The organism is Streptomyces changanensis, assembly GCF_024600715.1.
Taxonomy (GTDB): Bacteria; Actinomycetota; Actinomycetes; order Streptomycetales; family Streptomycetaceae; genus Streptomyces; species Streptomyces changanensis.
In genome coordinates this window covers 4793058-5023743 of sequence record NZ_CP102332.1, presented here as the reverse complement: position 1 = coordinate 5023743, position 230686 = coordinate 4793058, and the positions used below count along the sequence as shown (strand labels likewise).

General features: G+C 73.3%; 182 protein-coding genes, 6 tRNA genes, 3 rRNA genes and 5 pseudogenes (2 of these 196 only partly in view). 54 read left to right on the top strand and 142 right to left on the bottom strand.

The features are described 5' to 3' along the window. Both NRO40_RS22295 and NRO40_RS22290 read left to right on the top strand, forming a co-directional pair. Positions 1-845: the final stretch of an Lhr family ATP-dependent helicase gene (locus tag NRO40_RS22295; RefSeq protein WP_058944298.1), read on the top strand. 3802 nt of this gene lie to the left of the window's left edge; the window shows 845 of its 4647 coding nt (coding positions 3803-4647); its start codon lies beyond the left edge, outside the window; the stop codon is at positions 843-845. 195 nt (positions 846-1040) lie between these two features. Next, positions 1041-1847 carry a DNA-formamidopyrimidine glycosylase family protein gene (locus tag NRO40_RS22290; RefSeq protein ID WP_058944289.1) on the top strand — a complete coding sequence of 269 codons (807 nt, stop codon included), beginning with the start codon at positions 1041-1043 and terminating at the stop codon, positions 1845-1847. Between the two features lie 337 nt (positions 1848-2184). Here NRO40_RS22290 and NRO40_RS22285 read toward each other — a convergent pair. The 9 genes and pseudogenes from NRO40_RS22285 to NRO40_RS22240 form a co-directional block, all read right to left on the bottom strand. Next, positions 2185-2382: pseudogene (locus NRO40_RS22285) on the bottom strand (hypothetical protein); the annotation flags it as partial. A gap of 184 nt (positions 2383-2566) precedes the next feature. Continuing rightward, entirely contained in the window at positions 2567-3037 is a 471-nt protein-coding gene (locus tag NRO40_RS22280; RefSeq protein WP_058944288.1) for a Dps family protein, read from the bottom strand. A gap of 171 nt (positions 3038-3208) precedes the next feature. Continuing rightward, complete coding sequence (locus tag NRO40_RS22275; protein WP_058944287.1) at positions 3209-3592, bottom strand: helix-turn-helix domain-containing protein; 384 nt, start codon at positions 3590-3592, stop codon at positions 3209-3211. Positions 3593-3701: 109 nt separating this feature from the next. After that, on the bottom strand, positions 3702-4202 hold the full coding sequence (locus NRO40_RS22270; protein ID WP_058944297.1) for a CinA family protein: 501 nt from the start codon (positions 4200-4202) through the stop codon (positions 3702-3704). Positions 4203-4291: 89 nt separating this feature from the next. Further along, on the bottom strand, positions 4292-5077 hold the full coding sequence (gene pgsA, locus NRO40_RS22265) for a CDP-diacylglycerol--glycerol-3-phosphate 3-phosphatidyltransferase (RefSeq protein ID WP_079047367.1): 786 nt from the start codon (positions 5075-5077) through the stop codon (positions 4292-4294). Further along, positions 5074-6576 (bottom strand): 30S ribosomal protein S12 methylthiotransferase RimO, encoded by a 1503-nt coding sequence (rimO, locus tag NRO40_RS22260; protein WP_058944286.1) that lies wholly within the window; start codon positions 6574-6576, stop codon positions 5074-5076. The genes pgsA and rimO overlap by 4 nt, the downstream gene beginning before the upstream one ends. Positions 6577-6821: 245 nt before the next feature. After that, positions 6822-7658, bottom strand: coding sequence for a helix-turn-helix domain-containing protein (locus NRO40_RS22255; protein ID WP_058944285.1), 837 nt, complete (start codon positions 7656-7658; stop codon positions 6822-6824). A gap of 217 nt (positions 7659-7875) precedes the next feature. Further along, on the bottom strand, positions 7876-10725 hold the full coding sequence (locus NRO40_RS22250; protein ID WP_058944296.1) for a DNA translocase FtsK: 2850 nt from the start codon (positions 10723-10725) through the stop codon (positions 7876-7878). A gap of 524 nt (positions 10726-11249) precedes the next feature. Then, a pseudogene (locus NRO40_RS22240) lies at positions 11250-14444 on the bottom strand (HAMP domain-containing protein); the annotation flags it as partial. A 308-nt stretch (positions 14445-14752) separates the two neighbouring features. Here NRO40_RS22240 and NRO40_RS22235 point away from each other — a divergent pair. Beyond that, positions 14753-17401 (top strand): SpoIIE family protein phosphatase, encoded by a 2649-nt coding sequence (locus NRO40_RS22235; protein WP_058945490.1) that lies wholly within the window; start codon positions 14753-14755, stop codon positions 17399-17401. A gap of 58 nt (positions 17402-17459) precedes the next feature. Here the strand turns inward: NRO40_RS22235 and NRO40_RS22230 are convergent. From NRO40_RS22230 to thyX, 7 genes are all read right to left on the bottom strand, one after another. Next, positions 17460-17532, bottom strand: a tRNA-Thr gene (locus NRO40_RS22230). A 253-nt stretch (positions 17533-17785) separates the two neighbouring features. Beyond that, a 5S ribosomal RNA gene (rrf, locus tag NRO40_RS22225) occupies positions 17786-17902 on the bottom strand. An 83-nt stretch (positions 17903-17985) separates the two neighbouring features. Beyond that, positions 17986-21105: ribosomal RNA gene (locus NRO40_RS22220) — 23S ribosomal RNA — on the bottom strand. Positions 21106-21407: 302 nt separating this feature from the next. Beyond that, positions 21408-22936: ribosomal RNA gene (locus NRO40_RS22215) — 16S ribosomal RNA — on the bottom strand. The 16S, 23S and 5S rRNA genes sit together here with 1 tRNA gene alongside, the layout of an rRNA operon. Before the next feature lie 591 nt (positions 22937-23527). Next, positions 23528-25213 (bottom strand): ribonuclease J, encoded by a 1686-nt coding sequence (locus NRO40_RS22210; RefSeq protein WP_058943781.1) that lies wholly within the window; start codon positions 25211-25213, stop codon positions 23528-23530. A 111-nt stretch (positions 25214-25324) separates the two neighbouring features. Next, positions 25325-26224, bottom strand: a complete 900-nt coding sequence (gene dapA, locus NRO40_RS22205) for a 4-hydroxy-tetrahydrodipicolinate synthase (protein WP_058943782.1) — start codon at positions 26222-26224, stop codon at positions 25325-25327. Between the two features lie 219 nt (positions 26225-26443). After that, positions 26444-27211, bottom strand: a complete 768-nt coding sequence (gene thyX, locus NRO40_RS22200; RefSeq protein ID WP_408057039.1) for an FAD-dependent thymidylate synthase — start codon at positions 27209-27211, stop codon at positions 26444-26446. Positions 27212-27362: 151 nt separating this feature from the next. Between thyX and NRO40_RS22195 the strand changes: the two genes are divergently transcribed. Continuing rightward, positions 27363-27602, top strand: a complete 240-nt coding sequence (locus NRO40_RS22195; RefSeq protein WP_058943783.1) for a hypothetical protein — start codon at positions 27363-27365, stop codon at positions 27600-27602. 94 nt (positions 27603-27696) lie between these two features. Next, positions 27697-28254 (top strand): hypothetical protein, encoded by a 558-nt coding sequence (locus NRO40_RS22190; protein ID WP_058943784.1) that lies wholly within the window; start codon positions 27697-27699, stop codon positions 28252-28254. Positions 28255-28358: 104 nt separating this feature from the next. Here NRO40_RS22190 and NRO40_RS22185 read toward each other — a convergent pair whose 3' ends face one another. The 6 genes from NRO40_RS22185 to eccD all read right to left on the bottom strand — a co-directional run bounded on the left by NRO40_RS22185 (position 28359) and on the right by eccD (position 35714). After that, positions 28359-28811: a hypothetical protein gene (locus NRO40_RS22185; protein ID WP_058943785.1), complete on the bottom strand. Its 453-nt coding sequence runs from the start codon at positions 28809-28811 to the stop codon at positions 28359-28361. 5 nt (positions 28812-28816) lie between these two features. Beyond that, positions 28817-29569 carry a 4-hydroxy-tetrahydrodipicolinate reductase gene (gene dapB, locus NRO40_RS22180; protein WP_058943786.1) on the bottom strand — a complete coding sequence of 251 codons (753 nt, stop codon included), beginning with the start codon at positions 29567-29569 and terminating at the stop codon, positions 28817-28819. A 35-nt stretch (positions 29570-29604) separates the two neighbouring features. Next, on the bottom strand, positions 29605-30984 hold the full coding sequence (locus NRO40_RS22175) for a M16 family metallopeptidase (protein ID WP_058943787.1): 1380 nt from the start codon (positions 30982-30984) through the stop codon (positions 29605-29607). After that, complete coding sequence (locus NRO40_RS22170) at positions 30981-33200, bottom strand: polyribonucleotide nucleotidyltransferase (protein ID WP_058943788.1); 2220 nt, start codon at positions 33198-33200, stop codon at positions 30981-30983. The genes NRO40_RS22175 and NRO40_RS22170 overlap by 4 nt, the downstream gene beginning before the upstream one ends. A 416-nt stretch (positions 33201-33616) precedes the next feature. Next, positions 33617-33907: a 30S ribosomal protein S15 gene (gene rpsO, locus NRO40_RS22165; RefSeq protein WP_003958228.1), complete on the bottom strand. Its 291-nt coding sequence runs from the start codon at positions 33905-33907 to the stop codon at positions 33617-33619. Positions 33908-34211: 304 nt separating this feature from the next. Then, positions 34212-35714, bottom strand: coding sequence for a type VII secretion integral membrane protein EccD (eccD, locus tag NRO40_RS22160; RefSeq protein ID WP_257375482.1), 1503 nt, complete (start codon positions 35712-35714; stop codon positions 34212-34214). A 412-nt stretch (positions 35715-36126) separates the two neighbouring features. Here eccD and eccCa point away from each other — a divergent pair, with 412 nt between their 5' ends. Beyond that, positions 36127-40101, top strand: coding sequence for a type VII secretion protein EccCa (gene eccCa / locus NRO40_RS22155; protein WP_079047308.1), 3975 nt, complete (start codon positions 36127-36129; stop codon positions 40099-40101). A gap of 313 nt (positions 40102-40414) precedes the next feature. Here the strand turns inward: eccCa and NRO40_RS22150 are convergent, their stop codons facing one another. From NRO40_RS22150 to eccB, 7 genes are all read right to left on the bottom strand, one after another. Then, positions 40415-40717, bottom strand: coding sequence for a WXG100 family type VII secretion target (locus tag NRO40_RS22150; RefSeq protein ID WP_058943789.1), 303 nt, complete (start codon positions 40715-40717; stop codon positions 40415-40417). Positions 40718-40777: 60 nt separating this feature from the next. After that, entirely contained in the window at positions 40778-41137 is a 360-nt protein-coding gene (locus tag NRO40_RS22145) for a WXG100 family type VII secretion target (RefSeq protein ID WP_058943790.1), read from the bottom strand. Positions 41138-41225: 88 nt separating this feature from the next. Next, a complete protein-coding gene (locus NRO40_RS22140; RefSeq protein ID WP_058943791.1) occupies positions 41226-42491 on the bottom strand; it encodes a S8 family serine peptidase in 1266 nt (421 codons plus the stop codon). A gap of 26 nt (positions 42492-42517) precedes the next feature. Next, positions 42518-44221 (bottom strand): hypothetical protein, encoded by a 1704-nt coding sequence (locus tag NRO40_RS22135; protein WP_058943792.1) that lies wholly within the window; start codon positions 44219-44221, stop codon positions 42518-42520. A 5-nt stretch (positions 44222-44226) separates the two neighbouring features. Beyond that, the gene (locus tag NRO40_RS22130; RefSeq protein WP_058943793.1) at positions 44227-44649 is read right to left on the bottom strand and encodes a hypothetical protein; all 423 of its coding nucleotides are present in this window, start codon (positions 44647-44649) and stop codon (positions 44227-44229) included. A 234-nt stretch (positions 44650-44883) separates the two neighbouring features. Beyond that, positions 44884-46206, bottom strand: a complete 1323-nt coding sequence (gene mycP / locus NRO40_RS22125; protein WP_079047309.1) for a type VII secretion-associated serine protease mycosin — start codon at positions 46204-46206, stop codon at positions 44884-44886. Positions 46207-46223: 17 nt separating this feature from the next. After that, complete coding sequence (gene eccB, locus NRO40_RS22120) at positions 46224-47756, bottom strand: type VII secretion protein EccB (protein WP_058943794.1); 1533 nt, start codon at positions 47754-47756, stop codon at positions 46224-46226. Between the two features lie 184 nt (positions 47757-47940). Here eccB and eccE point away from each other — a divergent pair, with 184 nt between their 5' ends. The 4 genes from eccE (at position 47941) to NRO40_RS22100 (ending at position 54187) form a co-directional block, all read left to right on the top strand. After that, the gene (gene eccE / locus NRO40_RS22115; protein ID WP_198549416.1) at positions 47941-49311 is read left to right on the top strand and encodes a type VII secretion protein EccE; all 1371 of its coding nucleotides are present in this window, start codon (positions 47941-47943) and stop codon (positions 49309-49311) included. Further along, positions 49311-50027, top strand: a complete 717-nt coding sequence (locus NRO40_RS22110; RefSeq protein ID WP_058943795.1) for a hypothetical protein — start codon at positions 49311-49313, stop codon at positions 50025-50027. The genes eccE and NRO40_RS22110 overlap by 1 nt, the downstream gene beginning before the upstream one ends. Before the next feature lie 280 nt (positions 50028-50307). Further along, positions 50308-50541, top strand: a complete 234-nt coding sequence (locus NRO40_RS22105; protein WP_058943796.1) for a DUF397 domain-containing protein — start codon at positions 50308-50310, stop codon at positions 50539-50541. Between the two features lie 508 nt (positions 50542-51049). Then, entirely contained in the window at positions 51050-54187 is a 3138-nt protein-coding gene (locus NRO40_RS22100; protein ID WP_058943797.1) for an SCO5717 family growth-regulating ATPase, read from the top strand. 174 nt (positions 54188-54361) lie between these two features. Here the strand turns inward: NRO40_RS22100 and NRO40_RS22095 are convergent, their stop codons facing one another. The 9 genes from NRO40_RS22095 to rimP form a co-directional block, all read right to left on the bottom strand. Next, positions 54362-55318, bottom strand: a complete 957-nt coding sequence (locus NRO40_RS22095) for a bifunctional riboflavin kinase/FAD synthetase (RefSeq protein ID WP_079047310.1) — start codon at positions 55316-55318, stop codon at positions 54362-54364. Between the two features lie 39 nt (positions 55319-55357). Further along, on the bottom strand, positions 55358-59671 hold the full coding sequence (locus NRO40_RS22090; RefSeq protein ID WP_058943799.1) for a S1 family peptidase: 4314 nt from the start codon (positions 59669-59671) through the stop codon (positions 55358-55360). A 475-nt stretch (positions 59672-60146) separates the two neighbouring features. Then, positions 60147-61049, bottom strand: a complete 903-nt coding sequence (truB, locus tag NRO40_RS22085) for a tRNA pseudouridine(55) synthase TruB (RefSeq protein WP_058943800.1) — start codon at positions 61047-61049, stop codon at positions 60147-60149. Next, entirely contained in the window at positions 61049-61516 is a 468-nt protein-coding gene (gene rbfA / locus NRO40_RS22080; protein WP_058943801.1) for a 30S ribosome-binding factor RbfA, read from the bottom strand. The genes truB and rbfA overlap by 1 nt, the downstream gene beginning before the upstream one ends. A gap of 27 nt (positions 61517-61543) precedes the next feature. Next, complete coding sequence (locus NRO40_RS22075) at positions 61544-61837, bottom strand: DUF503 domain-containing protein (RefSeq protein ID WP_058943802.1); 294 nt, start codon at positions 61835-61837, stop codon at positions 61544-61546. Positions 61838-61990: 153 nt separating this feature from the next. Beyond that, a complete protein-coding gene (gene infB / locus NRO40_RS22070; RefSeq protein ID WP_257375481.1) occupies positions 61991-65068 on the bottom strand; it encodes a translation initiation factor IF-2 in 3078 nt (1025 codons plus the stop codon). 152 nt (positions 65069-65220) lie between these two features. Next, on the bottom strand, positions 65221-65499 hold the full coding sequence (locus NRO40_RS22065; RefSeq protein WP_079047410.1) for a YlxR family protein: 279 nt from the start codon (positions 65497-65499) through the stop codon (positions 65221-65223). 270 nt (positions 65500-65769) lie between these two features. Next, positions 65770-66768, bottom strand: coding sequence for a transcription termination factor NusA (gene nusA / locus NRO40_RS22060; RefSeq protein WP_058944485.1), 999 nt, complete (start codon positions 66766-66768; stop codon positions 65770-65772). Positions 66769-66770: 2 nt separating this feature from the next. Beyond that, the gene (gene rimP / locus NRO40_RS22055) at positions 66771-67271 is read right to left on the bottom strand and encodes a ribosome maturation factor RimP (RefSeq protein ID WP_058944486.1); all 501 of its coding nucleotides are present in this window, start codon (positions 67269-67271) and stop codon (positions 66771-66773) included. 150 nt (positions 67272-67421) lie between these two features. Here rimP and NRO40_RS22050 point away from each other — a divergent pair, with 150 nt between their 5' ends. From NRO40_RS22050 to NRO40_RS22035, 4 genes are all read left to right on the top strand, one after another. Continuing rightward, on the top strand, positions 67422-68093 hold the full coding sequence (locus tag NRO40_RS22050; protein WP_058944487.1) for a hypothetical protein: 672 nt from the start codon (positions 67422-67424) through the stop codon (positions 68091-68093). Continuing rightward, on the top strand, positions 68090-68509 hold the full coding sequence (locus NRO40_RS22045) for a DUF4439 domain-containing protein (protein ID WP_058944488.1): 420 nt from the start codon (positions 68090-68092) through the stop codon (positions 68507-68509). The genes NRO40_RS22050 and NRO40_RS22045 overlap by 4 nt, the downstream gene beginning before the upstream one ends. A 45-nt stretch (positions 68510-68554) precedes the next feature. Next, on the top strand, positions 68555-69577 hold the full coding sequence (locus NRO40_RS22040; RefSeq protein ID WP_058944489.1) for an aminoglycoside phosphotransferase family protein: 1023 nt from the start codon (positions 68555-68557) through the stop codon (positions 69575-69577). Between the two features lie 105 nt (positions 69578-69682). Beyond that, a complete protein-coding gene (locus NRO40_RS22035; protein WP_079047411.1) occupies positions 69683-70795 on the top strand; it encodes a slipin family protein in 1113 nt (370 codons plus the stop codon). Between the two features lie 474 nt (positions 70796-71269). Here NRO40_RS22035 and NRO40_RS22030 read toward each other — a convergent pair whose 3' ends face one another. From NRO40_RS22030 to NRO40_RS22000, 7 genes and pseudogenes are all read right to left on the bottom strand, one after another. Continuing rightward, on the bottom strand, positions 71270-72967 hold the full coding sequence (locus tag NRO40_RS22030; protein WP_058944490.1) for a proline--tRNA ligase: 1698 nt from the start codon (positions 72965-72967) through the stop codon (positions 71270-71272). 155 nt (positions 72968-73122) lie between these two features. Beyond that, positions 73123-73662, bottom strand: a complete 540-nt coding sequence (locus NRO40_RS22025; RefSeq protein ID WP_058944491.1) for a GNAT family N-acetyltransferase — start codon at positions 73660-73662, stop codon at positions 73123-73125. A 74-nt stretch (positions 73663-73736) separates the two neighbouring features. Beyond that, the gene (locus NRO40_RS22020; RefSeq protein WP_058944492.1) at positions 73737-74582 is read right to left on the bottom strand and encodes a GNAT family N-acetyltransferase; all 846 of its coding nucleotides are present in this window, start codon (positions 74580-74582) and stop codon (positions 73737-73739) included. A gap of 327 nt (positions 74583-74909) precedes the next feature. Further along, complete coding sequence (gene ispG / locus NRO40_RS22015) at positions 74910-76064, bottom strand: flavodoxin-dependent (E)-4-hydroxy-3-methylbut-2-enyl-diphosphate synthase (RefSeq protein WP_058944493.1); 1155 nt, start codon at positions 76062-76064, stop codon at positions 74910-74912. 280 nt (positions 76065-76344) lie between these two features. Next, entirely contained in the window at positions 76345-77646 is a 1302-nt protein-coding gene (locus NRO40_RS22010; protein ID WP_058944494.1) for a M50 family metallopeptidase, read from the bottom strand. Beyond that, positions 77643-78902: a 1-deoxy-D-xylulose-5-phosphate reductoisomerase gene (gene dxr / locus NRO40_RS22005; protein WP_058944503.1), complete on the bottom strand. Its 1260-nt coding sequence runs from the start codon at positions 78900-78902 to the stop codon at positions 77643-77645. Before dxr ends, NRO40_RS22010 begins: the two co-directional genes overlap by 4 nt. Before the next feature lie 167 nt (positions 78903-79069). Beyond that, a pseudogene (locus tag NRO40_RS22000) lies at positions 79070-79384 on the bottom strand (3-phosphoshikimate 1-carboxyvinyltransferase); the annotation flags it as partial. A gap of 217 nt (positions 79385-79601) precedes the next feature. Here NRO40_RS22000 and NRO40_RS21995 point away from each other — a divergent pair. Further along, positions 79602-80276 (top strand): IclR family transcriptional regulator, encoded by a 675-nt coding sequence (locus NRO40_RS21995; protein ID WP_058944496.1) that lies wholly within the window; start codon positions 79602-79604, stop codon positions 80274-80276. 140 nt (positions 80277-80416) lie between these two features. Continuing rightward, positions 80417-80878 (top strand): hypothetical protein, encoded by a 462-nt coding sequence (locus tag NRO40_RS21985; RefSeq protein ID WP_058944497.1) that lies wholly within the window; start codon positions 80417-80419, stop codon positions 80876-80878. An 85-nt stretch (positions 80879-80963) separates the two neighbouring features. On the opposite strand, the gene NRO40_RS21980 is transcribed toward NRO40_RS21985, so the two are convergent. The 5 genes from NRO40_RS21980 to NRO40_RS21960 form a co-directional block, all read right to left on the bottom strand. Further along, complete coding sequence (locus NRO40_RS21980) at positions 80964-82901, bottom strand: acyl-CoA dehydrogenase family protein (protein WP_107115216.1); 1938 nt, start codon at positions 82899-82901, stop codon at positions 80964-80966. A 155-nt stretch (positions 82902-83056) separates the two neighbouring features. Then, a complete protein-coding gene (locus tag NRO40_RS21975) occupies positions 83057-84502 on the bottom strand; it encodes an aldehyde dehydrogenase family protein (protein WP_058944499.1) in 1446 nt (481 codons plus the stop codon). A gap of 34 nt (positions 84503-84536) precedes the next feature. Further along, positions 84537-85538 carry an EamA family transporter gene (locus NRO40_RS21970; RefSeq protein ID WP_058944500.1) on the bottom strand — a complete coding sequence of 334 codons (1002 nt, stop codon included), beginning with the start codon at positions 85536-85538 and terminating at the stop codon, positions 84537-84539. Between the two features lie 398 nt (positions 85539-85936). Then, complete coding sequence (locus NRO40_RS21965; protein ID WP_058944501.1) at positions 85937-87505, bottom strand: PucR family transcriptional regulator; 1569 nt, start codon at positions 87503-87505, stop codon at positions 85937-85939. Positions 87506-87657: 152 nt separating this feature from the next. Then, positions 87658-89847: an ATP-binding protein gene (locus NRO40_RS21960; protein WP_257375480.1), complete on the bottom strand. Its 2190-nt coding sequence runs from the start codon at positions 89845-89847 to the stop codon at positions 87658-87660. Positions 89848-90091: 244 nt separating this feature from the next. Between NRO40_RS21960 and gabT the strand changes: the two genes are divergently transcribed. Together gabT and NRO40_RS21950 are read left to right on the top strand one after the other, a co-directional pair. Next, on the top strand, positions 90092-91441 hold the full coding sequence (gene gabT, locus NRO40_RS21955) for a 4-aminobutyrate--2-oxoglutarate transaminase (RefSeq protein WP_058943976.1): 1350 nt from the start codon (positions 90092-90094) through the stop codon (positions 91439-91441). A gap of 439 nt (positions 91442-91880) precedes the next feature. After that, a complete protein-coding gene (locus tag NRO40_RS21950) occupies positions 91881-92399 on the top strand; it encodes a phosphatase PAP2 family protein (protein ID WP_408057038.1) in 519 nt (172 codons plus the stop codon). On the opposite strand, the gene NRO40_RS21945 is transcribed toward NRO40_RS21950, so the two are convergent. The 8 genes from NRO40_RS21945 to NRO40_RS21910 all read right to left on the bottom strand — a co-directional run bounded on the left by NRO40_RS21945 (position 92350) and on the right by NRO40_RS21910 (position 102311). Beyond that, the gene (locus tag NRO40_RS21945) at positions 92350-94251 is read right to left on the bottom strand and encodes a chitinase (RefSeq protein ID WP_058943977.1); all 1902 of its coding nucleotides are present in this window, start codon (positions 94249-94251) and stop codon (positions 92350-92352) included. The genes NRO40_RS21950 and NRO40_RS21945 overlap by 50 nt on opposite strands. A gap of 67 nt (positions 94252-94318) precedes the next feature. Beyond that, the gene (locus NRO40_RS21940; RefSeq protein ID WP_058943978.1) at positions 94319-94813 is read right to left on the bottom strand and encodes a hypothetical protein; all 495 of its coding nucleotides are present in this window, start codon (positions 94811-94813) and stop codon (positions 94319-94321) included. Between the two features lie 210 nt (positions 94814-95023). Beyond that, positions 95024-96442 (bottom strand): NAD(P)/FAD-dependent oxidoreductase, encoded by a 1419-nt coding sequence (locus NRO40_RS21935; protein WP_058943979.1) that lies wholly within the window; start codon positions 96440-96442, stop codon positions 95024-95026. Between the two features lie 28 nt (positions 96443-96470). After that, positions 96471-97268, bottom strand: a complete 798-nt coding sequence (locus tag NRO40_RS21930; protein ID WP_058943980.1) for an ABC transporter permease — start codon at positions 97266-97268, stop codon at positions 96471-96473. Beyond that, positions 97268-98218, bottom strand: a complete 951-nt coding sequence (locus NRO40_RS21925) for an ABC transporter permease (RefSeq protein WP_058943981.1) — start codon at positions 98216-98218, stop codon at positions 97268-97270. The genes NRO40_RS21930 and NRO40_RS21925 overlap by 1 nt, the downstream gene beginning before the upstream one ends. Then, positions 98215-99372, bottom strand: a complete 1158-nt coding sequence (locus NRO40_RS21920; RefSeq protein ID WP_058943982.1) for an ABC transporter ATP-binding protein — start codon at positions 99370-99372, stop codon at positions 98215-98217. The genes NRO40_RS21925 and NRO40_RS21920 overlap by 4 nt, the downstream gene beginning before the upstream one ends. Positions 99373-99425: 53 nt before the next feature. Then, positions 99426-100673: an ABC transporter substrate-binding protein gene (locus NRO40_RS21915; protein WP_058943983.1), complete on the bottom strand. Its 1248-nt coding sequence runs from the start codon at positions 100671-100673 to the stop codon at positions 99426-99428. 78 nt (positions 100674-100751) lie between these two features. Next, a complete protein-coding gene (locus NRO40_RS21910; RefSeq protein ID WP_257375479.1) occupies positions 100752-102311 on the bottom strand; it encodes a gamma-aminobutyraldehyde dehydrogenase in 1560 nt (519 codons plus the stop codon). A 176-nt stretch (positions 102312-102487) separates the two neighbouring features. Here NRO40_RS21910 and NRO40_RS21905 point away from each other — a divergent pair, with 176 nt between their 5' ends. Further along, the gene (locus NRO40_RS21905; protein ID WP_058944003.1) at positions 102488-103036 is read left to right on the top strand and encodes an NADAR family protein; all 549 of its coding nucleotides are present in this window, start codon (positions 102488-102490) and stop codon (positions 103034-103036) included. Positions 103037-103165: 129 nt separating this feature from the next. Here the strand turns inward: NRO40_RS21905 and NRO40_RS21900 are convergent, their stop codons facing one another. Continuing rightward, positions 103166-103699 carry a DUF4190 domain-containing protein gene (locus tag NRO40_RS21900; protein ID WP_058943985.1) on the bottom strand — a complete coding sequence of 178 codons (534 nt, stop codon included), beginning with the start codon at positions 103697-103699 and terminating at the stop codon, positions 103166-103168. 148 nt (positions 103700-103847) lie between these two features. Next, the gene (locus tag NRO40_RS21895) at positions 103848-104507 is read right to left on the bottom strand and encodes a DUF4190 domain-containing protein (RefSeq protein WP_058943986.1); all 660 of its coding nucleotides are present in this window, start codon (positions 104505-104507) and stop codon (positions 103848-103850) included. A gap of 87 nt (positions 104508-104594) precedes the next feature. On the opposite strand from NRO40_RS21895, the gene NRO40_RS21890 reads away from it, so the two are divergent. The 3 genes from NRO40_RS21890 to NRO40_RS21880 are packed head-to-tail and all read left to right on the top strand — an operon-like array spanning position 104595 to position 107127. Further along, positions 104595-105620 (top strand): adenosine deaminase, encoded by a 1026-nt coding sequence (locus NRO40_RS21890; RefSeq protein WP_058943987.1) that lies wholly within the window; start codon positions 104595-104597, stop codon positions 105618-105620. A 26-nt stretch (positions 105621-105646) separates the two neighbouring features. Beyond that, positions 105647-106339, top strand: coding sequence for a glycerophosphodiester phosphodiesterase (locus NRO40_RS21885; protein ID WP_058944004.1), 693 nt, complete (start codon positions 105647-105649; stop codon positions 106337-106339). Then, a complete protein-coding gene (locus tag NRO40_RS21880; RefSeq protein WP_058943988.1) occupies positions 106336-107127 on the top strand; it encodes an SAM-dependent methyltransferase in 792 nt (263 codons plus the stop codon). The genes NRO40_RS21885 and NRO40_RS21880 overlap by 4 nt, the downstream gene beginning before the upstream one ends. A 46-nt stretch (positions 107128-107173) precedes the next feature. On the opposite strand, the gene NRO40_RS21875 is transcribed toward NRO40_RS21880, so the two are convergent. Beyond that, on the bottom strand, positions 107174-107785 hold the full coding sequence (locus tag NRO40_RS21875; RefSeq protein ID WP_232791185.1) for a hypothetical protein: 612 nt from the start codon (positions 107783-107785) through the stop codon (positions 107174-107176). A gap of 339 nt (positions 107786-108124) precedes the next feature. Between NRO40_RS21875 and NRO40_RS21870 the strand changes: the two genes are divergently transcribed. Further along, a complete protein-coding gene (locus NRO40_RS21870; protein ID WP_232791186.1) occupies positions 108125-109276 on the top strand; it encodes a beta-ketoacyl-[acyl-carrier-protein] synthase family protein in 1152 nt (383 codons plus the stop codon). A gap of 129 nt (positions 109277-109405) precedes the next feature. On the opposite strand, the gene NRO40_RS21865 is transcribed toward NRO40_RS21870, so the two are convergent. After that, positions 109406-110842 carry a gamma-aminobutyraldehyde dehydrogenase gene (locus NRO40_RS21865; RefSeq protein WP_058943989.1) on the bottom strand — a complete coding sequence of 479 codons (1437 nt, stop codon included), beginning with the start codon at positions 110840-110842 and terminating at the stop codon, positions 109406-109408. 203 nt (positions 110843-111045) lie between these two features. Between NRO40_RS21865 and NRO40_RS21860 the strand changes: the two genes are divergently transcribed. The 5 genes from NRO40_RS21860 to NRO40_RS21840 all read left to right on the top strand — a co-directional run bounded on the left by NRO40_RS21860 (position 111046) and on the right by NRO40_RS21840 (position 116212). Beyond that, on the top strand, positions 111046-111552 hold the full coding sequence (locus tag NRO40_RS21860; RefSeq protein ID WP_058943990.1) for an Lrp/AsnC family transcriptional regulator: 507 nt from the start codon (positions 111046-111048) through the stop codon (positions 111550-111552). Continuing rightward, complete coding sequence (locus NRO40_RS21855) at positions 111537-112916, top strand: aspartate aminotransferase family protein (protein WP_079047330.1); 1380 nt, start codon at positions 111537-111539, stop codon at positions 112914-112916. Before NRO40_RS21860 ends, NRO40_RS21855 begins: the two co-directional genes overlap by 16 nt. A 217-nt stretch (positions 112917-113133) precedes the next feature. Then, positions 113134-113862: an ABC transporter ATP-binding protein gene (locus tag NRO40_RS21850; RefSeq protein WP_058944007.1), complete on the top strand. Its 729-nt coding sequence runs from the start codon at positions 113134-113136 to the stop codon at positions 113860-113862. Continuing rightward, a complete protein-coding gene (locus tag NRO40_RS21845; RefSeq protein ID WP_058943991.1) occupies positions 113844-115046 on the top strand; it encodes a hypothetical protein in 1203 nt (400 codons plus the stop codon). The genes NRO40_RS21850 and NRO40_RS21845 overlap by 19 nt, the downstream gene beginning before the upstream one ends. Positions 115047-115084: 38 nt before the next feature. Further along, the gene (locus NRO40_RS21840) at positions 115085-116212 is read left to right on the top strand and encodes an LOG family protein (RefSeq protein WP_058943992.1); all 1128 of its coding nucleotides are present in this window, start codon (positions 115085-115087) and stop codon (positions 116210-116212) included. 130 nt (positions 116213-116342) lie between these two features. On the opposite strand, the gene NRO40_RS21835 is transcribed toward NRO40_RS21840, so the two are convergent. The 9 genes from NRO40_RS21835 to rpsB form a co-directional block, all read right to left on the bottom strand. After that, on the bottom strand, positions 116343-117365 hold the full coding sequence (locus tag NRO40_RS21835; RefSeq protein ID WP_058943993.1) for an ABC transporter ATP-binding protein: 1023 nt from the start codon (positions 117363-117365) through the stop codon (positions 116343-116345). A 2-nt stretch (positions 117366-117367) separates the two neighbouring features. Then, positions 117368-119011 carry an ABC transporter permease gene (locus NRO40_RS21830; protein WP_058943994.1) on the bottom strand — a complete coding sequence of 548 codons (1644 nt, stop codon included), beginning with the start codon at positions 119009-119011 and terminating at the stop codon, positions 117368-117370. Positions 119012-119046: 35 nt separating this feature from the next. Further along, positions 119047-120141 carry a thiamine ABC transporter substrate-binding protein gene (locus NRO40_RS21825; protein ID WP_058943995.1) on the bottom strand — a complete coding sequence of 365 codons (1095 nt, stop codon included), beginning with the start codon at positions 120139-120141 and terminating at the stop codon, positions 119047-119049. Between the two features lie 217 nt (positions 120142-120358). Then, positions 120359-121465: a 23S rRNA (adenine(2503)-C(2))-methyltransferase RlmN gene (gene rlmN / locus NRO40_RS21820; RefSeq protein WP_058943996.1), complete on the bottom strand. Its 1107-nt coding sequence runs from the start codon at positions 121463-121465 to the stop codon at positions 120359-120361. 112 nt (positions 121466-121577) lie between these two features. Continuing rightward, positions 121578-122699, bottom strand: a complete 1122-nt coding sequence (locus NRO40_RS21815) for a phosphatidate cytidylyltransferase (protein ID WP_058943997.1) — start codon at positions 122697-122699, stop codon at positions 121578-121580. Next, the gene (gene frr / locus NRO40_RS21810; protein WP_058943998.1) at positions 122699-123256 is read right to left on the bottom strand and encodes a ribosome recycling factor; all 558 of its coding nucleotides are present in this window, start codon (positions 123254-123256) and stop codon (positions 122699-122701) included. Before frr ends, NRO40_RS21815 begins: the two co-directional genes overlap by 1 nt. A gap of 127 nt (positions 123257-123383) precedes the next feature. Next, positions 123384-124148 carry a UMP kinase gene (gene pyrH, locus NRO40_RS21805; protein ID WP_058943999.1) on the bottom strand — a complete coding sequence of 255 codons (765 nt, stop codon included), beginning with the start codon at positions 124146-124148 and terminating at the stop codon, positions 123384-123386. 154 nt (positions 124149-124302) lie between these two features. After that, positions 124303-125139: a translation elongation factor Ts gene (gene tsf / locus NRO40_RS21800; protein WP_058944000.1), complete on the bottom strand. Its 837-nt coding sequence runs from the start codon at positions 125137-125139 to the stop codon at positions 124303-124305. Positions 125140-125284: 145 nt separating this feature from the next. Continuing rightward, positions 125285-126211, bottom strand: coding sequence for a 30S ribosomal protein S2 (gene rpsB / locus NRO40_RS21795; protein WP_058944001.1), 927 nt, complete (start codon positions 126209-126211; stop codon positions 125285-125287). A gap of 941 nt (positions 126212-127152) precedes the next feature. On the opposite strand from rpsB, the gene NRO40_RS21790 reads away from it, so the two are divergent. After that, positions 127153-127578, top strand: a complete 426-nt coding sequence (locus NRO40_RS21790) for a peptidoglycan DD-metalloendopeptidase family protein (protein WP_408057037.1) — start codon at positions 127153-127155, stop codon at positions 127576-127578. 46 nt (positions 127579-127624) lie between these two features. Here NRO40_RS21790 and NRO40_RS21785 read toward each other — a convergent pair whose 3' ends face one another. The 17 genes and pseudogenes from NRO40_RS21785 to NRO40_RS21705 all read right to left on the bottom strand — a co-directional run bounded on the left by NRO40_RS21785 (position 127625) and on the right by NRO40_RS21705 (position 140934). After that, positions 127625-128185, bottom strand: coding sequence for a TetR/AcrR family transcriptional regulator (locus NRO40_RS21785; protein WP_058945259.1), 561 nt, complete (start codon positions 128183-128185; stop codon positions 127625-127627). 72 nt (positions 128186-128257) lie between these two features. Next, positions 128258-129094 (bottom strand): RNA polymerase sigma factor WhiG, encoded by an 837-nt coding sequence (whiG, locus tag NRO40_RS21780; RefSeq protein WP_058945260.1) that lies wholly within the window; start codon positions 129092-129094, stop codon positions 128258-128260. A 234-nt stretch (positions 129095-129328) separates the two neighbouring features. Then, positions 129329-130531, bottom strand: coding sequence for a DNA-processing protein DprA (gene dprA, locus NRO40_RS21775; RefSeq protein WP_232791287.1), 1203 nt, complete (start codon positions 130529-130531; stop codon positions 129329-129331). A gap of 216 nt (positions 130532-130747) precedes the next feature. After that, positions 130748-132367, bottom strand: coding sequence for a YifB family Mg chelatase-like AAA ATPase (locus tag NRO40_RS21770; RefSeq protein WP_058945261.1), 1620 nt, complete (start codon positions 132365-132367; stop codon positions 130748-130750). Continuing rightward, positions 132367-132729: a YraN family protein gene (locus NRO40_RS21765; protein ID WP_058945262.1), complete on the bottom strand. Its 363-nt coding sequence runs from the start codon at positions 132727-132729 to the stop codon at positions 132367-132369. Before NRO40_RS21765 ends, NRO40_RS21770 begins: the two co-directional genes overlap by 1 nt. 106 nt (positions 132730-132835) lie before the next feature. Continuing rightward, on the bottom strand, positions 132836-133144 hold the full coding sequence (locus tag NRO40_RS21760) for a DUF2469 domain-containing protein (protein WP_058945263.1): 309 nt from the start codon (positions 133142-133144) through the stop codon (positions 132836-132838). 43 nt (positions 133145-133187) lie between these two features. Then, on the bottom strand, positions 133188-133721 hold the full coding sequence (locus NRO40_RS21755) for an NUDIX hydrolase (RefSeq protein ID WP_408057091.1): 534 nt from the start codon (positions 133719-133721) through the stop codon (positions 133188-133190). 34 nt (positions 133722-133755) lie between these two features. Beyond that, positions 133756-134538: a signal peptidase I gene (lepB, locus tag NRO40_RS21750; protein ID WP_058945265.1), complete on the bottom strand. Its 783-nt coding sequence runs from the start codon at positions 134536-134538 to the stop codon at positions 133756-133758. Between the two features lie 100 nt (positions 134539-134638). Next, positions 134639-135694, bottom strand: a complete 1056-nt coding sequence (gene lepB, locus NRO40_RS21745; protein ID WP_257375578.1) for a signal peptidase I — start codon at positions 135692-135694, stop codon at positions 134639-134641. Beyond that, positions 135627-136671: pseudogene (lepB, locus tag NRO40_RS21740) on the bottom strand (signal peptidase I); the annotation flags it as partial. The pseudogene lepB (NRO40_RS21740) and the gene lepB (NRO40_RS21745), both read right to left, overlap by 68 nt. Continuing rightward, complete coding sequence (gene lepB, locus NRO40_RS21735; protein ID WP_058945267.1) at positions 136664-137416, bottom strand: signal peptidase I; 753 nt, start codon at positions 137414-137416, stop codon at positions 136664-136666. The pseudogene lepB (NRO40_RS21740) and the gene lepB (NRO40_RS21735), both read right to left, overlap by 8 nt. A 70-nt stretch (positions 137417-137486) precedes the next feature. After that, on the bottom strand, positions 137487-137837 hold the full coding sequence (gene rplS, locus NRO40_RS21730; RefSeq protein ID WP_058945268.1) for a 50S ribosomal protein L19: 351 nt from the start codon (positions 137835-137837) through the stop codon (positions 137487-137489). A 128-nt stretch (positions 137838-137965) separates the two neighbouring features. Beyond that, positions 137966-138787, bottom strand: a complete 822-nt coding sequence (gene trmD, locus NRO40_RS21725) for a tRNA (guanosine(37)-N1)-methyltransferase TrmD (protein WP_058945269.1) — start codon at positions 138785-138787, stop codon at positions 137966-137968. Further along, positions 138787-139389, bottom strand: coding sequence for a ribosome maturation factor RimM (rimM, locus tag NRO40_RS21720; RefSeq protein ID WP_058945270.1), 603 nt, complete (start codon positions 139387-139389; stop codon positions 138787-138789). The genes trmD and rimM overlap by 1 nt, the downstream gene beginning before the upstream one ends. Before the next feature lie 82 nt (positions 139390-139471). Next, a complete protein-coding gene (locus NRO40_RS21715; protein WP_003980229.1) occupies positions 139472-139711 on the bottom strand; it encodes an RNA-binding protein in 240 nt (79 codons plus the stop codon). 2 nt (positions 139712-139713) lie between these two features. Further along, entirely contained in the window at positions 139714-140157 is a 444-nt protein-coding gene (gene rpsP / locus NRO40_RS21710) for a 30S ribosomal protein S16 (protein WP_257375478.1), read from the bottom strand. 183 nt (positions 140158-140340) lie between these two features. Continuing rightward, positions 140341-140934: a hypothetical protein gene (locus tag NRO40_RS21705; protein WP_058944848.1), complete on the bottom strand. Its 594-nt coding sequence runs from the start codon at positions 140932-140934 to the stop codon at positions 140341-140343. Between the two features lie 523 nt (positions 140935-141457). On the opposite strand from NRO40_RS21705, the gene NRO40_RS21700 reads away from it, so the two are divergent. Further along, complete coding sequence (locus NRO40_RS21700; protein ID WP_198549458.1) at positions 141458-142330, top strand: methyltransferase domain-containing protein; 873 nt, start codon at positions 141458-141460, stop codon at positions 142328-142330. 352 nt (positions 142331-142682) lie between these two features. On the opposite strand, the gene ffh is transcribed toward NRO40_RS21700, so the two are convergent. The 5 genes from ffh to nsdA all read right to left on the bottom strand — a co-directional run bounded on the left by ffh (position 142683) and on the right by nsdA (position 150598). After that, positions 142683-144236: a signal recognition particle protein gene (ffh, locus tag NRO40_RS21695; RefSeq protein WP_058944847.1), complete on the bottom strand. Its 1554-nt coding sequence runs from the start codon at positions 144234-144236 to the stop codon at positions 142683-142685. Between the two features lie 308 nt (positions 144237-144544). Beyond that, complete coding sequence (locus tag NRO40_RS21690) at positions 144545-147106, bottom strand: [protein-PII] uridylyltransferase (RefSeq protein ID WP_058944846.1); 2562 nt, start codon at positions 147104-147106, stop codon at positions 144545-144547. A 13-nt stretch (positions 147107-147119) separates the two neighbouring features. Next, entirely contained in the window at positions 147120-147458 is a 339-nt protein-coding gene (locus tag NRO40_RS21685) for a P-II family nitrogen regulator (protein WP_058944845.1), read from the bottom strand. Beyond that, on the bottom strand, positions 147455-148816 hold the full coding sequence (locus NRO40_RS21680) for an ammonium transporter (RefSeq protein WP_058944844.1): 1362 nt from the start codon (positions 148814-148816) through the stop codon (positions 147455-147457). The genes NRO40_RS21685 and NRO40_RS21680 overlap by 4 nt, the downstream gene beginning before the upstream one ends. Positions 148817-149122: 306 nt before the next feature. Next, positions 149123-150598: a transcriptional repressor NsdA gene (gene nsdA / locus NRO40_RS21675; protein ID WP_058944843.1), complete on the bottom strand. Its 1476-nt coding sequence runs from the start codon at positions 150596-150598 to the stop codon at positions 149123-149125. 431 nt (positions 150599-151029) lie between these two features. Here nsdA and NRO40_RS21670 point away from each other — a divergent pair, with 431 nt between their 5' ends. After that, complete coding sequence (locus NRO40_RS21670; RefSeq protein ID WP_058944842.1) at positions 151030-151734, top strand: bifunctional DNA primase/polymerase; 705 nt, start codon at positions 151030-151032, stop codon at positions 151732-151734. Between the two features lie 245 nt (positions 151735-151979). Here the strand turns inward: NRO40_RS21670 and ftsY are convergent, their stop codons facing one another. Continuing rightward, a complete protein-coding gene (ftsY, locus tag NRO40_RS21665) occupies positions 151980-153212 on the bottom strand; it encodes a signal recognition particle-docking protein FtsY (protein WP_058944841.1) in 1233 nt (410 codons plus the stop codon). A gap of 61 nt (positions 153213-153273) precedes the next feature. Between ftsY and NRO40_RS21660 the strand changes: the two are divergent. Further along, positions 153274-154714: pseudogene (locus tag NRO40_RS21660) on the top strand (purine-cytosine permease family protein). Here the strand turns inward: NRO40_RS21660 and NRO40_RS21655 are convergent. The 4 genes from NRO40_RS21655 to NRO40_RS21640 all read right to left on the bottom strand — a co-directional run bounded on the left by NRO40_RS21655 (position 154711) and on the right by NRO40_RS21640 (position 161336). Next, complete coding sequence (locus NRO40_RS21655) at positions 154711-156129, bottom strand: sugar porter family MFS transporter (protein WP_058944840.1); 1419 nt, start codon at positions 156127-156129, stop codon at positions 154711-154713. The pseudogene NRO40_RS21660 and the gene NRO40_RS21655 sit on opposite strands and share 4 nt — an antisense overlap. Before the next feature lie 211 nt (positions 156130-156340). Next, a complete protein-coding gene (locus NRO40_RS21650) occupies positions 156341-160195 on the bottom strand; it encodes an AAA family ATPase (RefSeq protein WP_058944839.1) in 3855 nt (1284 codons plus the stop codon). Between the two features lie 244 nt (positions 160196-160439). Further along, on the bottom strand, positions 160440-160652 hold the full coding sequence (locus tag NRO40_RS21645) for a hypothetical protein (RefSeq protein WP_058942311.1): 213 nt from the start codon (positions 160650-160652) through the stop codon (positions 160440-160442). Between the two features lie 402 nt (positions 160653-161054). After that, positions 161055-161336, bottom strand: a complete 282-nt coding sequence (locus tag NRO40_RS21640; protein WP_058942310.1) for an acylphosphatase — start codon at positions 161334-161336, stop codon at positions 161055-161057. A 174-nt stretch (positions 161337-161510) separates the two neighbouring features. Here NRO40_RS21640 and NRO40_RS21635 point away from each other — a divergent pair, with 174 nt between their 5' ends. Together NRO40_RS21635 and NRO40_RS21625 are read left to right on the top strand one after the other, a co-directional pair. Continuing rightward, positions 161511-162476, top strand: coding sequence for a CAP domain-containing protein (locus tag NRO40_RS21635; protein ID WP_058942309.1), 966 nt, complete (start codon positions 161511-161513; stop codon positions 162474-162476). 600 nt (positions 162477-163076) lie between these two features. Continuing rightward, entirely contained in the window at positions 163077-163799 is a 723-nt protein-coding gene (locus NRO40_RS21625; RefSeq protein WP_058942308.1) for a hypothetical protein, read from the top strand. Between the two features lie 163 nt (positions 163800-163962). Here the strand turns inward: NRO40_RS21625 and NRO40_RS21620 are convergent, their stop codons facing one another. The 10 genes from NRO40_RS21620 to NRO40_RS21575 form a co-directional block, all read right to left on the bottom strand. Continuing rightward, on the bottom strand, positions 163963-164553 hold the full coding sequence (locus NRO40_RS21620) for a flavodoxin family protein (RefSeq protein WP_058942307.1): 591 nt from the start codon (positions 164551-164553) through the stop codon (positions 163963-163965). Positions 164554-164733: 180 nt separating this feature from the next. Continuing rightward, positions 164734-165600: a bifunctional DNA-formamidopyrimidine glycosylase/DNA-(apurinic or apyrimidinic site) lyase gene (gene mutM, locus NRO40_RS21615; protein ID WP_257375477.1), complete on the bottom strand. Its 867-nt coding sequence runs from the start codon at positions 165598-165600 to the stop codon at positions 164734-164736. Positions 165601-165748: 148 nt separating this feature from the next. Then, positions 165749-166618 (bottom strand): ribonuclease III, encoded by an 870-nt coding sequence (gene rnc / locus NRO40_RS21610; RefSeq protein ID WP_058942306.1) that lies wholly within the window; start codon positions 166616-166618, stop codon positions 165749-165751. 20 nt (positions 166619-166638) lie between these two features. After that, complete coding sequence (gene rpmF / locus NRO40_RS21605) at positions 166639-166812, bottom strand: 50S ribosomal protein L32 (protein ID WP_015036448.1); 174 nt, start codon at positions 166810-166812, stop codon at positions 166639-166641. Between the two features lie 2 nt (positions 166813-166814). After that, positions 166815-167429: a YceD family protein gene (locus NRO40_RS21600; protein ID WP_198549337.1), complete on the bottom strand. Its 615-nt coding sequence runs from the start codon at positions 167427-167429 to the stop codon at positions 166815-166817. 216 nt (positions 167430-167645) lie between these two features. Beyond that, positions 167646-168866, bottom strand: a complete 1221-nt coding sequence (locus tag NRO40_RS21595) for an ATP synthase F0 subunit B (RefSeq protein WP_058942304.1) — start codon at positions 168864-168866, stop codon at positions 167646-167648. 111 nt (positions 168867-168977) lie between these two features. Beyond that, entirely contained in the window at positions 168978-169457 is a 480-nt protein-coding gene (coaD, locus tag NRO40_RS21590; protein ID WP_058942303.1) for a pantetheine-phosphate adenylyltransferase, read from the bottom strand. Between the two features lie 26 nt (positions 169458-169483). Beyond that, positions 169484-170068: a 16S rRNA (guanine(966)-N(2))-methyltransferase RsmD gene (gene rsmD / locus NRO40_RS21585; RefSeq protein WP_058942302.1), complete on the bottom strand. Its 585-nt coding sequence runs from the start codon at positions 170066-170068 to the stop codon at positions 169484-169486. Between the two features lie 215 nt (positions 170069-170283). Next, positions 170284-172410, bottom strand: coding sequence for an ATP-dependent DNA helicase RecG (gene recG / locus NRO40_RS21580; protein WP_058942320.1), 2127 nt, complete (start codon positions 172408-172410; stop codon positions 170284-170286). 158 nt (positions 172411-172568) lie between these two features. Continuing rightward, on the bottom strand, positions 172569-174260 hold the full coding sequence (locus NRO40_RS21575; protein ID WP_232791070.1) for a DAK2 domain-containing protein: 1692 nt from the start codon (positions 174258-174260) through the stop codon (positions 172569-172571). A 277-nt stretch (positions 174261-174537) separates the two neighbouring features. Between NRO40_RS21575 and rpmB the strand changes: the two genes are divergently transcribed. Beyond that, complete coding sequence (gene rpmB, locus NRO40_RS21570) at positions 174538-174723, top strand: 50S ribosomal protein L28 (protein WP_003957616.1); 186 nt, start codon at positions 174538-174540, stop codon at positions 174721-174723. A gap of 271 nt (positions 174724-174994) precedes the next feature. Here the strand turns inward: rpmB and thiD are convergent, their stop codons facing one another. Further along, positions 174995-175804 (bottom strand): bifunctional hydroxymethylpyrimidine kinase/phosphomethylpyrimidine kinase, encoded by an 810-nt coding sequence (thiD, locus tag NRO40_RS21565; protein ID WP_058942301.1) that lies wholly within the window; start codon positions 175802-175804, stop codon positions 174995-174997. After that, positions 175801-176775 carry a thiamine-phosphate kinase gene (locus tag NRO40_RS21560; RefSeq protein WP_058942318.1) on the bottom strand — a complete coding sequence of 325 codons (975 nt, stop codon included), beginning with the start codon at positions 176773-176775 and terminating at the stop codon, positions 175801-175803. Before NRO40_RS21560 ends, thiD begins: the two co-directional genes overlap by 4 nt. 263 nt (positions 176776-177038) lie before the next feature. Here NRO40_RS21560 and NRO40_RS21555 point away from each other — a divergent pair, with 263 nt between their 5' ends. Both NRO40_RS21555 and NRO40_RS21550 read left to right on the top strand, forming a co-directional pair. Continuing rightward, complete coding sequence (locus NRO40_RS21555; RefSeq protein WP_058942300.1) at positions 177039-177272, top strand: Lrp/AsnC family transcriptional regulator; 234 nt, start codon at positions 177039-177041, stop codon at positions 177270-177272. Positions 177273-177292: 20 nt separating this feature from the next. After that, positions 177293-177778, top strand: a complete 486-nt coding sequence (locus NRO40_RS21550) for a DUF3515 domain-containing protein (protein ID WP_058942299.1) — start codon at positions 177293-177295, stop codon at positions 177776-177778. Between the two features lie 124 nt (positions 177779-177902). Here NRO40_RS21550 and NRO40_RS21545 read toward each other — a convergent pair whose 3' ends face one another. The 3 genes from NRO40_RS21545 to NRO40_RS21535 are packed head-to-tail and all read right to left on the bottom strand — an operon-like array spanning position 177903 to position 180845. Beyond that, positions 177903-179051, bottom strand: a complete 1149-nt coding sequence (locus NRO40_RS21545; protein ID WP_058942298.1) for a D-alanine--D-alanine ligase family protein — start codon at positions 179049-179051, stop codon at positions 177903-177905. Positions 179052-179085: 34 nt separating this feature from the next. Next, a complete protein-coding gene (locus tag NRO40_RS21540; RefSeq protein ID WP_058942297.1) occupies positions 179086-180096 on the bottom strand; it encodes an NAD(P)H-dependent glycerol-3-phosphate dehydrogenase in 1011 nt (336 codons plus the stop codon). Next, positions 180093-180845: a lysophospholipid acyltransferase family protein gene (locus NRO40_RS21535; protein WP_058942296.1), complete on the bottom strand. Its 753-nt coding sequence runs from the start codon at positions 180843-180845 to the stop codon at positions 180093-180095. The genes NRO40_RS21540 and NRO40_RS21535 overlap by 4 nt, the downstream gene beginning before the upstream one ends. 147 nt (positions 180846-180992) lie before the next feature. On the opposite strand from NRO40_RS21535, the gene cofC reads away from it, so the two are divergent. After that, positions 180993-181742: a 2-phospho-L-lactate guanylyltransferase gene (gene cofC / locus NRO40_RS21530; protein WP_079047071.1), complete on the top strand. Its 750-nt coding sequence runs from the start codon at positions 180993-180995 to the stop codon at positions 181740-181742. Positions 181743-181933: 191 nt separating this feature from the next. Continuing rightward, on the top strand, positions 181934-182137 hold the full coding sequence (locus NRO40_RS21525) for a hypothetical protein (protein ID WP_058942317.1): 204 nt from the start codon (positions 181934-181936) through the stop codon (positions 182135-182137). Between the two features lie 194 nt (positions 182138-182331). Here the strand turns inward: NRO40_RS21525 and NRO40_RS21520 are convergent, their stop codons facing one another. The 4 genes from NRO40_RS21520 to leuC all read right to left on the bottom strand — a co-directional run bounded on the left by NRO40_RS21520 (position 182332) and on the right by leuC (position 185918). Then, positions 182332-183009 (bottom strand): HU family DNA-binding protein, encoded by a 678-nt coding sequence (locus NRO40_RS21520; RefSeq protein WP_058942295.1) that lies wholly within the window; start codon positions 183007-183009, stop codon positions 182332-182334. A gap of 142 nt (positions 183010-183151) precedes the next feature. Next, the gene (locus tag NRO40_RS21515; protein ID WP_058942294.1) at positions 183152-183379 is read right to left on the bottom strand and encodes an SCO5555 family protein; all 228 of its coding nucleotides are present in this window, start codon (positions 183377-183379) and stop codon (positions 183152-183154) included. Positions 183380-183887: 508 nt separating this feature from the next. After that, positions 183888-184481: a 3-isopropylmalate dehydratase small subunit gene (gene leuD, locus NRO40_RS21510; protein WP_058942293.1), complete on the bottom strand. Its 594-nt coding sequence runs from the start codon at positions 184479-184481 to the stop codon at positions 183888-183890. A 6-nt stretch (positions 184482-184487) separates the two neighbouring features. Then, positions 184488-185918, bottom strand: coding sequence for a 3-isopropylmalate dehydratase large subunit (gene leuC, locus NRO40_RS21505; RefSeq protein WP_058942292.1), 1431 nt, complete (start codon positions 185916-185918; stop codon positions 184488-184490). A gap of 188 nt (positions 185919-186106) precedes the next feature. Here leuC and ndgR point away from each other — a divergent pair, with 188 nt between their 5' ends. Further along, positions 186107-186823, top strand: a complete 717-nt coding sequence (ndgR, locus tag NRO40_RS21500; protein WP_058942291.1) for an IclR family transcriptional regulator NdgR — start codon at positions 186107-186109, stop codon at positions 186821-186823. An 847-nt stretch (positions 186824-187670) separates the two neighbouring features. On the opposite strand, the gene NRO40_RS21495 is transcribed toward ndgR, so the two are convergent. From NRO40_RS21495 to NRO40_RS21455, 9 genes are all read right to left on the bottom strand, one after another. Then, positions 187671-187743, bottom strand: a tRNA-Glu gene (locus tag NRO40_RS21495). Between the two features lie 22 nt (positions 187744-187765). After that, a tRNA-Gln gene (locus NRO40_RS21490) sits at positions 187766-187837 on the bottom strand. Between the two features lie 18 nt (positions 187838-187855). Continuing rightward, a tRNA-Glu gene (locus NRO40_RS21485) sits at positions 187856-187931 on the bottom strand. Between the two features lie 61 nt (positions 187932-187992). Continuing rightward, positions 187993-188065 (bottom strand) — tRNA-Glu (locus NRO40_RS21480). Positions 188066-188086: 21 nt separating this feature from the next. After that, positions 188087-188158: transfer RNA gene (locus tag NRO40_RS21475), tRNA-Gln, on the bottom strand. Positions 188159-188247: 89 nt separating this feature from the next. Further along, complete coding sequence (locus NRO40_RS21470; RefSeq protein ID WP_058942290.1) at positions 188248-188967, bottom strand: HAD family hydrolase; 720 nt, start codon at positions 188965-188967, stop codon at positions 188248-188250. A 458-nt stretch (positions 188968-189425) separates the two neighbouring features. Beyond that, on the bottom strand, positions 189426-190904 hold the full coding sequence (gltX, locus tag NRO40_RS21465; protein WP_079047067.1) for a glutamate--tRNA ligase: 1479 nt from the start codon (positions 190902-190904) through the stop codon (positions 189426-189428). After that, entirely contained in the window at positions 190897-191685 is a 789-nt protein-coding gene (locus tag NRO40_RS21460; protein WP_058942288.1) for a fumarylacetoacetate hydrolase family protein, read from the bottom strand. Before NRO40_RS21460 ends, gltX begins: the two co-directional genes overlap by 8 nt. 120 nt (positions 191686-191805) lie before the next feature. Further along, the gene (locus NRO40_RS21455) at positions 191806-191988 is read right to left on the bottom strand and encodes a hypothetical protein (RefSeq protein ID WP_058942287.1); all 183 of its coding nucleotides are present in this window, start codon (positions 191986-191988) and stop codon (positions 191806-191808) included. 600 nt (positions 191989-192588) lie between these two features. Here NRO40_RS21455 and NRO40_RS21450 point away from each other — a divergent pair. The 8 genes from NRO40_RS21450 (at position 192589) to NRO40_RS21415 (ending at position 203523) form a co-directional block, all read left to right on the top strand. Continuing rightward, positions 192589-196599 carry a nitrate- and nitrite sensing domain-containing protein gene (locus NRO40_RS21450; RefSeq protein WP_058942286.1) on the top strand — a complete coding sequence of 1337 codons (4011 nt, stop codon included), beginning with the start codon at positions 192589-192591 and terminating at the stop codon, positions 196597-196599. Positions 196600-196604: 5 nt separating this feature from the next. Continuing rightward, positions 196605-197018, top strand: a complete 414-nt coding sequence (locus tag NRO40_RS21445) for a roadblock/LC7 domain-containing protein (protein WP_058942285.1) — start codon at positions 196605-196607, stop codon at positions 197016-197018. 132 nt (positions 197019-197150) lie between these two features. Continuing rightward, positions 197151-197561: a DUF742 domain-containing protein gene (locus NRO40_RS21440; RefSeq protein WP_058942284.1), complete on the top strand. Its 411-nt coding sequence runs from the start codon at positions 197151-197153 to the stop codon at positions 197559-197561. After that, on the top strand, positions 197542-198123 hold the full coding sequence (locus NRO40_RS21435) for a GTP-binding protein (RefSeq protein ID WP_058942283.1): 582 nt from the start codon (positions 197542-197544) through the stop codon (positions 198121-198123). Before NRO40_RS21440 ends, NRO40_RS21435 begins: the two co-directional genes overlap by 20 nt. A 388-nt stretch (positions 198124-198511) precedes the next feature. Beyond that, positions 198512-201901, top strand: a complete 3390-nt coding sequence (locus NRO40_RS21430; protein WP_058942282.1) for a sensor histidine kinase — start codon at positions 198512-198514, stop codon at positions 201899-201901. Between the two features lie 10 nt (positions 201902-201911). Continuing rightward, positions 201912-202325 carry a roadblock/LC7 domain-containing protein gene (locus NRO40_RS21425; protein WP_058942316.1) on the top strand — a complete coding sequence of 138 codons (414 nt, stop codon included), beginning with the start codon at positions 201912-201914 and terminating at the stop codon, positions 202323-202325. A 96-nt stretch (positions 202326-202421) separates the two neighbouring features. After that, complete coding sequence (locus tag NRO40_RS21420) at positions 202422-202961, top strand: DUF742 domain-containing protein (protein WP_058942281.1); 540 nt, start codon at positions 202422-202424, stop codon at positions 202959-202961. Further along, the gene (locus NRO40_RS21415; RefSeq protein WP_058942280.1) at positions 202942-203523 is read left to right on the top strand and encodes a GTP-binding protein; all 582 of its coding nucleotides are present in this window, start codon (positions 202942-202944) and stop codon (positions 203521-203523) included. Before NRO40_RS21420 ends, NRO40_RS21415 begins: the two co-directional genes overlap by 20 nt. Before the next feature lie 419 nt (positions 203524-203942). On the opposite strand, the gene NRO40_RS21410 is transcribed toward NRO40_RS21415, so the two are convergent. The 3 genes from NRO40_RS21410 to NRO40_RS21400 form a co-directional block, all read right to left on the bottom strand. Continuing rightward, positions 203943-204152 (bottom strand): acyl-CoA carboxylase epsilon subunit, encoded by a 210-nt coding sequence (locus NRO40_RS21410; RefSeq protein WP_198549336.1) that lies wholly within the window; start codon positions 204150-204152, stop codon positions 203943-203945. A 12-nt stretch (positions 204153-204164) separates the two neighbouring features. Beyond that, the gene (locus tag NRO40_RS21405) at positions 204165-205748 is read right to left on the bottom strand and encodes an acyl-CoA carboxylase subunit beta (RefSeq protein WP_058942279.1); all 1584 of its coding nucleotides are present in this window, start codon (positions 205746-205748) and stop codon (positions 204165-204167) included. A gap of 187 nt (positions 205749-205935) precedes the next feature. After that, a complete protein-coding gene (locus NRO40_RS21400) occupies positions 205936-208374 on the bottom strand; it encodes a polysaccharide lyase 8 family protein (protein WP_079047066.1) in 2439 nt (812 codons plus the stop codon). Between the two features lie 256 nt (positions 208375-208630). Here NRO40_RS21400 and NRO40_RS21395 point away from each other — a divergent pair, with 256 nt between their 5' ends. Both NRO40_RS21395 and NRO40_RS21390 read left to right on the top strand, forming a co-directional pair. Continuing rightward, complete coding sequence (locus NRO40_RS21395) at positions 208631-209239, top strand: YceI family protein (RefSeq protein ID WP_058942278.1); 609 nt, start codon at positions 208631-208633, stop codon at positions 209237-209239. A gap of 427 nt (positions 209240-209666) precedes the next feature. Beyond that, positions 209667-210854 (top strand): acyltransferase family protein, encoded by a 1188-nt coding sequence (locus NRO40_RS21390; protein WP_058942277.1) that lies wholly within the window; start codon positions 209667-209669, stop codon positions 210852-210854. Here NRO40_RS21390 and NRO40_RS21385 read toward each other — a convergent pair. From NRO40_RS21385 to ureA, 7 genes are all read right to left on the bottom strand, one after another. Next, positions 210851-212203, bottom strand: coding sequence for a hypothetical protein (locus NRO40_RS21385; protein ID WP_058942276.1), 1353 nt, complete (start codon positions 212201-212203; stop codon positions 210851-210853). The genes NRO40_RS21390 and NRO40_RS21385 overlap by 4 nt on opposite strands. 47 nt (positions 212204-212250) lie before the next feature. After that, positions 212251-213858, bottom strand: a complete 1608-nt coding sequence (cimA, locus tag NRO40_RS21380) for a citramalate synthase (RefSeq protein WP_058942275.1) — start codon at positions 213856-213858, stop codon at positions 212251-212253. A 587-nt stretch (positions 213859-214445) separates the two neighbouring features. After that, a complete protein-coding gene (locus NRO40_RS21375) occupies positions 214446-214991 on the bottom strand; it encodes a TetR/AcrR family transcriptional regulator (RefSeq protein ID WP_198549339.1) in 546 nt (181 codons plus the stop codon). 71 nt (positions 214992-215062) lie between these two features. After that, entirely contained in the window at positions 215063-215647 is a 585-nt protein-coding gene (locus tag NRO40_RS21370; protein ID WP_058942274.1) for a hypothetical protein, read from the bottom strand. 70 nt (positions 215648-215717) lie between these two features. Beyond that, the gene (locus NRO40_RS21365) at positions 215718-216731 is read right to left on the bottom strand and encodes an agmatine deiminase family protein (RefSeq protein WP_058942273.1); all 1014 of its coding nucleotides are present in this window, start codon (positions 216729-216731) and stop codon (positions 215718-215720) included. Between the two features lie 11 nt (positions 216732-216742). Next, the gene (locus NRO40_RS21360; RefSeq protein WP_058942272.1) at positions 216743-218425 is read right to left on the bottom strand and encodes an urease subunit alpha; all 1683 of its coding nucleotides are present in this window, start codon (positions 218423-218425) and stop codon (positions 216743-216745) included. After that, complete coding sequence (ureA, locus tag NRO40_RS21355) at positions 218425-219126, bottom strand: urease subunit gamma (RefSeq protein ID WP_058942312.1); 702 nt, start codon at positions 219124-219126, stop codon at positions 218425-218427. Before ureA ends, NRO40_RS21360 begins: the two co-directional genes overlap by 1 nt. A gap of 178 nt (positions 219127-219304) precedes the next feature. Here ureA and NRO40_RS21350 point away from each other — a divergent pair, with 178 nt between their 5' ends. After that, positions 219305-220864, top strand: coding sequence for a cytosine permease (locus NRO40_RS21350; RefSeq protein WP_079047065.1), 1560 nt, complete (start codon positions 219305-219307; stop codon positions 220862-220864). 100 nt (positions 220865-220964) lie between these two features. On the opposite strand, the gene NRO40_RS21345 is transcribed toward NRO40_RS21350, so the two are convergent. From NRO40_RS21345 to NRO40_RS21320, 6 genes are all read right to left on the bottom strand, one after another. Further along, on the bottom strand, positions 220965-222056 hold the full coding sequence (locus tag NRO40_RS21345; RefSeq protein ID WP_058942271.1) for a branched-chain amino acid aminotransferase: 1092 nt from the start codon (positions 222054-222056) through the stop codon (positions 220965-220967). A gap of 256 nt (positions 222057-222312) precedes the next feature. Next, positions 222313-223356 (bottom strand): 3-isopropylmalate dehydrogenase, encoded by a 1044-nt coding sequence (locus NRO40_RS21340; protein ID WP_058942270.1) that lies wholly within the window; start codon positions 223354-223356, stop codon positions 222313-222315. Positions 223357-223445: 89 nt separating this feature from the next. Next, positions 223446-223583 (bottom strand): hypothetical protein, encoded by a 138-nt coding sequence (locus NRO40_RS21335; protein ID WP_107115094.1) that lies wholly within the window; start codon positions 223581-223583, stop codon positions 223446-223448. A 222-nt stretch (positions 223584-223805) separates the two neighbouring features. Further along, positions 223806-224354 carry a GNAT family N-acetyltransferase gene (locus tag NRO40_RS21330; RefSeq protein ID WP_058942269.1) on the bottom strand — a complete coding sequence of 183 codons (549 nt, stop codon included), beginning with the start codon at positions 224352-224354 and terminating at the stop codon, positions 223806-223808. 322 nt (positions 224355-224676) lie between these two features. Further along, positions 224677-226308, bottom strand: coding sequence for an L-glutamate gamma-semialdehyde dehydrogenase (gene pruA, locus NRO40_RS21325; protein ID WP_058942268.1), 1632 nt, complete (start codon positions 226306-226308; stop codon positions 224677-224679). 16 nt (positions 226309-226324) lie between these two features. Further along, the gene (locus NRO40_RS21320) at positions 226325-227251 is read right to left on the bottom strand and encodes a proline dehydrogenase family protein (RefSeq protein ID WP_058942267.1); all 927 of its coding nucleotides are present in this window, start codon (positions 227249-227251) and stop codon (positions 226325-226327) included. Between the two features lie 185 nt (positions 227252-227436). Here NRO40_RS21320 and NRO40_RS21315 point away from each other — a divergent pair, with 185 nt between their 5' ends. The 3 genes from NRO40_RS21315 to NRO40_RS21305 form a co-directional block, all read left to right on the top strand. Next, the gene (locus NRO40_RS21315) at positions 227437-228705 is read left to right on the top strand and encodes a PucR family transcriptional regulator (protein ID WP_257375476.1); all 1269 of its coding nucleotides are present in this window, start codon (positions 227437-227439) and stop codon (positions 228703-228705) included. A 267-nt stretch (positions 228706-228972) separates the two neighbouring features. Next, positions 228973-230460 carry an ABC transporter substrate-binding protein gene (locus tag NRO40_RS21310; protein ID WP_058945391.1) on the top strand — a complete coding sequence of 496 codons (1488 nt, stop codon included), beginning with the start codon at positions 228973-228975 and terminating at the stop codon, positions 230458-230460. Positions 230461-230606: 146 nt separating this feature from the next. Then, positions 230607-230686, top strand: the 5' portion of a protein-coding gene (locus NRO40_RS21305; protein ID WP_058945394.1) for an ABC transporter permease subunit. 1627 nt of this gene lie beyond the right edge of the window; only the first 80 of its 1707 coding nucleotides appear in the window; it begins with the start codon at positions 230607-230609; its stop codon lies off the right edge, out of view.

Genomic DNA, 230686 nt, shown 5'->3' with positions numbered 1-230686 from the left:
GGTCGGGACGGCTCACCAACGACACCCTGGCCCCGCTGCGCGCCATGCTCGGCTCGGGCCGCACGGCGGGTTCCACGGCGCACCGCGCGCGACGCCCGGTCCCCCGCGGCCGGTACGGCACGCTCACGGCGGCGGCCCGGCCCGCGTCCCGCTCCGGCCCGCCCACGGTGAGCGGCCGCTGGTCGCTGCTGCCGCCCACCGAGCCGGAGCCCACGCACCGCGCGCACGCCCTGGCCCGCACCCTGCTCGACCGGCACGGCGTCGTCACGCGCGGAGCGGTGGCCGCCGAGGGCGTCGAGGGCGGCTTCTCCGCCACGTACCGGGTCCTGTCCGTGTTCGAGGACAGCGGCCAGGCCCGGCGCGGGTACGTCGTGGAGGGCCTGGGCGCCGCCCAGTTCGCCATGGACGGTGCCGTGGACCGGCTGCGGGCCGCCGCGTCGGCCCGGGACCGCGCCGAGGGCAGCACCGCCCCGCAGGCGGTGGTGCTCGCCGCCGCCGACCCGGCCAACGCGTACGGCGCCGCCCTGTCCTGGCCGGAGCCGCCGGCCGGCGCCTCGCACAAACCGGGCCGCAAGGCCGGCTCCCTGGTGGTGCTGGTCGACGGCGAATTGACGCTGTACGTGGAGCGCGGCGGCAAGACGCTGCTGTCGTGGGCCACCGATCCGGACACCCCCGCCCTCCAGGCCGCGGCGGGCGAACTCGCCGCGGCCGCCCGCGCCGGCGCGCTGGGCACGGTCACGGTGGAGCGGATCAACGGCACGGCCGCCCTGACGTCCCCGCTCTCCCGCGCCCTGGAGGCGGCGGGCTTCCACGCCACGCCGCGAGGTCTGCGCCTGCGCGCGTAGCGGGGCCGCGTGCGGGCGGCGTGCGTGCCCAGCGAGGCCCCCGTACGCGTCGCCTGCGGGCCCGTAGCCCGGGCCCCGTACGGACGTGGACGCGCCGCGAAGGCGTGGGCGCGCCGCCTGCCGGCGGGGGACGGGCGGCGGCGTTGACGCGCCGCGTACGGGTGTGGACGGGCCGGGCCCGAGCATCATGGACCCATGCCCGAAGGAGACACGATCTGGCTCACCGCCCACCGCCTCCACGGCGCCCTCGCCGGTCGCCTTCTGACCCGGTCGGACCTGCGGGTGCCGAAGCTGGCGACGGTGGACCTCACCGGGCGCACGGTCATCGACGTCACACCGCGCGGCAAGCACCTGCTGACCCGGATCGAGGGGGGCCTGACCCTCCACTCGCACCTGCGGATGGACGGCTCCTGGCGGCTGTTCACGGCGGGCGAGCGCTGGCGCGGCGGCCCCGACCACCAGATCCGCGCGGTCCTGGGCACCGCCGAGCAGACCGCGGTCGGCTACCGGCTGCCCGTGCTGGACCTGCTGCGGACGGTGGACGAGCCGACCGTCGTCGGCCACCTCGGGCCGGACCTGCTGGGCCCGGACTGGGACTTCGAGGAGGCGGTGCGCCGGGTCGTCGCGGACCCGGCCCGCCCGCTCGGTGAAGCGCTGCTCGACCAGCGCAACCTCGCCGGCATCGGCAACGTCTACAAGTGCGAGCTCGCGTGGCTGGCGCGGGTGACGCCGTGGCTGCCCGTCGGGGAGCTGGAGACCGGCGTGCCCGAGCGGCTCGTCGCGACGGCGCACCGCCTCCTGGAGGCGAACAAGCACCGCTTCGACCGCCGGACCATGCCGGGCGACCGACCCGACCGCCGCCTGTACGTCTACGGTCGGCTGCGCCGCTCCTGCTACCGGTGCGGAACCCCGATCCGCAAGCACGGCGCGGACGACGATCCCCGCGACCGCGTCTCCTACTGGTGCCCCGGCTGCCAGGCCGGCCCGGCGCCCACCGACTGACCCGGCGTCACCGGTCCGACGGGGCGCCGGCGGCCACCGCTGACGCGGCGCCACACCGCCGACCGCGGAGCGTTCCTCGCTACCCGCCGTCCCCATGGCCGGCGCGGCGCTCGTCCGGCCGCTCGACGGCCTCACCAAGAACGTTTACCGGCTCTCCGCGGTCCCGGCGAAGCTCCTGGCCCCCCGGACCCTCCGGACCTCCCGGGCCCTCGCCCCGCTCCTCTCGCGCCCGGCGCGGTCCCCCTCGGCCGAGGGCCCGTACGACGTCCCACACGACAGCGCGCAGGGCCTCGGGGAACGACTCCCGCACGAGGGCCCGCCAGCGGGAGCGCCGTCCGGCTCCGCGGGCGGCGCCGGGCGCGGCGGTGACGTGCACGGGCAGCAGGCTCAGGCCCCAGCCACTCGCAGCGGCGGCCCGCTCGACGATCCCGGCCTGTTCGGGTACGAGGGCCAGGCGCAGCACCGCCCACCACCACAGCCCGCCCAGTACGAGCGCCGACGCGAGCGCCGGCAGCGGGACCCGTCGCCCTACCATGGCCGCCTCCTCCGGTCGACGCTAGACCGGGCCGATCACCAGACGGCAGGGCGCACCGGAGCGATCACCGGCGCGTCCGGCGCCCGGTGCCCCGCTCGCGGCACCGCGGCCCCCCGGCGCGGCGCCCCGGGCGTCGTGCCCGGGGCGCCCGCGGGGGGACGGTTCCCTGCCCTGGTGGTGCGCATCAGGCGTTCTCGGCCTGGAACATCCACGCGTGCTTCTCGAGCTCGCCCGTCAGTCCGATCAGCAGGTCCTGGGTGATCGGGTCGGGCTCCTCGGTCACGGTGATGCGCTCACGCATGCGCTCGATGACGGTGACGAGGGCGTCCACCAGGATCCGCACGGCGTCGCCGTCCTGGATCCAGCCGGTCGGGACGGACGCGATGGCGCTGCCCGATGCGACGGTGGCGGCCCGGCCGTCGGGGTTGATGCCCAGGGCGGACGCGCGCTCGGCCATGACGTCGGAGTGGGTCCGCGCGGTCGTCACGACCTCGTCCAGCTGCAGGTGGATCGACCGGAAACGCGGGCCGACGACGTTCCAGTGGACCTGCTTCGCGACCAGCGACAGGTCGACGAGGTCCACCAGCGCGCCCTGCAGGGCTTCACCGACCACCTTGCGGTCGGCCTCGGACAGCGAACTCTTGACGACAGCCATGCGAATCCTCCATTCCGTGCGCACGTTCACCATGACACACAGTGCACAAAACAGGCATTCGCTGCAAAGGATGCAAAGCGAAGGCCCCGGTCAGTACCTCGGGTACCGACCAGGGCCTTGCTTCAAACGTCGATCCTGCGAATCCGGACTGGTCCGGGCGGGATCGGGGGCTCAGGCGGCGACGACGTCGACCGCCTCGGCGGGTGCCTTGATGGTCACCCGCTCCGTCGGCACACCCGCCACCGACGTCACGGACACAGAATTGAGCCTCGGACGTACTGGCGCGGGCACCGGCTCACTCGCCGCTGCCGATTCCGCCAGCTCCGCCAGCGACAGCTCGTCGCTCACCTCTCGCATGAGCTCGGACATCCGTACGTCCAGCGCGTCGCAGATAGCGGAGAGCAGTTCGGAGGAAGCCTCCTTCTGCCCCCGCTCCACCTCGGAAAGATAGCCGAGCGATACTCGGGCGGACGAGGAGACTTCGCGCAGAGTACGGCCCTGGCGCTGGCGCTGCCGACGCAGCACGTCACCCAGCAGGCGACGGAGCAGAATCATCGGTGGCTCCCTCCTCGGACCGCGTAGCCGCATCCTTCACGCCCCACCGTACCGCCTAGTGCTGCGGCCGTGCGGGGAGCGATGTCGTGTTCACTCAGGGCTGCAAACATCAATTCTCCCCGTTCTGTTCCGTATCCTTTGCCCGCGCATTCTCCGAGAGTTCGCCCATGAGGAGCTCCAGCACGCTCCGTACACTCTCCCTACGGATTTCCGCACGGTCGCCGTTCAACCGCAGTGCGGCCACTTTCCCGGTCCCGGCGGTGCTGCCGGGCGGTCCCCAGACGGCGACGAACACCGTGCCCACGGGCTGTCCGTCCTGCGGTTCCGGGCCCGCCACGCCCGTGGTCGCGGCCCCCCAGCAGGCGCCCAGCCGGCTGCGGACACCCCGCGCCATCTGCAGTGCCACGTCCGCGTCGACCGCGCCGCGCCGCTCCAGCAGCCCGGCGTCGACGTCCAGCAGATCCCGCTTCAGCGGGGTCGCGTAGGCCGTGACGGATCCGCGGAAGGTACGGGAGGCTCCGGGTACCGCCGTCAGTTCGGCGGCCACGAGACCACCCGTGAGTGACTCCGCCACGGCGAGGGTCTCGTCACGCTCGGCAAGCAGACCCAGGACGCGCGCCGCCGCGGAGGCCGTCCCCGGACCGTCGGCCGGGCGCCCGGCCGCGGCCCGTGCCGGCTCTCCCTCGCGTACCGCCCGTCTCACCGGGGCGGCTCCGGAGCACTCGACGCGGCGGGTCCGGCGGGTCCGGCGGGCGCAGCCGGACCGGCGGACGTGGCGGGATCGACGGACGCGGCCGGCCCGGCCCCACCCGCGGTTTCCGCCGGTACGGCACTCGCGAGGGCCCGCTCGGCGGCCAGCCCCCGGCGCCGCAGGACGACGGCCTGGCGCACGTAGTCGAGACCCGTGACGACCGTCAGGACCACGGCGAGGGCCATCACCCACCAGCGGAGGGTGGCCAGCGGACCGGTGAGCGCCAGGACGTACATGCCCACGGCGGCGCCCTGGGCGAGCGTCTTCACCTTGCCGCCGCGGCTGGCCGGGATGACCCCGTGCCGGATGACCCAGAACCGCAGCAGCGTGATGCCCAGCTCGCGGAAGAGGATCACCCCGGTCACCCACCAGGGCAGGTCGCCGAGGCCGGACAGGCAGATGAGCCCGGCCGCCATGATCGCCTTGTCCGCGATCGGGTCGGCGATCTTCCCGAAGTCCGTCACGAGGTTGTACGTACGGGCCAGGTGCCCGTCGAAGATGTCCGTGATCATGGCGACGGCGAACGCCGCCCAGGCCCAGGCGCGCCAGGCCGGGTCGTACCCGCCGTCCTGGAGCAGCAGCACCACGAACGCCGGGACGAGCACCAGCCGGATCATGGTCAGGATGTTGGCGATGTTCCACAGGCTGGCCTGGTTCACGGCCGCCGCTCCCAGCTTCCCGCCGGGCGCCCTCCTCCCCGAGCCGCCTGTGGCGGACGCCGGGACTCCGGTCATCTGCCCGCCTCCTCGACTACCTCGGCCACCAGGTCGACGCCTTCCGTGCCGACGACCTCGGCCTTGACGATACGGCCCACGGCGAGTCCGTCGCCCCGGGCGAAGAGCACCTGGCCGTCCGTCTCGGGCGCCTGGTGCGCCGCGCGGCCGGCCCCGGCGTACTCGTCCTCGTCGACGTCCTCGGTCTCGACCGACTCGACCAGTACCTCCAGGGTCTCTCCGATCCGCTCCTCCGCGCGCTGGGCGGTGAGCTCCTCGGCGAGCCGGGACAGGTGGGCGAGGCGCTCGTCCACGATCTCCTGGTCCAGCTTGGCGTCGTACGACGCGGCCTCGGTGCCGTCCTCGTCGGAGTAGCCGAAGACGCCGACGGCGTCGAGGCGGGCGTGGACGAGGAAACGCTCCAGCTCGGCGAAGTCGGCCTCGGTCTCGCCGGGGAAGCCGACGATGAAGTTCGACCGCACGCCCGCCTGCGGCGCCTTGCCGCGGATGGTGTCCAGCAGCTCCAGGAACCGGTCGGTGTCGCCGAAGCGCCGCATGGCGCGCAGCACGGCGGGGGCGGAGTGCTGGAACGACAGGTCGAAGTAGGGCGCGACCTTCTCGGTGGAGGTCAGCACGTCGATGAGGCCCGGGCGCATCTCGGCCGGCTGGAGGTAGCTGACGCGGACGCGCTCGATGCCGTCGACGGCGGCGAGCTCCGGCAGCAGCGCCTCCAGGAGGCGGATGTCGCCGAGGTCCTTGCCGTACGAGGTGTTGTTCTCGGAGACCAGCATGATCTCCTTGACGCCCTGCTCGGCGAGCCAGCGGGTCTCGCCCAGCACGTCGCTGGGGCGCCGCGAGACGAAGGAGCCACGGAACGACGGGATCGCGCAGAACGAGCAGCGGCGGTCGCAGCCCGAGGCCAGCTTCACGGAGGCGACCGGGCTGGTGTCCAGACGGCGGCGCAGCGGCGCGCGCGGACCGGAGGCGGGCGCGACGCCCTCGGGCAGGTCGGCGGGGGCCTCGGGCGCCTCGGTGGGGGACCCGGTGGCTCCGTGGCCCGGCAGGGCGACGGCCGTGGCGGCGCCCTGGCGCTCCACGGGGCTGAGCGGCAGCAGCTTGCGCCGGTCGCGCGGGGTGTGCGAGGCGTGGACGCCGCCGCTGAGGATCGTCTGGAGGCGGTCGGAGATGTCGGCGTAGTCGTCGAAGCCGAGCACGCCGTCCGCCTCGGGCAGGGCCTCGGCGAGTTCCTTGCCGTACCGCTCGGCCATGCAGCCGACGGCGACGACGGCCTGGGTCCTGCCGTGGTCCTTCAGGTCGTTCGCTTCGAGCAGGGCGTCGACGGAGTCCTTCTTCGCGGCCTCGACGAAGCCGCAGGTGTTGACGACGGCGACATCGGCGTCCGCGGCGTCCTCGACGAGGTGCCAGCCGTCCGCTGCCAGGCGGCCTGCGAGCTCCTCCGAGTCCACCTCGTTACGGGCGCAGCCAAGAGTGACAAGGGCGACGGTACGGCGTTCGGGCATGGACTCAAGACTACTTCGTCCCCGGAGCCCCTCCCGCGCACAGGTCCGGCACCCCCGTCCCGACCGTCGCAGGCCCCGCCCGTGCCCCCGGTGGCCGGGGGTACGGGCGGGGCCTGCGACGGATGCGGTCCGGGGCCGGTCACGGTCCGGGGCCCGGTTCGTTCCGGGGCCGGTCATGGTCCGGGACCGGGTTGCGTTCCGGGGCCGGGCGAGACCCCGGTCGGGCGGGCGGGGCCGGGGCGGCCTCAGCCCACCTGCGGATCACCCTTCGTGTAGGACAGCCGTTCGACCTGACCGGTGGCGAACTCGTCCTCGACCTTCTTGCCGTTGACGAAGAGCTCGATCGCGCCGGCGTTGCCGAGGATCAGGTCGAGCCGCTCGTCGTCCTGGAAGGTCTTGGTGTCGCCCTTGAGGAGCAGTCCGTCGAAGAGGAGCTTGCCGTCCCGGGCCTTCGCCGAGATCCAGCTCTTGTCGTCGACGGCGGTGAGCTTGACCGTGACCTTGTCCCGGGGGACGGCCGCGATCGCGCTGTCGGAGGCGGCCGGCGTCGGCTTGGGCTTCACCGGCTTGGGGGCCTGGGGGGCGGAGCGGGACGGGGCGGGGCCCTCGGCCACGTGCTGGGTGCCGCCGCCGTCGCCGCGGCCGAAGAGGGTGAAGCCGACGAAGCCGACCACCGCGACGATCGCGGCGACCATGGCGGCGGTCCAGTTGGGCCGGCGCCGCTCGGGGCGGATGCGCTCCGCCTCGAACATGGGGCCGGCCGGGGTGGGGGCGGGGCGGCCGCCGTTCTCCGCGTCGTACCGCGCGACCAGGGCGGACGGGTCCAGCCCGACGGCCCGTGCGAGCGTGCGCACGTGTCCGCGGGCGTAGACGTCGCCGCCGCAGCGCGAGAAGTCGTCCTCCTCGATGGCGTGCACGATGGGGACGCGCACCCGGGTGGAGTTGCTGACCTCTTCGACGGTCAGGCCGGCGTCGACGCGGGCCTGGTGGAGCGTGCGGCCGATCGATGGCCCGTCACTCGCGGGGGGCGAGGGGCGGTCGTCTTCGGGTGAGTTGCCGTCGGGGGCGTTGCCGATGGACACGAGAGCGCCTTTCGAGCGTGTAACCACCTGCTGGAGGTTCAGTCTATGGGTGGTACGAAAGGGTGGAGCAACCGGACGGGCGCCGTTTGTACGCCATCGGAATGGCCGTCGCCACGGGGTGCGGGGACTCACATTGTCCGCCCCGTTCCCTCAACTTGACGTGCGGCTGGGGGAAACGGTTGCTCACGGTTCTCTTACGGGTGAGACACGGTCGGGCTCACGAGTCCGTCTCACCGCGGATCGAGGCCAGTACACCGTCCAGGTCGTCCGGTTTCACCAGGACGTCCCGCGCCTTGGACCCTTCGCTGGGGCCGACGATGTTCCGCGACTCCATCAGGTCCATGAGCCGTCCGGCCTTGGCGAAGCCGACGCGCAACTTGCGCTGGAGCATCGACGTCGAGCCGAACTGGGTCGACACGACCAGCTCGGCCGCCTGGCACAGCAGGTCCAGGTCGTCGCCGATCTCCTCGTCGATCTCCTTCTTCTGCTTGGTCCCGGTCGTGACGTCGTCCCGGAAGACCGGCGCCATCTGGTCCTTGCAGTGCCGCACGACGGCCGCCACCTCGTCCTCGGTGACGAAGGCGCCCTGGAGGCGGACCGGCTTGTTCGCACCCATCGGCAGGAAGAGGCCGTCGCCCTTGCCGATGAGCTTCTCGGCGCCCGGCTGGTCGAGGATGACCCGGCTGTCGGCGAGCGAGGAGGTGGCGAAGGCGAGGCGGGAGGGGACGTTCGCCTTGATCAGGCCGGTGACGACGTCGACGGAGGGCCGCTGCGTGGCCAGCACCAGGTGGATGCCGGCGGCGCGGGCCAGCTGGGTGATGCGGACGATGGCGTCCTCGACGTCGCGCGGCGCGACCATCATCAGGTCCGCCAGCTCGTCGACGATGACGAGCAGGTAGGGGTACGGCTGGAGCTCCCGTTCGCTGCCCGGGGGCGTCGTGAGCTTGCCGCTGCGCACGGCGGCGTTGAAGTCGTCGATGTGCCGGTAACCGAAGGCCGCGAGGTCGTCGTAGCGCAGGTCCATCTCCCGCACGACCCACTGCAGGGCCTCGGCGGCCCGCTTGGGGTTGGTGATGATCGGCGTGATCAGGTGCGGGATGCCCTCGTACGCGGTGAGCTCGACCCGCTTGGGGTCGACGAGCACCATCCGTACGTCCTCGGGGGTGGCCCTTATCATCACCGAGGTGATCAGGCAGTTGATGCAGGACGACTTGCCGGAGCCGGTGGCGCCGGCGACCAGGACGTGCGGCATCTTCGCCAGGTTCGCCATGACGTAGCCGCCCTCGACGTCCTTGCCGAGCGCGACCAGCATCGGGTGGTCGTCCTCGGCGGCGTCCGCGAGCCGCAGCACGTCACCGAGGTTGACCATCTCGCGGTCGGTGTTCGGGATCTCGATGCCGACGGCGGACTTGCCGGGGATCGGCGAGATGATCCGCACGTCGGGGCTGGCCACGGCGTACGCGATGTTCTTGGTCAGCGCCGTGATCCGCTCGACCTTCACGGCGGGGCCGAGCTCCACCTCGTAGCGGGTGACCGTCGGGCCGCGGGTGAAGCCGGTGACGTCCGCGTCGACCTTGAACTCGGAGAAGACCGTCCGCAGGGACGCGACGATGGCGTCGTTGGCCGCGCTGCGGGTCTTGCCGGGGCCGCCGCGCTCCAATAGGTCGAGCGGGGGAAGGGCGTACGTGACGTCCCCGGCGAGCCGGAGCTGCTCCGCCCGGGCGGGCAGCGCCTCGGACACCTCGCGCGCGGGTGCGGGCTTGGTGAGGTCCGGTACGAGCCCGGTGTCGTCGGGGGCGTCGCCGTCCCCGCGCGTCGCGGGTACGGCCGCGGGCGTGGCCGCGGCGTCGCGGTTCCGGCCGCGTCCGCGTCCGCCGGTGCCGCCGGTGTCGTGTCCGGTGCGGGCGGGGTCGCTGGTGACGTCCCGGGTCAGGTCGGCGACGAGGGACGAGGGCGGCATGCCGTTCAGGACGGCGCCGTCGAGGTCCGCGGCGGCGGCCGCCGCGAGGTCGACGGCGTCCCGCGGCCGGTCGAGGCCGGCCCGGGCGGCGGGCGCCCTGCGGCCCCGCGACCTTCCGCGCCGGGCGAGCGCCTCCTCCTCGGCGAGGTCGGGGCCGAGGCCGGCGGCTCCGCGCGGGCCGGCGGCGCGGCGGCGCGGGGCGCCGCCCGGCAGGGCCTCGCGCCACTGCTCGTCGTACCGCTCGTCGTCCTCGCCCCAGTCCTGGTAGGGCTCGATGACGCCCAGCCGTTCGCCGAGCGCCCGGAGCCGGCGCGGGATGGCGTTGACGGGCGTCGCCGTGACGACGAGCAGCCCGAAGACGGTGAGGAGCACGAGGAGAGGGACGGCGAGGACCTCGCTCATCATGAAGACGAGCGGCTTGGACGCGGCCCAGCCGATGAGGCCGCCCGCGTCCTGGAGGGCCTGGGCGCCCGCGCCGCGGCCGGGCGAGCCACAGGCGATGTGGACCTGGCCGAGGACGCCGACGACGAGGGCGGAGAGGCCGATGACGATGCGGCCGTTCGCCTCGGGTCGCTCCGGGTGCAGGATCAGCCGGACCGCCATGGTCCCGATGAGCAGCGGTACGAGCAGGTCGAGCCGGCCGAACGCGCCGGTGACGAGCATGTCGACGAGGTCGCCCACCGGACCGTGCAGACCGGCCCAGGTACCGGCCGCGACGATCAGCGCGAGGCCGAGCAGCAGCAGGGCGAGTCCGTCCTTGCGGTGGGCCGGGTCGAGGCCCTTCGCGCCCCGCCCTATGCCCCGGAACGCGGCGCCGACGGCGTGGGCGAGGCCGAGCCAGAGGGCGCGCACGAGGCGGTAGACGCCTCCGGTGGGGGACGGCGCGGCCTTGGGCGCCGTCCTGGCCGTCGCCCTCTTCGCGGCGGCCTTCCTGGCCGGGGCCTTCTTCGCGGCACCCTTGCGCGCGGGCTGCTTGGCGGCGGCGGTCTTCCTGGCGGGCGGCTTGCCGGGCACCGCCTTCTGCGCGGCGCCCGTCGTACGGCCGGCGCGCGGCTTCGCGGTGCCCGCCGTGCCCTGGGAACCCTTGCCGGACGTACGTGAGGCCATGGGGGTGAGGTTACCGGTGTGGGCGTCGAGGAACACGCGTCCACCCGCTTCACCCGTTCGTGTCGCCCTGATGAGGGCGTGGTGCTGACGCGACCTCAAGGCCACGCACCCGGGCGGCCACTGCCCCTCGCCGTCGGGCCCGGCGGCGAGGGTCGGCCGGAGGGGCGCAGGTCCCGGGTGGACGCGGGCGCAGGACCCGGGCGCAGATCCCGGGTGGGCGCGGGCGCAGGACCCGGGCGGAGGCCTCGGGTGGACGCGGGCGGAGCATCCGGGCGGACAGCGCGGGCGGGCGCGGGCGGAGTAGCCCGGGCGCAGGACCCGGGTGGACGCGGGTGCAGCATCCGGGCGGACTCAGGCGAAGAAACCGGGCGCGGATCCGGGGCGGACTCAGGTAGTGGACCCGGGCGGAGGCCCCGGGCGGACTCGGGCGGAGGGCTCGGGGCCTCAGCCGGGGAGGCCCCCGCCGGGTGCGCCGGGCTCCAGGGCGTCCAGCGCCCGGCGGAGCCCGGTCAGCTTCCGCTCCAGGTCACCGCGGTGGCGACGGCCGCGATGGCGCGCACCTGCCGGGTGAGGTTGCCGGCCATCTCGTTCACCGACTCGGTCAGGTCCCGCCAGGTGCCGTCGACGTCGCGGACGCGGGCCTGGCCGCCGAGGATGCCCTCGGTGCCCACTTCTCGGGCGACCCGGGTGACCTCCTCGGCGAAGGACGACAGCTGGTCGACCATCGTGTTGATGGTGTTCTTCAGCTCCTGGATCTCACCGCGCGCGTCGATGTCGATCTTCTTGGTGAGGTCGCCCTTGGCGATGGCGGTGGTGACAGCGGCGATCTGCCGTACCTGCCCCGTCAGGTTCGAGGCCATCGAGTTCACCGACTCGGTGAGGTCCTTCCAGGTGCCGGAGACACCGGGCACCCGCGCCTGACCGCCCAGCTCGCCCTCGGTGCCCACCTCTCGGGCGACCCGGGTCACCTCGTCGGCGAACGACGACAGCGTCGTCACCATGGTGTTGACCGTGTCGGCCAGCTCGGCGACCTCGCCGCGCGCCTCGACGGTCACCTTCTTCGTCAGGTCGCCGTTGGCGACCGCCGACGACACCCGCGAGATGTTCCGCACCTGCGAGGTGAGGTTGTTGGCCATCACGTTGACGTTGTCGCTGAGGTCCTTCCAGATGCCGGTGACGCCCCGGACCCGGGCCTGACCGCCCAGGATGCCCTCGGTGCCCACCTCGCGGGCCACCCTCGTCACCTCGTCGGCGAAGTTCGACAGCTGGTCCACCATCGTGTTGACCGTGGTGACGAGGTCGAGGATCTCGCCCCGCGCGTCGACCGTGATCTTCTTCGACAGGTCGCCCCTGGCGACGGCCGTCGTCACCTGCGCGATCTGCCGCACCTGCGAGGTCAGGTTGCTCGCCATGAAGTTGACCGACTGCGTCAGGTCCTTCCAGGTGCCGGAGACACCCTGCACCTCCGCCTGGCCGCCGAGGATGCCCTCGGTACCCACCTCGCGGGCGACGCGCGTGACCTGCTCGGCGAAGTTCGACAGCTGGTCCACCATCGTGTTGAGGGTGTTCTTCAGCTCCTGGATCTCCCCGCGGGCGTCCACGTCGATCTTCTGCGACAGGTCGCCGCGGGCGACGGCCGTGGCCACCTGCGCGATGTTGCGGACCTGCGCGGTGAGGTTCCCGGCCATGCCGTTCACGGAGTCCGTCAGGTCGCGCCACACCCCGGCGACACCCGGGACCTGCGCCTGACCGCCGAGCCGCCCCTCCGTGCCCACCTCGCGGGCCACCCGGGTCACCTGCTCGGCGAAGGCCGAGAGCTGGTCGACCATCGTGTTGATGGTGTTCTTCAGCTCCAGGATCTCCCCGCGGGCGTCCACGTCGATCTTCTGCGACAGGTCACCGCGCGCCACGGCCGTCGTGACCTGGGCGATCTGCCGCACCTGCGAGGTGAGGTTCCCGGCCATGAAGTTGACGGAGTCCGTCAGTTCCTTCCAGGTGCCGGACACCCCGTCGACCCGTGCCTGACCGCCCAGCCGGCCCTCGGTGCCCACGTCCCGCGCCATCCGCGTCACCTGGTCGGCGAAGGACGACAGCTGCGCCACCATCGTGTTGACGGTGTTCTTGAGCTCCAGCATCTCGCCGGCCACGTCCACCGTGACCTTCTGCGACAGGTCGCCGTTGGCGACCGCCGTCGTCACCTGCGCGATGTCCCGCACCTGACCCGTCAGGTTCCGGAACGCCGTGTTGACCGAGTCCGTCAGGTCCTTCCACGTACCGGCCGCGCCGGGCACCCCGGCCTGGCCGCCGAGCCGCCCCTCGACGCCGACCTCGCGCGCCACCCGCGTCACCTCGGAACCGAACGCGGAGAGCTGGTCGACCATGGTGTTGACGGTGTTCTTGAGCTCCAGCATCTCGCCGGCCACGTCCACCGTGACCTTCTGCGACAGGTCGCCGTTGGCGACCGCCGTCGTCACCTGCGCGATGTCCCGCACCTGACCCGTCAGGTTCCGGAACGCCGTGTTGACCGAGTCCGTCAGGTCCTTCCACGTACCGGCCGCGCCCGGTACCTGCGCCTGGCCGCCCAGCAGCCCCTCGACACCCACCTCGCGCGCGACCCGCGTCACCTCGTCGGCGAAGGTACGCAGGGTCTCGGTCATCTGGTTGATGGTGTCGGCGAGCTGCGCGACCTCACCGCGCGCGCTGACGGTGACCTTCTGCGACAGGTCACCGTTCGCGACGGCCGTCGTGACCTCCGCGATGCCCCGCACCTGGGAGGTCAGATTGCCCGCCATCGTGTTGACGGAGTCGGTGAGGTCCTTCCACACGCCCGCGACGCCGGGCACCTCCGCCTGCCCGCCGAGCTCGCCCTCGGTACCGACCTCGCGGGCGACGCGGGTCACCTCGGAGGAGAACGACGACAGCTGGTCCACCATCGTGTTGACGGTGTTCTTCAGCTCCAGCATCTCGCCGGCGACGTGCACGGTGACCTTGCGCGACAGGTCGCCCTTGGCGACCGCCGTGGTGACGAGGGCGATGTCCCGCACCTGGGCGGTCAGCCGGTACGCCATGGTGTTGACCGAGTCCGTGAGGTCCTTCCACGAACCGGACACCCCGCGCACCTGCGCCTGGCCGCCGAGCTTGCCCTCCGTACCGACCTCCAGGGCGACCCGCGTCACCTCGTCGGTGAAGGACGACAGCTGGTCGACGAGGTTGTTGACGGTACGGGCCACCTTCAGGAACTCGCCGCGCAGCGGCCGCCCCGCCCCGTCGGGCCCCTCGGAGCGCAGCTCCATCCGCTGCTGGAGGTCGCCGTCCGCGACCGCGGACAGCACGCGCCCCACTTCCGACACGGGCCGCGTCAGGTCGTCCACCAGCGCGTTCGCGGCCTCGATCGCGGTGGCCCAGGCGCCCTCGCTGGCCCCCACGTCGAGCCGCTCGGACAGCCTGCCCTCACGCCCGACGACCCTGCGCACCCGGGCGAGCTCGCCCGTGAGGTGCAGTTTGCGGTCGGCGACCTCGTTGAAGACGGCGGCGATGTCCGCCATCGTCCCCTCGCCGGTCACGGTCAGCCGCTTGCGGAAGTTGCCGTCCCGCATGGCCGTGAGGGCGCCGAGCAGCCGTTCCAGGGCCACGGCGTCCACTTCGACGGTTCCGCTGCTCCGGGAACGTCCGCCCTTCGCGCGCGTGCCACCGGCCCGCGTCGCCACGCCAGACTCCACCGTGTCCCTCCCGAGGGGGTTGCCGTACTCCCGGGCTCATGCTCGGGCATCGCTGCGGCCGCGGCGCGCGTGCGCCGGCTGCCGCTGGAAGCCTTCCCAGTGTTTCACCGCGAGGCGACCAGCCCATAACGGTTCGGCTGCTCCGCATAACGTCCCCGTCCTCTGGGGACGGAAACAGCGGCGACCACCGCCCGCCCGGACTGCGAAGGTAAGTAACCTGGCATGCGGCTGTCCAACCGCCCCGGTCCGCCCGGCGGGGTCGGTGAGGCGCAGTACGACCACCGGGTACCGGGAGGGGCAGGCCGACCATGGCGGAGCCGGGCGTCGAGACGCGAACGAGGAGTTCTGTGATCACCGCGCGGGCGGCTGCCAGTTTCGAACCTGTGGGGCGGTCGGTCGCGACCGCCCGGGCCTTCGTCCGGGACACCCTGCAAGGCTGGGGGTACTCCGACGTCGTCGATGACGCCGTCGTCCTGACCAGCGAACTCGTCACCAACGCCGTGATCCACGCGGGCACGGCGGCGGACGTGCTGTGCCTGCGCACGGAGCACGGCGTCCGGGTGGAGGTCGCCGACCGTTATCCGGAGCGCGAGGTGCCCCTGCAGGGCTCCGCGGAGCCGGTGGCGGCCCTGGACCGGGAGAACGGCCGCGGCCTGCTGCTGTGCGCGGCCCTGTCCAGCCGCTGGGGCGTCGAGTACTCCTCCACCCGGAAGCGGGTCTGGTTCCAGCTGGACCTGCCCGACCGGCCGGTCGGCACCCGGCACGCGGGCCCGGCGCTCCCGGAGGAGCTGCTGCCGGTCGCCGACGAGCGGGTCCGCGTGGCGGTCCTCCAGGTCGACAGCGCGGGGGTGGTCACGTCGTGGAACGACGACGCGGCGCTCCTGTTCGGATACCCGGCGGACCAGGTCGTCGGCAAGCAGCTGGGCGACGTCGCCGCTTGGCCGCAGACGCCGGGGACGGGCACGGGTCTGGCCGAGGCACTGCGGCTGTCGCGCTGGGAGGGCAGTTACGGCATCCGCGGCACCGACGGCCGGGTCGTCCCCGTGTACGCCTCCCACCTGCGGGTGCGTGACACCCACGGGGAGCCGTCGACGGTGTGCCTGCTGGTCCGGGAGTACGAGCGGGCGGTCCTGCAGACGCCGGCGCGCACGCCGGGCGGCGAGTCGTCGGGCGAGCGGACGGCGGACCCGTTCGAGGTGTTCATCGGTTCTCCCGCCCCGGACGACCTGGACGGTCTCCTCCAGCGCACGGTGGAGCGGGCCCGGGACATGCTGGACGGTGACGCGGCGTTCCTGCTGCTGGCGACGGACGACGAGACGGAGCTGGAGGTGCGGGCCACGACGGGCCTGCCCTCGGCGCGGCAGCGGTTCGCGCGGGTACCGGTGGAGGCGGGGACGAGCCGGTACGCCTCGGCCCGGATGCCGGCGGTCCACGAGGACCTGCTGGCGGTGCCGGGCGCGGTGCCGCTGCTGAACGGCACGGGCATGCGGTCGGTGGTGACGGTCCCGCTGAAGGTGGAGGGCCGGCTGACGGGCTCCCTCGGCGTGGCGGCCGAGGCGTCGGCGCGCTACTCGAACGAGGAGGCGCTGCGGCTGCAGTTCGCCGCGGATCGGATCGCCCTGGCGGTGGAGTCGGCCCGGCTCGGGGAGCTGGAGCGCCTGCGTCGGGGTTCGCTGAGCTTCCTGGTGGAGGCGTCGGACCTGCTGGCGGGCACGCTGGACCGGGACCAGACGCTGGCGTTGATGGCGCAGATGACGGTGCCGACGCTGGCGACGTGGTGCGCGGTGTACACGATCGCCGACCAGTCGTCGGACCCCTACCTGTCGTACGTGCTGCACGAGGACGAGGAGCGCATCGACGGTCTGAAGGAGCTGCTGTCGGGCATCGCCCCGCCGGACCCTGTGCCGGCGCCGGGCGCCCGCGTGTGGAACGCCCCGGCGGAGGCGGCGCAGCGGGCGGCCCTGCACATGTCGCGCCGGCAGCTGGACCGGGCGGCTCCGCCGGTGTCGTCGGGGATCGGTACGACGCTGGCGACGGCGGCCGTGGTGGGCGGGGAGACGGTGGTGCTGCCGCTGGTGGCGCGCAACCGCGTGATCGGCATGCTGACGCTGGGCAAGCCGTCCGACGACCACTTCCGCCAGGAGATCCTGGAGCTGGCGGAGGACCTCTCCCGCCGTGCGGCCCTGGCCCTGGACAACGCCCGCCTGTACAGCGAGCGCACGGCGATCAGCCAGTCGCTCCAGCGGAGCCTGCTCCCGCCGGGCCTGCCGCAGATCCCGGGCGTCGAGGTCGACGTGATCTACCGGGCGGCCGGCGAGGGCAACGAGGTGGGCGGCGACTTCTACGACCTGTTCCCCATCCGCGACAAGGCGTACGGCTTCGCCATCGGCGACGTGTGCGGCACGGGCCCTGAGGCGGCGGCGGTGACGGGGCTGGCCCGCCACGCGCTGCGGCTGCTGGCCCGGGAGGGCTTCGACGGCCCGGCGGTGCTGGAGCGGCTGAACGCGGCCATCCTCGACGAGGGTGCCCGGAGCCGTTTCCTCACCCTCCTGTACGGCGAGCTGTGGCCGCAGGAGGACGGCAGCGCGGTGCTGAAGGTGGTGTGCGCGGGACATCCGCTGCCGCTGCGCCTGCGCCAGGACGGCACGGTGGAGCCCGCGGCGGAGCCGCAGCCGCTGCTGGGCGTCATGGAGGACCTGGAGCTGTTCGAGGAGACGGTGACGCTGCAGCCGGGCGACGTCCTGCTGTGCGTCACGGACGGTGTGACGGAGCGCCGCGAGGGGACGCGGATGCTGGGTGACGACGGCCTGGCGGACGTGTTGCGGACCTGTACGGGTCTGACGGCCGGCGCGGTGGCGGCGCGGGTGCTGCGGGCGGTGGAGCGGTTCGCGGCGGAGCCGGCGTCGGATGACATGGCCATCCTGACGATGCGGGTCCCGGAGCCGCTGCAGCAGTGAGACGGTCCCGAACATGGGAAAAGCCCCCCGCCGTGAGGCGGGGGGCTTTTCCGTTCTGAGCCCCCAAACGGAATCGAACCGTTGACCTTCTCCTTACCATGGAGACGCTCTACCGACTGAGCTATAGGGGCCTGTCACCTTTTTGGAGTTTCCCCCGCGGCGACAGGAAGACTATAACCCGCGGAAGAGCCGAACGCCTAATCGGCCGCCGGCACGAGGGCCGTGCACACCGCGCCGAGCGCGGCACCCGGGAGGGGGCCGGCGGTGCTGCTGCGCGCAGCGTCTCGCCCGTCTTCCCGGTTCGGCCGGCTGTCGCGCGGAAAAAAGGAGCCCGGAAATACGGAAAGCCCCGCACCATACGGTGCGGGGCCTCCCCAACAAATTGTTCGGCGGTGTCCTACTCTCCCACAGGGTCCCCCCTGCAGTACCATCGGCGCTGAAAGGCTTAGCTTCCGGGTTCGAAATGTAACCGGGCGTTTCCCTAACGCTATGACCACCGAAACACTATGAAGATATCGACCTACAACCAACCGGCAGATTGGGAGTTCGTTACTTCAGAACTAACACAGTGGACGCGAGCAACTGAGGACAAGCCCTCGGCCTATTAGTACCGGTCAACTCCACCCATTACTGGGCTTCCATATCCGGCCTATCAACCCAGTCGTCTACTGGGAGCCTTACCCTCTCAAGGAGGTGGGAATACTCATCTCGAAGCAGGCTTCCCGCTTAGATGCTTTCAGCGGTTATCCCTCCCGAACGTAGCCAACCAGCCATGCCCTTGGCAGGACAACTGGCACACCAGAGGTTCGTCCGTCCCGGTCCTCTCGTACTAGGGACAGCCCTTCTCAATATTCCTACGCGCACAGCGGATAGGGACCGAACTGTCTCACGACGTTCTAAACCCAGCTCGCGTACCGCTTTAATGGGCGAACAGCCCAACCCTTGGGACCGACTCCAGCCCCAGGATGCGACGAGCCGACATCGAGGTGCCAAACCATCCCGTCGATATGGACTCTTGGGGAAGATCAGCCTGTTATCCCCGGGGTACCTTTTATCCGTTGAGCGACGGCGCTTCCACAAGCCACCGCCGGATCACTAGTCCCGACTTTCGTCCCTGCTCGACCCGTCGGTCTCACAGTCAAGCTCCCTTGTGCACTTACACTCAACACCTGATTGCCAACCAGGCTGAGGGAACCTTTGGGCGCCTCCGTTACCCTTTAGGAGGCAACCGCCCCAGTTAAACTACCCATCAGACACTGTCCCTGATCCGGATCACGGACCCAGGTTAGACATCCAGCACGACCAGAGTGGTATTTCAACGGCGACTCCACCTGAACTGGCGTCCAAGCTTCACAGTCTCCCACCTATCCTACACAAGCCGAACCGAACACCAATATCAAACTGTAGTAAAGGTCCCGGGGTCTTTCCGTCCTGCTGCGCGAAACGAGCATCTTTACTCGTAGTGCAATTTCACCGGGCCTATGGTTGAGACAGTCGAGAAGTCGTTACGCCATTCGTGCAGGTCGGAACTTACCCGACAAGGAATTTCGCTACCTTAGGATGGTTATAGTTACCACCGCCGTTTACTGGCGCTTAAGTTCTCAGCTTCGCCCCACCGAAATGGAGCTAACCGGTCCCCTTAACGTTCCAGCACCGGGCAGGCGTCAGTCCGTATACATCGCCTTACGGCTTCGCACGGACCTGTGTTTTTAGTAAACAGTCGCTTCTCGCTGGTCTCTGCGGCCACCCCCAGCTCGAGCAGCACGTGCTCTCACCAGTGATGGCCCCCCTTCTCCCGAAGTTACGGGGGCATTTTGCCGAGTTCCTTAACCATAGTTCACCCGAACGCCTCGGTATTCTCTACCTGACCACCTGAGTCGGTTTAGGGTACGGGCCGCCATGAAACTCGCTAGAGGCTTTTCTCGACAGCATAGGATCATCCACTTCACCACAATCGGCTCGGCATCAGGTCTCAGCCTCAATGTGTGACGGATTTGCCTATCACACGGCCTACACCCTTACCCCGGGACAACCACCGCCCGGGCTGGACTACCTTCCTGCGTCACCCCATCGCTTACCTACTACAGGTCTGGTCCGTCGGCTCCACCACTCCCCTTTGCCCGAAGGCTCCAGGGCGGCTTCACGGACTTAGCATCGCCTGGTTCGATATTGGGCGTTTCAAAGCGGGTACCGGAATATCAACCGGTTGTCCATCGACTACGCCTGTCGGCCTCGCCTTAGGTCCCGACTTACCCTGGGCAGATCAGCTTGACCCAGGAACCCTTAGTCAATCGGCGCACACGTTTCTCACGTGTGTATCGCTACTCATGCCTGCATTCTCACTCGTGAACCGTCCACAACTCGCTTCCGCGGCTGCTTCACCCGGCACACGACGCTCCCCTACCCATCCATACGGTCGTTGGACCTCATGTATGAATGACACGACTTCGGCGGTACGCTTGAGCCCCGCTACATTGTCGGCGCGGAATCACTTGACCAGTGAGCTATTACGCACTCTTTCAAGGGTGGCTGCTTCTAAGCCAACCTCCTGGTTGTCTCTGCGACTCCACATCCTTTCCCACTTAGCGTACGCTTAGGGGCCTTAGTCGATGCTCTGGGCTGTTTCCCTCTCGACCATGGAGCTTATCCCCCACAGTCTCACTGCCGCGCTCTCACTTACCGGCATTCGGAGTTTGGCTAAGGTCAGTAACCCGGTAGGGCCCATCGCCTATCCAGTGCTCTACCTCCGGCAAGAAACACACGACGCTGCACCTAAATGCATTTCGGGGAGAACCAGCTATCACGGAGTTTGATTGGCCTTTCACCCCTAACCACAGGTCATCCCCCAGGTTTTCAACCCTGGTGGGTTCGGTCCTCCACGAAGTCTTACCTCCGCTTCAACCTGCCCATGGCTAGATCACTCCGCTTCGGGTCTTGAGCGCGCTACTGAATCGCCCTGTTCGGACTCGCTTTCGCTACGGCTTCCCCACACGGGTTAACCTCGCAACACACCGCAAACTCGCAGGCTCATTCTTCAAAAGGCACGCAGTCACGAGATACAAGCAAGCTTGCATCCGACGCTCCCACGGCTTGTAGGCACACGGTTTCAGGTACTATTTCACTCCGCTCCCGCGGTACTTTTCACCATTCCCTCACGGTACTATCCGCTATCGGTCACCAGGGAATATTTAGGCTTAACGGGTGGTCCCGCCAGATTCACACGGGATTTCTCGGGCCCCGTGCTACTTGGGTGTCTCTCAAACGAGCCGCATGAATTTCAGCTACGGGGGTCTTACCCTCTACGCCGGACCTTTCGCATGTCCTTCGCCTATCCATACGGTTTCTGACTCGTCTCACAGCCGGCAGACTGTGAAAGAGAGATCCCACAACCCCGCATGCGCAACCCCTGCCGGGTATCACACGCATACGGTTTGGCCTCATCCGGTTTCGCTCGCCACTACTCCCGGAATCACGGTTGTTTTCTCTTCCTGAGGGTACTGAGATGTTTCACTTCCCCTCGTTCCCTCCACACTGCCTATGTGTTCAGCAGCGGGTGACAGCCCATGACGACTGCCGGGTTTCCCCATTCGGAAACCCCGGATCAAAGCCTGGTTGACGGCTCCCCGGGGACTATCGTGGCCTCCCACGTCCTTCATCGGTTCCTGGTGCCAAGGCATCCACCGTGCGCCCTTAAAAACTTGGCCACAGATGCTCGCGTCCACTGTGCAGTTCTCAAACAACGACCAGCCACCCATCACCCCCGGACAACATCCGGAGTGCACTGGGGCGGCATCGCAGAAGGGCGAGCAACGCTCGCACCCTCAGACACCCAACAGCGTGCCCGACACCCTCGACCCCTCCTCTGTGTTCCACGCCGAAGCAGTACTGACAGGAAGAGAACCGAGTGTGCCGAATAATCAACGTTCCACCCTTGAGCAACCAGCATCGGACGTACGCCGATGTACTGGCCTCTGACCAGCCGAAACTGGTGAGAAGTGCTCCTTAGAAAGGAGGTGATCCAGCCGCACCTTCCGGTACGGCTACCTTGTTACGACTTCGTCCCAATCGCCAGTCCCACCTTCGACAGCTCCCTCCCACAAGGGGTTGGGCCACCGGCTTCGGGTGTTACCGACTTTCGTGACGTGACGGGCGGTGTGTACAAGGCCCGGGAACGTATTCACCGCAGCAATGCTGATCTGCGATTACTAGCAACTCCGACTTCATGGGGTCGAGTTGCAGACCCCAATCCGAACTGAGACCGGCTTTTTGAGATTCGCTCCGCCTCACGGCTTCGCAGCTCTTTGTACCGGCCATTGTAGCACGTGTGCAGCCCAAGACATAAGGGGCATGATGACTTGACGTCGTCCCCACCTTCCTCCGAGTTGACCCCGGCAGTCTCCTGTGAGTCCCCATCACCCCGAAGGGCATGCTGGCAACACAGAACAAGGGTTGCGCTCGTTGCGGGACTTAACCCAACATCTCACGACACGAGCTGACGACAGCCATGCACCACCTGTATACCGACCACAAGGGGGCACCTATCTCTAGATGTTTCCGGTATATGTCAAGCCTTGGTAAGGTTCTTCGCGTTGCGTCGAATTAAGCCACATGCTCCGCTGCTTGTGCGGGCCCCCGTCAATTCCTTTGAGTTTTAGCCTTGCGGCCGTACTCCCCAGGCGGGGAACTTAATGCGTTAGCTGCGGCACCGACGACGTGGAATGTCGCCAACACCTAGTTCCCAACGTTTACGGCGTGGACTACCAGGGTATCTAATCCTGTTCGCTCCCCACGCTTTCGCTCCTCAGCGTCAGTAATGGCCCAGAGATCCGCCTTCGCCACCGGTGTTCCTCCTGATATCTGCGCATTTCACCGCTACACCAGGAATTCCGATCTCCCCTACCACACTCTAGCCTGCCCGTATCGAATGCAGACCCGGGGTTAAGCCCCGGGCTTTCACATCCGACGTGACAAGCCGCCTACGAGCTCTTTACGCCCAATAATTCCGGACAACGCTTGCGCCCTACGTATTACCGCGGCTGCTGGCACGTAGTTAGCCGGCGCTTCTTCTGCAGGTACCGTCACTTTCGCTTCTTCCCTGCTGAAAGAGGTTTACAACCCGAAGGCCGTCATCCCTCACGCGGCGTCGCTGCATCAGGCTTTCGCCCATTGTGCAATATTCCCCACTGCTGCCTCCCGTAGGAGTCTGGGCCGTGTCTCAGTCCCAGTGTGGCCGGTCGCCCTCTCAGGCCGGCTACCCGTCGTCGCCTTGGTGGGCCATTACCCCACCAACAAGCTGATAGGCCGCGGGCTCATCCTTCACCGCCGGAGCTTTCCACCACCATCAGATGCCTGAAGTGGTCGTATCCGGTATTAGACCCCGTTTCCAGGGCTTGTCCCAGAGTGAAGGGCAGATTGCCCACGTGTTACTCACCCGTTCGCCACTAATCCCCCACCGAAGTGGGTTCATCGTTCGACTTGCATGTGTTAAGCACGCCGCCAGCGTTCGTCCTGAGCCAGGATCAAACTCTCCGTGAATGCTTACCCGTGATCGGGTCGACACTCGCGTTGAGCGGAACCGGGGGGAGGAATAGTCCCCCGCGGTTCACAGCATCCTCGCTGTGTTTTCTACAAAGGAACCTCATCTCCGTGATGGAGACGGGGTATCAACTAATCTGGCGTTGATTTTTGGCACGCTGTTGAGTTCTCAAGGAACGGACGCTTCCTTTGTACTCACCCTCTCGGGCTTTCCTCCGGGCGCTTCCCTTCGGTCTTTCGTGTTTCCAGCCTAGCAGATCCGATTTCTCGTTTCCGCCACCCGCTGGAGCGGGCTGCCGGGCCGTTCTCCGCTTTCGCGTTTCCCTTTCCGGCGGTTCCAACCCTACCAGATCCGTTTTCCGTTCCGTTTCCGGTTCGGATTCCATTTCCGGTGGCCGTTGGGGGCCTTTGCCTTTCGGCGCGTCCCGACTTTATCAGAGGTTCTGAGTCGGAATTCCCGCCCTGGTTCCGGGTGACCCCTCCGGCACGTAGCCGAGTCGGGTTCCCGTCGGGCGGAGCCGTAAACCTACTGGAGCGGGGCGCCCCGATGCAAATCGAGGTCGCCCCGCTCCGTTTGCCCTGGTAAGGGGGTCAGACCTCGACCACCACGGGCAGGATCATCGGCCGGCGGCGGTAGGTGTCCGACACCCACTTGCCGATGACGCGGCGGATCAGCTGCTGGAGCTGGTGCGGCTCCACCACACCGTCCTGCGCCGACTTGTTCAGCGCCTCGCCCACCTTCGGGAGGACCGCGTCGAACGCCGCGTCGTCGATGCCCGAGCCGCGGGCGTGGACGAACGGGCCGCCGACGATCTTGCCGGACGTGGAGTCCACGACGAGGAAGACCGAGACGATGCCCTCCTCGCCGAGGATGCGGCGGTCCTTCAGCGCGCCCTCCGTGACGTCGCCGACCGAGAGGCCGTCCACGTACACGTAACCGGCCTGGACCTTGCCGACGATCTTCGCCTTGCCGCCGACCAGGTCGACGACGACGCCGTCCTCGGCGATGACGATGCGGTCCTTCGGTACGCCGGTCAGCGCGCCGAGCTCGGCGTTGGCCCGCAGGTGGCGCCACTCGCCGTGGACCGGCATCAGGTTCTTCGGCCGGCAGATGTTGTAGAAGTACAGCAGCTCGCCGGCGGAGGCGTGACCCGAGACGTGGACCTTGGCGTTGCCCTTGTGGACGACGTTGGCGCCCCAACGGGTCAGGCCGTTGATCACGCGGTAGACCGCGTTCTCGTTCCCCGGGATCAGGGACGACGCCAGGATGACCGTGTCGCCCTGGACGATGCGGATCTGGTGGTCCCGGTTGGCCATGCGGGACAGGGCCGCCATCGGTTCGCCCTGCGAGCCGGTACAGACGAGCACGATCTCGTGGTCGGGCAGGTCGTCCAGCGTCTTCACGTCGACGACCAGGCCCGGCGGCACCCGCAGGTAGCCCAGGTCGCGGGCGATGCCCATGTTGCGGACCATCGAGCGGCCGACGAACGCCACGCGGCGCCCGTACTCGTGGGCGGCGTCGAGGATCTGCTGGATGCGGTGCACGTGGCTGGCGAAGCTCGCCACGATGATGCGCTTCTGGGCGTTCGCGAAGACGTTCCGCAGCACGTTCGAGATGTCGCGCTCCGGCGGGACGAAGCCCGGCACCTCGGCGTTGGTCGAGTCCGACAGCAGGAGGTCGATGCCCTCCTCGCTGAGGCGGGCGAACGCGTGCAGGTCGGTGAGGCGGTTGTCCAGCGGGAGCTGGTCCATCTTGAAGTCGCCCGTGTGCACCACCATGCCCGCGGGGGTGCGGATGGCGACGGCGAGGGCGTCCGGGATGGAGTGGTTGACCGCGATGAACTCGCAGTCGAACGCGCCCAGGACCTCCCGGTGCCCCTCGGCCACCTCCAGGGTGTAGGGGCGGATGCGGTGCTCCTGGAGCTTCGCCTCGATGAGGGCGAGGGTCAGCTTGGAGCCGATCAGCGGGATGTCGGGCTTCAGGCGGAGCAGGTACGGCACGCCGCCGATGTGGTCCTCGTGCCCGTGGGTGAGGACCACCGCCTCGATGTCGTCGAGACGGTCCTTCAGCGTCGTGAAGTCCGGCAGGATCAGGTCGACGCCCGGCTGCTCCTCCTCCGGGAAGAGGACGCCGCAGTCGACGATCAGCAGACGGCCGCCGTACTCGAAGACCGTCATGTTGCGGCCGATCTCACCGAGACCGCCCAGCGGGGTGACGCGCAGGCCGCCCTGGGGGAGCTTGGGCGGGGCACCGAGTTCAGGATGCGGATGACTCAAAAGACTCTCCTCACCACGCGCGCCACGTGCCGCTCAGACACGTGGCGCGTGTGACTTTTCATGCGTGTGCGTAGGACTGTTCTGTTGTCTGTGGAGTTGTGAAGTCCGTTGTCACACCTCTACCCCGCCGGCGGCGAGGTCGCTCCTGAGCTGGGCGGTCTCGGCCGGGGAGAGTTCCACCAGGGGCAGGCGCAGCGGGCCGGCCGGGAGTCCCTGGAGGGCCAGGGCGGCCTTGGTGGTGATCACGCCCTGGGTGCGGAACATGCCGGTGTAGACGGGGAGCAGCTGCTGGTGGATCTCGGTCGCCTTCTGGACGTCGCCGGTGAGATGGGCGTCCAGGAGGGCGCGCAGCTCGGGGGTGACGACGTGGCCGACGACGGAGACGAAGCCGACGGCGCCCACGGAGAGCAGCGGCAGGTTGAGCATGTCGTCGCCGGAGTACCAGGCGAGGCCGGAGCGGGCGATGGCCCAGCTGGCGCGGCCCAGGTCGCCCTTGGCGTCCTTGTTGGCGACGATGCGCGGGTGCTCGGCGAGGCGGACGATCGTCTGCGTGTCGATCGGGACGCCGCTGCGGCCGGGGATGTCGTAGAGCATCACGGGCAGCTCGGTGGCGTCGGCGATGGCCGAGAAGTGACGGTACAGGCCCTCTTGCGGGGGCTTGTTGTAGTACGGCGTGACGGCGAGCAGGCCGTGCGCGCCGGCGCGTTCGGCGGCGCGGGCGAGCTCCAGGGTGTGCCGGGTGTCGTTGGTGCCGATGCCGGCGACGACGTGGGCCCGGTCGCCCACGGCCTCCAGGACCGCCCGTACGAGCTGGTCTTTCTCCGCGTCGCTGGTGGTCGGGGACTCGCCGGTGGTGCCGTTGACGATCAGGCCGTCGTTGCCTGCGTCGACGAGGTGGGCGGCGAGCCGCTGAGCGCCGTCGATGTCGAGTCCGCCGTCCGCCGTGAACGGCGTGACCATGGCGGTGAGGACCCTCCCGAAGGGGGTCTGCGGAGTGGAGATCGGAGCCATGGGTAACACGCTACTCGCTGCTCAGCGCAAGGGGTCCCCTCGGGGACGTGCGGAAGAGGAGCCCGGCACTGCCTGCTCGGGGGTTCAAGCAGTGCCGGGTCCGTTTGATCAGCCTAGATGAACTTCTCAGAATGCCGCAATACGGACACTTCAGACGGCTGATCCGTACATCCGTACAGGACCCGGAACGGAATTTCGGCGGGTCGGGGGTGGGCGGCGCTACGGCGCCACGCGGCCGTTCTTGTTGAAGGCGGCGTGGGTGAGCGGCATGAGCTTCGCCCACTCGGCCTCCATCCGCTCCCCGACCATCTCGATCTCGCGCTGCGGGAACGACGGCACCTTGGCCAGCTCGTGCTGGGTGCGCAGCCCGAGGAAGTGCATCAGCGAGCGGGCGTTGCACGTGGCGTACATGGACGAGAACAAGCCGACCGGCAGAACCGCGCGGGCCACCTCGCGGGCGACGCCGGCAGCCAGCATCTCCTGGTACGCGGTGTACGCCCGCACGTACGACTCCTCCATCGTGTGGGAGACCAGCTTGTGCTGCTGCTCCGTGCCCTCGACGAAGACGTACTTGCCCGGGCGGCCCTCCTGGACCAGCTTCCGGTCGGTGTCCGGGACGTAGAAGACCGGCTCCAGCTCCCGGTAGCGGCCCGACTCCTCGTTGTACGACCAGCCCACGCGGTGCCGCATGAACTCGCGGAACACGAAGATGGGGGCGCTGATGAAGAAGGTCATCGAGTTGTGCTCGAAGGGGCTGCCGTGCCGGTCCCGCATCAGGTAGTTGATCAGGCCCTTGGAGCGCTCCGGGTCCTTGCTCAGCTCGTCGAGGGACTGCTCGCCCGCCGTCGAGACCCGCGCCGCCCACAGCACGTCGGAGTCGGCCGCACTGTGCTTGACCAGCTCGACGGTCACGTCGCTGCGGAAGCTCGGCCGGAGCGCCGGGGGCTCCTCGGGCTGCTGGGGGGTCGCGGCGGGGGTGTCGGTCACCGGCGGGGTCCTTCCGAAGTCGCGTCGCACGGGGCGCGACCACTCTACGTTGCCGGACCGAGATCGATTCACGGGCACCAAACGGTGCGTACGCGCGTCTGAAGGGGTACCAGCCCCGAAGCACCCACAAGCCATCGAAGGAGAACCCCCGATGTTCCGCCGGCGTGAGGCAGTCCCGTTCGCGTTCGTCGCCGAGTCCGACCGCTTCCGCAGTAACGTCACCCCTCCGGCCCCGCAGCGTCCCAGTCTCCCGGAGGTCGCCGGTCGTACCCTGATCGGGCTGACCGTGGTGGCCGGGCTCGTGGGGTCGCTGCTCTTCGGGATGCCGGCGATGCAGGCGGGCCCGTCGGCCGGGCACACCCAGCAGTCCGAGGCCGCCGAGGGCCGTTGACCCGTATGCGCCCCTGCTGTGGCCGGGCCCGGGGGCGCTGGGTAGCCTCACCGGGCACAGCCCGAACGAGCGTGCAAAGAGTTAAGGAACAGTCGTGCCCCTGCCCTTCCTGACGGCCGACCGTGCTTTCGACGCCGCGAGCGACGACACGGCGCTGCCGTTCGACGACGACCACGACCAGTGGCGTCGCCCCTACCGGCCGGGCCCGTGGCGGGTCGTGGCCGCTGCCCTGGCCCTGCTGATCGCCTCGTTCATGCTGCTGGCGACGCTGATCATCGCCGTGGCCGGGGCGCTGCCCGCGGCGGGCGTGTGCCTGGGCGCCGCGGCGGTGGTCGTGCTGGTCGCCCTGCGGCTGCTGCGCGTCGGCACGTGGGTCAGCCGGCACGGCGTGCGGCGCGTGCGGTTCTTCCGCACGACCACGGTGCCGTGGTCGCGGGCCGCGTCGGTCCGCACCGTCCAGCAGCCCGTGCGGTGGCTCGGCCTGCCGCGCACCGTGCAGGGCCAGGCCCTGGTGCTCCACCGGCAGGGTGACGGGGAGCCGCTGACGCTGCTCACCGACCACAACGCCGACTTCCTGTCGCGCGTGGAGGCCTTCGACCGGGCCGCCGACACCGTCGAGGCGTGGAACGCGGAGTACACCCCGGCGTCGTAGGGGGCGTCTTCCGTGCCGCCGGCGCCGTACCCCCTCCGGGTGCGGCGCCGGCGGCGTGCCGGGCCGGGCCCCCCGCGTCCGTCGCCGACGCGGACGGGACCGGTTCAGTGCGGGGTGGGGCGGCCGTCGTGGAGGGCGATCGCGTGCTGCATCGCCTTGCGGGCCCGCGGGGTGTCGCGTGCGTCGCGGTAGGCGACGGCGAGCCGGAACCAGCACCGCCAGTCGCCCGGGGTGTCCTCGGTCTCCGCGCGGCGCCGGGCGAACACCTCGTCGGCGGAGTCGCGGTCGATCCGGCCGTCGGGGGTGCGGCGCAGTTCGTCGACGGGCAGGCCGCCCTCCGCCTCCAGCTCGGCCGCCAGGCGGTTGGCCCGGGTGACGAACCGGGTGTTCATCCACAGGAACCACACGCCGATCGCCGGCAGCACCAGCGCCGCGACCCCGAGGACGACGGTGACCGCGGTGCCCTGCCGGATCAGGGCCAGGCCCCGGCCACCGACCAGGACGAACCAGACCGCCAGGAAGGCGGCCATGACGAAATACGTGATCTTCGCGCCCATGGGGGTCAGCCGAGGTCGAGGAAGTGCTCCAGGCCGAAGGTGAGGCCCGGAACGGTGACGACGCGGCGGCAGCCCAGCAGGATGCCCGGCATGAAGCTGCTGTGGTGCAGCGAGTCGTGGCGGACGGTGAGCGTCTCGCCCTCCCCGCCGAGGAGGACCTCCTGGTGCGCGAGCAGGCCGCGCAGGCGTACGGAGTGGACGGGGACGCCGTCGACGTCGGCGCCGCGCGCTCCCTCCAGGGCCGTGGTGGTCGCGTCGGGCTGCGGGGCGCAGCCCGCCTCGGCGCGGGCGGCGGCGATGAGCTGCGCGGTGCGCGTGGCGGTGCCCGAGGGGGCGTCGACCTTCCGCGGGTGGTGCAGCTCGACGACCTCGACGGACTCGAAGTAGGGGGCGGCGAGCTGCGCGAACTTCATCGTCAGCACGGCGCCGATGGAGAAGTTCGGGGCGATGAGGACGCCCGTGCCGGGACTGGCGTCCAGCCCGCCGCGCAGGTGCGCGAGGCGTTCGTCGGTCCAGCCCGTCGTGCCGACGACGGCGTGGATGCCGTGGCGGAGGCAGTGGTCGAGGTTGTCCATCACCGAGTCCGGCGTGGTCAGTTCGACGGCGACCTGGGCGCCGGACTCGATGAGCGCGTCCAGCGAGTCGCCCCGGCCGAGGGCCGCGACGAGCTCCATGTCGTCCGCGGCCTCCACGGCTCGTACCGCCTCGGAGCCGATGCGGCCCTTGGCGCCGAGGACGGCCACGCGCAGCTTGCTCATGCTTGCTTCCTTACGGGTTGCGGCGGGGGGTCGGTTCAGGAGACGACCGCGTGGAGGCGGTCCGCCTGCTTGTCCTTGAGCGGGCCGATCACCGCGAGCGAGGGCCGCTGTCCGAGGAGCTCGGACGCCACCGCGCGGACGTCGTCCGGGGTGACCGCCGCGATGCGGGCGAGCATGTCGTCGACCGACATCTGGTCGCCCCAGCACAGCTCGCTCTTGCCGATGCGGTTCATCAGGGCGCCGGTGTCCTCCAGGCCGAGGACGGTCGAGCCGGAGAGCTGGCCGACGGCGCGGTGGACCTCGTCGTCGGTGAGGCCCTCGCGGGCGACGAGGTCGAGCTCGTCGCGGCAGATCCGCAGGACGTCGTGGACCTGGCTCGGACGGCAGCCCGCGTACACGCCGAACAGGCCGCAGTCGGCGAAGCCCGAGGTGTACGAGTACACGCTGTAGGCCAGGCCGCGCTTCTCGCGGACCTCCTGGAAGAGGCGGGACGACATGCCGCCGCCCAGGGCGGTGTTCAGCACGCCGAGCGCCCAGCGGCGGTCGTCGGTGCGGGCGAGGCCGGGCATCCCGAGGACGACGTGCGCCTGCTCGGTCCTGCGGCCCACCAGCTCGACGCGGCCGGCCGTGCGGATCGCGCGGCTCCCGTCGCGCGGGGCGACCGGGGCGGCGTCCGAGCGGCCGAGGGCGCCGGCCTTGTCGAAGGCGCGGCGGACCAGGCGGACGACGGTGGCGTGGTCGACGTTGCCCGCGGCGGCGACGACGAGGTGCGTGGGGTCGTAGTGCTTCTTGTAGAAGCGGGCGATCTGGTCCCGGGTGAGGGCGTTGATCGTGTCGACCGTGCCGAGGACGGGCCGCCCGAGAGGCGTGTCGCCGAACATCGTCCGCGCGAAGAGGTCGTGGACGACGTCACCCGGGTCGTCCTCGGTCATCGCGATCTCCTCGAGGATGACGCCGCGCTCGGCGTCGACGTCCTCCTCGCGGATCAGCGAGCCGGTGAGCATGTCGCACACCACGTCGATGGCGAGCGGCAGGTCCGTGTCGAGCACCCGCGCGTAGTAGCAGGTGTACTCCTTCGCCGTGAAGGCGTTCATCTCACCGCCCACCGCGTCGACGGCGGAGGAGATGTCGAGGGCGCTGCGCCCGCGGGTGCCCTTGAAGAGGAGGTGTTCCAGGTAGTGCGTGGCGCCGTTGAGGGTCGGCGTCTCGTCGCGGGACCCGACGTGCGCCCAGATGCCGAAGGTGGCGGAGCGCACGGACGGCAGCGTCTCGGTGACGACGCGCAGTCCGCCCGGGAGGGTGGTGCGGCGGACGGTGCCGATGCCGTCGCGGCCCGGGAGGAGCGTTTGGGTACGGGCGACGGCCCGCGCCTCCGAGGAGGTGCGGGCCGTCGCCTTCGAACTACGGGACGTCACTGGTCGGTGTCGTCCTTGTCGCCCTCGGCGCCGTCCTCGTCCGCCATCACGGGGATGAGGGAGAGCTTGCCGCGCTGGTCGATCTCGGCGATCTCGACCTGGACCTTGGAGCCGACCGCGAGCACGTCCTCGACGTTCTCCACGCGCTTGCCACCGGCGAGCTTGCGGATCTGCGAGATGTGCAGCAGGCCGTCCTTGCCGGGCATCAGGGAGACGAACGCACCGAAGGTGGTGGTCTTGACGACCGTACCCAGGTAGCGCTCGCCGACCTCCGGCATGGTCGGGTTGGCGATGCCGTTGATCGTGGCGCGGGCGGCCTCGGCCTGCGAGCCGACCTGGGCACCGATGTAGATCGTGCCGTCGTCCTCGATCGTGATCTCAGCGCCGGTGTCCTCCTGGATCTGGTTGATCATCTTGCCCTTGGGGCCGATGACCTCACCGATCTTGTCCACGGGGATCTTCACGGTGATGATCCGCGGGGCGTTGGGGGACATCTCGTCCGGCGTGTCGATCGCTTCCATCATCACGTCGAGGATGTGGAGGCGGGCGTCGCGGGCCTGCTTGAGGGCCGCGGCCAGGACGGACGCCGGGATGCCGTCCAGCTTGGTGTCGAGCTGGAGGGCGGTGACGAACTCCTTGGTGCCGGCGACCTTGAAGTCCATGTCGCCGAAGGCGTCCTCGGCACCGAGGATGTCGGTGAGCGCGACGTAGTGCGTCTTGCCCTCGATCTCCTCGGAGATGAGGCCCATGGCGATGCCGGCGACGGGGGCCTTCAGCGGCACACCGGCGTTCAGCAGGGACATGGTGGAGGCGCAGACCGAACCCATGGACGTCGAGCCGTTGGAGCCGAGGGCCTCGGACACCTGGCGGATCGCGTACGGGAACTCCTCGCGCGTCGGGAGGACCGGCACGATCGCGCGCTCGGCGAGCGCGCCGTGGCCGATCTCGCGGCGCTTCGGCGAACCGACGCGGCCGGTCTCACCGACGGAGTACGGCGGGAAGTTGTAGTTGTGCATGTAGCGCTTGCGGGTCACCGGGGAGAGGGTGTCCAGCATCTGCTCCATGCGGAGCATGTTGAGGGTGGTGACGCCCAGGATCTGGGTCTCGCCACGCTCGAACAGCGCCGAGCCGTGCACGCGCGGGATGGCCTCGACCTCGGCGGCCAGCGTGCGGATGTCCGTCAGGCCACGGCCGTCGATGCGGACCTTGTCCTTGATGACGCGCTCGCGAACCAGCTTCTTGGTCAGCGCGCGGTACGCGCCGGAGATCTCCTTCTCGCGACCCTCGAACTGCGGGAGCAGCTTCTCGGCGGCGATCTCCTTGATGCGGTCGAGCTCGGCCTCGCGCTCCTGCTTGCCGGCGATGGTGAGCGCCTGCGACAGCTCGCTCTTCACCGCGGCGGTCAGCGCCTCCAGGACGTCGTCCTGGTAGTCGAGGAAGACCGGGAACTCGCCGACCGGCTTGGCGGCCTTGGCGGCGAGGTCCGACTGGGCCTTGCACAGGACCTTGATGAAGGGCTTCGCGGCCTCGAGACCGGCGGCGACGACCTCCTCGGTCGGCGCCTCGGCGCCGCCCTTGACGAGCTCGACCGTCTTCTCGGTGGCCTCGGCCTCGACCATCATGATCGCGACGTCGCCGTCCTCCAGGACGCGACCGGCGACGACCATGTCGAAGACGGCGTCCTCGAGCTCGGTGTGCGTCGGGAACGCGACCCACTGGCCGTTGATCAGGGCGACGCGGGTGCCGCCGATCGGGCCGGAGAAGGGCAGACCGGCCAGCTGCGTGGAGCAGGAGGCGGCGTTGATGGCGACCACGTCGTACAGGTGGTCGGGGTTGAGCGCCATGATCGTCTCGACGATCTGGATCTCGTTGCGCAGGCCCTTCTTGAAGGAGGGGCGCAGCGGGCGGTCGATCAGGCGGCAGGTGAGGATCGCGTCCTCGGAGGGCCGGCCCTCACGGCGGAAGAAGCTGCCGGGGATCTTGCCGGCGGCGTACATCCGCTCCTCGACGTCCACCGTCAGGGGGAAGAAGTCGAGCTGGTCCTTGGGCTTCTTCGACGCGGTCGTGGCCGACAGCACCATGGTGTCGTCGTCCAGGTACGCGACGGCGGAGCCGGCGGCCTGCTTGGCCAGGCGGCCCGTCTCGAAGCGGATGGTGCGGGTGCCGAAGGAACCGTTGTCGATCACGGCTTCGGCGTAGTGGGTCTCGTTCTCCACCAACGATGTCTCCGTCTACTCGTCGTCTTTTCGCCCCGGCGCCCGTGTGGCGCGGGACGGGGGCGGAGAGATGCGCCTTCTGTGCGGGCCGGTCTTCGATCGAAGCACCCGGGTGCACCCCTGGGACTGCGTCCCGTGGGGCCCGGGGGCCACTACCGAGGACCGGCGACGGCGGGGGGCGTCCCTCCGCTTGCACCGCGATCGCGCGGGGTGCGCGTCACGGTGGCGTCATGTCGTGTCGCCGTGCGGCGTCACGACATGCGGTGTGTGGGTCGTGCGGTGTTCCGTTGTGTCGTTGTGCGACCAGATTACTGAGCTTCCACCCAGGATCGCATTTCCGGTCGCCGCGTGGATTACACGCGTACAGCAAAGGGAGCGGCTCCCGGTCGGTCGGGAACCGCTCCCTTCACGGCGTCTTACTTGGCGCCGCCGGCCGCACCGCGGCGGATGCCGAGGCGGTCCACCAGGGCGCGGAAGCGCTGGATGTCCTTCTTGGCCAGGTACTGCAGCAGGCGGCGGCGCTGGCCGACGAGGATCAGCAGACCACGACGGGAGTGGTGGTCGTGCTTGTGCGTCTTGAGGTGCTCGGTCAGGTCCGAGATGCGGCGGGAGAGCATCGCGACCTGGACCTCGGGGGAGCCGGTGTCGCCCTCCTTGGTGCCGAACTCGGCCATGATCTGCTTCTTCGTGGCGGCGTCGAGAGACACTCGGTACTCCTCAGGGTGTTCGATGCGCCCGCGAGTGCCCCTGGTCTTGATCTCAGGGGGACTTCCGTGACTCGGGGGCGAAGGCACGATGAGCGCTGCTCCCAGATGCTCCGGGGGCGCGTACACAAACGGCCGTCACACAGCGTACCAGCCGGCGCGGGTCCGCCGGACGTGGCCCCTGCCGGGGCCCGGACCCGCCGGGGCGGGCGGGCCGGGCGGGCGGGCGGCGTGCGGTCGGGGCCGGGGGCCGGGCGGGCGTGCGGGCGGGCCGGGGCCGGGGCCGGGTGGGGTCTTCGGGGAGCCCTCAGGAGGTGAGGGCGCGGATGGAGTGGTAGACGTCGAAGACCGCGAGGCAGAGCGGGACCAGCGTGAGCAGGAAGAAGCCCTCGGCGATCTCCAGGAAGCGGCCCCAGAACGGGGTGACGCCCTTGTTCGGCACGATCAGCCCGATGGCGACGATCAGGGCGGCGACCGCGGCGATGGCGGCGGCGAGCCAGACCGTGCGCAGGTCGAGCGCCCCGCCGTCCCCGCGCAGCGCGGCGCGGACGATGTCGTCCGGTGGGTTGACGGCCAGGCCGAGGCCGAGGAGGACGAGGGAGCCGAGCCCGGCCGCGAGGGCGCAGCCGACCTGCGCCGAGTAGCGGAACAGGTGCGCGCGCATCATCATCGCGATGCCCGCGGCCAGGGCGAGCAGCCGGCCCCATACGTCGTCGGAGAAGCCGAGCACTCCGGCCGCGGTGACGGTGACCAGGGCGCAGCCGCCGACGAGGCCGACGAGGAGCTCGTGACCGCGGCGGGCCTGGGCGGCGATGCGGACGGCGTCGACGGGGCCCTGCGGCGCGGTGTCGCCGGCGTCGTACCCGCCGACGGCGGTGCGGGGCGGGTCGAAACCGATGGGCAGACGGGCGAAGCGGGTCGACAGGCTCGGCAGGAACGCCAGGGCGCCGGCGGCGACGGGCGGGCACACGGCGGCGGTCTCGACGGACGTCATGCCGGTGAGGATCGCGACGAAGGAGACGAGCAGGCCCACGGTCGAGGCGAAGACGAACGCGACGAACGGGCTGTCGCCGGCCGGGGCGACCAGCATGAGGATCAGCGACGTGACGAGCACGGCGGCGCAGGCGAGGAGGAACTGCAGCCGGCCCGGTCCGTGCCCGGCGGCGAGCGACAGCAGCCCGGAGCCGCCCACGGCGGCGTTCGCCATCGCGCCGACGCCGAGGGCGACGGCCGAGCCGCGGTCCTCGTACACGCGGGCGCGGACGCAGGCGAGGGAGAGGAGGAGGAGCGCGGCGACGCCGGCGAGGACGCCGGGCAGGCCGTGCGTGTCGTGGCGCGGATCGGCCTGCCACAGGACGAACGCGAGCAGGACGAGCAGCACCGAGCCGCCGAAGAGGCCGGAGCCGCGCATCAGGCCGTCGGTCCAGAACCTGCGGTCGCGGGCGACGGCGGAGGCGACGGCGTCCGAGACGTCGTCGAAGACCGCCGGGGGCAGCGACTCGGCGAAGGGCCGCAGGGAGAGCAGTTCCCCGTCGAGGATGCGCTGCGCGGCCAGCGAGCGGGCGGCGTCGAGCACCGTCCCGTCGCGGCGCACCAGGTGGTACCCGACCGGGCCGCCCTCGACCGGGCTCTGGCCGGAGAGCCTGAGGATCTCCGGGTACAGGTCGGCGACCGGGATGTCCTCGGGCAGCGCCACGTCGACGCGCCCGTCCGGCGCGACGACGGTGACGCGGCAGAAGCCGGTTCCGCCGCCGGACGGCGTCGCGGGACCCGGGTGACCGGTCGTGGTGGCCGCCGCTGGGGCCGTCATGCTCACCTTCTGCTTCCCCTCGTGGTTCTGTGGCCCGGTGGTTCCCGTGGCCCCGTGTCTGTCGTGGCCCGGTGCTTCCCCGGCGCGGTGGTTTTCCGTGGCTCGGTGGTTTTCCGTGGCGCGGTGGTCCGGGACGTCGCGGAACCGGGACCGACGCCCCGTCGTGCGGGGTCCGGTCCGGTGGTGTTCGGGCCCGTACGGCCGGGTCCCGGCGCCGCCACGGACGCGGTGCCCGGGATGCGCTCCGAATGTCCCTTGTTTTGCGGTAGTTCACGGCTGCGCAAATCCGTCGCGTCACCCTACCGCCCGGCCCCCGACCCCCACGCAAGTAGGATCCCCATCCGCGGATGGAACCCGTCGCCACGGGGGCGCCGATAGGAACGTTTCCGTCCGGCAAGGGAATTGGTGAGCTGTGAGTCAGATCGTCGTCAAGCGCCCACCACGGGTCCTGCCGTCCGAAGTGCCCAGTACCCAGGTGCAGGTGCAACCACCTCCCGAACTGCCCCGCGGGCAGCAGGAGGGCGCTCTGATGCAGATCCTGCCGATGCTCGGCATGGGCGGGTCGGTCGTGTTCTTCTTCATGACGCCGAACCCGATCATGCGGATCATGGGCATGATCATGATCGCGTCGACCCTGGGCATGGGCATAGCCATGCTGGTGCGCTACCGGCGCGGCACGCAGGGGCAGCTGGCGGACCTGCGGCGCGACTACCTGACGTACCTGCACCAGACGCGGCGCGCGGTGCTGCGGACGGCGCGGATCCAGCGGGACGCCCAGTTCTACCTGCACCCCTCCCCCGAGCAGCTGTGGGCGCTCGTCGCCGAGGGCAGCCGGGTGTGGGAGCGGCGCGTGGGAGACGACGACTTCGGTCAGGTCCGCGTCGGCCTGGGCAGCCAGCAGCTGGCCACTCCCCTCGTACCCCCGGAGACGGCGCCGGTGGACGACCTGGAGCCGCTGACCGCCGGGGCGATGCGCCGGTTCCTGACCACGCACGGCACGCTCGACGGACTGCCCATGGCGGTGTCGCTGCGGGCGTTCTACCACGTCACGGTGAGCGGTGAGCAGGAGTCGGTACGGGCCGCCGCGCGCGCGATGGTCGGCTCGCTGGCGTCGCTGCACTCGCCGGAGGACCTGGTCGTCGCCGTCGCGACGAGCCAGGACGCGGCCGCCCAGTGGGAATGGGCCAAGTGGCTGCCGCACGTGCAGGCGCGCGGCGCGGTCGACGGGGCGGGCACGCGCCGTCTCATCACGACGGACCCGACGGATCTGCAGGACCTCCTCGCCGGGCTGCTGGAGGGGCGGCCCCGGTTCCACGGCGGGGACAACCCGCTGCTGGACCAACCGCACCTGGTGGTGGTCCTCGACGGGCAGACGGTCCCGCCGATGTCGCCGCTCGCCGCGCCGGAGGGCCTCCAGGGCGTCACGATCGTCGAGGTCGTCCGCGGTGAGGGCGCCGGGGCGCGCGGGCAGCTGTCGGTGGTCGTGCACCCCGGTGAGCTGCGCCTGGAGTCGGGCCACGGTCACGTGTACGAGGGCACGCCGGACGGGCTGAGCTTGGAGGCGGCGGAGGCGCTCGCCCGGCAGATGGCGCCGCTGCGGGTGGCGTCGGGCGGGGACGACGACGAGCCGCTGCTGGCGAACCTGGAGTTCACCGACCTGCTGAACCTGGGCGACGCCGCGTCGGTCGACGTCAGCCGCACCTGGCGGCCGCGTTCGCAGTCGGAGCGGCTGCGCGTGCCGATCGGTGTCGGCGAGGACGGTTCGCCGGTCATGCTCGACCTGAAGGAGGCCGCACAGGAGGGCATGGGCCCGCACGGACTGTGCGTCGGCGCGACCGGTTCCGGCAAGTCCGAGCTGCTGCGCACGCTGGTGCTGGGCCTCGCGGTCACGCACTCGTCGGAGACACTGAACTTCGTCCTCGCGGACTTCAAGGGCGGCGCGACCTTCGCCGGCATGTCGCAGATGCCGCACGTCGCGGCCGTCATCACCAACCTGGCGGACGACCTGACGCTCGTCGACCGCATGGGCGACTCCATCCGCGGCGAGCTCAACCGCCGCCAGGAGATGCTGCGCGACGCGGGCAACTACGCGAACATCCACGACTACGAGAAGGCGCGCGCGGCGGGCGCCGCGCTGCAGCCGATCCCGTCGCTCGTCCTCGTCATCGACGAGTTCAGCGAGCTGCTCACCGCGAAGCCCGACTTCATCGAGATGTTCGTGCAGATCGGCCGCATCGGCCGGTCCCTCGGCGTGCACCTGCTGCTCGCGTCGCAGCGTCTGGAGGAGGGCCGGCTGCGCGGCCTGGAGACGTACCTGTCGTACCGGGTCGGTCTGCGGACCTTCTCCACGGCCGAGTCGCGGGCGGCGATCGGGGTGCCCGACGCGTACCACCTGCCGAACGTGCCGGGTTCCGGCTACCTGAAGTACGGCACGGACGAGATGGTGCGGTTCAAGGCCGCGTACGTCTCCGGCGTGTACCGCTCCGGCACGCAGGCGCTGGCCGACTCAGGCGGCTCCCTGCCGGTGGACCGGCGGCCGGTGCCGTTCACGGCGGCACCGGTGCCGATCCGGTACGTGCAGCCGTCGGCGCGGGCGGTCCGCCCGGAGGGCGGCCGGGTGGAGGACGAGGCGCTGGCCGACTCGGTCCTCGACGTCATCGTGCGCCGGCTGGAGGGGCGCGGCGTGGAGGCCCACCAGGTGTGGCTGCCGCCGCTGGACAACCCGCCGCCGCTGGACGAGCTGCTGCCGGGCCTCTCCGAGGTGCCGGGCCGCGGGCTGACCCAGCCGGGCTTCGAGGGCGCGGGCCGGCTGGTCGTGCCGCTGGGCGTCGTCGACAAGCCCTTCGAGCAGCGTCGCGACACCCTGTACCGGGACTTCTCCGGCGCGGCCGGCCACATGCAGATCGTGGGCGGCCCGCAGTCCGGCAAGTCGACGCTGCTGCGGACGCTCGTCTCGGCGTTCGCGCTCACGCACACGCCGCAGGAGGTGCAGTTCTACGGCCTCGACTTCGGTGGTGGCGGCCTGTCGTCGGTCGCCGGCCTGCCGCACGTGGGCGGCGTGGCCTCCCGCCTCGACCCGGAGCGGGTGCGGCGCACGGTCTCCGAGGTGTACGGCATCCTGTCGCGCCGCGAGGAGTACTTCCGCGCGTCCGGCATCGACTCGATCGGCACGTACCGGCGGCTGCGGGCGCGGGGCGACATCTCGGTGACGGACCAGCCGTTCGGCGACGTGTTCCTCGTCATCGACGGCTGGGGCAGCTTCCGCACCGACTACGAGGGGCTGGAGCACCTCGTGATGGACATCGCGGCGCGCGGCCTCGGCTACGGCATCCACCTGGTCCTCACCGCGTCCCGGTCCATGGAGGTGCGCGCCAACCTCAAGGACCACCTGATGAACCGGCTGGAGCTGCGGCTCGGTGACCCGATGGACTCCGAGCTGGACCGCCGGGTCGCGCAGAACGTCCCGGCCGGGGTGCCGGGACGCGGACTCACGCCGGAGAAGCTGCACTTCATGGCGGCGGTGCCGCGCATCGACAGCATCAACTCCGACAGCGACCTGTCGGAGGCGACCGCGGCGATGGCGCAGGAGGTGTCCCGCCACTGGACGCTGCCGGGCGCCCCGGCCGTACGGCTCCTGCCGCGCGAACTGCCGGCGCGGAACCTCCCCGCGGGCTTCGCCCACCCGGAGCGCGGCGTCGCCTTCGCGATCGACGAGAACAACCTGGCCCCGGTCTTCGTCAACTTCGAGAAGGACCCGTTCTTCCTCGTCTTCGGCGAGAGCGAGTCCGGCAAGACGAACCTGCTGCGGCTGCTCATCAAGCAGCTGAGCGAGCGGTACGACGGCGACAGCTGCAAGCTGTTCGTCATCGACAACCGGCGCGCGCTGCTGGACGCGACCCCGGCGACGCACCTGGCCGAGTACGTGCCGATGTCCAACAACATGGACCACCACGTCGAGGCCCTGTCGGGGCTGATGCGGCGCCGCACCCCGTCGGAGGACGTCACGGCGCAGCAGCTGCGGGACCGCAGCTGGTGGCAGGGGCCGACGGTGTACGTCGTCGTGGACGACTACGACCTGGTGTCGACGTCCAGCGGCAACCCGCTGGCGGCGCTCACCGAACTGCTGCCGTTCGCCCGGGACGTCGGCGTCCGCTTCATCATCGCCCGCAACTCGGCGGGCGCGAGCCGCTCGTCCTACGAGCCGTTCATGCAGCGCATGATGGAGCTCGGCGCGCAGGGCGTGCTCCTGTCGGGCGACCCGCACGAGGGCGAGGTGCTCGGTGGGGTCCGCCCCCGCCCGATGCCCCCGGGCCGTGGCGTGTTCGTCTCCCGCCAGCGCGGCAACCCGCTGGTGCAGACCGGCCTCATGCCGTCGGACGTGCGGTAGCGGCGGTAGGGGCGGTAGCTGGGACGGGTACCGCGTCCGGGCTCGGGCTCGGGTACGGGTACGGGATCGGGTCCGGGATCGGGATCGGCGTTGGGGGCGCTCGCTGTGGCGGGCGCCCCCCTCGGCGTGTGCGGGTGTTGCGTGGCTGCCGCCTGGGGCCTTCGGGGCTCGGGGCCGGCGCCCGTTGCCTCTGGTCCTTGCGCCTGGGGGGTTGGGGCGCGGGGCCTGGGGTCGGTCGTGGGCATGGAGAAGGGGCGGACACCTCCCGCGCGTGTCCGCCCCTGTCACTCAGGCCGCTCGCGGCCTGGCACGCTCACATGAAGTTCGACGCGGCCTTCTTGTCGCCCTGCTGGTACGCCGGGGCTGCCTCGCGGACCGCGTTCGAGATCTGGATCAGCGAGGTGTGGATGGCCATCGCCTTGCGGTCCCACTCGGCCTGCGCGGTGTTGTACGCCTCACGGGCGTCACCCTGCCAGAGCTCCGAGATCGAGTTGATCTTGGCCTTGATGGCCTTCAGGCTCTGGTCGAGGCGGTCCGCCTGCTTCTTGATGTCACGCGCGGCGTCCTCGAGCCGCGCGTAAGTGACGATCATCGTGCCGTCGTTGTTGTTCGCCATCGGTCCTCCAACCGCGTCAAGCTTGGTGTACCGGCCGAGAGGTGCACGGCCGGGGGTGGATCAGTAGTTGTTGAGGTTCGAGGTGCGGGCCTCGGCCTTGGCGTCACCGGAGTAGCCGTCGACGACGTCGACACCGCGGAGGGCGGCCTCGACCTCGGTGTCGGTGTTGCCGGCGATGGTGCGCGCGGCCTGAATGGCCTCCTGGTAGTTCAGGAGGAGCTTGCCGATGTCCACCATGTTCCGGTTGATCGCGTCCTGCTTCTGGTTGAACGCACCGGCACCGATACCGGCCCAGGCGCCTTCCAGGCTGTCGATCGTGGCCTGCAGGACGGACAGCTGGCTCTTGACGTCGTCGAAATTGCTGGAGAGCTCGTCCTGGAGCCCCTTCAGCGCAACGCCATTGACCTTCTGGACTGCCATGCGGTGTCTTCCTCTCTGGAGGGTCTCGGTGGTCCGGTTCACCACCGTCGAATGCGGGCGGGCTCGGACCCGCCGCTCGTGGGTCCGGCTAGGGGGTACGGCGCCTGCGGGCGAGGACGAAGGCGCCTCCCGCCACGACGACCACGGCCGCGGCGCCGCCGAGCACGAGGCCGAGCGGCATCCCGTCATCGGCCTTCGCGGCGTTCTCGCTGGAGCCTGCCACGGTCGAGCCGGGAGCGGGCGCGTCCTGCGGGCTCTGTGACGAACCTGGTGCAGACGTGCCGGGTGAGGCGGATGCGGCGGGTGAGGCGGACGAACCGCCGCCGGCCGCCGCGGTGTTCTCGTCCGCGAGCGGACTCACACCCGGGTCACCGGGCTTGCCCAGCCCCCGGGTGAGGTGGGCGTTGGGGCGGACCACACCGTGGCCGGCGTGGCTGCTGACCTTGCCCTTCCAGTCCTCGCCCTTACCGGCGCTCTCGAACATGACGCGCAGCACCTGGTTGGCCGTCCAATCGGGGTGCGCGGACCAGATGAGAGCGGCGGAGGCGGAGGCGATGGCGGTGGCGTGGCTGGTGCCTTGCTGTCCGGTGCAGTACTGGGTGAACTTGGCGTCGCACCAGCCCGGGATGTCCTTCCCCGGCGCGGCGAGATCCACGTAGGAACCGTGCTGGGAGAACTCCGCGACGACTCCTTCACTGGTGGTCGCGGTTACGCCGACGACCTCCGGCAAAGCAGCCGGGTAACTCCGCTTGTTGTCCTTGTCCCCGTTGTTGCCGGTCGCCGCGAAGAGCAACTTCCCCTTGCTGCGGGCGTACTGGGCCGCCTTGACCATGCGGTCGGTCTTGAACTCCGTGCCGATGGACATGCTGATGATCCGGGCATCGGTGTCAGCCGCAGCACGGATGGCGTCTTCGATATCCCACGCGTTCTTGTCGTACGCGCTGTCCTTGACGCCGATGCGAACGGGCAGGACCTTCGCGCCGGGGGCCAGGCCCTGGATGCCTCCATCGCGGCCGGTACCAGCGATGAGCTCCGCCATGGTCGTGCCATGGCCGTCATAGTCGTCCGTCTTGCCGTCCGTCTTCGTGACGTCGACACCTTCGAGTACCTGCCCCTTCAGGGAGGCGGTGGAAGCATTGATGCCGGAGTCGACCACCGCAACCTTGATGCCCTTGCCCGTGCTCTTCTTCCAGATGTCGTCGACGTGCATGGCGTCCAGATACCACTGCTCGGCACGCATGTCGGCGGCCGCGGCGGAGGGAGCCAGGCCGGCGAACCCGACAGCCCACGCACCCACGAGCGCGAGACTGCACGTCAGGCGCTTGCGTGCACGCGTCGTCTTTCCTGCTGCCATCCTGGCTCCCTGCACCTTTCGCACGATCAGTTGATCACTGGCGGGACGGCACCACGCCGCCGCACCGCCCATGTCTCTTCGTCTTCGATCAGGTAGTCCGGTCGCTCGGAGCCGGTGGTCTCCTCGTCCTTGCCCGCGGGCCGCTGGGCCCGGGGTGCGACACCGCCGCGAGGCGTGCCCACCACTCCGTTGACGCTCGGGGTGCCGCGACCAGCCGGACGCGGACCAGCCGCACCCGGTGCGCCGACCACGCCGCTCTGACCGGGACGGACGGCGGAGCCGCGCGCCTGGGCGGAGCCCTCGCCACCGATCACCATTCCACGCGGGATGCGGGAGCCGGAACCGGAGGGACCCGACGCCGTGCGCTGCTGCGGCGTACCGCCGACGATTCCGGTCGGCCGGCCGACGGCCGGTGCCGGACCGCCGCCCGCACGCCCGGTCATGGGACCGGAAGTGCCGGAGGTGGCGCGTCCCGTGACGGGCTGCTGTCCCGGTCCGCCGACCACGTTCGGGCGCCCGGTCGGGCCTGCCGGGGTCGGGGCGCCGGTGGGCCGGCCGACGACGTTCGTCTGCCCCGGCCCTGTCGGGCGGGGTGCCACAGGGCCGCTCTGGCCGCCCCCCGCACGCCCCACGGCCTGCGGGGGACCACCGGCCTTGGTGACGGACGGCGGGTTCGCGAACCGGCCGCCACCTCCCTTGCGCCCCTGGCTCGGCAGTCCGGGTGCCACGGGCGGCACGAGCGGGCCGGTGCCCCCACTGGGGGGGCCGGTGGGAGTCGGGGGCGGCGTCGACGTCGTGGGCAGGGTCGGCGCGGGCGGGGTTGCAACCGTGTCGATCCGCATGGAGGTATCCGGCAACGGCTGGGCCGGTGCCCCGTCGGGCAGCTGAGGACGCATGCCGCTCGGCGTGTCCGTCCGGCCGGCCATCCGCGGCGCGTCGGCGTGGGACGTCTCACCAGTCGACGCGCCCGTCAACACCGCGGGTGCTGCGGAGCCCTTGTCCGCACCATACGTTCCCGTGGAGGTGGGCCTCGGCACGTCCACCTTCAACCGATTCGGCAGCTTCGGAGGCTCCTGGGCGGCCAGGGTCATCTCCGAGACCGCGTAGAACGACGCCAGGCGGTTGATCTGGTTGATCGCCTCCTGGCGGTCGCGCTCCGCCTTGACGGCCTTCTGGTAGTCCTCGTTGTCCGCCGTGCGCTTGTCCGGGGGGAACTCCGTGGGCTTCTTCGGGTCGGGGCGGCCGTCGCGGGGCGGCCTGGCGTTGCGGACGGAGGTGAGGCCCTCGCTCGCGACCTTCATCTGCGCGCCGACGACGTTGGCGAAGCTCGCGAGGTTGAAGGTGTAGGTGGCGAGCTCGGCCGCGTACCGCTGGAACTCGGTGCCCGCCTCTCCCTTGAGGTCGACGACCGCGGCGTCCTTCTTGAGCGCGTTCGCGGCCTTGTTGAGCTCCTTGCACGCCTGCTGGAGGGCGTCGCCCGCGGCTTCGAGGTCGCTGGGGTTGGCCGCTTCGAGAACGTCCAGGATGGCGTTCAGCTGGGCGTTCTCGAAGTTCGTCTTGCCGAGGAGGCCGCCGGGGCCGCTGCCGGGGCCCATGCCCATGCGCTCGAACGCGGCCGAGAGGCGCTCGGCGGTGTCGGTGGCGGTGAAGCGGGCCTTGATGGTCGAGGCGTCCTGGACCTGCTGCTGCTCGGGCGTGAGGTTCTGGTTCTTCTTGTCGTCGCTCGTCATCGGCCTTACCCCATGTCCTTCGCGACGGTGTTGGACTGCTCGTCCGGCTTGTGCTGCTTATCGCGCTCCTGCTGGGCGTCGACGGCCACGTCGACCCGGCTGGCGATGCTGTGGAAGCGGCGGCGGGTGTCCTCGTCGACGTTGTCCAGACCGACGTCGGTCGCACGGACGCCCAGGCGGAGCAGTTCCATCTGGTCGGCGAGGAGCTTGGAGAGGGACACCAGCTCCTTGTGGACGCGGGCGTACTGCTTGTAGAAGCCGTCGGCCTCCGCGAAGGGGAGGTTGCCACCGCTGAAGGCGCCGCGCTCCACGGTGTGCTGGGCCACCTTGGAGCTGCTGCCCGGACCGGTCTCGAGATCGCTCAGCAGGCCGTTGATGCTCGACTGGAATTTCTGCAGCGCGCCTGCGCCGCGCTCAAGGTCGCCCATGACCCGTCTTCCTCCCCGTTGTCACCGCTGTCACGCATTGCGTTCGCACTCGTGTAGCAAGGTGCCGATCGCACGCGTGTCACTCTATCCAGTGCCTCTGACAGCCCCAAGTGCCGTGTGTGCCAAGCGCCTTCCGTCGGAAGACGACGGAAGGCGGGCCTCCGGTTGCATGTACACCGTCATCGCCGTCCCCCTGCCGTCCGTCGTCCCCGGCCGTCCGGCAGCCGTCGACCGTCAACCGTTCGCGGTGCGGGCGGAACCACGGCGGCGGGCGTCGCGGATGGCGACCGCGATACCGGCGATGGCGGCGACGAGGACGCCGCCGCCCACGACGACGTAGGTCGCGAGGCGGGCGTCGCGCTGTTCGGGCGTCTCACCCAGGTGGAGTGCGGCCGGTGTCGGCGGCTCCGCCTTGGTGACGCCCTCGTGGGCGACCGGGGCCTCCAGGGGCTTGTCGTCCTCCGTCAGGGCCCGTACCGGATCCACGACGCCCCACCCTACAAGCCGGTCGTGGCCGGCCACCGACCGCTCCGCGGTCTGCTGGAGCTGCGCGACGATCTGTTCCTGCGTCCAGTCGCCGTGCTTGGCCTTGACGAGGGCGGCGACGGCCGCGACGTACGGGGCGGAGAAGCTCGTTCCGTTGTCGGCACAGTGGCCGCCGCCCGGCACCGTTGTGATCATGTCCACACCCGGCGCGGCGATCCCGACGAAGTCGCCGGACTGGGAGAAGGCGGCCCGCTCGTTGTTGCGGTCGGAGGCGGCGACGGCGAGGACGCCCTCGTAGGAGGCCGGGTACGTCTTCTTGTCGGTGCCGTCGATGCCGTCGTTGCCCGCCGACGCGACGACGACGATCTCCGCGTCCAGGGCCTTCTGCACGGCCTGCTTCAGCAGGGGCGTCGGCTCGATGGCGTTCGCCGTGTCCTGCGAGATGTTGATGACGTCGGCCTTCTCGTCGATCGCGTGCTGGATCGCCGTCGCCAGGGTCTTGGCCGTGCCGTTGCCGGTCGCGTCGTTCTGCTGGATGGGGATGATCGTCGCGTCGGGCGCCAGTCCGACGAAGCCGGTGCCCGGCGCGGGGCGGGCGGCGATGATGCCGGCGACCTTCGTGCCGTGGCCGACGGTGTCGGTCGTCCCGTCCTCTTTGCCCCGGTCGACCTTGTTGCCGTGTTCGTCCTTGGCGTCCTTCGGGATGAGGTTGACGCCGCTCTTGGTGTCGACGGCCGCCTTCAGCTGGGGGTGGCGGACGTCGACGCCCGTGTCGATGACGGCGACGCGCACGCCCTTGCCCGTGGACTGCTTCCACACCTCGTCGAGCAGGACGCGCTGCAGGGCCCACGGGCGGCCCTCGTACGGCTCGGCCGGGAACGTGCACTGGCCGGGCGTGTCCGCCGAGGCCGGGCCGGCGGGCAGGCACAGGACGGTGAGGGCGGCGGCGGCCGTCGCGGTCACCAGACGCCGGGTGCGGGAGCCGGTGACGGCGGGGGCCCCGGTGTGGGCACGCGCGCCGGTGAAGGCGCTGCGGGCGGGGGTGAGGATCCGGGTACGGGTGCGGTTCATCGCGGCGTCCTCCGGCCTCACGAGCCCTGCGGCTGGCGCGCCGCGGACGTCGACAGGCGGGGGCCGGTCGGCAGGAACGCGGACCAGGCCGCCGGTACGGGCACCGGGGCGACGTCCTTGTAGCCGAGCCGGTTCTGCGCCTGCTGTGCCTCCAGCAGGCGCGCCCGCTTCTCCTCGTCGGAGCCGGAGGAGCCGATGCCGGAGTCGCCGGCGGAGCTGTCGCCGTTGGACTGCATCGCGTACCGCAGGCCGGTGTCGGTGACGAGGAAGAGGAAGCCGGTGTCGGTGCGGGAGCCGGTGAACTGGCGGAAGAGCTGTCCCGCGCCGGGCGTCACGTACGCGCTGCTGGAGCCCGTGGGCAGCGGCGCCGGGAAGTCCTCGCCGGCCCAGGTGGCGAGCGTGGTGGAGCCGTCGTCCTCGTCCACCTCGTGCAGGACGTTGCAGACGGTGTTGCGGCTGCCCTCGCCCGTGCCGGCGGAGTTGACGGCGCGGGGTGCGGCCCGCGGCCACTTCTTGTCCTGGTTGAACGCCTCGCCCGGCACGAAGGCGCCTGGGCTGACCGAGGCGGCCTGGCCGTTCTGGCCGAGCTCGACGAGGTCGCGGCTGGCCAGCAGCAGCTTCGCCGTGAAGTCGGAGACGGGCGCCACCCGCCCCGGCAGGACGACGTAACTCTGCTTCTTCGTGCCGTCGGTGGCGGTGAGGACCATACCGACCCTGTTGATCTCGCCGTCCAGGCCGCCGGGCGCGTCGGCGGGGGCGCCGGGGCGCCCGTCGACGGTGGGGAAGGTGATCTCGTCGCCCTTGTGGAGGGTCTCCAGCCACGCGGCGGAGACGCGCTGCGGGACGCGGCCCTGGCCGACGAGCTGACGCAGCAGCAGCTCGTTCTTGCCGACCGGGTACGCGGTGCCGCCGGCGTCGACGATGTAGCGGGTGCGGTCGGGGGCGGGTCCCTCGACGTAGAGGAGGTCGCCGCCGCTGAGGCGGTCGTCTCCCTCGGTGCGGTTCTTCTCGCGCTCGGCGAAGACGAACGCGGCCTTCTGGATGGCGCGTCCGCCCTCCACGGGGCGTTCGCACACGGCCCACCGCTTCGCGGCGCCGGCCTCCTTCGGCTCGGGGAGCCGGTCGGGCGCGTACGGGATGCCGAGGGTGGCGCCGTGCGGGATCTTGCCGCTGTCGAGCACCGACTCGTCGACCTTGATGACCGTGCCCTTGTCGGGGAGGAGCAGGAGCTTCGCGGACGCCATGTTGAGGACGGGGTGGAGCTGGGTCGTCTTGCCGGTCTTCAGGACCACGTAGCGGGTCGTGGACTTGCTGGCGATGATGACGTTCTCGCCGGGCTTGTCCCAGCTCTTGGGTGCGACCGGGCGGAACATGCCCCACGCGCCGAACACGGCGAGGACGACGACACCGACGATGATCCCGGGCAGGACCGCGCGCAGGGGGCGGGGCGCGCTCTCCTCGGAACCGGTGGCGTTGGGCTGGAGGAATTGGGCGACGAGTCTCCGCTTCGCGAAGGTGTAGGCGTTGAGTTCGTCCCGGCGCGATGCCATGTGTCCGCTGTCCCTCTCCCCGCTGGGCTGCCGCGTTCCCCTGGTCACCAAGGGGCGGCCTCCGTCGTTACCGCCCCCCTACTATGCCTGCTGGCGGGGGGCCGCCTTTGCTCAGGTAGGGTGATCGCCCGGTCAACAGCCGTGGGAATCTCGGCTTTTACGGACACGAGGGGGCAACGCGGCGATGGGTACGGGGACGCGTGCGCGCACGAGGCGGTCCGGCGAGGGACGCCCGGCCCGTTCCCGGCGGCAACGCAGCAACGCCCACCAGGCCGGCGGTACCCGCCCGGTCCCGGCCGCGCCCGGTGGCGGCGCCGCGGGCGGCGGCCCGGTGCCGGCCCCGCGCCCGCTGTCGCGGGTGGGTCGTGTCGGGCCGTTCCAGCTGCGGCAGCTGGTGCTGGTGGAGCTGGCCCTGGCGCTCGCCGCGGTCGGTGTCGCGCTGGGCGGCCTGTGGATGGTCCCCACGATCACCGTCGCCGTCGTGCTGCTGCTCCTCGCGGTGGTCCGCCGGCGCGGCCAGGCCGTGCAGGACTGGTCGTCGACGGCGCTGGCGCTGCGCGCCCGCCGCCGGGCCTCGGAGCCGGCCGCCGTGGACGTGGACCCGTCGCTGGCACCGATCGTCGAGGGTCTGCCGGGCTTCCGGCCCTTCCCGTACGTCGACCGGAAGCGGCGCACCGTCGGCATGCTCGGCGACGGGTCCTTCCTCACGGCGGTCGTGCGCGTCGAGGCGAGCGGTGCCGCGCCGCGGCCGGCGTTCGGCGCGCGGTCGCTGCCGCTGTCCCTGCTGGGCGGGGCGCTGGAGGTCGACGACATCGTGCTGGAGTCGGTGCAGCTGGTGCAGCAGGTGCGGTCCGCGCCCGCGCCGCACCTGCCGCAGCAGGCCGTGGCCCGGCTCTCGTACGTCCCGCTCCAGGAGCGCACCGGGGCGCCCGCCCTGCGGATGACGTGGGTGGCGCTGAAACTGGACCCGGAGCGCTGCCGGGAGGCCATCGAGGCGCGCGGCGGCGGGATCGAGGGCGCCCAGCGGTGTCTGGTCCGCGCGGCCGACCACGTCGCGAGCAGGCTCACCGGCGCCGGTTTCGAGGCCGTCGTCCTGGACCAGGAGGAGCTGAACTCCACCATGGCGACGGCGGCCTGCGCGAGCCCCCGGCTGGCGGCCCGCGCCCACCGCCCGGACGCCACGCCGCAGCGCCGCACGGTCGAGACGGCCCGCGTCTGGCGGTGCGACGACCGCTGGCACACGACGTACGCGGTGGGCCGCTGGCCCGACCTGGGAGGGAGCGGGGGCACTCCGCTGGCCGGCCTGGTGTCGCTGCTCACCGCGACGCCCGCCCACGCGACGACCTTCAGCCTCGCCCTGCACCGCGGCGTGCGGCAGGGCGCCGTGGACGTGGCCGGGTACGTCCGGATCACCGGCGGCTCGGACACCGAACTCATCGGGGTGCGGCGCGCGTTGGAGCAGGCCGCGCGGTCGGCGAAGGTCGGGCTGGTGCGGCTCGACCGCGAGCAGCTGCCCGGAGTGCTGGCGACGCTGCCGCTGGGAGGGACGCAGTGATGTTCGGATCGCGTACGCGACGCGCCCCGCGCGGGTTGATCGGCCCGCGCCACGCCGGTCACCGCGTGGCCGCGGAGGGCCTGGGGGCGCTGGCCCTGCCCGTCGGCGACGACGGCGTGGTCATCGGGGACGACGCCGAGGGCAACCCGCGCATCGTCGGCTTCCACCGCTCCACGCCGTACGACGTGCTGCTCATCGGCGGACTGTGGACGGCGCAGGTGCTGGCGCTGCGCGCGGCCGGCACGGGCGCGCGGGTCGCGGTCGAGACGGGCCGGGCGCAGGCGTGGACGACGCTGGCGCACGCGGCGGGCGCGGGCCTGGAGTGCGTCACGCTGCACGACGTGGGCCGCGTGCCGCCGATGGGCGCCACGGTCGGCAGCCCGGTCGTGGTGGTCCGCGACTGCGGCATGCGGCCGCCGCGCGGCCGGGTGGTGTCGTCGCCCTGGCAGTCGGTGCTGACGCTGCTGCCGTACCTGAGTCCGGTCGCGCCGCGGCTCATGCGGGCCGCGACGCTCGTCGGCGTCCAGCGGGTCTCCCCGCAGGAGGCGGAGCAGATCGGCCGCATACTCGGCCTGGCGCGCGCCGAGTACGAGGCCCTGCCGACGCTCGCCGACGGGGTGACCCTGTGGTGCGCGGGGCGGGAGCGGCACTGGGTGATGACGGGCGCGACCGACGCCGAGACGGGTCTGCTGGGCGTGGCCCGCCGCATGGACTGACGGTCCTGAGGCTCCTGACGGCACTGAGGGCCCTGTGGGTGATCCTGATGGGTGGGACCCTGACGGGTGGGGCCCTGACGGGTTGACGTGTGCATGGGCCTGGCCGGTGTCCCTGACGGTCCCTAAGGGACCGGGTGGCGACCTGTCAAGCGCACCGGGCGGGGGGCTGTCCGCGGCCTAGGATGCCGGAGGACGTGGCGCGGACCGCACGCGCACACGACCGGGCGGGGCCCCGACGGGACCGTGTCCGCCCCAGCCGTTACCGAAAGGAACTCGAGCGATGGGCAGCGCACAGGAGAAGGACGAGCTGTACGCCCTCGACATCTCCGGGGTCGAGTGGCAGGGCGCCCCCGGCACGTCGCCCGACGAGGAGCGCGTCGAGATCGCCCACCTGCCGGGCGGCGCGGTCGCGATGCGCTCGTCGCTGGACCCCGACACGGTGCTGCGCTACACGGAGGCGGAGTGGCGGGCCTTCGTGCTGGGCGCGCGGGACGGGGAGTTCGACCTGAAGTGACCCGCCGCGGCGCGGTGGTGAGCGGGCCCGTCGGCCCCGGTACTCCCGGGGCGGCGGGCCCGCGTCCTTCGGCGCGGGGGCGGGGAGTGGCGTGCGGGACGGGGTGGGTGCGACGGGGCGGGGTGGGTGCGGCGGGGGGGGCGGTGGGAGCGGTACGGCCACCGTGGGTGGGTCGGCGTTCGAGACCTGATTGTTGGATAGGCCGCACTGGTGTCCGGTGACATGAACGGCCCTCAGTTCATGTCCTTTCGACCCGTTTTGCTGGGGGCGGTGTTCACGGAGTGGTGTGGCGGCGTCACATGGTGGTGTGGTCGGGCGGTCGGGCGGTACCCCCACGGACCGACGGCCCTGACGCGCGGGCGCCATCGGCGATTAGGGTGGGAAGGGCCGGCCATGACCCCGCTCGGGCGTGTGGCGCCCAGAGGGGGAGAGCCGGGCTGACGGACGACAGGAACGGTCGCCCCCACCCATGACGGCACAAGGGTGCTCGACCACACCAGGAGGCAACGTGAACGGCGATCGGGACGAGATCCACCGGGGATGGAACGCTCCTCCCGTCGACGATCAGTCGGATGTGGACGCCGCCGAGATGACGGGTGAGTTCACCATCGACTACACCCCGCCCGCCTGGTACACGCAGAACGCCGGCGGCGCGGACACGTCGTCGCAGGGCGCCACGCCTCCGCCCCCTCCCCCGCCGCCGACCGGGCAGCCCATCGCCGTTCCCAGGCTGCCGCAGACGGGCGGTTTCCAGCCCTACCCGGCGCACGCCGCGCCGCCGGTACTGCCGGATCCGGCTTCTCCCCCCGCCCCGCCGGCCCCGCCGGCCCCACCGTCGACGGGCCAGGCGCCGGTGCGGGAGCCCGTCGCGCTCCCGGCCGAGCCCGTACGGTACGAGCCCTCCGGCGGCGGTGACGCCGGGGGCGGGGCCACCATGCTCTTCTCCCCCGCCGCCCCGCGGCCCGAGGCGGAGGCCGGGCACCCGGTCCCCGGCGCACCCGACGCCTCCGCACCGGCCGGCGACCGGCCGGAGGGGGCCACTCCCGCCGGCCCCGTCGTGACGACGGGGGGCGAGCCCTCCGAGGCGTCCCCGTCCACCGCTTACACCGTCGGGGACGGATCGGTGGCGGCGTACCCGGCCGACGCCGTCGCGGACGCCGATCGGACGCCCGACGAGACGCCCGCCGCGACCACCCCCGACGTGACGCCCGTCGCCCCGTACGCGTCCTCGGCGGGCGCGCCCGCCACGGACACCCCTGGAGGCGACCAGGCCGGCGGCGGCACGGCCGCCGCTGCGCCGAGTGACGGCCCGACAGCCGACGCCCCCACGCCGGACGCGGACGGCAGGTCCGAGGACGGCTCGTCCGCGGATGGCTCGTCCGCGGATGGCTCGTCCGCGGACGACGCACCCTCGGGCGACGCTCCCGCGGACGACGTCCCCGCGGACGAGCCGACGACCGCCGACACCCCGCTGGGCGAGGCCCCCGCCGGCCACGGCGACACCACTTCCCCGTCAGGCGACGGCACGGCACCCGCACCACAGCCGGGACCGCAGCCGCAGCCGCAGCCGCAGCCGCAGGCCGACGCGGTGGCCGCGCCCGCCGCTGCCGCCGTACCGCCCGCCCAGCCGTGGGCGCCGCAGCCCGAGGTTCCCGGCGCGCAGGTGCCCGGACTGCCGCCGCTGCCGCCCGCGTTCCAGCCCGCGGCTCCGGCGGCCGCCCCGCAGTGGCCCGTCCACTCCCCCGGCCCCGACCCGTCGGCCCAGCCCGCCCAGGCACCGGCAGCGACCGCGTGGCCCCCGTCGGCGCCCGCGCCCGGCGTACCGCCCCAGCAGGGGCCGGCCGCGCCCGCGCCGCGGGACGGTTACGGGTTCTCGCATCCGCACGCCCCGGCCGCCGCCCCCACCGGCCCGCAGCCGGGCCATCACGGGCAGCCGGGCCAACCACCCGCCGGGTACGGCTTCCCCCACGCCCCCGCCCCGACCCCGAGCCACCCCGGGCACCCCGGCCAGCCGGCCCAGCCGCCCGCCGGGTACGGCTTCCCGCACCCCGACGCCCAGGCCCACGCCCAGCCCCAGACGGCCCCGGGCCAGCACCAGCACCAGCCGCCGCACCCGCAGCACCAGCCGCCGCAGGCCCCGGCGTCCGGCGCCGTGCCGTCCGCGGATCCCCGTACCGCCGACCCGCGTACCGGTGCCGCCTGGCCGTCGGCCGTGACGCACGACCAGCGCCAGGCCTCGGTACCGGGCGCCCCGCTCGGGTACACCGCGGCCGTCGAGCTCTCCTCGGACCGCCTGCTCCGCAACACCAAGCAGAAGCCGAAGAGCAGCCGCAACCCGGCCGCCGCGTCCCGCTTCAAACTCGGCGGCAAGAAGGAGGAGGCGGAGCGGCAGCGCAAGCTCCAGCTGATCCGCACGCCCGTCCTGTCCTGCTACCGGATCGCCGTCATCTCCCTCAAGGGCGGCGTCGGCAAGACCACGACGACGACGGCGCTCGGTGCCACGCTCGCCAGCGAGCGGCAGGACAAGATCCTGGCGATCGACGCGAACCCGGACGCCGGCACGCTCGGCCGCCGCGTGCGCCGCGAGACCGGGGCGACCATCCGCGACCTCGTGCAGGCGATCCCGTACCTCAACTCCTACATGGACATCCGCCGGTTCACGTCGCAGGCGCCGTCCGGTCTGGAGATCATCGCCAACGACGTGGACCCGGCCGTCTCGACGACGTTCAACGACGCCGACTACCGGCGCGCGATCGACGTCCTCGGCCGCCAGTACCCGGTCATCCTCACGGACTCCGGCACGGGTCTGCTCTACAGCGCCATGCGCGGCGTCCTGGACCTCGCCGACCAGCTCATCATCATCTCGACGCCGTCCGTCGACGGTGCCTCCAGCGCCTCCACCACGCTCGACTGGCTCTCGGCGCACGGGTACGCGGATCTGGTGCAGCGCTCCATCACGGTCATCTCGGGCGTCCGCGAGACCGGCAAGATGATCAAGGTGGAGGACATCGTCCAGCACTTCGAGACGCGCTGCCGCGGCGTCGTCGTCGTGCCGTTCGACGAGCACCTCGCGGCGGGCGCCGAGGTCGACCTCGACATGATGCGGCCGAAGACGCGGGAGGCGTACTTCCACCTCGCCGCCATGGTCGCCGAGGACTTCACGCGCGCGCAGCAGGCCCAGGGGTTGTGGACGGGCGCGGGCCACGGCGCTCCGCCGCCGCAGATGGCCCCGCCGATGCCGGGCCACCAGAGCCAGCCGATGCCGGGTCAGCCGATGTCCGGCCAGCCCTACGGCGGCCGGCCGCCCGTACCGGGCCAGCCCGCGCCCGGCCGGCCCGCGGCACCCGGCGCGTACGCGCCCGCCCAGCCGGGCGCGGCCCAGGCGCCCGGCCAGCCCCTGCCCGGCGGCCCGTACGCCCAACCACAGCCCGCCCCGGGCCAGTTCCCGCCGTACGGGCAGCCCGGCGTGCCTCCGCAGGGGTGGCCGCAGCAGCCCCCGGCCGACCAGCAGCCCCACCAGGCACAGCAGCCACACCCGTACCCCGGGCAGCAGCCGGAGCCCCACGCCCCGGCCTCCCCGCCCGCGTGGCCCGAGCAGCCGCAACAGCAGCCGCAGCAGCCCCACCAGGCCCCGCCGCAGCAGTAGCCGGCGCCAGGGGACGCGTCCCGCCCGAGCGGCGGGCGCACGTCCGGCGGACGACGAGAGGGCCCGCACCGTCATCACGGTGCGGGCCCTCGGTCGTCCTTCGTCCCCAGGCGGCAGGCCCCAGGCCGTAGCCTGCCTGCCCCTGCCGTACCCGGCGTATGCGCGTACGCGCCGTTACGACGCCGCGTCGTACGCGCCGGTGAGGTCGCGGCAGCGCTTCACGTCGTCCCCGATCGCCTCCAGCAGCGCCTCGATCGACGCGAACTTCCGCTGGCCGCGCACGTACGCGAGGAAGTCGACCGCCACGTGCAGCCCGTACAGGTCGAGCCCGACCCGGTCGATGGCGTACGCCTCGACGGTCCGCTCCGTCCCGTCGAACTGCGGGTTGGTGCCGACCGAGATCGCCGCCGGCATCCGCTCGCCGTCGGCGGTCAGCCAGCCCGCGTAGACGCCGTCGGCGGGGATCGCCGTGTGCGGCAGGGTCTCGACGTTCGCCGTCGGGTAGCCGAGCTCGCGGCCGCGCTGCGCACCGCGGACGACCACGCCCTCGACGCGGTGCGGGCGGCCCAGGATCTCGGCGGCGCCCGTCACGTCGCCCTCGGCGACCAGACGGCGGGTCAGTGTGGAGGAGAACGGCTGCCCGCCGCCCGCCTCGCCCGTGACGTACAGGTCGACGACCTCGACCTCGTAGTCGTACGTCGCGCCCAGCTCGGTCAGGTAGTCGACGGTGCCGGCGGCGCGGTGGCCGAAGCGGAAGTTGGGCCCCTCGACCACGGCGCGCGCGTGCAACTTGTCGACGAGGACCTTCACGATGAAGTCCGCCGGGGACAGCTTCGAGAACTCGGCGGTGAAGGGGAGGATCAGCACCGCGTCGACACCGAGCTCCGCCATCAGCTCGGCCCGCCGGTGGTGGGGGGCGAGCAGCGGCGGGTGGCTGCCGGGCCGGACGACCTCCGAGGGGTGCGGATCGAAGGTGACGACCACGGCGGGCACGCCCAGCTCGCGGGCGCGCTCCACGGCCCGCCCGATGATCAGCTGGTGTCCACGGTGGACGCCGTCGTAGGAACCGATGGTGACGACGCTGCGCCCCCAGTCCTGGGGAATCTCCTCCAAGCCTCGCCAGCGCTGCACTGTGACCGCTCCTCGCCCGAACCCGTGTACGTCAGTACGTCATGACCGATACGCAGGTCTAAGGGTGCCATGCCCGCGTGGTCCGTCCGGCATCGGCATAGCGGTCGGTACCCGTGCGGCCACGGTGGCGGCCCGTGCGGCCGGGCCGGAGGCGGCGAGCCGCTCGACCGCGCGGCGGGCACCGGGGCCGACGACGGACGCCCAGCTCCGCGGGTCGCGGGCCGCCCAGCCGCTGACGAGGACCGCGAAGCCCGGCACGTCCCGGGCCAGCTCCGTCAGGACCAGGTCCAGGTGGGCGGCGCCCTCGGCCGTGCGCACCAGCAGCCGGCCGGCGCGCAGGACCAGCTCCCGGGTGCGGGCCTCCGGGCGGCCGGCGGCTCCGATGGCGGCGGCGCGCAGCACCGAGTCCGGGAGGGCGGGGTCGCGGCGGTCGTCGTGGGAGAGGTCCAGGAGCGCGTCGAGCAGGTCGTCGCGCAGGGGCCGCGAGCCGGGCGTGCCGGGTGCGGCCAGGACGCGGACGAGGGCCGCGCGCGCCTCGGCGGTGCGGCCCCGCAGCAGGTCGGTGACGAGCGGGAAGAGGACGGCCCGGGCGGCGGGTCCCCGTTCGAGGCGCCGGTCGACGTACGCGGCGGCGTGCGCGGCGCCCGCGGGGTGGCGGTCGACGTACTCGCGGACCAGGGCGGCGGCGCGGCGTGCGAGCGCGGGGGCGCGGACGTCGGCGAGCGCAGTCAGTACGTCGGCGGCCGTGGCCGGGTCGCCGTCGCGCAGCCGGGCGCGGAAGGCCGCGAGGACCGGCTCGGGGTGGGTGGTGAGCGCCCCGGCGAGGTCGCGGGCGGTCACCCCGGTCACCCCGGCGGCGCCGGCCGCGCCGGCCCCGGTGGTCACCACTCCGGCCCTGCCGGTCGCTCCGTTCCCGGCGGCCACTCCGGCGCCCCTGGTTCCGTCGGCCTTGCCGGTCCCGTCGGTCCCACCCGTCCCGGCGGCGCGGAAGGCGGCCAGCGCCTGCGGCAGGTGGGCGGCACGGCTGTGCGGGTCGCGCAGGAGGACGGTGAGGGCGGCGCCGTGGAGGTGCGGGTCTCCGGGGCGGGCGAGCAGCGCGAGGGCCGCGTACCGGAGGAGTTCCCGGTCGGCGTCGCGGGTGACGCGCTCGGCGAGGACCCGGCCGTACGCGGCGGCCGCGGCGCGCCGGACCGGGCGGACGTCGTCGTGCGCCCAGCGGTCGACGGCGCGGCACAGGGCGGACGGCTCGTCGTCGGCGAGGCCGGCGAGGAGCTCGTCGGCGCGCGGATGGGCAGTGGTGACGAGTGCCTCGCACAGGTCGTCGACGGCGAGGTCCCGGTGGGTGTGCAGGAGGGCCTGGGCGACGCCGGCGACGGTCGGCCGGAGGCGGGAGCCGGGCTCGGCGGGCAGCGGCCGCTCGTCGGTGAACCAGCGGCACAGCAGCGGCTGGACGCCGCGCGGGTCGGCGGAGAGCCGCCGCGCGACGGCCTCCAGGTAGCGGGGGCGGCGCGGGCCCCCGGGCGGGCCGTCGGCGGGGAGGAGGAGGCGCAGGAGGTCGAGGAGCTCGTCCTCGCCCAGGCGCAGCCGCTCCCAGAACCAGGGGCCGAATGCGTCGTCCGGGGCGGCCGCGGCGGGCCGGGCCGCGAGCCGGTTGGCGAGCAGCCGCAGCACGCCGCCGTACGGGCGGGCGTCCGGGACTCCGAGGAGCGTCCCGCACAGCAGCCGGGTCCGCCACCAGACGGCCTCCGAGGTGGACGCGCCGGAGTCGACGAGCCGCTCCAACCGGCGCGCCAGGGCCGCCGGGCCCCGGTCGCGCTCCAGGTGCAGCAGGGCTTGGAGCACGGTGCCGAGTCGATGGCGCGGCACCGGCCCGGCGGGCGACCGGGGCCCGGGGAGGGCGACGCACCCGGGCGGTGGAGCGTCCCCGGGACGTACGGCGTCTCCGGACGGCAGTGCCACCCCCGCCGGCCCGTCCCCCACCGACGGCACGGCCTCCCCGGACGGCACGGCCCGGGCCGGCGGCACGGCGTCCCCGAACGGTACGGGGTGGCCGGACGGCACGGCATGACCGGACGGCACGGCCCGGGCCGGCGGCACGGCGTGGCCGTCCGGGCGGTACGGCAGCCGGTCGGCGGGTGCCGGGGGCTCGTCGACCCACGGTACGAGCACGTCCAGCGCGGTGTCGACGTCGACGTGGGCGCCCTGGATCCAGTCCGCGAACTCCTCGTGCACGAAGCGGTATCCGGCGCCGGCCGGGACGAGCAACCCTTCGGCGAGCGCGGCCGACGCCCAACTGGTGCCCCACGGGAACAGCTCCTCGAAGGAGGCCCGGTCCAGCTCGCCGTGGCCGGACAACAGGCAGCGCCGGGCGGCTTCGTGGACGCGGCCGGCGACGCGGGCGGCGAGCCGCCGCACGTCCGGTTCGGACAGCGGCGGCCGGCAGCCGGCGGCGATGCGCCCCGCCACGCGCAGGCACAACAGGTCGTGGTGGGTGGCGAGGACGTCGGCCCGGGCGGGCCGCCCCGGCACGGCCCCGGGGAGCGCGGTGCGCACCTCGGCGAGGAGGCGCAGGGTCAGGGGGTGGCGGCCGTCGGCCTCCGCGAGGAGGCCCGCGGGCAGCCCGTACCGCTCACAGGCCTCCTCGGCCTCGCGGTCGGTCAGGTCGCCGAGGTGCACGGCGCCGGGAAGGCGGCCTGCGGGCCCGGCGGGACGGTCCGGCGCGTCGGGCCCGCAGGGACGGTGGAGGCTGCCGGGCGGGTACAGGGGCGCCGTCCCCTCCCAGTGCTCGGGGCGGCAGGCGACGACGAGCCGCGCCCCGTGCGCGCGCAGCCAGCGGACCGTGGCGGCGGTCCAGGCGGGTAGCCGGTGGGCGAGGAGCGGCGGCATCTCCTCGGGGGCGTCGAGCAGGACGACCAGCGGCCGGCCCGCGTCGCGGGCGAGCGCCGCGACCCGCCGCGCCAAGTCGTCCAGGGCGCCGCCGCCCGCTCCGGGGTAGGCGCTCCAGTCGCCGCGGGCCGCGGCGACCGCGCGCCCGGCGCTGCCGAGGGCCCGCCCCACCGCGTCACCGATGGAGGCGTCCCCTGGACGGAGGTCGGCGCCGCGCAGCCACACCGTCGGCTCGGGCGGGTCGCCCGCGCCCCGCCGTCGGGCCAGGGCGGCCAGCTCGGTGGTGCGCCCCGTGCCGGGTGCTCCGACGAGCCCGCACACGACCGGCCGCTCCGAGCCGGCACCGCGCTCCTGACCGGTGCCGTCGTACGGACCCGTGCCGCCGTACGGCCCGATGACACGCTCCCGCCCGGTGTCACCGTGCGGACCGGCGCCGCCGTGAAGACCCGTGCCTCCGTACGGACCGGTGCCGCCGTACGGACCGGCCCCGGGCCTCGGACCGGTGCCGCCGTACGGACCGGCCCCGGGCCTCGGACCGGTGCCGCGCTCCCGCCCGGTGCCGCCGTCCCGCCGGGTGTCGCGGCCGAGGACGACGGCGGCGGCTGCCCGACCGGAGCAGACCGATCCGTGCTCCTCCGCCTCCGCGCCGACGGGCCCGTGCCCCGCCTCTCCAGGATCGGCGGCGGCATGGCCGGCGCCGGGGCCGGCGAAACGGTCGAGCCCGCGGGCGACGGCGGCCCGTGCGACGGGTTCCGCCCCGGCCGTGCCCTCCGCCGCCCCGGCCGGGGCGGGCAGGGTGCCCGCGGTGAGTTCCAGTGCTCCCGCGAGGTTGAGGGCGGGGCCGTACGCCGGGACCGTCGCGGCGTTGCGGCGAAGCAGGTCCGCGAGGGGCCCGCCGGGTGTCCGGGCGGCGACCGCGGCGAGGGGCACGGCGAGGCCGGCCGCGCGGTGGTCGGTGTGCAGGGCGGTGGCGAGCACCGCGACGACCGCGCCGGTCGCGGCGTCCAGGACGGGTCCGCCCGCCGCCTCGCCGCCGCGTCGCAACGCCTCGCTGCCGTCGGTACCGATGGCCAGTTCGAGGACCTCGTCGACGGTGTGGAACCCCTCGGTGCCGGTGTACAGGGCAGACGTGGTGCCGAGGACGCGCGCCTCGCGCCAACCGTGGGCGTGGACCCGTACGTACGTACCGGCGCCGGGTGCCGGGTGGTCGGCGACGGGAAGGGGGTGGGCGCCGAGGCCGTCGGTGCGGACGAGGGCGAGGGCCTGCGCGGGCAGGGCGGTGACGGCGTCGGCCGTGGCGGTCCACTCCCGCCCGTCCGGCCCGCGCACCACGACCCGTTCGAGCCCGTCGACGGTCTCGTGGGCGGTGACGACCGTGCCGCGGGCGTCGGCGACGAAGCCGGTGCCCCGCGTCCGGCCGGCTTGATCACAGATGAGTACCAGCGTCGCCCGGTCACCGCGTCCCATGGGTCGACCGTAGGACCGCGGTGATCAACGGGTGAAGGACGTCACCGGAACGCGCCCCCGAGTACCCCCGCCGTTCACTCCGAGCGCCCGCCCGAGTGGGTGAATACGCGTACTGGCGCGGAAAGAGTCCGTGTGGGGGGCGCGTGGGGCGGTCAGCCGCGAGGGCGGCTGTCCGCCCCCACGGCCACCGCGGCTCCCGGGCCCCGCCCCACGGTCACCGGCATCCGGCGGACGGCCCGGCTGACACCCGCACGGCCGCGGGGGCCGGGACCACGGACAGAGGCCCGGACTGCCGGCGTCACCACGACCGACCGGCGCCCACGGGCCGCATGCCCCGAGCCGCGAACGACCCGGAACCGCGAGCACCCCGGACCACCCGCACCCAGGACCACGCGCCCCGAAGCCACCCGCGACGCCGGACCACCGCACCGCGGCACCGCCGCACCGCCGTACGACCGCCGCGGGGCCGCCCGTCTCAGCCGAAGACCGCCACGCTCTTCGCCTTGCCGCCGCGCTCCTCCACGAGGACCAGGAAGCGGCCCTCCGGTCCGAAGACGGCGACGGGTCCCGTCGTCCCGTGGGCGGGCATGTCGATGCGCACGCCGTTGAGCAGCAGCTTCGCGCGCCGCTCGTCGACGTCCCAGCGCGGGAACGCCGCGGCCGCGGCCTCGGCGATCGGCATGACCGCGAGCTCCTCCTGGAGCTGGTCGAGGGTGCGTGCGGCGTCGAGCCCGTACGGACCGACGCGGGTGCGGCGCAGTGCCGTGAGGTGCCCGCCGACACCGAGGTCGGCGCCGACGTCGCGGGCGAGCGCCCGGATGTACGTACCGGAGGAGCAGACGACGGAGACGACGAGGTCGACGACGGGCGTGCCGTCGTCGGCGACGGCGTCGCGCATGTCGTAGACGGTGAACTGGGAGACGGTCACCGGGCGGGCGGGGATGTCGAACTCCTCGCCGCCGCGGACGCGGGCGTACGACCGCTTGCCGTCGATCTTGATGGCGCTGACCTTGGACGGCACCTGCATGATGTCGCCGGTCAGCTTGGCCACGGCGGCGTCGACGGCCTCACGGGTCACTCGGGAGGCGTCGGTCGACGAGGTGGTCTCGCCCTCGGCGTCGTCGGTGACCGTGTTCTGGCCGAGCCGGATCGTGCCGAGGTACTCCTTCTCGGTCAGCGCGAGGTGGCCGAGGAGTTTGGTGGCCCGCTCGACGCCGAGGACGAGGACGCCGGTGGCCATGGGGTCCAGGGTGCCGGCGTGGCCGACGCGGCGGGTGCGGGCGATGCCGCGCATCTTGGCGACGACGTCGTGCGAGGTGAAACCCGACGGCTTGTCGACGATGACGAGGCCGTCGGGCACACGTGTTGTGCTGCTCATCAGGCGCCGGCGCCGTCCTCGTCGTCCTCGGCCCCGATCTCGTCGTCGTCCTCGGGCTTGCGGTACGGGTCGGCTTCGCCGGCGTACGTCTTGCCCGTGGAGACCTCGCGCACCTCGGCGTCCTTGGCGCGCGCCTTGTCGAGGAGGTCCTCGATGGTGCGGGCGTTGTCCGGGAGGGCGTCCGGGACGAAGGTCAGCGTCGGGGTGAAGCGGACGCCGGTCTGGCGGCCCACCTCGGAGCGCAGGACGCCCTTGGCGGACTCCAGCGCGGCCGCGGACGCGGCGCGCTCCTCCTCGTCACCGTAGACCGTGTAGAAGACCGTGGCCTCCCGCAGGTCGCCGGTGACCCGGGCGTCCGTGATGGTCACGAATCCCAGCCGCGGATCCTTGATTCGCCGGTCCAGGGTCTCCGCGACCACGACCTGGATGCGATCGGCCAGCTTGCGGGCCCGCGCGTTGTCGGCCACCGGTCCGTCTCCTCTTCCGTCTTGCGTTCACTCTTCATCGGTGTGCAGTCGCCGCCGTACGGACAGCAGCTCCACCTCGGGCCGGGCGGCGACGAGGCGCTCACACCGGTCCAGTACCCCCGTGAGGTGCCCGACGTCCCCGGAGACCAACGCGATGCCGATCTCGGCCCTGCGGTGGAGGTTCTGGTTGCCGGTCTCCGCCACGCTCACCGCGAACTTCCGCTGGAGCTCGGCGACGATCGGCCGGACGACGGAGCGCTTCTCCTTCAGCGACCGTACGTCGCCGAGGAGCAGGTCGAAGGACAGCGTCCCCACATACATACGAGCCCGGATGTCCCGCCGGTTCGGGTTCGGTAGGCCCCGCCGTAGACCGGCGGGGACAGCTGAACCGTACACGCAGCGGCCGGGGCCGATCGACGGAAATACTTCCGCCGACCGGCCCCGGGGTTCCGCTCGTCAGTCGCGTCGGCTGTGTCAGCCGCGCGGCTTCTCGCGCATCTCGTACGTCGCGATGACGTCGTCGACCTTGATGTCGTTGAAGTTGCCGAGGTTGATACCGCCCTCGAACCCTTCGCGGATCTCGGTGACGTCGTCCTTGAAGCGACGCAGACCCTCGATGTTGAGGCTCTCCGCGACGACCTTGCCGTCGCGCAGGAGGCGCGCCTTGGTGTTGCGCTTGACCAGACCGGAGCGGATGAGGACACCCGCGATGTTGCCCAGCTTGGACGAGCGGAAGACCTCGCGGATCTCCGCCGTACCGAGCTCGACCTCTTCGTACTCCGGCTTGAGCAGACCCTTGAGGGCCGCCTCGATCTCCTCGATGGCCTGGTAGATCACCGAGTAGTAGCGGACGTCGACGCCCTCGCGCTCCGCCATCTGCGCGGCACGGCCGGCCGCGCGGACGTTGAAGCCGATGACGATGGCGTCGGAGCCCATCGCCAGGTCGATGTCGGACTCGGTGACCGCACCCACACCGCGGTGCAGGACCCGGATGTCCACCTCTTCGCCGACGTCGAGCTGGAGCAGCGAGGACTCGAGGGCCTCCACCGAACCGGACGCGTCGCCCTTGATGATGAGGTTGAGTTCCTGGATCTGACCGGCCTTGAGCACCTTGTCGAGGTCCTCGAGGGACACCCGGCGGACGCGCTTGGCGAAGGCGGCGTTGCGCTCACGCGCGGCGCGCTTCTCGGCGATCTGGCGGGCCGTGCGGTCCTCGTCGACGACGAGGAAGTTGTCGCCGGCACCCGGGACGTTGGTGAGGCCCAGGACGAGGACGGGAGTCGACGGGGTCGCCTCCTCGACGTTGTTGCCCTTGTCGTCGAGCATCGCCCGGACGCGGCCGTACGCGTCGCCGACCACCATCGTGTCGCCGACCCGCAGCGTGCCTCGCTGGACGAGGACGGTCGCCACGGCGCCGCGGCCGCGGTCGAGGTGCGACTCGATCGCGATGCCCTGCGCGTCCTGCTCCGGGTTGGCCCGCAGGTCGAGCGAGGCGTCCGCCGTGAGGATGACGGCCTCGAGCAGGGAGTCGATGTTCAGACCCTGCTTGGCGGAGATGTCGACGAACATGGTGTCGCCGCCGTACTCCTCGGCCACCAGGCCGTACTCGGTCAGCTGACCGCGCACCTTGACCGGGTCGGCACCCTCGACGTCGATCTTGTTGACCGCGACCACGATCGGCACGTCGGCCGCCTTGGCGTGGTTCAGCGCCTCGATCGTCTGGGGCATCACACCGTCGTTCGCCGCCACCACGAGGATCGCGATGTCGGTGGACTTGGCACCGCGGGCACGCATGGCGGTGAACGCCTCGTGACCCGGGGTGTCGATGAAGGTGATCTTGCGGTCTTCGTCGTTGACCTGGGTCGCGACCTGGTAGGCACCGATGTGCTGGGTGATGCCGCCGGCCTCGCCCGCGATGACGTTCGTCTTGCGGATCGCGTCGAGCAGTCGGGTCTTTCCGTGGTCGACGTGACCCATGACGGTGACGACCGGCGGACGCGGCGCGAGGTACTCCTCGCCGCCCTCGTCCTCGCCCCACTCGAGGTCGAAGGACCCGAGCAGCTCGCGGTCCTCCTCCTCCGGGGAGACGATCTGAACCGTGTAGTTCATCTCGTCGCCGAGGAGCTGCAGCGTCTCGTCGGAGACGGACTGCGTGGCCGTGACCATCTCGCCGAGGTTCATCATGACCGCGACGAGCGACGCCGGGTTGGCGTTGATCTTCTCCGCGAAGTCGGTGAGGGACGCACCGCGCGACAGGCGAACGGCTTCGCCGTTGCCGCGGGGGAGCATCACGCCGCCCACGGACGGGGCCTGCATGGCCTCGTACTCCTGGCGCCTCTGACGCTTCGACTTGCGACCGCGACGGGCGGGACCGCCCGGACGGCCGAACGCACCCTGCGTGCCACCACGGCCGCCGGGGCCGCCGGGGCGACCGCTGAAGCCGGGACGACCGCCGCCGAAGCCGCCGCCGCCACCCGGGGCACCGGGACGGCCACCGCCGCCACCGCCGCCACCGGGACGACCGGCGAAGCCGCCGCCGCCACCGCCACCACCGGGACGACCGGCGAAGCCGCCGCCGCCACCGGGACGACCGGGACCGCCGGGACGACCGCCGGTCGCGGGACCGCGGCCGGCGGGGCCGGGGCGCGGGCCGGCAGCGGGACGCTGCGGCATCATGCCCGGGTTCGGGCGGTTGCCGGCGGGGCCGCCACCCGGGCGCGGGGCCTGGGGACGCGGCATGGAGCCGGGGGTGGGACGCGGGCCGCCGGGACCGGCCTGGGGACGCGGGCCGCCGGGCTGGCCGGGGGTCTGCGGACGCGGGCCGCCGGGGGCGCCCGCGGCGCCGCCGGGACGCGGGGCGCCGCCGGGACGGGGCGCCTGGGGGCGCGCCATGCCGGTGGAGCCGCCGGAGGTGAAGGGGTTGTTGCCCGGACGCGGGCCGGCCGGACGGCCACCCGGTCGGGGGGCCTGCTGGCCGGGGCGCGGGGCGCCCGGACGGGCAGCGCCCTGACCCTGACCGGAGCCCTGGGGGCGCGCGGCGGGACGGGGGCCCGGGGTGGCACCGGGCCGGGAACCGGCGGCGGGAGCCGACGGCGGCGCGGTGAACTCGGGCTTGGCCGGGGCCGGGGCCGCCGGGGCCGGCTTGGCAGCCGGGGCCGGGGCGGGCTTCGGACCCGGGGTGGGACGCTGGCCGGCGGCCGGCGTCGCGGGCTTCTCGGCGGCCGCGGGCTTCGGCGCGGGGGCGCCGGGCTTCGGGGCGGCCGGACGTGCCGCCTGCGCCGGGGAGGGCGCGGCGGGCTTGGCAGGCGTGGGGGTGCCCTCGCGCTTGGCGGGGGCGGCGGGGGCGGCCTTGCGGGGCGCCCCGGGCTTCGCAGCGGACTTGCCGGCGGAGCCGGGTCCCTGCAAAGCGTCAGTCAACTTGCGGACAACCGGCGCCTCGATCGTCGATGACGCCGAACGCACGAATTCACCGAGTTCCTGGAGCTTGGCCATGACGACCTTGCTCTCCACACCGAACTCCTTGGCGAGTTCGTATACCCGGACCTTAGCCACATCGCTCCTTTGAGGTCCGGTTAACCGCCGGACCGTCGCTACTTCATGGGCGTACTCATCGCGTACTCATCGAGTGCTCATCGCAATCTCGACCTACTTCCATCTCGCGAGGTACCTGACCGCACGGGTTGACCCCGTGCCGTGCTTCTTTCCTACGGTGTCGCCTGCTCGACGTATCGGCGGACGTCCGCGGTGTCGAGCGGACCCTGGACCCGGAGGGACCGGGGGAACGCCCGGCGGCGGACCGCCAGATCGAGACAGGACCGGACGGGATGCACGTAGACACCCCGACCGGGCAGCGTACCGCGAGGATCGGGGGCACATGCGTCCCCGACCGCCACGATGCGCAGCAGATCGGTCTTGGCCGCCCGCTCCCGGCATCCCACACAGGTTCGTTCAGGGCATGCGCGCTCATGCGTCCGGCCAGACACGCTTAAGTCTACCTCCCCGCACCGACCTCACCCCTTTGGGGCAAGAATCGAACGGATGTTGTCGTAATCCCGTCGTGGTCTCGTGGTAGCCCAACGTGACCGCGGTCGATCCTATTCCCGTCCGGCCGGTACCGCTCGCGGCCGGACGGTCCCGGCCGCGACGGTCCCGTCGGCCGGCGGACCGGTCGGGACGGGTCGTTCAGTCTGCCCCACCCGCCCCGCTCCGGTCGCGCGGATTTCCGCGGGCGGCCGGCGGGGGCGGGGCCGGGGTCAGGAGGCGTCCGGGGCCGGCTGCTCGGTGTCCGGGCGGATGTCGATGCGCCAGCCGGTCAGACGGGCGGCGAGGCGGGCGTTCTGGCCCTCCTTGCCGATCGCCAGCGACAGCTGGTAGTCGGGCACGGTCACCCGGGCGGACCGGGCGGCGAGGTCGACGATCTCGACCTTGGAGACCCGGGCCGGGGAGAGGGCGTTCGCCACCATGTCCGCCGGGTCGTCCGACCAGTCGACGATGTCGATCTTCTCACCGAGCAGTTCGGCCATGACATTGCGCACACGACTGCCCATGGGACCGATGCAGGCGCCCTTGGCGTTCAGTCCGGACCGGGTGGCCCGGACGGCGATCTTGGTGCGGTGGCCGGCCTCGCGGGCGATCGCGGCGATCTCGACGGAACCGTCGGCGATCTCCGGGACCTCCAGCGCGAAGAGCTTCTTCACCAGGTTGGGGTGGGTGCGCGAGAGGGTGACGGAGGGGCCGCGCACGCCCTTGGCGACGCGGACCACGTACGTGCGCAGCCGCAGGCCGTGCGTGTACTCCTCGCCCGGCACCTGCTCCTGCACCGGGAGGATGGCCTCCAGCTTGTCGTCCAGCCGGACCAGGACATTCCGCGGGTCCTTGCCCTGCTGCACCATGCCGGCGACGATGTCGCCCTCGCGGCGCGCGTACTCGCCGAACGTCACGTCGTTCTCGGCGTCGCGCAGCCGCTGCTGGATGACCTGGCGGGCGGTGGTCGCCGCGATGCGGCCGAAGTCCGACGGGGTGTCGTCGAACTCCTTGGGCTCCTGCCCCTCCTCCAGGTCGGCCGGGTCCTCCTTCGCCCACACCGTCACGTGGCCGGTCTGCCGGTCCAGCACGACACGGGCGTGGCGGCGGGCTCCCTCGGTGCGGTGGTAGGCGATGAGGAGGGCCGACTCGATCGCCTCGACCAGCAGCTCGAAGGGGATCTCCTTCTCATGTGCCAAGCCCTTGAGAAGCTTCACATCGATGTCCACGGCTACGCCTCCTCCTCTTCCTTCTTGTCCTTGCGGTTGAACTCGATCTCCACGCGCGCCTTGGCGATCTCGGGGAACTCCACGCGCCGGGCGGTGGGCTTGCGGCCCTTCACTCCCGGCACCTCCAGGTCCAGGCCCTCATCGTCCACGCCGAGGACGCGGGCGACCAGCTCGGCGCCCTCGTGCAGCCGCAGCCGCACCAGGCGGCCGGTGGCGCGCACGTAGTGGCGGTGCTCGGTGAGGGGGCGGTCGGCTCCCGGCGAACTCACTTCGAGGACGTACTCGCCCTCGCCCATCGCGTCCGTCTCGTCGAGCCTCTCGGAGAGGGCGCGGCTCAGTTCGGCACAGGCGTCGAGCTCCACGCCGTCGTCCGAGTCGACGATGACCCGCAGCACCCTGCGCCGGCCCGCCCGGGACACGTCGATCTCCTCGAGGTCCAGCTGCCTGGCGGCGACCAGCGGTTCCAGCAGCCCGCGCAGCCTCTCGCTCTGGGTGGTGCTCATCCGGGTGACTCCTCGGCCGCGTGTGCTGTTGTGGGTTCGTCGCGTGTCAGACAAAGGGTATCCGGTCGCGGAGGTGTTGCCGTCCACCCCGTGCCGGGCCGCGGGTACGCTCGCCAGCGGTGATCTTGCCGATGTACCCGAAGGAGTGACGTGGAGCGCACGGGGCTGACGCGCAGGCGTGCGCTCGCGGTGGCCGCGGCCGGGGCGCTGCCGGCGGGCTGCACGGGTGCGGGGTCGGACGGTGGCGGGGGCGCGGCGCGCACGACGGCGGCCGACCGCGCCCGGCGCGCGGAGGCGGCGCTGCGCCGCCGGTCGGCCGCGGCGAGCGGTGACCTCCTGGCCGGGTACGACGCGGTCCTGGCCGCGCACCCGTCGCTCGGCGCGCGCCTCGCGCCGCTGCGGGAGGCGGTGGCGCGGCACGTGACCGCGCTGGTCCCGGCCGGCGGGGCGGGCCCGGGTGACGGCCTCCGGGGCGCGGGCGCTCCGGGGACTCGGGGCGCGGGTCCGTCGAGCACCGGTGCGCCGGGCGCGAGTGCCGCGGCGACGGGCGCTGCGGCGGGACCGTCGGGGGTGGCCGTACCGGCCTCCGGGGCGCCTGCCTCATCCCCCGGCCCCGGGGCGTCCCCCGGTGGCGCCGTGCCCGCTGCGCCGGCCGATCCGCGGGCCGCGCTCGCCGGGCTGGCGGTGTCGGCGTCCCGTACCGCCGCGGCGCACACCGCCGCGCTAGACGCCGCACCGCCGGAGCTGGCGAGGCTGCTGGCCTCGGTCGCCGCGGCGTGCGCCGCGCACGCCTACCTCCTGACCCCGGGGAGGCGCCCGTGAGCGCGCTGGCGGCCGCGCAGGCGGCCCTAGCGGCGGAGCACGCCGCGGTGTACGGGTACGGCGTGGTCGGCGCGCGGGTCGGTGACGAACGCCGCGCGGAGGCCGCGCAGGCCCACGCCGCGCACCGGGCCCGGCGGGACGCGCTGGCCCGGACGGTGCGGGAGCTGGGGGGCGCGCCCGCCCCCGCGGCGCCGGCGTACGGGCTGCCGTTCACGGTGGCGGACGGCCCGGCGGCGGTGCGGCTCGCCGCGGAGCTGGAGGACCGGGTGGCGGGCGTGTACGCCGACCTCGTGCGGGCCGCCCGGGGGCCGCTGCGCCGGGAGGCGGCCGCCGCGCTGCGCGAGGCGGCGGTACGGGCCGTGCGCTGGCGCGGTGGGGGCGGCGTAGCCTTTCCTGGGCTCGCCGAGCGACCGTGAGCCGCTCGGACGACTCAGCAGCGCAGGGAAGGGAACCCCGCACGCATGGCCCACGCCGGTGACGCCCCCGCCTTCGCTCCGCCGCACCGCCTCGTGCGGGCGCTCGGCGAGACGTACGGCGAGGACGGAGGGACGGCCGGGTGGCTCGCCGGGCTGCCCGCGGCCGCGCGCGGGGAGTTGGCGCGGCACGGCGCGGTGGCGGAGCGGGTGGTGGAGCCGGGTGGCCGCAGCAGCGTCGTGCTGCTCGTGCGCCGGGCCGACGGCGAGCCGGCCGCGCTGAAGCTGGCACCGCCCGCGGCGGGGCCGGAACCGGAGCGGGCGGCGCTCGCACACTGGGACGGCTGGGGCGCCGTGCGGCTGCTGGACCCGGCCGATGACGCGAACGCGCGGGACGGCGCGCACGCGGGCGGGCCGGGCGGTGCGCACGGGCGCGGGGACACGGGCCGGCCGGGCGGGGACGGCGCCGCGGAGGGCTCGGCGGGCCTGCTGCTGGAACGGCTGCGGCCGGACGTGTCGCTGCGGTCCCTGCCGGACGCCAAGGCGCTGCTGGAGGCGGCGGGCACGGTACGGCGGCTGTGGATCGAGCCGCCGTCGGGCCACGCGTTCGAGTCCGTGGCGGACCGGACGGAGCGCCAGGCGGCGGCCATGGCCGCGTACCGCGCGGACGCGACGGCGGGGCCCCTGGTGTCCGCCGCGCTGGAGGCGCGCGGGGAGCTGGTGGCGTCGGGGGCCGAGGCGCTGCTGCTGCACGGCTGCTTCCGGCAGGGCAAGGTGCTGGCCGGTGAGCGGGCGCCCTGGCTGGCGGTGGGTCCCGAGCCGGTCGTCGGGGAGCGGGCGTACGACCTGGCGCGGCTCGTCAGGGACCGCGTCGAGGACCTGGTGGCGGAGGCGTCCGGCGCCTCGACGGGACGCCGGCGCGTGAACAAGCTGGCCGACGCCCTGGAGGTCGATCGCGACCGCCTGCGCGGCTGGACCCTGTTCCGCGCTGTCGAGTCCGCGACCCGGGCGATGGCCGCGGGCCGGGGGCGCGAGGCGGAGAACCTGCTGGAGTTCGCGAGCTGGCTCTGAGCCGACCCCGTAACACCCGACCCCGACCCCTTTGCTCCGTTTGGGTGCAGTATGGGCGTATCTGCTCGTGCCCATCCGGGTCGTACCCGACGACAGGGGGTCGTCATGGTCGAGGAAGCACTGACCGCCGTCATCCTGGCGGGCGCGGCCGGCGGGGCGTACCTCGCGGCCGCCGCCAGGGTCGTCAAACAGTACGAGCAGGGCGTCGTCCTGCGGCTCGGGCGGTTGCGCAGCCGGGTGCGGGGCCCGGGGCTGACGATGATCGTCCCCTTCGTCGACCGCATGCGGAAGGTGAGCATGCAGATCGTGACGATGCCGGTCCCCGCCCAGGACGGCATCACCCGGGACAACGTCACCGTGCGGGTCGACGCGGTGATCTACTTCAAGGTCGTCGATCCGGTCGACGCCGTCATCCGCGTCGAGGACTACCGGTTCGCGGTCTCGCAGATCGCGCAGACGTCGCTGCGCTCGATCATCGGCAAGAGCGAGCTGGACGACCTGCTCTCCAACCGCGAGAAGCTGAACGAGGGACTGGAACTGATGATCGACAGCCCGGCGGTCGAGTGGGGCGTGACCATCGACCGGGTGGAGATCAAGGACGTGTCCCTGCCGGAGACGATGAAGCGCTCCATGGCCCGGCAGGCGGAGGCCGACCGTGAGCGCCGGGCCCGGTTGATCAACGCGGACGCCGAGTTCCAGGCGTCGAAGAAGCTGTCGGAGGCGGCCCGCGAGATGGCCGACACGCCGTCCGCGCTCCAGCTGAGGCTGCTGCAGACGGTCATGGCGGTCGCGGCCGAGAAGAACTCGACCCTCGTGCTGCCGATCCCGGTGGAGCTGCTGCGGTTCCTGGAGCGGTCCGCCGAGCGGGCGGAGTACGAGACCGGGAGGCACGGACGCGACCGGGGCGACGGGAGCCGGGACGGGGCCGACGGGGACGACGGCCACGGGCAGGTCGCTGCCGCGCGGGGCGGGGGCGCGGAGGCGCGGGACGGCGTCGAGGCGCGTGGCGGCGAGCGCGCCCCGTCGCCGCTGGGACCGGCGGGGCGGGAGCCGTCCGCGCTGGACCCGGCCGGGTGGGAGTCCGCCGCCCACCCCTTGGGGCGGCGGCCGGACCAGGGCCACCGCGAGTCCCCCGCGACGCACGCGGCGCATCCCGCCCACCCAGTGCCGCCCCTGCGGATCCGGGACGAGGACGCCGGTACGGCCGGGTGCCTCTGACACACGTCAGGAGGGGGCCGGCGGGGTGTCTTCCGAGGGCGCCGACCGCGGGGGCGGCGGGGCACGCCGGAGGGCACTCGGCAGGGCCGGCCGGCGTCTGTGAAGGCATCACGGCGGGGTCGGCGTGGCGCCTCGGACGGCCGCACCGCGGGGCTGGCCGGCTCTCCGAAGGCGCCGCCGCGGGGCGCGGCGGGGCGCGGCGGGGCGTGCCGGAGCGTGCCGGAGGGTCGCACCCGTAGTCGGCGGGTGCCTCCGAAGGGGGCATCACGGGGTCGGCGGGCGCCCCTGACGCGCCTCGCGGGCGGGCGCCTCGACGGAGGCACCGCGGGGCCGGGCGGGCGCGCGCCCCCTGCCGGTCGGTCGGGCCGGGCCACACGACGCCGCCGCCGCGCCGCCCCTCGGGGGCGGCGCGGCGGCGGTCGGGTGTCGTGCGCCCGCGACGGCGGACGGCCACCCGCCCGGGAGGGCGGGCGGTCAGGCCGTGAGGCGGGCCAGGGCCTCCTCGACCGTCAGCTCCTCGCGCTCACCGGTGCGGCGGTCCTTGAGCTCGACGACGCCCTCGCCCGAGCGACGGCCGGCGACGAGGATCTGCGGCACGCCCAACAGCTCGGCGTCGGTGAACTTCACGCCCGGCGACACCCCGGCGCGGTCGTCGACGAGGACGCGCAGCCCGGCCTCGCCGAGCTTCTCGGAGACCTCCAGGGCCAGCTCCGTCTGGAGGGCCTTGCCGGCGGCGACGACGTGGACGTCGGCCGGGGCGATCTCCCGGGGCCAGCACAGGCCCTTGTCGTCGGCGGTCTGCTCGGCGAGGGCCGCCACCGCGCGGGAGACCCCGACGCCGTACGAGCCCATGGTGACGCGGACCGGCTTGCCGTTCTGGCCGAGGACGTCCAGCTGGAAGGCGTCGGTGTACTTGCGGCCGAGCTGGAAGATGTGGCCGATCTCGATGGCGCGGTCCAGCCTCAGGCCGGCGCCGCACTGCGGGCAGGGGTCACCGTCCTCGACCACGACGACGTCCAGGTACCGGTCGACCTCGAAGTCCCGCCCGACGACGACGTTCCTCGCGTGCGTGTCGGGCTTGTTGGCGCCGGTGACCCAGGCCGTGCCGGGGGCGACGCGCGGGTCGGCGAGGTACCGGACCTTGTCCAGGCCCTGCGGGCCGACGTAGCCGCGGACCAGGTCGGGGCGGCCCGTGAAGTCGTCGGCGGTGACCATCTCGACGACGGCCGGGGCGAGGTGGTCCTCCAGCTTGCCGAGGTCGACCTCGCGGTCGCCGGGCACGCCCACCGCCACGATCTCGCCGTCCACCTTCACCAGCAGGTTCTTCAGCGTCGCCGACGCCGGCACGCCGAGGTGCTCGGCGAGGGTCTCGATGGTCGGCGTGTCCGGGGTGTCGAGCTCCTCGACGGGGCCGTGCGCCGAGCCGTCGGCCGGCTCGCCACCCGCGAAGGTCACGGCCTCGGTGTTGGCGGCGTAGTCACAGGACGGGCAGTAGACGAAGGTGTCCTCGCCCGCCGCGGCCGGGGCCAGGAACTCCTCCGACGCCGAGCCGCCCATGGCGCCGGAGACCGCGGAGACGATCTTGTGCCGCAGGCCGAGGCGCTCGAAGATCCGCACGTACGCCTCGCGGTGCAGGCGGTAGGACTCGGCCAGGCCCTCGTCGGTGGTGTCGAAGGAGTACGAGTCCTTCATCTGGAACTCGCGGCCGCGCAGGATGCCCGAGCGCGGGCGGGCCTCGTCGCGGTACTTCGTCTGGATCTGGTAGAGGATCACCGGCAGGTCCTTGTAGGACGTGCACTGGTCCTTGACCAGCTGGGTGAAGATCTCCTCGTGCGTGGGGCCGAGGAGGTAGTCGGCGCCCTTGCGGTCCTGGAGGCGGAACAGCTCCGCGCCGTACTCGTCCCAGCGGCCGGTCGCCTCGTACGGCTCCTTCGGCAGCAGCGCGGGCAGCAGGACCTCCTGGGCGCCGATGGCGTCCATCTCCTCGCGCACGACGCGGGCGACGTTCTCCAGGACCTTCTTGCCCAGCGGCAGCCAGGACCAGATGCCCGCGGCGTTGCGGCGGACGTAGCCGGCGCGGACGAGCAGCTTGTGGCTGAGCGTCTCGGCGTCCGCCGGGTCGTCGCGCAGTGTCTTGACCATCAACCGGGACATGCGCTGGACCTGGGCCATGGGGAACTCTCTCCTGCGGTCAAAAGTGTGATGGGCAGGAGGTTAGCCGGGCGGCCCCGGCGGGCGGAAATCAGTTGGTCCGGTACGCCGTGTCCGCACGGGCCCCGGCGGGGCCGTGCCGCTCCCCCGCCGCACCGGCGCGACCAGTGCCGCGCTCAGCTCCGGCGCAGCGGCAGCCGGGCACCCATCACCGCGTACGGCCGTGCCGCGCTGGGGAAGTGGACCTGGCGGGCCAGGTCCGTGTAGCCCAGGGAGCGGTAGAGCCGGCGGGCGGGGCTCTCGACGTCGATGGCGGAGAGGAGGGAGCGGGGCTCGTCGGCCGTACCGGTGATGGTGGTGATCAGCTCCGTGCCGATGCCCCGGCCCTGGAAGTCGGGGTGGACGTGCAGTTCGGTGATGACGAAGGCGTCGTCGAGCCAGGACTCGCCGCCCTCGCGGACCAGGTAGGGCTGGACGACCGTCGACCACCAGTGGACGCGGTCGTTGGGCATCCCGTACACGAAGCCGACGAGACGGCCGGACGGGGTGGTCGCGCCGTACGCGCGGGCGCCGCGGCAGGCCATGTGCCGGACCACGATGTGGCGGCGTACGGCGACCTCGCCCGCGCTCAGGCCGAAGGCGACGGCCTGCACGGCCAGCGCGTCGTCCACCCGTGCGACGAGGTCGAGCGGTCCGACCACCACGGCGTCATCCATGGTCGAACCCTACGTCGCCGGGCCGCCGTCCGAACAGCGCACGCGAGACGGCACGGTGGGGAGGGACGGTCCGGTCAGAAGAGCACGCTCATGAACGCGCCCACCTCGCGGAAGCCGACCCGGCGGTAGGCGGCGCGGGCGGGGGCGTTGTAGTCGTTGACGTACAGGCTGACGACGGGGGCGACGTCGGCGAGGGCGTGGCGCAGGACGGCCGCCATGCCGATCTCGGACAGGCCGCGACCGCGGTACTCGGGGTCGACCCACACGCCCTGGATCTGGCAGGCGCGGGGCGTGGCCGCGCCGATCTCGGCCTTGAAGACGACGCGGCCGTCCTCGAAGCGGGCGAAGGAGCGGCCGGAGGCGACCAGTTCGGCGACGCGCGCCTGGTAGAGCAGTCCGCCGTCCCCGGCCATGGGCGAGACGCCGACCTCCTCGGTGAACATCGCCACGCAGGCCGGCATGATCAGGTCCATCTCGTCCCTGCGGACGCGGCGGACCAGCGGGTCGGGCTCGACGTCCGGGGCGGGCCGCTCGGTGACCATGAGCGGCTGACGCGGGCGCACGTCTCGTGCGGGGCCCCAGCTGGGTTCGAGCAGCCGCCACAGCTCGGCGGTGGCCTCCGCGGGCCCGACGATCGAGGAGCAGCGCCGCCCGGAGCGGCGGGCGCGGTCGGCGAAGGCGCGGACGGCCTCGGGGGTGGCGCAGATGGGGACGAGGTTGGCGCCGGCGTAGCACAGGGAGCGCAACCGTCCCTCGGAGTACCAGCCCCACATCTCGCCGCCGAGGCGCCACGGGTCGAGGCCGGCGGCCTGGACGCGGGCGGTGACGAACGCGTTGGCGACCGGGTCGCTCTCCAGGACGGCGAGCGCGGCGCCGAGGTCCCCGGGCTCGAGGACCCGGGTGGTGGTGTGCGTCAACACGAGGGGGCCTCACCAGTGGGTCTGTCGGTCACCGCACTGTACCCGGCGCTCCGGCGCCGTAACGGGCCCGCGGGCGGGGGAATGCCGGCGGCCCTCCGGGGGACGTCGGCGGGCCGGTGACGCCCCGCGCGGACCCGCGTCCCGGCTGCCCTCGCGCGGGCCGCGGGCCGGTTGCCCCGCGCGGGCCCGCCTCCCGGCCGCCGTGCCCGCCCGGGACGGTGCCCCGGGACCGTGGGCGGCGGCTCGGACCGTGGACGGTCCGGGCCGAAGACGGCCCGGACCAGGGGTGGCCCGGACCGTGAGGGTCCGGGCCGAGGGCGGCGGGGGTCAGCTGATGGAGACCTCGGGCTCGCCGGACGGCACGCCGTCCTTCTCCATCTGCTCAGCGATCTTCATCGCCTCCTCGATGAGCGTCTCCACGATCTTCGACTCGGGGACGGTCTTGATGACCTCGCCCTTGACGAAGATCTGGCCCTTGCCGTTGCCGGAGGCGACACCGAGGTCCGCCTCACGGGCCTCGCCGGGGCCGTTGACGACGCAGCCCATGACGGCGACGCGCAGCGGCACCTCCATGCCCTCCAGGCCGGCGGTGACCTCGTCGGCGAGCTTGTACACGTCGACCTGGGCGCGGCCGCAGGACGGGCAGGAGACGATCTCCAGGCGGCGCTGGCGGAGGTTGAGGGACTCCAGGATCTGGATGCCGACCTTGACCTCCTCCGCCGGGGGCGCGGAGAGGGAGACGCGGATGGTGTCGCCGATGCCCTCGGACAGCAGTGCGCCGAAGGCGACCGCGGACTTGATGGTGCCCTGGAAGGCGGGGCCGGCCTCGGTGACGCCGAGGTGCAGCGGGTAGTCGCACTGGGCGGCGAGCTGGCGGTAGGCGTTGACCATCACGACCGGGTCGTTGTGCTTGACCGAGATCTTGATGTCGCGGAAGTCGTGCTCCTCGAAGAGGGACGCCTCCCACAGGGCGGACTCGACGAGCGCCTCGGGGGTGGCCTTGCCGTACTTCTGGAGGAGTCGGCGGTCGAGGGAGCCGGCGTTGACGCCGATGCGGATCGGGGTGCCGGTCTCGCGGGCCGCCTTGGCGATCTCCCTGACCTTGTCGTCGAACTGCTTGATGTTGCCGGGGTTGACCCGGACGGCCGCGCAGCCGGCGTCGATGGCGGCGAAGACGTACTTGGGCTGGAAGTGGATGTCCGCGATGACCGGGATCTGGGACTTCTTCGCGATGGTGGCGAGGGCGTCGGCGTCGTCCTGCGTGGGGCAGGCCACGCGGACGATCTGGCAGCCGGAGGCGGTCAGCTCGGCGATCTGCTGGAGCGTGGCGCCGATGTCGGAGGTCCGGGTGGTGGTCATGGACTGCACCGACACGGGTGCGTCGCCGCCGACGGCCACCGAGCCGACCTGGATCTTGCGGCTGACCCGGCGGTCGGCCAGCTTGGTCGGAACGGACGGCATGCCGAGAGAAATCGCGGTCATCTGCTGTGCAACCCCAAGGTGTGGATCGAGGTCCCGTATCGGCGGGCTCCAGGGCTTCGAGATTACAGGTGGCGTACTGCCGCCAGCACATCGCGGCGGGGCGCGCCTCCGGGCGGCGAGCGGCCGGGCGCGCCCCCACGCCCGGCCGTACACCCGCCGTCCGGCCGTCCGTCGACGGCCGGACACCCGGCGGGGTGCCTCAGGAGGTGCCCTGCCGATCCGGTCGGGCTCGTGGCGCCCGCCACGCGCCCCGGTCCGGTCCGACCGGGCGAGGCACCCCCTAGGAGATCTTCACCGGGTTCACGATGTCGGCGAGCAGCACGAGCACCGTGAAGCAGATGAAGACGCCGGCGACGACGTACGCGACCGGCATGAGCTTCGCGACGTCGAACGGGCCCGGGTCGGGGCGCCGGAAGACCCGCGCGACGTGGCGGCGCACGGACTCCCACAGGGCGCCGGCGATGTGCCCGCCGTCCAGGGGAAGCAGGGGCAGCATGTTGAAGAGGAACAGCGAGAGGTTGAAGGTCGCCAGCACCAGCAGGAAGGACGCGACGATGTTCTGCGTCGGCACGTCGAGGTTCATCACCTCGCCGCTGATGCGGGCGGCGCCCACGATGCCGACCGGGGAGTCGGCCTTGCGCTCGCCGTCGCCGAACGTCGCGTTCCACAGGTCGGGGATCTTGCCGGGGAGCGCGATCACGGCGTGGACGCCGTCCTCGATCATGTCGCCCATGCGGTCCACGGACTCGCCGAAGCCGAGCGGGACGATCTCCGTCTTGGCGGCGAAGCCGAGGTAGCCGGCGGCGACGTACTGGCCGGGGACGGCCTCGCCGTCGGCGTCCTTGCGCACCACGAGGTTCTTCTCGAGCGTGGGGTGCAGGTCCAGCCGCTGCCCGTCGCGCTCCACGGTGACGGTGGCGGGGCCGATGGTGTCGCGGATGCGGGCGGAGAGCTCGGCCCAGTCGGCGACGGGCTCGCCGTCGAAGGCGACGATGCGGTCGCCCTCGCGCAGCCCGGCGGCGTGGGCCGGGGAGGGCCGGTCGCCGGAGGCGCAGGTGTCGCGCTCCTCGCTCTGGGCGATGACGCACTTCTGCACGCCGGCGACCTCGGTGGTCTGGGTCGCGAAGCCGAAGGACATGGCGACGCCGAGGAAGATCGCGACGGCGAGGACGAGGTTCATGAACGGGCCGGCGAACATGACGATGACGCGCTTCCACGGCTTGCGCGTGTAGAAGAGCCGGTCCTCGTCGCCGGGGCGCAGCTCCTCGTACGCCGCCGAGCGGGCGTCCTCGATCATGCCGCGCCACGGGGAGGTCGAGCGGGCCTCGACGCGGCCGTCCGCGCCGGGCGGGAACATCCCGATCATGCGGATGTAGCCGCCCATCGGGATGGCCTTGATGCCGTACTCCGTCTCGCCCTTGCTCCGCGACCACAGGGTGGGGCCGAAGCCGACCATGTACTGGGGCACGCGGATGCCGAACAGCTTGGCCGTGGAGAGGTGACCGAGCTCGTGCCAGGCGATGGAGAACAGCAGCCCCACGGCGAACAGCACGATGCCGAGGACCGTGAGAAGAACCGTCATGCGCCGACCTCCACCGTCGTCCCGGCGGCCTTCGCCGCCAGTTCCCGGGCCCTCGCTCGGGCCCACGTCTCCGCTTCCAGGACGTCCGTGACCGTCAGCGGGGTTCCCGTGGCGGGTGTGCCGTGCTCGGCGACGACCTCGGTGACCGTGTCCATGATGCCGGTGAAGGGGAGCCGGCCGGTGAGGAATGCGTCGACGCACTCCTCGTTGGCGGCGTTGAAGACGGCCGGGGCGGTGCCGCCGAGCTCGCCGACGTGCCGGGCGAGGCCGACGGACGGGAACGCCTCGGTGTCCAGCGGGAAGAACTCCCAGGTGGACGCCGTGGACCAGTCGAAGGCGGGGGCCGCGTCGGGGACGCGCTGGGGCCAGCCGAGGCCGATCGCGATGGGGCCGCGCATGTCGGGCGGCGTGGCCTGGGCGAGGGTGGAGCCGTCGGTGAACTCCACCATCGAGTGCACGTACGACTGGGGGTGGACGACGACCTCGATGCGGTCGAAGGGGATGTCGTAGAGCAGGTGGGCCTCGATGACCTCCAGGCCCTTGTTGACGAGCGTGGCGCTGTTGACCGTGATGACCGGTCCCATCGCCCAGGTGGGGTGGGCCAGCGCGTCGTCGCGGGTGACGCCGGCCAGCTCGGCGCGGGTGCGGCCGCGGAAGGGGCCCCCGGAGGCGGTGACGACGAGCTTGCGGACGTCCGCGCGGGTACCGGCGGCCAGCGCCTGGAAGAGCGCGGCGTGCTCGGAGTCGACCGGGATGATCTGGCCCGGCTTCGCGAGGGCCTTCACCAGCGGGCCGCCGACGATGAGGGACTCCTTGTTCGCGAGGGCCAGGGTGCGGCCCGCCCGGAGCGCGGCGAGCGTCGGCGCCAGGCCGATGGAGCCGGTGATGCCGTTGAGCACGGTGTGGCAGTCAAAGGCCGCGAGCTGGGTGGCGGCGTCCGGCCCCGCGACGACCTCCGGCAGCGGCTCGGAGCCGTACAGCGCCCGCAGCGCCTCCCTCAGCGCCGGGACCGCGTCCTCGCGGGCCACGGCCACCGTGCGGACCCGCAGCCGGTGCGCCTGCTCGGCGAGGAGGCCGACCCTGCCGCCCGCGGCGGACAGCGCGGTCACGCGGAACCGGTCGGGGTTGCGCAGGGCCAGGTCGATGGCCTGGGTACCGATGGACCCCGTGGAGCCGAGGACGACGACGTCCCGGCGGCCTTCGGTCGGATCGAAGGCGATGTGCGGGTCGGCGAGGGGTGCTGGACTGTCGCTCATGCCCCCCATTCTTGCCGCATCCGCCCCGGCGTTTGACCGGGTCCCCCGGCGGGATCCCCCGGAGGGTCTCACTCCGCTCCGTCCCGCGCTCCGTCCCGCGCCACGTCGCGGGTGGCGTCCGGGGCGGTGCCCTCCCCGGCACCCCGGGCGGTGCCCTCCCCGGCGTCGCGGAACCGGGCGAACGCCTCGTGGAATCCGGGGAACGTCTTGCGCACGCAGCCCGGGTCGTCGAAGTCGACGCCCGGGGTGCGCAGCGCGGTGACGGCGAAGGACATCACCCTGCGGTGGTCGCCGTGGGTGGCGGTCCGCGCCGGCCGCGGGGTGCCGGGGCGGACCTCCAGCCGGTCGGGGCCGGTGGTGGCGGTGACACCCAGGCGCCGGAGGTTCTCCGCCCGGACGTCGAGGCGGTCGCACTCGTTGACGCGGGTGTCGGCGACGTCCTCGATGCGGACCGGGCCGTCGGCGAAGGGCGCGAGGGCGGCGTGGTCGGCGCCGGGTGGGAGGCGCCGCGCGGGGGCGCCGCGCGGGGGCGCCGCGCGGGGGCGCCGCGTCCGTGTCCCCGCGCATGTGGTGCGGGGCGACACGTCGGAACCGCTTCACTCGGCGCGCCGGTCCGGGGACCATGTCCGCGGACACCAGGGCCGGGGCCGCGCGGCTGTTCGGGGGACGCGGCCGGGTCACGCCATCCGGGGGGATGCCATGGAGACAGCCGTACGCGCGGGGGCGACGGGCGGGGGCCGCGGGGTGCTGGAGGGGGCGTTCGCCCTGCTGGAGGCCCTGCGGCAGCACGGCGGCGAGGCGGGGGTGACCGAGCTGGCGGTCGCGTGCGGCCTGCCGAAGAGCACGGCGCACCGGTTGCTGGAGCAGCTGGTGGCCCTTCAGGCCGTGGAGCGCCGCGGTCTGCGCTACCGGCTGGGCGCCCAGCTCTACCGGCTCGGCCAGGCGTGGCAGCCGCACCCGGGGCTGCGGGCGGCGGGGCGCCTGCCGTTGCACCGGCTGCGGGCCGCCACGGGAGGCAGCGTGCTGCTGTCGGTGCTGCGTGAGGACCGGGCCCTGACGGTGTGTTCGGTCCCCGGCCGGGTGGAGCCGATCGTGCCGGTCCGTGACGGCGGGGCGTTCGCGCTGGACACGGCGCTGGGCAAGGCGTTGCGCGGCCCGGTGCGTGGCGGCGCCGTCCTGGACCGGGAGGAGGTGGTGGCGGGGGTCTGCTGCGCCGCGCTGCCGGTGCGGTCCCCGGCGGGGACCGTGGTGGGGGCGGTGGCCGCGATGGTCGAGGCGGGTCAGCGGCTGGAGGTGGTGGCGGGCCGGGTCGCCGAGGCGGCCGCCGCCGTCACCCGTGCGCTGGTCCGGTCGGGCGTCGAGGTGCGGCCGTGAGGGCGCGTCCGGCCGCGTTCCGCTGAGTGGAACGCGCGTGGAGCCGGGGCGGTGGCGGCGGGCAGGGTGGAGGTGTGCCGGGGGAAGGCACGGGCCCCGCGGGACGACGCGGGGCCACCACACCGGAGGGGGAACCGACCATGCGTGGAATCGTTCGAGTGGCCGCGGCCGCTCTCGTCTCGCTCGCCGGCGTCGCCGGCTTCGCCGGGACCGCACAGGCCGAGCCGATCGAGTACGTCCGCATCGAGCTGCTGCAGCTGACCTGCCACCAGCAGAGCGAGGGCGATCACGACGAGGCCTACCTGAAGGTCACCGACGCCAACGGCAACGCCGTCAAGGTGTGGCCCGGGAGCCTCAAGTACCAGACGATGGGCCCGGGTTACGTGCGGTCGATGACCGACGGGAACGGCAACGCCGCCCTCGTCCTCGGCAAGCAGCAGGCCCGCACCATGACGCTGTGGGACGACGACACGACGAGCGGCGACGACAAGCTGGGCTCGACGCTCGTCACCGGCAGCGAGGCGGGCGCCGAGACCCAGTACCGCTCGTTGGAGGGGTCCGGCGGCGTCTACACCATCGCCTACCGCGTCATCGACATCTGACGGTCCCGGCGCCCCGCGCGCCGGTCCGCCGGGCGGGTGCCGTGCACCCGCCCGGCGACGCACCACACGCCGCGCCGGCGCCCCGTCAGCGGATGGGGCGGTGGACGTTCTCCCGGGTCGACGGGCCAGGGGTGGCGTCGGCGATCCACGGGCCGTCGCCGCTGGGGTCGAGGACGCCCTCCTCCAGCCAGGTGTACCGGCCGGCGAGGACGCCCTTGACGATCCGGCCGTCCAGGTCGTCGGTGTTGGCCCACAGCCGGCCGAAGAGCTCCTCGACCCGCAGCCGGGACTGGCGGCAGAAGGCGTCGGCCAGCTCGTACGCCGCGCGTCCGTCGTCGCCGGTGGTGCGCAGCAGTTCGGCGCGCACGCAGGCGGCGCTCATGGCGAACAGTTCGGCGCCGATGTCGACGACGCGCCCGAGGAAGCCCTGCTTCGTCTCCATGCGGCCCTGCCAGCGGGACATCGCGTAGAAGGTGGAGCGGGCCAGTTTGCGGGAGGTGCGCTCGACGTAGCGCAGGTGGGTGGAGAGGTCGGCGTGACCCGTGTGGCGGAACTCGCCGTACGCGCCGGGCAGCCGGCCCGGTCCCGTGACGAGCTTGGGCAGCCAGCGGGCGTAGAAGACGCCGGCCTGGGCGCCCGCCCTGGCCTTGTCGCCGAGGGTCTTGTCGGGGTCGATGATGTCGCCGGCGACGGCGAGGTGGGCGTCGACGGCCTCGCGGGCGATCAGCAGGTGCATGATCTCCGTCGAGCCCTCGAAGATCCGGTTGATGCGCAGGTCGCGCAGGAGCTGTTCGGCGGGGACCGCGCGTTCGCCCCGGGCGGCCAGGGACTCGGCGGTCTCGTAGCCGCGGCCGCCGCGGATCTGGACGAGCTCGTCGGCGATGAGCCAGGCCATCTCGGAGCCGTACAGCTTGGCGAGGGCGGCCTCGATGCGGATGTCGTTGCGGTCCTCGTCGGCCATCTGGCTGGCGAGGTCGACGACGGCCTCCAGGGCGAAGGTGGTGGCGGCGATGAAGGAGATCTTCGCGCCGACGGCCTCGTGCCGGGCGACCGGCTTGCCCCACTGCTCGCGTACGGAGGACCACTCGCGGGCGATCTTCAGGCACCACTTGCCGGCGCCCACGCACATCGCGGGCAGGGAGAGGCGCCCGGTGTTCAGGGTGGTGAGGGCGATCTTCAGGCCGGCGCCCTCGGGGCCGATGCGGCCCGCGGCGGGGACGCGGACCCGGTGGAAGCGGGTGACGCCGTTCTCCAGGCCGCGCAGGCCCATGAAGGCGTTGCGGTGCTCGACGGTGACACCCTCGGAGCCGGCCTCGACGATGAAGGCCGTGATGCCGCCCTTGTGGCCCTCGGACTTCGGGACGCGGGCCATGACGACCATCAGGTCGGCGACGACGCCGTTGGTGGTCCACAGCTTCACGCCGTCGATGACGTACCCGTCGCCGTCGGGTACGGCGGTGGTGGCCAGGCGGGCGGGGTCCGAGCCGACGTCGGGCTCGGTGAGGAGGAAGGCGGAGAGGTCGGTGCGGGCCAGGCGCGGGAGGTACGTCTCCTTCTGCTCCGGCGTGCCGAACTGTTTGAGCGGCTGCGGTAGGCCGATCGACTGGTGGGCGGAGAGCAGGGCGCCGACGGCGGGGCTGACGGAGCCGACGAGGGCGAGGGCCTTGTTGTAGTACACCTGGGTGAGGCCGAGGCCGCCGTACTTGGTGTCGATCTTCATGCCGAGCGCGCCGAGCTCCTTGAGGCCGTCGACGACGGCGTCGGGGATGCGGGCCTCGCGCTCGATCACGGCGCCGTCGATCTTCGTCTCGCAGAAGTCGCGCAGCTTGGCGAGGAACTCCTCGCCCCGCTGGGCGTCCTCGGCGGGCGGCAGGGGGTGCGGGTGGACCAGGTCGAGTCGGAAGCGGCCGAGGAACAGCTCCTTGGCGAAGCTGGGCTTGTGCCAGTCCTGCTGGCGGGCGGCCTCGGCGACCTGGCGGGCCTCGCGTTCGGAGACCTTGGGCTTGTGGTGTGGGCCGGACATGGGGGGGCTCACCTCACCGCGGTTCGGGGGCGGCCGTCCGGTGGGCGTGCCGGACGGTGCTACCCGACCGTATTACCCGATGGCGAGGGGTACGAAAAGGCGGCCGGAGCCCCCGCACAGTGGGCTCCGGCCGCCGGCTCGGCCGAGCGGGTGACCTACAGGGCCAGGCCCGTGAGGACCAGCACCCGCTCGTACGTGTAGTCGTCCATCGCGTAGGCCACGCCCTCGCGGCCGACGCCGGACTGCTTGACGCCGCCGTACGGCATCTGGTCGGCGCGGTACGACGGGACGTCGCCGACGATCACGCCGCCGACCTCCAGCGCCCGGTGGGCGCGGAAGGCGGTCTGCACGTCGTGCGTGAAGACGCCGGCCTGGAGGCCGAACTTGGAGTCGTTGACCGCGGCGAAGGCGGCGGCCTCGCCCTCCACCCTGTGGAGGGTCAGGACCGGGCCGAAGACCTCCTCACGGGCGAGGGTCGTGTCGGCCGGGAGGTCGGCGAGCACGGTCGGGGCGTAGCTCGCGCCCTCGCGCTTGCCGCCGGTGAGGAGGGTCGCGCCGGCGGCGACGGCCTCGTCGACCCAGGACTCGACGCGCCGGGCGGCGTCCTCGCTGACCAGCGGGCCGACGTCGGTGGACTCGTCGGTCGGGTCACCGGTGCCCTGCGCCTCGACGGCGGCGACGACCTTGGCGACGAGCCGGTCGTACACGGCGGCGTCGGCGATGACGCGCTGCACGGAGATGCAGGACTGGCCGGCCTGGTAGTTGGAGAAGGTGGCGATGCGGCCCGCCGCCCAGTCCAGGTCCTCCTCGGAGGACCAGTCGGCGAGGACGACGGCCGCGGCGTTGCCGCCCAGCTCCAGCGTGCAGTGCTTGTGCGGCACGGACCGCTGGATGGCGTAGCCGACCGTGTCGGAGCCGGTGAAGGAGATGACCGGCAGGCGCTCGTCCTGGACGAGGGCGGGCATGCGGTCGTTGGCGACCGGCAGGACGGACCAGGAGCCGGCGGGCAGGTCCGTCTCGGCCAGCAGCTCGCCGAGGACGAGCGCGGAGAGCGGGGTGGCCGGCGCGGGCTTGAGGATGATGGGCGCGCCGACGGCGAGGGCCGGGGCCACCTTGTGGGCGCAGAGGTTCAGCGGGAAGTTGAACGGCGCGATGCCGAGGACGACGCCCTTGGGGAAGCGGCGGGTCAGGGCGAGGCGGCCGGTGCCGCCGGCGTCGGTGTCGAGGCGCTGGGCCTCGCCGCCGTTGAAGCGCCGGGCCTCCTCGGCGGCGAAGCGGAAGACGGAGACGGCGCGGCCGACCTCGCCGCGGGCCCACTTGATCGGCTTGCCGTTCTCGGCGGAGATCAGCCGGGCGATCTCCTCGGTGCGCTCGGCGAGCCGCTTCGACACGTGGTCGAGGGCGGCCGCGCGGACGTGCGCGGGGGTCGCGGCGAACTCGTCGACGACGGCGTGCGCCGCGGCCACGGCCTCTTCGACCTGGGCCTCGGTGGGCACGCTCACCCGGCCGACGAGGTGGCCGTCCCAGGGGGAGGTGACGTCGAAGGTGGACTCGCCGGTGGCCTCGCGGCCGGCGAGCCAGAAGGCGTGGGTGGCGGTCATCGCGGTCCCGGCCCTTCGCAGTAGTTGGGGGTGTTCAGCGCAGGCGCTTGCTCTCAGGGGACACCGTAGGCCGGGTGGAGGGGTCGGGGGTTTGTCCGTCGTGGAGTGGTCGGGGTGTCGGGTCCGCCGCTTCGGCAGGTGGGCCGCCGCGTTCGGCGCGGACGATCTGCCACACGCCCGCCACGACGACGGCGCCGCCCACGGCGATGGGCCAGGTCAGGGCCTCGTCGAGGATCAGCCAACCCAGGAGGACGGCGACGACGGGGTTGACGTAGGCGTAGGTGGCGACGAGGGAGAGCGGGGCGGTCTGGAGGAGCCAGGCGTACGCGGTGAAGGCGATCAGCGAGCCGAAGACGACGAGGTAGGCGAGGGCGGCCCAGGAGCGGGTGGAGACCTCCGACAGGTCGAGGCCGCGCTGCTCGCCGCGGGCCAGGCCGACCAGGGCGCAGGCGAGCCCGCCGGCCAGCATCTCGTACGCGCTCGCGGTGAACGGGTTGCGGGGCATCGGGATGCGGGCGGAGGAGAAGGAGCCGGCGGACCACATGAGGGTGGCGGCGACGACGGTGAGGACACCGCCCAGGTGCACGTCGCCGCTGAGCCCCGGCAGGGTCAGGACGGCGAGCCCGGCGAGGCCGAGGAGCACGCCGGCGTACGCGCCGGGGCCGGGGCGTTCGCCGAACGCGGTGCGCAGGACGACCACCCAGGCCGGCATGACGGCGACGAGCAGGGCGGCGAGGCCGGACGGCACGGAGGTCTCGGCGAGCACGACGAGGCCGTTGCCGCCAAGGAGCAGCAGCACGCCGACGACGGCGGCGGAGGCGAGCTGCGCCCGGGTCACCCGCAGGACGGACGGGCCGTGGCGCCAGACGAGCAGCGCGGCGAGGAGGAGGCCGGCGACGACGAAGCGCGCCCCGGCGGAGAGGAAGGGCGGCAGGGTCTCCACGACGACGCGGATGCCGAGGTAGGTGGAGCCCCACACGAGGTACACGATCGCCAGCGCGGCCCAGACGCTGCCGCTGATGCGCGCGGTTGTCATGACCAGGAGATTAGGGAGTCGGCGGGCCGATCGGCAAAGAATTTGCCCGAGTTCGGGCAGGTGGCGACCGTACGGGCCGATTCCGTACGGCCCTCCGGGGTCACGCGGGACACGGCTCCGGGGCCGCCTGGGGCGGGCGCGTTGGGGGGCACCCCGGGCCGCCGGGGGCCGCGGCTCCGTGGGGTCACCCAGGGCGCGGCTCCGTGGGGTCACTTGGACGCGCTTCCCTGCGTCCGCCTGGGGCGCGTAGCCCGGGGGTCCACGGTGAGCGGCTCCCTGGGGTCACCCGGGGGCCGGGTCCCCGGGGGGCCCAAGCGCGGCTCCCGGGTCCGCCTGGGGCGCGTGCCCCGGGCCGCCGGAGGCGCGGCCCAAGGGTCACCTGCGGGGCGGCCGCCAGGTCACCTGGGGTGCCGGGACGGCTGGTCGCCGGTGGTCTTGAGGGCGAGCCACAGCTCCATGCGGACGTCCGGGTCGTCCAGGGAGCGGCCGAGGATCTCCTCGACGCGCCGCATGCGGTACCGCAGCGTGTGCCGGTGCACCCCGAGGTCGGCGGCGGCCGCGTCCCACTGGCCGTGCCGGGAGAGCCACGCGCGGACCGAGGCGACGAGGTCGCCGCGGCCGGTCGCGTCGTGTTCGTACAGCGCCCGCAGCAGGCCGTCCGCGAAGGCCCGCACCGCGTCGTCGGCGAGCAGCGGGAGCAGGGAGCCGGTCGCCAGCTCCTCGTGCTCGACGAGCGCCCGCCCCCGCCGGCGGGCCACCGACAGGGCCTGCTCCGCCTGCTTGTAGGCGGTGCCGGCCGCTATCGGGCCGGCCGGCGCGGACAGCCCGACGACGGCGCAGGCCTCGTCGGCCTCCTTCGCCGCGTACGCGGCGCAGGCCGCCACCACCGCTCCCCCGTCCTCGGCGAGGACCACCAGCCGGTCGTCGCCCTCCGGCACGGTCAGCACCGCCTCGCCGGCGTGGGCCGCGGCCGCCTCCAGCACGTCGGCGAACGCGGCCAGCGGTGCCTCGGCGGCGGGGTCGGCGTCGCCGGCCGCCTCGGCGATCAGCAGCCGGAACGGGGCGTCGAGGAGCCCGCCGTACAGGTCCCCGGCGACCGTCCGGGCGTGGTCCGGCTGCCCGGCGAGCATCATGCGGAGCACCGCCGCGCCGAGGCGCTGTTCGGCTGCCTGCAGGGACCGCGACCGCTCCGTGGTGAGGGTGAGCAGGGCGACGGCCGAGTGCACCGCGTACCGCTCCGCCGTGCCGAGCGGCGCCCCGGTGCCCACCGCCAGCGCGCCGCGCACCCGCCGGCCGGTGCCGAGCGACTGGAGCTCCACGCGGTCGTCGGTGCCGCCGACGACGGTGCTGGCCGGCGCGGCCCGCTCCCGCAGCCGCTCGACGTCCGGGGTGAGCCGCGCCGCCCGCCGCGCCGCCCAGTCGGGGGCGGCGGCCAGGACGGCCCCGGAGGCGTCGTAGAGCGCCGCCCAGCCGTCGACGTGCGCGGCCAGCCGGGCCACGACGGCGCCGGGACCCTCGGCGAGCGCCGCGCGGGTCAGCTCCCGCTGCGCCTCGAAGCCGGCGGTCACCGCCCGGTACTGGTCGGCGGCGAGCGCGGCGGACACGGCCTTGGAGATGGCGAGGAAGGGGGTACGGCGGGGCACCTCCAGCAGGGGCAGGCCCTCGTCGTGGGCGGCGTCCAGCAGCGCCTGGGGGATCTCGTCGTGGTTCACGCCGACGGCGAAGCCGACGCCGACCACCCCCGCCCCGGCGAGCCGGCGGACGTAGCGGCGCATGGCCTCGGCGTCCGTCGCGTCGAGCGTCATGGCGGTGGTGAGCAGCAGCTCGCCGCCCTCCATGTACGGGACGGGGTCGGCGAGCTCGCTGACGTGGGCCCAGCGCACGGGGGTGTCGAGGCGCTCGGCGCCGGCGCGCACGGCGAGCTTGAGCGCCGGGTGCTGGACGAGCGAGGCAAGGGTGAGCGGCATGGGACCGGCAGGCCTTCGAGAGGGGAGGAGGAGGGAGACGTCGTGGGGGCGGACGAGGTTCCCCGCCGCTCACCGCCGATTTCGCCGCCCCGTATGAACGGCTCGCTCCAATTGTGCCAGGACGTACCAGTGTCCCTCGCGACGCGCGCCGGTCAGCCCCGCAGATCGACCAGGACGGGGGGCGCGTGCTCCCCCCGGACGTCCGCCACCGACAGCACCGCGTGCCCGGCGGGCACCCCGTGCGCAAGCTCGGAGGCCGACCAGCGCTGCCGCTCCACCTCGCGCACGGTGACCGCCTCCGCGGTGGCCGCCCGGCCGGTCACCAGACGGCGCATGAAGTGCATCGCCTTGGTCAGCGGCTCGTCGGAGATGATCTGCCGGTTGGTGACGTCCCGGGTCTGCACCCACTCGGTCCCCCACACCTCGGCGAACCTGCCGCCGTCCCACGGGGCGAGTCCGGAGAACGCCATGCGGCAGCCGACCGCGCCGAGCAGCGGCCCGCGCAGGTGCTCCGGCACGTCCTGGAGGGTGCGCAGGGCGAGCACGACGCCCGCGTGCGCGGAGCGCAGCCGCTGCACGGCGCGGACGGAGTCGGCGGTGACGGTGTCCGTGGCGTCGTCCAGCACCAGGCAGGCGAAGAGCGACCGGTCAGCGCGGGCGAGCGCGGCCTCCGTGAACTGGGCGAGCAGCAGCCGCGCCACGATCCGCGACGCCTCGGCGTGGCCGCGCTCGGGCAGGTCGACGCGGACGCGCAGCGGGTGCTCGATGGCGCGCAGCGAGAAGGGGCGGCCGGCGCCGTCGGTGCGGAAGGAGTCGGCGAAGGCGGGGCGGTCCAGGAAGGCGATGCGCTCGGCTAGGAGCACCGCGACGTCGTCGCCGCGCCCGGCCTGCCGGGCGCGGGCGTCCAGCTCGCGCAGCTGCGCGGGATCGCCGGCGACGGCGGCCCGCAGCTCGGCGAGGGCCCGGGGGTCGCCGCCGAGCAGCTCGCGCAGCTCCGGCACGCCGGGGAAGCGCCCGTGCGCGGCCCGGTGCGGGCCGATGAGCTGGGCGAGCGCCGTCGCGGCGCGGCGGCTGTCGGGGACGAGGTCGCCGACGAGCGCCTCGGCGAGCGTACGGGCCGCCTCGTCGGCGTCCTCCGCGCCGCCGTACAGGTCGAGGTCGTACCGGGAGCCGGGGCGGCCGACGGGGATGACCACGTCGAACGCCGTGTCGGGAGCGAGCGGCGAGCCCTGCGCCGTCACGGCGACGACGGCGGCGCGGTTGGCGAGCGCCTGCAGGCACAGCCCCTCGGTGACGGGCCGCACGAGCCGCTCGGTCTTGCCGGCCGCGGCCGGGCCGACGGCGAGGAGCGAGGTGCCGAGCAGGGCCGGTTCGAGGGCGACGCCGGTGGTGCGGCGGCCGTAGGGGTTGCGCGGGTGGTCGGCGGCCACGCCGATGCGCACCTGCCCGGTGGCCAGGTCGTGGGTGGCGGTGCGGGCCGGCAGGTCGCGCGCGCCGGAGGGGTGGGCGCAGGCGGCCGGCCCCTGGGCGCGCACGGCGTCGGTGAACGCGGCGAGCCGGTCGGGGTGGGCGCGCACGCCGTGCCAGGCCCGCTGGATGCGGGCGTAGTCGACGTCGCCGAGGGTTCCCGCGCGGACGGCCTCGGCGAGCCGGTCGGCCGCCTCGGTCAGGCCGGCGTCACGCAGCTCGGGCCAGTCGGCGGGGTCGGCGCCCGTGCGGGGCGGCGGGACGGCGGCGGCCCGGGCGCGGGAGCGGCGGGCGTAGCGGCGCCAGATCTCCGGGACGTGGCCGACGCGGGCGAAGAAGACGAGCAGGCCGCCGCCCACGAGGACGTAGTACACGTCGCTGGCGGTGGCCCAGGTCTCCCCGTCGGACCGCCAGGAGTCGGGGGTGAGGACGACGAGCGGCCAGAGCCAGTAGTGGCCGAGGTAGCCATTCCACAGCAGGGACCACAGGAGCCAGCCGCTGAGCAGCGCGATGATCGCCCCGGCGAAGAGCCTGCGTGCCGGGACGTCCTCGGGCTCCTCCGCCGGCCGGGGCCGGTGCCCCAGCCGCCACACGCCCGGTTCCGCCTCGGGGCGCGGGGTGCGCAGCCAGTCGAGGACGGAGGGGGCCGCCGCGGGCGCGTGGCGCGGCGCGGGCGGCGCCGCGGGGCTGCCGCGGCGGGCTCCGGAGGGCGCCGGGGCCGGGACCGCCGGCGCCGCGGGCGGGGCGGGCGGCAGCGGCGGAGGGCCCGCCGGAGGCGACGGGGCCCCCGCCGGGTGAGGCGGGGGGACAGCCGGGTGCGGGCCGGGGTCGGCGTGGGTGCCCCGTGCCTCGTACGACGTACCGTCCCTGTCCATGATTCCCCTGCCCCCTGACCCGCCAGGCCGCCCGCGTGCGTGCACCGGCCAATGTAGTGCCCGGAGCGGCCGGCGGGACCGGTCGACGCGGACCCGGGGGCCGCGCCTCGCGCGCTATGTCCGCCACGGACAACGACGCGCGGCCCACCACTCCCGAACGGCGCATGCCTCCTCCCCCCGCGCGGGCCTAGCCTGCGGGAGGAAGTAGAGCCATCGCGCCGTCAAGCACCCCCAGGAGCCCCGCATGACCGAAATCCCGCAGGAGCGCCGCGTCGTCACCGCCATCCCCGGCCCGAAGTCGCAGGAGCTCCAGGCCCGGCGCCTCGCCTCCGTCGCGGGTGGCGTCGGCTCCGTGCTGCCGGTGTTCACCGCGCGCGCGGGTGGCGGTGTCATCGAGGACGTGGACGGCAACCGTCTGATCGACTTCGGTTCGGGCATCGCGGTCACCTCCGTGGGCGCCTCCGCGGAGGCCGTCGTGCGCCGCGCGTCCGCGCAGCTGCAGGACTTCACCCACACCTGTTTCATGGTCACCCCGTACGAGGGGTACGTGGAGGTCTGTGAGGCGCTGGCCGAGCTCACCCCCGGTGACCACGAGAAGAAGTCGGCCCTGTTCAACAGCGGCGCCGAGGCCGTCGAGAACGCGGTCAAGATCGCCCGTTCGTACACCAAGCGCCAGGCCGTCGTCGTCTTCGACCACGGCTACCACGGCCGGACGAACCTCACGATGGCCCTGACCGCCAAGAACATGCCGTACAAGCACGGCTTCGGCCCGTTCGCGCCCGAGGTGTACCGCGTGCCGGTGGCGTACGGCTACCGCTGGCCGACCGGCCCGGAGAACTGCGGCCCCGAGGCCGCCGCGCAGGCGATCGACCAGATCACCAAGCAGATCGGCGCCGAGAACGTCGCCGCGATCATCATCGAGCCGGTGCTCGGCGAGGGCGGCTTCATCGAGCCGGCCAAGGGCTTCCTCCCGGCGATCGTCGAGTTCGCCAACGCCAACGGCATCGTCTTCGTCGCGGACGAGATCCAGTCCGGCTTCTGCCGCACCGGCCAGTGGTTCGCCTGCGAGGACGAGGGCATCGTCCCCGACCTGATCACGACGGCCAAGGGCATCGCGGGCGGCCTGCCGCTCGCCGCCGTCACCGGCCGCGCCGAGATCATGGACTCCGTCCACGGCGGCGGCCTCGGCGGCACCTACGGCGGCAACCCGGTGGCCTGCGCCGGCGCCCTCGGCTCCATCGAGACGATGCGGGAGCTCGACCTCAACGCCAAGGCGAAGCGCATCGAGGAGGTCATGAAGGGCCGCCTCGCCGCCCTGCAGGAGAAGTTCGCCGACAAGGTCGGGTGCCACATCGGCGACATCCGCGGCCGGGGCGCCATGATCGCGATCGAGCTGGTCAAGGACGCCGCGACCAAGGAGCCGAACCCGGAGGCCGCCGCCGCGCTCGCCAAGGCGTGCCACGCCGAGGGCGTGCTCGTCCTGACCTGCGGCACCTACGGCAACGTGCTGCGCTTCCTGCCGCCGCTGGTGATCGGCGAGGACCTGCTCAACGAGGGCCTGGACGTCATCGAGGCCGCGTACGCCCGCATCTGACGCGCTCCCCCGCGCCCGCCCCGCCAGCCCCTCCGGGCCCTCCCCGCGCCTGCTCCGTCAGGCCCGGCGATGGCCCGGACCCACACGTCGTGAAGAAGCTGTGGGGGGCCGATGGCGGCTTGGGGGTCCGCCTGTCGGTCCCCCCGGCCGTGGCGTACGGTCGGCACGGATGAGAGAAGAAAGCCGCTCGCAGGGGACTGCGGGCGGATCCAGGTCGGGACCTCCCCAGTTCCGCCCTGGCCGTGCCCTCGCGCACCGCGCCGGCGCCTCTGGCTCCGGTACTCCTCACCGATCGGACGGTCGCCCGCCCCATACCCCCCGGGGCGAGCGGCGCACCGGTCCTCCCGGCCGTCCCGGAACAACCCCCCCTGTTCCGGGACGGCCGGCTTTCGTCTGCGCGCTCCTGCTGCTCTGCGGCTTCCTGCTGGTCACCTGGCAGGTGGCCGTCCACGGCCCGCTGGCGGCGCTGGACGAGCGGTGGGGCCGCGCCCTCGCCGGCCGGGGCCCCGCCCCGCTCGCCGAGCTGGGCGCCGACCTCGGCAACGTCCCGGTCGCGCTGCCCGTCCTCGCCGCCGCCGCCGCGTACGCCGCGTGGCGCGGGCGCCGGCGCCGGGCGCTGTACGCGCTCGTCGCGATGGCGCTCGTCCCGGCCCTGGTGGTGCCGTTGAAGGTGCTGCTCGACCGGCCGGGGCCGCTGACGCAGGCGACCGGTTACTACCCGTCGGGGCACACCGCGACCGCGCTGGTGGCGTACTGCGGGGCGGCGCTGCTGGTGCACCGGCGGGTGCTGCTGCCCGTCGCCGCGGTGCTGACGGCGGCGACGGGCGCGGGGCTCGTGCTGCGCGGCTACCACTGGCCGCTGGACGTCGCCGGCAGCCTGCTGCTGTTCGGCGGCGGCCACCTGGCGCTCAGTTCCACCGGTAGGCGTCGAAGTTCCGGGAGAACTCCCCGCCGTTGAAGCGGTCCCAGTTGACGGACCAGGTCATGAGGCCGCGCAGGCCGGGCCAGGTGCCGTGGGTGCGGTAGGTGCCGCAGCCGGTGCCCTTGGTGAGGCAGTCGAGCGCCTTGTTCACCTCGGCGGGCGGGGTGTGGCCGTTGCCCGCGTTCGGCGAGGCGGGCAGGCCGATGGCGACCTGCTCGGGGCGCAGGGCCGGGAAGAAGCGGCCCGGGTCGCGCGCCACGGGGAAGCCGGTGAGCAGCATGTCGGTCAGGGCGATGTGGAAGTCGGCTCCGCCCATGGAGTGGTACTGGTCGTCCAGGCCCATGATGGGGCCGGAGTTGTAGTGCTGGACGTGCAGGAGGGTCAGGTCGTCGCGCAGCGCGTGGATGACCGGCAGGTAGGCGCCGGCGCGCGGGTCCTGGCCGCCCCAGGGGCCGGAGCCGTAGTACTGGTAGCCGAGCTGCACGAAGAACGTCTCGGGCGCCATGGTCAGGACGAAGTCCGCGCCGTACCTCGCCTTCAGCGTGCGCAGCGCCGAGACGAGGTGGACGACGACCGGGGTCGTGGGGTTGCGGAAGTCGGTGTCTCCGGTGTCCAGCGAGAGGGAGTGGCCCTCGAAGTCGATGTCCAGGCCGTCGAGGCCGTACTCGTCGATGATCTTCGAGACGGACGCGACGAAGGCGTCGCGGGCGGCGGTGGTGGCGAGCCGGACCTGGCCGTTCTGGCCGCCGATGGAGATGAGGACCTTCTTGCCCGCGGCCTGCTTGGCGCGGATCGCGGCCTTGAACTCGTCCTCCGTCTCGACGTTCGGGCACTCGGTCCGCGGGCAGAGGCGGAAGCGGATGTCGCCGGAGGTGACGGAGGTGGGTTCGCCGAAGGCGAGGTTGATGACGTCCCAGGAGTCGGGGACGTCGGCCATGCGGGTGTACCCGGAGCCGTTGGCGAAGCTCGCGTGGAGGTAGCCGACAAGGGCGTGGGCGGGGAGCGCGGGGCCGGGGCCGGGGCCGCCGTCGGCCGTGCGCGCGGTCACGGCCGGGGAGCGGGGCGACTCGCCGGCGCTGTTGGTCGCGGTCACCTGGAAGGCGTACGACGTGGCCGCGGTGAGGCCGGTGACGGTCGCGGAGGTGCCGGTGACCGTCAGGGCCCGCGCGCCGTCGCGGTACACGGTGTAGCCGGTGGCGCCGACGGAGGGCTGCCAGGTGAGCGGCACGCTGGAGGAGGTGGGGGTCCCGGCGGTGAGGCCGGCGGGGGCGGCGGGGAGCTGCGCCGGGTCGCCGCCCGGGCCGGTGAGGGACAGGTCGTCGGCGTGGTAGGCGGCGGTGCCGTACCAGCCGTGGGTGTAGAGGGTCACCGACCGGGTGGCGGGACCGGTGCGGAAGGTGGTGGTGAGCTTCTGCCAGTCGGGGGCGGACGGGGTCCAGGTGGAGACGTCGGTGGTGCCGGTGCCGGACGCGCCGAGGTAGGCGAGGCCGCCGCGCACCCAGCCGCTCAGCGTGTACGCCGCGTCGGGCCGGACGGCGACGGTCTGGGAGCAGCGCGCGTGGTCGCCGCCCGCGGGGGTGGCGCGCAGGGCCCGGGTGCCGGTGCGCACGGGCGCGTCGACCGCGGCGCCGCTCCCCACCGAGCAGGTCCAGCCGTCCAGGCCGGCCTCGAAGCCGCCGTTGCGGGCCAGTTCGGCGTCGGCGGCGGGCGCGGCCTGGGCCGGCGCGGCGGCGGTATCGGTCCGTGCGGGGGCGGTGTGGAACCGCTCCGGCGCGGGCCGGGTGCGGGGGTGCGCCTGGGCGGTGGGCGCGGCGGCGGCGAGGACGCCCGCCGCGAGTACGGCCGCCAGCGCGGCGGCGAGGGGTCTGGGGCGACGTGTGCGGTCCACAACTGCTCCCGGGGGTGGGGGTGTCGAGGGTGCGGCGCGCACAACATGGTCCAGACCAATTCGGTTGTCAAGCCCTCCCGCCGCCACCGCCCTCGGCGATGCGCCCCGCGGCCTCGTGCAGCGCCAGCTCCAGCAGGGCCGGGTCGGTCAGCGTGCCGGAGCCGTCCGGCACGACCAGCCAGCGGGCCGCGCCCACCACCCGGCCCGGGTGCGGCACGGCGATCCAGGCGCCCCGGCCGGCGGCGCGCGTACCGGTGCCGACCCACCGCGCGGCCGTGCCGACGGGTACGAAGAACCCCGTCCGCTCGCCGCCGAAGCCGCGGAGCACCGGCCCGGGGCGCTCCACCAGCCGTTGGAGTACGTCCAGCGCCGGGTGGCCGAGCCATCCCGGGACGATCAGCACGTCCCAGCGCCGCCCCGCCGGGAGGAGGGCGGTCCCCAGCGGGCTGCGCTCCCACTCCCGGCGGCAGACGTCGGGGTCGGGCGCCGCCGACGCCAGCCACTCCACCGCCGCCCGTGCCCCCGCCGAGCCGGGCCCGCCCGAAGCCCCCGTACCTGTCATCGCGCACAGCCTCCTTGTCCGTGTCCGACTGCCCGTCAGGGCAGCGCCGTCACACGGGGAGAGCCGGGCGGGCAGGGATCATTACGCGGCTTCGGCCACCACGAAGGGGTGAACCGGCCCGCGGGGGCGCGCGCCGGCGCGTACGGGTCGGTCGGGGGCACCCCCGGCGGCGCCCTCCAGCGGCACCCCCGGCGACCTCAGGGGCATCTCCTAGCTGTCGAAGCCGAGACCGAGGCGGTCCATGGCGCGCAGCCAGAGGTTGCGGCGGCCGCCGTTGGCGTCGGCGCGGGCCAGCGACCACTTCGTCACGCCGATGCCCGCCCAGGCGAACGGCTCCGGCGGGAACGGCAGGGGCTTCCTGCGCACCATCTCCAGCTCGGTGCGCTCCGTGCGCTCCCCCGACAGCAGGTCCAGCATCACCTCGGCGCCGAACCGGGACGCGCCGACGCCGAGCCCGGTGTAGCCGGCGGCGTACGCGACCCGGCCGCGGTGCGCCGTGCCGAAGAAGACCGAGAAGCGGGAGCACGTGTCGATGGCGCCGCCCCAGGCGTGGGTGAACCGCACGCCCTCCAGCTGCGGAAAGCAGCGGAAGAAGTGCTCCGCCAGGGTGAGGTAGGTCTCGGGGCGCTGGTCCAGCTCCGTCCGCACGCGTCCGCCGAACGGGTAGATCGCGTCGTAGCCGCCCCACAGGACGCGGTTGTCGGCGCTGAGGCGGAAGTAGTGGAACTGGTTGGCGCTGTCCCCCAGGCCCTGGCGGCCACGCCAGCCGACGGCAGCCAGCTGCTGCGGGGTCAGCGGCTCGGTCATCAGGGCGTAGTCGTAGACGGGCACCGTGTACAGCCGCGTGCGCCGCACCAGGGACGGGAAGACGTTGGTGCCGAGGGCGACCTGCCGGGCGACGACCCGGCCGTACGGCGTCCGCACGGCCATGGCGGCGCCGTCCGGGGCGAGGTCGAGGCCGCGGGTGTTCTCGTACACGCGCACCCCCGCCTCCAGGCAGGCCCGCTTCAGGCCCCAGGCGAGCTTCGCCGGGTGCAGGAGCGCGACGCCGCGCCGGTCCCACACCCCGCCGAGGAACGTCGGGGAGTCGACCTGCGCGCGCACGGCGTCCCGGTCCATCAGCTCCAGCCCGTCGGCGAGGCCGAGGCGGCGGGCCTCCTCGTACGTGGCCCGCAGCTCGGCGAGCTGGTGGGGCTCGGTGGCCACGTCGATCTCGCCGGTCCGCTCGAAGTCGCAGTCGATGCCGTACGCGGCGACGGCGGCCTCGATGGCGTCGAGGTTGCGCGCGCCGAGCTCCTCCAGCTTCGGCAGCTCGTCCGGCCACCGGGCCAGGCCGTTGCCGAAGCCGTGGGTGAGGGAGGCGGCGCAGAAGCCGCCGTTGCGACCGGAGGCGGCCCAGCCCGCCTCCCGGCCCTCGATGAGCACCACGTCCCGCCGCGGGTCGCGCTCCTTGGCGAGGAGCGCCGTCCACAGTCCGCTGTAGCCGCCGCCGACCACGAGCAGGTCGCAGTGGTCCGTCGCGGCGAGGGCGGGGCGGGCGGCGGGCCTGCCGGGGTCTTCCAGCCAGAAGGGGACGGGCTGGGCGTCCGAGAGTGATCGTGCAGCGGTCCGCATGGCGACGGGGGCCATGGCTTCCAACTCCCTCAGGGTGCGGGTGTTACCGGAGGTGTTCCGTACGCTTGCGCCGGGCGGCGAGGAACTGCCCGGCGACGACGAGCAGCACCGCGATGACGAACATCGCCGTGCCGATGACGTTGATCTGCACGGGCGTGCCGCGCTGGGCCGAGCCCCACACGAACATGGGGAAGGTGACCGTCGAGCCCGCGTTGAAGTTCGTGATGATGAAGTCGTCGAAGGACAGGGCGAACGCGAGCAGCGCGCCGGCCGCGATGCCCGGCGCCGCGATCGGCAGGGTGACCCGCAGGAAGGTCTGCACCGGGCCCGCGTACAGGTCCCGGGCCGCCTCCTCCAGGCGGGGGTCCATGGACAGCACCCGGGCCTTGACCGCCACGACGACGAAGCTCAGGCAGAACATGACGTGCGCGATGAGGACGGTCAGGAAGCCGAGCTCGGCGCCCATGTTGAGGAAGAGCGTGAGCAGCGAGGCGGCCATGACGACCTCGGGCATGGACATCGGCAGGAAGATCAGCGAGTTGACCGCGCCGCGCGCCCGGAAGCGGTACCGGACGAGCGCGAAGGCGATCATCGTGCCGAGGACGGTCGCGCCGAGCGTGGCCCAGGCGGCCAGCTGGAGGGAGAGGGCGAGCGAGCCGCACAGGTCGGCGACGCCGCACGGGTCCCTCCAGGCGGCGGTCGAGAACTCCTGCCAGGAGTAGTTGAACCGCCCCACCGGGTCGTTGAAGGAGAACACCGTCACGACGACGTTCGGCAGGAGCAGGTAGGCGAGTGTCAGCAGTCCCGCCAGCGGGACGAGCTTCTCGCGGAGCCGGCGCATCAGACCAGGTCCTCCGTTCCGGCGCGGCGGATGTAGACGGTGACCGCGACGAGCACGGCGGCCATGAGCAGGAAGGAGAGCGCGGCCGCCGTCGGGTAGTCGAGCACCCGCAGGAACTGCGACTGGATGACGTTGCCGACCATCTTGGTCTCGGTCGAGCCGAGCAGCTCGGCGTTGACGTAGTCGCCACTCGCCGGGATGAAGGTGAGCAGGGTGCCGGAGACGACTCCGGGCAGGGAGAGCGGGAAGGTCACCTTGCGGAAGGTGGTGGCGGGGGACGCGTACAGGTCCTTGGCGGCCTCGTGCAGCCGGCCGTCGATCCGCTCCAGCGAGGTGTACAGCGGCAGGATCATGAACGGCAGGAAGTTGTACGTCAGTCCGCACACGACCGCGAGCGGGGTGGCCAGCACCCGGTCGCCCTCGGTCCAGCCGAGCCAGCCGGTGACGTCCAGCACGTGCAGCGCGTCCAGGGCGCCGACGACGGCGCTGTCGTCCGCCAGGATCGTCTTCCACGCGAGCGTCCGGATGAGGAAGCTGGTGAAGAAGGGGGCGATGACGAGGACGAGGAGCACGGTGCGCCACCGCCCGGCCCGGAACGCGATGAGGTACGCGAGCGGGTAGCCGAGCAGCAGGCACAGCACGGTCGCGGTCCCGGCGTACAGCAGGGAGCGGACGAACTGCGGCCAGTACTCGCGCAGGGCCTCCCAGTAGGTCGGGAAGTGCCAGGTGACCTCGAAGCCCGCCTCCAGGGAGCCGGTCTGCAGGGAGGTCGACGCCTGGTAGACCATCGGCAGCACGAAGAAGACGAGCAGCCACAGGACGCCGGGCAGGAGCAGCCAGTACGGGACGAGCCGCCGGCGGACGGGGCGCCGGCGCGGCGCCGGCGGCGTGCCGGGGGCCGCGGACGACCCGGTCGCGCCGGGCGTGCCGGGTGTCTCGGTGACGGTCACGTGGCGTCCTCCACCTTCTCCACGCCCGCGTCGATGTCCTGGGTGGCGTCCAGCCCGAAGGTGTGCGCCGGGTTCCAGTGCAGGACGACCTCGGCGCCGGGGGCGAGGCGCGGATCGCGTTTGACGTTCTGCTCGTACACCTGGAGGCCGGTGCCGGCGGGGCCGTCGACGACGTACTGGGTGGAGACGCCGATGAAGGACGTCGTGACGATCCGTCCGGTGACGCGGTTGCGGCCCGCGTCGATGACGCCGGCGTCGTCGGCGTGGGCGAGCGAGATCTTCTCCGGGCGGATGCCGACCAGCAGTGTGCCGCCGGTGGTGGTGGGCGCCTGGCAGCGGCTCGCGGGGAGGCGCAGCGTGCCGCCGCCGGCCCGCACGACGAGGTCCCCGCCGCCCGACTCGGCGACCTCGGCCGCGATGAGGTTGGAGGTGCCGAGGAAGTTGGCGACGAAGGTGGTGCGGGGGTTGTCGTAGAGGTCGGCGGGGGCGCCGAGCTGTTCGACGCGCCCGCCGTTCATCACCGCGACGGTGTCGGCCATGGTCATGGCCTCCTCCTGGTCGTGGGTGACGTGGACGAAGGTGATGCCGACCTCGGTCTGGATCCGCTTGAGCTCCAGCTGCATCCGGCGGCGCAGCTTGAGGTCGAGGGCGCCGAGCGGCTCGTCGAGCAGGAGCACCTGGGGGTGGTTGATGAGCGCGCGGGCGACGGCGACGCGCTGCTGCTGGCCGCCGGAGAGCTGGTGCGGCCGGTGCCCGGCCTTGTCGCCGAGCTGGACGAGGTCGAGCATGTCGCCCACCTGCTTGCGGACGGACTTGATGCCGCGGCGGCGCAGTCCGAAGGCGACGTTCTCGTGGATGGTCAGGTGCGGGAAGAGGGCGTAGGACTGGAAGACGGTGTTGACCGGTCGCTTGTGGGGCGGCAGGTCGGTGACGTCCCGGTCGCCGAGGAAGACCGTGCCCGTGGTGGGGTCCTCCAGGCCGGCGATCATGCGCAGGGTGGTGGTCTTGCCGCAGCCGGACGCCCCGAGGAGGGCGAAGAAGGAGCCCTGCGGGACGGTCAGGTCGAGCGGGTGGACGGCGGTGAAGGAGCCGTAGGTCTTGCTGATGCCGGTGAGGCGGACGTCGCCGCCGGCGGTGTGCGTGTCAGTGGTCATGGAGGGTGGTCCCGGAGGTCGAGGGGCGGACGGCGGCGGTGGGCGCGGCGGGCTCAGGCACCGATGAGCCCGGCGAACTTCTCCTCGTACGCCGTCTCCTGCGCGCTGGTGAGGGAGCGGAAGGCGTGCGACTTCGCCGCCATGGCCTCGTCCGGGAGGATCAGCGTGTTCGACGCCAGGGCGGGGTCGATCTTCGTGAGTTCGTCGCGCACCCCGTCGACCGGGCAGACGTAGTTGATGTAGGCGGCGAGCCGGGCGGCGACCGGGAGCTCGTAGTAGTGGTCGATGAGCCTCTCCGCGTTCGTCTTGTGCCGGGCGCCGACGGGCACGAGGAGGTTGTCACTGGAGGTGATGTAGCCCGCCGCCGGGATCGCGAAGCGGATGTCGGGGTTGTCGGCCTGGAGCTGGATGACGTCACCGGCCCAGGCGAGGCAGGCGGCGAGGTCGCCCTTGTCCAGGTCGGAGGTGTAGTCGTTGCCGGTGAAGCGGCGGATCTGCCGGGTGGCGGTGCCCTTGCGGAGCCGGCCGATCGCGGCGTCGTAGTCGGCGTCGGTGAACGCGCCCGGGTCCTTGCCCATGTCCAGGAGGGTCATGCCGACGGTGTCGCGCATCTCGGTCAGGAAGCCGACGCGGCCCTTGAGCCGCGGGTCGTCCAGCATCTGGCCGACGGAGTCGACCTTGCGGCCGCCGGTGGCCTTGACGTTGTAGGCGATGACCGTCGAGATGCCGGTCCAGGGGTACGAGTGCGCCCGGCCCGGGTCCCAGTCGGGGCGGCGGAACTGCGCCGAGAGGTGGGCGTACGCGTGGGGCAGGTTCGCCGGGTCGAGCTTCTGCGCCCAGCCGAGCCGGATGATGCGCGCGGCGAGCCAGTCGGTGACGCAGATCAGGTCGCGCCCGGTGTCCTGGCCGGCGGCCAGCTGCGGCTTGATCTTGCCGAAGAACTCGACGTTGTCGTTGATGTCGGCGGTGTACTTGACCGCGATCCCGGTGCGCCGGGTGAACGCCTCCAGGGTCGGGTAGCCCTTCTCGTCCTCGCCGACGTCCATGTACTCGGTCCAGTTGGAGAAGGTCAGCCGCTTCTCCGTCGCCGAGAAGTCCGTCGGGGCGGGACCGCCGCCCTCCCGCTTGGCGGGCGGGATCCCGCAAGCGCTCACCCCGGCGAGGCCGCCGACGGCGAGTGCCCCGAAGCCCGTGGCGCGCAGCACGGACCGGCGGGTGAGGGACCCCCTGCCGTCGGTCAGGCTGCGCCGCATCGCGGCGACCTGGGCCGCGGAGGGGGTGTCGGGCTCGTACTGCTCCATGCGCTGTGCCCTTTCGGGATGGGTGGGTGGCCACGGGTCCGGCGGTACGCCGTCACCGCGCGGCGGCGGCCGCCACGGTCACGGTCGGTCCCCGAAGACCGTGCGGTGCCAGTCCTTCCTGGCGACCGCCGTGTTGTCGTACATCACATGCTTGACCTGCGTGTACTCCTCGAAGGAGTAGGTTGACATGTCCTTTCCGCTGCCCGAAGCGCCGTACCCCCCGTGCGGCATCTCGCTGATGATCGGAATGTGGTCGTTGACCCAGACACAGCCGGCCCGGAGCTCGCGGGTGGCCCGGCCGGCCCGGTAGACGTCGCGGGTCCAGGCGGACGCGGCCAGCCCGTAGGGGGTGTCGTTGGCCAGGGCGAGGCCCTCGTCGTCGGTGTCGAAGGGCAGCACGACGAGGACCGGACCGAAGACCTCGGCCTGGACGATCTCGCTCCCCTGCGGCGCGCCGGTGACGAGGGTGGGCCGGTGGAAGGCGCCGTCACCGGGCGGGACCGTGCCGCCGGTGACGACGGTGGCGTACGCGCGGGCGCGCTCCACGAACGCGGCGACGCGGTCGCGGTGGGCATGGGTGACGAGCGGTCCGAGGTCGGTGTCCGCGTCGAAGGGGTCGCCGAGACGCACCCCCGCGAACAGTGCGGCGACCCGCTCGACGAACGCCTCGTACAGCGGGCGCTGGACGTACGCGCGGGTGGCGGCGGTGCAGTCCTGACCGGTGTTGATCAGCGCGCCGGCGACCGCGCCGTGGGCGGCGGCCTCGGGATCGGCGTCGTCGAAGACGACGAACGGCGCCTTGCCGCCGAGTTCGAGGTGGAGGCGCTTGACGGTGCGGGTGGCGATCTCGGCGACGCGCCGGCCGACGGCGGTGGAGCCGGTGAAGGACGTCATCGCGACGCCCGGGTGCCCCACGAGGTACTCCCCCGCCTCCCGTCCCGTGCCGTTGACGACGTTGACGACGCCGTCGGGGATGCCCGCGTCGGTGGCGGCCTGAGCGAACATCAGCGAGGTGAGCGGGGTCGCCTCGGCGGGCTTGAGGACGACGGTGTTGCCCGCGGCGACGGCCGGGAGGATCTTCCAGGCCGCCATCTGGAGGGGGTAGTTCCAGGGCGCCACGGAACCGACGACACCGATGGGCTCACGCCGGACGTACGAGGTGTGGTCGCCGCTGTACTCACCGGCCGACTGGCCCTGGAGGTGGCGGGCGGCCCCCGCGAAGAAGGCCGTGTTGTCGATCGTCCCCGGCACGTCGAACTCACGTGTCAGCCGCAGCGGCTTGCCGCACTGGAGGGACTCGGTCCGCGCGAGGTCCTCGGCCAGCTCGGTCAGGCGGGTGGCGAAGCGGTGCAGCGCGTCGGAGCGCTCGCCGGGGGTGGCCCCGGCCCAGCCGGGGAAGGCCGCCCGGGCGGCGGTGACGGCCGCGTCCACGTCGGTGGCGGAGGCGAGCGCGTACGTGAGCACCTCGTCGCCGGTCGCCGGGTCGACCACGGTGTGGGTGTGGTCCGAGGTGCCGGGGCGCAGCCGCCCGCCGACGTACTGCGCGCCCGCCGCGAAATGCCGGCGCGCCCGGTCGACGGTCAGGGCGCGGACGCCCTGCGACTGCTCTGTCTCCGCTGTCCGAAAGCGGTCTTCCATGGACGCTCTCCGTTGCTCCAGCCCGAGTTGAGTGCCGATCCTGGCAGAGGCGTCCCCGCCCAACAAGGGATTCCGTTGTTGCCTTTTGGTTACGCGACGGATTCGGTCGACCATGTGTCGCGCGCGGGCGGAAATCCCCGTACGGAGTGTCCGTGGCGGCTGCCATGCTGGCGTGCATGGAGCGTCTGGAGGCACTGACCCAGCAGGTCAGCAGGGGTGAACGGGTGAAGTGGCTGCACTTCTGGGGGCACCGGCCCCGGCCGGACGGACGGCTCGGACCGAGTTGTCTCAGCCAGTGGTGGCCCTCGCCGTTCACGGTCGACGGGGTGCGGTACGCGACGGCCGAGCACTGGATGATGGCCGCCAAGGCCCGGCTCTTCGGTGACGCGCGGGCCGAGCGGCAGGCCGTCGAGGCGGCGAACCCGGCCCTCGCGAAGAAGGCGGGCCGGCTGGTGCGCGGCTTCGACGAGGAGGTGTGGCGGCGCGAGCGGTACGGGATCGTGGTGGCGGGCAGCGTCCACAAGTTCGGGCAGGACCCGCGGCTCGCGGGCTACCTGCTGGGCACCGGCGGCCGGGTCCTGGTGGAGGCGAGCCCGGTGGACCGCGTCTGGGGCATCGGCCTCGCCGCCGACGACGAGCGGGCGTGCGACCCGGCCCGCTGGCGGGGACTCAACCTGCTGGGGTTCGCGCTGATGGACGCCCGCGACCGACTCGCCGACCTGTAGGCCGGGCCCCGTCCCCGGGTACGGCGGCCGGGTACGGCGGCCGGGTACGGCGGCCGGGTACGGCGGCGGCCCGGCACGCGGGGCGTGCCGGGCCGTCGGGGTACCGGCGCGGCCGGTGGGCGTCGTCGGTCAGATGCCGCTCGCCGCCCCCATGGCGCCGGCGAAGAGCAGCAGGATGAGGGCCGGCAGCAGGACCGTCGCGATGATGCCCATGACCAGGCCGGCCGTGGCCGCGCCCTTGTTCGTGGCCTCGCCGCGGTTGGCCTTGCCGCGCCCCACGGCGCCGAAGATGATCGCGAGGACGCCGAGGATCATGCCGACGAACCACAGCACCATGATGACGTTGCAGACGACGCCGATGATGCCGAGCACGAGGCCCGCCGTGCCCATGCCGTTGCTGGGGCGCGGGGCGGCGTAGCCGGGCGCGGCGTACGGGGAGGGCGGCGCCGGGTAGGAGGCCGGCTGCGGCGCGGGTGCTCCGGCCGCCGGGTAGCCGTAGGCCGGCTGCTGCGGCTGCGCGGGCGCTCCGGCCGCCGGGTACCCGTAGGCCGGCTGCGGCGGCTGGGCGGGGGAGGCCGGGTACCCGTAACCGGGCTGCTGCGGCTGGCCGGGGCCGTACGGACTCGGCCCGAAGCCGCCGGGCTGCTGGTTCGGATCGGACATGGGTGGTCTCCCCTCCAAGGACTTCGTCGGCCCATCGTATGGCCCGACGATCAGCCCCGGTGCCGGTCCCGGGGGCCGGTCCCGGGGGCCGGTCCCGGACGGTCGGGCGTCCCCGGCCGCCCACCGGCGGATCCACCGGGACGCGCGGTCAGCGGCCGGTGTCGCTGATCACCAGGGAGGTGGCGTACGGGTCGTCGCGGTCGAGGCCGTCGTCCTTCTTCACTTCCTCGGTGATGGCCCATATGAGCCCGCCGAGGACGAGGGCGCCCAGCGCGATGCCGACCGCGCCGGTGACGATGCCGGCGGTGGCGATGGGGCCGTTGTTCGCCTCGCCGCGCTGGACGCGCTTGCGGCCGACGATGCCGAAGATCAGGGCGAGGACGCCCAGGACGATGCCGAGGCCGTACATGAAGCAGCCGACGACCGAGATGATGCCGAGGACCATCGACGCGACGCCCAGCCCGTTGGCCGGGGCCGGTCCCCAGGCGCCGGCGCCGTACGGACCGTAGGCGCCGGGGTGGGCGGGGTACCCGGGCGCGGGTGCGGCCGGCGCCGGGTAGCCGTACGGGCCGGGGGCGGGCCGGCCCGGCCCGCCCGGGGCGATCGGTGGCGGGGGCAGCGGGTCGCCGGCCTCCGGCGGGCCGAAGCCGGCACCGGGCATCGCGGCCACCGTGGGCTGGTCGTGCGGCGGGGCCGCCGGGCCCGGCGCGGGTCGTGGGGTCGCGGACTTGCCGAGGTCCACCCCCGGCTCGGGCGGCCGACTCTCCGGCGGCGCCCAGGGGTCGTTCCGGTGGTTGTCGTCTGGCATGAGCCTCCCCCATCGTCTCCGGCCATGCTAACGACCGGCCTACGATGACCCCTGACCAGGGACGGCTCACCCACTCGGAGGACCCCGATGACCGATCTGCGCCCCTTCATCGCCGGGCTGCCCAAGGCGGAACTGCACGTCCACCACGTGGGGTCGGCCTCCCCCCGCATCGTCTCCGAGCTGGCCGCGCGGCACCCGGACTCCGCGGTGCCCACCGACCCCGAGGCGCTGGTCGACTACTTCACCTTCACCGACTTCGCCCACTTCATCGACGTCTACCTGTCGGTCGTCGACCTGGTCCGCACCCCCGAGGACGTCCGGCTGCTGACCTACGAGGTCGCCCGGGACATGGCCCGGCAGAACATCCGGTACGCCGAGCTCACCGTCACGCCGTACAGCTCGACCCGGCGCGGCATCGACGCGAAGGCGTTCATGGAGGCCATCGAGGACGCCAGGACCGCCGCCGAGGCCGAGCTCGGCGTGGTCCTGCGGTGGTGCTTCGACATCCCCGGCGAAGCCGGTCTGGAGGCCGCCGAGGAGACCGCCCGGCTCGCCGTCGACCTGCGGCCGGAGGGGCTGGTGTCGTTCGGCCTGGGCGGCCCGGAGATCGGCGTGCCCCGCCCGCAGTTCAAGCCGTACTTCGACCGGGCCATCGCGGCCGGGCTGCACTCCGTCCCGCACGCCGGCGAGACGACCGGCCCCGAGACCGTGTGGGACGCGCTGCGCGACCTGCGCGCCGAGCGCATCGGCCACGGCACGAGCGCGGTGCGGGACCCCCGGCTCCTCGCCCACCTCGCCGAGCACCGCATCGCCCTGGAGGTGTGCCCCACCTCCAACATCGCCACCCGCGCCGTCACCGACCTCGACCTGCACCCGATCAAGGAGATGGTCGCCGCGGGCGTCCTCGTGACGATCAACTCCGACGACCCGCCGATGTTCGGCACCGACCTCAACGGCGAGTACGCCATCGCCGCGCGCCTCCTCGGCCTCGACGAGCGCGGAGTCGCCGCCCTCGCCGGGAACGCCGTCGAGGCGTCCTTCCTGGACCGGGCCGGCAAGGAGCACCTGAAGCGGGAGATCGACACGTACACGGAGGAGTGGCTCGCGCGCTGACGGGCGCCGTGCCGACAATGGAGCACATGCGCACCGTCACCGTCGTCGGGCACCGGGGCGACCCCTACCGGGTCCGTGAGAACACGACCGCGTCGATCCGGTCGGCGCTGGCGCGCGGCGCGGACGCCGTCGAGGTGGACGTACGGCTGACCTGGGACGGCGTCCCGGTCCTCCTGCACGACGAGACGCTGCGCAGGCTGTGGCGGATCGACCGGCCGCTCGCCGCTCTCTCGCTGGCCGAGGTGCGGCGGCTGACCGGGCCGGAGGGCGTGCCGACGCTCTACGAGGCGCTCGCCGCGGCCGCCCCGCACCGCGTGATGATCGACCTGCCGGGCGCCACGGAGGAGACCGTGCGGGCCGTCGTGGGCACGGTCCGCGAGTGCGACGCGGAGGACCGGGTCTTCTACTGCTCGGGCGCCGCCGCGATGCTGCTGGTCCGCGCCGCCGACCCGGCCGCCGAGATCGCCCTGACGTGGACGTCCCTCGCCCCGGCCCGGCCGGTGCTGCTGGAGGCGGTGGCGCCGCGCTGGCTGAACTACCGCTTCGGGCTGGTCGGCCGGGAGCTCGCGGACCGGGTGCACCGTGACGGACTGCTGGTCTCCGCCTGGACGGCAGACACGCGCAGGACCATGCGTAAGCTGATCGACAACGGGGTGGACTCGATCACCACCAACCGCGTGGACACCCTGAACTCCGTACTGACGGGAGCCCCCACGTGACGTCGTCGCACATCGACCGGATCCGCACCGACATCGCCCACAACGCGCGCGTCTGGAACTACTGGCTGGGCGGCAAGGACAACTACTCCGTCGACCGCGCCGTCGGCGACCAGGTGACCTCGCTGTACCCGAGCATCGGCGAAGTGGCCCGCGCCGACCGGGCGTTCCTGGGCCGCGCGGTGCGGTACCTGGCGGGCGAGGCGGGCGTCCGGCAGTTCCTCGACATCGGTACCGGGCTGCCGACCGCCGACAACACCCACGAGGTCGCGCAGCGCGTCGCCCCCGAGGCGCGGGTGGTGTACGTCGACAACGACCCGATCGTGCTGACCCACGCGCGGGCGCTGCTCACCGGCTCCCGGAAGGGGGTCACGGAGTACGTCGACGCCGACGCGCACGACCCGGAGCGGATCCTGCGGGCGGTCGGGCGGACGTTGGACCTGGACCGGCCGGTCGCCGTGATGATGCTCGGCATCCTCAACTTCGTCCTCGACACCGACACCGCCCGCTCCATCGTGCGCACCCTGATGGGCGCCGTACCGCCGGGCAGCCACCTGGTGCTCACGCACCCCACGCTGGAGCCGGCCCTGGGCGGCGCGGGCAACGCCGAGGCGATGGCCTTCTGGAACGCGAACGCCACCCCGCCCATCACCGCCCGCAGCCGCGGGGAGTTCGCGTCGTTCCTCGACGGCCTGGAGGTCCTGGAGCCGGGCATCGTGTCGTGCTCCCGCTGGCGTTTCGAGGCGGGCCCCGAGGTCGCCCAGTTCGGCGCGGTGGCCCGCAAGCCCTGACCGTCCGCGGCGCCGCGCGGTCCGGCCCGCTCCCCGGGGGCGCGGCTCAGGACTGCGGCGTCCCGGGGGCCGGCCCGGCCGGTGCCGCGAGGGCATCCGGCGTCGCGGGCGGCGCCACCGGTGCCGCGAGCCCGGCCGGTGCCGCGTACCCGGCCGGTGCCGTCAGCGCCTCCAACCGCTTGATGTGGCGGCGGACGACGAGCAGCGGGAGCACCCCGAACACCCCGAACGCCATGTCGATGACGGTCCACCAGAAGGGGATGTCCCGGATCCGGCCGCAGATCAGGGCGAGGGGCACGATCCCCGCGCAGGCGATGACGCCGAAGTCGATGACCCAGATGTTCCGTACGGGGTCGCGGTACGGTCCGTAGAAGGCGACCGCGATCACGAGGTGGGCGAACGCCAGCCAGTCGGTGCCGTACAGGAGGAACGGGTACCGGGCGTCGGCGGTGTCGAGGCCGGCGCGCACGCGCCCGATCCAGTCCAGGAGGCCGGGGAGGGCGTCGCCGACGGGGGACGCCCAGCCGGTCAGAGCCTCGTGCATCAGGCGCACTTCGCTGACGAGCGGAAAGGCCGTCACCCCGCTCAGCACGAGGCACACGACGAAGAACGCCAACCACGCGCGTATCCGCCTCGACAGGGCGTTCGCTTCGCTCATGTCCGCAGCGTACGCCCGGGTCCGGGCACCGCTCACCGGACCCCGGCGGCCCCGCGGGCAGGGGCGTGGGGACGTGCGGTAAGGACGGTGGCGGCCGTGGCCGGCCTCGGTCCGTCATCCTTCATGTGGGCGTGGTCGACCGGGAGTTGACGCCTCCGGTGGCCGTCCGCGCGAGCGGCGGTACATGGTCGCCCGCGGGGGCGGGGACGCGGCGTCACCCACGCGGGTGCTTTTGCCCCGGGCGGGCCGCCGATCGGCGCCGCGACGGCCCCGCGCCCCGCCGGGCCGCCCTTAGGGTGGCGCTCCTCCCCCGTCGTCGCCCCCCTTCTGGAGCCCGTCGTGCACGTCGATGAGCGCGTCCGCGCGCGAGAGCTGACCGACATCGCGGTCACCGGCATCGGTCTGGTCACTCCGGCCGGCCGGACCGCGGAGTGCACGTGGGACGGGCTGCTCGACGGCGTCCCGACGGCGGCCCGGGACGTACGCCTGGCGGGGCTGCCGGTCGACTTCTCCTGCCGGGTCACCGGCTTCGAGGGGCCCGCGCGGCTGGGGCTGGCGGCGGCCCGTGAGGCGGTCGCCGACGCGTCCTGGCCGGAGGGCGGCTGGGAGGGGGCGCGGGTGGCGGTGGTGCTGGGCACCGGGTGCGGTCCGGGCGGGGGCGCGGCGCGGGGGGTGAGCGCCGCGGAGGTCAGTACGGAGCTGGGCGCGCTGGGCCCGAGCTTCGTGACGTCCGGCGGGTGCGCCTCGGGTGCGACCGCCATCGGCGTGGCGCGGGACCTGCTGCGGGCGGGCACGTGCGACGTGGCCGTCGCGGGCGGCTGCGACGGCGTCCCGGGGCGTGCGGCCGCGGCGGGGCTCGGCCGGGCGGGCAGCCTGTCGTCGCGCACGTTCGACCCGGCGGGCGCCTCCCGCCCGTTCGACGCCGAGCGGGACGGGTTCGTGCTGGGCGAGGGCGCGGGGGTGCTGGTACTGGAGCGGCTGGCGGACGCGCGGGCGCGGCGGGCGCGGGTACGGGCGGTCCTCTCCGGGTACGGGGCGTCGGCGGAGGCGCGGTGCGTGCCCGGTCAGGCCGGGGTGGACCCGCAGGGGCGGGGGGTGGAGCGGGCGGTGCGGGCGGCGTTCGCGGACGCCGGGCTCGCCCCCGAGGACGTCGACCACGTGAACGCGCACGGCAGTGGCGGCGCGCTGGACGACCTGGCCGAGGCGCGGGCGCTGCGCCGGGTGTTCCGGGGGACGCCGCCGCCGGTCACGGCCGTGAAGAGCGTGCTCGGCCACGCGGGCGGCGGCGCGGCCGCGGTGGAGGCGGCGTGCACGGTGCTGACCCTCCAGCACCAGGCGATCCCGCCGACGGCGAACCTCGACCGGCTGGACCCGGAGATCGAGCTGGACGTGGTGGTCAAGTCGCCGCGGCGCAGGCCGGTGCGGGCGGCGCTCAGCACGTCGTTCGGGCTGGGCGGGCACAGCGCGGCGCTGCTGTTCCGCACCCCGTGACGCCGGCCGCGCCGCCCCCGTGAGTACGGCGCGCCGGAGCGCGGGCCCGTGGTGGGCCCGCGCTCCGGCGCGATGACGCGTGGCGCCGGACCGCGAGACGCGGGGCGCCGGAGCGCGGTGGCGCGGGTGTCAGCCCAGCGAGGTCATGACGTGCTTGATGCGCGTGTAGTCCTCGAAGCCGTACGCCGACAGGTCCTTGCCGTAGCCGGACTTCTTGAACCCGCCGTGCGGCATCTCGGCGACGAGCGGGATGTGGGTGTTGATCCACACGCAGCCGAAGTCGAGGGCCTTGGACATGCGCATCGCGCGCGCGTGGTCCTTGGTCCACACGGAGGAGGCGAGGGCGTACTCGACGCCGTTCGCGTACTCCAGCGCCTGCTCCTCGTCGCGGAACGGCTGGACGGTGATGACGGGGCCGAAGACCTCGTTCTGGACGATCTCGTCGTCCTGGCGGAGGCCGGAGACGACGGTCGGGGCGTAGTAGTAGCCCTTGTCGCCGACGCGGTGGCCGCCGGCCTCGACCTTGGCGTGGGCGGGGAGGCGGTCGATGAAGCCGCTGACCTGCTTCAGCTGGTGGGCGTTGTTGAGCGGGCCGTACAGCACGTCCTCGTCGTCCGGGGCGCCGGTCTTCGTGTCGGCGGCGGCCTTGGCGAGGGCGGCGACGAACTCGTCGTGGATGGACTCGTGGACGAGGACGCGGGTGGCGGCCGTGCAGTCCTGGCCGGCGTTGAAGAAGCCGGCGACGGAGATGTCCTCGACGGCCTTCGCGATGTCGGTGTCCTCGAAGACGACGACCGGGGCCTTGCCGCCCAGCTCCAGGTGGACGCGCTTGACGTCCTTGGCCGCCGACTCGGCGACCTGCATGCCGGCGCGCACGGAGCCGGTGATGGAGGCCATGGCGGGGGTCGGGTGCTCGACCATGAGGCGGCCGCTGTCGCGGTCGCCGCAGACGACGTTGAAGACGCCCTTGGGCAGGATCTGCCCCATGATCTCGGCGATGAGGACGGTCGAGGCGGGCGTGGTGTCCGAGGGCTTCAGCACGACGGTGTTGCCCGCGGCGAGGGCCGGGGCGAACTTCCACACGGCCATCATCATCGGGTAGTTCCAGGGGGCGACCTGGGCGCAGACGCCGACCGGCTCGCGGCGGACGATGGAGGTCATGCCCTCCATGTACTCGCCGGCGGAGCGGCCCTCCAGCAGGCGGGCGGCGCCGGCGAAGAAGCGGATCTGGTCGACCATCGGGGGCAGCTCCTCGCTGCGGGTGAGGCCCACGGGCTTGCCCGTGTTCTCGCACTCCGCGGCGATGAGGTCCTCGGCGCGCTCCTCGAAGGCGTCCGCGATCTTCAGCAGGGCCTTCTGGCGCTCCGCCGGGGTGGTGTCCCGCCAGGCGGGGAACGCGGCGGCCGCGGCCTCCATGGCGGCGTCGACGTCGGCCCGGCCGGAGAGCGGGGAGGTGGCGTAGACCTCACCGGTGGCGGGGTTGACGACGTCGATGGTCCGTCCGTCGGCGGCATCCCGGAACTCGCCGTTGATGTAGTTGCGCAGACGACGCAGTTCGGTGGTCACGTGGCCACCCCTCCTGTCGATTTCGGTGTCCGTGGTCACCCGCCGGCCCCGCGGGGGCCTGTCCGGTGGGTGAGACACCCCAGCCTAGTCGCTAGGCCCACGCTTTCGACAGGCCCGACCCTCCAGAACTTCGGATTCAGTGTGATCGAGACCTCCGAACAACGAATTACATCGTTCCGGGGTTGCGTGAGCGACGAGTCTCGGTGCACAGTGAAGTCGTGGCCAGCCGAAGCGCAGAGTCCAGGACCGGTGGTGGATCGTCCCCCGCGATCGACACCGTGTCCCTGGCGATCATCGAACAGCTCCAGGAGGACGGACGCCGTCCCTACGCCGCGATCGGCAAGGCCGTCGGCCTGTCGGAGGCGGCGGTGCGCCAGCGCGTCCAGAAGCTCCTCGACCAGGGCGTCATGCAGATCGTGGCCGTCACCGACCCGCTCACCGTGGGCTTCCGGCGGCAGGCGATGGTCGGCATCAACGTCGAGGGCGACGTGGAGCAGGTGGCGGACGCGGTGACGGCCATGGCCGAGTGCGAGTACGTGGTGATGACCGCGGGCTCCTTCGACCTGATGGTGGAGATCGTCTGCGAGGACGACGACCACCTGCTGGATGTGATCAACAAGCGCATCCGCACCCTTCCCGGCGTGCGCTCCACCGAGAGCTTCGTCTACCTCAAGCTCAAGAAGCAGACCTACATGTGGGGAACCCGATAGCCGTGAGCAAGGACCTCTCCAAGACCGCCTACGACCACCTGTGGATGCACTTCACCCGCATGTCGTCGTACGAGAACAGCCCCGTCCCGACCATCGTCCGCGGCGAGGGCACCTACATCTACGACGACAAGGGCAAGCGCTACCTCGACGGCCTCGCCGGCCTCTTCGTCGTCCAGGCGGGCCACGGCCGCACGGAGCTCGCCGAGACCGCGTACAAGCAGGCGCAGGAGCTCGCGTTCTTCCCGGTGTGGTCCTACGCCCACCCGAAGGCCGTCGAGCTGGCCGAGCGGATCGCCCACCACGCCCCCGGCGACCTGAACAAGGTCTTCTTCACCACCGGCGGCGGCGAGGCGGTCGAGACCGCCTGGAAGCTGGCGAAGCAGTACTTCAAGCTCGTCGGCAAGCCCACCAAGCACAAGGTGATCTCCCGGGCCGTCGCCTACCACGGCACCCCGCAGGGCGCCCTGTCCATCACCGGCCTGCCGGCCCTCAAGGCCCCCTTCGAGCCGCTGGTCCCGGGCGCGCACAAGGTCCCGAACACCAACATCTACCGCGCCCCGATCCACGGCGACGACCCGGAGGCCTTCGGCCGCTGGGCCGCCGACCAGATCGAGCAGCAGATCCTCTTCGAGGGCGCCGACACCGTCGCCGCCGTCTTCCTGGAGCCGGTGCAGAACGCCGGCGGCTGCTTCCCGCCGCCGCCCGGGTACTTCCAGCGCGTGCGCGAGATCTGCGACCAGTACGACGTGCTGCTCGTCTCCGACGAGGTCATCTGCGCCTTCGGCCGCCTCGGCACGATGTTCGCCTGCGACAAGTTCGGCTACGTGCCCGACATGATCACCTGCGCCAAGGGCATGACCTCGGGCTACTCCCCGATCGGCGCGTGCGTCATCTCCGACCGCATCGCCGAGCCGTTCTACAAGGGCGACAACACCTTCCTGCACGGCTACACCTTCGGCGGCCACCCGGTCTCCGCGGCGGTCGGCCTCGCCAACCTCGACATCTTCGAGCGCGAGAACCTCAACCAGCACGTCCTGGACAACGAGGGCGCCTTCCGCTCGACCCTGGAGAAGCTCCACGACCTGCCGATCGTCGGCGACGTGCGCGGCAACGGCTTCTTCTACGGCATCGAGCTGGTCAAGGACAAGACCACCAAGGAGTCCTTCGACGAGGACGAGACGGAGCGCGTGCTGTACGGCTTCCTCTCCAAGGCGCTCTTCGACAACGGCCTGTACTGCCGCGCCGACGACCGCGGCGACCCGGTGGTCCAGCTCGCCCCGCCGCTGGTCTCCGACCAGTCGACGTTCGACGAGATCGAGCAGATCCTCCGGGCCACCCTCACCGAGGCCTGGACCAAGCTCTGACCGGTCCGAGCCGAAACCTTCCCTCACTTCGGCTCACCGTCGTCCGGCGACGGGCCGCGGCCCGGATTCACCCACGCGGGTGCATCCGGGCCGCGGCCGTTTCCCGTTCCGGCGACACACCGTAGGAGGTAGTGAACAGCGTGTTATGTTCCGACCGGTTCGGGGGGACACGAACGGGAACAGGAACGGCTCCGAGCTGATCTGAGGTGTGACGGACATGGTGGCCCCGCCCGACAACGACGTCCTGTGGGCGCGTTCCCTGCACCACACGCACCACGGCTCGCCCGCGCTCAGCGGCGTCTCCCTCGGCGTCCGCGAGGGCGAGGTCCTCGCCGTGCACGGCCCGCGCGGCTGCGGCAAGACGACCCTGCTGCGCTGCCTCGCCGGTCACGTCGTCCCCGAGGAGGGCGAGGTCTGGTTCAACAGCGTCCCCGTCCACACCATGGGCGCCGTCCAGCGCGAACGGCTGCGCCGCGACCGCTTCGGCTGGATCGACCCCGAGCCCGCCCTCGTCCCCGAGCTGACCGCCTGGGAGAACGCCGCGCTCCCCCTGCTCCTGCGCGGCTGCTCGCACCGGGCCGCCCGGTCCGCCGCCCTCGAATGGCTCGAACGGCTCGACATCGGCTCGTGCGCGGCCGACCGCCCGCACGCCCTGCTCCAGTCGCAGCGCCAGCGCGTCGCCGTGGCCCGCGCCCTCGTCGCCACCCCGACCGTCCTCTTCGCCGACGAGCCCACCGCCCCCCTGTACAGCGCCGACCGCTCCCAGGTGTTGCGGACCCTGACCGCCGCCGCCCGCTCGCACCGCATCACCGTCGTCCTCGCCACGCACGACGCGGACGTCGCCGCGCTCGCCGACCGGACGGTGGCCCTCCTCGACGGGCGCCGCGTCAACTCCCTGCACGTCAACGGCGCGGAGGGGCTCGACGCGTGCTCGCTCTCCGTCTAGCCCGCGGCGGCCACCCCTTCCTCGTCCTGCGCCGCCTGCTGGTCGCCGCGGCCTCCGCCGGGGTGGGCTTCCTGCTGCTGGGCGCCCTCGGCCACGCGGTCGCGCACCCCGACCGGTCCTCCGCCGCCCTGGTGCGCCTCGGATGGAGCGTGCTGCCGCTCTCCGCGGCCGTGTACCTGGCCGTCGCCGTCGCCCGTACCGACGCGGTCACCCGGCCGCGGCGCGGGCTCTCCGCCGTCGGCCTCGGCCCCGCCCGCCTCGCCGCGCTGGCCGCCGCGTCCACCGCCCTCGTCTGCGCGCTCGGCTCGGCCGTGGCGCTCCTGCTCTTCCTCCACCTGCGCGGCGGCCTGTCGGGGCTGCCGTTCGACGGGGCGGCCGCCGGCCTCCTCGGCGCCGGGCGGCCCCTGCCCGTACCGGCCGCGCTGACCCTGCTGGCCGTCGTCCCCGCCGTCGCGTACGCCACGACCGGCCTCGTCCTGCTCCCCCGCGGGCGGCGCGTCGGCGGGCGCCGGGGCGCCGCGCGGGGCGACGGCGTGGCCGTGCCCGCCGAGGCCCGCGACCCGTTCGATCCGGCGCCCGCGCCGACCGGACTGCCCTGGGGCGTCGCCCTGATCGCCCTCGGCCTGGCCGCCGAGGTGTACGGGGCGCGCGGCGCCGACGGCGGCGCGGTCCCCCTGCCCGGCGGGTTCCCCGGCAGTCCCGGCCCGGTCGTGGCCGGCTGGGTCCTCACCACCCTGGGCCTCGCGGTCGCCGGGCCCGGCATCGTCCACCTGTGCGGACGCCTCGTCCAGGCGTACCGGCCGGGCGCCACCCGGCTCCTGTCCGGCCGGGCGCTGATGGACGAGGCACGCCGCGTCGGCCGCCCGCTGGGCGTGCTGTGCGCGGTGGTCTCGGCGGCGATCACGGCGCACACCCTGGCCGGTCAGGCCGGCTCGCGGCCCTTCGGGCCGCTCACCGGCCTCGGCGCCGGACTCGTCCTGGCCTGCGCGACGGCGACCCTCCTCACCGCCGCCGTCGAGACCCGCCAGAGCCGGGCCGGGACGACCGCCGCCCTGATCCGCCTGGGCGCCCCGGCGGGCCTGCTCCGCACCGCGGCGGTGCTGCGCGCGGGCGTCCTGCTCGCCGTGTTCGCGCCGCTGGCCTGGGTGGTGGCCGTCCTGACCGCCCTGCCGCTGCGACCCTGACCGGCGGGCCCGCACGACGGCCCGGCTACGCTGGCGCCATGGCGCACCCCCACCGACACGGGCACCGGCACGACCGTGAGATCGAGACGCTGGAGGAGTTCGACCGGGTCGCGGCGGGCGGCAGCCTCGTCGGCTGGCGGCTGCAGGCCCTCGACCTGACGGACCGTACGGCGGCGCTCATGGCGGCCGACACCACCGCCGCCGTCTTCCTCGGCTGCCCGATGGCACCCGACGCGGCGGCCAAGGTCCGCGCGGACGGGGCGCTGGTGTTCCCGCCCGTGCCCGACCTGCCCTTCGCTCCCTACCGGGGGCTGCTGTACACCCCCGACGAGCTCTTCGCCGGGCTGGACGCGGAACACGGCTACGCGGCGACGCCGGACGCGCGGACGTACGCGTGGTTCCAGCGGACCATGCGGGACGGCGACGTCTTCGCGTCGATGCTGCGCTCCGTGCACGACGACGCGATCTCCGACGCGCTCGACGAGCGGCTGGCGGGCGTGCCCGTCGTCGGGGTGATGGGCGGGCACGCCATGGCGCGCGGCACCGACGCGTACGCGGGCGCCGCCCGCCTCGGCCGGAGTCTCGCCCGTGCCGGGCTGACCGTCGCGACCGGGGGCGGGCCGGGCGCGATGGAGGCCGCCAACCTCGGCGCGTACGCGGCCCCCCACCCCGACGGCATGCTGGACGAGGCGCTGTTGCTGCTCGGCAAGGAGCCGTCGTACGTGCCGTCCGTCGGCGCCTGGGCGCGCGCCGCGTTCGACGTGCGCGACCGCTGGCCCGGGGGCGGCGACTCGATCGGCGTCCCCACGTGGTTCTACGGCCACGAGCCGCCCAACGCCTTCGCCGGGCACATCGCCAAGTACTTCGCCAACGCCACCCGTGAGGACGGCCTGCTGGCCCGCTGCACGGCCGGCGTCGTCTACCTGCCGGGCGCGGCCGGCACCGTGCAGGAGATCTTCGACAACGCCACGCCGAACTACTACGGGTCGCGCGGCGAGCCGACGCCGATGGTGCTGGTCAACCGCACCCACTGGACCGAGCACCTCCCCGCCTGGCCGCTGCTGCGGGCCCTCGCGGAGGGCCGCTCGATGGCCTCCCGCATCGCCCTGGTCGACACCGTGGAGGAGGCCCCGGAGGCGCTGCTCCGCCTGGCCGCCGCCGGCTGAGGCGCACGGGCGGGGGCGCGGCGGGGGCGCGGACGTACCGCTGCGGACACACCCCGGCGGTGCCGAGCGGCCGGGGCGTACCGGCTGCGGGCCCGCACCGCCCGTGCGGCGGCCCGCGCGGCGGCGGGCGTCAGTCCAGGACGACGACCTCGTCGGGGCGGAACGCCACGCCGACCACCGCGCCCTCGTCGGGGGTGTCGCGCAGGGCGCACTCGGCCTCCAGGGGCGGGGCCTGGCCGTCGACGGGGCGCAGCCGCACCGCGACGTGGTGGCCCCGGAACGTACGCCCCTCGACCGTGCAGCGCAACCCCTCGGCGGGGTCCCCGAGCCGTACGCCGGCGGGCCGCACCAGCAGCCGGACGGCCCCCTCGCGGGTGCCGGGCGGTACGGGGATCGGGCCCCACGCGGTCGTGGCGGCCGTACCGAGGACGGTGGCGGCGACCACGTTGTCGAAGCCGAGGAACCGCGCGACGAACTCCGACGCCGGCCGCCGCCACACCTCCAGGGGGCTGCCGACCTGGGCGACGCGGCCCTCGTGCATGACGACGACGCGGTCGGCGAGCGCGAACGCCTCGGCCTGGTCGTGGGTGACGGCGAGCACGGTCGTGCCGAGCCGCCCGAAGAGTCGGCGCAGCTCGGTGACGAGCCGTTCGCGCAGCCCCCGGTCGAGCTGGCCGAGCGGTTCGTCGAGCATCAGCAGCCGCGGCCGGGGCGCCAGGGCGCGGGCGAGCGCCACGCGCTGCTGCTCGCCGCCGGACAGGGCCGCGACGGGTCGCGGGCCCGCGCCCGGCAGGCCCACGAGGTCCAGCAGCTCGTCGACGCGCGCGGTCCGCTCGGCGCGCGGGACCCCGCGCACGCGCAGCCCGAACGCGACATTGCCCGCGACGTCGCGCTGCGGGAACAGCTGGTGGTCCTGGAACATCAGGCCCACGCCGCGCCGGTGCACGGGTACGCCCGCCTGGTCGGCGCCGTCGAGCAGGACCCGGCCCGCGTCGAGCGGCTGGAGCCCGGCCACCACGCGCAGCAGGGTCGACTTGCCGCTGCCGCTCGGGCCGAGCAGGCAGACGATCTCGTGGTCGGCGACGTCCAGCGACACCGCGTCGACCGCGGCGCGCGGACCGAAGCGGACGGTCACGTCCTGGAGGGCGAGCATGGTCACAGCTCCCCGGAGCGGTCGACGCGGACACGTTCGAGCAGCAGCAGGGCCACCGCGCACACCACCATCAGGATCGTCGAGAGGGCCATGGCCTGGCCGTAGTTCAGCTCGCCGGGCCGGCCGAGGAGCCGGGCCACGGCGACCGGGAGGGTCGGGTCGTCGGGGCGGGCGATGAAGACGGTCGCCCCGAACTCGCCGAGGGACACGGCGAACGCGAACCCCGCCGCCACCAGCAGGGCCCGCCCCACCATCGGCAGGTCCACCTCGCGCCACACCCGCCACGGCGACGCGCCGAGCACCGCCGCGGCCTCGCGCAGCCGCGCGTCCACCGCGCGCAGCACGGGCAGCACGGTCCGCACGACGAAGGGGACGCCGACCAGTGCCTGGGCCAGCGGCACGAGGATCCACGAGGAGCGCAGGTCGAGCGGTGGTTCGTCCAGCGTGATGAGGAAGCCGAAGCCGACGGTCACGGCGGACACCCCGAGCGGCAGCATCAGCAGCGCGTCGAACCCGCGCACCAGCCGCCCGGCGGCGGGGGTCCGGGTCCCCCCGCCCGAGCGGAGCCGGGAGGGGGGGAGGGTGAGCGCGGCGGCGGCGAGCCCGCCGATCAGGAGGGCGAGGACGGTCGCGGCGAGGGCGTACTCCAGGGAGTTGCCGATGGCCTCGACGGGCGGCACGAGGAACGTGCCGCCGCCCGCGCCCGCGTCCTGGAGCGCCCGGTAGTAGCCGAGCCCGCCGTCGAAGGACCGCTCGACCAGCACCCCGAGCGGCAGCAGGAGCAGCAGGACGATCGTCGCGAGGACGGTGCCGAGCAGCGCCCACTGCCCGGCCCCGCGGGGCCGCCGGGCGGTGCCGGCGGCGTCCACCAGCGCCAGCTCGGCCTCCCGGCGGCGGACCGTACGGGCGTGCACGGCGAGGATCGCGCCGACCGCGGCGAACTGCACGAGCGTGAGCACCGCCGCCGTCGGCAGGTCGAGCAGCTGCGCGGTCTGCCGGTAGATCTCCGCCTCCAGCGTGCGGTACGCGGGTCCGCCGAGAATCTGGACGATGCCGAAGGAGGTGTACGTGAAGAGGAAGACCATCAGCGCGGCCGCGGCCACGGCGGGCGCGAGCGCGGGCAGGGTGACCCGGCGCCAGGCACCGAGCCGCGAGGCGCCGAGCACCCGGGCCGCCTCCTCCTGCCGCGGGTCGAGCTGCGCCCACAGACCGCCGACCGTGCGGACGACGACCGCGTAGTTGAAGAAGACGTGCGCGAGGAGGATCGCCCACACGGTGGTGTCGAGCCGTACGCCCCACAGCTCGTCGAGGAGTCCGCCCCGGCCGAGGACGGCGAGGAACGCGGTCCCGACGACGACCGTGGGCAGGACGAACGGCACGGTGACGACCGCCCGCAGCAGGCCCTTGCCGGGGAAGTCGAAGCGGGCGAGGACGTACGCGCCGGGCAGCGCGACCAGCAGGGTGAGGGCGGTGGAGGCGAGTGCCTGCCAGGTGGTGAACCACAGGACGTCCAGGACGTCTGGACGGCCCAGGACGTCGCCGAGCCGCCCGAGCTGCCAGCCGTCGTCGGTCCGCAGCCCGCGCCCGACGATCGCGGTGACGGGGTAGGCGAAGAAGACGGCGAAGAACGCCACGGGCAGGGCCATGAGCCCGGCCCGCAGCGCCCGGCGCCCGCGGGTGTCTACTTCAGGACGAGCGAGGACCACGTCTGGATCCACTGGTCACGCTTCTCGGCGATCTTCGCGGGGGCGACCGTGTACGGCCGGTCGACCTCGGCGCCGTGCTTCGTGAACAGCTCGGGGAGCTGCGCGTCCTCGGCGACGGGGTTCACAAACATCTGCAGCGGCATGTCCTCCTGGAACTTCCTGCCGATGAGGAAGTCGATGAGGGCCTTGCCGCCGTCGGGGTTCTTCGCACCGGTCAGCAGTCCGGCGAACTCGGTCTGCTGGAAGCAGGTGCCGGTGGAAACGCCGGTCGGGGCCTCGGCGGGCTGCGGCTCCGCGTACAGCACCTCGACGGGCGGGCTGGAGGCGTAGGACACGACGAGCGGCCGGTCGCCCTTGGCCTTCCTGCCGCCGGCGGAGCCGGAGAACTCCTGGTTGTAGGCGAGCTCCCAGCTGTCGACGACCTTGACGCCGTTGGCCTTGAGCTTCTTCCAGTAGTCCTGCCAGCCCTCGTCCCCGTACCGGGCGGCCGTGCCGAGCAGGAAGCCGAGGCCGGGCGAGGACCGCTCGGGGTTCTCGACGACGAGGAGGTCCTTGTACGCGGGCTTCGCGAGGTCGTCGAAGGTCTGCGGCGGCACGAGCTTCCTGTCCGCGAAGTACTTCTTGTCGTAGTTGACGCAGATCTCTCCGGTGTCGACGGGCGTGACGCGGTGCTCGCCCTTGTCGAGCTGCACGGCTTCGGGGATCCGGTCCAGGCCCTTGGCCTCGTACGGCTCGAAGATGCCGTTGTCGAGGGCGCGGGAGAGGAGGGTGTTGTCGACGCCGAAGAAGACGTCGCCCTGCGGGGCGCCCTTGGTGAGGACGGCCTTGTTGACCGCCTCTCCGGCGTCGCCGCTCTTGAGGACCTTGACGGTGAGGCCGGTCTGCCGGGTGAACTCCTTCAGGACGGCCGGGGAGGCGTTGAAGGAGTCGTGGCTGACGAGCGTCACGGTCTTCGACGCCGTACCGCCGGCACCGGCGTCCTTGCCGGAGTCCGTGCCGCAGGCGGTGAGCGTCGAGACGCCCAGTGCGGCGGCGAGCGTGCCGACCGCGATCTTCCTGGTGGTGCTCACTGAGATTCCTCCTGGGGGTGACCAGGAGAAGACGCGGCCCCGCCCACCGGATCCTTCCGGTGGGCAGGGCGCAACAGCTCGAGTAACGACCGAACTCCCTACCCAGAATGACCTGGGCGAGGTTCAGAGGGTCTGCGGTCTGACGGTCACCGCACTCTCAGCGCTGTGGCGCTCCCCTGTCGGAATATGCAGATGTGTTCGAGCTCAGGGTACAAGGTCAGCGTTCCGCGGCCGCGAGCTGTCCACAGGCGCCGTCGATCTCCTGGCCGCGTGTGTCCCGGACGGTGACCGGCACGCCGTGCGCCGCGATGGCCTCGACGAACGCCTTCTCGTCCTCGGGGCGGGACGCGGTCCACTTGGAGCCGGGCGTGGGGTTCAGCGGGATGAGGTTGACGTGCACCCGCCGGCCCTTGAGCAGCCGGCCGAGCAGGTCGCCGCGCCAGGCCTGGTCGTTGATGTCGCGGATCAGCGCGTACTCGATGGAGACGCGGCGGCCGGACTTCTCGGCGTACTCCCAGGCCGCGTCGAGCACCTCGCGGACCTTCCAGCGCGTGTTCACCGGGACGAGCGTGTCGCGCAGCTCGTCGTCGGGGGCGTGGAGGGAGACGGCGAGGCGGCACTTGAAGCCCTCGTCGGCGAAGCGCAGCATCGCCGGGACGAGACCGACCGTGGAGACGGTGATGCCGCGCTGCGACAGTCCGAGGCCGTCCGGCTCGGGGTCGGTGAGGCGGCGGATGGCGCCGACGACGCGGTTGTAGTTCGCGAGGGGCTCGCCCATGCCCATGAAGACGATGTTCGACAGCCGTGCGGGGCCGCCGGGGACCTCCCCGTCCCGCAGGGCGCGCATGCCGTCGACGATCTGGTGCACGATCTCGGCGGTCGACAGGTTCCGGTCCAGGCCCGCCTGGCCGGTCGCGCAGAACGGGCAGTTCATGCCGCAGCCGGCCTGCGACGAGATGCACATCGTCACCCGGTCGGGGTAGCGCATCAGCACCGACTCGACGAGCGTCCCGTCGTGCAGCCGCCAGAGGGTCTTGCGGGTGGTGTCGTCGTCGCACGAGATGTGCCGGACGACGCTCATCAGCTCGGGCAGCAGCTCGCCGGCGAGCTTCTCCCGGGAGGCGGCGGGGATGTCGGTCCACTGCGCGGGGTCGTGGGCGTACCGCGCGAAGTAGTGCTGGGACAGCTGCTTGGCGCGGAACGGCTTCTCGCCGATCGCGGCGACGGCTTCCTTGCGCTCGGCGGGCGTGAGGTCGGCGAGGTGCCGCGGCGGCTTCTTGGCTCCGCGGGGCGCGACGAAAGTGAGTTCTCCGGGCTTGGGCATGGTCCTACCAGTGTCGCAGAAGCGCGACGGAAGGCCCGCCGCCCTGTGGACGACGGGCCTTCCGGAGACGAAAGCGCAGGTCGGAGAGGGCCGACCAGCCCCTCTCCCCCGGTTATCCGGCTCCCACGAACAGCACGAGCAGCAGCCACACCACGGGGGCCGTCGGCAGCAGGGAGTCGAGCCGGTCCATGATCCCGCCGTGGCCCGGGAGGAGCGTCCCCATGTCCTTGATCCCCAGGTCCCGCTTGATCATGGACTCGCCGAGGTCCCCGAGGGTCGCGCTGACCGCGACCGCGAGGCCGAGGACGAGCCCCTGCCACCAGGTGCCCCCGTCGATCAGGAACGTCATGCACAGCGCGCCGGCGCCCATGGCGAAGGCCACCGCGCCCAGCAGGCCCTCGCGGGTCTTCCCGGGACTGATGCGCGGCGCGAGCTTGTTCCTGCCGAACCGCCAGCCGACGGCGTACGCGCCGGTGTCGCTGACGATGGTCAGCAGCAGGAAGACGAGCACCCGCTGCGGCCCGTCGTCGGCGGCCAGCATCAGCGCCACGAACGTCGCCAGGAACGGCACGTAGAAGGCGGCGAAGACACCGGCGGTGACGTCCTTGAGGTAACCCTCGGGGGGTTCCGTCATCCGCCACACCAGCACCGCGAGCGCGGTGAGCGCCATCGCCACCCAAGCGCCCTCGGCGCCGCGCACGTAGCCGGCGACGACCATCGCCGCGCCGCCGACGGCGAGCGGGACGAGGGGCGCCTTGATGCCCCTGCGCTCCTGGAGCCGGGAGGTGAGCTCCCACAGGCCGACGACGACGGCGACCGCCACGACGCCGACGAAGACAGCCTTCTGGATGAAGAGCGACGCGACGATGACCGCGCCGAGCCCCACACCGACCCCTATGGCGGCCCGCAGGTCCCGCCCGGCCTGCTTCTTCTGCCGCTCCTGCTTCTTCTGCGCACGCCCCTGCGGCGGGGCGGGCTCCGGCGGTTGCGGGGGCATGGGCTCCTGCGGCATCTCGTCGCGGAACAGGGGACCGCCCCCCAGCGGGGCGGCCCCCCGGTCGTGGTCGTCCTGGTCCCCGCCGGCGGGGACGTCGGGCACGATGGGCATGGGCCGAGTCTGCTGCGCGGCGTGCTCATCGTGGACGGGACCCGCCGGGACGACCGGAGCGAGCCCCTGGTCGGGTGGGCCCCAGTAGCCGTCTCGTGGCGGGGCCCCCCAGGAAGCGTCGTTCATCAGACCTCGAGGAGCTCGGCTTCCTTGTGCTTCAGCAGCTCGTCGACCTGCGCGACGTACTTCGCGGTGGTGTCGTCGAGCTCCTTCTCCGCACGGCGGCCCTCGTCCTCGCCGACCTCGCCGTCCTTGACGAACTTGTCGATGGTCTCCTTGGCCTTGCGGCGGACGGCGCGGATCGAGATCTTCGCGTCCTCGCCCTTGCCCTTGGCGACCTTGATGAACTCGCGGCGGCGCTCCTCGGTGAGCTCGGGGAAGACCACCCGGATGATGTTGCCGTCGTTGGACGGGTTGACACCGAGGTCGGAGTCCCGGATCGCCTGCTCGATGTTGCGCAGGGCGGTCTTGTCGAACGGGGTCACGACCGCCATGCGCGGCTCCGGCACCGAGAAGGAGGCCAGCTGGTTGATCGGCGTGAGGGCACCGTAGTAGTCGGCCACGATCTTGTTGAACATGGCCGGGTGCGCACGCCCGGTGCGGATCGCGGCGAAGTCCTCCTTGGCGACAAGGACGGCCTTCTCCATCTTCTCCTCGGCTTCGAGGAGGGTCTCTTCGATCACCACTTGCTCCTGCGTGTCTTGGTTTGTCCCGGCGTGCACCACGGCCGCGGAACCTGCGTCGCGTCTTTCCCTGCACGGTGTACGACCGGCAGGGCTTTGTCCATCCCCGGGCGGGGCGACCCGGAGGTCAGTGCCGGGTGCCCTCGTCGCTCACGAGCGTGCCGATCTTCTCACCCTTCACGGCGCGCGCGATGTTGCCGGCCGTGAGGAGTTCGAAGACGAGGATCGGCAGCTTGTTGTCACGGCAGAGGGTGATGGCGGTGGCGTCGGCGACCCGGAGGTCGCGGGAGATCACCTCGCCGTACTCCAGGGCGTCGAACTTCACCGCGTCCGGGTTGGCCTTGGGGTCGGAGTCGTAGACCCCGTCGACGCCGTTCTTGCCCATGAGGAGGGCTTCCGCGTCGATCTCCAGGGCGCGCTGGGCGGCGGTGGTGTCGGTGGAGAAGTACGGCATGCCCATGCCCGCGCCGAAGATGACGACGCGGCCCTTCTCCAGGTGGCGCACGGCGCGCAGCGGGATGTACGGCTCCGCGACCTGGCCCATGGTGATGGCGGTCTGGACGCGGGACTGGATGCCCTCCTTCTCCAGGAAGTCCTGGAGGGCGAGGCAGTTCATGACCGTGCCGAGCATGCCCATGTAGTCGGAGCGGGCCCGGTCCATGCCGCGCTGCTGGAGCTCGGCGCCGCGGAAGAAGTTGCCCCCGCCGATGACGATCGCGATCTGCGCGCCGTCCCGGACGACCGCGGCGATCTCGCGGGCGATGGCGTGGACGACGTCGGGATCGACGCCGAGGCCGCCGCCTCCGGCGAACGCCTCGCCGGACAGCTTCAGCAGGAAGCGGCCGGCCTTTTTACCGGTGGTGTCGTCGCTCTGTGCGGCGCCCTGATTCATTGGAGATCTCCTCGTGCGCATACGAAGAAGGCCATTGCCGGGGGTGCGGGTGTCCCAGTGCGGCAATGGCCTCCTCGTCAGATCTGCGGTCGTCCGGCGCGGACGCGGACGACTGCTACGGCCCCGGTGGGGCCCGGTGTCCGTGGGTACGGACTCAGATGCCGACCTTGATGCGCGAGAAGCGCTTCAGGGTGACACCGGCCTCGTCCAGGATCTGCTGGACCGACTTCTTGTTGTCGAGCGCGTACGGCTGGCCGAGCAGCGTCGCGTCCTTGAAGAAGCCGTTGAGACGACCCTCGACGATCTTCGGAAGCGCGGCCTCGGGCTTGCCCTCGGCGCGAGTGGTCTCCTCGGCGACGCGGCGCTCGGCCTCGACGACCTCGGCCGGGACGTCGTCCTTGGAGAGGTACTTCGGGGCGAAGGCGGCGATGTGCTGCGCGACACCCTTCGCGACCTCGGCGTTCTCCTTGTCGAGCTCGACGAGGACGCCGATCTGCGGGGGCAGGTCGGGCATGGTGCGGTGCATGTACGCGGTGACGTAGCCGCCGGAGAACTGCGCGAAGCGGTCCAGGACGATCTTCTCGCCGAGGTTGGCGTTGGCCTCGTCCACGAACGCCTGCACGGTCTTGCCGGACTCGATCTCGGAGGCGAGCAGCGCCTCCAGGTCGGCCGGGCGGGTGGCCGCGACGTGCTGGGCGAGCTGGTTGGCGACCGACTGGAACTTGTCGCCCTTGGCGACGAAGTCCGTCTCGCACTTCAGCTCGACGATGACGCCGGAGGTGTTGTCGTCGGCGATCAGGGAGACGACCGCGCCGTTCTCGGCGGAGCGGCCCTCGCGCTTGGCGACGCCCTTCTGGCCCTTGATGCGCAGGGCCTCGACGGCCTTGTCGACGTTGCCGTCGGACTCGTCCAGCGCCTTCTTGCAGTCCATCATGCCGGCGCCGGTGAGCTCGCGGAGCTTCTTGACGTCGGCGGCGGTGTAGTTCGCCATGATTCGTGAATCTCTCTCGAAGTCTGGAAGATCTACCAAGATCTGGGGGTGGACGGAGGGGGCTCGTGGCCCCCTCCGTCGACGACCGGACCGGTCAGGCCGGGTCGGAAGTCCCCGACCCTGACCCGGAGGTCCGGACCGCGGTTCAGGCCTGCTCGGCCTCGGCGGCCGGAGCCTCGGTGGCCGGGGCCTCCTCGGTGGCGGGGGCCTCGGCGGCCGGCGCCTCCTCGGCGGCGGGGGCCTCGGCGGCCGGCGCCTCGGCGGGCTTCTCGGCGGACTCGTCGTCCGCCTTCTTCTCGCCCGCGAGCAGGTCGCGCTCCCACTCGGCGAGCGGCTCGCCGGCGGCCTTGTCGCCCGGCTTCGAGTCACCGGTGGCGGCACCGGAGCGGGCGATGAGGCCCTCGGCGACGGCGTCGGCGATCACGCGGGTGAGCAGGGTGACGGAGCGGATCGCGTCGTCGTTGCCCGGGATCTTGTAGTCGACCTCGTCCGGGTCGCAGTTGGTGTCGAGGATCGCGACGACCGGGATGTTCAGCTTGCGAGCCTCGCCGACGGCGATGTGCTCCTTCTTGGTGTCGACGATCCAGACGGCGCTGGGCACCTTCTGCATGTCGCGGATGCCACCGAGGGTCTTCTCCAGCTTGGCCTTCTCGCGGGAGAGGACCAGCAGCTCCTTCTTGGTGAGGCCGGAGGCGGCCACGTCCTCGAAGTCGATGCCCTCGAGCTCCTTCAGGCGCTGCAGGCGCTTGTAGACGGTCGAGAAGTTGGTGAGCATGCCACCCAGCCAGCGCTGGTTGACGAACGGCATGCCGACGCGCGTCGCCTGCTCGGCGATGGCCTCCTGCGCCTGCTTCTTGGTGCCGACGAACATGATGGAGCCGCCGTGCGCGACGGTCTCCTTGACGAACTCGTAGGCGCGGTCGATGTACGACAGCGACTGGAGCAGGTCGATGATGTAGATGCCGTTGCGCTCGGTGAAGATGAAGCGCTTCATCTTCGGGTTCCAGCGACGGGTCTGGTGACCGAAGTGGACGCCGCTCTCCAGCAGCTCCCGCATCGTGACGACGGCCATGGCCGTTTCTCCTTGGTTCTCGGTTGTGTCCTGACGCCCCGACGCGCCGTGCCACGAATGGACCGATGGGCGCTGCCACGACTTTCGAAGGTGATGGCGGGGCGTGCGAAGTCGACCCGGTGGCCCGGGTCGCCAGAAGAAGTGTACGGGACCTGGACACCGCCGGGTGACGGCGCTGTCCACAACCGGCCTCGTCATCCCCAGTCCCGCGTCATGATCCACCCGGCCGGGCGGTGCGGGGGGAGAGTGCGGGCATGACACGACGCCACCACCCCCTCACCCTGACGGCCCTCCTGCTGCTGCTCCTCCTTCTCCCCGTGCCGGCCCTGCTCCCCCTGTCGGCCCGGCCGCCGGGGCCGCACCCCGGGCCGCCGATGCCCCTGCCGGCTCTCGGGGAGCACGCACCAGGAGCGGGGGCGCAGGGGCTCATGGACGGTGTCGGGGTGGCAGCGCCGCCGGGCGCGGGGGCGGCGGGGCCGCCGGGGGCCGGGGCTTCGGGCACCGGGGCGATGGGGCCGCCGGGCGGGGGGGCGGTGGGGCTGCTGGGGGCCGGGGCTTCGGGCACCGGGGCGGTGGGGCCGGTGGGGGCCGGGGCTTCGGGCTTCGGGGCATCAGCAGTCCCGGGCGGGCGTCCCGCAGCGGGGCTCGCGGGCGCCGGGTCCCCGGGAGCGGGGCGTGCGGGCGCCGGGCCGCCGGGCTCCGCACGACCCGAGGCGCGCCCGGACGGGGCGCCGGCGAGCCGGGTGCCGGTGGCGTCGGGGGCCGGGCGGGCAGGTGCGCGGGTGCTGGGCGCGGTGCCGCCGGGCGGCGGACCGCCGGGCGGGAGGACAGCGGCGGGGGCGGAGCCGCGGGGGGCCGGGACCGCGGGTGCCACGGCACCGGGGGCGGGTGGCGCCGGCGGCCGGGGCGGTGCGCTGCCGGTCGCGGAGGCGGTGTGGCCCGTGGGGCCGCCGCGGGCGCTGGTCGTGCGGGGCTGGCAGCCGCCCGCCTCGCCGTACGGTCCGGGGCACCGGGGCGTCGACCTGGCCGCGCCGCCGGGTACCCCGGTACGGGCGGCGGCGGGCGGGCGGGTGTCGTTCGCGGGCCCGGTGGCGGGGCGGGGCGTGCTGTCGGTGACGCTGCCCGCGCCGCCGGGCGGGGTGCCGCTGCGCTTCACGTACGAGCCGGTGCGCGCCGTGGTGGCCCGGGGCGCCGAGGTGCGCGCGGGTCAGGTGGTGGCCGTGACGACGGCGGACGCCCCGTCGCACTGCGCGGGGGTGTGCCTGCACTGGGGCCTGCGGCACGGGGCCGCCTACCTGGACCCGCTCTCGCTGCTGCCGCCCCACCTTCTGCGCCGCGCGCCGTCCCGCCTGCTGCCGCTCGGCTGACGTGCCGGTGCCGAGCCGCGGACAGGCGGCCCGACGGGGGCGGGGATCAGGTGTGGGTGACGCCGCGCAGGGCGACGGCGACGGCCGTGTCGGCGATGGCGGACGGCTCCTCGGCCGCGCCCAGCTCGATCCGGCGGACGGCGGCGTCCACGACGCCCTGGAGGAGCATCGCGGCGAGCCTCGGCTCGGTCTGGCCGAGGTCGCGCAGGGCGTCCACGACCATCGTGACGAGCCCGCCGTGCGCGGCGCGGATCTTCTCGCGGGCCCCGTCGTCCAGTTCGCTGGCGGAGATGGCGACGACGGCGCGGTGCCTGCGGTCACCGACGAGCTCCAGCTGCCGGCGTACGTACGCCTCCACCTTCGCCTCCGGCGTGCCGGCGGCGGCCATGGCCGCCTCGACGTCGGTGGCCCAGACGGGGAAGTCGACCGCGCACAGCTCCTCGACCACGGCCGCGCGCGAGCGGAAGTACTCGTACACCGACGACCGGGCCAGGCCGGTCCGCTCGGCGAGGGCGGGGAAGGTCAGCGCTTCCGTACCGCCCTCGGACAGCAGGGAGCGCGCCGCGTCCAGCAGGGCGGCGCGCTGCATCGTCCGGTGCTCGGCCACCGAGGCCGCTCGAATCCTTGGCACGGCTCCAACTCTACGGCCGTCCGTTCGACGCCGGGGGGCTCTCCGGCGTCAACGTCCCAGATCCGCCAGCTTCGCCCGGAGCTGGAGCACGGACTTGGTGTGGATCTGGCTGACACGGCTCTCGGTGACGCCGAGGACGTTGCCGATCTCGGCGAGGGTGAGTCCCTCGTAGTAGTAGAGGGTGACGACGGTCTTCTCGCGGTCCGGGAGGGTGTTGATGGCGCGGGCGAGGAGCCGGCGCAGCTCGCGCCCCTCGGCGACCTCGACGGGGTCGTCGGCGGCGGTGTCCTCCAGGGTGTCCATGAGGCTGAGCCGGTCGCCGTTCTCCCCGCCGACGTGCAGCAGCTCCTCCAGGGCGACGACGTTGGCCAGGGAGAGCTGGCTGAAGACGCCGTGGAGCTCCTCGACGGGGATGCCCATCTCGGCGGCCACCTCCCCCTCGGAGGGGGTGCGCCGCAGCTGGGCCTCCAGGGTGGCGTAGGCGCGCTCGACGGCTCTGGCCTTCTGCCGGACGGAGCGGGGGATCCAGTCCAGGGCGCGCAGTTCGTCGATCATGGCGCCGCGGATCCGGGTGATCGCGTACGTCTCGAACTTGATCGACCGGTCGATGTCGAACTTCTCGATCGCGTCGATCAGCCCGAAGACGCCGGAGGAGACGAAGTCGGCCTGCTCGACGTTGGACGGCAGGCCGACGCTGACCCGGCCCGCGACGTACTTCACGAGGGGCGAGTAGTGCAGGATCAGCTGTTCCCGCAGCCGCTCGTCACCCGTCTCCTTGTACGACCGCCACAACTCGTCCAGGGACGAGGGAGCGGCCGGCCGCACGCTGCTCCGGGCAGCGCGGGGCACCGCAGCGCGGTCGGACCCGGAGGTGTGCTGGGGCATGCGTCGCCTTGAGCCGTTCTGCCGTGGTGTGCGGGGGTGCCGGGGAGGTGGTAGCGGTGAGCGTAGCGTGACTGGGCCGTTGCGGTGAGCGAAGCTGAGGGGTTCGACCGCAGGCGGGACCGCGCCGTCGGCCGCATCTTCGAATGGGGGTGGCCGGCCGCACGACGGCCTTCCGCCGTCTCCTGTGGGACGAAGCTGGTCATCGGGCTCACCTTTTCACCCGAATGCTCCAGGTCAAGGACCGCCTCGCCGGGCGTTCGGGGGGTGCCGGGCGGGGTCCGTCAACCCCCATGCGTCGCCCTGCCGTTCGGCGTGTCCGAGGGAGTGGAGTTCGTACAGTCTGCCGAGTACGTCGTCAACGCTGGTCCCGGCGGTCGCCGCCAGGTCGGCCGCGCTCGCGGTCCGGCCGGGTGGGGGGAGGGCGTCCAGCACGCGCGCCGTGACCGGGTCGAGGAGGTCGCGCGGGACGACGGGGCCGCGGCGCGCGGGGGCGAGCTCCCCGATGTCGCCGACGAGTTCGGCGACATCGTCGGCGTCGGTGACGAGGACGGCGCCGCCGCGCAGCAGTTCGTGGACACCACCGGAGAGGCCGCTGGTGGCGGGCCCCGGGACGCCCATGGTGTGGCGGCCGAGGTGCTGCGCGTCCCGGGCCGTGGCGAGCGCGCCGCTGCGGTAGGCGGCCTCCACGACGACGGTGCCCCGGGTGAGGGCGGCGATGACGCGGTTGCGCAGCAGGAACCGCGCCGGGGTGGGGTGGTCACCGGGCGGCAGCTCCCCCACGAGGAGCCCTTGTTCGGCGATACGGCCGATCAGCCCGGCGTGGCCGCGCGGGTAGGGCACGTCCACGCCGCAGGCGAGGACGGCGACGGTGGCGCCCTGCGCACCGAGGGCGCCGCGGTGCGCGGCGCCGTCGATGCCGAAGGCCGCGCCGGAGACGACGACCCAGCCGCGCTCGGCCAGCCCCGCGCCGAGGGCGGCCGCCATGTGCGCGCCGTACGGTGTGCAGGCGCGGGCGCCGACCACGGCGACGGAACGCAGCGCCCAGCGCCGCAGGTCGGGCCCTCCCCGCACCCACAGGCCCACGGGCCGGGCGTCGCCGAGGTCGTCGAGCTGACTCGGCCACTCCGCGTCGCCCGGTACGACGAAGCGCCCGCCGATGCGCCCGATCCCCTCCAGGTCCTGGTGCGGCCTCACTCGGGCCGCGCGGGCCAGGTAGCCCTGGATCCGCCGCTCGCGGGCACCGGTGAGCGCCCCCGCCCGGTACGGCTCCGCGGTCAGCCGCCGCAGCAGCTCCACGGCACCGAGCTCCCGGAGCCACCGGCCGCCGTGCTCGTCCCCGGGCTCGACGACCCGGCAGAGCGCGGCCCGAGCGACCCGCTCGTCGTCCGCCACCGTCACCTCGGCACCCCCGTGCCCCACCCGTTCCACGCGCTCCACCCGTTCCCCCTTGGAGATCCACCGGCAACCCCACCTGCCGCGGCGGCACCCGCCGCCGCACCGGCCGAGGGTCGACAGCCGACGGCCGACGACGCTCGCCCTCTCGGTCACGACCTGCCACACGCACGCGCGGCCATCACCCCCGCTCCCCGGCCCCCGTGCACACCCGCGCCCTCCCGCTGCCCCGTCCGCCGTGTGGCGGGGCGGGGCCCCCGTTCACCGTCGGCCGTCCCGGCCCGGGGCCGCCCCCACGGGGACGCCCCGGGAGATGCCCGTGCGCAGTTCCAAGGCGAGGTTGACGTCGTTCGTCTCGGGGCGGGACCGGCCCGCCAGGTCGGCGAGGGTCCAGGCGACGCGCAGGACCCGGTCCAGGCCCCGGGCGGTGAGCAGGCCGCGTTCGATCTCGCGTTCGGCGGCGGCCAGCGCGCCGGGGGCGGGGTGCCAGCGGGTGCGCAGTTCGTGGCCGGGGACGTCCGCGTTGCGCGTCCACGGGGTGCCGGACAGGCGGGCGGCGGCCCGGGCCCGCGCGGCGTGGACGCGGGCGGCGACGATGGCGGTCGGCTCGCCGTCCGCCGCCAGCAGGTCGGCGCGGCTGACCGGCTCGGCCTCGACCCGAAGATCGACCCGGTCCAGGAGCGGGCCGGACAGACGGGCCTGGTAGCGGCGGATCACCGACGAGGGGCACTCGCAGCTGTCGCCGTGCGCGCTGTGCCGGCCGCAGGGGCAGGGGTTCGCGGCGAGGACCATCAGGAACCGTGCCGGCAGCCGCACCACGCCCGCCGCGCGGGCGATCACGACGTGGCCCGACTCCAGTGGCTGTCGCAGCGCGTCCAGGGCGCGGCCCGAGAACTCGGGCGCCTCGTCCAGGAAGAGGATCCCGTGGTGCGCGAGCGAGACGGCGCCGGGCCGTGGCACCCCGTTGCCGCCGCCGACGAGCGACTGCATCGTCGCCGAGTGGTGCGGGGCGCAGTAGGGAGCTCTGCTGACCAGGGGCTTCCCCGGCGGCAGGATGCCCGCGACGGAGTGGACGGCGGTCACCTCCAGTGACTCGGCCGGGGTGAGCGGCGGCAGCAGGCCGGGCATGCGCTCGGCCAGCATGGTCTTGCCCGCGCCGGGCGGGCCGGAGAGCAGCAGGTGGTGGCCGCCCGCCGCGGCGACCTCCAGGGCCAGCCGGGCGGCGCGCTGCCCGGCGACGTCGGCCAGGTCGGGGCTGTCGCCAGGGTCGGCGGCCAGGCCGGTGCCGAGCCCGGCACCGGGGATGACGAGACCCGCCAGCATGGGGTCGGGCCTGCCCGCTTCCGCGGGCTCCTCCTCGGGCACGGGCCCGTCGGTGAGGACGGCGAGGAGCTGGCGCAGGCTCCGCACCCCCAGGACGGCCACCCCGGGCACGAGGGACGCCTCGCCGGCGTTCTGCTCCGGCACGACCACCTGTTCGTAGCCGGCTTCGGCGGCCGCGAGGACGGCCGGCAGCACCCCGCGCACCGGGCGGACCCGCCCGTCGAGGCCGAGCTCGCCGATGAGGACGAGGTCGGCGATCGTGCGCGGGTCGACCAGCTCGGCCGCTCCCAGGACGGCGCAAGCGACGGCGAGGTCGAAACTGGAACCGGCTTTCGGTACGGAGGCGGGGCTGAGCCCGACCGTGAGCTTCTTCTGCGGCCACTCGGCGCCGGAGTTGACGATCGCGGCGCGGACGCGGTCGCGGCTCTCCGAGAGGCTCTTGTCCGGCAGGCCGACGAGCGTGAACGCCGCGACCCCGGGCTCCAGGTCCGCCTGGACCTCCACCACCACCCCGTCGACGCCGACCAGCGCCACCGAGCACGAGCGGGCGAACCCCATCAGGCCACCCCCCGCACGTGCTCCACCACGGGAGCGCCCCGCCGGGGCAGCACCACCCCGACCAGGTCGATGCGCACACCGCCCGGTGGTGGTCCGCCGTGCCGTTCCAGCCAGCATCCGGCGAGCCTGCGCAGCCTTTCGGCCTTGGCGGGCGTGACCGCCGCCAGCGGGTGCTGGAACCGGCCCGCCCTGCGGGTCTTCACCTCGCACACCACGACCGCGTCGCCGTCGCGGGCGACGATGTCGATCTCTCCGCCCCGGCCGCACCGCCAGTTCACGGCGAGCACGGCCATGCCGACCTCGCCCAGCCGGCGTACCGCCAGCCGTTCCCCGTACCGTCCCAGAGCCCCCGTCGCGTTCATCGCGGCACCACCTCCGGCACCGACTGTGACGCCTCGGGCGCTCAGGTGTGGATCTTGGTGGACAACCCGCCCGTTGTGGAGAACCCCGTCACCCGCAGGGGTGGTTTCAGTTGCCCGGGAGCTCCAGGTCCGTCTTGTTGAGCTCCTCGATGTTCACGTCCTTGAAGGTGAGGACGCGGACCTGTTTGACGAACCGGGCCGGCCTGTACATGTCCCAGACCCAGGCGTCCGCCATCGACACCTCGAAGAAGACCTCGCCGTGCACGGAGTGCACCTGCATCTCGTAGTCGTTCGTCAGGTAGAAGCGCCGCTCCGTCTCGATGACGTATTTGAACAGCCCGACGACGTCGCGGTACTCCCGGTAGAGCTTCAGCTCCATCTCGGTTTCGTACTTCTCGAGGTCCTCGGCGCTCATGGCATGTTCCCCTTCAGCCGTGCGTGCCCCCATTGTGCGCCAGTCACCCCGACCCCCAGACGATTTCCGGGGACAGGACGACCGGCTCCGACGGCGGGCCGTCGTCGAGCAGCGTGCGCAGCAGCTCGGCGAGTCGTGTCGGGTACACCGTCTCACGGGCCGCCGACAGTTCGGCGGACGTCCACCACCTCAGCCCCGCGACACTGCGCTTCTCCAGCTCGGTGAGGTCGGCGCCGAGGGCCACCGCCGTGTGCCGGGTCCGGGCGAGGTAGTACGACTCGTCCTGGTTCCAGCGGCGCCCGTCGAACGGGAAGGAACACAGCCGCCGCCACACCACCGGCCCGAGCTCGACACCGGTGAGACCGGTCTCCTCCGCCAGTTCGCGCAGCGCGGCCAGCTCCAGCGTCTCGTCGCCCTCGACGCCGCCGCCCGGGGTGAACCACCAGGTCCGCGACGGGTCGCCGGGCTCGTAGCCGTGCAGCAGCAGGATCCGGTCGTCGGGGTCGAGCAGCACGACCCGCGCGACCCGGCGCACCTCCCCCGGCGGCAGCTCCGGCGCACCCTCCCCGCCCGGCACCACCGGCGACCCCGGCTCCGGCCGCTCCGCCCGGTCAGCCACGCGGCGCCGCCCCGCCCGACGGCCCCGCCCCCGGCCGCGGCCCGGGCCGGGACCGCGAGCCGAGCCGGGCCAGCGGCCCGTACGCCGCCCCGCCCAGGATCAGCGCGGCGCCGGCCACCACGGCCCAGCCCAGCTCCCGTACCGGACCGGGCTGCGACACCCCGCCGGGGAGCCCCGCGAAGGCCCGGGGCCGGTCGATGACCGCGGCGCCGTCCCACGGCCACACGACGGCGTCGAGCCGCGCGCTGACCGCGCTCCGGGGCACCGAGCCCCGACCGGGGTCCTGGAGGTGCACCCGGGAGTCCTGCGACACGGCGCGCTGGTCGCCGAGGAGGAAGAGGTGGCCCTTCGGCACGGTGGCGGAGAAGGTCGACGGCGACGCCGCCTCGTCGACGCCCCACCCCTGGGAGCGGACGTACGGCTCCTCGACCGGCTTGCCGTCGAGGGTGAGGCGGCCGTCCGCGTCGCAGCAGGCGACGGTGTCGCCGCCCACCGCGACCACCCGCTTGATCATCGGGAGGTCGCCCCAGGTGCGGTCCGTGAAGACGACGACGTCGCCGCGCCGCACCTCGTCGCCGTCGATCCGCTGGGCGAGGACGCGGTCGCCGGCCGTGACGGTCGGGTTCATCGAGTCGGTGGGCACCGTGTAGGGCCGGTAGACGAGCGCTCCCCAGGCGAACCCGCCCAGGAAGAGCACACAGCCGACGGCCACGACCAGCCCCGACAGCACGCTGCCGAGGCGGCCGTGGCCGCCCGTACGTATCGTTCCGCCCATCCCAGCGCTCCCCGCCTCAGGAGATCGATGCTCTGGGACGGCACCCTACCCGCGCCCGCTACCAGGCGGTACGCCCCGCTCAGACCCGCCTGGCCCCCGCTCAGGCCCGACCGCGGGCCCCGACGGGCGCCGTGCCGCGGGCGAGGACGCGGCGGCGGCGCCACAGCACCAGCGGCACCGCCCCGGCGAGCCCCAGGGCCCCCGGCCCCGCGGCGGCCGCGGCGGCGGAGCCCAGGCCGGGCTGGTCGAACGTGTCCGGCACCGGCAGGGTCGACCAGCGGCCGATCGGCCAGGCGACGACGACGGCGCGGCCGACGACCTCCTTCCGGGCGACCGTGCCGTTGCCGGGGAGCTCCTGGTGGTAGCGCGAGTCGAGCGAGTTCTGCCGGTTGTCGCCCATCACCCAGATGCTGCCGTCGGGGACCTTGACCGGCCCGAAGGGCTCGTCGTCGCAGGGGGTCGAGCCCGGGTACAGGTAGGCGGTCTCGTCGAGTTCCTTGCCGTTGAGGACGACCTTGCCGCCCTTCTTGCACTCGACGGTGTCCCCGCCGACCGCGATGACGCGCTTGATCAGGTCCTGCTGCTCGGACGACGGCATCAGGCCGATGAAGCTGAGGAACCGTTGCAGCGGGTTGGGCTCGGGGGCGGGCTCGTTGAGCCAGCCGCCCGGGTCGTGGAAGACGACGACCTCGCCGCGCTCGGGCTCCGAGCCGAACCACGGCGTCAGCTTGTCGACCAGGACGCGGTCGCCGCGCTGGAGGGTGTTCATCATCGACTCGGAGGGGATCGAGAACGCCTGGACCAGGAACGTCTTGATCAGGAGCGCCAGCAGCAGCGCGATACCGATCAGCAGCGGCAGCTCCTTCCAGAAGGAGCGCTGCTTGCGCGGCTGCTCGCCGCCGTCGGCGGCCCCGCCGTCACCGCCCTCCCCGGGCGTACCGCTGCCCCCGCCGTCACCGGTCCGGTCGTCGTCCACGCTGTCGCCCTCGGCGTTCTCGGCGCTGCCCGCGCTGTCCACGTTCCTGTCGTCTCCCGGGAGGGCCGGGCCCGGGGTCACGCCCGCGGCGGTTGTCCCGCCCGGGCCGGGGACCGGGCCGGCGAACTGCTCGCGCCCCTTCTCCGGCTCCTCGCGCCCGGATCGCGCGCCGACCGCCAGATCCCCCACATCCACTCCTCAGTCCGTACTCTCGCCCTCCCCCGAAGCAGGGGAAGGCCCACCACTCCCATAACGAGCGGGAGTTCCGCAGGGGTCGGGAGCCGTGGCGATCCCATGGGACGCCAAAGGGACACACTATGCGACGCGCCGAGCGCCGTCGTGGTCCCGGGCGGCGCGTCCGGGACCCCGGCGAACGCGTCGCCGTCGCCGAGCCGCCGCCAGTGCGTGAAGGGCCAGGCGATGACCACGGCGCGCCCCACGACCTGTTCTTCGGCGACGGTGCCCTGGAACTCCTCGTCGAGGTGGAAGCGCGAGTCGGCGGAGTCGGTGCGGTGGTCGCCCAGGACGAACAGCCGCCCCTCGGGGACCCGTACGTCGAAGGTGATCTCGGAGGGCGCGTTCCCCGGATGGAGGTACGGCTCGTTCACCGGTACGCCGTTGACGGTGAGCAGGCCCGCGCGGTCGCAGCACTTGACGGTGTCCCCGCCGACGGCCACCACGCGCTTGATGAGGTCCTGTTCGTCCTCCGAGGGGAGCAGGCCGATGAAGGTCAGGGCGCGTTTGGCCTGGGCGACGACGACCGGGTCGTCGGCCGGTGGCGTCTGCTCGTCCCGGAGCCAGCCGCCGGGGTCGCGGAAGACGACGACGTCGCCGCGCTCCGGCCGGGAGCCGAACCAGGGCGTCAGCTTGTCGACGAGCACCCGGTCGTCGATCCGGATGGTCTGCTCCATGGAGCCGGACGGGATGACGAACGCCTGCACCAGGAACGTCTTCAGAACGAGCGCGATGAGCACCGCGACGGTGATGAGGAGGGGGATCTCCTTCAGTGCGGAGCGGCGCCTGCGCCGCTTGACCCGGCGGGCGAGCCTGCGCCGCTCGGCCCGGCCGGGCAGTGGGCGGCGGCCGTCGGTCGGCCGCGACCCGGTGGGCAGCCGGGTGTCGGCGCGGTGCCCGGCGCGCCGGCCGCGGTTACCCATGGCCGGCCCCCTCGGCCGGGGGGCGCGGTACGCGCGCGAAGGCGTCCGTCGGTTCGACGGTCGACCAGCGTCCGGAGGGCCAGGCGATCCACTCGGCCCGGCCGACGACCATGTCGACCGGGACCATCCCGCCGCCGGGGGCGCCGAGGTGGTCGCGGGAGTCCTTGGAGTTGCTGCGGTGGTCGCCCATGACCCAGAGGCCGCCCTGCGGGACCACGATGTCGAACCGCACCTGGGAGGGGGCGTCACCGGGGTACAGATACCCCTCGCGCACGGGTACGCCGTTCACCTCGATCCTGCCCTCCTTGTCGCAGCACACCACCCGGTCGCCCCCGACCCCCACGACGCGCTTCACGAAGTCGGTGTCGGCGGGCTCGGCGAGGCCAAGCGCCGCGGCGGCGCCGCGCACCAGCCCGGCGAGGGGGTTCTCCTGCGGAACGGTACGGACGAACGAGCCGGTTCCGTCGAAGACGACGACGTCCCCGCGCGCGGGGACGTCGCCGAAACGGTACGCCAGCTTGTTGACGAGCACCCGGTCGCCGACCTGGAGGGTGGGTTCCATGGAGCCACTGGGGATCTGGAACGGCTGGATGACGAAGTGGCTGACGAGCAGCATGCCGAGGGCCCAGGCGAGGCCGAGCAGGCCGGCCCTGCGCCGGGAAAGCGCGAAGCGCGACCTCCCCGTCGTACGCCTGTCGGCGTCGTCGGGGAGGTCGCGCTCCGTGTGCTGTGCTTCGGTGTCCATCGGGGCCAGAGCCTAACCGGCGACCCTGTGGGACTCGTCCGAAGCGTACGCGGCGGGGGTGAGCCGGGGCTCAGTTGTCGCGCTTCTCCTTGATCTTCGCGGCCTTGCCGCGCAGCTCACGGAGGTAGTACAGCTTGGCGCGGCGGACGTCACCGCGGGTGACGAGCTCGATCTTCTCGAAGATCGGGCTGTGCACCGGGAAGGTGCGCTCGACGCCGACGGAGAAGGAGACCTTGCGCACCGTGAAGGTCTCGGAGACGCCCGAGCCCTGGCGGCGGATGACGACACCCTTGAACTGCTGGATGCGGGAGCGGTTGCCCTCGATGACGCGAACGTGGACGTTCACGGTGTCACCGGGACGGAACGGCGGGAGGTCGGTCCGCAGGGACGCGGAGTCGACGACGTCGAGCAGGTGAGACATGATCGTCTGCTTCCTCGCTGATGCCACAGGTCATCAGCGGCATGTGAAAGGGATGGGGTGGCCGTCGTGCGGGGTGCGGCGTCGTGTCCCCCTGTGGCAGGGGCGCCGACCGGACGTACGGCAGCGGCCTATTCTTCCACGGCCGGCGGCCTGCGCCAAAATCGGCCACCGGGCTCGGGCGCCCAGCCGAGCATGGACAGGATCTCGCGGTCCTTCTTGTCGAAGGCGGAGGGGTCGCACCGCTCGATGAGGTCGGGGCGGTGCAGGGCCGTGCGGCGGAAGGCCTCGTCCCGTCGCCAGCGCGCGATGCGGCCGTGGTGCCCGCTGAGGAGAACGTCCGGGATGCCGCGGCCGCGCCAGACGGGCGGCTTGGTGTAGACGGGTCCCTCCAGGAGGTTCGCCATGGCGCCCGGGGCGAACGAGTCGTCCCGGTGGGACTCGGCGTTGCCGAGGACGCCCGGGAGGAGCCGGGCCACGGCTTCCGTGATGACCAGGACGGCGGCCTCCCCGCCGGCGAGCACGTAGTCGCCGATGGAGACCTCGTACACGGGCATGCGGGTGGCGTACTCGTCCATGACGCGCCGGTCGATGCCCTCGTACCGGGCGGGGGTGAAGATCAGCCACGGCCGCCGGGAGAGCTCGACGGCGACCTCCTGGGTGAAGGGGCGGCCGCTGGGCGTCGGTACGACGAGCACGGGCCCGTGGTGCCCCGCCTCGTACCCGGCGGCGGTGACCTCGTCGAGGGCGGCGCCCCAGGGCTCGGTCTTCATGACCATGCCGGGGCCGCCGCCGTAGGGGGTGTCGTCGACGGTGTTGTGCCGGTCGTACGTCCAGTGGCGCAGGTCGTGGACGTGGACGTCGAGCCGGCCGCTCGCGCGGGCCTTGCCGACGAGCGACACGTCCAGCGGGTCGAGGTACTCCGGGAAGATGGTGACGACGTCGAGTCGCATCAGCGACCGCCCTCGGCGTCCGCCTCGGGGCCCTCGGCATCGGCGTCGGCGTCGGGGTGCTCGTCGTCCCCGCGGGCGGAGGCGATGACGGCCCGGTCGTCGACGAGGCCGGGCGGCGGGACGATGACCGCCCGCTGCGCCTCCAGGTCGATGTCGGTGACGATCTCCTCGACGAAGGGGATCAGCACCTCGGTGCCGTCGGGCCGCTCGACGACGAACAGGTCCTGGGACGGCAGGTGGCTGATCTCCGTGATCCGGCCGATCTCCGTACCGTCGGCGAGGACCACGTCCAGGTCGACGAGCTGGTGGTCGTAGTACTCGTCCGGCTCCTCGGGGCGCTCGTCCGGGTCGACGTCCGCGATGAGCAGCGTGTTGCGCAGCGCTTCGGCGGCGTTCCGGTCGCGTACGCCCGCGAAGCGCAGCAGCAGCCGCCCGCTGTGCACGCGGCCGCTCTCGATGGTCAGGGGCCCGGCGCCGGCCGGGTCGGTGGCGAGGACGGCACCGGGTCCGAGCCGCAGTTCGGGCTCGTCGGTGCGTACCTCGACGGTGACCTCGCCCTTGACGCCGTGGGCGCGGCCGATCCGCGCGACTACGAGCTGCACTTCCTTGACTCTCCTGTCGGACGACGACGGGCCGGGGCGGGCGGCTGCCCTCCCCGGCCCGTGCGCCGGTGTTCAACTTCGCTCAGCGAACCTGGTCCACGTCGACGAGGTCGACCCGGATACCACGGCCGCCGATGGCGCCCACGACCGTGCGCAGCGCGCGTGCGGTGCGGCCGTTGCGGCCGATCACCTTGCCGAGGTCGTCCGGGTGGACCCGGACCTCCAGCACGCGCCCGCGACGCAGGGTGCGCGAGGCGACCTGCACGTCGTCGGGGTTGTCGACGATGCCCTTCACGAGGTGCTCGAGAGCCTCCTCGAGCATGCTCAGGCCTCGGTCGACTCGGTGGACGCGGCCTCGGCCTCGTCCGCCTTCTTGTCGGCCTTCTTCGCCTTCGGGGTGATGGCCTCACCCTTGTTGTCGTCACCCTCGAGCGCCTTGGCGAAATCGTCGAAGGAACGACGCTTGTCTTCCTTCGTCGCCGGGGCGAGCAGCGGCTTCTCCGGGGCCGGGAGGCCCTTGACCTTCTGCCAGTCGCCGGTGAGCTTCAGGATGGCGAGGACCGGCTCGGTCGGCTGGGCGCCGACGGACAGCCAGTACTGCGCACGCTCCGAGTTGACCTCGATGCGCGAGGGGTTCTGCACCGGGTGGTACAGGCCGATCTCCTCGATCGCACGGCCGTCACGGCGGGTGCGGGAGTCGGCGACGACGATGCGGTAGTGAGGCGAACGGATCTTGCCCAGACGCTTCAGCTTGATCTTGACTGCCACGGGTGTGGTGTCTCCTGGTCTTGACGTGGTTGGGCACGACGACATGCCGCGTGGGGTTGCGGTACCCGAGTGCCCGATGGACGCGTCAGCCGTAGGAGAGAGGGGTCCTGTTCGACTGTCGAGTACAGCTAGCCATTGTGCCACACCCCGAACGGCCGTCGTGCCCCAGGGCCGCCCGGCGGATCACCGGGCGGCGCCCACCGCTTCCGGGATGCGGAAGGGCTTGCCGCAGCCACCGCAGACGATCGGCGCCTGGGCGAGGACGGACGGGACCACCCGGACGTTGCGGCCGCAGTCGCACACCGCCTTCACCCGGACACCACCGCCCGACGAGCCGTGCCTGGCGGCGGGCCCGCGGAAGGAGCGCTTGGTGTCGGCCGCGGTGGCGACGGTGTGCGCCTTGAGGGCGCGCTGCAGCCGCTCGATCGTCTGCCGGTACCGGCGCTTCGCCTCGGGGCTGAGCGTGACCAGGGAGAAGCCGCTGCTCGGGTGCGGCTCCTCGGAGTGGTCCAGGCCCATCTCCTCGGCGATCGCCAGGAACCGGCGGTTGTGGTACCGGCCGGCGCGCGAGGTGTCGCGAACACCCCGGGCGGCGGCGATGCCGTGGACTGCCTCATGCAGCAGTCGCTCGAAGGAGAGCTCGGCGCCGCAGGCGGACGACGACTCTCCGATCAGGGACTCGGGCGCAGCGAGATCGGGCAGCTCGGGGTGGTGCCGCTGAATGTCGGCCCACGCCTGTGCCAGTTCCGCGGCGAGGACAGGTGGTGTCGTGCTCACGTCGTGAACAACGAGCCGGGAAGCCGTCGGGTTCCATTCCGGGGCATCCCAAATATTTTGCACGTACCCGTCAGTTGCCATTGATGTGTCCTCACGAGGGCCAGTGCGCTGATCTGCGGAGAAGCCACACAGCTCGCATCAAGGTGGTACGTAGTGGCGCGGTCCGCGGAGCTCCCCCCGCTGTGCGCGCCCCGGCGCTCGCACGTGCTCGTGCGCCGGTCGTGCTCACCGTGCGGCGGCGAAGGCGCATCGCCGCGGGCGACAGTACCCCCACGACCGGGGCCGCGTGGCACCGACCCCGTTGCCATGGCGGGATTCGCACGGCGGCCTCACTATGGGAGTGGTTCGTGCCGGGCCAGGGGGCGCACGACCGGGGCACGCAAGCATTGCGGCCCAACCCCCTGGACGCCGGGGCGGAAGCGGTATTCCCTGGCTTACGGAACGTGCCGGCGCACGTACACGGGGGCTGTCCTTCAGGGCACGGACGCAGAGTTGATTCTCTCGGCTGATTGGGGCGCTTTCGATGACACCTATGCTCGTCCAGCACCACCCCCACCCGGCCTCGGCCCCTCCGGCCACGGACGCGCCACGGCGTGCCCGTGACTGGGCGGAGATCCAGGAGCGGATGCTGGTGCCGCTCTACGAAGCGGTGTACGAGCGCCTGGAGGTCGGAACCGGGACACGGCTCCTCGGTCTCGGCTGCGGCTCGGGTCTCGCCCTGCTCATGGCCGCCACACGCGGGGCCCGGGTGACGGGTGTCGACACCGACCGCGCGCGCGTGGACCTGGCCCGGGAGCGGCTCGCGCCCGAGCCGCCCGGTCACGGACCGGGCGGACACGGCGCGGCACGCCCGGAGCCCAGACTCCTGTACGGCTCCCCCGACATCGCCGCGGACCCGGCGGGCACGGCGTACAACCTGGTCACGGCGTTGCAGCCGATCGGCTGTACCGCGGGTGACTCCGACGGGCTCGTCCCCTCCCTGACCGCCGCCGTCCGGATGGCGGAGCGGGGCGGCGCCGTGGTCCTCACCGGCTGGGGTCCGCCCGAGCGGTGCGCGACGACGGCCGTGTTCCGCGTCGCGGGCCGGCTGACCGAGCGGTTGCGGGGCCGGGACGCCTGGCGGCCCGCCCTCCGCGACGACCTGGAGGAGATGGCCGCGCGGGCCGGGCTGCGCCCGGACGGCTCCGGCCGCGTCTCCTGCCCGTTCGGGTACGCCGACACGGACAGCGCGGTGCGCGGACTGCTCTCCACCGGCCTGTTCGACGCGGCCGTGCGGGCCGCCGACCAGGCCACCGTGGAGAAGGAGATCACCGAGGCCCTGCACTCCTATGTCCGCCCGGACGGGACGGTGTGGATGCCGAACGTCTTCCGGTACCTGGTGGCCAGGATCCCCTAGACGCGCCCCCGCCTTGCGGGAACGGTTCTGCCCGAGGAGGCGCACGGCATGAGGGAGGGGCACCCACCGCCCTGGTGGGTGCCCCTCGCCCCGCTCTCGGCCCATGCCGCCCGCATGCGTCGCCGGGCCCGCCGCGTACGGACCCCGGGAGGGCCGTGTGGGGTCTCGCCCCCGCAGGGGTCGGCGGCGGCGGTCGGGCTCCGTCGCCCGGGACCCGAGGCCGCCGACCCCGAGGAGGTGACCCCGCGGGGCCCCGACCCCACCCACCGGACGACCGCTTCCGGCCCGGCCCGCAAGGTGCTCAGCCCGCAGGGGTGCTCAGCCCGCAGGGGTGCTCGGCCCGTGAGCCCGCTCAGCCCATGAACTTCTTGAACTCGTCCGGCAACTCGAAGTCCTGGCCCGGCTGCCCGGCCGGGAGGTCGAACGCGCCGCCCTGCTGCGCCTGCTCCTCGCGGCGTGCGGCGGCGGCCTCCTCCTCGGCCTTCCGCTTCAGCGGGTTGCCGCTGCGCCGCTTGCCCTTGGCCTGCTTCTGCTGCTTCTTCTGGCGGCCCGCGCCGCCCCCCATGCCCGGGATCCCCGGCATGCCCGGCATGCCGCCGCCCTGCGCCATCCGTGACATCATCTTGCGGGCCTCGAAGAAGCGCTCCACCAGCGACTTCACCGCGCTGACGTCGACGCCCGAACCGCGCGCGATGCGGGCCCGGCGCGAGCCGTTGATGATCGTGGGGTCCTGGCGCTCGGCCGGGGTCATCGACTTGATGACGGCCGCCGTGCGGTCGACGTCCCGCTCGTCGATGTTGTTGATCTGGTCCCGCATCTGCGCCATGCCCGGCAGCATGCCGAGGAGCTTGGAGATGGAGCCCATCTTGCGGACCTGCTCCATCTGGGCCAGGAAGTCGTCGAGCGTGAAGTCCTTGCCCTTGCTGCTCGCCAGCTTGGAGGCCATCTTGGCGGCCTCTTCCTGGCTGAAGGTCTGCTCGGCCTTCTCGATCAGCGACATCACGTCGCCCATGCCGAGGATGCGCGACGCCATGCGGTCCGGGTGGAACGCGTCGAAGTCGTCCAGCTTCTCGCCGTTGGAGGCGAACATGATCTGGCGGCCGGTGACGTGCGCGACGGACAGGGCGGCACCACCACGGGCGTCGCCGTCGAGCTTCGACAGCACGACCCCGTCGAAGCCGACGCCGTCGCGGAACGCCTCGGCCGTGTTGACGGCGTCCTGGCCGATCATCGCGTCGACGACGAAGAGGATCTCGTCCGGGCGGACGGCGTCGCGGATGTCGGCGGCCTGCTGCATCATCTCCTGGTCGATGCCCAGGCGGCCGGCGGTGTCGACGATGACGATGTCGTACTGCTTGGTCCGCGCGTACTCGATCGAGTCCCTGGCGACCTGGACCGGGTCGCCGACGCCGTTGCCCGGCTCGGGCGCGTAGACGCCGACGCCGGCGCGCTCGGCGACGACGGAGAGCTGGTTGACGGCGTTGGGGCGCTGGAGGTCGCAGGCGACGAGCAGCGGGGCGTGGCCCTGGCCCTTGAGCCAGCGGCCGAGCTTGCCGGCGAGGGTGGTCTTGCCCGCACCCTGCAGACCGGCCAGCATGATCACGGTCGGGGCGGTCTTGGCGAAGCGCAGGCGGCGGGTCTCACCACCGAGGATGGAGACCAGCTCGTCATTGACGATCTTGATGACCTGCTGCGAGGGGTTGAGCGCCTTGGACACCTCGGCCCCGGACGCCCTCTCCTTCACGTTCTTGATGAACGCCCGGACCACCGGCAGGGCGACGTCCGCTTCCAGCAGGGCGATGCGGATCTCGCGGGCGGTGGCGTCGATGTCCGCCTCGGACAACCTGCCTTTGCCTCGCAGAGTCTTGAAAGTCGCGGAGAGGCGGTCGGAGAGGGTATCGAACACGGCGCTCGTCGGTCCTCGGGTCTCGGAAGCAGGCGGACAGTCGGAGTCAAGGGTATCCGCCCGCGCGACGGGGGCGCCCTCCCCTGCCGCATCCCGGCGGGCGGGAGGCGCCGGACCACGCGCGCGTACGCGCGGCCCGGGCACGGACGACACACCCGCACCGCACCGCCGCGCGCGGCGGACGACGCGCCCACCGACCCACCCGACCCGCGCGCGACCCACGCCCGACCCGCGCCCGACCCGCGCTCGGTGTGACCGGCCCCGGTCGCGCGCGGGACGAGCCGGCGCACCCGGGGCCATGCGGCGGGTCACGCCCGCAGGGCCTCCTCCAGCGTCCGCGCCACCTCCGCGGCCGCCCCGTCCGACAGCGGGGCACCCCCGGTGTCCGTGACGTAGACCGTGTCCACCGCGTTCGCGCCGAGGGTGCTGACGTGGGCGCTGCGCACCCGTACGTCCGCGCCCTCCAGGGCCCGGCCGATGCGGTGGAGCAGGCCCGGGGCGTCCTGGGCGCGGACCTCCAGGACCGTGGCGCGGGCCGCCGAGCCCGCCGGCGCGACGGTGACGCGCGGCGGCGGGGCCTGGACACCGCGGCGCCGGGGGTAGGCGGCGTCGCGCTCGGCGAGCCGGGCGGCGACGTCGAGGGAGCCGTCCAGGGCCCGTACGAGGTCGGCGCGGAGCCGCGCGGCCTGCGGGAGGGAGCCGTACTCGGCGGCGACGCGCCAGTTGAGGACCAGGACCGGGCCGGGGAGACCCGGACCCGGCCCACCGGAAGGGGCCCCGTCCGGCGGGACATCGGACGGCCCGCCGGACGGGGCGTGGGACCTGCCGATCGGCGGGTCGATCGGCAGGTCGACGGCTCGCAGGTCGGCAGAGCGGACGGTGAGCCGGTGCAGGGCGAGGACCCCGGCGACGGCGGGCAGGACGCCCGACCGGTCCGGCAGGGCGACCAGCAGCTCGACGCCGACCGGCTCCGGCTCCCCGGCCGCGTCCTGCCCGCCGCCCCCGCCGGCGCCGTCCTCGTGCTGGGCGTGGAGGGCCAGTACCGGTTCGCCGGTGCGCAGCGCCTCGACGGCGAGGCGTTCCTCCTCTGCGCCGGGCGCGGCCGGTTCGGGCGCCGCCGGGGCGTCGCCGGAGAGTGCGGCCGCCACCCGCGCGACGAGGTCCGCGACGAGCGCGGCGCGCCAGGAGGACCAGGCGGCGGGCCCGGTGGCGAGGGCGTCGGCCTCGGTGAGGGCGTGCAGCAGCTCCAGGGTGGAGACGCTCCCGACGGCCTCGGCGACGGCGGTGACGGTGGCCGGGTCGTCGAGGTCGCGCCGGGTCGCGGTCTCGACGAGGAGCAGATGGTGGCGGACGAGGGTGGCGAGGACGGCGGTGTCGGCCCGGTCGAAGCCGATGCGAGTGGCGACGTCGCGGGCGATGGTCCCGCCGGCGACGGAGTGGTCGCCGGGCCGGCCCTTGCCGAGGTCGTGCAGGAGCGCGGCGACGAGGAGCAGGTCGGGGCGGCCGACACGGCGGGTGAGGGAGGAGGCGCGCACGGCGGTCTCGACGAGGTGCCGGTCGACGGTCCAGGTGTGGACGGGGTTGCGCTGCGGGCGGCAGCGGACGCGTTCCCAGTCCGGTACGAGGCGGGTGACGAGCCCCTCGGCCTCCAGCGCCTCCCACACGGCGACGGTGGGTTCGCCCGCGCCGAGGAGGGTGACGAGCTGTTCGCGGGCCTCGGCGGGCCAGGGCACGGGGAGGGGTCTCACCGTGGCGGCGAGGCGGCGCACGGCGTGCCGGGAGAGGGGGAGCCCGGCCTGGGCGGCGGCCGCGGCGGCGCGCAGGGGGAGGACCGGGTCGCGTTCGGGGCGGGCGGTGCGCGCGAGGACGGCCTCGCCGTCCATCTCGACGACGCCCTCGGCGAGCGGGGTGCGGTCCGGCTGGGTCCGGGGGGTCCTGCCGCCGCCGAGGAGGGCGCGCAGCCGTGGTCGGGCGGAGCGGGCGCGGAGCACGCGCTGGACCTCGCGCCAGGTGACGTCGGAGGCGTAGGCGATGGTGCGGGCGGCTTCGGAGACCTGGCGGAGCAGGGCGTCGGCGTCGGGCAGGCCCAGGGTGGCGGCGACCTGGTCCTGTTCCTGGAGGGCGAGCCGGTCGGTGGCGCGTCCGGTGGTGAGGTGGAGTGCGTCCCGGGCGTCGAGGAGGGTGCGGGCCGCGTCTGCGAGGCCCTCGCGGGGGGCGTCGGCGAGCCAGGAGGCGGCGACGGCGCGCAGGGCGGTGGCGTCGCGCAGTCCGCCGCGGGCCTCCTTGAGGTCGCCTTCGAGCAGGTGGGGCAGCTCGCCCTGGCGCTCGGCCCGCTCCCGGCACAGCTCGTGCAGGGCGGGGAGGCGTACGGAGGCCTGGTTGCGCCAGTCGGCGAGGACGGTGGTGCGCAGGGCGGCGACGAGCCCGACGTCCCCGGCGAGCGGGCGGGCGTCGAGGAGGCCGAGGTGGACCTTGAGGTCCTCGCCGGCGGTCCTGCGCGCCTCCCCGGGCGTGCGTACGGAGTGGTCGAGCGCGAGCCCGAGGTCCCACACGGGGTACCAGAGGCGGTCGGCGAGGGCGGCGACGGCGCCGGGCGCGGCCGAGCCGTCGTGGAGCAGGAGCAGGTCGAGGTCGCTGCGCGGGGAGAGTTCGCCGCGTCCGTAGCCGCCGACGGCGACGAGCGCGGTTCCGCGGGGCGGGTCGGCCGCCGCGTACAGGGCGGCGAGCCAGTCGTCGGTGAGCCGGGCCAGCGCGGCGCGGCGCGGCTGCCCGGGCCGGCCCTCCTGCTGGAGGAGGGCCAGCCGGGCCGCCGCGTAGCCGCCGGGTCCCGAGTCGTCGTCGTCCTTCTCGTGCGTCGCGAGGCTCGTCACCCGGCAGCTCCCTTTACAGCGCGTCGGGTCCGCGTTCGCCCGTGCGGACGCGGACGGCGGTCTCGACGGGGACGCTCCACACCTTGCCGTCACCGATCTTGCCGGTGCGGGCGGCCTTCACGACGACGTCGATGAGCTGTTCGGCGTCGTCGTCCTCGACGAGGACCTCGATGCGGATCTTCGGGACGAGGTCGACGGTGTACTCGGCGCCCCGGTAGACCTCGGTGTGGCCGCGCTGGCGCCCGTAGCCGCTGGCCTCCGTGACGGTCAGGCCGTGGACTCCGAAGGCCTGGAGGGCCTCCTTGATCTCGTCCAGCCGGTGCGGCTTGACGATCGCGGTGATGAGCTTCATGCGTCGACCTTCCTGGTGTACTGGGCTGCTGCCGCGGTGTCGCCGGTGGCGGGCACGGACCTGCGGGGGGCGGTGCCGCCGCCGGCGCCGCTGAAGTCGTAGGCGGTCTCGGCGTGCTCGCCCTGGTCGATGCCGGCGACCTCGTCGTCCTCGGTGACGCGCATGCCGATCGTCCGGTGGATGACGAGGGCGAGGACCGCGGAGACGACGAAGGAGTACGCCAGGACCGCGACGACCCCGGTGACCTGCTTGACCAGCTGCTCGGCGCCGCCGCCGTAGAAGAGGCCCCGGGCCTCGGACTGGACGCCGCCCGTGGCGAAGAAGCCCACGAGGACGGAGCCGACGACACCGCCGACGAGGTGGACGCCGACGACGTCGAGGGAGTCGTCGTAGCCGAACCTGTACTTGAGGCCGACGGCCATGGCGCAGAGCAGACCGGCGACGGCGCCGATCGCGAGGGCGCCCAGCGGGGAGCAGGAGCCGCCGGAGGGGGTGATGGCGACGAGGCCGGCGACCGCGCCGGAGGCGGCACCGAGGGTGGTGCAGGCGCCGTGGCGGACCTTCTCGTACGCGAGCCAGGCGAGCAGCGCGGCGGCGGTGGCGACCTGCGTGTTGACGAACATCACGGCGCCGACGCCGTCGTCGTTGCCGAGCCAGGAGCCGGCGTTGAAGCCGAACCAGCCGAACCACAGCAGTCCGGCGCCGAGCATGACGAGGGGCAGGCTGTGCGGGCGCATCGGGTCCTTCTTGAAGCCGACGCGCTTGCCGATGACGAGGATCACGCCGAGGGCCGCGGCGCCGGCGTTGATATGGACGGCGGTGCCGCCGGCGAAGTCGATGACGCCCATCTCGAAGAGCCAGCCGCCCGACCCCCACACCCAGTGGGCGACGGGGAAGTACACGAGGGTGGCCCACAGGGTGATGAAGAGCACCCAGGCGCCGAACTTGACGCGGTCCGCGAGCGCGCCGCTGATCAGGGCGGGCGTGATGACCGCGAACATCAGCTGGAAGACGGCGAAGACGTAGACGGGGATGGTGTAGCCGTCCCACAGCTGGTCGCGGCCGATGCCGCTCAGGCCGACGTACTCGGAGGACCAGCCGACGACCGATCCGATGTCGCTGCCGAAGGCGATGCTGAAGCCGTAGAGCACCCAGAGGACCGTGACGATCCCGAGGCTGACGAAGCTCATCATCAACATGTTGAGCGTGCTCTTGACGCGGACCATGCCTCCGTAGAAGAAGGCCAGGCCCGGGGTCATGAGCATCACGAGGGCGGAGCAGATGAGCATGAAGCCGGTGTTGGCGGCAGAGAGCGTGGGTGCTTCCTCTGCGGCGAGCGTCAGGATGCCTGGGGGCATCGGCGTCTCCTCGTCGTCGGTCGGCCTGTGCGGGGTGCGGAGCCGGGGCTGCGCGGCTGTGAGAAGTGGCCGGTTATGACGCAGGAGATTCGCGCAGCGCCGTTTCCGCGGATGCCGCCCGATGTTTCGGCGCAGTGACGAAGGGGTGGGGTGTGTTACGTCGCCGTGAACCGTCGGATCACGGACGGGTCACGGCGGCGGTCGTCCCGGTCCGTCGAGGACCGGCCGCGGCGGCCGCGCCCGTCACCTGCGGTGGGGGAACCGATTCGGGCTGTCGGGGGCGGCCGCCGCGACCGGGGTCCGGGGTCAGACGGCCTCGGCGGTCTCGGGGAGCTGTTCGGCGAGGAGCTCGGCGATCCGGGTGACCTCGGGTACGTCGCCGAAGTCGCGTACGGCGGTGTCGACGGTCTTGCGGAGGCGGGTGTTGACCCGCTCGGAGCGGACCCGCCGGGCCACCGCGAGGGCCTCCTCCGCGCGGGCGCCGGCCTGCTCGGGTTCGCGCTTGAGCAGGTGGACGGTGGCCATGCCCACGAGGTTGAGGGCGTAGGAGCGCTGGTGCTCCCGGTCCTGGGAGAAGAGGTCGACGGCGCGCCGCATCACGGGTTCGGCGAGGGAGGCGTAGGTGGGGCTGCGGCCGGCGACGTAGGCCAGGTCGCGGAAGGAGTGGGAGTTCTCGCCGTTCAGCTCGGCCTCGGTGAAGAAGCGGATCCAGTCGGGCTCCGGCTCGTCGTCGAGGCCGGCGTCGACGAAGGTGTCCTCGGCCATCCGGACGGCCCGCTTACACTTGCTCGGCTGGCCCATGTTGGCGTACGCCCGGGCCTCCATCGCATACAGCATCGCCTGGGTGCGGGCGGTCGCGCAGTCGCGGCTGCCGTACTGCGCGAGGTGGATGAGTTCAAGGGCGTCGTCCGGCCGTCCGAGGTGGATCATCTGACGGCTCATCGAGGACAGGACGTACGAGCCGAGCGGTTTGTCGCCTGCCTCCTTGGCGGCGTGCAGGGCGAGTACGAAGTACTTCTGGGCGGTGGGTTGGAGACCGACGTCGTAGCTCATCCATCCCGCGAGCTGGGCCAGTTCGGCCGCGCAGCGGAAGAGGCGGCGGCTGGTGTCGGCGGGTTGCGCCTCCTGGAGGAGGTCGGTCACCTCGTGCAACTGCCCGACGACGGCCTTGCGGCGCAGTCCGCCGCCGCACTGCGCGTCCCACTTGCGGAACATCGCCGTGGTGGACTCCAGCATCTCCAGCTCCGCCCGGGAGAGCCGGTACGGGCGGCGGCCGGGCGCCGGCGGTTCCCCGCGGTCGGACCCGGAGGTCGGGGCGGGGACCAGCCAGCGCTGCATCGGCTCGATGAGGGAGGGGCCGGCGGCGAGGGAGAGCGACGTGCCGAGGAAGCCGCGCCGGGCGAGCATGAGGTCGCTGCGGGAGAACTCGCTGAGCAGCGAGACGGTCTGGGGGCCGGCCCAGGGCAGGTCCACGCCGGACACCGAGGGTGACTGGTGGGCGGTGCGCAGGCCGAGGTCCTCGACGGCGACGACGGAGCCGAAGCGCTCGGAGAACAGCTCGGAGAGGATGCGCGGGATGGGCTCGCGCGGCTGCTCGCCGTCGAGCCAACGGCGTACGCGGGAGGTGTCGGTGCTGATGTGGTGCGCGCCCATCTGGCGGGCCCGGCGGTTGACCTGGCGCGCCAGCTCGCCCTTCGACCAGCCACTGCGGACGAACCACGAGCCGAGCTGCTCGTTCGGGCGCTTGCCGGCATTCGTACCGTCTGTGCCGCTGCCGCCCACTGGAAGGCCCCCATCCGCCGAATCACCGTGTTGCCCGAACCCTTGCCAGGATGCCGTCGGTCGCGGTCCGGCGTCCGGGGATCGCATCCCTCCGGACGGGACGCCGCGTGCCTCCGGCATACCCATGGGCGCAGACGCTACCCGGGGTTCGTGCACCGAAAGTAATCCTACGATCACCGCCACCGCGAGGCCGATTCCTCAAACGCCACCATTCGCCACCCCTTCGAATGAACTCCCCCTGCGCCGGGCGCGATTCACTGGATGCATGACGATCGGGAGCCCGGCGCGCTGAAGTGCGAGGCAGCGCACGGACAGCACACGCACCACCCCACACGCTGTCGAGCGCCACCCGAACGAGGGGCGGGACGACACAGCGTCATGACGGAACTCCAGGTCGTAACCACCGGCGAGTTCGGCGCGTTGGAGGAGACATGGGCTTCACGATCGGCGGCACGCGCATCCGCGAAATGCGATCCGGATGGACGGGGTTCACCGGGCTCGCCGGGTTGACGCTGTCGGGCTCGCGCCGTCGCGCGACCCGCGCGACGGAGTGGACGGCGGTGGCGGAGTACACCGGTCTGTGGGGCTGGGACGTGGTGCCGGGGGCACGGGCCGCGGCCGGCGCCTGCTCCTGTGGTGACGCGGCGTGTCCGGCGCCGGGCGCCCATCCGCTGGGCTTCGCGCCCGAGGTGGCGGCGGGTTCGTCGACGGACACGGCGGCCGAGGCGTGGTCGCGGTGCCCGGGGGCGTCGATGCTGCTGCCCGTGGGGCGGTCCTTCGACGTGCTGGACGTCGCCGAGGCGGCGGGGCGGCGGGCGCTGGTGCGGCTGGAGCGGATGGGGCTGCCGCTGGGTCCGGTCTGCGTGACGCCGACCGGCCGCGCGCAGTTCTTCGTGGCGCCGGGGGCGTCGGCCGAGCTGCCGCGGCTGCTGTACCGGATGGGGTGGGACGACGCCCATCTCGACCTGCGGTGCCTGGGGCCGGGCTCCTGGATCACGGCGCCGCCGTCGGATCACGGCGGCCTCGGCCCGGTGCGGTGGCTGCGGGCGCCGTCCCTCGACGCGGGCCACGCGGCCCCCCAGGCGCGGCTGCTGCTCGGCACCCTGGCGTACATCTGCCACCGCTCGGCGGCCTGACCCCCGGCGTACGGAGGCGCGCGGGCGCGTCGGCCACGGCGGGCGCGCGCCGTACGTCGGTCTCGGCGCGCGCCGTACGTCGGTGGTGGCCCGCGTCGACGGGCGGCGGCGGATACGCCGACCGTCCGGGGGTGTCCCGTCGACGGCAGGTGCGCCGCGCGTCGGCGGTAGGCGGGCGTCCGGGCGTTCCCGGGCCGGCCGGCGGGGTCAGGTCCCCGCGGGCGGCCGGCCCGGGAGCGTCACGGTCAGGCCGGTTCGCCGATCAGGGCGTCCACGAACGCCTCCGGCTCGAAGGGCGCCAGGTCGTCCGGGCCCTCGCCGAGGCCGACGAGCTTCACCGGCACGCCCAGTTCCCGCTGGACGGCGATGACGATGCCGCCCTTGGCGGTGCCGTCGAGCTTGGTGAGGACGATGCCCGTGATGTCGACGACCTCCGCGAAGACGCGCGCCTGGACCAGGCCGTTCTGACCCGTGGTGGCGTCCAGGACGAGCAGGACCTCGTCCAGGGGGCCGTGCTTCTCGACGACGCGCTTGACCTTGCCGAGCTCGTCCATGAGACCGGTCTTGGTGTGCAGGCGGCCGGCGGTGTCGATGAGCACCACGTCGGCGCCCTCGGCGATGCCCTCCTTCACCGCGTCGAACGCGATGGACGCCGGGTCGCCGCCCTCGGGGCCGCGCACCGTGCGGGCGCCGACGCGCTCGCCCCAGGTCTGGAGCTGGTCGGCGGCGGCGGCGCGGAAGGTGTCGGCGGCGCCGAGCACCACGGAGCGGCCGTCGGCCACCAGGACGCGGGCGAGCTTGCCGGTCGTCGTGGTCTTGCCGGTGCCGTTGACGCCGACGACCATGACGACGCCGGGCGTCTCCACGCCGCCGTCCGTCTTCACGGAGCGGTCGAAGTCGCTGCCCAGCAGGGCGAGCAGCTCCTCGCGGAGCAGGGCGCGCAGCTCGTCGGGGGTACGCGTGCCGAGGACGCGGACCCGCTCCCGCAGGCGCTCGACGAGCTCCTGGGTCGGGGCGACGCCGACGTCGGCGGTGAGGAGGGTGTCCTCGATCTCCTCCCAGGTGTCCTCGTCGAGGTTGTCGCGCGAGAGCAGCGTGAGCAGGCCCTTGCCGAGGGAGTTCTGGGAGCGGGCGAGCCGGGCGCGCAGCCGCACGAGGCGGCCCGCGGTGGGCTCGGGGACCTCGACCTCGCGGGCCGGGGGCTCCGCTACGACCGGGTCCTCGACGGCGGCCGGCGTCTCGACGGCCTCCTCCGCCGTCGGGAGGTCGACCTCCTCGATGGTCCGGCGCGGCTCTTCACGGGGTTTCTCCGCCTCCTCGCCGACCTGCGGCTCGGCGGGAGGGGCGGTGATGGTCGGCGTGGTCGACGGGGCCGCGGGCGGCGGCAGCTGCTTCTTCCGGCGGACGCCGACGACGAGGCCGCTGATCACTCCGACCGCGACCAGGGCGATGACTACAGCAAGGATGACGAATTCCATGGTCCGACCAGTATGCGCGACGCCGCCGCCCCGCTCCTTGCCGCTATGCCCCGTTTAGGAAATGGTGCGAGGAATGTACGAGAGTCGGGGCCTTGAGCCCGTCCCCGCGGCCGAGCGGGTCGGCCGTGTCCGCGAGCTGTTCCCGACGTGGGTCGCGGCCAACATCACGGTCCTGCTCCTGACCCTGGGCGCCGGCCTCGTGGTGCTGCACGGGCTGAATGTCTGGCAGGTGCTGGTCGTGGCGGTGACGGCGCCCGTCGTCTCGTACGGCGTCGTCGGGCTCGTGCCGGTGGCGGGCAAGCGCGGCGGCGCGCCGGGCATGGCGCTGTCGCGGGCGGTCTTCGGGCAGCGCGGCAACCTGCTGCCGGGGGCGCTGATCTGGGCGGCCCGCTGGGGGTGGGAGACGGTCAACGCCGTGACGGGGGCGTACGCGCTGCTCACGCTGGTGGAGCTGGTGGGCGGGGTACGCGCCGGCACGCCGGTGGCGGCGGTGGCGCTGGTGCTCTTCGTCGGGGCGACGTTCGCCGTGTCGGGGCTCGGCATCGGGGCGCTGCGGGTGTGCTGCCGCTGGGCCGCGTACGTGTTCGGGGCGTTCTCGGTGCCGGTCGGCGGGTACCTCGTGGCGCGGACCGACTGGGGCTTGGTGGCGGGCCGCCCGCCGGGACCGGCGTCGATGGTGGCGGTGGGGGTCGGGACGCTGGCGGCCGGGGCGATCAGCTGGGCCCCCCTCGGCGCCGGACTTCGCGCGCTACCTGCCGCGGACGGCGCGGGCCGGGGCGATGGTCGCGGTGACCGTGGCGGGGGCGGTGGTCGTGGTGGTGCCGCTGGTGCTGATGGGGGCGGTGATGGCCGAGTCGACGCCGGGGCTGGCGTCGACGGCGGACCCGGTGGGGTTCATCGGCGCCCGGCTGCCCCCGTGGCTCTCGGCGCCGTACCTGCTGATCGCGCTCGTCGGCATGCTGCTGATCAACGCGATGTCGATGTACTCGGCCGGGTTCATGGCGCAGACGCTCGGGGTCGGGCTGCCGCGGGGGTGGGCGGTGGCGGTGAACGCGGTCATCAGCCTGGTGCTGGGGCTGTGGCTGCTGGTCGCCGCGGCCGGGTTCCTCGGGACGTTCCTGTCGTTCCTGACGCTGCTCGGCGTGGCGTTCGCCGCGTGGGTCGGGGTCTTCGGCGTGGACCTGGCCCTGCGCGGGTCGTACGACGGGGCGGCGCTGCTGGACCGGGGGCCGTCGAGCGCCTACTGGTACCGGGGCGGGTTCGCGTGGCCGGCCGTGACGGGGTGGGGCGCGGCGCTGGTGGCGGGGCTGCTGTTCACACGGGTCGACTGGTTCGCCGGGCCGCTGGCCGACAGCCGGCCGGGCCGGCACGGGCTGGGCTGGGTGGTGTCCGCGCTGGTGGCGGCCGCGGTGTACGGCGCCCTGCGGCCGGCTGCCCCGGCCCGCGCGCTGGGCGCGGGCCGGGGCAGCCGGAAGGTCGAGGAGAGGGGCAGCGGGGATTAGCCCATCTCCTCCAACGCCTTGCCCTTGGTCTCCTTCACGAACTTGAGCACGAAGGGGATGGAGAGCACGGCGAAGACCGTGTAGATGACGTACGTACCGGAGAGGTTCCAGTCCGCCAGGGACGGGAAGCTCGCGGTGATCGCCCAGTTGGCGATCCACTGGGCGGACGCGGCGACGCCGAGGGCGGCGGCGCGGATCCGGTTGGGGAACATCTCGCCGAGGAAGACCCAGACCACCACGCCCCAGGAGAGGGCGAAGAAGAGCACGAAGAGGTGGGCGGCGATGAGGGCGACGACACCCTGAGTCTCGGGGAGCTTGCCGTCGACCAGGTCCGCGGAGAAGGCCCACGCCTCGAAGGCGAGGGCGAGCGCCATGCCGGCGGAGCCGACGAGGGCCAGCGGCCTGCGGCCGACGCGGTCCACGAGGACCATCGCGATCACGGTGCCGACGATGTTGATGATCGACGTGGTGAACGAGTAGAAGAACGAGCTGGACGGGTTGATGCCGACCGACTGCCACAGCGTCGCGGAGTAGTAGAAGGCGACGTTGATGCCGACGAGCTGCTGGAAGACCGACAGGCCGATGCCGACCCAGACGATCGGGAGGAAGCCGAAGCGGCTGCCGAGCAGGTCCCGGAAGGTGGACTTGTGCTCGCGGTGCATGGCGTGCTCGATCTCGGCGACGCGCGCGTCCAGGTCGATGCCCGTGCCCTCGACCTCGGCGAGGACCTCCTTGGCCTTCTCCTTGCGGCCGACGGAGATCAGGAAGCGGGGCGACTCGGGGATGGCGAAGGAGAGCAGGCCGTAGAGCACGGCCGGCAGGACCATGACGCCGAGCATCCACTGCCAGGCCTCGAGGCCGGCGATCTCGCCGCGCTGGTCGCCGCCGGCCATGTTGAGGATGGCCCAGTTGACCAGCTGGGAGACGGCGATGCCCACGACGATGGCGGCCTGCTGGAAGGAGCCGAGCCGGCCGCGGTAGGCGGCGGGCGCGACCTCGGCGATGTACGCGGGGCCGATCACCGAGGCCATGCCGATGGCGAAGCCGCCGACGACGCGCCACAGGGCGAGGTCCCACAGCGCGAACGGCAGGGCGGAGCCGATGGCGCTGATGGTGAACAGGACGGCGGCGATCTGCATACAGCGGATGCGGCCGATGCGGTCGGCGATCCGCCCCGCGGTGGCGGCGCCGACGGCGCAGCCGATCAGGGCGATGGCGATGACCTGGGCGAGGGTGCCGGAGCCGATCTCGTACCGGTGGCGGATGGCCTCGACGGCGCCGTTGATGACGGAGCTGTCGTAGCCGAAGAGGAATCCGCCCATCGCGGCGGCGGCCGTGATGAAGATGACATGGCCCAGGTGGTCGGGGTGGGCCTGTCGGGCCCCCGACGCCGATGGCTGCGCGGTGCTGGTCACGTGAACTCCTGGTACCCGGCGCCGTCGCCGGGCATGGGGGGCGAGCCCTTCCAGTGGCGCACAACCTCTCGCGGCCCACCACTTGAAGGTAAAAGCAACGCTGCAGACCCTATGCCTTCAAGTTCCGAAGTCAATAGGTCGAGTCATGTGACTTGAAGCGCACCACTTGGCCCGATGTGTTCAGTACTTGAAGTCGATCTCGGGGGGTCTGTCAGCGAAGCCTCTGACTTACGACCTTCGATACCCCGTCGCCCTGCATCGACACGCCGTACAGCGCGTCCGCGACCTCCATGGTCCGCTTCTGGTGCGTGATGACGATGAGCTGCGAACTCTCCTGGAGTTCGCGCATGATCCGGATGAGCCGCTGGAGGTTGGTGTCGTCCAGCGCCGCCTCCACCTCGTCCATGACGTAGAACGGGCTCGGCCGGGCCTTGAAGATCGCCACCAGCATCGCGACGGCCGTGAGGGACCGCTCGCCGCCGGACAGCAGCGACAGCCTCTTGACCTTCTTGCCCGGCGGCCGGGCCTCCACCTCGACGCCCGTGCCGAGCAGGTCGCCCGGGTCGGTCAGGACCAGCCGCCCCTCCCCGCCGGGGAACAGCCGCGAGAAGACGCCCTCGAACTCGCGGGCCGTGTCCCGGAACGCCTCCGCGAAGACCTGCTGGACGCGCTCGTCGACCTCCTTGACGACCTGGAGCAGGTCGGCACGGGTCCGCTTGAGGTCCTCCAGCTGCTCGGAGAGGAACCGGTGGCGCTCCTCCAGCGCGGCGAACTCCTCAAGGGCGAGCGGGTTCACCTTCCCGAGCTGCTGGTACGCCCGTTCGGCCGCCTTGAGCCGCTTCTCCTGCTCGGCGCGGACGAAGGGCCGCAGCGCGTCGCCCGCCCGCCCGGGGTCGTCGGGCCGGTCCCCGCCGGGGGCGGGCTCCCGCCGGTGCGCGGCGGACGCGTCCTCTGCGGCGGCGGGCTCCCGCCGGTGCGCGGCGGACGCGTCCTCGCCCGGGGCCGGGCGCTGCTCTCCCGGGGCGGGCGGCGCGGCCGGTACGGGCTGGTCGGGGCCGTACTCGGCGACGAGCACGGCCGGGTCGACGCCCAGCTCCTCCAGCGCGCGGGTCTCCAGCTGCTCGATCCGCAGCCGCTTCTCGGCGCCGAGCACCTCGCCGCGGTGGACGGAGTCGGTGAGCTTGTCCAGCTCCGCCTTCAGCTCCCGGCCGCGGGCGCGCGCGGCGGCCAGCTCGCGTTCGCGGACGGCCCGGCCCTCCTCGGCGGCGGACCGCTCCGCCTCGGCGCGCACCAGGGACACCTCGACGTGCGCGAGGAGCTGCCGGGCACCGGAGGCGACGGCCGCGGCGACCTCCGCCTCATGACGCAGCCGGGCGCGCTCGCGCTCGGCACGCGCCCGGGCCTCGCGCTCGGCGCGGGCGGCGCGGTCCAGGGAGTCGGCCCGGCCGGCGAGGGCCTTCACCCGCTCCTCGTGCGTACGGGCCTGGAGGCGCGCCTCCATCTCCGTCTGGCGGGCGTTGGCGCCGTCGGCGGCGAGCCGGTCCCGTACGGACGTGTCCGGTTCGTCCTCGGTGGGGGCCTCCTGGGCGACGAGGAGCCGCTCGGCCAGCTCCTCCGCCTCCTCCGTCGCCCGCTCCACGGCCTCCTGGGCGCGGGCGACCGCGGCGTCGGCCCGCTCGGCCTCGCCCGCGGCGCCCCTGGCCTGCCCGGCCAGGCCGCCGAGCCGCTGGGCGACGGCCGACTTCTCCCGGTCGGCGGCGCGGCGCCGCTCCCCCAGTTCCTCCACGCGGTCCGCGCACGCTCGCCGCCGTCCGGCGGCCTCCTCCTGCGCCGCGGCCAGCTCCCGGCACCGTACGGCCAGCTCGGCGAGGTCGGCGGCGGCCTCGTCGACGGACGCCTGGACCTCCAGCAGGCTGGGCGCGCCGGCGGAGCCACCCTGCGCGAAGTGGGCGCCCAGCAGGTCGCCGTCGGCGGTGACGGCCGTCAGGGCGGGGCGCGCGTACACCAGCGCCTCGGCCTCCTCCAGGGTCCCGACGACCACGACGTCCCGCAGCAGGCGCCGGAGGGCCGGCATCAGCTCGTCGGGGCCGCTCACCAGGCCGGCGGCGGGCAGCGCCCCACCCGGGAGACCGGGGCGCGCCGCGTCGACCGCCGGCGCGGCGGCGCGCGGCGGCACGGCAGCGGACGGCGCGGCGGACGGTGGCTGTCGTGCCGCCCGCCCGTCGGGGCCCGCCGACAACGGCTCCTGCGCGCCCGGACCCGACAGGGGCGCGGGTTCCCGCACGTCGGGACCCGCCACCGGTGACGGCTCCCACACGCCGGGGCCCGGCGGCGGGGGTGGTTCGGTCGCACCGGCCACGAGCAGGGCGGCGCGGCCCGCGTCCTCCTTGCGCAGCAGGCGGATCGCCTCGGCGGCGGTCGCCGGGCCGGTCACGGCGAGCGCGTCGGCGGCCGCGCCGAGAGCCGCGACGATCGGCACCTCGTGACCGGGGGCGACGGTGAGCAGTTCGGCGGCCGGGCCGAGGAGGCCGGTGAGCCGGCCGGCCGCGTCGAGCAGGGCGCCGGTGCCGTCCTTGCGGCGCAGGCCGAGGGAGAGCGCTTCGTGCCGGGCCTGGGTGGCGGCACGCCGGCGTTCGGCGGAGGTGAGCGCCTCGCGGGTGGTGGTGAGGGCGGCCTCGGCGTCGGCGAGTTCGCGCGTGGCGGCCTCGTGGGCCGCGGCGAGGTCGGCGTCGCCGGCGTCGAGGCCGTCGACCTCGGCGCGCAGCGCCTCGTACTCCTCGTGCGCCACCGCGGCACGTTCGCGTGCCTCGTCGCGGGCGGCGGTCAGCCGGTCGATCTCGGCCTGGGCGGCGGCGGCGCGGGAGCGGGCGGCGCCGGCCTGGCCGCTCAGCCGGGCGAGCCCCTCGCGGCGGTCGGCGATGGCGCGGGCGGCGTCCCGCAGCCGGCGCTCCTCGACGGCGAGGGCCTGCTCCAGTTCGGCCCGGTGGGCGACGGTGTCCTCCAGGGCCCGGTCGGCGGCCTCCAGGGCGGCCGTCAGCTCCGCCTCCTGCTCGCGGACGCGGGCGGCCTCGCGCTCCAGCTCCTCCGGGTCGCGGCCGCGCCGCTCCTCGACGGGCCGGGCGGTGGCGCTGGTCACCCGGGCGTCGGCCAGCGAGACGGTGCCGCGCACGCGCTCGGCCAGCCGGGACAGCTCGTACCAGGTGTGCTGCGCGCGTTCCAGGCGCGGTGCGAGGCGGCGCACCTCGTCCTCCAGGGCGGACTCGCGGGCCGCGGCGGCCTTCAGGTCGGCCTCGGCGCGTTCCTTGCGCTCGCGCAGCGCCGCCTCGTCGGCGATCTCGGCGTCGAGCGCTTCCCGGAGGCGTACGAGGTCGTCGGCGAGGAGCCGCAGGCGGGCGTCGCGCAGCTCGGCCTGGATCACGGCGGCGCGGCGGGCGACGGCGGCCTGCCGGCCGAGCGGCTTGAGCTGGCGACGCAGTTCGTCGGTGAGGTCCTGGACGCGGGCGAGGTTGGCGCGCATCGCGTCGAGCTTCCGCAGCGCCTTCTCCTTGCGCTTGCGGTGCTTGAGGACGCCGGCGGCCTCCTCGATGAACGCGCGGCGGCCCATCGGGTCGGCGTGCAGGACGGAGTCGAGTTGGCCCTGGCCGACGATCACGTGCATCTCGCGGCCGATTCCGGAGTCGCTCAGCAGTTCCTGGATGTCCAGGAGCCGGCAGGTGTCGCCGTTGATCTGGTATTCGCTGCCGCCGTTGCGGAACATGATCCGCGTGATGGTGACCTCGGCGTAGTCGATGGGGAGCGCGCCGTCGGAGTTGTCGATCGTGAGGGAGACCTCGGCGCGTCCCAGGGGCGGCCGGCCGGTCGTCCCGGCGAAGATCACGTCTTCCATCTTGCCGCCGCGCAGGGATTTCGCGCCCTGTTCGCCCATGACCCAGGAAAGCGCGTCCACGACGTTCGACTTGCCGGATCCGTTGGGGCCGACGACGCAGGTGATGCCCGGTTCGAACCGCAGCGTGGTGGCGGAGGCGAACGATTTGAAACCACGGAGGGTCAGGGCCTTGAGGTGCACGGTCCGGGACTCTACCCGGCGTGTTTCGTTTGGCCCGTGAACGAGGAGGGCAGATCAGTCGATAAGCGAGGGGGTACGGCTGTCGACGCTCCGGTGAACGGGTCAGGTGTGACGTCCGGGGACTTCTGAGGAAGTGGGGGCGGGAAAAGAAAGAAGGGACGCCGAAGCGTCCCTTGCATATCTGTTCGCGAGAGTGTTTCTCACCTTCCCGAGCGTGCCGTGTGCCTCGGGTGTCCCCGCGGGGTCAGGTGAGCGCAGGCTCGCCCTTGGGAACGTCCATGTCGATGCCGTCGAGCAACGGCTCGCGGTGAGCGGCGGCAGCGGCGAGCGCGTCCTTCTCGGACTGGATCCGTACCAGCTCGGATTCCAGGTCCTGGACACGCTGCTGAAGCCGTCGCATCTCGGCGAGCAGTCGCGGGTCGGTACCGCCGACGTAACCGAGAAGCGCCTTTGCCATGATGGATGGTCCTCCACACTGAGTGACCGACCGAAGCGGTTGGGTCGTCGAGGGAATCGCACCCGCGGTGCTCGGCGGTACGTGGTGCCGCTGCGGTTCTCACCGCCGAACAACTAGGGTGCGCGGGGCTTCCAGAGTCTCACCAAAAAGTTTGACGGTCAACACGATCACGCCCCGCATCGACGGGCAACCGGGGGGTCTCAGGCCGCCGAACGTACGGCGGCGCCTCGCGCACGGTGCCCGGAGGGGCGTGGAGATCATCCTTCCGCGCCGGGACCGCCATCACAACCCTTTCTCGGCAATCACCTGGTCATTTCTGTTTCACGAGGCCGCGCGCCCGCCCCGACGAACACCCTCCGGAAGTGTTCCGCGCCGCTCGGTACGGAGGGACGCGGTCGACCGTCAGCGGATCGCGAATCCCTCGTATCCCCCGCGTGGCGTGTCCCAGATCTCGGTGACGCCGTCGACGCGGCCGGGTGTGTCGCCGGAGCGCAGCCATTCCAGGAGACGGTGGCAATTCTCACTCGGACCTTCGGCGACGACCTGGACGCGGCCGTCGTCGAGGTTCAGGGCGAAACCGGTGAGGCCCCCGATCTCCAGGGCGTTCGCCCTGGTGAACCAGCGGAATCCCACTCCCTGCACTCGTCCGCGTACCCATGCCGTGAACCTCGCCTCGTCGTTCATGGCTGCACGCTAACCGGCCGCCGCCGGGCGGAGCACCCGCCCTCCGTGTGCCGGTGGCGTACAGTCCCGACCCAGCGAGCCTCACCCGTTCGGCCGTGCCCCACCGGCACCTCCGGGCCCCGGGGCCGCGGGAGGAACGACAGGACCAGCAGCTGAAGGCAGGAGGCAGAGCAGATGGGACGCCATCGACGCTCCGGCGCCGCGCCCGTACCCGCGCCGGACGGGCAGGAGACGTACGGCCCGACCGGCGCCGCCGACTCGCCCCGGGGGCGCCGGGGCACCCGGCGGCGCAGGCGCGCGCTCCCGCTGCGCGGCGGGCTGCTCGGCGCGTCGGCCGCCATGGCGGTGGGCGCCGTCGCCGTGACGTCGGGGCTGCTACCTGGCGGCGACACCTTCACCCTCGGCAGCGGTACCACCGGCACGCCCGCCGAGCACATACGCTCGGGCAGCGCCCCGGACCTGGGCACCCAGGGCCGCACCGCCCCCGCTCCCGCCCCCACCACGGCCCCCGCCTCGCGTACGTCGACCCCCTCCTCCCCGCCGTCGACGCGCAGCGCCCCGCGCCCCTCGGCGACCCCGTCCCGGACGGCCGCGCCGAAGCCCCCCGTGCCGAAGACCCCCGCGCCGTCGCCGACCCGCACGAAGACCCCGTCGCCGACCCCCGAGCGCACCACGACCCCGCCGGCGCCGCGCCCCACGCCGAGCAAGCCCGCCCCGGAGCGCACGAGCGCGCCGCCCGCCCCGCAGACGCCGACCAGCCGCGCCATGGCGGCCGAGGCGGCGGTCCTCGCCCTGGTCAACCAGGAGCGGGCGACGTTCGGCTGCAGCCCGCTGCGCGCCTCGACGGACCTCGGCGACCTTGCGCGGGCCTACAGCCAGGACATGGCGGAGCGCGCCTTCTTCGACCACACGGACCCCGACGGCGACGACCCGTGGGCACGCGCGTCCCAGGCGGGCGTCGAGGGACTGGGCGGCGAGAACATCGCCCGCGGCCAGGCCGACGCGAAGGCCGTCATGGAGGCGTGGATGAACAGCGAGGGGCACCGCGCGAACATCCTGAACTGCGACTTCAAGCGCCTGGGCGTCGGCGTCCACTTCGGCCCGGGCGGCCCCTGGTGGACGCAGAACTTCGGCTTCTGAGGTTCCCGCGGGTCAGCGACCCATGACCCTTCGTGGGCCGTCTCCGGGCCGTCATCGGTGACGGAGGCGGCGCCGCCGGCGGGCACAGCGGCCCGCGTACGGGTCTCGCTCGACGGCATCCGGTGCGCGTAGGTCCCCAGGGTGAAGCCGGGACCATGGTGGCCGAGGTCGCTCAGGGCCGACCGACGAGCGGGAGTGGGTGATCCTCATCGAGGAGAAGTCCGCCCTCGGCGATGCGCTGAGGCTCGCCACGAAGGCGATGGTGCTGAGTCGACTTGGTACCCCGATGCCACCTGGCGCGCACGAACAGCACAAGCGGCTGGCGAGGCGTCTCTGATCGACGGCAACCATCGACGGCCAAACCGCGGGGCACCACGTTGATCTGCGACAAGTCCGCAGGCCAGAAAGGCGACCTGGCGCGACCTGGCGCTTCTTCGGCTTCCGAGGTTCCCGTACAGCCCTGCGGAGCGAGGTCCCGGGCAGCCGCTCGCGAGGCCAGGCCGTGTCCACTCCCGCCGAAGCGGCTCCGGCACAGAACCGCTCCGCCGCCCGCGCTGATACCCTCCCCGTCATCACGCAGGGTTCCTCCTGGGGAGGCGAGTGGACACCCTACTCATCAGTACGGTCAGCGTTCTGCTCACACTGATCGTCACGGCGGTCTTCCATCCGTTGGCGAGCAGGCTGAGCGCCGTTTCCCGGCGGATCACCCGAATCAAGCCGCTGACCGTCCACGTGGAGACGGACCCGTCCCTCGTGTGGGCCGGATTCCCGAACTGGGTTCCCGCGTTCGTCTGGCTGCCCGATCCGCCCACCGGTACCCCGCCGGAGCACCCCACCGACTGGCACGCGTGGGCACGTGCGCGAGGTGGGGCGGACGCCGCCCAAACCGTCCTGAAGGTCACGGTCACGGCCCGTGAACTCGCGTCCGTAGTGATCGAGTGCCCCAAGCTGCGCCACACCTCCGGACCCCTCGGAGATCCACCCGCGGGATGCGTCGCTTGCTGTCCGGCGGGAGGCGCCGCTGTCACGCCGAGGCGCATCCAGGTCGACCTGGGACTGGGGACGACGGCGTGGGTGGATGACGGCGGATCCCCGATCGGCCCCGTCACTCTCACCCTGTCACCAGGCGAGACCGAGCAGTTCCTCGTCTTCGTGCATGCCCACTCCGGGCGCAATGAGTGGCACCTGGAACTCCCGGTCCTGATCGACGGCAGACGGCAGACGGTTCCCCTCAAGGACAAGGGCGAGCGATTCGTCACCTACGGGCTGGAAGGGTTCGACGAATACCGCTGGTCCGACGGCGGGTGGGAGCGTCACCACTAGCTCCGGAGCGCGCCACCCCCGTGTGAGGCGCCCCCACCCGGCCGCCTGCCGGCCGTCGGTGGGCCGGATCACCCGTCCGTCTCCCCTGCCCCGGACCTCGGCCCTGGCCCCGCTCCCGCTCCCGGTGGTCCGGTCCCCCCTGCGTCGGCTCCTCGGGGACGGGTCAGGGCGTGAGGGTGGTGCGACCCCTGGTGAAGGTGTGGGCCGTGGTGGCCACGCGCCGGCCGAGGTGTTCCGCCGTGGCGATGTCCGCCTTGTGGACGGCCTCGGGGCCCTGGTCGTTGTTGGTCTGGGCGCTCGCGCCGGCGAAGATGCCGAGGCGGTTGAGGTCGTTCTCCGAGCTGGTGCTGGAGTTCCATCCCGGCTTCAGGCCGAGGTTGATCCAGTGCATGCCGTGCTGGGCGGCGAGGGTCTGGAAGTAGTACAGAGTGTGCGGCTTGTCGCCGCTCTTGGAAGCGGAGTTGGTGAACCCGGCCGCCAGTTTGTCCTGCCAGGCTCCGGCGAACCAGCGCCCGGACGTGGCCTCGGCGAAGGCGTGGAAGGCGCCGGAGGCCGTGCCCATGTACGTGGGCGAGCCGAAGACGATCGCGTCCGAGGCGTCCAGCAGAGCCCAACCGGACTCGGTCAGTTCGTCGACCCTCAGCAGGTGGGCGGTGGCGCCGGCGTCGGCCGCGCCGTCCCGGACGGCCTGGGCGAGGACGGTGGTGTGGCCGTAGCCGGAGTGGTAGGCGATCGAAACGACGGGCGTGCTCATACGGGTCTCCTGGTTCGGCGTGGTGCGCGCCGCGCGCCGTGTGCCGGCGGTGCTGCGGTGGCGGCTCTCCCCGTCTTCAACGAGCCACGGCGGCGTGCGGCGACGTCAGCGAGTAGGCATTCCCGTACATATGTGTGCCCCGGAGCGCGTCCGGTAGTGGTGCGGGCGGGGTGGGGGCCGTCACACGTGGGGTGCCGGGCGGGGGGCGCGCTGGCAGCGGGGGCAGAAGTAGCTGGACCGGTTCATCCACGGGCGGCGGCGGATCGGCGTGCCGCACCGCCGGCAGGGCTCGTCCTCGCGCCCGTAGGCGTCGAGCGACCGGTCGAAGTAGCCGGACTCGCCGTTGACGTTGACGTACAGGCTGTCGAAGCTGGTGCCGCCGACCGCCAGCGCGGCGGTCATGACGTCCCGGACGTGGCCGAGCAGCTCGTACGAGCGCGGCCGGGTGAGGGCGGCGGTGGGGCGGTCGTAGTGCAGGCGGCTGCGCCACAGCGCCTCGTCGGCGTAGATGTTGCCGACGCCGCTGATGAGGCTCTGGTCGAGCAGGGCCCGCTTGACCGTGGTGCGGCGCAGTCGCAGGGCGGCGTGGAAGGCGGCGTCGTCGAAGGCCGGGTCCAGGGGGTCGCGGGCGATGTGCGCGATGACGTCGGGCAGCCCGTCCCGGTCGGTCTCGTGGAGGGAGAGCCCGCCGAAGGTGCGCTGGTCGACGAAGCGCAGCTCGGTGCCGAGGGTGTCGTCGAAGCGTATGCGGATGCGCAGGTGCCGCTCGTCGGGGGCGTCCTCCGGCTGGACGAGGAGCTGGCCGCTCATGCCGAGGTGGCCGAGGACCGCGGCGTCCGCGTCGTCCAGCGGCAGCCACAGGTACTTGCCGCGCCGCCGGGCCACGCCGACGCGGTGGCCGACGAGGCGGGCGGCGAAGTCCTCGCCGCCGCCGACGTGCCGCCGGACGGCGCGCGGGTGGAGCACGTCCACGCCGGCGACGGTGCGGCCGCTCACCCAGCGTTCGAGGCCCCGTCGGACGACTTCGACCTCGGGCAGCTCGGGCACGGCACTCCTGGGAGGGGGAGGACGGGGAACGGGGGAAGCCCCGCCGTACCGGAAGGCCGGTGCGACGGGGCGGAAGCGGGACAGGAGCCGGGCGGGCCCGTCCGGACCCGTGGGGTCCGGACGGGCCTCAGGCCGTCCGGCCGTGCCTTCAGGCCGAGGCCGGGTCGGCCGCGGCCGTCGCCTCGGGGCTGCCGGCGGGGCCCGCCGGCTCGGGAACGGGAGAGGGAGAGCGGTCGGCGACCTCTCCGGCCTCGGCAGCGGCCTTCGCCGCCGCCTCCCGCTCGTCCGCGGCGGCACGGATGGCCCGCCAGGCGGACTCCGCGGCCTGCTGCTCCGCTTCCTTCTTGCTGCGGCCGGTGCCGGTGCCGTACGAGACACCACCGACGCGGGCAGCAGCAGTGAAGGTCTTCTCGTGGTCCGGACCGGTCTCGGTGACCAGGTACTCCGGGACGCCGAGGCCCTCGGCCGCGGTCAGCTCCTGGAGGCTGGTCTTCCAGTCCAGGCCGGCGCCGAGGTTCGAGGACTTCTCGATCAGCGGGTCGAAGAGCCGGTGCACCAGCTCGGACGCCGCGTCGAGGCCCTGGTCGAGGTAGACCGCGCCGATCACCGCTTCGAGGGTGTCGGCGAGGATGGACGCCTTGTCCCGGCCGCCCGTGCCCTCTTCACCGCGGCCGAGCCGGATGAAGGAGCCCAGGTCGAGGCCGCGGCCGACCTCCGCCAGCGCACGCGAGTTGACCACCGCGGCCCGCAACTTGGCCAGCTGGCCTTCGGGCAGGTCGGGGTGGGTGCGGTACAGCGTGTCCGTGACCACCAGGCCGAGCACGGAGTCCCCGAGGAACTCCAGCCGCTCGTTGGTGGGCAGACCGCCGTTCTCGTACGCGTACGAACGGTGGGTCAGCGCACGCACCAGAAGGGCGGACTCGAGTCGGTACCCGAGCCGCCCTTCCAGAAGCGTGTGGGACGAGGCCGTGTTGTCCGCCTGCTTCTTGGCGTCATCCGCCGTTTCGTGGCTAGACACGGTGCCTCTCACCAGCCCGCTCAGACCGAGAGGACCTGGCGCTTGTTGTACGTGCCGCAGCTGGGGCACGCGATGTGCTGCAGCTTCGGCTCCTGGCAACGCTCGCACGAAACCAGGGTGGGGACCGCAGCCTTCCACTGCGACCGGCGGTGGCGCGTGTTGCTGCGCGACATCTTCCGCTTCGGAACAGCCACGGCTACTTCTCCTGCTTCTCGTCGACGCCCGCTTCGGCGCCGCTCATGTCGTCCTTCTCGTCGGTTCCGAGTGAACCAGCGAGTCCCTGCAGTGCCGCCCAACGGATGTCGACGGCGTCATGGTGGTGGTCCGGGTTCTCGTTCAGGTCCGCGCCGCATTCGGCGCAGAGCCCGGCACAGTCCTCCCGGCACACCGGCTGCATCGGCAGTGCGAGCACCACCGCATCACGCAGCAAGGGCTCGAGGTCGAACATTCCGTCCTCGAGGGGGGTGACGTCCTCGTCCTCCTCGGCAGCGTCGTCCGCGGCCGCCTTGCGGTGGCCCCGGGCATCGTCGCTGTCGGGGTTGGGGTACGAGAACATCTCCTGGTAGTCCGCGGCGACCTCTCGGCGCAGCGGCACCAGACACCTTACGCACTCCCCCTCGGCGGTCGCACGGGCGGTGCCCGTGACGAGCACCCCTTCCATGACCGACTCGAGGCGGAGGTCGAGCTCGACGGGCGAGCCCTCCGGTACGCCGATGACTCCGTCGATGCCGAGGTCGGCGGCTGCCGCCACCTCGCGGGTGATCCGCTGGAGGGCACCAGGACGCCGCCCCAGCTCGTGCGTGTCGAACACGAGGGGGTTGCGGTGGTCGAGGCGCGTGCTCAGGGTTCTTCCTGCTTTCGGAATCGGGAGGGGGCCGCCCTGCTCGCGCTACGGGGCCGGGTGGGCAGCCGGGATCGCGGACGTACTCGCGACCGAAGAGCCAGGATACTGGACGCTTCGCCCAGGGCCCAATCGGGCGGTCGCGGCCGACCCGCGACCGTCTCGGCAGCGCCGGTCGCGGCCGTGTCAGCGGCCCTGGTCGTGGCCCTGCTCGTAGCGGCGCAGCTGCTCCAGGTCGATCATGCCCGTGTCGAAGAAGCTCGTCTCGTCCAGTGCGGCGCCCTGCTGCGCCGGCGGGAGCGGCGGCGCCGGGGGCTGCTGCTGGTAGGCGTAGGGGTCGGGGCCGCCGCCGTAGCCCTGGGGCTGGGCGTAGCCCCCCTGGTCGTACCCCTGCGGGCCCTGGTCGTACCCCTGCGGGCCCTGGTCGTAGCCCTGGGTGCCCCCCTGGTCGTAGCCCTGCGGGCCCTGGTCGTAGCCATGCTGGGCCTCGTAGCCCTGCGGGGCCTGGTCGTAGCCCTGCTGGGGGTAGGCGTACGGGTCCTGCTGGTACGCGTAGGCGCCCTGGGGCTGCTGGGGCTGCTGGGCCGGGTAGCCGTACGGGTCGGGCTGCCGCGCGGGCGGCGGCGGGGACTGCTGCGGTACGGCACCGGCGGCGGGCGTCGCGGCCGGCTCCGGGTCGGCCGGCTCGGCGAGGCCGGCGAGGTAGTCGGCGTCGCTGGTGTGCAGCTGCCCGGGGCCCGCGGCGTCCTGGGCGGCCATGTGCTCGCCGAGGGCGTCGGCCTCGGAGCGGCCGTGGAGCTTCTGGCGGCCACGGCCGACCGCTTCGAGGGTCTTGCTGAGGACGGCCTCGAAGGCGCTCAGCTTGGCGTCGACGTAGGCGTCGGCCCGCTGGACGAGGGTCTGCGGGTCGGAGCTGTACTCGGGGGCGTCCTCGTCGGCGAACCCCTGCTCGTCCAGACCCGGGCCGCGGCCGAGGAGCTTCTCGCGCCCGCGGTCGACGGAACCGATGGTCTTGGTGAGGACGACCTCGAAGTTGGCGAGCTTGGAGTCGACGTAGTCGTCGGCCTCGGCACGGATCTCCTCGGCCTCGCGGCGGGCCTCGGCGAGGATGCGGTCGGCCTCCTCCTGGGACCTGCGGGCCACCTGGCTGTCGGAGATGAGGGAGCCGCGCTCGGCGTGGGCCGCCTCGATGATCCGCTCGGCCTCGCGGCGGGCCTGCTCGACCAGCTGCTCTCGGCCGCCGATGAGCTCCTCGGCCTGGGCGAGGGAGCCCGGCAGGGCCTGGCGCACCTCGTCCAGCAGCGCGAGCAGTTCCGCGCGGTTCACCACGCAGGAGGCCGACATGGGCATGGAGCGCGCGCTCCCGACCGCCTCGACGATGTCGTCGAGCTTCTTCTGCACGTCCACCGTGTGCTCGCCACTCTCTACAGCCGGATGGGAAGACGGACGCCACGACTGTACGGCCAGCGGGGGCCCGCCGGAGACCATCTGACGCCCTGTCAGACGATCACTCCGGGGTCACTTCTCGCGCAGCCGCGCGACCAGCGCCTCGTGGACCGCCGGCGGCAGCAGGTGCGAGACGTCGCCGCCCCACGCCGCCACCTCCTTGACCAGGGAGGAGGAGAGGAAGCTGTAGGTGGGGTTGGTCGGCACGAAGAGGGTCTCGACACCGGTGAGGCCGTTGTTCATCTGGGCCATCTGCAACTCGTAGTCGAAGTCGCTGACCGCGCGCAGCCCCTTGACGATGGCCGGGATGCCGCGGTCCTTGCAGAAGTCGACCAGCAGACCGTGGTGGGCCTCGACCTCGACGTTGTCGTACTCGCCGGTGACCTCGCGGATGAGGTCCATCCGCTCCTCGACGGTGAACAGGCCCTGCTTCGACTTGTTGATCATCACGGCCACGTGCACGACGTCGTACAGCTTGGAGGCGCGGGCGATGATGTCGAGATGTCCGTTGGTGATGGGGTCGAACGACCCCGGACAGACTGCTCGGCGCAACTGAAGTCCCTCGCTCTCCGGTCCGGTCATGGTGCGTCTTCGCACGTAGAGGCGGCGCGACCGTACCAAAACGTTCCCTCGCCGTAGCGACGGGACCGTAGCGGCTCGAACCCTTCCGGCCAGCCGAACGCCCCACCCCTGGTGCTGCGCTCCACGGTGACGAGCGCGTCCTGCGCGAGCCAGCCCTGGGAGCGGAGTGTGAGGAGTATCTCGCGAAGATCGTCGTCCGGGACGGCGTACGGCGGGTCGAGGAAGACCGCATCGTACGGCTCGGCCGGCGCGGGGCCCGCGGCGGCCTGCTCGGCCCGGCCGGTGCGGACCTCGGCGCCCGGCAGGCCGAGGGCGCGGACGTTCTCCCGGACGGTGCGGGCGGCGCGGGCGTCGGCCTCGACGAGCAGGACGTGCGAGGCGCCGCGGGACAGGGCCTCCAGGCCGACGGCGCCCGACCCGGCGTACAGGTCGGCGACGCGGATGCCGTCGAGGGTGCCGAGGAGCGACTCCCAGGTGGAGAACAGGGCCTCGCGCGCCCGGTCCGAGGTGGGTCGGGTGCCGTTGCCCGGCGGTACGGCCAGGCGGCGTCCGCCGGCCGTGCCGGCGATCACGCGGGTCATGTCAGTCCTTGTCTCGGTCGTCCGCGGGCTCCGTGGTCCGCGGGCGTCGGCCGCCCACGGGCTCCGGTCGTCCGCGGGCTGCGACCTCGGGTCGTCCGCGGGCGGGTCGTCCGCGGGCCGTCGGTGCCGTCGTCCGCGGGCGTCGGTCGGCCGCGGGCGGGTTCGGCTCCCGCGGTCTCGCTCCCACGATATGGGCAGACCGGCCCCGGCGTGCGTCAGCCCTTCTCCAGGTACTGCTCCCGCTCCTCGTCGAGGAGGGCGGCCAGGGCGGTGCGCAGCTCCGGGAGGTGCTCCAGTTCGGGGTCGGCGGCGACGACTGCCACGGCCTCCTCGCGGGCGGCGGCGATGACCTCCTCGTCCTCGATGACGGCGAGCACTCGCAGGGAGGAGCGGACACCGGACTGGGCCTGGCCGAGCACATCGCCCTCGCGGCGCTGTTCCAGGTCGATGCGGGAGAGCTCGAAGCCGTCGAGGGTGGCGGCGACGGCGGCCAGGCGCCCGCGGGCCGGGCTCGCCTCGGGCATCTCCGTGACCAGCAGGCAGAGCCCCGGGGCGGAGCCGCGGCCCACGCGACCGCGCAGCTGGTGGAGCTGGGAGACGCCGAACCGGTCCGCGTCCATGATCACCATCGCGGTGGCGTTCGGGACGTTCACGCCGACCTCGATGACGGTCGTCGCGACCAGGACGTCCGCCTCGCCCGCGGCGAAGCGGCGCATGACGGCGTCCTTGTCGTCAGGGAGCATCCTGCCGTGCAGGACCTCGACGCGCAGGCCCGCGAGCGGGCCCTTCGCCAGGTGGTCGGCGACGTCCAGGACGGCGAGCGGGGGCCGCTTGTCCGCCCCGTCGTCCTTGGCGGCCTTCCCCTTCCCCTCGTCCTCCTCGTCGCCGATGCGGGGGCAGACGACGTACGCCTGGTGGCCGTTCTCCACCTCCTCGCGGACCCGCTCCCAGGCGCGGGCCAGGAAGTGCGGCTTGTCGGCGGCCGGCACGACGTGGCTGGCGATCGGGGAGCGGCCGGCGGGCAGCTGGTCCAGGACGGAGGTCTCCAGGTCGCCGAAGACGGTCATCGCGACCGTGCGCGGGATCGGCGTGGCCGTCATGACGAGCAGGTGCGGCGGCTGCTTCCCCTTGCCGCGCAGGGCGTCGCGCTGCTCGACGCCGAAGCGGTGCTGCTCGTCGACCACCACCAGGCCGAGGTCGTGGAACTTGACCTTGTCCTCGATCAGCGCGTGCGTGCCGATGACGATGCCCGCCTCGCCGGTGACCAGGTCGAGCAGGGCGCTGCGGCGGGCGGAGGCGCTCATGGAGCCGGTGAGCAGCACGACCTTGGTGGCGTGCTCGGCGCCGCCCAGCATGCCGCCCTGGGCGAGCTCGCCCATCATCTCGGTGACGGAGCGGTGGTGCTGCTGGGCGAGGACCTCGGTGGGGGCGAGCATCGCCGCCTGCCCGCCCGCGTCCACGACGGCGAGCATCGCCCGGAGGGCGACCAGCGTCTTGCCGCTGCCGACCTCGCCCTGGAGGAGGCGGTGCATGGGGTGTTCGGTGGCCAGGTCGTCGAAGATCTCCTTCGACACCTTCTCCTGGCCCTCGGTGAGGGTGAACGGCAGCTTGGCGTCGAAGGCGTCCAGCAGTCCGCCCGGGACCGGCTCGCGCGCCACCGCGGGCAGTTGGGCGTCGGCGTACCGCCGGCGGGCGAGGGCGACCTGCAGGACGAACGCCTCGTCCCACTTGAGCCGTTCGCGCGCGTCGGCGACGTCGGCCCTGGTGCGCGGGCGGTGGATCCTGCGCAGGGCGTCGGGGAGGTCGGTGAGGCCGCGGCCCTCGCGCAGGGCGGGCGGCAGCGGGTCGAGGGCGTCCGCCGCGCGGGGCAGCACCGCGTCGACCGCCTTGGCGATCTTCCAGGACTCCAGCTTGGTCGTGGCGGGGTAGATCGGGATGAGCGCCCCGGCCCAGCTGTCGACGGCGCCGTCGCCCTCCTCGCCGCGCAGCAGCTCGTACGCGGGGTGGGCGAGCTGCGTCTTGCGGTTGAAGACGGAGACCTTGCCGGAGAACATCGCGCGCGTGCCGGGCAGGAGGTCCTTGTGCGGCTTGTGGACGCCCTTGCCGAAGAAGACCAGTTGCAGCCGACCGCTCCCGTCGGTGATGGTCACCTCCAGCCGCTGGCCGCGCCCCCGGGCGCCGTTGAACGTCAGGACGCGCGCGTCCGCGACACGGGCCACCACCGTGACGTGCTCGTCGAGCGGCAGGTCGGCGAGCGTGGTCAGCTCGCCCCGCTCGGCGTACCGCCGCGGGTAGTGGTGCAGGAGGTCGCCGACGGTGTGCAGGTCGAGGGCCTCGGCCATCACCTTGGCCGTGGCCGGACCGAGCACCTTCTTCAGCGGCTCACCGAGCACAGCGGTCTCTCCCTCGTGGTCGGAACTCCCCCCATTCCACACCACGCCGCTGACAGCGGGCGGCAGCCCCGCGGCCGGGACCCGTCACCACGCCCCGGGCGCGGCCGTCACTCGACGCCGATGAGCAGCGGCGCGTGCAGGCGGCCGCCGTGGTGGACGCAGGTGTCGACGGCGAGGTGGCGGGCGCGTACGTGCGCCTCCAGGCCGGCCGCGAGGGACGGCGGGGCGTCCGCGGCGAGGACCAGGGTGACCAGTTCGCCGCCGCCCGACAGCATCCGGTCCAGGACGTCCTGGGCCGTCCGCGCGAGGTCCTGGCCGATCACGGCGACGTCGCCGTCGATGAGGCCGAGGACGTCGCCGGCCTGGCACACGCCGGCGGAGGTGAACGACTGGTGTTCCGCGAGCGCCACCTCGCCGTACCGGGTGGCGCCGGCCGCCGCGGTCATGGCGACCACGTCCTCGTCGAAGCGGCGCCCCGGCTCGTGGACGGCGAGCGCGGCGATGCCCTGGACGGCGGCCCGGGTGGGGATGAGGGCGACGCGGACGCCCTCGGTGCGGGCCTGCTGGGCGGCCGCGGCGGCGGTGTGGCGCAGCTCGGTCGCGTTCGGCAGGAGGACCACCTCGCGCGCGTGGGCGCGGCGGATCGCGTCGACCAGCTCGCCGCTGCCCGGGGCTTCGCCGGGCCGGGCGAGCACGGTGGTGGCGCCGGCCCGCGCGCACAGCTCGGCGAGGCCCTCGCCCGGTACGACGGCGACGACGGCGCGCTGTACCGGCTCGGCCGGTCCGGCGGCGGCCTTCGCGGCCTCGCCGGCGAAGTGCGTGACACGGATCCGGTGGGGGCGGCCCGCCTCGATGCCCGCCTCGACGGCGGCGCCCGCGTCGTCGACGTGGACGTGGACGTTCCACAGCCCGTCCCCGCCGACGACGACCAGCGAGTCTCCGAGGGCGTCGAGGCGGGCGCGCAGCCGGGCCACGGCGTCGTCGTCGGCCTCCAGCAGGTAGATGACCTCGTACGCGGGCCCGTCCACCGCGCAGGGCCCTCCGGGGGCGGGGGCGGGCGCCGCGGTGGTCGGGCGCGGGGCGTCGGTGCCGCGGCGGCGCCGGGTACGGGCGGGCGACTCGCCGGAGACGGCCTCCAGGAGGGCGCCGAGCACGGTGACGAGGCCGCGGCCACCCGCGTCCACGACCCCGGCACGGGCCAGCACGGCGAGCTGGGCCGGCGTCTCCTCCAGCGCGGCGCGGGCCCCCTCGTACGCGGCGCGGGCGACGGCCTCCAGCGACGGACCGACCACCAGGGCAGGGCCCCCCTCACCGGCCGCGCGGGCGGGGCCCGCGTCACCGGCCGCGCGGGCGGCGGCCGCGGCGACGCTCAGGATCGTGCCCTCGACGGGGTGGGCGACGGCCTGGCGTGCGGCGGCGGACGCGGTGTGCAGCGCCTCCACGAGATGGGGTCCGTCACATCCGCGGGCCAGGACCCCGGCCATGCCGCGCAACAGCTGCGCCAGGATGGTGCCGGAGTTGCCGCGGGCGCCGATGAGCGCGCCGTGGGCCAGCGCCCGTACGGCGTCGGCCGGGCCCGGGGTCGTGCCGCCCGCGGCGTGCGCCGTGAAGACGGCCTCCACGGCCTGGCCCGCGGCCTCGACGGTCAGGTAGAGGTTGGTGCCGGTGTCCCCGTCGGCGACCGGGTAGACGTTGATCGCGTCGATCTCCTCGCGCTCCCGACCGAGGGCGTCGAGGGCCAGCGCGCACCAGGCACGGATCGCTGCGGGGTCGAGGTCCCGCCCCAACTTGTCCGGCACCTGGTGATCCTCCTCGGGGGTCCCCCACGGCCCGGGCACCGGGTGTGGGCTGCACCGCAGGGTAGACCCCGATCGGGTCCGGGGCCGGGTCGGGTGCCCGGCCGACCGTGGTAGTTTCGTTCTACCGAAGTGGCCGTTGTATGCTGCTCCGGTTGCCCGATGAAAGTCGGGCCATCCCCCGGCAACGCCACTTCAGTCACCGACCTCTCACGTCACCGACCTGATTCCGGCTCGCCGGATTTCACTGTACGTGCACCTGAAGTCTTTGGAGTGACCCGTGGCTGCCAACTGCGACGTCTGCGGCAAGGGGCCGGGCTTCGGCAACAACATTTCGCACTCGCACCGCCGTACGTCCCGTCGCTGGAACCCGAACATCCAGCGCGTGCGTGCCGTGGTCGGTCGGACGCCGAAGCGGCTCAACGTCTGCACCTCGTGCATCAAGGCCGGCAAGGTCTCGCGCTAATCACGGTTTTCCCCGCGTGAGCGGGGGTGATCCGCGGCGACGTTTCGTCGTAGCGCAGCCTCTGCGGTTGCCTTGGAAGCCGGTCCACCTTCGGGTGGGCCGGCTTCTTGCTGTGCCCGGTCGCCGTTACCCGGGGCGCCGGCCCGGGGCCCTCGGCCCCCTGACCGGCGCGTGGGGCGGCGGGGGCCGGTGGCTGGCCGGTCAGGGGCGGGGGCCGGTGGGACGTGCGGACCGGTCAGCGGGTGCGCGCCGGTCAGGGCGTGCGGGCCGGTCAGGGGGTGCGGAACCGCCAGCCGTGGTCGACCGGGCCGATCCCGCCGCCCAGGGCGAAGCCGGTCGCGATGGCCCCGGTGACGTACTCCTTGGCCCCGCGCACCGCGTCCGGCACGGCGAGGCCCTTCGCCAGGCCCGCGGCGACCGCGGAGGCGAGGGTGCAGCCCGTGCCGTGGGTGTGCCGGTTGTCGTGGCGGGGGGCCCGCAGCCAGTGCTCCTCGCGGCCGTCGGTCAGCAGGTCGACCGCCTCGGCGCCGTCGGGCAGGTGCCCGCCCTTGATCAGCGCCCAGCGGGGCCCGAACTCCAGCACGGCGCCGGCCGCCCGCCGCAGGTCGCCCTCCGCCGTCACGCGCACCCCGGTGAGCTGGGCCACCTCGTCGAGGTTCGGCGTCGCCACCGTCGCCACCGGCAGCAGCCGCTCCCGCACGGAGTCGAGGGCGGACTCCGCGAGCAGGGGGTCGCCGTGCTTGGAGACGCCGACCGGGTCCACGACCGCGGGGGCGTCCGTCCCGGCCAGCAGCTCGGCCACCGCCTCGACGAGCGCCGCCGACGCGAGCATGCCGGTCTTCACGGCCTGCACGCCGATGTCGTCGACGACGCTGCGGTACTGCGCCCGCACCGCCTCCTCCGGCAGCTCCCAGGCGCCCTGGACGCCCAGCGAGTTCTGCGCGGTGACGGCGGTGAGCACGCTCATGCCGTGGACCCCGAGGGCCAGCATCGTCTTCAGGTCCGCCTGGACGCCGGCGCCGCCCCCGGAGTCGGATCCGGCGACGGTCAGCACCCGCGGCGGCGCCGTGCGGGGGCTCACTCCCCGGACCCGTACGGGCCGCCGAAGTGGTCCCAGCCGCCCGCGCTGTGCCAGGGCGCGCCGTCGACGGTGACCTGGGGCAGCGCCGAGGGGTTGAGGACTGCGCCGATGACCTTCCAGCGGGCGGGCAGTTTCACGTCCGGCGGGAACGTGGCCACGATGGCGTGGTCCTCTCCCCCGGTGAGGACCCACTGGATCGGGTCGACCCCGACGGCCTGGCCGATGTCGTTCATCTGCGTGGGGATGTCGATGGCGGCCGAGCGCAGGTCGATGCGGACCTTGCTGGCCTCGGCGATGTGCCCGAGGTCGGCGATCAGACCGTCACTGACGTCGCACATCGCGGTCGCGCCCAGAGCGGCCGCCGCGGGACCCGCGTGGTACGGGGGCTCCGGGCGGCGGTGGGCCTCGACGAAGGCGCGGGGGGAGCGGAAGCCGCGGGAGAGGACCGCGTAGCCGGCGGCGGACCAGCCGAGCCAGCCGGTGTAGGCCACGACGTCGCCGGGCTGGGCGCCGCCGCGGGTGACCGGTTCGTGGTTGCGCAGGTCGCCGAGGGCGGTGATGGAGACCGTGATGGTCTCGCCGCGCACGACGTCGCCGCCGACCACGGCCGCCCCCGCGACCTGGCACTCGTCGCGCAGCCCGTCCATCAGCTCGGTGGGCCAGGTGGCGGGGAGCTCGGCGGGGACGACCAGGCCGAGGAGGAGCGCGGTGGGGACGGCGCCCATGGCGGCGATGTCGGCGAGGTTCTGCGCGGCGGCCTTCCGCCCGACGTCGTACGCGGTGGACCAGTCGCGCCGGAAGTGGCGGCCCTCCAGCAGGATGTCCGTGCTGGCGACCACGCGCCGGTCGGGCGCGGCCACGACGGCGGCGTCGTCCCCGGGACCGACCCGGACCGCCGGGGTGGTGGTGAGCCGGGAGGTGAGCTCCCTGATGAGCCCGAACTCCCCGAGCTCGCCGACAGTGCCCTTCACCGAGGTCCACCTCTCCATGTCGTCGTCGGCTCACCGTACGACCGACTGGTCATCGTGCGGTTGCGGTCGCGAGCCGTCACTGCTGTGGTTACGGTCATCGAGACGGCCGGAGCCGTCAACTTCTGTCTGTCACGCGCCACACCGTGGACGCGTCCGGACCCGTGGGTCTCCCCGCGGCGCGGGGCGACGCGGTACCGTGGCGTCCCTTTCTCCCCTGGGCCCTCGCAGTCCAGGATGATCCCCTCGGCCGCCCTGGAGGTTTCGTGGTACAGGCGTACATCCTGATTCAGACCGAGGTGGGCAAGGCGTCGCTGGTCGCCGACACCATCGCGAAGATCCCCGGCGTGCTCCAGGCCGAGGACGTCACGGGCCCGTACGACGTGATCGTGCGCGCCCAGGCCGACACGGTCGACGAGCTCGGCCGCATGGTCGTGGCCAAGGTCCAGCAGGTGGAGGGCATCACCCGTACGCTGACCTGCCCGGTCGTCCACCTGTAGCCCCCGTCTACCCTGAGCCGGTGAAGTCCTCCCACCGGTACCTCCGCCCGTCCGCCGCGGCCGGCGCCGCCGCCGTGCTGCTGGCGACGGCCGCGGGCTGTTCCACGACGGGCGCCGGGGCGCCGGTCCCGGTCCCCCGCCCGGCCGCGGAGGAGGCCGCTGCCTGCCGGGCGCTGCACGCGGAGCTTCCGGACACGGTCGCGGGCCTGGGCCGGACCGGCACGGAGCCGCGTTCCGAACTGACCGCCGCGTGGGGGGACGGGGCGATCGTACTGCGCTGCGGGGTCCCCCGGCCCGCCAGGATGAGCGATCCGCAGGCGGAGGCGATCGAGGCGGACGGCGTGGGCTGGCTGGTGGAGCAGCGGGAGGGCGACGGCCCGCGCTTCACCACCACGTACCGCAAGGCGTACGTGGAGGTGTCGCTGGACGAGCGGTTCGCGCATGACACGGGGCCGCTCGTGGCGTTCGCCGGGCCCGTGAGCAGGACCGTCCCGCCGAGCGTGTGACCCCCGGGCCGCGGCCCGGCGCCCTCGGGGTGCCGGGCCGCGGCCCGCGGCGCGTTGCCCCGGCGGGGCGGGGCGCGTCACGGGCCGGTCGGGCCGCGCCGGCCGGGCCGGCGCGGGCCCGGGGCTAGCGCAGGCCGGTCGGGCGGCGCAGGGCGGCCTGGACGAGCCGGTCGATCAGCTCGGGGTAGTCGACGCCGCTCGCCTCCCACATGCGCGGGTACATCGAGATCGGGGTGAAGCCCGGCATGGTGTTGATCTCGTTGATGACGAACCGGCCCTCGTCGGTGAGGAAGAAGTCCGCGCGGACCAGGCCCTCGCAGGACGCCGCCTCGAACGCCGCGACGGCGAGCCGCTGCACCTCGGCGGTCTGCTCCGGGGTGATGGGGGCGGGCACGACGCCGGACGCCGAGTCGATGTACTTGGCCTCGAAGTCGTAGAAGTCGTGGTCGCCGACGGGCGGGATCCAGGCGGGGGCGCTGGCGCGCGGCCCGTCCTCGAACTCCAGGACGCCGCACTCGATCTCACGGCCGGTGAGCAGCGACTCGACGATGACCTTCGGGTCGTGGCGGCGAGCCTCGGCGACGGCTGCGTCGAGGCCGGACTCGTCCTCGACCTTGGTGATGCCGATGGAGGAGCCGGCGCGGGCCGGCTTCACGAACAGCGGCCAGCCGTGCTCGGCGGCGAAGTCGACGATCCGCCGGCGGGCGCCGGCCGGGTCGCCGTCCCACTCGCGGGGGCGGACCACCGTGTAGGGGCCGACGGGCAGGCCGAAGGAGGTGAAGACGCGCTTCATGTACTCCTTGTCCTGGCCGACCGCCGAGGCGAGGACGCCGGCGCCGACGTAGGGCACCCCGGCGAGCTCCAGCAGGCCCTGCAGGGTGCCGTCCTCGCCGTACGGGCCGTGCAGCACCGGGAAGACCACGTCGACCTCGCCGAGGGCCTTCGGCACGGAGCTGGGCTCCGTGTAGACGATCTCGCGGCTGGTGGGGTCGGCGGAGAGCACGACGCTGCCCTCGGCGGACTCGGCGAGGCCGTCGACGCTGGGCAGCGCCCGGTCGGTGATGGCCATCCGCTCCGGGGCGTCGGCCGTCAGCACCCAGCGGCCGTCGCCGGCGATGCCGATGGGCAGCACGTCGTACTTCGTCCGGTCGATGGCGCGCAGGACGGCGCCGGCCGTGACGACGGAGATGGCGTGCTCGGAGCTGCGTCCGCCGAAGACGACGGCCACGCGCGGCTTACGCCCGGGGCTGGTGGGGAGGTTCTCGCTGCTCATATCGCGATGAGCGTACCCGCTCGTAGGGACGGCGTCAGCGCCGCTCGGGCTTGGCGCTGCGCGCCATCAGCTCCTTGAGGGCCACCATCGGCGGCTTTCCCTCGTGGACGATGCCCACGACGGTCTCGGTGATCGGCATGTCGACACCGTGCCGGCGCGCCAGGTCCAGGACCGACTGGCAGGACTTGACCCCCTCGGCGGTCTGGCGGGTGACCGCGATGGTCTCCTGGAGGGTCATGCCCTTGCCGAGGTTCGTGCCGAAGGTGTGGTTCCGGGAGAGCGGCGAGGAACAGGTGGCGACGAGGTCGCCGAGACCGGCCAGGCCGGAGAAGGTGAGCGGGTCGGCTCCCATGGCGAGGCCGAGGCGGGTGGTCTCGGCGAGGCCGCGGGTGATGAGGGAGCCCTTGGCGTTGTCGCCGAGGCCCATGCCGTCCGCGATGCCGACGGCGAGGCCGATGACGTTCTTGACGGCACCGCCCAGTTCGCAGCCGACGACGTCGGTGTTGGTGTACGGGCGGAAGTAGGGGGTGTGGCAGGCGGCCTGGAGCCGCCGGGCGACGGCCTCGTCGCCGCAGGCCACGACCGCGGCGGCCGGCATGCGGGCCACGATCTCCTTGGCGAGGTTGGGTCCGGTGACGACGGCGACGCGGTCGGCGCCGACGCCGGCGACCTCCCGCACGACCTCGCTCATCCGCTTGCAGGTGCCGAGTTCGACGCCCTTCATCAGCGACACGAGGACGGTGTCGGGGGCGAGCGCCGGCGCCCACGCGGCGAGGTTGCCGCGCAGCGTCTGGGAGGGGATGGCCAGCACCGTGAAGTCGGCGCCGGCGGCGGCCTCCGCGGGGTCGCAGGTGGCGCGGAGGTTGGCGGGCAGTTCGACCCCGGGGAAGTAGTCCGGGTTGGTCCGCGTGGTGTTGACGGCGTCGGCCACCTCGGGGCGGCGTCCCCAGAGGGTGACGTCGCAGCCGGCGTCGGCGAGGACCATGCCGAAGGCCGTGCCCCACGAGCCGGTGCCGAAGACGGCTGCCTTGACGGGGCGTGTCACTTGGCTTCCTCCCCTGCGACCCGGTGGCGCTGCGCCAGGCGGGCCCTGCGGTGGTCGTACGGTTCGTCGGGTGCCTTCTCGCCGCGGATGTCCTCCAGGAGCGCGGTGATGGCCCGCATGATCTCCTCGGTGGCCTCGCGCAGCACCTCGTTGGTGGGCTCCACGTCGAAGAAGCGTGACAGGTCGACGGGCGGGCCGGCCACCACGGTCAGCGTCTTGCGCGGGAAGAGGCGGAGCTTGTCCCGCTTGGCGTAGGGCGGCATGGCCAGGTTCGCGCCCCATTGGGCGACGGGGATGACGGGCACCTTGGTGAGCAGGGCGACGCGGGCGGCGCCGGTCTTGCCGGCCATGGGCCACATGTCGGGGTCGCGGGTGAGGGTGCCCTCCGGGTAGAAGGCCACGCACTCGCCGCGCTCGATGGCCGCGACGGCGGCGCGGAAGGCGTCCAGGGCGTTGGTGGTCTCGCGGTAGACGGGGATCTGGCCCGTGCCGCGGAGCATCATGCCGACGAAGGCGCCTTTGAACAGTCCGGCCTTCGCGAGGAACCGCGGCACGCGTCCGGTGTTGTACTGGTAATGCGCGTACGACAACGGGTCGAGGTACGAGTTGTGGTTGACAGCCGTGATGAATCCGCCGTCGGCCGGGATGTTCTCCGCTCCACGCCAGTCCCGCTTGAACAGAACCACCAGCGGCGGTTTTGCGATGACCGCCGCCAGGCGGTACCAGAAGCCGATTCTGCGGCGGGACACGCGGACACCTTCCTGCGGGACTGCTGGGAACTCGCTCTGGCCGGGGGTCAAGTGTCGCCCCGGGCCCCTGCTCTGTCGAGAACACGGTACGCCCCGCCTTCCGGGCGGGCTCTTCGGGTCGTGACCGGTCGCGCGACAATGGTCCGGATGGAAACGGACGGAGAGCCGGCGGCGCGGGCCGGCGCGGAGCGCGGCGCTGCGGGGCCCTGGTCGGTCGTGGTGCCGCTGAAGCCCCTCGCGCTGGCGAAGAGCAGGCTCGCGGACGCCGTCGGCCCGGCGGAGCGGCGGGGGCTCGCGCTGGCGTTCGCGCAGGACACGGTGGCGGCGGTGCTGGCCTGCCCGGCGGTACGGGATGTGGTGGTCGTCACGGACGACCGGCCGGCCGCGCGGGCGCTGGAGGCGCTCGGCGCGCGGGTGCTGCCCGACCGGCCGGGAGCGGGGCTCAACGCGGCGCTGTCCTACGGCGCCCGGGCGGTCCGGGAGCGGCGGCCACGGGCGCCGGTGGCGGCGCTGAACGCGGACCTCCCGGCGCTGCGCCCGGCGGAGCTGGCGCGGGTGCTGGCGGTGGCGGCGGCTTTTCCGCGGGCCTTTCTGGCGGATGCCGCGGATATCGGTACCACTTTCCTGTCGGCGGCGCCGGGAATGCAATTGCGGCCGGCTTTCGGGGGCGCCTCGCGGAGTCGGCATTCGTCGTCGGGCGCGGTGGAAATCCGGCTCGGCGGTGTGCCTTCCGTGCGCCGGGACGTGGACACGGAGGCGGACCTGCGGGCGGCGCTGGAGCTGGGCGTGGGGCGGTGGACGGCCGCACGCTGCCGGGCGGTGTCACGGACGGCGGGCCGAGCGGCTGGGGCGGCTGGGGCGGCTGGGACCGCTGGGCACGGTACGGCGGCGGGCTGAGCGGTCGGGGCGCCCTGGCGCCGTACGGCGGCGGACAGGGCGGGATGGTGGCTCGGTACGGCGGCGGGGTGGTGGCGCGGTACGGGCGGCGCGTGCGGGCGTACGAGGGATCCGGACGGGTCCTGGAGGGGCTCCCGGAGGGGCGCGGAGCGGCGGCGCGGGGCGCGGGCCGGTTGGATAGGCTGCGGGGCATGCAGGCGACCGCGTACACGTACGACCCCGAGACCCGCAGTGGCAGTGTGCTGCTGGACGACGGCACCCCGGTGGAGTTCGGCGCGGGGGCGTTCGACGCGGGCGGGCTGCTGCTCCTGCGGCCCGGGCAGCGCGTGCGGATCGAGACGGAGGGGCGCGGTGACGCCCTGCGGATCACGCTGGTGACGCTGCAGACGTTCTGACCCACGCGGTACGGGGCCGGCGGGCGGCGCACGGTCGGCGATCGGGCGGCGCGGCAGCCGCGGTCGGCGGTGACGACACGGCGGGCCGGGCTCCCGGGAGGGAGCCCGGCCCCGCGTGCGAGTGGTCCGGTGGGTGCCGCGGCCCGATGTGGCGGCCCGTGGGCGACGGTGGGTGGTCCGTGGGGTGGCGCCGGCTACTTGCTCCTGGCGGCGGACTTCTTGGCGGTGGTGGTCTTGCGCGCGGTGGTCTTCTTGGCCGGGGCCTTCTTGGCGGTGGCCTTCTTCGCCGGCGCGGTCTTCTTCGCCGTGGTCTTCTTGGCGGTGGCGTTGGCGGTGGTGGCCTTCTTCGCCGGGGTCGCCTTCTTGGCGGTGGTGGCCGAGGTGCTCTTCTTGGCGGCGGCCGTGGTGGTCTTCTTCGCCGGGGTCGCCTTCTTCGTGGCGGCGGCGGTGGTCTTCTTGGCGGGCGCCGTCTTCTTGGCGGCGGCCTTCTTGGTCGCGGCCTTCTTGGCGGCGGCCTTGGCGATGGTGGGCGGCGGGCCCGAAAGGCTGCCCTTCGGGGCCTTCTTGACGGCGACCTCACCGCCCTTGGGGAGCTTCTTGGAGCCGCTGACCAGGTCCTTGAAGCCCTGACCGGCGCGGAAGCGCGGAACCGAGGTCTTCTTCACCCGCACGCGCTCGCCGGTCTGCGGGTTGCGGGCGTAGCGGGCCGGACGCTCGACCTTCTCGAACGAGCCGAAGCCGGTGACCGAGACCCGGTCGCCGGCGACCACGGCACGGACGATCGCGTCGAGTACCGCGTCGACGGCGTCGGCGGCCTGCTGCCGGCCGCCCATCTTGTCGGCAATCGCTTCTACAAGCTGCGCCTTGTTCACGTCTTCCCCTTCGGAGACCTCGCCGGAACGAAAGTGTTCAAGCTTTTTCGCACGTTAGGCAGATATATACCGCAAATCAAACACGAAACGGGCTAATCACCCTTGTGCCGCAACGCAGTAGCGCTCCGCGGACTTCGGGTGGTCAGTCCCCTTCAGGGAATCGGCCCTCGTCGAGGTCCTTCATCAGCCGGTCGAGACGCCTTGCCGCGTCCGCGAGATCGTGCTTCGCCGCGGCCGTGACGACCAGCAGCTTCCGGGACAGCGCCATCCTTACGCCCTCCGGGACTTGCAGTGCGCGCACCCGGGAGTGCGCTTCTTTCAGCCGGGCCGCGACCGCCTCGTAGAGCTCGAGTTGGCTGTCGCGGTCCATGCGCCGATTGTGCCATCTGGGGCGAGTTGTCGCCTCCGTAGGGGGTAACTGGCCCGTTCCAGCGGCCCTTCGGGGCATGACCCGGCACGACCGGCGCGATGAGGTCCGTCTGCCCAACGTGGCTGGTCACAAACGTGGTTGGCCCTTCGATGGGCCGCTTTTCGGCGTCGTTCCGCGAGGTTGGGGCGGGCCCGCGCGGTGGCGCGTGGTGTCAGCCGGATGGCCGCGCGTGCACCCTCCGGCGGGACCGGATGGGCGTTTTCACGCCAGTGCCGGCCGCGACGGTGGCGGACCCGCCGGCACCGGAAGCGACGGCGCCGGACGGGCACCCCGGTGTCGGGCTCCACGGCGCCGGACGGGCACCCCGGTGTCGGGCGCGACGGTGTCGGGCGCCCCGGTGTCGGGCGCGACGGTGTCGGGCGCCCCGGTCTCGGGCGCGACGGTGCCCCCGGCCGTGGTCGGCCGGGGGCACCGGGCGGTTCGCGCGGGGCTCGGCGCCCCGGGCGAGTCAGGACTGCAGGGTGCGCGGCTTGTACGCCGGACGCTTCGCCTCGTACGCGGCGATGTCCGCCTCGTTCTGCAACGTGATGCTGATGTCGTCGAGGCCGTTGAGCAGCCGCCAGCGGGCGTTCTCGTCGAGCTCGAAGGGGGCGGTCACGCCCTCGGCGCGGACCTCGCGGGCGACCAGGTCGACCGTGACCTCGGCCTGCGGGTCGGCCTCGGTGAGCTCCCACAGCCGGTCCACGACCTCCTGGTCCAGGACCACCGTGAGCAGGCCGTTCTTCAGCGAGTTGCCGCGGAAGATGTCGGCGAAGCGGGAGGAGACGACGGCCTTGAAGCCGTAGTTCTGCAGCGCCCACACGGCGTGCTCGCGCGAGGAGCCGGTACCGAAGTCGGGGCCGGCGACCAGGACGGTCGCGCCCTGACGCTCGGGGCGGTTGAGGACGAACTCCGGGTCCTTGCGCCAGGCCTCGAACAGCCCGTCCTCGAAGCCGTCGCGGGTGACCTTCTTCAGCCAGTGCGCCGGGATGATCTGGTCGGTGTCGACGTTGCTGCGGCGCAGCGGGACGGCCCGGCCGGTGTGCGTGGTGAATGCTTCCATGGCTGATCAGACTCCAGCGGGCGTACGGGTTGCGGCGTCGGACAGGTCGGCCGGGGAGGCCAGGTGGCCCAGGACCGCCGAGGCGGCGGCGACCTGCGGGGACACCAGGTGCGTACGGCCGCCCTTGCCCTGCCGGCCCTCGAAGTTGCGGTTGGACGTGGACGCGGAGCGCTCGCCGGGCGCGAGTTGGTCGGGGTTCATGCCCAGGCACATGGAGCAGCCGGCGTGCCGCCACTCGGCGCCCGCCTCCTTGAAGACGCGGTCCAGGCCCTCGTCGACGGCCTGGAGGCCGACCCGGGCGGAACCGGGGACGACCAGCATGCGGACGCCGTCGGCGACCTTGCGGCCCTCGATGACGGCGGCGGCGGCGCGCAGGTCCTCGATGCGGCCGTTGGTGCAGGAGCCGACGAAGACGGTGTCGACCTTGATGTCACGCAGGGGCTGCCCGGCGGTCAGGCCCATGTACTCCAGCGCCTTCTCCGCGGCGAACCGCTCCGAAGCGTCTTCGTACGAAGCGGGGTCGGGGACGGACGCCGAAAGCGGAGCGCCCTGGCCGGGGTTGGTGCCCCAGGTGACGAAGGGGGACAGCTCGGTGGCGTCGATGACGACCTCGGCGTCGAAGACGGCGTCGTCGTCGGTCCGCAGGGTCTTCCAGTAGGCGACGGCCTCGTCCCAGTCGGCGCCCTGGGGGGCGTGGGCGCGACCCCGGAGGTAGGCGAAGGTGGTCTCGTCGGGGGCGATCATCCCCGCGCGGGCACCGGCCTCGATGGACATGTTGCAGATGGTCATGCGGGCCTCCATCGAGAGTTTCTCGATGGCGGGGCCCCGGTACTCCAGGACGTACCCCTGGCCGCCGCCGGTGCCGATGCGGGCGATGATCGCCAGGATGAGGTCCTTGGCGGTGACGCCCTCGGGCAGTTCGCCCTCGACGGTGATGGCCATGGTCCTGGGGCGGGCCATGGGCAGCGTCTGGGTGGCCAGCACGTGCTCGACCTGCGAGGTGCCGATGCCGAAGGCCAGCGCGCCGAAGGCGCCGTGGGTGGAGGTGTGGGAGTCGCCGCAGACGACCGTCATGCCGGGCTGGGTCAGTCCCAGCTGGGGGCCCACGACGTGGACGACGCCCTGCTCGACGTCGCCCAGCGGGTGCAGGCGGACGCCGAACTCCGCGCAGTTCCTGCGCAGGGTCTCCAGCTGGGCGCGGGAGACGGGGTCGGCGATGGGCTTGTCGATGTCGAGGGTCGGGGTGTTGTGGTCCTCGGTGGCGATGGTCAGGTCGAGCCTGCGCACCGGGCGGCCGCCCTTGCGCAGGCCGTCGAAGGCCTGGGGGCTGGTCACCTCGTGCAGCAGGTGCAGATCGATGAAGAGGAGGTCGGGCTCGCCCTCGGCGCGCCGGACGACGTGGTCGTCCCAGACCTTCTCCGCGAGTGTCCTACCCATCGCTTTCCCTCCGGCCGGCGTGGTGTGCCGGCGATCTAGAGAACGTGCGCCCACGCCCGTTCCACCCCGTGATCGCACGCGCTGGACGCCGGCAGCGGACCCGTGGATCCCGGGCCGCCCCTCCAGGTTGGCAAGATCTCGGGAAAATTGAACTTGCGTTTCACAGAGTGAGACGTGAGTATCGTTGCATGGACAACTCTAGCGGCGTCGGCGTTCTCGACAAGGCAGCTCTGGTTCTGAGCGCTCTGGAGTCCGGTCCGGCCACCCTCGCCGGGCTGGTCGCGGCGACCGGGCTCGCACGACCCACGGCCCACCGGCTGGCCGTGGCACTGGAACACCACCGGATGGTGGCGAGGGACATGCAGGGCAGGTTCATCCTGGGCCCGCGGCTAGCCGAGCTCGCCGCCGCGGCCGGTGAGGACCGCCTGCTGGCCACGGCGGGGCCCGTGCTCACGCACCTGCGCGACGTGACCGGGGAGAGTGCGCAGCTCTACCGGCGCCAGGGCGACATGCGGATCTGCGTGGCGGCCGCCGAGCGGCTGTCCGGGCTGCGGGACACGGTCCCGGTGGGCTCGACCCTGACGATGAAGGCCGGCTCGTCGGCGCAGATCCTCATGGCCTGGGAGGAGCCCGAGCGGCTGCACCGGGGCCTGCAGGGGGCCCGCTTCACGGCGACGGCCCTGTCGGGCGTGCGGCGCCGCGGCTGGGCGCAGTCGATCGGCGAGCGGGAGCCGGGCGTCGCGTCCGTCTCCGCGCCCGTGCGCGGCCCGTCCAACCGCGTGGTGGCCGCGGTCTCCGTCTCCGGCCCGATCGAGCGCCTGACGCGCCACCCGGGCCGGATGCACGCCCAGGCGGTCATCGACGCGGCCGGCCGCCTCTCGGAGGCCCTGCGCCGCTCGGGCTGACCCTCGGGAAGCCCTCCTGTCCATACCGCTCACGTCCGACCGCGTACCGGCCGGCCCCTCCGACGCCGCAGGGGCCGGCCGGCCGCGTGTCCGCGGCCGAGCACGCGGGGCGGGGTTTCCGTGGCGTCGATCGAGTACTACCCGCGCGAGGGGCCGCTGCCGCCGGGCCTGCGCGTCACGGCGACGCGGGCAGCGCACGGCGAGGGGCACCTTCGCCGGCCGCGCCTGGTCCGGGCGGCGATCCCCCGTCGGCCGGGTCCCGGTGGCGACGGTCCGCGGGGTGCTGGGCACGTGGACGACGAGTCGCCGGGGCGGACGATCCGACTCGGCGCCGCGACGTGGACTGCCGCGGCCTGCCCAGCCGCCCGCGGACGAACCGGCGGGGAGCGGGCGCGCGAAGAGGCCGAGCGACTGCCCGCGGGGCCGGGCCGGGACCCGGCGCGGGAGATCGGTGCCTCTCCCCCGTGTACCGGCGCCGGTGGCGTCGCCGGCGGCCCTGCACCGGCTGGGTGCCGCTGTCGGCGGCGGAACTGGCGCCGTACGCACGGCAGATGGTGCGGTCGGCGGTACCGGACCCGGACCCGGCCGGACGGCTCCCCGAGGGGCGCGAGCGGGTGGGAGGCGGCCGTGGCGGCGGCGCTGTACGCCGCGCTGCTGCCAGGTGGGTGCCGTACGCGACCCGCTGTCGGGGCCGCGCAGGCCGGCCCAGGAGGTGGGAGTCGGCCCGCCGGTACGGCATCGATGAGCGGGGCCGCCCCTGAGCGGCCGGCCGGTCGGACGCGGTCGCGGGGCGCGTGCGCTGGACACGCCGAAGGGGCCTTCCGCATGGAAGGCCCCTTCGGACTCGTACCCCCGACCGGATTCGAACCGGCGCTACCGCCTTGAGAGGGCGGCGTGCTAGGCCGCTACACAACGGGGGCGTGGATCACTTGCGCGATCCCGCTGGCCTACCTGGACTCGAACCAAGACTAACTGAACCAGAATCAGTCGTGCTGCCAATTACACCATAGGCCACTGGTGGTCTAGACCAGTTGGTACCCCCGACCGGATTCGAACCGGCGCTACCGCCTTGAGAGGGCGGCGTGCTAGGCCGCTACACAACGGGGGCCCTAGCGATCCTGCATCGGATTCATCGGGTGCGACCCTGATGATCCCGCGGGAAGGATCTGTACCCCCGACCGGATTCGAACCGGCGCTACTGCCTTGAGAGGGCAGCGTGCTAGGCCGCTACACAACGGGGGCTTTGCAGATGAGCTCTGCGAGCTGGCCTACCTGGACTCGAACCAAGACTAACTGAACCAGAATCAGTCGTGCTGCCAATTACACCATAGGCCACCGGAACGCAACCCCCGAGGGAGATCTTGTTCGGCTTACGCTCCGGGGTTCCGGCCTTTCGGCCCGCTTCCCTCGGCGCAGGAAGAACATTACCCGAAGGTCTGCGGCGCTCCAAAACGGGTATCGCCGCGCAACAGCGCGGGGAGCTGGTCGAGGCCCGTGATGCGGGTCAGCTCGGGGCGGCCGCCGGAGCCGGAGCGGTCCAGCCAGACACCCAGGAGCCCGGCCTCGGCGGCGCCCCGGGCGTCGATGTCGGGCTGGTCGCCGACGTAGGCGACCTCCGTCGGCGGCAGGCCCAGGGCGTCGCAGGCGGCGTGGAAGGCGGCGGCCTCGGGCTTGGAGACGCCGATGTCGGCGGCGCACAGCACCGCCTCGAACCGGTCGCGCACGCCGAGGACACGCAGCTTGCGGTCCTGGTTGAGCAGGGAGGAGTTCGACAGCACGGCGTGGCGGTAGTCGGCCGCGAGGAGGTCGAGGACGGGGACGGTGTCCGGGAAGAGCTCCCAGGCGGCCTCGTAGTGCGCGAGGTACCGCGCGAACCAGGCGTCCGCCTCGTCGTCGCCGAGGGGGGCGCCGAGGAAGGCGCGCACCCGGTCGCGCCGCTGTTGCTCCCAGGTCACCTCGCCGGCGGAGAACCGCTGCCAGTGGGCGAGGGTGGCCTCCCGCCAGTGTTCGAGGGCCTCCTCGACGCAGGCGTACGCGGTGCCGAGGCCCTCGTCGCGCAGGTGGCGCCGCATGCCGGCGCGGTCGGCGCGGGCGTAGTCGAAGATCGTGTCGTCGATGTCCCACAGGACGGCGCGGATGGCCATGCCCCGACCGTACCGCCGCGGGGCGCCCACGGTGCCGGGCTTGGCGGGAGTCGGCCGCGGGGCGGCCCCGGAGGAGTCCGGCGTCGCCGCGGGGCGTTCGCGGGGGCGACGGAGGCGGTCCCCCGGGGGCGCGCCGTGCGGCGGTGCCGGGACGTCGCGGGGGTGGTCCGGTCGCAGGGGTGGTCCGGGGCGGGGTTGCCGTGGGACGCCGTGGGGTGGCGGGGCCGGTCCGGGGGCCGCCGTGGGACGCCGCGGGGGCGGCGGGGGCGGGCTTGCCGTGGGGCGGCCGGCGGTCCGGGGGCCGCCGTCGGGCGGTGCCGGGACGCTGCGGTGCCGGGACGCCGCGGGGTCGGGACGCCGCGGTGCCGGGACGCCGCGGGGCGGGACGCCGCGGGGCGGGACGCCGCGGGGGCGGCGGCCGGGGTGGCCGCCGCCCCCGGGGGGCGTACCGGTGGTGGCTAGGCGGCGCTCAGCCTGGCCAGCGCCGCGTCGATGCGGGCGAGGGTGCGCTCCTTGCCGAGGATCTCCAGCGACTCGAAGAGCGGCAGGCCGACCGTGCGGCCGGTGACGGCGACGCGGACGGGGGCCTGGGCCTTGCCGAGCTTGAGGCCGTGCTGCTCGCCGGCGGCGAGGACGGCGTCCTTCAGCGACTCGGGGCTGGTCCAGTCCGCGGCCTCCAGCGTGGCGCGGGCCGTGCGCAGCAGGGCGTCGGAGCCCTCCTTCATCGCCTTCTGCCAGGACGCCTCGTCCTCGACCGGCTGCGCCAGGAAGAGGAAGTCGACGTTGGCCGTGATGTCGGAGAGGACCGTCAGGCGGGTCTGGGCGTGCGGCGCGATGGCCTCCCAGGCGGCCTGGTCGAAGTCCTCCGGCGCCCAGGGGGCGTGCGGGGCGCGCAGCCAGGGCTCGCAGGCGGCGGCGAACGTCTTCACGTCCAGCATGCGGATGTGGTCGGCGTTGATCGACTCGGCCTTCTTGAGGTCGAAGCGCGCCGGGTTGGCGTTGACGTCCGCGATGTCGAACCGCTCGACCATCTGCGGGACGGTGAAGACGTCCTGGTCGGCGGAGAACGACCAGCCCAGCAGGGAGAGGTAGTTGAGCAGGCCCTCGGGGAGGAAGCCGCGCTCGCGGTAGATGTTGAGGGACGCCTGGGGGTCGCGCTTGGAGAGCTTCTTGTTGCCCTCGCCCATCACGTACGGCAGGTGGCCGAACTCCGGGACGGTCTTGGCGACGCCGAGCTCGATCAGCGCCTTGTACAGGGCGATCTGGCGCGGGGTGGAGGACAGCAGGTCCTCGCCGCGCAGCACGTGCGTGATCTCCATCAGCGCGTCGTCGACCGGGTTGACCAGGGTGTACAGCGGCGCGCCGTTGGCGCGGACGATGCCGTAGTCCGGGACGTTGTCCGGGGTGAAGGTCAGCTCGCCGCGGACCAGGTCGCGGAAGGTGATCGGCTCGTCCGGCATGCGGAAGCGGACGATGGCACTGCGGCCCTCCGCCTCGTACGCGGCGACCTGCTCGGCGGTGAGCTCGCGGCAGTGGCCGTCGTAGCCCGAGGGCTTGCCGGCAGCGCGGGCGGCCTCGCGGCGCTCGTCCAGTTCCTCGGTGGTGCAGTAGCAGTGGTAGGCGTGGCCGCCGTCGAGGAGCTTGCCCGCGACCTCGCGGTAGACGTCCATGCGCTGCGACTGCCGGTACGGGGCGTGGGGACCGCCGACCTCGGGGCCCTCGTCCCAGTCGAGGCCGAGCCAGCGCAGCGAGTCCAGGAGCTGGCGGTACGACTCCTCCGAGTCGCGGGCCGCGTCGGTGTCCTCGATGCGGAAGACCATGGTGCCGCCGTGGTGCCGGGCGAAGGCCCAGTTGAACAGGGCGGTGCGGACCAGGCCCACGTGGGGGTTGCCGGTCGGCGAGGGACAGAAACGGACGCGGATGGACGCGTTAGCCACGCTTGATCACCTTGTTGGTGAGAGTGCCGATGCCTTCGATGGTGACGGCGACCTCGTCGCCGACGCTGAGGGGGCCGACCCCGGCCGGGGTGCCGGTGAGGATGACGTCGCCGGGGAGCAGCGTCATGGCCTCGGAGATGTGGACGACCAGGTCCTCGACGGAGCGGAGCATGTCGCTCGTGCGGCCGAGCTGGCGCTGCGCGCCGTTGACCGTGCACTGGATGGTGAGGTCGCCCGGGTCGAGGTCGGTCTCCACCCACGGGCCCAGCGGGCAGGCGGTGTCGAAGCCCTTGGCGCGGGCCCACTGGCTCTCGCGCCGCTGGACGTCGCGCGCGGTGACGTCGTTGGCGCAGGTGTAACCGAAGACGACGTCCTTGACGCGCTCGCGCGGGACCTCGCGGCACATGCGGCCGATGACGACGGCGAGCTCGGCCTCGTGGTGGAGCTCTTCCGAGAAGGAGGGGTACTCGATGGCGTCGCCGGAGCCGATCACCGAGGTGGTGGGCTTGAAGAAGGCGACCGGGGCGTCCGGGACCTCGTTGCCGAGTTCCGCGGCGTGCTCCGCGTAGTTGCGGCCGATGGCCACGACCTTGTTGGGCAGCACGGGCGGCAGGAGCCGGACCTTGGCGAGCGGGATCTTGGTGCCGCTCAGCTCGAAGTCGGTGTACGGGATGCCCCGGATGACGTCGAGGACGAGGTCGCCCTCCGCGCCGGGGGCGGCGTCACCCTCGACCGCGCCGAAGGCGACGTTGCCGTCGATGGAGAACCTGGCGATGCGCACGGATGCCTGTGCCCCTCACTGAGCTGGCTGGAGTCTGACGCTCCAGGCTAACGCCCGGGGGACGCGCGGCCGGTCCGGTGTGGTGCGCGCTCCCCGCAGCGGGTCGCGCGCACCGGCCGTTCAGCGCCCGGCGGGGACGGGGACGTCCATGAGGACGGTGCGCCGGGGGTTGGCGGTGGCGGCGGGCAGCGCGGCCGACTGCTCCGGCACCACGCCCCGGCCCAGCGCGGCCGCGTCGGCGAGGTGGGCGAGGGTGGTGCGGCGGGGGTTGGCGGTCGTGCGGATCGTCATGGTCGTCTTCACGGTGTCTTCGGACCTCGTTGCTCGGCTCGGGCGGACGGCGGGGCGGGCGGCTGGGCGGGGCTGGGCACTGGACGGCCGGCCCATCCCTGTAAAGCGTCAGGCTAAACATCGTCGTTCCCGCCAATACCGCGCAGAGCACGCGAGTGGCATGTGAGTTTCCTCACCAGCGACCGGGCAATTCCGGCATTACAGGCACCCGAACGGTCTGACGAAAACGGACATCACCTGACCGAATGCGCCATTCCGCCGCTGATCATGTCGACTGGGGCAGCCTCCACGCGTAAGCGACTCGTTCGAAATCGTCCGATTCCTCCCTGATCGCTTTCCACGGGACGTGAGCATGTGATCACATGCCGTGACCCACCCCGTCGGGCCGGCTGCCGCCCTTGTTGGAGATCCTGCACTGTGCTGGAATTCCACGCACCGCCGCATGGAGACCGGCGAGCTGGGGCGCAAAGGCAGCGCCGAGCGGCGGTGGGGAAGGGGGGATTCCGCGCCGGTCACCGACGACCACCGAGGGGCGCACTCGCGCTCCCACGACGCCGACACCGTCTCGTCCGTTCGCGCGGAGGGACGCCTGGTCCAGAGGTTGCGACGCTAGTGCAGGGACGTTTCAAGAGGGATGGCAGCGCTGCGGCGGAACAGGAGCCGCGCGGCGGGACCGACCGCGGCTCCTCGCCCCAGCACACCCAGAACCCGGGACCGGCGGCCGCCGGCGACGGCGACCACGCCGGCCGTACGGCGGGCGCGGCGGGGACGGCCCCGACCGGGTCCGACGCGGGTGCGGCGGGTGGCGGCAAGGGCGTGAAGCCCGGACGGCGCGACAAGTCGGGCAAGTCCGCCAAGGCGGGCAGGTCGGCGAAGGAACCCAAGGAGCCGAAGGAGCCGAAGGCGGTCACGCCCGGCGACACCGGCTCCCGAATAGCCCTGCGCAACTGGCGCATCAGCACGCGACTGGTCTCCCTGCTCGCCCTCCCCGTGGTCGCCGCGACCTCGCTGGGCGGACTCCGCATCCAGGAGTCGATGGAGAACATGGAGCAGCTGGACCACATGCAGCTGCTCACCAAGCTCACCCGCGAGGCGCACCACCTCGCGCAGGCGCTCCAGGAGGAGCGCGACCTCACGGCCGGCCCGATCGCGAACAACGCGAGGCCCGACAACTTCCAGATCAAGAACCCGCGCGACAAGACCGACTCGGCCCAGCGGGCGTTCCTCAACGCCACCGACGAGATCGGCGACACGCAGGAGGACGAGGCGCTCGCGAGCATCCGCGCCAACGTCACCCAGATCGCCAACCAGGTCATCAGCCTCGGGGTCATCCGCAAGGGGGCCTACCAGGGGGAGATGAACTCCGCGACGGTCGGCAAGTACAACCGGCTCATCGAGTCGCTGCTGACCCTGTCGCAGGACATGGCGCAGGCCACCAGCAACCCCGACATGATCAAGCGCACCCGCGCGCTGGCGGCGTTCTCCTCCGCCAAGGAGTACGCCTCCATGCAGCGGGCCGTCATCGCCGCCGCGCTGCCGAAGACGACGGCCGGCAAGACCCGGCTGAACGAGAACGACCGCCAGTACGCCGAGGACGCCCGCGTCAACGAGAACGCGGCGCTCAAGTCGTTCCACTCCATCTACGAGTCGGCCGGCGGCGACGCCACCGAGCTGCTCGCCCCGCTGAACTCCGGCAACCCCTCGATCCAGGCCGCCGACCAGTACGCCGGCCGCGTGCTGCGCGAGCCGAACGGCCTGAGCAACGCCCAGCGGCGCACGTACCTCGACTGGACCGACGAGGCGGAGACCAAGCTCCGCGCCATGGAGACCATCGAGGCCACGCTGCTGGGCGAGATGGAGAGCAAGGCCCGCGACCTGCGCCAGGAGGCGCAGCGCGAGGCGATCATCAACGGCGCCCTGATCATCCTGGTCCTCGGCGTCTCGCTGGTCGGCGCCTTCGTGGTGGCCCGCTCCATGATCCAGTCGCTGCGCCGGCTCCAGAACACCGCCACCAAGGTCGCCCAGGAGCGGCTGCCCCAGCTGGTCGCGCAGCTCTCCGAGGCCGACCCGCAGGACGTCGACACGTCCGTGGAGTCCGTCGGCGTCCACTCGCGCGACGAGATCGGCAAGGTGGCCGCGGCCTTCGACGACGTGCACCGCGAGGCGGTCCGCCTCGCCGCCGAGCAGGCCCTCCTGCGGGGCAACGTCAACGCGATGTTCACCAACCTCTCGCGCCGCTCCCAGGGTCTGATCCAGCGTCAGCTCTCGCTCATCTCCGAGCTGGAGTCCCGCGAGGCCGACCCGGACCAGCTGTCCTCGCTCTTCAAGCTCGACCACCTCGCCACCCGCATGCGCCGGAACGGCGAGAACCTCCTCGTCCTCGCCGGCGAGGAGCCGGGCCGCCGGTGGACCCGCCCCGTGCCCCTCGTCGACGTGCTCCGCGCCGCCGCCTCCGAGGTGGAGCAGTACGAGCGCATCGAGCTCGCCTCCGTGCCGGGCACCGAGGTCGCCGGCCGCGTCGTCAACGACCTCGTGCACCTCCTCGCCGAGCTGCTGGAGAACGCCACGTCGTTCTCCTCTCCGCAGACGAAGGTGCGCGTCACCGGTCACGCGCTGCCCGACGGCCGCGTGCTGGTCGAGATCCACGACACCGGCATCGGCCTCTCCCCCGAGGACCTCGCGGCGATCAACGAGCGGCTGGCGTCGCCGCCGACCGTGGACGTCTCCGTCTCCCGCCGCATGGGCCTGTTCGTGGTCGGCCGCCTGTCGCTGCGCCACGGCATCCGGATCCAGCTGCGCCCGTCCGACTCGGGCGGTACCACCGCGCTCGTCATGCTCCCCGTCGACGTCACGCAGGGCGGGCGCAAGCCCGCGCCCGGCGGGCAGGGCGGCCAGGGCGGCCAGGGCGGTCTGCCGCAGGGCGGCTCCGCCGCGGGCGGCCGGTCGGCCGGCGCCCCGGGCGGTCTGCCCGGCGGCGGGCGTCCCGGTCTGCCGGGCGGCTCCGGCGGCACCCCGCAGAACCGGCTCGCCGCCGGCCTGGGCGCCCGCGCCCAGGCGGGTACGCGCCCCGCGCTCCCCGGCCGCGACGACCAGGGCGGACGCCCGGGTGGCGCCCCGCAGGGCGGCGGCCTCCTCGGCGGACCGCAGGGCGGCCGGCCCGGCCGCGGCGAGGAGCAGGGCGGTCGGCGCCAGGGCGGTCCCGCCGGTGCGTTCGGTGGCCAGGGCGACGGGCGCGAGCGTCCGGGCGGCCCGGCGGCGCAGGGCGGCATCCCGACCCGCTCCGACGTGTGGCAGGGGGCCCAGGGCGGTCCCGCCGGTGGGCAGCCCCCGCAGGGCGGCGACCAGGGCCGGCACCGGCAGCAGCGGTCGGCGTCCGACGGCCCGCGCGCCGAGCTCCCCGGCGGCCCGCAGCGCCCCGCGCGCCCGCAGGGCCCGCAGGGTGCCGGCTGGGGTGACCAGGGCGCGCCGGGCGGCCGCACCCCGCTGGACGCGCCGCGCGGCCACGAGGAGGCCGAGACGACCGGGCAGTACGCCCGTCCGTCGGCGGAGCAGCAGGGCCCCGGCTCGACGGCCGAGTTCCCGCGCCCCGACTTCGACGGCCCGCGGCCGGACCTCGCCGGTCCGCAGGGCGGACCGGCCGGGCTCGACCCCGCCTCCACCACCGCGATCCCGCGCCCCGACTTCGGCGCCCCGCGCCAGCCGGCCGGGAGTCTGCCGCCGGCCGGTGGTTCCGGCGACGGCCGGACGCCGCTGTACGACACGCTGGAGACCAACTGGAACCACGGCCGGCAGGGTGCCGACGACGGCGCCCAGCAGGGCCGTCAGGACCAGGACCGGCAGGGCCGGCAGGACCAGGGCCGGCAGGACCAGGCCCGTCAGGGACAGCAGGGCCAGGGGCAGCAGCCGGGTCAGTGGCAGCAGGCGCCCGCCCAGCAGCAGTACCCGGGCGGCCCCGGCCGGTCCCAGGGCCACCGTCGGCAGGACCGGTTCCCGGACCAGGGCTCCTTCCAGGGCCAGGGCCAGGATCAGGGGCAGGCACCGCAGGGCGGGCAGGGGCAGTACCCCGACCAGGCCCCGCAGCAGCCGCAGGCCCCGGCGCCGTACCAGCCGCAGGAGCAGAGCAGTCAGGGCGGCGAGCGCTACCCGGCGCACGACCAGACGATGCCCACCCCGGCCGTACCGCAGCAGTCGCACCGGCCCCAGCGCCCGGCGCAGGGCCGTCCGGCCCCGGCGGCACCGCAGCGGGCCGTGCCGGCACCGGGCCAGGGCGGTCCGGGCCAGGGCGGTCAGGACCAGGGCCGCGGGGCCGACCCGGCCGCGGCGGGCTGGCGTCCGACGCCCAACGACGAACTGGTGCGCCAGGCCGAGCGGGTGCGCAAGCCCGCGGCCGGCGGCGTCACCACCTCCGGTCTGCCCCGCCGGGTGCCGCGCGCCAACCTGGTGCCGGGCACGGCGCAGGAGCAGCCGCTCCAGACCGGCCCGCAGGTCTCCCGGGCACCCGACGACGTCCGTGGCCGCCTCACGAACCTGCGGCGCGGCATCCAGCAGGGACGTCAGGCCGGTTCCGGCAACACCGGCAGCTTCCAGGTCGGTCCCACTCACCAGCAGGAGCGTGAGTTTTGAGCGCGATGAGCCAGGCGGCGCAGAATCTGAACTGGTTGATCACCAACTTCGTGGACAACACCCCCGGGGTGTCCCACACGGTGGTGGTCTCCGCCGACGGCCTGCTGCTGGCGATGTCCGAGGGTTTCCCCCGCGACCGCGCCGACCAGCTGGCGGCCGTCGCGTCCGGGCTGACCTCGCTGACCGCGGGCGCGTCCCGCATCTTCGAAGGCGGCCTGGTCAACCAGACCGTGGTGGAGATGGAGCGCGGCTTCCTCTTCATCATGTCCATCTCGGACGGCTCCTCGCTGGCCGTACTCGCCCACCCCGACGCCGACATCGGGCTGGTCGGCTACGAGATGGCGCTGCTGGTCGACCGGGCCGGCACCGTCCTCACCCCGGATCTCCGCGCGGAGCTCCAGGGAAGCCTGCTCCACTGATCGAACAGGCGGGTACGCCCCTCCGTACCCGCCTCCCGCTTTTGCCAGACACACCGTCGGCCGCCCCATCCGGCCCCCCACCGGCCCAGTCAGACGGCACGCAGACCACCTGCTGTCCCGACCGGAGGATCCATGACCCCGCCCCCCGCCTCTCACGATCCTTACGGCGCGTCGCTCGACGACGCCTCGTACGGGTATGAAGGCGATCAGCCGCTGGTCCGCCCCTATGCGATGACCGGCGGCCGGACCCGGCCCCGTTACCAGCTCGCCATCGAGGCGCTGGTGTCGACCACGGCCGACCCGGCACACCTCGCCGGGCTGCTCCCCGAGCACCAGCGGATCTGCCACCTCTGCCGTGAGGTGAAGTCCGTGGCCGAGGTCTCGGCACTGCTGTCGATGCCGCTCGGGGTGGCCCGGATCCTCGTCGCCGACCTGGCGGAGGCCGGCATGGTGGCGATCCACCAGCCAGGAAACGGAGAGACCGGCGGTACGCCGGATGTGACACTGCTCGAAAGGGTGCTCAGTGGACTTCGCAAGCTCTAGCGGCGGTGCGACCCGCTCAACCACCAGCGCGAAGATCGTGGTGGCGGGCGGCTTCGGCGTGGGCAAGACCACGTTCGTCGGCGCCGTGTCCGAGATCGACCCGCTGCGTACCGAGGCCGTCATGACGTCCGCCTCCGCCGGAATCGACGACCTCACCCACACCGGGGACAAGACCACCACCACGGTGGCCATGGACTTCGGCCGCATCACCCTCGACCAGGACCTGATCCTCTACCTCTTCGGCACCCCCGGACAGGACCGCTTCTGGTTCATGTGGGACGACCTCGTACGCGGCGCCATCGGCGCCATCGTCCTCGTCGACACCCGACGCCTCGCCGACTGCTTCCCCGCCGTCGACTACTTCGAGAACAGCGGCCTGCCCTTCGTCATCGCCCTCAACGGCTTCGAAGGACACCAGCCCTACACCCCCGACGAAGTACGCGAAGCACTCCAGATCGGACCCGACACCCCCATCATCACCACCGACGCACGCCACCGCGCCGACGCCAAGAGCGCCCTCATCACCCTCGTCGAACACGCCCTCATGGCACGACTGAAGTAGGGCGGGTGGCGCCACGGTGCGGTCGGGACGTAGGGTGATCGTCAAGTAGACGTAGGTATACGCCAGTTGTCGTATCCATCCAGCGGGCGGGTTGTGTCCTTGGACACGGCCCGCCCGCCGGGTTCATAACGTTTCGACAGAGAATCGCGACGCTTCGGACACTGGACGCATCCGCGCGGTGTCGCTGCGCTCACATGAGCCCCGCCTTTTGCTGGGGCTCGTTCTTTATGCCCGTTTTATCTCGGCCCCGGACCGCCGGAAGTCCCTCGAACGGGCTGTTTGGAACGCGGCAGCTTTACGTGCTGCAATGCACGAACTCCTGAGTAGTACGGCTCTGAGCAGAAGAACGGCACAGCGTAGGTGCCGACGCCGAGAGGTTGTTGGTCGAGTGAGGCGAAGCACGAAGAGCGCCGCGGAGCAGCAGGCGCGGGGCAACTTCACCCCGCCGCCGCGCACAGCGGCGCCGCCCGCGGACGCACCCGCAAACCCCCCGGCCGGTCCCGCCGCCGGCGGCAGCGCCAGCCGGTTCTCCCCGCGCAACTGGCACGTGGCCACGCGCCTGAACGCCATCCTGCTCGTCCCGGTGCTCGTGGGCCTGGTGATGGGCGGCTTCCAGGTGAAGACGGCCGTCGACACCTGGCAGGAGGCCAGGGACGCCGAGAAGACCGCGCGCATCGTGCAGGCCGCCTCGGCGTACGGGCAGGCGCTCCTCGACGAGCGCGACCTGACCGCCGAGCCGCTCCTCACGGCGAAGAGCCCGTCCGACCGCCAGACGAGCGTCGTCACGGACGCGTACGCCGCCACGGACGCCGCCAAGCGGAAGTTCGACGAGGTCGTCCAGGACATGCCCGCGGGGCAGGGCCTGGAGCGCCGCCTCCAGCTCTTCCGGGCGGAGGAGCCGGCCCTGAAGCAGCTGCGCGACGGCGCCTACACGCGGGCCTACGACCCGGTGAAGACCGAAGAGGGCTACGTCGGGGTGCAGCACTCCCTGATGGAGTTCTCCAACGAGCTCGGCCTCGGCACCGGCAACGTCACCAGCTTCGGCCGGACCGTCTACGCCATCCAGCTCGCCAAGGCCGCCGAGTCGCTCCAGCGCTCCATCGGCATGCACCTGCTGGTGCGGCCGAGCACGGACGACGAGGTGTTCCGCCAGCAGTCGGAGGCCTTCACCTCGTACAAGTACCTGGAGCAGATCGCGCTGCTGGAGTACATATCCGGCGGCACCCAGGAGGACGAGGACCGGCTGCGCGAGGTCATGACCCGCAAGGCCCAGGACGGTGCCAAGGAGTTCCAGTCGGCGGGCATCCAGCCGCCGGTCGCCGAGACGTCCACCGGCGAGAAGTCGGTCTTCGAGGGCATGGCCGACGAGATCGCCCGGGCCGAGGACGCCGGCGACATCAAGGCGCTGGTGAAGCGGAAGCAGAACGGCGTCACGCCCGAGACCTGGATGGCCACCGCCACCGGCAAGTTCGAGGGCTACTCCGAGGTCGAGGCCGAGCTGCTGACCAAGGCGCTCAACGAGGCCACCCGCATCGCCGACGAGGCCCGCACGGACGCCTTCGTCATCGGCGGCATCGTCGTCATCGCCCTGCTCACCGCCTTCATCCTGGCCGGCTTCATGGCGCGGCAGATGAGCCGCGCGATGCGCCGGCTGCGCCACGCCGCCCTCGGCGTCGCCGAGCAGCGCCTGCCGACGCTGGTCGACCAGCTGTCGCGGACCGACCCCGGGAAGGTCGACACGCGCGTAGAGCCCATCCCGATCGACACGCAGGACGAGATCGGCGAGGTCGCCCGCGCCTTCGACCAGGTCCACCGCGAGGCCGTCCGGCTCGCCGCCGAGCAGGCCCTGCTGCGGGGCAACGTCAACGCGATCTTCACCAACCTCTCGCGGCGCAACCAGTCGCTGATCGAGGGCCAGCTGACCCTCATCACGGACCTGGAGAACAACGAGGCCGACCCGGACCAGCTGGAGAACCTCTTCCGGCTCGACCACCTCGCGACGCGCATGCGCCGCAACGGCGAGAACCTGCTGATCCTCGCCGGCGAGGAGCCCGGCCGCCGCTGGGACCAGCCGGTCCCGCTGGTCGACGTGATGCGCGCCGCCGCCTCCGAGGTGGAGCAGTACGAGCGCATCGAGCTGTCCGGCGTGCCGGAGGCCGAGATCCACGGCCAGGCCGTCACCGACCTCGTGCACCTCCTCGCCGAGCTGCTCGAGAACGCCACCGCGTTCTCGTCGCCGCAGACGAAGGTGCGGGTCACCGCGACGCGGCTGCCCGACGGCCGCGTGATGGTCGAGATCCACGACAAGGGCATCGGCCTCACCGCCGAGGACTTCGCCGACATCAACCACAAGCTGGCCAAGCCGCCGACGGTGGACGTCGCGGTCTCCCAGCGCATGGGCCTGTTCGTGGTCGGCCGGCTCGCCGACCGGCACGGCATCCGCGTCCAGCTCCGCCCGTCGGGCGAGCAGGCCGGTACGACGTCGCTCGTCATGCTGCCCGACGCGATCACCCACGGTGGTGGTGGCGAGCTGTCGGCCGAGGACTTCACGGTCTCCCAGATCATCCCGGAGCAGAACACCTACCAGGCCCCGCAGGCCGCCCCGATGCGCACAGCCGCCGAGCTCGGCTTCGACGACTCGCGGTACGAGGAGCAGGAGGGTCCCGCGCTGGACCCGGTGGGCCGCTCCCTGCTCCGCGAGGGGCGCCGCGCGGCGCTCGGCGCGCAGCTCCAGGGCGGGCAGCCGCAGGAGGAGCAGGACCGCCCGCTCTTCCGCGACGAGGCGCCCGACCGGGGCCCGCAGGCGTACGGGCAGGAGCAGGAGCACTACGAGGGCGGTTACGAGGCCCCGTACGAGCCGCAGGAGCCGCAGCAGGCCCACGGGCAGGACGCCTACCGGCAGGACGGCGGCTACGAGCAGACGCCCGGCTACGACGGCTACCGCCCCGAGGACGGCTACCGGAACGACGGCGGCTACCAGGCCGAGACGGCTTACCCGGCGGAGACCGGCTACCGGAACGACGCCCACGGGTCCGACGGCGGGTACGCGGACGGCGGCGACTATGCCACCGGCGAGTACCCCGGTCCCGGTACGTATCCGGAAGGCGGCTTCTCATCTGCCGACGGCGACGGCGCGCAGTACGGCGGTACGTACGACGCCCAGCCCCACCAGGGCGAGTGGCCCGGCCAGAACACGTACCAGGGCGGCTACGACGGCGGCTACGGTGCAGAATCGGAATCCACCCAGGGCGCTCCCGCGAACGAGCCGGACCGCGTAGGCTTCGACCGTCCGGGTTCCGCGCCGAGCGCCGAGCAACAGCTGACCGACGCGGGTCTCCCGCGCCGCGGCAGCCCGCGGCCCGCCGAACGGCCGAGCCAGGACCGGGACCCCCAGCAGGCCACCGCGGACCGGCCCGCCCAGCAGGCGCAGCCGGCCGGGCAGGCCCCGCAGGGCGACCCGGAGGACTCCGGCAGCTGGCGTTCGTCGAACGACGAGCGCTGGCAGCGGGCCGGGAAGCTCAAGGATCCGAAGGCGGGCGGGGTCACGGCTTCCGGTCTCCCCCGGCGGGTCCCCAAGGCGAACCTCGTCGAGGGGACCGCGGAACAGACCCCGCAGGGCGGCCCACAGGTCTCCCGCGCCCCCGAGGACGTCCGCGGCAGGTTGAGCAACCTGCGGCGCGGTGTCCAGCAGGGACGCACCGCGGGAACGGACATGAACGGATCGGCCACTTACGATCAACACAGTGGCCCGGGTAGTACCTACAACCAGGAGCGTTAGTGTGAGCCCGATGAGCCAGGCGGCGCAGAATCTGAACTGGTTGATCACCAACTTCGTGGACAACACCCCCGGGGTGTCCCACACGGTGGTGGTCTCCGCCGACGGACTCCTGCTGGCGATGTCCGAAGGTTTCCCCCGCGACCGCGCCGACCAGCTGGCGGCCGTCGCGTCCGGGCTGACCTCGCTGACCGCGGGCGCGTCCCGCATCTTCGAAGGCGGCCTGGTCAACCAGACCGTGGTGGAGATGGAGCGCGGCTTCCTCTTCATCATGTCCATCTCGGACGGCTCCTCGCTGGCCGTACTCGCCCACCCCGACGCCGACATCGGCCTCGTCGGCTACGAGATGGCGCTGCTCGTGGATCGCGCGGGCAGCGTCCTGACCCCGGACCTGCGCGCGGAGCTCCAGGGCAGTCTTCTCAATTGACAGACGGACCGTGCGTTTCACGCCACCGCGCCTTAAGGTGCGGTGGCGCGGTTCCACAGGGACATGGACCGGCGACCGGTAGTCGGAGGAGGAAACGTGGCAACACCCCCAGGCGGACACCAGCCATACGACGGTGCTCACCACGTACCGGGCGACGGCGCCCGGAACCGCTACAACTTCCCCTCCGCCCCCAGCGGCCAGGGCTACCAGCAGCCCTACCAGCAGCCGCAGGTGCCGCGCGGTCAGCCCGCGCAGCACCGCCGGCGTCCCGAGGCGGGGTCCGCCCCCGCCGCCCACAACCCCCTGGTCCGTCCGTACGCCATGACCGGCGGCCGGACGCGGCCGCGGTACCAGCTCGCCATCGAGGCGCTGGTGTCGACCACGGCCGATCCCTCGCGGCTGCACGGGCAGTTGCCCGAGCACCAGAGGATCTGCCGACTCTGCATCGAGATCAAGTCGGTGGCCGAGATCTCGGCGCTGCTCTCCATCCCCCTCGGCGTAGCCCGGATCCTCGTCGCCGACCTGGCCGAGGCCGGACTCGTCGCCATCCACCAGCCCGGCGGTGACGAGGCCGCCGGCGGCCAGCCAGACGTGACACTGCTCGAAAGGGTGCTCAGTGGACTTCGCAAGCTCTAGCGGCGGTGCGACCCGCTCAACCACCAGCGCGAAGATCGTGGTGGCGGGCGGCTTCGGCGTGGGCAAGACCACGTTCGTCGGCGCCGTCTCGGAGATCAACCCGCTGCGTACCGAGGCCGTCATGACGTCCGCCTCCGCCGGAATCGACGACCTCACCCACACCGGGGACAAGACCACCACCACGGTGGCCATGGACTTCGGCCGCATCACCCTCGACCAGGACCTGATCCTCTACCTCTTCGGCACCCCCGGACAGGACCGCTTCTGGTTCATGTGGGACGACCTCGTACGCGGCGCCATCGGCGCCATCGTCCTCGTCGACACCCGACGCCTCGCCGACTGCTTCCCCGCCGTCGACTACTTCGAGAACAGCGGCCTGCCCTTCGTCATCGCCCTCAACGGCTTCGAAGGACACCAGCCCTACACCCCCGACGAAGTACGCGAAGCACTCCAGATCGGACCCGACACCCCCATCATCACCACCGACGCACGCCACCGCGCCGACGCCAAGAGCGCCCTCATCACCCTCGTCGAACACGCCCTCATGGCACGACTGCGGTGACGAGGCGTTAGACCGGTCCGACAACGCGCGGGGCCCGCACACCGTCCGGTGTGCGGGCCCCCGCGCGTTGTCGGACGGCCTGCCGGGCGGTGGCGCGTTCCGGGCGGTGGCGCGTTCCGGTCGGTGGCGCCCCGGGCGGCGGCGCGTTGCCGGGCGGCGGACCGGCCGTGGCGCGTGCCGCGCGGTGGCGTGGCCCGCGCGGTGGCATGGTCCGGGCCGTGGCGCGTTCCGCGCGGTGGCGTGGCCCGGGTGGTCTACCGGCCGTTGCGCGTTCCGGGCGGTGGCGTGGCCCGCGCGGTGGCGCCCCGGGCGGTGGCGCGTTCCGGGCGGTCCGGCGGGTGGGGGTACGGACGCGGACGGCCGAGGGCCCCGCACCCATGACGGGTGCGGGGCCCTCGGCCGCGTCGTACGGGCGGTGGTCAGCCCTGCCAGGAGTGCGGCGCCCGGAAGCCTGACTGACGCTCCAGGCGGCGCCAGCCGGCCGCGGAGTGGACGCGCCGCGCCGGGGCGGCGGCCGGGCGGGCGTTGGCGCGGGCCAGGAGCACCGCGGTGAGGGCGGCGAGCTCCTCCGGTGCGGCGTGGCCCCTCTCGACCCGGAGGAGGGAGGCGTCTGCCAGGGGCGTGGTCACGGGTTCTCCTCGTTACTGCGGCGGGTTGCCGTGCTTGCGGGACGGCAGGTCTGCGTGCTTGGTGCGGAGCATGGCGAGCGACCTGATGAGCACCTCGCGCGTCTCGGCCGGGTCGATGACGTCGTCGACCAGGCCGCGCTCCGCGGCGTAGTAGGGGTGCATCAGCTCGGCCTTGTACTCCTTGACCATGCGGGCGCGCATGGCCTCGGGGTCCTCGGCGTCGGCGATCTGCCGGCGGAAGATGACGTTGGCCGCGCCCTCGGCGCCCATGACGGCGATCTCGTTGGTCGGCCAGGCGTAGGTGAGGTCGGCACCGATGGACTGGGAGTCCATGACGATGTACGCGCCACCGTACGCCTTGCGCAGGATGAGCGAGATGCGCGGCACGGTGGCGTTGCAGTACGCGTACAGCAGCTTGGCGCCGTGGCGGATGATGCCGCCGTGCTCCTGGTCGACGCCGGGCAGGAAGCCGGGGACGTCGAGGAGGGTGACGATCGGGATGTTGAACGCGTCGCACATCTGCACGAAGCGGGCGGCCTTCTCGGACGCCTCGATGTCGAGGACGCCGGCGAGGGTCTGGGGCTGGTTGGCGACGATGCCGACGACCTGCCCGTCCAGCCGGGCGAGGGCGCAGACGATGTTGCGCGCCCACCGCTCGTGGACCTCCAGGAAGTCACCGTCGTCGACGAGCTCCTCGATGACCTTGTGCATGTCGTACGGGCGGTTGCCGTCGGCGGGCACGAGGTCCAGCAGGACGTCCCCGCGCCGGTCCGCGGGGTCCTCGCTGGGGTGGACCGGCGGGTTCTCGCGGTTGTTGGACGGCAGCATCGACAGGAGGTAGCGCACCTCGGCGATGCAGGTCTCCTCGTCGTCGTACGCGAAGTGCGCGACGCCGGAGGTCTCCGCGTGGACGTCGGCGCCGCCGAGGCCGTTCTGCGTGATCTCCTCGCCGGTGACCGCCTTGACGACGTCCGGGCCGGTGATGAACATCTGCGAGGTCTCGCGGACCATGAAGACGAAGTCCGTGAGGGCGGGGCTGTAGGCCGCGCCGCCGGCGCAGGGGCCGAGCATCACGGAGATCTGGGGGATGACGCCCGACGCCCGGGTGTTGCGCTGGAAGATGCCGCCGTACCCGGCGAGGGCGGAGACGCCCTCCTGGATGCGGGCGCCGGCGCCGTCGTTCAGCGACACGAGCGGGGCCCCGGCCGCGATGGCCATGTCCATGATCTTGTGGATCTTGGTGGCGTGGGCCTCGCCGAGGGCGCCGCCGAAGATCCGGAAGTCGTGCGCGTAGACGAAGACCGTACGGCCGTCGACCGTTCCCCAGCCGGTGATGACACCGTCGGTGTAGGGCTTCTTGTTCTCCAGGCCGAAGCCGGTCGCCCGGTGCCGGCGCAGCTGCTCGACCTCCCGGAACGACCCTTCGTCCAGCAGGAGCTCGATGCGCTCCCGGGCCGTCAGCTTGCCCTTGGCGTGCTGCGCCTCGGTGGCGCGCTCACTCGGGCCGCGCCGGGCCTCCTCGCGCAGGGCCTGCAGCTCCGCCACACGCCCGCGGGCGTCGGTGGGCTCGCCCCGGGTTTCGTCCACAACGGTCATGTACCGACCCTACGGAGCCGACCAAGGAAAACCCGCCGTTGACTCCGTACAGTCTCCGGACGGATCTGCTGTGAGCCCTGAACAGAACCGCGTCGGAAGGCAACCGAAGTGCCAGCGTTGCACCCCCCTCCCTTGTGGGGTTCCCACAAGGGGTCCACGCGGGGGTCGGGCGGGGTGCCTGCCGTCGTCAGTACGGCACCACTGTGCAGCGGTGCGGGGCGCACGCGGTACCGGGGGTGACGCGGAGCCGGAGGGACGGTCCGGCGGAGAGTACCTCGACGGACGGGTCGCGGGTGAGGACGCGGCGTACCGGGTGGTGCCAGACGACCTCCAGGGGGCGCCCGGTGCGGGGCGGTTCGGCGACGTGCAGGGTGGCGGTGCGGCCGCGGCGCCGCAGCAGGAGGCTCGCCGGCGCGGTGGTGGTGAGCGGGCCGGCGGTGCCCGGCTGCCAGAAGGCGGCGAAGGTGAGCCCCAGGGACGGGATGCGGGCGGCCTGCCGGGCCGCGGTGTTGTCGAGGACCTCCAGCCAGTGCGGATCCGCCGCGCGGGCGGCGACGGTCCGGCGGTCCGCTCCGGGCATCACCAGATAGGAGTACGCCCCGTCGGCGGGGTCCGTGCCGTGGTCGAGCCACAGGGTCTGGTACCGGCGGGTGCGGCGCTCGTCGGCGGAGGTGGCGTTGATGTCGCGCCAGGCGCCGGTGCGGTCCTCCCGCAGGGTGCGCAGGGCGACCGTGCCGCCGGGCAGCACCCAGCCGCCGTGCCCGTCGAGGTGGGCCCAGCGCGATCCCGTGGTGAGGCGGGCGGTGCCGGCCGCGCCGAGGTTGCGGTTGTCGACGACCGTCTCGACGGGGACGCCGTCCGCGCAGGCGATGCCGGCGCCGAGGCAGACGACGGCGTCGGCGGCGAAGAACCAGGACTTGCGCGCCTCCAGGGTGGAACCGAGTCCGCGCAGGTGCTGGCCGAGGGCGGCGAACTCGCCGTCGGTGACGCCCCCCACCCAGCGCGCGTCGGGCTTGGGCGCGCCCCATTCGCCGCCCTCCCGGTCGGCGAGCCGCCGGGTCGACACGGTGGTGCCGGGCAGCCGGTAGGGGTCGACGGTGGGCCAGAACCAGTCGGTGTACTGGCCGTCGCCGGCCGTGCCGGCGCCGGGCCCCCACCAGGAGAGCATCCCGGCGCCGGTGTGCCAGCCGCGCGGGTTCTCGCCGTTGCCGCACTCGTAGTGGGCGATCCGGTCCGAGGCCATGGCGACGCAGGCGGCCCACCCGGGGCGGTGGTGGACGGCGCGGTCCATGGCGGCGTACAGGGTGTGGCCGGTGGGCTCGGGGGCGGCGGGGACGGGCGAGGCGGCCACGGCGTGCAACCGGGCGAGGTCGGCGACCTCGAACCGCGGGGCGGTCAGGACGGGGCTGACGGTGTCGCGGGCGATCCAGCCCTTGACGAGGGCGTGCCAGCGCTCGCGCCGGCCGGGGTCCGCCCCCTCGGCGAGGAGCGCGATCGCCGCGATGACGCCCTGGCCGTGGTAGTGGTCGCCGCGCAGGATGCGGCCCGGGTCGTCGCGGAGGATGCCGCGGCTGGTCGCGCGGCCGCTCACGGCGTCCATCATCAGGCCGTTGCGGATCAGGGGCGCGTACGCGCGCTCCACGCCGTCCAGGACGTTCACCCGCGCCGGGTCGACCACCTCCCAGGGGGAGCCGGCGAGGAGGGCGAAGAGACACGCGAGCCCGTCGAGCAGGACCTGCCCGTAGGTGCCGGTGTACGGGACCCAGGTGTGCTGGACGAAGCTGCCGTCGGCGTACAGGCCGTCGCCCCGGGTGACGTGGGGGAAGACGGGCGAGAGGGCGTCGCGGGCGAGGGCGACGCGGTCGGCCCGGCGGCCGAGGACGCCGCTCAGGGCGGCGGCGCGGCAGAGGTCGACCCGGTTGGCGCCGGTCGAGGTGCCGCCGTAGTGGAGGAGGGCGCTGTCGGGGACGAAGTGGTCGACGGCGGCACAGGCGGTCCGGACGCGGTCCTCGCCGAGCCGGTCGTGGAGGGCGGCGACGGTGTCGAGGAGGGGGCGGGGGCTGCCGATCTGCCACTCCCACCAGTTGCCGTAGCGGGCGGTGCCCGGGTGGTAGACGCGGGCGGCGACGTGGTCGAGGCCGGTGCGGACGGCGTCGAGGAGGGCGGGGTCGCCGGTGCGGCCGGTGCCGGGCCGGACGTACGCCTGGGCCATGGTCCACAGGCAGCGGTAGGAGTGCGTGATGCCGGACGGCGGGTCGAAGGGGTGGCCGGGCCACAGGGAGGTGGGGGCGGGGGCCATCGCGGCCTCGTACCGGCCGGCGAGCGCGCCGGTCTCGGCGAGGCGGGTGGCGTAGGGCTCGGCGGCGGGGTCGTGGCCGGTGCCGAGCCGGAGGGCGAGCCAGCGCAGGCGCAGCGCGTCGAAGTCCCGGACGGACGGGGCGACTTCGCCGGGTCCGGGGGCGCGGGGGGCGGCGCCGGTGATGGCGGCCGTGCCCACGTCGCGCCGGGCGCCGGTCGGGGCCGGGGCGGCGGGGGTGGCGGTGGTGGCGGTGGTGGCGAGGGCCGCGGTGGTGGCCGCGGCGGTGAGGAAGGTACGTCGAGAGGGGTCGGGGGCGTGCTGCGGCACGGGGCGCCTCCCGGGGCGTCGGCGGGGGGGGTGGGCCGGGTCGGGGCGGGTCGGGGCGGGCGAGCGGGCGGTGGTGGCGCACGCGGTACGGAGGGATGCTGCCCGGCCCCGGGAGCGGCCGATCCACCGGAACGAAGGAACGGAGGACGGAGGATGGAGGACGGAGGAACGAAGTGGTTGAACTTTGAACCAGATGCGTCTACAGTCGAGGTAGTTCAACGTTCAACGAACGTGACCACCCGCGAAGGAGTACGTCATGGGCCTGTTCAGCCGCACCTCCAACACCGCCACCGCCACCCGTACCGGCACCGCCGTCGACCCCGCGCTCGCCGCGCTGACCGGCACGTACACGATCGACCCGGCGCACAGCACGCTCGGCTTCACCGCGCGCCACGCCATGGTCACCAACGTCCGCGGCGCCTTCGCCGACCACGAGGGCAGCCTGGTGCTGGACGGGTCGGACCCGTCCGCCTCGTCGGCCTCGATCGACGTCCGGATCGCGTCCGTCGACACCGGCAACGCCGACCGCGACGCACACCTGCGCGGTGCCGACTTCTTCGACGCCGAGGCGTTCCCGCTGATGACCTTCCGCTCGACCGCCGCCGAGGCGCTCGGCGGCGACGACTACCGGATCACCGGTGACCTCACCATCAAGGGCGTGACCCGGCAGGTCGCCATCGACCTGGAGTTCAACGGCGCCGCGAAGGACCCGTTCGGCAACGAGCGCGTCGGCTTCGAGGGCAAGGCCGAGATCCTGCGCTCCGACTGGGGCCTGACGTGGAACGCGGCGCTGGAGACCGGCGGCGTCCTCGTCAGCGACAAGATCAAGCTGACCTTCGAGATCTCCGCGATCCGCACGGCCTGACCCTCCGCCTGCCCCTCCCCTCCCTCTCATCCCACAGCGCCCGCCCACCGCCACCCGGCGGCAGAGGTGGGCGCTGGGCGTGGCGCCCCCGGCCCGCCGGACGATCCCGATCCCCCGATCGATCCCGGCCCGCCGGACGCTTCCCCTCCGCCCGACGGTCCTGACCCGCCGGACGGTCCCGGTCCGCCGGGGGTGCGCCACCCGCCACCCGCCGCCCGCCGCCCCGCGGGCCACCGCCGCCCCAGCGCCGGGCCATCGGGCCACCCCGCCCGCCGGGGCGCGGCGCCCCGGTGCCGGCGTCCCGCTCGACGTACGGGCCGTCGTGCCGGGCGCCGCGCGGGCCACCGCCCCAGCCGGGCCGCCGGGCCGCCGGGCGGCCGCCCCACGGCCGCCCCGCCCGCCGGGGTACGGCGCCCATAATCGCGGGATGCGACGCACCACCCGCCCGGACCACCGCCCCGTCGTCGCGGGCCCGTCCGGCAGAGACCGCCTCCCCTCGCTGACGGGCCTGCGCTTCTGGGCCGCCCTCGTGGTGGTCCTGTACCACCTGTCGCGCCAGGTCGGCGAGGTCCCGTGGGTCAGCGCGGCCACCTGGTACGGGCGCAGCGGGGTCACGTTCTTCTTCGTCCTGTCCGGCTTCGTCCTGGCGTGGACGTACGACGGGCGGCGCGTGCCGGTCAAGGTCTTCCTGTGGCGGCGCTTCGCCCGGATCTGGCCGCTGCTCGCCGTGACGACGGCGCTGTCCGTGGTGGCGTACGCGGTCCTCGGCACCGAGGTGTCCGTACGGGCCGTCGCCGCGACGCTGCTCCTCGCCAACGCCTGGCTGCCTGACCCCGTTCTGCTGCGGGGCGGCAACCCGGCCGCCTGGTCGCTGGGCGACGAGGCGTGGTTCTACCTGCTGTTCCCGCTGCTGACGGCGGTGCCGTGGATGCGGTCGGCGCGCGGCCGCCTCGGCGTCGCGGTCGCCGTGTGCGCGGCCCTGCCGGCCGTGTGGCTGTGCGGCGCGGTGATCGCCGACCCGGTCGTACGGTCGTGGGCGCTCGGGTACTTCCCGGTGACCCGCACCCCGCAGTTCCTCCTGGGCGTCGTGGCCGGACTCGCCGTGGCGCGCGGCTGGCGGCCGCCGCTCCGGCCGGGCGCGGCCGTCGCACTGGTCGCGGCGTGGCACCTGGCGCTCGTCCCCTGGTCCCAGGCGGTGCCGGAGGCGCTCTGGTACGGCCCGTACCAGGCGTCGCAGTTGCTCTCCGCCCCGCTGTTCGCGCTGCTCGTGGCCGCCGCCGCGCACGCGGACCTGCACGGCCGCCGGACGGGCCTGGCCGGCCCCCGGTCGATCCGTCTGGGGCACTGGTCGTTCGCCTGGTACCTGGTCCACGAGATCGTGATCCGCCTGTGGACCGGCGCGCACGGCCGCCCCGTCGGCCTCGTGGCCACGGCGCAGGTCTGGTTGCTGGTCATCGCCGCGAGCCTGGCCCTGTCGGCCGCCGCGTACCACTGGGTGGAGCACCCCTTGGAGCGCCGCCTCCGCGGCGCGGGCCCACGACCCGCCCCGGCGGCCGCGGATCTCGGGGCCGCGCGCTCCGGAGCCGGACGCGGAGCCGCTACGGGGGCCGGCTAGAACCCGCCGCCGAAGTCTCCGCCGCCGCCGAACCCGCCACCGACGTCACCGCCGCCCCCGCCGAAGCCGCCGCCGAAGTCGGACGGGTTGTAGTCGGCGCCCGAGAAGTCGCCGCCGGCGAAGGAGTCGTACGCGCCGCCGCCGTACTCGCCCGCGTACGCCGGGGTCGCCAGGGTGGTGCCGAGCATCGTGCCGACGAGGAGGCCCGGGAGGAGGGCGCCGCCGTAGTAGCCGCCCGCCCAGGGGCCGTACGCCGGGCCCGCCTCCCAGTACGGGCGGGGGCCGTGTTCGGTGGCGACCTGGCGGGACTGCGGGTCCTGGCCCGCCTTGACAAGGGACTCGTCCGCCGCGCAGACCGGGACCTCTCGGGGGGTGCCGCCGTGCGGGGCCCACGGGAGGTCCGTCACGGACGGGCCGTGGCGCGGATCGAAGAAGCACGGTGCCCGCCGCTCGGGAAGCGGGCGGCCCTCACGGCGGGCGGCGAGGACGGCCAGCGCGAACCGGCCGTCCGCGAGGGCCTCGGTCACGCCCCGGACGTCGTGGGGGTGACGGGCCCGGGCCATGAGCTGCTTCGCCCGGTCGTAGGCGTCCAGCGCGCGTTCGTAGTCGGAGCGCATCGCGTCGTCGGCGGACGGCTCCGCCGGGTGGAAGTCGAGGCGGTCCAGTTCCTCGCCGTAGGCGGTGATGTCCTCGTCGACGACGACGCGGAGCTTCTCCAGCGCCTTCCGCTCCTCGGCCCGCTTGCGGGTACGGGTGCGGACGGTCGTCAGCGACACGGCCGCCACCGCCGCGGCGAGCAGCACGCCGATCGTGATGAGGCCGCCGACGGGTGCGCCGTCACCCGGCACGCCCTCCCACGAGGACGGCGCCGAGCCGCGCGCCTGCGGCAGGGCCTGGTCGACGAAGGCGTTCAGCTCCGTCGTCGCGTCCACGCCCGGCCCGCGGACCGCCGAGACGAGGTTCTCCACGGCCTGCGGGGCGAGGACGGCACGGTCGGCGCCCGCGTCGAAGGCGTCGCCGAGGCGGACGGCGTACACGCCCGTCACCCCGGTCAGGGTGCGCAGGTCGCGCAGGAGCGTCTCCTCCGGGAACTCCGGCGTGTCCGGCAGGACCGCCACCATCAGTGGCTTGTCCGCGGCGATGATCTTGCGCTCCAGCGCCTCGGCGGCCGGCGCCGGCAGCTGATCGGCCGCCGCGGGGTGCACGTACACGGGGCCCTGGCGCAGGGCGTCCGCCGCCGCGCGCACTCCGTCGGACGCCTTGCCGGAGGCAGCGGGGGCCATGGCCAGGAGGAGCAGGAGCACCAGGCCCGCCACGGCCGACACGAGGGAAAGGGGGTTTCTCCTCATATCATCGACGCTACCCCATAGGGGGTGTTTTGTGTCCCCCGTTCGGCCTACTTCTGCGTCGGCCTCACGCCCGCCTTCAGCAGTCCGTACGTGTACGCGTCCACGAGCGCCTGCCACGACGCCTCGATCACGTTCTCCCCGACGCCGACCGTCGACCACTCGGCGTCGCCGTCACTGGTGGTGATCAGGACGCGGGTGGTGGACTCGGTGCCGTGGCGGCCCTCCAGGATGCGGACCTTGTAGTCGACCAGTTCGAACTTGGCCATCCGCGGGTGGATCCGCTCCAGGGCGACGAGCAGCGCCCGGTCCAGGGCGTTGACCGGGCCGTTGCCCTCGGCGGTGGCGACGATCCGCTCGCCGTCCGCCCACACCTTCACCGTCGCCTCGTTGGCGTGGGTGCCGTCGGGGCGGTCCTCGACGATCGCCCGCCACGACTCGGTGCGGAAGTAACGCAGCGGGCGGCCCTCGACCTCCTCGCGCAGGAGCAGCTCGAAGGAGGCGTCCGCCGCCTCGTACGTGTAACCGCGCAGCTCCCGCTCCTTGACGCGGTCGACGACGCGGCCGACGAGCTCGCGGTCGTCGCCGAGGTCGACGCCCAGCTCCTTGCCCTTGAGCTCGATCGACGCGCGGCCGGCCATGTCGGAGACCAGCATCCGCATGGTGTTGCCGACGCGCTCGGGGTCGATGTGCTGGTACAGGTCGGGGTCGACCTTGATGGCGGAGGCGTGCAGGCCCGCCTTGTGCGCGAACGCCGAGACGCCGACGTACGGCTGGTGGGTGGAGGGGGTCAGGTTGACGACCTCGGCGATGGCGTGGGAGATCCGCGTCATCTCGGCGAGGGAGCCCTCGGGCAGGACCCGGCGGTCGTACTTGAGCTCCAGCGCGGCGACGACCGGGAAGAGGTTGGCGTTGCCGACGCGCTCGCCGTAGCCGTTGGCGGTGCACTGGACGTGGGTGGCGCCGCCGTCGACCGCGGCGAGGGTGTTGGCGACGGCGCAGCCGGTGTCGTCCTGGGCGTGGATGCCGAGGCGGGCGCCGGTGTCGGCGAGGACGTCGGAGACGACGGTCCGCACCTGGGGCGGGAGCATGCCGCCGTTGGTGTCGCACAGGACGACGACGTCGGCGCCGGCCTCGTGCGCGGCGCGGACGACGGCCTTGGCGTACTGGGGGTTGGCCGTGTAGCCGTCGAAGAAGTGCTCGCAGTCGACGAAGACGCGGCGGCCCTGCTCGCGCAGGTGGGCGACGGTGTCGCGGACCATGGCGAGGTTCTCGTCCAGGGTGGTGCGCAGGGCGAGCTCCACGTGGCGGTCGTGGGACTTGGCGACCAGGGTGATCACCGGGGCGCCGGAGGCGAGGAGCGCCTTGACCTGCGGGTCGTCGGCGGCCTGGATGCCGGCGCGGCGGGTGGCGCCGAAGGCGACGAGCCGGGCGTGCCGGAAGTCGATCTCGGCGCGCGCGCGGGCGAAGAACTCCGTGTCCCGCGGGTTGGCGCCGGGCCAGCCGCCCTCGATGAAGCCCACGCCGAAGTCGTCCAGGTGCCGGGCGATGGTCAGCTTGTCGGCGACGGTGAGGTTGATGCCCTCGCGCTGGGCTCCGTCGCGCAGGGTCGTGTCGAAGACGTGGAAGCCGTCGTCGGCGGGCTGATCCGTGGTCATGGCTGTCCTGCTCCTGTGGGATGTGGCTCCTGTGCGGTCCCCCGCTCCGGTGGGGGTCCGCCCGCTCCGGTGGAGCCGGGGGCCGGGGGGAGGAATGGCTGGATCCACTTGCCCCCATTCTCGCGCGCCCTCGTCGGGCCCGTGGGTGGGGCCCGGAAAACGAAAAGACCCCTCGCGGGTAGCGAGAGGTCTGCGCGCGGGTCTGGGACACGGTGTCCGCTGCCGCGACGGAGTGCTGTCGGGGGTTCAGCGGTCACTGCGGACCGGCGCGCTGCTGCCGATAATCATCGGGTTCGCGAGCATGGCGGCAGTGTGCCACACGGCAGTCGGTCCGTGGGCACGGGTCTCACCATGCGGGCAGGGACGCGCGGGGCACGGGTGCGGCGGGACCGACTTGGGCGCAGCCGGCCGGTCGTCGGACGGTCCCGGTCCTGGCCCTGGCCCTGGTCCTGGTGTGGTCGTGGTCCTGGTCGTCGTCGTCGGACGGTGGTGATCGTGGCCGGGGGGGCGTCGGGGCGGTGTCCCGGCGTTCCCGTCACCCCCGCGTCACCACCGTCACCCCGTCACCCCGTCATCCCGTCATCCCGTCATCCCGTCAGCAGGGAGTCCGTGAGGTGTTCGCGCACGTGGGCGAGGACCTGCTCCCGGCCGGTGCCCGGTATGTCCACCGCCACGTGGACGCTGAACCCGTCGAGCAGGGCGCGCAGCCGGGTCGCGTACCGGTCGGGGTCGACGGGGCGGACCTCGCCGCGCGAGATGCCCTCGGCGAGGAGGGCGACCAGGTCCCGGTGCCAGGCGCCCTCGATGGCGGCCTGCCGCTCGCGCGCCTCGGCGTCGGCGTTCTGCGAGCGGTTCCACACCTCCAGCCACAGGGTCCAGTGCGGGTCGCGCGGCCCGTCGGGGACGTACAGCTCGACGTAGGCGGCGAGTCGCTCGGCGACAGGGAGGTGGTGGCGGGAGAGGAGCGCGCTGCGCTCGGCGCCGAGGCGGCCCTCGCTCCACTCCAGCGTCCGCAGCAGCAGTTCGTCCTTGGTGCGGAAGTAGTAGAGGAGGTGGCCGCTGCTCATGCCGACGTCCCGGCCGAGCCCGGCCATCGTCAGGCCCTCCAGGCCGCGTTCGGCGATGGTCGCCATCGCGGCCGCCAGCACCTCCTCGCGGGGCGGGGCGGTGTTGCGTCGGCGGGCGGCCCGGGCGTTGGCGTCGTTCACCCGTCCGTTGTACCCGATGCCCGGCCGGCCTCCGCCATCCGCTCCCGCAGCGCGGCCACATCCCGGGCGGAGGTCGCCGGGGGCTCGGCGAGGTCGGCGAGCACGGTGGCGGGCTCGACGCCGAGCACCTCCGCCACCACGGCCGCCACCTGGTCGGAAGGCAGCGTCTCGGAGAGCAGGGCGAGGACGGCGGGGTGGTCCTCGTCGCCCCAGCCGTCGGCCACGACGTCGCGCAGCCGGACGACCGCGTCGACCGCGGCGGGCGGCAGCCGCGTCCAGGCGCGGCAGCGTTCCACCTCGTCCGCCACCTCGGCCATGAACCAGCGCACGACCTCGTACGGCACGTGCCGGTGCCGGCCGGTGGCGTCGAGGCAGAGCGACGGCTCGCGTCGCGGATCCTTGTCGGGGATCACCGCGGTGAGCAGCCGCCGTTCGTCCCCGTGGTCCAGCTCCAGGTGCCAGGCGTCCTCGGAGAGCACGTAGATGCGGGTGATGCCGTAGTCGGAGGGCGGGGCGAGGCCGGAGGGCGGGGCGAGGCCGGGGGGCGGGGCGGGGGATGAGTGCGGGGCGGGGTCGGTCATGGGCGCAGCGTGTCAGCCGCGACCCGTCCTGACCAGCGCTTTTCCCGGCCCTCCGGCGGCGCCTGGCGGTTCAGACCTTCGGCTGCTGCTGGGTGATGCAGTGGATGCCGCCCCCGCCGGCGAAGATCGTGCGGGCGTCGACCAGGGTGACGGTGCGGTCGGGGAACAAGCGGCGGAAGATGCCGGCGGCGAGCTCGTCGCGCGGGTCGTCGAAGGCGCACAGGACGACGCCGCCGTTGCAGAGGTAGTGGTTGATGTAGGAGTGGTCGACCCACTCGCCGTCCTCCTGCAGGACGGTCGGGGCCGGCACCTCGACGACCTCCAGGCGGCGGCCCCGGGCGTCGGTCTGCCGGCGCAGCAGCTCGACGTTGGCCTTGCACGGCTCGTGGTCGGGGTGGGCCGGGTCGGGTTGGGTGTGGACGACCACGACACCGGGGCGGGCGAAGGCGGCGACGATGTCGACGTGGCCGCGCGTGCCGTACGTGCCGTAGTCGCCGGTGAGGCCGCGCGGCAGCCAGATGGCCTTGCGGGTGCCGAGCCGGGCGTGGATCTCGGCCTCGACCTCGGCGCGCGTCCAGCCGGGGTTGCGCTCGGGGCCGAGCTGGACGGTGTCCGTGAGCAGGACGGTTCCCTCGCCGTCGACGTGGACGGCACCGCCCTCGTTGACCAGGGGGCTGCTGTGCACGGGGACGCCGGCGAGGTCCGCGACGTGCCGGGCGATCTTCGCGTCGTGTTCCCAGCGCGCCCAGTCGGCCTGGCCCCAGCCGTTGAACACCCAGTCCACGGCGGCCAGCCGGGTGCCGTCGGTGACGAACGTCGGTCCGATGTCCCGCATCCAGGCGTCGTCCAGGTCGCGTTCCACGAGGTCGACGCCGTCGCCGAGGAGGTCGCGGGCACCGGGGGCGTCGCCGGGGGCGACGACCATGGTCACCGGTTCGAAGCGACGTACGGCGCGGGCGACGGCCGCCCAGGCGGCGCGGGCCTCGGTCAGCTCCTCCGGAGTGGTGAAGGTGGGGTTGGCGGTGGGCCACGCCATCCAGGTGCGCTCGTGGGGCGCCCACTCGGGGGGCATGCGGAAGGTCATGGGGGTGGTCCTCAGAGGAAGTAGAGGCGGTTGAGGGAGACGGAGTCGGCGGGCTCGGAGCGGACCGGCTCTCCGTCGAGGGTGACGAGGCCGGTGCGGCCGTCCACGGACACCTCGCCGATGCGGGAGTTGAGGAGCAGGTCGCTGGGGCCGATGCCGCGGGTGCCGCGGACGGCGACGCGGCGCCGGCGGGTGGGCATCCGGTCGTCGCCGAGCTGGGCGGCGGCGCCGGAGACGAAGGCGACGGAGATGTCCGCGGCCGTCGCCCCGTGCGCGCCGAACTGCGGGCCGAGGACGAGGGGTTCGCAGGTGTCGGTGGCGGCGTTCGGGTCGCCGACGACCCCGTACGCGGGGAAGCCCGACTTCAGGACGAGCTGCGGCTTGGCGCCGAAGAACTCCGGCCGCCACAGCACGACGTCGGCCAGCTTGCCGACCTCGATCGAGCCGACCTCGTGCGCGAGGCCGTGGGCGATGGCCGGGTTGATGGTCAGCTTGGCCATGTACCGCAGGACGCGTGCGTTGTCGTCGCCGTCGCCGTCGCCGTCCAGCGGGCCCAGCTCGGCCTTCATCTTCCCGGCCATGGCGAAGGTCCGCCGGACCGTCTCACCGGCCCGGCCCATGCCCTGGGCGTCGGACGAGGTGATGCCGATGGCACCGAGGTCGTGCAGGACGTCCTCGGCGCCCATGGTGCCCGCCCTGATCCGGTCACGGGCCATGGCGGCGTCGCCGGGCAGGTCGGTCTTCAGGTCGTGGACGGAGACGATCATCCCGTAGTGCTCGGCGACCGCGTCGCGCCCGAAGGGCAGAGTGGGGTTGGTGGAGGAGCCGATGACGTTCGGGACGCCCGCCATCTTCAGGACGTTGGGGACGTGACCACCGCCGCAGCCCTCGATGTGGAAGGCGTGGATGGTCCGGCCCTCCAGCACCCTGAGGGTGTCCTCGACGGACAGGCACTCGTTGAGGCCGTCGCTGTGGAGGGCGACCTGGACGTCGTGGTCCTCGGCGACGCGCAGCGCGGTGTCGAGGGCGCGGGTGTGGGCGCCCATGTCCTCGTGGACCTTGAAGCCGGAGGCGCCGCCCTCGGCGAGGGCCTCCACGAGGGGCGCGGCGTCGGAGGAGGAGCCGCGCGCCAGGAAGCCGATGTTCACCGGCCAGGCGTCGAAGGCGTTGAAGGCGTGGCGCAGGGCCCAGGGCGAGTTGACGCCGACGCCCCAGACCGGGCCGAACTCCTGGCCGATGATCGTGGTGACGCCGGAGGCGAGCGAGGCCTCCATGATGCGGGGCGAGAGCAGGTGGACGTGGGTGTCGACGGCGCCGGCCGTGGCGATCAGGCCCTCGCCGGAGACGATGGACGTGCCGGTGCCGACGACGACGTCGACGCCGTCGAGGGTGTCGGGGTTGCCGGCGCGGCCGATGGCGTGGATGCGGCCCTCGCGGATGCCGATCGACACCTTGCGGATGCCCTGGACGGCGTCGATCACCAGGACGTTGCTGATGACGACGTCGCAGGTGTCGCGGACGGCGGCGGCCTTCAGGTGCAGTCCGTCGCGGGCCGTCTTGCCGAAGCCGGCGAGGAACTCGTCGCCGGGCTTCTGCGCGTCCGACTCGACGCGGACCGTGAGGCCCGAGTCCCCGAGGCGGACGCGGTCACCCGCGCGGGGTCCGTGCACCGAGGCGTACTCGTAGGGGTCCATCAGGCGTTCTCCTCCGCTTCGTCTCCGGCGCCGAGGTAGCCGCAGGCGGCGGCCCTGCGCAGCGCCTCCTCGCGGGCGCCGGGCGCGTCCAGGGGTCCGTCGACCAGGCCGGCGAAGCCGATCGCCGTGCGCTCGCCGCCGATCGGCACGAGCCCGACCTCGGCCTCGCCGTCCGGGGCGAAGCGCACCGAGGAGCCGGCCGGGACGCACAGCCGCATGCCGTACGCCGCCGCGCGGTCGAACCGCAGCCGCGGGTTGGCCTCGAAGAAGTGGAAGTGCGAGGTGACGCTGACGGGGACGGCGGCGGTGTTGCGGACGGTGATCCGCACCTCGGGGGCGGGTTCGGGGTAGCCGGGGCCCGGCAGCAGGGCGCCCGGGGCGTCCTCGCCGGCGAACGGGCCGCCGATCGGGTCGGCGACCACGGCCAGGCGGGAGCCGTCGTCGAAGACGGCCTCCACGTGGACCTCGGTGACCACGTCGGCGACGCCGGGCAGCACGTCGTCCGGGCCGAGGACGGAGCGGGCCGCGGCGATGGCCTCGGCGAGGCGCCGGCCGTCCCGGGCCGCCTCGCAGACCGTGTCGGCGATGAGCGCGGTCGCCTCGGGGACGTTGAGCCGCAGTCCACGGGCGCGGCGGGCACGGGCGAGTTCGGCGGCGCCGAAGAGCAGCAGCCGGTCGCGTTCCGTGGGGGTCAGTCGCACGTCGTTCACACCTCCTGGCGTGCACGGGGGGTCCAGAGCTTCACTGGTTTAGAGCTTCACTCTAACCATGAGAGCCCAGGAGCGAAAGGATTGACGGCTCCGAAGGGGATACGCCACATTGAGCGTCACTCTAAAGCGCGACGGGACCCGACGGCTCGACCGGAACACAGGAGGCCCCATGCCGATCGAACAGCACGGCGTCGACACCATCCCCGAGGAGGACAGGACCAGCGGGCCGCGTGATCTGGTCGCGATCCTGCTGGGCTCCAACCTCTGCCTGGGGGTGATCGTCTTCGGCTGGCTCCCGGTCTCCTTCGGCCTCGGCCTGTGGCCGGCCGTCACCTCCGTGGTCGCCGGGACGGTCCTCGGCGTCCTCGTGACGGCGCCGCTCGCGCTGGTCTCCCTGCGCACCGCCACCAACCTCTCCACGTCGTCCGGCGCCTTCTTCGGCGTGCGCGGCCGGCTCGTCGGCTCGGTCGTGGGGCTGCTGCTGTCGCTCGGCTACACCGCCCTCACGCTGTGGATCGGCGGGGACGTGGCCCTCGGGGCGCTCGCGCGCCTGCTCGGCGTACCGTCGGGCGGCGGCGCGCACGCGGTGGTGTACGCGCTGCTCGCCGGATGCACGGTGCTCGCCGCGGTGTACGGCTACCGGTCGCTGCTGCGGCTGAGCCGGGTCCTGGCCGTCGGCATGACGGCGCTGCTGGCGCTGGGGCTGGTGGCGTACGCCGGCGACTTCACGGCCGCGGCGCCGCCGGACGTGCCGTACCTGCTCGGCTCCTTCGGGCCCACGTGGCTGCTCTCCGCCGTCGCGGCCGGACTGAGCGGCCCGATCGCGTTCATCACGCTGCTGGGCGACTACACGCGGTACGTCTCGCCGCGGCGGCACGGGGCCCGGACCGTGTGGTGGGCGACGTGCGCGGGGCTCTTCCTGGGGCTGCTGGTGCCGCAGCTGTTCGGCACGGTCACGGCGCTGGCCGCGCGGGCCGGCGCGGACTACGCCGGCCCGCTGGTGGCGGCCGCGCCCACGTGGTACCTGCTGCCGCTGCTTCTCGCGGCGGGCGCGGGGTCGGTGGGCAACGCCGGGCTGATGCTGTACTCGATGGGGCTCGACCTGGACGCGATCGTCCCCCGGGCGACCCGTACGACGGCCACGCTGGTGGTCGCCGTGGTGGCGGCGGCGTTCGTGTTCCTCGGGCACTTCGCGTGGGACGCGCGGTCGGCGATGACGTCGTTCGTGCTGCTGCTGACGGCGGTCGGGACGCCGTGGGCCGTCATCACGCTGCTCGGCCACGTCCGGTGCCGGGGCCGGTACGACGCGGAGGCCCTGCAGGTGCTGAACCGGCGGGCCCGGGGCGGCGCGTACTGGTTCCGCGCCGGATGGCACCCGGGGGCGACGGCCGCCTGGGCCCTGGGGGCGGCGGCGGGGCTGGCGGGCGTGTCCACCCCGGTGTACGAGGGGCCACTCCTGGCCCTGACCGGGGGCGTGGACTGCGGTTTCGTCCTGTCGGGCGCGGTCGGGGGCCTGGCGTACGCGGCGCTGACGCGGGGCGGAGGGCGGCGCACGCCTCCCGGGGCGCGGCGTACGCCTCCCGGGGCGGCCGGACCGGTCGCGGACCCGGCGGCTTCCGTACCGCTCGCGGGCGCCGCACCGGACGAGGACCCCGCGCGGGGAGCCGCGACGGACGCCGCGGCACCCGTACCGGACGGGGTGCCCGCGCCGGGGCCCGCGGGGATCTGACGGCAGCCCGGCGGTGGTGGCGGTGGCCCGGGCGACGGTGGCGTGGCGGCCCGGCCCCGACCGTACGGGGACGGGGACGGGGACGGGCCGCCGCCGCGGGTCAGACGACCCGGTGCGTCCAGCCGTGGGGGTCCGGCGCCGCGCCCGTCTGGATGTCGAGCAGGGCCTTGCGGAGCTCCAGCGTGACCGCGCCGGGCCGGCCGTCGCCCTGCGCCCAGTCGCCCTTCTCGGACTTGACCGTGCCGACCGGGGTGATGACGGCGGCCGTGCCGCAGGCGAAGACCTCGGTGAGCGTGCCGTCCTGCGCGTCGCGACGCCACTGGTCGGTGGAGATGCGGCCCTCCGCCGACTCGTATCCGAGGTCGCGGGCGACCCGGAGCAGGGAGTCACGGGTGATGCCCGCCAGCAGGGAGCCGGTCAGCTCGGGCGTGACGATCTTGTTCCCGTACACGAAGTACAGGTTCATGCCGCCCATCTCCTCGACCCACCGGTGCTCCAGCGCGTCGAGCCAGACGACCTGGTCGCAGCCCTTCGCCGCCGCCTCGGCCTGGGCGAGCAGGGACGCCGCGTAGTTGCCGCCCGTCTTGGCGAAGCCCATACCGCCGGGGACGGCGCGGACGTAGTTCTCCGACAGCCAGACGGAGACGGGCTTGACGCCGCCGGGGAAGTACGCGCCCGCCGGCGAGGCGATGACGAGGAAGAGGTACTCGTTGGCCGGGCGGACGCCGAGCCCCACCTCGTTGGCGATCATGAAGGGGCGCAGGTAGAGGGACTCCTCGCCGCCGTGCGGCGGGACCCACGCCTCGTCCTGCCGGACCAGGGCGTCGCACGCGGCGACGAAGGTCTCCACGGGCAGCTCGGGCATGGCGAGGCGGCGCGCGGAGAGGCGGAAGCGCTCGGCGTTGGCCTCCGGGCGGAAGAGCGACACGGAGCCGTCGGGGCGGCGGTACGCCTTGAGCCCCTCGAAGATCTCCTGCGCGTAGTGCAGGGTCATGTTCGCCGGGTCGATGGAGAGCGGCGCGTACGGCGTGAGCTGGGCGTCGTGCCAGCCGCGTCCCTCGGTCCACTTGATCGTCACCATGTGGTCGGTGAAGTGGCGGCCGAAGCCGGGGCTGGCCAGGATCGCCTCGCGCTGCACGGCGGACAGCGGGTTCGAGGAGGGCTTGAGCTCGATCGTCGTTGGCGTCGTCATGAGTGCTTGTCCTTCACCGGTTGTGTGTGACGGACCGCGCTCACGCCGCTCCAGCCGCTGTCGCTGCTGCTGCTAGGACGTCCGAGCATCACCGCATGCCGCGGCCCCGCGTTCGATTATCGCTCGGGGGGCCGGGCCAGGGAAACGGGTGTGGCCGCGGTCCGGGGTTCGATGGTGGCACCCGGGGCGGCACAGGAGAAGCCGCCGGGTGCGGTGCGACCCGGCGGCTGCCTCTCACTGATGTGCAGTCGGCGGGTCAGTTCGCCACGCGTACCGCGAGCGCGTCGCCGATCTCGTCCGTGGTGCGGGCGGCGGCGCCGGTCCGTGCCGCGAGGTCGGCGGAGACCGCCTCCTCGATGCGGACGGCCTCGGCCTCGTGGCCGAGGTGGCGCAGGAGCAGCGCGACGGACAGGACCGTCGCGGTGGGGTCGGCCTTGCCCTGGCCCGCGATGTCGGGCGCGGAGCCGTGGACGGGCTCGAACATCGACGGGAAGTCACCGGCCGGGTTGATGTTGCCGGAGGCGGCCAGGCCGATGCCGCCGGTCACGGCGGCGGCGAGGTCGGTGAGGATGTCACCGAAGAGGTTGTCGGTGACGATCACGTCGAACCGCTCGGGCTGCGTGACGAAGAAGATCGTCGCCGCGTCCACGTGCAGGTAGTCGGTCGTGACCTCGGGGTACTCCTCGCCGACCCGGTCGAAGATCTTCTTCCACATGTGGCCGGCGTAGACGAGCACGTTGTTCTTGTGGACGAGGGTCAGCTTCTTGCGCGGGCGGGCGTTCGCCCGCTCGTAGGCGTCGCGGACGACGCGCTCGACGCCGTACGCGGTGTTGACGCTGACCTCGGTGGCGACCTCGGCGGGGGTGCCGGTGCGCAGGCTGCCGCCGTTGCCCGTGTACGGACCCTCGGTGCCCTCGCGCACGACGACGAAGTCGATGTCGGGGCGGCCGGCGAGCGGGGTCGCGGTGTTCGGGAAGAGCTTCGACGGACGCAGGTTGACGTAGTGGTCGAAGGCGAAGCGGAGCTTCAGCAGCAGGCCCCGCTCCAGGACGCCGGAGGGTACGGACGGGTCGCCGATCGCGCCGAGCAGGAGGGCGTCGTGGCCCTTGAGGGCCTCCAGCTCCGCGTCGGGGAGGGTCTCCCCGGTGCGGTGCCAGCGCCGGGCGCCGAGGTCGTACTCCTTGGTCTCCAGCTTCACGTCCTGCGGGAGGACGGCACGGAGGACCTTGAGTCCCTGGGCCACGACCTCCTGGCCGATGCCGTCACCGGGGATCACTGCGAGATTGATGCTGCGAGACATGGCGGCGACCCTACTCTTCGTCCCATTGCCTGACACGCGCCGTCCATCATGTGGACGGCGCGTGTCGGCGGCCGGGGGGCTCGGGCGGTTCAGTGGCCGGTGGAGCCGCCGTTGTCCCGGCGGTCCAGGGCGCGCTGGAGGGCGGCGGCGGCGTTCTTGCGGTCGGTGTCGGCGGGGCGCGCGGCGGCGTGGCGGCGGACGCGGCGGACGGTGGTGACTGCGCTCATGGTGCGACTCCTTCAGGGCAACGGCTGGGGAGGCGCCGGAAGGGGCGGGGAGCGCTGCCGCAGGGGTGGCCTGCCGGGGGCACCGCGCTCACGACCGCCGTTCGCTGATGGAGCGAGACGTTCGGCTCCTCCCAACGTAGGCGAGCGCGGCGCGACTGTCTCCACGAATACTCGGACTTCCTACTATCTGAGACGAGACGTGGGCCAAAGCACCACGTACCGTCACAGCACGTCGCCGTCGCGCCAGTCGAAGAGCAGCGGGCCGTCCTCCGGCGCGGGCAGCCGGCGCCCCGCGGCGGGCCGCAGGAAGGTGCTGCCCTCCTCGTCCGGCAGGTGGACCGTGCCGTGGGGGCCGTACCCCTCGACGGTCCCCCGCCACAGGTGCCAGCCGCGCGAGCGGTAGAGCAGGGCACCCTCGTCGGAGGCGGAGAGGGCGCCGAAGTCGTACGCGCGGTCCACGACCCCCTCCAGGGCCTCCATCACCCGGTGGCCGAGGCCCTGGCGGCGGCGGTCGTCCCGGACGCCGACGCCCTCGACGTAGCCGACGCGGTGGGCGCGCCCCGCGTGCACGACCCGGCGCATGACGACACTGCCGTGCGCGACGATCCGCCCGCCGGCGTCCTCGACGTAGGCGTGCACCCCGCCGAGGCCGTGCTCCCAGTCCTCGTCGGAGAAGTCGCCCTCGAAGAAGTCGTCGAGCGCGGCGCGCAGCAGCTGCCGCGTGGCGGGGGTCAACTCGTGGGTGTGGGCGGTGCGGAGGCGGTCACTCATACGGCCCACTGTGGCACCCGCCCGCGCCGGCGGGCCCGGCGCACCGCACGTTCGCGCCACCCGTCGCGCCCCTCACGCCCGTCACGCCCGTCATGCCCGTCACGTCCGCCGTATCGCCCGGTAGGGGCTGCTCGGGACCGCGCGGGGGCAGGTCGGGCCGGCCGGGGGGGCTGTTCGGGACCGGCGCGGGGGCCGGTCGGGCCGGCGGAGGGCTGCTCGGGACCGGCGTGGGGCCGGCGCGGGGCCGGCGCTCGGGGCCGGACGTGGGAACCGCCCCCGTCCGGCGTGGGGGCCGGAGGGGGGCGGTGTCGGGGGGCGGAGGTCAGCCCATGTGCGGGTACGTGTAGTCCGTCGGCGCGACCAGCGTCTCCTTGATGGCGCGGGTCAGCGTCCAGCGCATGAGGTTCTGCGGGGCGCCGGCCTTGTCGTTCGTACCGGAGGCGCGGCCGCCGCCGAAGGGCTGCTGGCCGACGACGGCGCCGGTCGACTTGTCGTTGATGTAGAAGTTGCCCGCGGCGTACCGCAGCTTCTCCATCGTGTACGCGGCGGCGGCGCGGTCCTTGGCGATGACCGAGCCGGTCAGGGCGTACGCCGACACGGCCTCCATCTGCTCCAGCATCGCGTCGTACTGGTCGTCCTCGTAGACGTACACCGCGAGGAAGGGGCCGAAGTACTCGGTGGTGAAGACCTCGTTGGCCGGGTCGTTGCACTCGACGACGGTCGGGCGGACGAACCAGCCGACGGAGTCGTCGTACGTGCCGCCGGCGACGATGGTGCACGTCGGGTCGGCCTTCGCGCGGTCGATGGCGGCCTTGTTCTTGGCGAAGGCCCGCTCGTCGATGACGGCGCCGACGAAGTTCGTCAGGTCGGTGACGTCACCCATCTTGATGCCGTCGACCTCGGCCGCGAACTCCTCCTTGAAGCCGGAGTTCCAGATCGAGGCCGGGATGTACGCGCGCGAGGTCGCCGAGCACTTCTGGCCCTGGTACTCGAAGGCGCCGCGGGTCAGCGCGGTCTTCAGGACGGCGCGGTCGGCGCTCGGGTGGGCGACGACGAAGTCCTTGCCACCGGTCTCGCCGACGATGCGCGGGTAGCCGCGGTACTTCTCGATGTTGGCGCCGACCGTCTTCCACAGGTGCTGGAAGGTCTTGGTGGAGCCGGTGAAGTGGATGCCCGCGAGCTCCGGGTGGTTCAGCGCGACCTCGGAGACGGCGATGCCGTCGCCCGTCACCAGGTTGATGACGCCCTTCGGCAGACCGGCCTCCTCCAGCAGCTCCATGAGCAGCACGGCGGCGTGGGTCTGCGTCGGGGACGGCTTCCAGACCACCACGTTGCCCATGAGGGCGGGGGCGGTGGGGAGGTTGCCCGCGATGGCGGTGAAGTTGAACGGCGTGATCGCGTAGACGAAGCCCTCCAGCGGGCGGTGGTCCAGGCGGTTCCACACCCCGGGGGCGTTGGCCGGCGGCTGCTCGGCAAGCAGGTCGCGGGCGTACTTGACGTTGAAGCGCCAGAAGTCGACGAGCTCGCACGGGGTGTCGATCTCGGCCTGCTGGACCGTCTTGGACTGGCCGAGCATGGTCGAGGCGGCCATGGTCTCGCGCCACGGGCCGGCCAGCAGCTCGGCGGCGCGCAGGATGATCGCCGCGCGGTCGTCGAAGGACATCGAGCGCCACGCCGGGGCGGCGGCGAGGGCCGCGTCGATGGCGTCCTGGGCGTCCGCCTGGGTGGCGCCGGCGAAGGTGCCGAGGACCTTGGCGTGGTTGTGCGGCTGCACGACGTCCACGCGCTCACCGCCGCCCATCCGCTTGACGCCGCCGATGGTCATCGGCAGGTCGATGGGGTTCTCGGCGAGCTCCTTGAGCTTGGCCTCGAGACGGATGCGCTCGGCCGAGCCGGGGGCGTAGGTGTGGACCGGCTCGTTGACCGGAGCGGGGACCTGGGTCACAGCGTCCATGAGTTCCGTAACTCCTTCAGTTCTTGGTGATCATCGAGCGGACGAAGAACAGCAGGTTGGCCGGCTTCTCCGCGAGGCGGCGCATGAAGTACCCGTACCAGTCGGTTCCGTACGCGGTGTAGACGCGCATCCGGTGCCCCTCGGCGGCGAGCCGGACGTGCTCCTCGCTGCGGATCCCGTAGAGCATCTGGAACTCGTACTCGTCCAGTTTGCGCCCGTGGCGGCGGGCGAGCTCCTGGGTGATGGCGATGAGCCGCGGGTCGTGCGAGCCGATCATGGGGTAGCCGCTGCCCGCCATGAGGGTCCCGAGGACGCGGACGTACGCCTTGTCGATCTCCGTCCTGTCCTGGTACGCGACGGAGGCCGGCTCCTTGTAGGCGCCCTTCACGATCCGCACGCGGCTGCCGTTCGCGGCGAGGCGGCGGGCGTCCTCCTCGGTGCGGAAGAGGTACGCCTGGATGACGCAGCCGGTCTGCGGGAAGTCCTTCCGCAGCTCCTCGTGGATGGCGAACATCGAGTCCAGGGTGGTGTGGTCCTCGGCGTCCAGGGTGACCGTGGTGCCGATCTCCGCCGCGGCCTCGACGACGGGGCGGACGTTGGCGAGGGCGAGCTCGTGCCCGTTCTCCAGCGCCTGGCCGAACATCGACAGCTTGACGGACATCTCCGCCCGCGCGCCCAGGCCGAGGGGCTTCAGCCGCTCGATCAGCCGCAGGTAGGCGTCGCGGGCGGCGGTGGCCTGCCCGGGGGTGGTGATGTCCTCGCCGACGACGTCGAGGGTGACCTCCAGGCCCTTGCCGGCGAGCTCCGTGACGATGGGGATGACCTGGTCGACCGTCTCACCGGGGATGAACCGGTTGACGACCGGCTTGGTCACCGGGGCCGCCGACACGATGCGGCGCATCTTGTCACTGCGCGAAGCGGCGAGGATCACGGGACCCAGCACGGGGCACCTCCAACGAACACGGAATGGGGAACAGGACGGACACGGCCGCTGTCCGACGCTGCGGAAACGGCACGGAGAACCACCGTGAAACCTAAGGATCGCCCCGGACGCGGGCCATCGACAGCTGTCACGCATCCGTGCCGCGGATCTCAGACATCTGTCTGAAGGGGTGGCAGAATGTCCGGGTGAAGGCCGATTACCAAGAACTGGTCGACGAGATCTCGGCGCTCCTGGGCGCCCCGGCCACGCTGGAGAACCGGGACTTCGGCCTGATCGCCTTCGGCGCGCACGACAGCGACGACGCCTCGGCGATGGACCCGGTCCGCACCCGTTCGATCCTGACCCGCAAGTCCACCCCCGCGGTGCGCGCGTGGTTCGAGGGGTTCGGCATCGCCCGGGCGACCGGCCCGGTGCGCATCCCGGCCGCGCCGGAGGCGGGTGTATACCGCGACCGCCTCTGCCTGCCCGTCCGCCACCGCGGCGTCGTCCTCGGCTACGTGTGGCTGCTCGACGCCTCGCCGGGCCCCGCGCCGGATCGGCTCGCCGCGGCCATGGAGGTGGCCGCGCGCGTCGGGGCCCTGCTCGCCGACGAGGAGCGGGCGTCCGCGGACCTGTCACGGGAGCTCCGGGCCGCGCTCACCGCCGAGCCGGACTGGCGGCTCGACCTGGCGCTGGCCGCCCTGCGCGCGGCGCTCGGGCCGGGTGCCGAGGGGCTGCACGCCGTGGTGTGCGTCGCCCCCTGGCCGGGCGGCGACGGCCCGCCGGTCCGTGTGGCCCCCGGAGCGGCGGCGCTGTGCACGGTGCCGTGGCCCGCGCCGGGCGGGCGGGAGGCGGGCGCCGCGGCGGGCGGGCGCTCCTCGGGTGGCCGCGCCGCGGGCGGGCGCGGCCCGGGCGGCGGGTCCGGCGGGCGGGAGGCGGGCGCCGCGGCGGGCGGGCCCTTCCCCGGCCGGCACGCGGTGGCCGCGCTGGTGCGGCTGCGGTCGGCCGAGGCCCTGTCCCCCGCCACGACCGCCGGCGCCCGGCTGTGCGACGCGGCCGGTCCGGGCGCCGTCGCGGGGATCGCCGGGCCGCGGCGCGGGCTGGCGGAGCTGCCGGCGGCCTGGGCGGAGGCCACGGCGGCGGCCCGTGCGGCGCTCGCCGAACCGCGGCTGGGCCCGGTCGCGCCCTGGTCGTCCGTCGGCCCGTACCGGCTCCTCACCGCGCTGCCCGCGGCGGCCCGCGACGACGCCGCCGTGCGGCCGCTGCTGGCCCCCGTCCACGCCGAACTGGCGCGCACGGCAGAGACGTTCCTCGACTGCGCGGGCCAGGCGGGGCGCACGGCGGCCGCCCTCGGCATCCACCGGCAGACGCTCTACTACCGCCTCTCCCGCGTCGAGCAGCTGACCGGCCTCGACCTGGACAGCGGGGAGGACCGGCTGCTGCTGCACATGGTCCTGAAGGCGCGCGCCCTGTAGCGGTCCCGACGCCGGGCGGGCGCCCGTCCCGCAGGGCCGCGGGTGTCGGGCAGGACGGGACACGACAGGCAGGCGGGTGGGGTCCCGGGCGCGAGAGCGGCGGGTGCCGGGCGGGAGGGCTTGGGCGGGAGCCGGGCGGCCGGGGCCGGGCGGGGACGGGCCAGGGGCGGAGCCGGGCGGCAGGGCCGGTTGGGCACGTTGTTGAAAACCGTAATCATTTGCTACGGTCCAGGCATCCCCGCCCCACCGCCCCCGAAGGGTGCCCCCGTGCGTCGTCCCCTCCTGTCCGCGCTCGCGCTGACCTCCGCGTCCGTGCTGCTCACCGGCTGCTTCGCGGCGGCACCGGACGGTGGCGGCACCGCACGCGGCCAGGACGGGCGCGTCCGCGTCGCGATGATGAACCCGCCGCGGTCCGGACTGTCGCCCCTCTCCGACGACGCCTTCAAGCTGTCCCGCTGGTCCACCGCCGAGACCCTGGTCGTCCTCGACGCCGAGGGCGACGCGCGCCCCGCCCTCGCCACCTCGTGGAAGCAGCACGGCACCAGCTGGACCTTCACCCTCCGCGACGGCGTGACCTTCCACGACGGCACCCCGCTCACCGCCCGCGACGTCGAACGCTCCCTCACCCGGGCGGCCACCGCCTCCCCCAAGCCCCGCATCCTCGACGGCGTACGGCTCGGCGTGCGGGCCTCCGGCCGGACGGTCACCCTCACCACCGCCGCCCCCGACCCCCTCCTCCCCCAGCGGCTCAGCTCCCCGCAGCTGTCGGTCCTCTCCGCCCGGGCGTACCGGGGGAAGACGGTCGACCCGGTCGGCACCGGCACCGGCGCCTTCCGTCTCACCCGCGTCGACGGCACCACCTCCGCCTCCCTCGACCGTTACGACGGCTACTGGGGCGGCAGGGCGAAGGCGGCCGGCATCGACGTGACGTTCGTCCCCGACGGCACCGCACGCGCCGCCGCGCTGCGCACCGGCGAGGCGGACATCGTGGAGGCCGTACCGGTCTCCCAGGCCGCCCTGCTCGACCAGGACCTCGTCACCGAGGTCCCCATGCCCCGCACCAACACCCTGTACCTCAACACCCGCAAGGGCCCCTTCCGCGACCCGGCGCTGCGGGCCGCAGCGCGCCGGGCCATCGACGCCCGGCCGCTGGTCGAGGGCGTGTACGAAGGCCGTGCCGACCTCGCCGAGGGGCTGCTCGGACCGGCCGTCACCTGGGCCGACGGCCTGCGCCCCACCCGTACCCCCGCCCCGGCGGGCGACCCCGACGGGGCCGTGATCACCATCGGTACCTTCACCGACCGCGCCGAGCTGCCCGAGGTCGCGCAGGCGCTCCAGCAGCAGCTGCGGGCCGCCGGCTTCACGGTGCGGCTGGACGTGCGCGAGTACGCCGCCATCGAGGCCGACGCGCTGGCCGGCGCGTTCGACGCGTTCCTCCTCTCCCGCGCCACCGTCCTGGACTCGGGCGACCCCGCCGCCTACCTGTTCAGCGACTTCTCCTCCGAGGGCTCCTTCAACCTCTCCCAGCTCGCCGACCCGGGCGTCGACGCCGCCCTGCGCAAGGCCGCCGACGCGCCCGCCGGCGACACCCGCCGCAGGGCGGTCATGGCGGCGGAGGCGGCGGTCCTGGCCACCGACGCCGCGGTCCCGCTGCTGCACGAGCGGGTCGTCCAGGGCGACGCCGCCGGTGTCGTGGGCGCCGCGCACGACCCGCGCGAGCGGCTGCTCGTCACGCCCGACACGTACGTCAAGTGAGCACCGCCCGCCCACGGCCCCGGGGCACGGCCGCCGGCGCCCGCCGGCCCGGGACCGCGGCCACCGCCCGTCGGCGCGGAACCACGGCCGCCACCCGCCCCCGGCGCGGGGTCGCCACCACCGTCCGGGTCCTCGCCCTCGCCGCGGTGCTCGCCGCCGTCGGCCTGCTGCCCTGGCTCTCCGGCCGCGACCCGGCCCTCACGGTGCTGCGCGCCAGGTCCGCCGA

Excerpts from the sequence above, each read along its gene's own strand:
- NRO40_RS21850 (WP_058944007.1), top strand. The coding sequence starts at position 113,134 with ATGGTGGCCCCGCCCGACAACGACGTCCTGTGGGCGCGTTCCCTGCAC.
- NRO40_RS21425 (WP_058942316.1), top strand. The coding sequence starts at position 201,912 with ATGAGCCAGGCGGCGCAGAATCTGAACTGGTTGATCACCAACTTCGTG.
- rlmN (WP_058943996.1), bottom strand. The coding sequence starts at position 121,465 with ATGCCCAAGCCCGGAGAACTCACTTTCGTCGCGCCCCGCGGAGCCAAG.
- NRO40_RS22150 (WP_058943789.1), bottom strand. The coding sequence starts at position 40,717 with ATGGCGAACAACAACGACGGCACGATGATCGTCACTTACGCGCGGCTC.
- ispG (WP_058944493.1), bottom strand. The coding sequence starts at position 76,064 with ATGACCGCGATTTCTCTCGGCATGCCGTCCGTTCCGACCAAGCTGGCC.
- NRO40_RS21370 (WP_058942274.1), bottom strand. The coding sequence starts at position 215,647 with ATGACCGACCCCGCCCCGCACTCATCCCCCGCCCCGCCCCCCGGCCTC.
- NRO40_RS21385 (WP_058942276.1), bottom strand. The coding sequence starts at position 212,203 with ATGAGGAGAAACCCCCTTTCCCTCGTGTCGGCCGTGGCGGGCCTGGTG.
- pgsA (WP_079047367.1), bottom strand. The coding sequence starts at position 5,077 with ATGACCGGAGTCCCGGCGTCCGCCACAGGCGGCTCGGGGAGGAGGGCG.
- NRO40_RS21700 (WP_198549458.1), top strand. The coding sequence starts at position 141,458 with ATGACACCTATGCTCGTCCAGCACCACCCCCACCCGGCCTCGGCCCCT.
- rimP (WP_058944486.1), bottom strand. The coding sequence starts at position 67,271 with ATGAGCACCACCCAGAGCGAGAGGCTGCGCGGGCTGCTGGAACCGCTG.
- NRO40_RS22195 (WP_058943783.1), top strand. The coding sequence starts at position 27,363 with ATGTTCCGCCGGCGTGAGGCAGTCCCGTTCGCGTTCGTCGCCGAGTCC.
- cofC (WP_079047071.1), top strand. The coding sequence starts at position 180,993 with ATGGAAACGGACGGAGAGCCGGCGGCGCGGGCCGGCGCGGAGCGCGGC.
- leuC (WP_058942292.1), bottom strand. The coding sequence starts at position 185,918 with ATGGGTAGGACACTCGCGGAGAAGGTCTGGGACGACCACGTCGTCCGG.
- lepB (WP_058945265.1), bottom strand. The coding sequence starts at position 134,538 with ATGGGCGGAACGATACGTACGGGCGGCCACGGCCGCCTCGGCAGCGTG.
- NRO40_RS21915 (WP_058943983.1), bottom strand. The coding sequence starts at position 100,673 with ATGGAGCAGTACGAGCCCGACACCCCCTCCGCGGCCCAGGTCGCCGCG.
- NRO40_RS21685 (WP_058944845.1), bottom strand. The coding sequence starts at position 147,458 with ATGAAGCTCATCACCGCGATCGTCAAGCCGCACCGGCTGGACGAGATC.
- NRO40_RS21345 (WP_058942271.1), bottom strand. The coding sequence starts at position 222,056 with ATGACGACGCCAACGACGATCGAGCTCAAGCCCTCCTCGAACCCGCTG.
- ndgR (WP_058942291.1), top strand. The coding sequence starts at position 186,107 with ATGGACAACTCTAGCGGCGTCGGCGTTCTCGACAAGGCAGCTCTGGTT.
- NRO40_RS21940 (WP_058943978.1), bottom strand. The coding sequence starts at position 94,813 with ATGACAGGTACGGGGGCTTCGGGCGGGCCCGGCTCGGCGGGGGCACGG.
- NRO40_RS22145 (WP_058943790.1), bottom strand. The coding sequence starts at position 41,137 with ATGGCAGTCCAGAAGGTCAATGGCGTTGCGCTGAAGGGGCTCCAGGAC.
- mycP (WP_079047309.1), bottom strand. The coding sequence starts at position 46,206 with ATGAACCGCACCCGTACCCGGATCCTCACCCCCGCCCGCAGCGCCTTC.
- NRO40_RS21645 (WP_058942311.1), bottom strand. The coding sequence starts at position 160,652 with ATGGCAAAGGCGCTTCTCGGTTACGTCGGCGGTACCGACCCGCGACTG.
- recG (WP_058942320.1), bottom strand. The coding sequence starts at position 172,410 with ATGGCCGAGGCCCTCGACCTGCACACCGTCGGCGACCTCCTGCACCAC.
- NRO40_RS21635 (WP_058942309.1), top strand. The coding sequence starts at position 161,511 with ATGGGACGCCATCGACGCTCCGGCGCCGCGCCCGTACCCGCGCCGGAC.
- NRO40_RS21525 (WP_058942317.1), top strand. The coding sequence starts at position 181,934 with ATGCAGGCGACCGCGTACACGTACGACCCCGAGACCCGCAGTGGCAGT.
- NRO40_RS21960 (WP_257375480.1), bottom strand. The coding sequence starts at position 89,847 with ATGGACAGGGACGGTACGTCGTACGAGGCACGGGGCACCCACGCCGAC.
- NRO40_RS21640 (WP_058942310.1), bottom strand. The coding sequence starts at position 161,336 with ATGAACGACGAGGCGAGGTTCACGGCATGGGTACGCGGACGAGTGCAG.
- eccE (WP_198549416.1), top strand. The coding sequence starts at position 47,941 with ATGGGTACGGGGACGCGTGCGCGCACGAGGCGGTCCGGCGAGGGACGC.
- NRO40_RS21890 (WP_058943987.1), top strand. The coding sequence starts at position 104,595 with ATGACCGATCTGCGCCCCTTCATCGCCGGGCTGCCCAAGGCGGAACTG.
- whiG (WP_058945260.1), bottom strand. The coding sequence starts at position 129,094 with ATGCCCCAGCACACCTCCGGGTCCGACCGCGCTGCGGTGCCCCGCGCT.
- NRO40_RS21840 (WP_058943992.1), top strand. The coding sequence starts at position 115,085 with ATGGCGCACCCCCACCGACACGGGCACCGGCACGACCGTGAGATCGAG.
- trmD (WP_058945269.1), bottom strand. The coding sequence starts at position 138,787 with ATGCGACTCGACGTCGTCACCATCTTCCCGGAGTACCTCGACCCGCTG.
- NRO40_RS21935 (WP_058943979.1), bottom strand. The coding sequence starts at position 96,442 with ATGGCCCCCGTCGCCATGCGGACCGCTGCACGATCACTCTCGGACGCC.
- NRO40_RS21905 (WP_058944003.1), top strand. The coding sequence starts at position 102,488 with ATGGAGCGTCTGGAGGCACTGACCCAGCAGGTCAGCAGGGGTGAACGG.
- NRO40_RS21545 (WP_058942298.1), bottom strand. The coding sequence starts at position 179,051 with ATGAGCAGCGAGAACCTCCCCACCAGCCCCGGGCGTAAGCCGCGCGTG.
- NRO40_RS21920 (WP_058943982.1), bottom strand. The coding sequence starts at position 99,372 with ATGACCACTGACACGCACACCGCCGGCGGCGACGTCCGCCTCACCGGC.
- NRO40_RS21680 (WP_058944844.1), bottom strand. The coding sequence starts at position 148,816 with ATGCCCCCAGGCATCCTGACGCTCGCCGCAGAGGAAGCACCCACGCTC.
- NRO40_RS22185 (WP_058943785.1), bottom strand. The coding sequence starts at position 28,811 with ATGGGCGCGAAGATCACGTATTTCGTCATGGCCGCCTTCCTGGCGGTC.
- rpsB (WP_058944001.1), bottom strand. The coding sequence starts at position 126,211 with ATGGCCGTCGTCACGATGCGGGAGCTGCTGGAGAGCGGCGTCCACTTC.
- NRO40_RS22090 (WP_058943799.1), bottom strand. The coding sequence starts at position 59,671 with ATGGGACGCGGTGACCGGGCGACGCTGGTACTCATCTGTGATCAAGCC.
- NRO40_RS21875 (WP_232791185.1), bottom strand. The coding sequence starts at position 107,785 with ATGAGCGAAGCGAACGCCCTGTCGAGGCGGATACGCGCGTGGTTGGCG.
- NRO40_RS22135 (WP_058943792.1), bottom strand. The coding sequence starts at position 44,221 with ATGACGAGCGACGACAAGAAGAACCAGAACCTCACGCCCGAGCAGCAG.
- NRO40_RS21515 (WP_058942294.1), bottom strand. The coding sequence starts at position 183,379 with ATGGACCGCGACAGCCAACTCGAGCTCTACGAGGCGGTCGCGGCCCGG.
- NRO40_RS21715 (WP_003980229.1), bottom strand. The coding sequence starts at position 139,711 with ATGCTCGAGGAGGCTCTCGAGCACCTCGTGAAGGGCATCGTCGACAAC.
- NRO40_RS22035 (WP_079047411.1), top strand. The coding sequence starts at position 69,683 with ATGGTCGAGGAAGCACTGACCGCCGTCATCCTGGCGGGCGCGGCCGGC.
- dxr (WP_058944503.1), bottom strand. The coding sequence starts at position 78,902 with ATGAGCGACAGTCCAGCACCCCTCGCCGACCCGCACATCGCCTTCGAT.
- NRO40_RS22250 (WP_058944296.1), bottom strand. The coding sequence starts at position 10,725 with ATGGCCTCACGTACGTCCGGCAAGGGTTCCCAGGGCACGGCGGGCACC.
- NRO40_RS21620 (WP_058942307.1), bottom strand. The coding sequence starts at position 164,553 with ATGAGCACGCCCGTCGTTTCGATCGCCTACCACTCCGGCTACGGCCAC.
- NRO40_RS21910 (WP_257375479.1), bottom strand. The coding sequence starts at position 102,311 with ATGGAAGACCGCTTTCGGACAGCGGAGACAGAGCAGTCGCAGGGCGTC.
- pruA (WP_058942268.1), bottom strand. The coding sequence starts at position 226,308 with ATGGACGCTGTGACCCAGGTCCCCGCTCCGGTCAACGAGCCGGTCCAC.
- NRO40_RS21470 (WP_058942290.1), bottom strand. The coding sequence starts at position 188,967 with ATGGCCATCCGCGCCGTCCTGTGGGACATCGACGACACGATCTTCGAC.
- NRO40_RS21885 (WP_058944004.1), top strand. The coding sequence starts at position 105,647 with ATGCGCACCGTCACCGTCGTCGGGCACCGGGGCGACCCCTACCGGGTC.
- dapB (WP_058943786.1), bottom strand. The coding sequence starts at position 29,569 with ATGAGCAAGCTGCGCGTGGCCGTCCTCGGCGCCAAGGGCCGCATCGGC.
- NRO40_RS21970 (WP_058944500.1), bottom strand. The coding sequence starts at position 85,538 with ATGACAACCGCGCGCATCAGCGGCAGCGTCTGGGCCGCGCTGGCGATC.
- NRO40_RS21395 (WP_058942278.1), top strand. The coding sequence starts at position 208,631 with ATGGGCCTGTTCAGCCGCACCTCCAACACCGCCACCGCCACCCGTACC.
- NRO40_RS21815 (WP_058943997.1), bottom strand. The coding sequence starts at position 122,699 with ATGAACGACGCTTCCTGGGGGGCCCCGCCACGAGACGGCTACTGGGGC.
- NRO40_RS22010 (WP_058944494.1), bottom strand. The coding sequence starts at position 77,646 with ATGACGGTTCTTCTCACGGTCCTCGGCATCGTGCTGTTCGCCGTGGGG.
- NRO40_RS21330 (WP_058942269.1), bottom strand. The coding sequence starts at position 224,354 with ATGAGTGACCGCCTCCGCACCGCCCACACCCACGAGTTGACCCCCGCC.
- eccB (WP_058943794.1), bottom strand. The coding sequence starts at position 47,756 with ATGGCATCGCGCCGGGACGAACTCAACGCCTACACCTTCGCGAAGCGG.
- NRO40_RS22235 (WP_058945490.1), top strand. The coding sequence starts at position 14,753 with ATGGCGGAGCCGGGCGTCGAGACGCGAACGAGGAGTTCTGTGATCACC.
- NRO40_RS21405 (WP_058942279.1), bottom strand. The coding sequence starts at position 205,748 with ATGACCGTTGTGGACGAAACCCGGGGCGAGCCCACCGACGCCCGCGGG.
- NRO40_RS21335 (WP_107115094.1), bottom strand. The coding sequence starts at position 223,583 with ATGAGCGCAGTCACCACCGTCCGCCGCGTCCGCCGCCACGCCGCCGCG.
- rplS (WP_058945268.1), bottom strand. The coding sequence starts at position 137,837 with ATGTCTCACCTGCTCGACGTCGTCGACTCCGCGTCCCTGCGGACCGAC.
- rimO (WP_058944286.1), bottom strand. The coding sequence starts at position 6,576 with ATGCCCGAACGCCGTACCGTCGCCCTTGTCACTCTTGGCTGCGCCCGT.
- lepB (WP_058945267.1), bottom strand. The coding sequence starts at position 137,416 with ATGGACACCGAAGCACAGCACACGGAGCGCGACCTCCCCGACGACGCC.
- pyrH (WP_058943999.1), bottom strand. The coding sequence starts at position 124,148 with ATGAATCAGGGCGCCGCACAGAGCGACGACACCACCGGTAAAAAGGCC.
- NRO40_RS21770 (WP_058945261.1), bottom strand. The coding sequence starts at position 132,367 with ATGGGGTTCGCCCGCTCGTGCTCGGTGGCGCTGGTCGGCGTCGACGGG.
- NRO40_RS21760 (WP_058945263.1), bottom strand. The coding sequence starts at position 133,144 with ATGAGCGCCGAGGACCTCGAGAAGTACGAAACCGAGATGGAGCTGAAG.
- NRO40_RS22105 (WP_058943796.1), top strand. The coding sequence starts at position 50,308 with ATGGGCAGCGCACAGGAGAAGGACGAGCTGTACGCCCTCGACATCTCC.
- NRO40_RS22290 (WP_058944289.1), top strand. The coding sequence starts at position 1,041 with ATGCCCGAAGGAGACACGATCTGGCTCACCGCCCACCGCCTCCACGGC.
- NRO40_RS22040 (WP_058944489.1), top strand. The coding sequence starts at position 68,555 with ATGGCCCACGCCGGTGACGCCCCCGCCTTCGCTCCGCCGCACCGCCTC.
- eccD (WP_257375482.1), bottom strand. The coding sequence starts at position 35,714 with ATGACGGCCCCAGCGGCGGCCACCACGACCGGTCACCCGGGTCCCGCG.
- NRO40_RS21765 (WP_058945262.1), bottom strand. The coding sequence starts at position 132,729 with ATGAACGCGACGGGGGCTCTGGGACGGTACGGGGAACGGCTGGCGGTA.
- truB (WP_058943800.1), bottom strand. The coding sequence starts at position 61,049 with ATGAGCAGCACAACACGTGTGCCCGACGGCCTCGTCATCGTCGACAAG.
- NRO40_RS21895 (WP_058943986.1), bottom strand. The coding sequence starts at position 104,507 with ATGCCAGACGACAACCACCGGAACGACCCCTGGGCGCCGCCGGAGAGT.
- cimA (WP_058942275.1), bottom strand. The coding sequence starts at position 213,858 with ATGACCACGGATCAGCCCGCCGACGACGGCTTCCACGTCTTCGACACG.
- NRO40_RS22110 (WP_058943795.1), top strand. The coding sequence starts at position 49,311 with ATGTTCGGATCGCGTACGCGACGCGCCCCGCGCGGGTTGATCGGCCCG.
- NRO40_RS21900 (WP_058943985.1), bottom strand. The coding sequence starts at position 103,699 with ATGTCCGATCCGAACCAGCAGCCCGGCGGCTTCGGGCCGAGTCCGTAC.
- ftsY (WP_058944841.1), bottom strand. The coding sequence starts at position 153,212 with ATGGAATTCGTCATCCTTGCTGTAGTCATCGCCCTGGTCGCGGTCGGA.
- leuD (WP_058942293.1), bottom strand. The coding sequence starts at position 184,481 with ATGGAAGCATTCACCACGCACACCGGCCGGGCCGTCCCGCTGCGCCGC.
- NRO40_RS22275 (WP_058944287.1), bottom strand. The coding sequence starts at position 3,592 with ATGATTCTGCTCCGTCGCCTGCTGGGTGACGTGCTGCGTCGGCAGCGC.
- NRO40_RS21930 (WP_058943980.1), bottom strand. The coding sequence starts at position 97,268 with ATGCGCCGGCTCCGCGAGAAGCTCGTCCCGCTGGCGGGACTGCTGACA.
- NRO40_RS22130 (WP_058943793.1), bottom strand. The coding sequence starts at position 44,649 with ATGGGCGACCTTGAGCGCGGCGCAGGCGCGCTGCAGAAATTCCAGTCG.
- NRO40_RS21975 (WP_058944499.1), bottom strand. The coding sequence starts at position 84,502 with ATGACCGCCACCCACGCCTTCTGGCTCGCCGGCCGCGAGGCCACCGGC.
- tsf (WP_058944000.1), bottom strand. The coding sequence starts at position 125,139 with ATGGCGAACTACACCGCCGCCGACGTCAAGAAGCTCCGCGAGCTCACC.
- NRO40_RS21350 (WP_079047065.1), top strand. The coding sequence starts at position 219,305 with ATGCCGATCGAACAGCACGGCGTCGACACCATCCCCGAGGAGGACAGG.
- NRO40_RS21670 (WP_058944842.1), top strand. The coding sequence starts at position 151,030 with ATGGGCTTCACGATCGGCGGCACGCGCATCCGCGAAATGCGATCCGGA.
- NRO40_RS21980 (WP_107115216.1), bottom strand. The coding sequence starts at position 82,901 with ATGTCCGGCCCACACCACAAGCCCAAGGTCTCCGAACGCGAGGCCCGC.
- NRO40_RS21390 (WP_058942277.1), top strand. The coding sequence starts at position 209,667 with ATGCGACGCACCACCCGCCCGGACCACCGCCCCGTCGTCGCGGGCCCG.
- NRO40_RS22140 (WP_058943791.1), bottom strand. The coding sequence starts at position 42,491 with ATGGCAGCAGGAAAGACGACGCGTGCACGCAAGCGCCTGACGTGCAGT.
- NRO40_RS21995 (WP_058944496.1), top strand. The coding sequence starts at position 79,602 with ATGGAGACAGCCGTACGCGCGGGGGCGACGGGCGGGGGCCGCGGGGTG.
- NRO40_RS22280 (WP_058944288.1), bottom strand. The coding sequence starts at position 3,037 with ATGGCTGTCGTCAAGAGTTCGCTGTCCGAGGCCGACCGCAAGGTGGTC.
- NRO40_RS21375 (WP_198549339.1), bottom strand. The coding sequence starts at position 214,991 with ATGGCGACCATCGCCGAACGCGGCCTGGAGGGCCTGACGATGGCCGGG.
- NRO40_RS22075 (WP_058943802.1), bottom strand. The coding sequence starts at position 61,837 with ATGTATGTGGGGACGCTGTCCTTCGACCTGCTCCTCGGCGACGTACGG.
- NRO40_RS21445 (WP_058942285.1), top strand. The coding sequence starts at position 196,605 with ATGAGCCAGGCGGCGCAGAATCTGAACTGGTTGATCACCAACTTCGTG.
- NRO40_RS22030 (WP_058944490.1), bottom strand. The coding sequence starts at position 72,967 with ATGGCCCAGGTCCAGCGCATGTCCCGGTTGATGGTCAAGACACTGCGC.
- NRO40_RS21440 (WP_058942284.1), top strand. The coding sequence starts at position 197,151 with ATGACCCCGCCCCCCGCCTCTCACGATCCTTACGGCGCGTCGCTCGAC.
- NRO40_RS21360 (WP_058942272.1), bottom strand. The coding sequence starts at position 218,425 with ATGGACCCCTACGAGTACGCCTCGGTGCACGGACCCCGCGCGGGTGAC.
- NRO40_RS21965 (WP_058944501.1), bottom strand. The coding sequence starts at position 87,505 with ATGCCGCTCACCCTTGCCTCGCTCGTCCAGCACCCGGCGCTCAAGCTC.
- NRO40_RS21985 (WP_058944497.1), top strand. The coding sequence starts at position 80,417 with ATGCGTGGAATCGTTCGAGTGGCCGCGGCCGCTCTCGTCTCGCTCGCC.
- NRO40_RS21340 (WP_058942270.1), bottom strand. The coding sequence starts at position 223,356 with ATGTCTCGCAGCATCAATCTCGCAGTGATCCCCGGTGACGGCATCGGC.
- dapA (WP_058943782.1), bottom strand. The coding sequence starts at position 26,224 with ATGGCTCCGATCTCCACTCCGCAGACCCCCTTCGGGAGGGTCCTCACC.
- NRO40_RS22025 (WP_058944491.1), bottom strand. The coding sequence starts at position 73,662 with ATGGATGACGCCGTGGTGGTCGGACCGCTCGACCTCGTCGCACGGGTG.
- rsmD (WP_058942302.1), bottom strand. The coding sequence starts at position 170,068 with ATGACCCGCGTGATCGCCGGCACGGCCGGCGGACGCCGCCTGGCCGTA.
- NRO40_RS21835 (WP_058943993.1), bottom strand. The coding sequence starts at position 117,365 with ATGCTCGCCCTCCAGGACGTGACCGTCCGCTTCGGTCCGCGCGCCGCG.
- NRO40_RS21830 (WP_058943994.1), bottom strand. The coding sequence starts at position 119,011 with ATGGCCCTGCCCGTGGCGTTCTTCGCCGTCTTCTTCGCCTACCCCGTC.
- gabT (WP_058943976.1), top strand. The coding sequence starts at position 90,092 with ATGACCGAAATCCCGCAGGAGCGCCGCGTCGTCACCGCCATCCCCGGC.
- NRO40_RS21365 (WP_058942273.1), bottom strand. The coding sequence starts at position 216,731 with ATGACCTTCCGCATGCCCCCCGAGTGGGCGCCCCACGAGCGCACCTGG.